The 227930-nt window shown below is 55.2% G+C and carries 221 protein-coding genes, 9 tRNA genes and 1 riboswitch (2 of these 231 cut by a window edge); of the genes, 129 read left to right on the forward strand and 101 right to left on the reverse strand.

Annotated features, from left to right (window positions below; all coding sequences use genetic code 11):
- Positions 1 to 715, forward strand: the 3' portion of a protein-coding gene (locus R1T41_RS15835; protein ID WP_231858246.1) for a sensor domain-containing diguanylate cyclase. The gene continues 395 nt to the left of window position 1, outside the view; only the last 715 of its 1110 coding nucleotides appear in the window; its start codon lies off the left edge, out of view; its stop codon occupies positions 713 to 715.
- An 819-nt stretch (positions 716 to 1534) separates the two neighbouring features.
- Here R1T41_RS15835 and R1T41_RS15840 read toward each other — a convergent pair.
- Both R1T41_RS15840 and R1T41_RS15845 read right to left on the reverse strand, forming a co-directional pair.
- Positions 1535 to 2104, reverse strand: a complete 570-nt coding sequence (locus R1T41_RS15840) for an N-acetyltransferase family protein (RefSeq protein WP_317341584.1) — start codon at positions 2102 to 2104, stop codon at positions 1535 to 1537.
- A gap of 41 nt (positions 2105 to 2145) precedes the next feature.
- Entirely contained in the window at positions 2146 to 3012 is an 867-nt protein-coding gene (locus R1T41_RS15845; protein WP_085646222.1) for an N-formylglutamate amidohydrolase, read from the reverse strand.
- Positions 3013 to 3218: 206 nt separating this feature from the next.
- Here R1T41_RS15845 and R1T41_RS15850 point away from each other — a divergent pair.
- The 3 genes from R1T41_RS15850 to R1T41_RS15860 all read left to right on the forward strand — a co-directional run bounded on the left by R1T41_RS15850 (position 3219) and on the right by R1T41_RS15860 (position 3865).
- Positions 3219 to 3296: transfer RNA gene (locus R1T41_RS15850), tRNA-Val, on the forward strand.
- A gap of 17 nt (positions 3297 to 3313) precedes the next feature.
- Positions 3314 to 3390 (forward strand) — tRNA-Val (locus tag R1T41_RS15855).
- Between the two features lie 214 nt (positions 3391 to 3604).
- On the forward strand, positions 3605 to 3865 hold the full coding sequence (locus R1T41_RS15860; protein WP_082824739.1) for a SemiSWEET transporter: 261 nt from the start codon (positions 3605 to 3607) through the stop codon (positions 3863 to 3865).
- A 15-nt stretch (positions 3866 to 3880) separates the two neighbouring features.
- Here R1T41_RS15860 and R1T41_RS15865 read toward each other — a convergent pair whose 3' ends face one another.
- The 4 genes from R1T41_RS15865 to R1T41_RS15880 all read right to left on the reverse strand — a co-directional run bounded on the left by R1T41_RS15865 (position 3881) and on the right by R1T41_RS15880 (position 10144).
- Positions 3881 to 5023, reverse strand: coding sequence for an ABC transporter permease (locus tag R1T41_RS15865; protein ID WP_062951710.1), 1143 nt, complete (start codon positions 5021 to 5023; stop codon positions 3881 to 3883).
- Positions 5024 to 5028: 5 nt separating this feature from the next.
- Positions 5029 to 7794, reverse strand: a complete 2766-nt coding sequence (gene rbbA / locus R1T41_RS15870; RefSeq protein WP_317337765.1) for a ribosome-associated ATPase/putative transporter RbbA — start codon at positions 7792 to 7794, stop codon at positions 5029 to 5031.
- Entirely contained in the window at positions 7791 to 8804 is a 1014-nt protein-coding gene (locus R1T41_RS15875) for an HlyD family secretion protein (RefSeq protein ID WP_317337766.1), read from the reverse strand. Before R1T41_RS15875 ends, rbbA begins: the two co-directional genes overlap by 4 nt.
- A 197-nt stretch (positions 8805 to 9001) precedes the next feature.
- Positions 9002 to 10144: an endonuclease/exonuclease/phosphatase family protein gene (locus R1T41_RS15880; RefSeq protein WP_062960053.1), complete on the reverse strand. Its 1143-nt coding sequence runs from the start codon at positions 10142 to 10144 to the stop codon at positions 9002 to 9004.
- A gap of 246 nt (positions 10145 to 10390) precedes the next feature.
- Here R1T41_RS15880 and R1T41_RS15885 point away from each other — a divergent pair, with 246 nt between their 5' ends.
- Both R1T41_RS15885 and R1T41_RS15890 read left to right on the forward strand, forming a co-directional pair.
- Positions 10391 to 10873 (forward strand): response regulator, encoded by a 483-nt coding sequence (locus R1T41_RS15885; RefSeq protein ID WP_317337769.1) that lies wholly within the window; start codon positions 10391 to 10393, stop codon positions 10871 to 10873.
- Positions 10821 to 11561: an EAL domain-containing protein gene (locus R1T41_RS15890; RefSeq protein WP_317337771.1), complete on the forward strand. Its 741-nt coding sequence runs from the start codon at positions 10821 to 10823 to the stop codon at positions 11559 to 11561. Before R1T41_RS15885 ends, R1T41_RS15890 begins: the two co-directional genes overlap by 53 nt.
- A 35-nt stretch (positions 11562 to 11596) precedes the next feature.
- Here the strand turns inward: R1T41_RS15890 and R1T41_RS15895 are convergent, their stop codons facing one another.
- On the reverse strand, positions 11597 to 11905 hold the full coding sequence (locus tag R1T41_RS15895) for a Dabb family protein (protein WP_062951715.1): 309 nt from the start codon (positions 11903 to 11905) through the stop codon (positions 11597 to 11599).
- Between the two features lie 263 nt (positions 11906 to 12168).
- Here R1T41_RS15895 and R1T41_RS15900 point away from each other — a divergent pair, with 263 nt between their 5' ends.
- Entirely contained in the window at positions 12169 to 13659 is a 1491-nt protein-coding gene (locus tag R1T41_RS15900) for a PAS domain-containing methyl-accepting chemotaxis protein (protein WP_317337773.1), read from the forward strand.
- A gap of 82 nt (positions 13660 to 13741) precedes the next feature.
- On the opposite strand, the gene R1T41_RS15905 is transcribed toward R1T41_RS15900, so the two are convergent.
- On the reverse strand, positions 13742 to 15061 hold the full coding sequence (locus R1T41_RS15905; RefSeq protein ID WP_317337775.1) for an aspartate aminotransferase family protein: 1320 nt from the start codon (positions 15059 to 15061) through the stop codon (positions 13742 to 13744).
- Between the two features lie 123 nt (positions 15062 to 15184).
- Here R1T41_RS15905 and R1T41_RS15910 point away from each other — a divergent pair, with 123 nt between their 5' ends.
- Positions 15185 to 16045, forward strand: a complete 861-nt coding sequence (locus R1T41_RS15910; protein WP_317337777.1) for a LysR family transcriptional regulator — start codon at positions 15185 to 15187, stop codon at positions 16043 to 16045.
- A gap of 111 nt (positions 16046 to 16156) precedes the next feature.
- On the opposite strand, the gene R1T41_RS15915 is transcribed toward R1T41_RS15910, so the two are convergent.
- Positions 16157 to 17053 carry a LysR family transcriptional regulator gene (locus R1T41_RS15915; RefSeq protein WP_317337778.1) on the reverse strand — a complete coding sequence of 299 codons (897 nt, stop codon included), beginning with the start codon at positions 17051 to 17053 and terminating at the stop codon, positions 16157 to 16159.
- 112 nt (positions 17054 to 17165) lie between these two features.
- Between R1T41_RS15915 and R1T41_RS15920 the strand changes: the two genes are divergently transcribed.
- The 3 genes from R1T41_RS15920 to R1T41_RS15930 all read left to right on the forward strand — a co-directional run bounded on the left by R1T41_RS15920 (position 17166) and on the right by R1T41_RS15930 (position 20015).
- Positions 17166 to 18377, forward strand: a complete 1212-nt coding sequence (locus R1T41_RS15920; RefSeq protein WP_317337779.1) for an MFS transporter — start codon at positions 17166 to 17168, stop codon at positions 18375 to 18377.
- A gap of 1 nt (position 18378) precedes the next feature.
- Positions 18379 to 19482 (forward strand): alpha/beta hydrolase, encoded by a 1104-nt coding sequence (locus R1T41_RS15925; RefSeq protein WP_062951721.1) that lies wholly within the window; start codon positions 18379 to 18381, stop codon positions 19480 to 19482.
- 74 nt (positions 19483 to 19556) lie between these two features.
- On the forward strand, positions 19557 to 20015 hold the full coding sequence (locus R1T41_RS15930; RefSeq protein WP_317337780.1) for a cyclophilin-like fold protein: 459 nt from the start codon (positions 19557 to 19559) through the stop codon (positions 20013 to 20015).
- A 46-nt stretch (positions 20016 to 20061) separates the two neighbouring features.
- Here the strand turns inward: R1T41_RS15930 and R1T41_RS15935 are convergent, their stop codons facing one another.
- On the reverse strand, positions 20062 to 23163 hold the full coding sequence (locus tag R1T41_RS15935; RefSeq protein ID WP_317337781.1) for an FAD-binding and (Fe-S)-binding domain-containing protein: 3102 nt from the start codon (positions 23161 to 23163) through the stop codon (positions 20062 to 20064).
- Between the two features lie 759 nt (positions 23164 to 23922).
- Between R1T41_RS15935 and R1T41_RS15940 the strand changes: the two genes are divergently transcribed.
- The 9 genes from R1T41_RS15940 to R1T41_RS15980 all read left to right on the forward strand — a co-directional run bounded on the left by R1T41_RS15940 (position 23923) and on the right by R1T41_RS15980 (position 34313).
- Positions 23923 to 25113 carry a LysR family transcriptional regulator gene (locus tag R1T41_RS15940; RefSeq protein ID WP_317337782.1) on the forward strand — a complete coding sequence of 397 codons (1191 nt, stop codon included), beginning with the start codon at positions 23923 to 23925 and terminating at the stop codon, positions 25111 to 25113.
- A 210-nt stretch (positions 25114 to 25323) separates the two neighbouring features.
- On the forward strand, positions 25324 to 26037 hold the full coding sequence (locus tag R1T41_RS15945) for a hypothetical protein (RefSeq protein WP_317337783.1): 714 nt from the start codon (positions 25324 to 25326) through the stop codon (positions 26035 to 26037).
- Positions 26038 to 26660: 623 nt separating this feature from the next.
- A complete protein-coding gene (locus tag R1T41_RS15950; protein ID WP_317337784.1) occupies positions 26661 to 27365 on the forward strand; it encodes an ABC transporter ATP-binding protein in 705 nt (234 codons plus the stop codon).
- A complete protein-coding gene (locus tag R1T41_RS15955; RefSeq protein WP_317337785.1) occupies positions 27365 to 28564 on the forward strand; it encodes an ABC transporter permease in 1200 nt (399 codons plus the stop codon). The genes R1T41_RS15950 and R1T41_RS15955 overlap by 1 nt, the downstream gene beginning before the upstream one ends.
- Positions 28561 to 30000 (forward strand): TolC family protein, encoded by a 1440-nt coding sequence (locus R1T41_RS15960; RefSeq protein WP_317337786.1) that lies wholly within the window; start codon positions 28561 to 28563, stop codon positions 29998 to 30000. Before R1T41_RS15955 ends, R1T41_RS15960 begins: the two co-directional genes overlap by 4 nt.
- On the forward strand, positions 29993 to 31339 hold the full coding sequence (locus R1T41_RS15965) for an efflux RND transporter periplasmic adaptor subunit (RefSeq protein ID WP_317337788.1): 1347 nt from the start codon (positions 29993 to 29995) through the stop codon (positions 31337 to 31339). The genes R1T41_RS15960 and R1T41_RS15965 overlap by 8 nt, the downstream gene beginning before the upstream one ends.
- Before the next feature lie 287 nt (positions 31340 to 31626).
- Entirely contained in the window at positions 31627 to 32706 is a 1080-nt protein-coding gene (locus tag R1T41_RS15970; protein ID WP_317337790.1) for a patatin-like phospholipase family protein, read from the forward strand.
- Positions 32707 to 33043: 337 nt separating this feature from the next.
- Positions 33044 to 33514: a hypothetical protein gene (locus R1T41_RS15975; protein WP_247793565.1), complete on the forward strand. Its 471-nt coding sequence runs from the start codon at positions 33044 to 33046 to the stop codon at positions 33512 to 33514.
- A 244-nt stretch (positions 33515 to 33758) separates the two neighbouring features.
- Positions 33759 to 34313 carry a sugar O-acetyltransferase gene (locus R1T41_RS15980; RefSeq protein ID WP_317337793.1) on the forward strand — a complete coding sequence of 185 codons (555 nt, stop codon included), beginning with the start codon at positions 33759 to 33761 and terminating at the stop codon, positions 34311 to 34313.
- Between the two features lie 9 nt (positions 34314 to 34322).
- Here R1T41_RS15980 and R1T41_RS15985 read toward each other — a convergent pair whose 3' ends face one another.
- On the reverse strand, positions 34323 to 35048 hold the full coding sequence (locus R1T41_RS15985) for an NIPSNAP family protein (RefSeq protein ID WP_317337794.1): 726 nt from the start codon (positions 35046 to 35048) through the stop codon (positions 34323 to 34325).
- Positions 35049 to 35178: 130 nt separating this feature from the next.
- Here R1T41_RS15985 and R1T41_RS15990 point away from each other — a divergent pair, with 130 nt between their 5' ends.
- The gene (locus R1T41_RS15990; protein WP_317337795.1) at positions 35179 to 35796 is read left to right on the forward strand and encodes a TetR/AcrR family transcriptional regulator; all 618 of its coding nucleotides are present in this window, start codon (positions 35179 to 35181) and stop codon (positions 35794 to 35796) included.
- 29 nt (positions 35797 to 35825) lie between these two features.
- Here R1T41_RS15990 and R1T41_RS15995 read toward each other — a convergent pair whose 3' ends face one another.
- Positions 35826 to 36440 (reverse strand): hypothetical protein, encoded by a 615-nt coding sequence (locus tag R1T41_RS15995; RefSeq protein ID WP_317337796.1) that lies wholly within the window; start codon positions 36438 to 36440, stop codon positions 35826 to 35828.
- Between the two features lie 262 nt (positions 36441 to 36702).
- On the opposite strand from R1T41_RS15995, the gene R1T41_RS16000 reads away from it, so the two are divergent.
- The 6 genes from R1T41_RS16000 to R1T41_RS16025 are packed head-to-tail and all read left to right on the forward strand — an operon-like array spanning position 36703 to position 42430.
- Complete coding sequence (locus tag R1T41_RS16000) at positions 36703 to 37743, forward strand: LacI family DNA-binding transcriptional regulator (RefSeq protein ID WP_317337797.1); 1041 nt, start codon at positions 36703 to 36705, stop codon at positions 37741 to 37743.
- 11 nt (positions 37744 to 37754) lie between these two features.
- Entirely contained in the window at positions 37755 to 38759 is a 1005-nt protein-coding gene (locus R1T41_RS16005; RefSeq protein WP_139834773.1) for an ABC transporter substrate-binding protein, read from the forward strand.
- On the forward strand, positions 38760 to 39680 hold the full coding sequence (locus tag R1T41_RS16010) for an ABC transporter permease (protein ID WP_317337803.1): 921 nt from the start codon (positions 38760 to 38762) through the stop codon (positions 39678 to 39680). It abuts the gene before it with no gap.
- A 2-nt stretch (positions 39681 to 39682) separates the two neighbouring features.
- Positions 39683 to 40501 (forward strand): ABC transporter permease, encoded by an 819-nt coding sequence (locus tag R1T41_RS16015; protein ID WP_297013019.1) that lies wholly within the window; start codon positions 39683 to 39685, stop codon positions 40499 to 40501.
- Complete coding sequence (locus R1T41_RS16020; RefSeq protein WP_317337806.1) at positions 40498 to 41574, forward strand: ABC transporter ATP-binding protein; 1077 nt, start codon at positions 40498 to 40500, stop codon at positions 41572 to 41574. The genes R1T41_RS16015 and R1T41_RS16020 overlap by 4 nt, the downstream gene beginning before the upstream one ends.
- 25 nt (positions 41575 to 41599) lie before the next feature.
- Positions 41600 to 42430, forward strand: coding sequence for a phosphodiesterase (locus R1T41_RS16025; protein ID WP_317337808.1), 831 nt, complete (start codon positions 41600 to 41602; stop codon positions 42428 to 42430).
- Positions 42431 to 42533: 103 nt separating this feature from the next.
- On the opposite strand, the gene R1T41_RS16030 is transcribed toward R1T41_RS16025, so the two are convergent.
- Entirely contained in the window at positions 42534 to 43724 is a 1191-nt protein-coding gene (locus tag R1T41_RS16030) for an FAD-dependent oxidoreductase (RefSeq protein ID WP_317337810.1), read from the reverse strand.
- 244 nt (positions 43725 to 43968) lie between these two features.
- Between R1T41_RS16030 and R1T41_RS16035 the strand changes: the two genes are divergently transcribed.
- Complete coding sequence (locus R1T41_RS16035) at positions 43969 to 44295, forward strand: multidrug efflux SMR transporter (RefSeq protein WP_317337812.1); 327 nt, start codon at positions 43969 to 43971, stop codon at positions 44293 to 44295.
- A gap of 9 nt (positions 44296 to 44304) precedes the next feature.
- On the opposite strand, the gene R1T41_RS16040 is transcribed toward R1T41_RS16035, so the two are convergent.
- Positions 44305 to 45267 carry an NAD-dependent epimerase/dehydratase family protein gene (locus tag R1T41_RS16040; protein ID WP_317337813.1) on the reverse strand — a complete coding sequence of 321 codons (963 nt, stop codon included), beginning with the start codon at positions 45265 to 45267 and terminating at the stop codon, positions 44305 to 44307.
- Positions 45268 to 45371: 104 nt separating this feature from the next.
- Between R1T41_RS16040 and R1T41_RS16045 the strand changes: the two genes are divergently transcribed.
- Both R1T41_RS16045 and R1T41_RS16050 read left to right on the forward strand, forming a co-directional pair.
- Positions 45372 to 45740 carry an ArsR/SmtB family transcription factor gene (locus tag R1T41_RS16045; protein ID WP_247742311.1) on the forward strand — a complete coding sequence of 123 codons (369 nt, stop codon included), beginning with the start codon at positions 45372 to 45374 and terminating at the stop codon, positions 45738 to 45740.
- The gene (locus R1T41_RS16050; protein WP_317337817.1) at positions 45730 to 46191 is read left to right on the forward strand and encodes an SRPBCC family protein; all 462 of its coding nucleotides are present in this window, start codon (positions 45730 to 45732) and stop codon (positions 46189 to 46191) included. Before R1T41_RS16045 ends, R1T41_RS16050 begins: the two co-directional genes overlap by 11 nt.
- A 266-nt stretch (positions 46192 to 46457) precedes the next feature.
- Here R1T41_RS16050 and R1T41_RS16055 read toward each other — a convergent pair whose 3' ends face one another.
- Complete coding sequence (locus R1T41_RS16055) at positions 46458 to 46922, reverse strand: RidA family protein (RefSeq protein ID WP_037987824.1); 465 nt, start codon at positions 46920 to 46922, stop codon at positions 46458 to 46460.
- A 176-nt stretch (positions 46923 to 47098) separates the two neighbouring features.
- Here R1T41_RS16055 and R1T41_RS16060 point away from each other — a divergent pair, with 176 nt between their 5' ends.
- Both R1T41_RS16060 and R1T41_RS16065 read left to right on the forward strand, forming a co-directional pair.
- Positions 47099 to 48076, forward strand: a complete 978-nt coding sequence (locus tag R1T41_RS16060; protein WP_317337819.1) for a DMT family transporter — start codon at positions 47099 to 47101, stop codon at positions 48074 to 48076.
- Positions 48077 to 48171: 95 nt separating this feature from the next.
- On the forward strand, positions 48172 to 48804 hold the full coding sequence (locus tag R1T41_RS16065; protein WP_317337821.1) for a helix-turn-helix domain-containing protein: 633 nt from the start codon (positions 48172 to 48174) through the stop codon (positions 48802 to 48804).
- 15 nt (positions 48805 to 48819) lie between these two features.
- On the opposite strand, the gene R1T41_RS16070 is transcribed toward R1T41_RS16065, so the two are convergent.
- The 5 genes from R1T41_RS16070 to R1T41_RS16090 all read right to left on the reverse strand — a co-directional run bounded on the left by R1T41_RS16070 (position 48820) and on the right by R1T41_RS16090 (position 52191).
- Positions 48820 to 49242: a secondary thiamine-phosphate synthase enzyme YjbQ gene (locus tag R1T41_RS16070; protein WP_317337822.1), complete on the reverse strand. Its 423-nt coding sequence runs from the start codon at positions 49240 to 49242 to the stop codon at positions 48820 to 48822.
- A gap of 42 nt (positions 49243 to 49284) precedes the next feature.
- Entirely contained in the window at positions 49285 to 50130 is an 846-nt protein-coding gene (locus R1T41_RS16075; protein WP_317337824.1) for a class III extradiol ring-cleavage dioxygenase, read from the reverse strand.
- A 149-nt stretch (positions 50131 to 50279) separates the two neighbouring features.
- A complete protein-coding gene (locus R1T41_RS16080) occupies positions 50280 to 50492 on the reverse strand; it encodes a DUF3185 family protein (RefSeq protein ID WP_062951751.1) in 213 nt (70 codons plus the stop codon).
- A 124-nt stretch (positions 50493 to 50616) separates the two neighbouring features.
- Complete coding sequence (locus R1T41_RS16085; protein ID WP_317337826.1) at positions 50617 to 51207, reverse strand: cysteine hydrolase family protein; 591 nt, start codon at positions 51205 to 51207, stop codon at positions 50617 to 50619.
- Between the two features lie 66 nt (positions 51208 to 51273).
- A complete protein-coding gene (locus R1T41_RS16090) occupies positions 51274 to 52191 on the reverse strand; it encodes a LysR family transcriptional regulator (RefSeq protein ID WP_317337828.1) in 918 nt (305 codons plus the stop codon).
- A gap of 104 nt (positions 52192 to 52295) precedes the next feature.
- Here R1T41_RS16090 and wrbA point away from each other — a divergent pair, with 104 nt between their 5' ends.
- Together wrbA and R1T41_RS16100 are read left to right on the forward strand one after the other, a co-directional pair.
- Complete coding sequence (gene wrbA, locus R1T41_RS16095; protein ID WP_209223336.1) at positions 52296 to 52931, forward strand: NAD(P)H:quinone oxidoreductase; 636 nt, start codon at positions 52296 to 52298, stop codon at positions 52929 to 52931.
- Positions 52928 to 54136: a CynX/NimT family MFS transporter gene (locus R1T41_RS16100; RefSeq protein ID WP_317337831.1), complete on the forward strand. Its 1209-nt coding sequence runs from the start codon at positions 52928 to 52930 to the stop codon at positions 54134 to 54136. The genes wrbA and R1T41_RS16100 overlap by 4 nt, the downstream gene beginning before the upstream one ends.
- Before the next feature lie 91 nt (positions 54137 to 54227).
- On the opposite strand, the gene R1T41_RS16105 is transcribed toward R1T41_RS16100, so the two are convergent.
- Positions 54228 to 57944, reverse strand: a complete 3717-nt coding sequence (locus R1T41_RS16105; RefSeq protein WP_317337833.1) for a vitamin B12-dependent ribonucleotide reductase — start codon at positions 57942 to 57944, stop codon at positions 54228 to 54230.
- Positions 57945 to 58891: 947 nt separating this feature from the next.
- Here R1T41_RS16105 and R1T41_RS16110 point away from each other — a divergent pair.
- The 7 genes from R1T41_RS16110 to R1T41_RS16140 all read left to right on the forward strand — a co-directional run bounded on the left by R1T41_RS16110 (position 58892) and on the right by R1T41_RS16140 (position 62946).
- A complete protein-coding gene (locus R1T41_RS16110; protein ID WP_062951755.1) occupies positions 58892 to 59254 on the forward strand; it encodes an NADH:ubiquinone oxidoreductase subunit NDUFA12 in 363 nt (120 codons plus the stop codon).
- A 157-nt stretch (positions 59255 to 59411) separates the two neighbouring features.
- Positions 59412 to 59900, forward strand: coding sequence for an outer membrane lipid asymmetry maintenance protein MlaD (gene mlaD, locus R1T41_RS16115; RefSeq protein WP_317337835.1), 489 nt, complete (start codon positions 59412 to 59414; stop codon positions 59898 to 59900).
- Positions 59901 to 60071: 171 nt separating this feature from the next.
- Complete coding sequence (locus R1T41_RS16120; RefSeq protein ID WP_114116183.1) at positions 60072 to 60317, forward strand: hypothetical protein; 246 nt, start codon at positions 60072 to 60074, stop codon at positions 60315 to 60317.
- Positions 60318 to 60323: 6 nt separating this feature from the next.
- Positions 60324 to 60767: a DUF2155 domain-containing protein gene (locus R1T41_RS16125; protein ID WP_062958220.1), complete on the forward strand. Its 444-nt coding sequence runs from the start codon at positions 60324 to 60326 to the stop codon at positions 60765 to 60767.
- 379 nt (positions 60768 to 61146) lie between these two features.
- Complete coding sequence (locus R1T41_RS16130; protein ID WP_062958221.1) at positions 61147 to 61740, forward strand: YceI family protein; 594 nt, start codon at positions 61147 to 61149, stop codon at positions 61738 to 61740.
- A 73-nt stretch (positions 61741 to 61813) separates the two neighbouring features.
- Positions 61814 to 62368, forward strand: coding sequence for a cytochrome b (locus R1T41_RS16135; RefSeq protein WP_317337840.1), 555 nt, complete (start codon positions 61814 to 61816; stop codon positions 62366 to 62368).
- A gap of 2 nt (positions 62369 to 62370) precedes the next feature.
- Positions 62371 to 62946, forward strand: a complete 576-nt coding sequence (locus R1T41_RS16140; RefSeq protein WP_297012787.1) for a YceI family protein — start codon at positions 62371 to 62373, stop codon at positions 62944 to 62946.
- 90 nt (positions 62947 to 63036) lie between these two features.
- On the opposite strand, the gene R1T41_RS16145 is transcribed toward R1T41_RS16140, so the two are convergent.
- Positions 63037 to 64737 (reverse strand): methyl-accepting chemotaxis protein, encoded by a 1701-nt coding sequence (locus R1T41_RS16145; protein ID WP_247793537.1) that lies wholly within the window; start codon positions 64735 to 64737, stop codon positions 63037 to 63039.
- A gap of 217 nt (positions 64738 to 64954) precedes the next feature.
- Positions 64955 to 65653, reverse strand: a complete 699-nt coding sequence (locus R1T41_RS16150; protein ID WP_062958225.1) for an alpha/beta hydrolase — start codon at positions 65651 to 65653, stop codon at positions 64955 to 64957.
- Positions 65654 to 66330: 677 nt separating this feature from the next.
- On the opposite strand from R1T41_RS16150, the gene R1T41_RS16155 reads away from it, so the two are divergent.
- Positions 66331 to 67686, forward strand: a complete 1356-nt coding sequence (locus R1T41_RS16155; protein WP_317337843.1) for an MATE family efflux transporter — start codon at positions 66331 to 66333, stop codon at positions 67684 to 67686.
- Positions 67687 to 67692: 6 nt separating this feature from the next.
- Positions 67693 to 68208, forward strand: a complete 516-nt coding sequence (locus R1T41_RS16160; protein WP_247793534.1) for a hypothetical protein — start codon at positions 67693 to 67695, stop codon at positions 68206 to 68208.
- Positions 68209 to 68217: 9 nt separating this feature from the next.
- On the opposite strand, the gene R1T41_RS16165 is transcribed toward R1T41_RS16160, so the two are convergent.
- Positions 68218 to 68694: an Lrp/AsnC family transcriptional regulator gene (locus R1T41_RS16165; RefSeq protein WP_062951764.1), complete on the reverse strand. Its 477-nt coding sequence runs from the start codon at positions 68692 to 68694 to the stop codon at positions 68218 to 68220.
- Positions 68695 to 69175: 481 nt separating this feature from the next.
- Here R1T41_RS16165 and R1T41_RS16170 point away from each other — a divergent pair, with 481 nt between their 5' ends.
- Both R1T41_RS16170 and R1T41_RS16175 read left to right on the forward strand, forming a co-directional pair.
- Positions 69176 to 69673, forward strand: a complete 498-nt coding sequence (locus R1T41_RS16170) for a GNAT family N-acetyltransferase (protein WP_231858251.1) — start codon at positions 69176 to 69178, stop codon at positions 69671 to 69673.
- A gap of 4 nt (positions 69674 to 69677) precedes the next feature.
- Positions 69678 to 70124 (forward strand): Rrf2 family transcriptional regulator, encoded by a 447-nt coding sequence (locus tag R1T41_RS16175; protein ID WP_062951766.1) that lies wholly within the window; start codon positions 69678 to 69680, stop codon positions 70122 to 70124.
- Positions 70125 to 70216: 92 nt separating this feature from the next.
- Here the strand turns inward: R1T41_RS16175 and R1T41_RS16180 are convergent, their stop codons facing one another.
- On the reverse strand, positions 70217 to 72061 hold the full coding sequence (locus tag R1T41_RS16180) for a DEAD/DEAH box helicase (protein ID WP_317337846.1): 1845 nt from the start codon (positions 72059 to 72061) through the stop codon (positions 70217 to 70219).
- A gap of 214 nt (positions 72062 to 72275) precedes the next feature.
- On the opposite strand from R1T41_RS16180, the gene R1T41_RS16185 reads away from it, so the two are divergent.
- Both R1T41_RS16185 and R1T41_RS16190 read left to right on the forward strand, forming a co-directional pair.
- Complete coding sequence (locus tag R1T41_RS16185) at positions 72276 to 72836, forward strand: hydrolase (RefSeq protein WP_317337848.1); 561 nt, start codon at positions 72276 to 72278, stop codon at positions 72834 to 72836.
- Complete coding sequence (locus R1T41_RS16190) at positions 72833 to 73570, forward strand: alpha/beta hydrolase (protein ID WP_317337850.1); 738 nt, start codon at positions 72833 to 72835, stop codon at positions 73568 to 73570. Before R1T41_RS16185 ends, R1T41_RS16190 begins: the two co-directional genes overlap by 4 nt.
- Here R1T41_RS16190 and R1T41_RS16195 read toward each other — a convergent pair.
- Entirely contained in the window at positions 73567 to 74406 is an 840-nt protein-coding gene (locus tag R1T41_RS16195) for a transporter substrate-binding domain-containing protein (protein ID WP_317337852.1), read from the reverse strand. The two genes, R1T41_RS16190 and R1T41_RS16195, sit on opposite strands and share 4 nt — an antisense overlap.
- Between R1T41_RS16195 and R1T41_RS16200 the strand changes: the two genes are divergently transcribed.
- Positions 74399 to 74596, forward strand: a complete 198-nt coding sequence (locus tag R1T41_RS16200) for a hypothetical protein (protein ID WP_317337853.1) — start codon at positions 74399 to 74401, stop codon at positions 74594 to 74596. The genes R1T41_RS16195 and R1T41_RS16200 overlap by 8 nt on opposite strands.
- A 134-nt stretch (positions 74597 to 74730) precedes the next feature.
- Here R1T41_RS16200 and R1T41_RS16205 read toward each other — a convergent pair whose 3' ends face one another.
- The 3 genes from R1T41_RS16205 to parE form a co-directional block, all read right to left on the reverse strand.
- Complete coding sequence (locus R1T41_RS16205) at positions 74731 to 75324, reverse strand: hypothetical protein (RefSeq protein ID WP_317337854.1); 594 nt, start codon at positions 75322 to 75324, stop codon at positions 74731 to 74733.
- Between the two features lie 171 nt (positions 75325 to 75495).
- Positions 75496 to 76416, reverse strand: a complete 921-nt coding sequence (locus R1T41_RS16210) for a glutaminase (RefSeq protein ID WP_317337856.1) — start codon at positions 76414 to 76416, stop codon at positions 75496 to 75498.
- Positions 76417 to 76502: 86 nt separating this feature from the next.
- Positions 76503 to 78485 (reverse strand): DNA topoisomerase IV subunit B, encoded by a 1983-nt coding sequence (gene parE / locus R1T41_RS16215; RefSeq protein WP_114110469.1) that lies wholly within the window; start codon positions 78483 to 78485, stop codon positions 76503 to 76505.
- Positions 78486 to 78776: 291 nt separating this feature from the next.
- On the opposite strand from parE, the gene R1T41_RS16220 reads away from it, so the two are divergent.
- On the forward strand, positions 78777 to 79202 hold the full coding sequence (locus R1T41_RS16220) for an acyl-CoA thioesterase (protein WP_062951777.1): 426 nt from the start codon (positions 78777 to 78779) through the stop codon (positions 79200 to 79202).
- Positions 79203 to 79312: 110 nt separating this feature from the next.
- On the opposite strand, the gene R1T41_RS16225 is transcribed toward R1T41_RS16220, so the two are convergent.
- From R1T41_RS16225 to R1T41_RS16270, 10 genes are all read right to left on the reverse strand, one after another.
- A complete protein-coding gene (locus tag R1T41_RS16225; RefSeq protein WP_286779725.1) occupies positions 79313 to 79603 on the reverse strand; it encodes a type II toxin-antitoxin system RelE/ParE family toxin in 291 nt (96 codons plus the stop codon).
- On the reverse strand, positions 79600 to 79842 hold the full coding sequence (locus R1T41_RS16230; protein WP_097050508.1) for a type II toxin-antitoxin system ParD family antitoxin: 243 nt from the start codon (positions 79840 to 79842) through the stop codon (positions 79600 to 79602). The genes R1T41_RS16225 and R1T41_RS16230 overlap by 4 nt, the downstream gene beginning before the upstream one ends.
- A 117-nt stretch (positions 79843 to 79959) precedes the next feature.
- Positions 79960 to 80982, reverse strand: coding sequence for a dipeptidase (locus R1T41_RS16235; protein WP_317337862.1), 1023 nt, complete (start codon positions 80980 to 80982; stop codon positions 79960 to 79962).
- A 54-nt stretch (positions 80983 to 81036) separates the two neighbouring features.
- On the reverse strand, positions 81037 to 81810 hold the full coding sequence (locus R1T41_RS16240) for an ABC transporter ATP-binding protein (protein ID WP_082824744.1): 774 nt from the start codon (positions 81808 to 81810) through the stop codon (positions 81037 to 81039).
- A 7-nt stretch (positions 81811 to 81817) separates the two neighbouring features.
- The gene (locus tag R1T41_RS16245) at positions 81818 to 82660 is read right to left on the reverse strand and encodes an ABC transporter ATP-binding protein (RefSeq protein WP_317337864.1); all 843 of its coding nucleotides are present in this window, start codon (positions 82658 to 82660) and stop codon (positions 81818 to 81820) included.
- 2 nt (positions 82661 to 82662) lie between these two features.
- Positions 82663 to 83586 (reverse strand): nickel transporter permease, encoded by a 924-nt coding sequence (nikC, locus tag R1T41_RS16250; RefSeq protein ID WP_317337866.1) that lies wholly within the window; start codon positions 83584 to 83586, stop codon positions 82663 to 82665.
- A 6-nt stretch (positions 83587 to 83592) separates the two neighbouring features.
- Positions 83593 to 84660, reverse strand: coding sequence for an ABC transporter permease (locus R1T41_RS16255; protein ID WP_317337868.1), 1068 nt, complete (start codon positions 84658 to 84660; stop codon positions 83593 to 83595).
- Positions 84661 to 84675: 15 nt separating this feature from the next.
- Positions 84676 to 86265, reverse strand: coding sequence for an ABC transporter substrate-binding protein (locus R1T41_RS16260; RefSeq protein WP_317337870.1), 1590 nt, complete (start codon positions 86263 to 86265; stop codon positions 84676 to 84678).
- 299 nt (positions 86266 to 86564) lie between these two features.
- Positions 86565 to 86641: transfer RNA gene (locus R1T41_RS16265), tRNA-Asp, on the reverse strand.
- Between the two features lie 330 nt (positions 86642 to 86971).
- Positions 86972 to 87048, reverse strand: a tRNA-Asp gene (locus R1T41_RS16270).
- Between the two features lie 259 nt (positions 87049 to 87307).
- Here R1T41_RS16270 and R1T41_RS16275 point away from each other — a divergent pair.
- Positions 87308 to 87652 (forward strand): hypothetical protein, encoded by a 345-nt coding sequence (locus tag R1T41_RS16275; RefSeq protein WP_147253526.1) that lies wholly within the window; start codon positions 87308 to 87310, stop codon positions 87650 to 87652.
- A gap of 51 nt (positions 87653 to 87703) precedes the next feature.
- Here R1T41_RS16275 and R1T41_RS16280 read toward each other — a convergent pair whose 3' ends face one another.
- The 3 genes from R1T41_RS16280 to R1T41_RS16290 form a co-directional block, all read right to left on the reverse strand.
- Positions 87704 to 88252 (reverse strand): hypothetical protein, encoded by a 549-nt coding sequence (locus R1T41_RS16280; protein WP_062951784.1) that lies wholly within the window; start codon positions 88250 to 88252, stop codon positions 87704 to 87706.
- Positions 88252 to 88746 (reverse strand): response regulator, encoded by a 495-nt coding sequence (locus R1T41_RS16285; RefSeq protein WP_007091654.1) that lies wholly within the window; start codon positions 88744 to 88746, stop codon positions 88252 to 88254. Before R1T41_RS16285 ends, R1T41_RS16280 begins: the two co-directional genes overlap by 1 nt.
- 278 nt (positions 88747 to 89024) lie before the next feature.
- Complete coding sequence (locus R1T41_RS16290; RefSeq protein ID WP_317337874.1) at positions 89025 to 89519, reverse strand: dCMP deaminase family protein; 495 nt, start codon at positions 89517 to 89519, stop codon at positions 89025 to 89027.
- A gap of 309 nt (positions 89520 to 89828) precedes the next feature.
- On the opposite strand from R1T41_RS16290, the gene pyk reads away from it, so the two are divergent.
- The 3 genes from pyk (at position 89829) to R1T41_RS16305 (ending at position 94010) form a co-directional block, all read left to right on the forward strand.
- The gene (gene pyk / locus R1T41_RS16295; RefSeq protein WP_317337876.1) at positions 89829 to 91253 is read left to right on the forward strand and encodes a pyruvate kinase; all 1425 of its coding nucleotides are present in this window, start codon (positions 89829 to 89831) and stop codon (positions 91251 to 91253) included.
- 346 nt (positions 91254 to 91599) lie between these two features.
- A complete protein-coding gene (locus R1T41_RS16300; RefSeq protein ID WP_317337879.1) occupies positions 91600 to 93063 on the forward strand; it encodes a DUF2336 domain-containing protein in 1464 nt (487 codons plus the stop codon).
- 5 nt (positions 93064 to 93068) lie between these two features.
- Positions 93069 to 94010 (forward strand): hypothetical protein, encoded by a 942-nt coding sequence (locus tag R1T41_RS16305; protein ID WP_114110461.1) that lies wholly within the window; start codon positions 93069 to 93071, stop codon positions 94008 to 94010.
- 25 nt (positions 94011 to 94035) lie between these two features.
- Here the strand turns inward: R1T41_RS16305 and R1T41_RS16310 are convergent, their stop codons facing one another.
- The 3 genes from R1T41_RS16310 to R1T41_RS16320 form a co-directional block, all read right to left on the reverse strand.
- A complete protein-coding gene (locus R1T41_RS16310) occupies positions 94036 to 94422 on the reverse strand; it encodes a ribbon-helix-helix domain-containing protein (RefSeq protein WP_317337880.1) in 387 nt (128 codons plus the stop codon).
- Positions 94423 to 94461: 39 nt separating this feature from the next.
- The gene (locus R1T41_RS16315) at positions 94462 to 95043 is read right to left on the reverse strand and encodes a DJ-1/PfpI family protein (protein WP_317337881.1); all 582 of its coding nucleotides are present in this window, start codon (positions 95041 to 95043) and stop codon (positions 94462 to 94464) included.
- A 166-nt stretch (positions 95044 to 95209) separates the two neighbouring features.
- A complete protein-coding gene (locus tag R1T41_RS16320; protein WP_317337882.1) occupies positions 95210 to 96205 on the reverse strand; it encodes a mechanosensitive ion channel family protein in 996 nt (331 codons plus the stop codon).
- A gap of 242 nt (positions 96206 to 96447) precedes the next feature.
- Here R1T41_RS16320 and R1T41_RS16325 point away from each other — a divergent pair, with 242 nt between their 5' ends.
- Both R1T41_RS16325 and R1T41_RS16330 read left to right on the forward strand, forming a co-directional pair.
- Positions 96448 to 97347, forward strand: a complete 900-nt coding sequence (locus tag R1T41_RS16325; protein WP_317337884.1) for an OmpA family protein — start codon at positions 96448 to 96450, stop codon at positions 97345 to 97347.
- Between the two features lie 173 nt (positions 97348 to 97520).
- Positions 97521 to 98162: a hypothetical protein gene (locus tag R1T41_RS16330; protein WP_062951793.1), complete on the forward strand. Its 642-nt coding sequence runs from the start codon at positions 97521 to 97523 to the stop codon at positions 98160 to 98162.
- 75 nt (positions 98163 to 98237) lie between these two features.
- Here R1T41_RS16330 and R1T41_RS16335 read toward each other — a convergent pair whose 3' ends face one another.
- Positions 98238 to 98681, reverse strand: a complete 444-nt coding sequence (locus R1T41_RS16335; RefSeq protein ID WP_062958297.1) for a CoA-binding protein — start codon at positions 98679 to 98681, stop codon at positions 98238 to 98240.
- A gap of 208 nt (positions 98682 to 98889) precedes the next feature.
- Between R1T41_RS16335 and R1T41_RS16340 the strand changes: the two genes are divergently transcribed.
- A complete protein-coding gene (locus tag R1T41_RS16340; protein WP_317337885.1) occupies positions 98890 to 99771 on the forward strand; it encodes a protein-methionine-sulfoxide reductase heme-binding subunit MsrQ in 882 nt (293 codons plus the stop codon).
- Here R1T41_RS16340 and R1T41_RS16345 read toward each other — a convergent pair.
- Both R1T41_RS16345 and R1T41_RS16350 read right to left on the reverse strand, forming a co-directional pair.
- A complete protein-coding gene (locus R1T41_RS16345) occupies positions 99743 to 100378 on the reverse strand; it encodes a LysE family translocator (RefSeq protein WP_317341585.1) in 636 nt (211 codons plus the stop codon). The two genes, R1T41_RS16340 and R1T41_RS16345, sit on opposite strands and share 29 nt — an antisense overlap.
- Positions 100379 to 100466: 88 nt before the next feature.
- Entirely contained in the window at positions 100467 to 101276 is an 810-nt protein-coding gene (locus tag R1T41_RS16350) for an enoyl-CoA hydratase (RefSeq protein ID WP_317337886.1), read from the reverse strand.
- 154 nt (positions 101277 to 101430) lie between these two features.
- Here R1T41_RS16350 and R1T41_RS16355 point away from each other — a divergent pair, with 154 nt between their 5' ends.
- The 5 genes from R1T41_RS16355 to rpsI all read left to right on the forward strand — a co-directional run bounded on the left by R1T41_RS16355 (position 101431) and on the right by rpsI (position 105296).
- The gene (locus R1T41_RS16355) at positions 101431 to 102324 is read left to right on the forward strand and encodes a hypothetical protein (protein ID WP_317337887.1); all 894 of its coding nucleotides are present in this window, start codon (positions 101431 to 101433) and stop codon (positions 102322 to 102324) included.
- 629 nt (positions 102325 to 102953) lie between these two features.
- On the forward strand, positions 102954 to 103559 hold the full coding sequence (locus tag R1T41_RS16360; protein WP_317337888.1) for a hypothetical protein: 606 nt from the start codon (positions 102954 to 102956) through the stop codon (positions 103557 to 103559).
- Positions 103560 to 103712: 153 nt separating this feature from the next.
- Positions 103713 to 104183: a PaaI family thioesterase gene (locus tag R1T41_RS16365; RefSeq protein ID WP_062958251.1), complete on the forward strand. Its 471-nt coding sequence runs from the start codon at positions 103713 to 103715 to the stop codon at positions 104181 to 104183.
- A 160-nt stretch (positions 104184 to 104343) separates the two neighbouring features.
- Positions 104344 to 104811 (forward strand): 50S ribosomal protein L13, encoded by a 468-nt coding sequence (gene rplM, locus R1T41_RS16370; RefSeq protein ID WP_007091636.1) that lies wholly within the window; start codon positions 104344 to 104346, stop codon positions 104809 to 104811.
- A complete protein-coding gene (rpsI, locus tag R1T41_RS16375; RefSeq protein WP_062951801.1) occupies positions 104811 to 105296 on the forward strand; it encodes a 30S ribosomal protein S9 in 486 nt (161 codons plus the stop codon). The genes rplM and rpsI overlap by 1 nt, the downstream gene beginning before the upstream one ends.
- 176 nt (positions 105297 to 105472) lie before the next feature.
- Here rpsI and R1T41_RS16380 read toward each other — a convergent pair whose 3' ends face one another.
- On the reverse strand, positions 105473 to 106636 hold the full coding sequence (locus tag R1T41_RS16380; protein WP_062958252.1) for an alpha-hydroxy acid oxidase: 1164 nt from the start codon (positions 106634 to 106636) through the stop codon (positions 105473 to 105475).
- 387 nt (positions 106637 to 107023) lie between these two features.
- On the opposite strand from R1T41_RS16380, the gene R1T41_RS16385 reads away from it, so the two are divergent.
- The gene (locus R1T41_RS16385) at positions 107024 to 107908 is read left to right on the forward strand and encodes a GNAT family N-acetyltransferase (protein WP_317337890.1); all 885 of its coding nucleotides are present in this window, start codon (positions 107024 to 107026) and stop codon (positions 107906 to 107908) included.
- A gap of 43 nt (positions 107909 to 107951) precedes the next feature.
- Here R1T41_RS16385 and R1T41_RS16390 read toward each other — a convergent pair whose 3' ends face one another.
- The 5 genes from R1T41_RS16390 to R1T41_RS16410 form a co-directional block, all read right to left on the reverse strand.
- Positions 107952 to 109313, reverse strand: a complete 1362-nt coding sequence (locus R1T41_RS16390; RefSeq protein ID WP_317337892.1) for a hypothetical protein — start codon at positions 109311 to 109313, stop codon at positions 107952 to 107954.
- 94 nt (positions 109314 to 109407) lie between these two features.
- Positions 109408 to 110505 (reverse strand): DegT/DnrJ/EryC1/StrS family aminotransferase, encoded by a 1098-nt coding sequence (locus tag R1T41_RS16395; RefSeq protein WP_317337894.1) that lies wholly within the window; start codon positions 110503 to 110505, stop codon positions 109408 to 109410.
- Positions 110506 to 110913: an FdtA/QdtA family cupin domain-containing protein gene (locus R1T41_RS16400; protein WP_317337896.1), complete on the reverse strand. Its 408-nt coding sequence runs from the start codon at positions 110911 to 110913 to the stop codon at positions 110506 to 110508.
- Between the two features lie 137 nt (positions 110914 to 111050).
- The gene (locus tag R1T41_RS16405; RefSeq protein ID WP_317337897.1) at positions 111051 to 112208 is read right to left on the reverse strand and encodes an FkbM family methyltransferase; all 1158 of its coding nucleotides are present in this window, start codon (positions 112206 to 112208) and stop codon (positions 111051 to 111053) included.
- Complete coding sequence (locus R1T41_RS16410) at positions 112205 to 113089, reverse strand: phytanoyl-CoA dioxygenase family protein (protein WP_317337898.1); 885 nt, start codon at positions 113087 to 113089, stop codon at positions 112205 to 112207. The genes R1T41_RS16405 and R1T41_RS16410 overlap by 4 nt, the downstream gene beginning before the upstream one ends.
- A 273-nt stretch (positions 113090 to 113362) precedes the next feature.
- Between R1T41_RS16410 and R1T41_RS16415 the strand changes: the two genes are divergently transcribed.
- From R1T41_RS16415 to argC, 7 genes are all read left to right on the forward strand, one after another.
- The gene (locus tag R1T41_RS16415; protein WP_317337899.1) at positions 113363 to 114289 is read left to right on the forward strand and encodes a hypothetical protein; all 927 of its coding nucleotides are present in this window, start codon (positions 113363 to 113365) and stop codon (positions 114287 to 114289) included.
- A gap of 87 nt (positions 114290 to 114376) precedes the next feature.
- Complete coding sequence (locus tag R1T41_RS16420; RefSeq protein WP_317337901.1) at positions 114377 to 115132, forward strand: class I SAM-dependent methyltransferase; 756 nt, start codon at positions 114377 to 114379, stop codon at positions 115130 to 115132.
- Positions 115133 to 115134: 2 nt separating this feature from the next.
- Positions 115135 to 115812 (forward strand): acetyltransferase, encoded by a 678-nt coding sequence (locus tag R1T41_RS16425; protein WP_317337903.1) that lies wholly within the window; start codon positions 115135 to 115137, stop codon positions 115810 to 115812.
- A complete protein-coding gene (locus R1T41_RS16430; RefSeq protein WP_317337904.1) occupies positions 115805 to 116749 on the forward strand; it encodes a GNAT family N-acetyltransferase in 945 nt (314 codons plus the stop codon). The genes R1T41_RS16425 and R1T41_RS16430 overlap by 8 nt, the downstream gene beginning before the upstream one ends.
- Before the next feature lie 79 nt (positions 116750 to 116828).
- Complete coding sequence (locus R1T41_RS16435; RefSeq protein ID WP_317337906.1) at positions 116829 to 117674, forward strand: hypothetical protein; 846 nt, start codon at positions 116829 to 116831, stop codon at positions 117672 to 117674.
- Positions 117675 to 117848: 174 nt separating this feature from the next.
- Positions 117849 to 119084: a hypothetical protein gene (locus R1T41_RS16440; protein WP_317337908.1), complete on the forward strand. Its 1236-nt coding sequence runs from the start codon at positions 117849 to 117851 to the stop codon at positions 119082 to 119084.
- A 185-nt stretch (positions 119085 to 119269) separates the two neighbouring features.
- Positions 119270 to 120316: an N-acetyl-gamma-glutamyl-phosphate reductase gene (gene argC, locus R1T41_RS16445; protein WP_317337910.1), complete on the forward strand. Its 1047-nt coding sequence runs from the start codon at positions 119270 to 119272 to the stop codon at positions 120314 to 120316.
- Positions 120317 to 120382: 66 nt separating this feature from the next.
- Here argC and R1T41_RS16450 read toward each other — a convergent pair whose 3' ends face one another.
- The gene (locus tag R1T41_RS16450; RefSeq protein WP_317337912.1) at positions 120383 to 121792 is read right to left on the reverse strand and encodes a PLP-dependent aminotransferase family protein; all 1410 of its coding nucleotides are present in this window, start codon (positions 121790 to 121792) and stop codon (positions 120383 to 120385) included.
- Between the two features lie 109 nt (positions 121793 to 121901).
- Between R1T41_RS16450 and R1T41_RS16455 the strand changes: the two genes are divergently transcribed.
- On the forward strand, positions 121902 to 122777 hold the full coding sequence (locus R1T41_RS16455; protein WP_317337914.1) for a DMT family transporter: 876 nt from the start codon (positions 121902 to 121904) through the stop codon (positions 122775 to 122777).
- Between the two features lie 15 nt (positions 122778 to 122792).
- Here the strand turns inward: R1T41_RS16455 and R1T41_RS16460 are convergent, their stop codons facing one another.
- Positions 122793 to 123647, reverse strand: a complete 855-nt coding sequence (locus R1T41_RS16460; RefSeq protein WP_317337916.1) for a substrate-binding periplasmic protein — start codon at positions 123645 to 123647, stop codon at positions 122793 to 122795.
- Positions 123648 to 123789: 142 nt separating this feature from the next.
- Between R1T41_RS16460 and R1T41_RS16465 the strand changes: the two genes are divergently transcribed.
- The 3 genes from R1T41_RS16465 (at position 123790) to R1T41_RS16475 (ending at position 126781) form a co-directional block, all read left to right on the forward strand.
- Positions 123790 to 124323: a gamma carbonic anhydrase family protein gene (locus R1T41_RS16465; RefSeq protein WP_062958300.1), complete on the forward strand. Its 534-nt coding sequence runs from the start codon at positions 123790 to 123792 to the stop codon at positions 124321 to 124323.
- A 136-nt stretch (positions 124324 to 124459) separates the two neighbouring features.
- Complete coding sequence (locus R1T41_RS16470) at positions 124460 to 125359, forward strand: DMT family transporter (RefSeq protein WP_317337918.1); 900 nt, start codon at positions 124460 to 124462, stop codon at positions 125357 to 125359.
- Between the two features lie 114 nt (positions 125360 to 125473).
- The gene (locus R1T41_RS16475; protein ID WP_317337920.1) at positions 125474 to 126781 is read left to right on the forward strand and encodes a cytochrome-c peroxidase; all 1308 of its coding nucleotides are present in this window, start codon (positions 125474 to 125476) and stop codon (positions 126779 to 126781) included.
- Between the two features lie 2 nt (positions 126782 to 126783).
- Here the strand turns inward: R1T41_RS16475 and R1T41_RS16480 are convergent, their stop codons facing one another.
- Together R1T41_RS16480 and R1T41_RS16485 are read right to left on the reverse strand one after the other, a co-directional pair.
- Positions 126784 to 127659 (reverse strand): NAD(P)-dependent oxidoreductase, encoded by an 876-nt coding sequence (locus R1T41_RS16480; protein WP_317337922.1) that lies wholly within the window; start codon positions 127657 to 127659, stop codon positions 126784 to 126786.
- A 76-nt stretch (positions 127660 to 127735) separates the two neighbouring features.
- Positions 127736 to 129538 carry a PHA/PHB synthase family protein gene (locus tag R1T41_RS16485; RefSeq protein ID WP_297012639.1) on the reverse strand — a complete coding sequence of 601 codons (1803 nt, stop codon included), beginning with the start codon at positions 129536 to 129538 and terminating at the stop codon, positions 127736 to 127738.
- A gap of 265 nt (positions 129539 to 129803) precedes the next feature.
- Between R1T41_RS16485 and R1T41_RS16490 the strand changes: the two genes are divergently transcribed.
- The 5 genes from R1T41_RS16490 to R1T41_RS16510 all read left to right on the forward strand — a co-directional run bounded on the left by R1T41_RS16490 (position 129804) and on the right by R1T41_RS16510 (position 136638).
- Positions 129804 to 131306, forward strand: a complete 1503-nt coding sequence (locus R1T41_RS16490; RefSeq protein WP_317337924.1) for an OmpA family protein — start codon at positions 129804 to 129806, stop codon at positions 131304 to 131306.
- 137 nt (positions 131307 to 131443) lie between these two features.
- Positions 131444 to 132685, forward strand: a complete 1242-nt coding sequence (locus tag R1T41_RS16495) for an LL-diaminopimelate aminotransferase (RefSeq protein WP_317337926.1) — start codon at positions 131444 to 131446, stop codon at positions 132683 to 132685.
- Positions 132686 to 132809: 124 nt separating this feature from the next.
- The gene (locus R1T41_RS16500; RefSeq protein ID WP_297012632.1) at positions 132810 to 134114 is read left to right on the forward strand and encodes a homoserine dehydrogenase; all 1305 of its coding nucleotides are present in this window, start codon (positions 132810 to 132812) and stop codon (positions 134112 to 134114) included.
- A 137-nt stretch (positions 134115 to 134251) separates the two neighbouring features.
- A complete protein-coding gene (gene glpX, locus R1T41_RS16505) occupies positions 134252 to 135211 on the forward strand; it encodes a class II fructose-bisphosphatase (RefSeq protein WP_317337928.1) in 960 nt (319 codons plus the stop codon).
- Between the two features lie 134 nt (positions 135212 to 135345).
- On the forward strand, positions 135346 to 136638 hold the full coding sequence (locus tag R1T41_RS16510; protein WP_317337929.1) for an Hsp70 family protein: 1293 nt from the start codon (positions 135346 to 135348) through the stop codon (positions 136636 to 136638).
- 14 nt (positions 136639 to 136652) lie between these two features.
- Here the strand turns inward: R1T41_RS16510 and R1T41_RS16515 are convergent, their stop codons facing one another.
- Positions 136653 to 136970 carry a hypothetical protein gene (locus R1T41_RS16515; RefSeq protein ID WP_062958265.1) on the reverse strand — a complete coding sequence of 106 codons (318 nt, stop codon included), beginning with the start codon at positions 136968 to 136970 and terminating at the stop codon, positions 136653 to 136655.
- Positions 136971 to 137173: 203 nt separating this feature from the next.
- On the opposite strand from R1T41_RS16515, the gene R1T41_RS16520 reads away from it, so the two are divergent.
- The 3 genes from R1T41_RS16520 to R1T41_RS16530 all read left to right on the forward strand — a co-directional run bounded on the left by R1T41_RS16520 (position 137174) and on the right by R1T41_RS16530 (position 140542).
- Complete coding sequence (locus R1T41_RS16520; protein WP_317337931.1) at positions 137174 to 137710, forward strand: peroxiredoxin; 537 nt, start codon at positions 137174 to 137176, stop codon at positions 137708 to 137710.
- A gap of 83 nt (positions 137711 to 137793) precedes the next feature.
- The gene (recJ, locus tag R1T41_RS16525; RefSeq protein ID WP_317337933.1) at positions 137794 to 139590 is read left to right on the forward strand and encodes a single-stranded-DNA-specific exonuclease RecJ; all 1797 of its coding nucleotides are present in this window, start codon (positions 137794 to 137796) and stop codon (positions 139588 to 139590) included.
- Between the two features lie 175 nt (positions 139591 to 139765).
- The gene (locus R1T41_RS16530; protein WP_317337935.1) at positions 139766 to 140542 is read left to right on the forward strand and encodes a substrate-binding periplasmic protein; all 777 of its coding nucleotides are present in this window, start codon (positions 139766 to 139768) and stop codon (positions 140540 to 140542) included.
- 43 nt (positions 140543 to 140585) lie between these two features.
- Here the strand turns inward: R1T41_RS16530 and R1T41_RS16535 are convergent, their stop codons facing one another.
- Positions 140586 to 141119, reverse strand: a complete 534-nt coding sequence (locus R1T41_RS16535) for a hypothetical protein (RefSeq protein ID WP_209223429.1) — start codon at positions 141117 to 141119, stop codon at positions 140586 to 140588.
- A gap of 587 nt (positions 141120 to 141706) precedes the next feature.
- On the opposite strand from R1T41_RS16535, the gene R1T41_RS16540 reads away from it, so the two are divergent.
- The 5 genes from R1T41_RS16540 to R1T41_RS16560 all read left to right on the forward strand — a co-directional run bounded on the left by R1T41_RS16540 (position 141707) and on the right by R1T41_RS16560 (position 144399).
- Complete coding sequence (locus tag R1T41_RS16540) at positions 141707 to 142474, forward strand: substrate-binding periplasmic protein (protein ID WP_317337938.1); 768 nt, start codon at positions 141707 to 141709, stop codon at positions 142472 to 142474.
- Positions 142475 to 142669: 195 nt separating this feature from the next.
- On the forward strand, positions 142670 to 143851 hold the full coding sequence (locus R1T41_RS16545) for an MFS transporter (RefSeq protein WP_317337940.1): 1182 nt from the start codon (positions 142670 to 142672) through the stop codon (positions 143849 to 143851).
- A gap of 250 nt (positions 143852 to 144101) precedes the next feature.
- Positions 144102 to 144177: transfer RNA gene (locus R1T41_RS16550), tRNA-Glu, on the forward strand.
- Between the two features lie 32 nt (positions 144178 to 144209).
- A tRNA-Glu gene (locus R1T41_RS16555) sits at positions 144210 to 144285 on the forward strand.
- 38 nt (positions 144286 to 144323) lie between these two features.
- Positions 144324 to 144399 (forward strand) — tRNA-Glu (locus R1T41_RS16560).
- An 89-nt stretch (positions 144400 to 144488) separates the two neighbouring features.
- On the opposite strand, the gene R1T41_RS16565 is transcribed toward R1T41_RS16560, so the two are convergent.
- Together R1T41_RS16565 and R1T41_RS16570 are read right to left on the reverse strand one after the other, a co-directional pair.
- Positions 144489 to 145859, reverse strand: coding sequence for a DNA polymerase IV (locus R1T41_RS16565; protein WP_317337942.1), 1371 nt, complete (start codon positions 145857 to 145859; stop codon positions 144489 to 144491).
- An 82-nt stretch (positions 145860 to 145941) separates the two neighbouring features.
- Positions 145942 to 147192, reverse strand: coding sequence for an EAL domain-containing protein (locus R1T41_RS16570; RefSeq protein WP_062951826.1), 1251 nt, complete (start codon positions 147190 to 147192; stop codon positions 145942 to 145944).
- Between the two features lie 321 nt (positions 147193 to 147513).
- Here R1T41_RS16570 and R1T41_RS16575 point away from each other — a divergent pair, with 321 nt between their 5' ends.
- The 3 genes from R1T41_RS16575 to R1T41_RS16585 all read left to right on the forward strand — a co-directional run bounded on the left by R1T41_RS16575 (position 147514) and on the right by R1T41_RS16585 (position 150701).
- Entirely contained in the window at positions 147514 to 148932 is a 1419-nt protein-coding gene (locus tag R1T41_RS16575; protein WP_317337944.1) for a tetratricopeptide repeat protein, read from the forward strand.
- Positions 148933 to 148956: 24 nt separating this feature from the next.
- Positions 148957 to 149772, forward strand: a complete 816-nt coding sequence (locus R1T41_RS16580; protein ID WP_317337946.1) for an SAM-dependent chlorinase/fluorinase — start codon at positions 148957 to 148959, stop codon at positions 149770 to 149772.
- Between the two features lie 104 nt (positions 149773 to 149876).
- Positions 149877 to 150701 (forward strand): MBL fold metallo-hydrolase, encoded by an 825-nt coding sequence (locus R1T41_RS16585; RefSeq protein WP_317337948.1) that lies wholly within the window; start codon positions 149877 to 149879, stop codon positions 150699 to 150701.
- Between the two features lie 21 nt (positions 150702 to 150722).
- Here R1T41_RS16585 and R1T41_RS16590 read toward each other — a convergent pair whose 3' ends face one another.
- The 3 genes from R1T41_RS16590 to R1T41_RS16600 form a co-directional block, all read right to left on the reverse strand.
- Complete coding sequence (locus tag R1T41_RS16590) at positions 150723 to 151418, reverse strand: flagellar motor protein MotB (protein WP_317337950.1); 696 nt, start codon at positions 151416 to 151418, stop codon at positions 150723 to 150725.
- A gap of 32 nt (positions 151419 to 151450) precedes the next feature.
- Entirely contained in the window at positions 151451 to 152245 is a 795-nt protein-coding gene (locus R1T41_RS16595) for a motility protein A (RefSeq protein WP_062951830.1), read from the reverse strand.
- Between the two features lie 280 nt (positions 152246 to 152525).
- Positions 152526 to 154238 (reverse strand): HAMP domain-containing methyl-accepting chemotaxis protein, encoded by a 1713-nt coding sequence (locus R1T41_RS16600; RefSeq protein ID WP_317337952.1) that lies wholly within the window; start codon positions 154236 to 154238, stop codon positions 152526 to 152528.
- A gap of 274 nt (positions 154239 to 154512) precedes the next feature.
- Here R1T41_RS16600 and R1T41_RS16605 point away from each other — a divergent pair, with 274 nt between their 5' ends.
- The 5 genes from R1T41_RS16605 (at position 154513) to R1T41_RS16625 (ending at position 157119) form a co-directional block, all read left to right on the forward strand.
- Entirely contained in the window at positions 154513 to 154779 is a 267-nt protein-coding gene (locus R1T41_RS16605) for a hypothetical protein (protein ID WP_317337954.1), read from the forward strand.
- 240 nt (positions 154780 to 155019) lie between these two features.
- Entirely contained in the window at positions 155020 to 155241 is a 222-nt protein-coding gene (locus R1T41_RS16610; RefSeq protein WP_062951832.1) for a hypothetical protein, read from the forward strand.
- Between the two features lie 112 nt (positions 155242 to 155353).
- On the forward strand, positions 155354 to 155881 hold the full coding sequence (locus R1T41_RS16615) for an adenine phosphoribosyltransferase (RefSeq protein WP_062951833.1): 528 nt from the start codon (positions 155354 to 155356) through the stop codon (positions 155879 to 155881).
- Positions 155882 to 156006: 125 nt separating this feature from the next.
- Positions 156007 to 156453, forward strand: a complete 447-nt coding sequence (locus tag R1T41_RS16620) for a hypothetical protein (protein WP_062951834.1) — start codon at positions 156007 to 156009, stop codon at positions 156451 to 156453.
- Positions 156454 to 156576: 123 nt separating this feature from the next.
- Positions 156577 to 157119, forward strand: a complete 543-nt coding sequence (locus R1T41_RS16625; RefSeq protein ID WP_097050475.1) for a Panacea domain-containing protein — start codon at positions 156577 to 156579, stop codon at positions 157117 to 157119.
- Between the two features lie 28 nt (positions 157120 to 157147).
- On the opposite strand, the gene R1T41_RS16630 is transcribed toward R1T41_RS16625, so the two are convergent.
- Positions 157148 to 158203, reverse strand: a complete 1056-nt coding sequence (locus R1T41_RS16630; RefSeq protein WP_317337958.1) for a ChaN family lipoprotein — start codon at positions 158201 to 158203, stop codon at positions 157148 to 157150.
- A gap of 48 nt (positions 158204 to 158251) precedes the next feature.
- Complete coding sequence (locus R1T41_RS16635; RefSeq protein ID WP_317337959.1) at positions 158252 to 159433, reverse strand: aminotransferase class I/II-fold pyridoxal phosphate-dependent enzyme; 1182 nt, start codon at positions 159431 to 159433, stop codon at positions 158252 to 158254.
- A 69-nt stretch (positions 159434 to 159502) separates the two neighbouring features.
- On the opposite strand from R1T41_RS16635, the gene R1T41_RS16640 reads away from it, so the two are divergent.
- Together R1T41_RS16640 and R1T41_RS16645 are read left to right on the forward strand one after the other, a co-directional pair.
- Positions 159503 to 160825, forward strand: a complete 1323-nt coding sequence (locus R1T41_RS16640) for an FAD-binding oxidoreductase (protein ID WP_317337960.1) — start codon at positions 159503 to 159505, stop codon at positions 160823 to 160825.
- A 113-nt stretch (positions 160826 to 160938) separates the two neighbouring features.
- Complete coding sequence (locus tag R1T41_RS16645; protein WP_317337962.1) at positions 160939 to 161670, forward strand: DUF4198 domain-containing protein; 732 nt, start codon at positions 160939 to 160941, stop codon at positions 161668 to 161670.
- Between the two features lie 108 nt (positions 161671 to 161778).
- Here the strand turns inward: R1T41_RS16645 and R1T41_RS16650 are convergent, their stop codons facing one another.
- The 5 genes from R1T41_RS16650 to R1T41_RS16670 form a co-directional block, all read right to left on the reverse strand.
- Positions 161779 to 162822: an MBL fold metallo-hydrolase gene (locus R1T41_RS16650; RefSeq protein WP_317337963.1), complete on the reverse strand. Its 1044-nt coding sequence runs from the start codon at positions 162820 to 162822 to the stop codon at positions 161779 to 161781.
- A 209-nt stretch (positions 162823 to 163031) separates the two neighbouring features.
- A complete protein-coding gene (locus R1T41_RS16655) occupies positions 163032 to 163985 on the reverse strand; it encodes an ABC transporter substrate-binding protein (protein ID WP_317337964.1) in 954 nt (317 codons plus the stop codon).
- A gap of 71 nt (positions 163986 to 164056) precedes the next feature.
- Entirely contained in the window at positions 164057 to 164854 is a 798-nt protein-coding gene (locus R1T41_RS16660) for an ABC transporter permease (RefSeq protein ID WP_317337966.1), read from the reverse strand.
- Complete coding sequence (locus tag R1T41_RS16665) at positions 164851 to 165675, reverse strand: ABC transporter ATP-binding protein (protein ID WP_317337967.1); 825 nt, start codon at positions 165673 to 165675, stop codon at positions 164851 to 164853. The genes R1T41_RS16660 and R1T41_RS16665 overlap by 4 nt, the downstream gene beginning before the upstream one ends.
- Positions 165666 to 165777: riboswitch (TPP riboswitch) on the reverse strand. (Overlaps the previous gene by 10 nt.)
- A gap of 1289 nt (positions 165778 to 167066) precedes the next feature.
- Complete coding sequence (locus R1T41_RS16670; protein WP_317337969.1) at positions 167067 to 168464, reverse strand: CoA transferase; 1398 nt, start codon at positions 168462 to 168464, stop codon at positions 167067 to 167069.
- 104 nt (positions 168465 to 168568) lie between these two features.
- Here R1T41_RS16670 and R1T41_RS16675 point away from each other — a divergent pair, with 104 nt between their 5' ends.
- Both R1T41_RS16675 and R1T41_RS16680 read left to right on the forward strand, forming a co-directional pair.
- Positions 168569 to 169714, forward strand: coding sequence for a citrate/2-methylcitrate synthase (locus tag R1T41_RS16675; RefSeq protein WP_317337971.1), 1146 nt, complete (start codon positions 168569 to 168571; stop codon positions 169712 to 169714).
- 310 nt (positions 169715 to 170024) lie between these two features.
- Complete coding sequence (locus R1T41_RS16680) at positions 170025 to 170621, forward strand: GNAT family N-acetyltransferase (protein WP_317337974.1); 597 nt, start codon at positions 170025 to 170027, stop codon at positions 170619 to 170621.
- 6 nt (positions 170622 to 170627) lie between these two features.
- Here the strand turns inward: R1T41_RS16680 and R1T41_RS16685 are convergent, their stop codons facing one another.
- The gene (locus R1T41_RS16685) at positions 170628 to 171716 is read right to left on the reverse strand and encodes an alpha/beta hydrolase (RefSeq protein ID WP_317337976.1); all 1089 of its coding nucleotides are present in this window, start codon (positions 171714 to 171716) and stop codon (positions 170628 to 170630) included.
- A 54-nt stretch (positions 171717 to 171770) separates the two neighbouring features.
- Positions 171771 to 172076, reverse strand: coding sequence for a DUF6506 family protein (locus tag R1T41_RS16690; protein ID WP_317337978.1), 306 nt, complete (start codon positions 172074 to 172076; stop codon positions 171771 to 171773).
- A 119-nt stretch (positions 172077 to 172195) separates the two neighbouring features.
- On the opposite strand from R1T41_RS16690, the gene R1T41_RS16695 reads away from it, so the two are divergent.
- The 7 genes from R1T41_RS16695 (at position 172196) to R1T41_RS16725 (ending at position 176020) form a co-directional block, all read left to right on the forward strand.
- Positions 172196 to 173356 carry an acetoin utilization protein AcuC gene (locus R1T41_RS16695; RefSeq protein ID WP_097050462.1) on the forward strand — a complete coding sequence of 387 codons (1161 nt, stop codon included), beginning with the start codon at positions 172196 to 172198 and terminating at the stop codon, positions 173354 to 173356.
- A complete protein-coding gene (locus R1T41_RS16700; protein WP_062959639.1) occupies positions 173353 to 173799 on the forward strand; it encodes a DUF192 domain-containing protein in 447 nt (148 codons plus the stop codon). Before R1T41_RS16695 ends, R1T41_RS16700 begins: the two co-directional genes overlap by 4 nt.
- Before the next feature lie 184 nt (positions 173800 to 173983).
- A tRNA-Pro gene (locus tag R1T41_RS16705) sits at positions 173984 to 174060 on the forward strand.
- Between the two features lie 127 nt (positions 174061 to 174187).
- Positions 174188 to 174481, forward strand: coding sequence for an ETC complex I subunit (locus R1T41_RS16710; protein WP_062951849.1), 294 nt, complete (start codon positions 174188 to 174190; stop codon positions 174479 to 174481).
- Positions 174482 to 174626: 145 nt separating this feature from the next.
- Positions 174627 to 174704, forward strand: a tRNA-Arg gene (locus R1T41_RS16715).
- A 68-nt stretch (positions 174705 to 174772) separates the two neighbouring features.
- Positions 174773 to 175417, forward strand: coding sequence for a hypothetical protein (locus R1T41_RS16720; protein WP_317337983.1), 645 nt, complete (start codon positions 174773 to 174775; stop codon positions 175415 to 175417).
- A 57-nt stretch (positions 175418 to 175474) separates the two neighbouring features.
- Positions 175475 to 176020 carry a hypothetical protein gene (locus R1T41_RS16725; RefSeq protein WP_317337985.1) on the forward strand — a complete coding sequence of 182 codons (546 nt, stop codon included), beginning with the start codon at positions 175475 to 175477 and terminating at the stop codon, positions 176018 to 176020.
- Between the two features lie 91 nt (positions 176021 to 176111).
- Here the strand turns inward: R1T41_RS16725 and R1T41_RS16730 are convergent, their stop codons facing one another.
- The 4 genes from R1T41_RS16730 to hisI all read right to left on the reverse strand — a co-directional run bounded on the left by R1T41_RS16730 (position 176112) and on the right by hisI (position 179870).
- Positions 176112 to 176750, reverse strand: coding sequence for a YitT family protein (locus R1T41_RS16730; RefSeq protein WP_317337986.1), 639 nt, complete (start codon positions 176748 to 176750; stop codon positions 176112 to 176114).
- 183 nt (positions 176751 to 176933) lie between these two features.
- Positions 176934 to 177764, reverse strand: a complete 831-nt coding sequence (locus tag R1T41_RS16735) for an aldo/keto reductase (protein WP_317337987.1) — start codon at positions 177762 to 177764, stop codon at positions 176934 to 176936.
- A gap of 570 nt (positions 177765 to 178334) precedes the next feature.
- Positions 178335 to 179450 carry a GTP-binding protein gene (locus R1T41_RS16740; protein WP_317337989.1) on the reverse strand — a complete coding sequence of 372 codons (1116 nt, stop codon included), beginning with the start codon at positions 179448 to 179450 and terminating at the stop codon, positions 178335 to 178337.
- Between the two features lie 9 nt (positions 179451 to 179459).
- Positions 179460 to 179870: a phosphoribosyl-AMP cyclohydrolase gene (gene hisI / locus R1T41_RS16745; protein WP_085645124.1), complete on the reverse strand. Its 411-nt coding sequence runs from the start codon at positions 179868 to 179870 to the stop codon at positions 179460 to 179462.
- Between the two features lie 134 nt (positions 179871 to 180004).
- Here hisI and R1T41_RS16750 point away from each other — a divergent pair, with 134 nt between their 5' ends.
- The 4 genes from R1T41_RS16750 to R1T41_RS16765 are packed head-to-tail and all read left to right on the forward strand — an operon-like array spanning position 180005 to position 183170.
- Positions 180005 to 180481, forward strand: a complete 477-nt coding sequence (locus R1T41_RS16750) for a Fur family transcriptional regulator (RefSeq protein WP_085645328.1) — start codon at positions 180005 to 180007, stop codon at positions 180479 to 180481.
- Entirely contained in the window at positions 180462 to 181310 is an 849-nt protein-coding gene (gene znuC, locus R1T41_RS16755) for a zinc ABC transporter ATP-binding protein ZnuC (RefSeq protein ID WP_317337992.1), read from the forward strand. The genes R1T41_RS16750 and znuC overlap by 20 nt, the downstream gene beginning before the upstream one ends.
- Positions 181307 to 182110 carry a metal ABC transporter permease gene (locus tag R1T41_RS16760; protein WP_317337993.1) on the forward strand — a complete coding sequence of 268 codons (804 nt, stop codon included), beginning with the start codon at positions 181307 to 181309 and terminating at the stop codon, positions 182108 to 182110. Before znuC ends, R1T41_RS16760 begins: the two co-directional genes overlap by 4 nt.
- Before the next feature lie 58 nt (positions 182111 to 182168).
- The gene (locus R1T41_RS16765) at positions 182169 to 183170 is read left to right on the forward strand and encodes a homoserine dehydrogenase (protein WP_317337995.1); all 1002 of its coding nucleotides are present in this window, start codon (positions 182169 to 182171) and stop codon (positions 183168 to 183170) included.
- A 42-nt stretch (positions 183171 to 183212) separates the two neighbouring features.
- Here the strand turns inward: R1T41_RS16765 and R1T41_RS16770 are convergent, their stop codons facing one another.
- Positions 183213 to 184136 (reverse strand): LysR family transcriptional regulator, encoded by a 924-nt coding sequence (locus R1T41_RS16770; protein WP_062959759.1) that lies wholly within the window; start codon positions 184134 to 184136, stop codon positions 183213 to 183215.
- A 222-nt stretch (positions 184137 to 184358) separates the two neighbouring features.
- Between R1T41_RS16770 and R1T41_RS16775 the strand changes: the two genes are divergently transcribed.
- Complete coding sequence (locus tag R1T41_RS16775) at positions 184359 to 185459, forward strand: alkene reductase (RefSeq protein ID WP_062951861.1); 1101 nt, start codon at positions 184359 to 184361, stop codon at positions 185457 to 185459.
- A 77-nt stretch (positions 185460 to 185536) separates the two neighbouring features.
- Here R1T41_RS16775 and metC read toward each other — a convergent pair whose 3' ends face one another.
- On the reverse strand, positions 185537 to 186721 hold the full coding sequence (gene metC, locus R1T41_RS16780) for a cystathionine beta-lyase (RefSeq protein ID WP_317337998.1): 1185 nt from the start codon (positions 186719 to 186721) through the stop codon (positions 185537 to 185539).
- A gap of 235 nt (positions 186722 to 186956) precedes the next feature.
- On the opposite strand from metC, the gene R1T41_RS16785 reads away from it, so the two are divergent.
- Positions 186957 to 187913, forward strand: coding sequence for a threonine/serine dehydratase (locus tag R1T41_RS16785; RefSeq protein ID WP_317338000.1), 957 nt, complete (start codon positions 186957 to 186959; stop codon positions 187911 to 187913).
- Between the two features lie 127 nt (positions 187914 to 188040).
- On the opposite strand, the gene rpmF is transcribed toward R1T41_RS16785, so the two are convergent.
- The 5 genes from rpmF to R1T41_RS16810 form a co-directional block, all read right to left on the reverse strand.
- The gene (gene rpmF, locus R1T41_RS16790; protein WP_062951864.1) at positions 188041 to 188220 is read right to left on the reverse strand and encodes a 50S ribosomal protein L32; all 180 of its coding nucleotides are present in this window, start codon (positions 188218 to 188220) and stop codon (positions 188041 to 188043) included.
- Positions 188221 to 188261: 41 nt separating this feature from the next.
- Entirely contained in the window at positions 188262 to 188936 is a 675-nt protein-coding gene (locus R1T41_RS16795; protein WP_317338004.1) for a GNAT family N-acetyltransferase, read from the reverse strand.
- A complete protein-coding gene (locus tag R1T41_RS16800) occupies positions 188933 to 189484 on the reverse strand; it encodes a GNAT family N-acetyltransferase (RefSeq protein ID WP_317338006.1) in 552 nt (183 codons plus the stop codon). Before R1T41_RS16800 ends, R1T41_RS16795 begins: the two co-directional genes overlap by 4 nt.
- Positions 189485 to 189508: 24 nt before the next feature.
- A complete protein-coding gene (sseA, locus tag R1T41_RS16805; RefSeq protein WP_097050449.1) occupies positions 189509 to 190366 on the reverse strand; it encodes a 3-mercaptopyruvate sulfurtransferase in 858 nt (285 codons plus the stop codon).
- Between the two features lie 169 nt (positions 190367 to 190535).
- A complete protein-coding gene (locus R1T41_RS16810) occupies positions 190536 to 191246 on the reverse strand; it encodes an alanyl-tRNA editing protein (RefSeq protein ID WP_317338009.1) in 711 nt (236 codons plus the stop codon).
- Between the two features lie 282 nt (positions 191247 to 191528).
- On the opposite strand from R1T41_RS16810, the gene R1T41_RS16815 reads away from it, so the two are divergent.
- Both R1T41_RS16815 and R1T41_RS16820 read left to right on the forward strand, forming a co-directional pair.
- On the forward strand, positions 191529 to 192335 hold the full coding sequence (locus R1T41_RS16815) for a hypothetical protein (protein WP_317338010.1): 807 nt from the start codon (positions 191529 to 191531) through the stop codon (positions 192333 to 192335).
- Positions 192336 to 192419: 84 nt separating this feature from the next.
- Positions 192420 to 192938, forward strand: coding sequence for a hypothetical protein (locus tag R1T41_RS16820; protein ID WP_317338012.1), 519 nt, complete (start codon positions 192420 to 192422; stop codon positions 192936 to 192938).
- A 102-nt stretch (positions 192939 to 193040) separates the two neighbouring features.
- Here R1T41_RS16820 and R1T41_RS16825 read toward each other — a convergent pair whose 3' ends face one another.
- On the reverse strand, positions 193041 to 193442 hold the full coding sequence (locus tag R1T41_RS16825; RefSeq protein ID WP_317338014.1) for a nuclear transport factor 2 family protein: 402 nt from the start codon (positions 193440 to 193442) through the stop codon (positions 193041 to 193043).
- A 102-nt stretch (positions 193443 to 193544) separates the two neighbouring features.
- Here R1T41_RS16825 and R1T41_RS16830 point away from each other — a divergent pair, with 102 nt between their 5' ends.
- Together R1T41_RS16830 and R1T41_RS16835 are read left to right on the forward strand one after the other, a co-directional pair.
- Positions 193545 to 194399: a helix-turn-helix transcriptional regulator gene (locus R1T41_RS16830; protein WP_317338016.1), complete on the forward strand. Its 855-nt coding sequence runs from the start codon at positions 193545 to 193547 to the stop codon at positions 194397 to 194399.
- Between the two features lie 297 nt (positions 194400 to 194696).
- Positions 194697 to 194975 carry a tyrosyl-tRNA synthetase gene (locus tag R1T41_RS16835; protein WP_317338017.1) on the forward strand — a complete coding sequence of 93 codons (279 nt, stop codon included), beginning with the start codon at positions 194697 to 194699 and terminating at the stop codon, positions 194973 to 194975.
- An 80-nt stretch (positions 194976 to 195055) separates the two neighbouring features.
- On the opposite strand, the gene R1T41_RS16840 is transcribed toward R1T41_RS16835, so the two are convergent.
- Both R1T41_RS16840 and R1T41_RS16845 read right to left on the reverse strand, forming a co-directional pair.
- On the reverse strand, positions 195056 to 196219 hold the full coding sequence (locus tag R1T41_RS16840; RefSeq protein ID WP_317338019.1) for a PA0069 family radical SAM protein: 1164 nt from the start codon (positions 196217 to 196219) through the stop codon (positions 195056 to 195058).
- A gap of 132 nt (positions 196220 to 196351) precedes the next feature.
- Entirely contained in the window at positions 196352 to 197977 is a 1626-nt protein-coding gene (locus R1T41_RS16845; RefSeq protein ID WP_317338021.1) for an inverse autotransporter beta domain-containing protein, read from the reverse strand.
- Between the two features lie 350 nt (positions 197978 to 198327).
- Between R1T41_RS16845 and rfbB the strand changes: the two genes are divergently transcribed.
- The 4 genes from rfbB to R1T41_RS16865 all read left to right on the forward strand — a co-directional run bounded on the left by rfbB (position 198328) and on the right by R1T41_RS16865 (position 201960).
- Positions 198328 to 199383, forward strand: a complete 1056-nt coding sequence (gene rfbB / locus R1T41_RS16850) for a dTDP-glucose 4,6-dehydratase (RefSeq protein WP_317341586.1) — start codon at positions 198328 to 198330, stop codon at positions 199381 to 199383.
- Between the two features lie 112 nt (positions 199384 to 199495).
- Positions 199496 to 200128: a LysE family translocator gene (locus R1T41_RS16855; protein WP_317338023.1), complete on the forward strand. Its 633-nt coding sequence runs from the start codon at positions 199496 to 199498 to the stop codon at positions 200126 to 200128.
- A gap of 114 nt (positions 200129 to 200242) precedes the next feature.
- Positions 200243 to 200770 carry a helix-turn-helix domain-containing protein gene (locus R1T41_RS16860; RefSeq protein ID WP_317338025.1) on the forward strand — a complete coding sequence of 176 codons (528 nt, stop codon included), beginning with the start codon at positions 200243 to 200245 and terminating at the stop codon, positions 200768 to 200770.
- Entirely contained in the window at positions 200767 to 201960 is a 1194-nt protein-coding gene (locus tag R1T41_RS16865) for an MFS transporter (protein WP_317338027.1), read from the forward strand. Before R1T41_RS16860 ends, R1T41_RS16865 begins: the two co-directional genes overlap by 4 nt.
- Before the next feature lie 3 nt (positions 201961 to 201963).
- Here the strand turns inward: R1T41_RS16865 and R1T41_RS16870 are convergent, their stop codons facing one another.
- The 3 genes from R1T41_RS16870 to R1T41_RS16880 form a co-directional block, all read right to left on the reverse strand.
- Entirely contained in the window at positions 201964 to 202149 is a 186-nt protein-coding gene (locus tag R1T41_RS16870; RefSeq protein ID WP_317338029.1) for a hypothetical protein, read from the reverse strand.
- Positions 202150 to 202153: 4 nt separating this feature from the next.
- Entirely contained in the window at positions 202154 to 203722 is a 1569-nt protein-coding gene (locus R1T41_RS16875) for an L-lactate permease (protein WP_247793476.1), read from the reverse strand.
- A 201-nt stretch (positions 203723 to 203923) separates the two neighbouring features.
- Positions 203924 to 204940, reverse strand: coding sequence for an LLM class flavin-dependent oxidoreductase (locus R1T41_RS16880; protein WP_317338032.1), 1017 nt, complete (start codon positions 204938 to 204940; stop codon positions 203924 to 203926).
- A 135-nt stretch (positions 204941 to 205075) separates the two neighbouring features.
- Between R1T41_RS16880 and R1T41_RS16885 the strand changes: the two genes are divergently transcribed.
- The gene (locus R1T41_RS16885; RefSeq protein ID WP_317338033.1) at positions 205076 to 205585 is read left to right on the forward strand and encodes an ATP-binding protein; all 510 of its coding nucleotides are present in this window, start codon (positions 205076 to 205078) and stop codon (positions 205583 to 205585) included.
- Positions 205586 to 205588: 3 nt separating this feature from the next.
- Here the strand turns inward: R1T41_RS16885 and R1T41_RS16890 are convergent, their stop codons facing one another.
- Positions 205589 to 206506, reverse strand: coding sequence for a LysR family transcriptional regulator (locus R1T41_RS16890; protein ID WP_317338034.1), 918 nt, complete (start codon positions 206504 to 206506; stop codon positions 205589 to 205591).
- A gap of 109 nt (positions 206507 to 206615) precedes the next feature.
- On the opposite strand from R1T41_RS16890, the gene R1T41_RS16895 reads away from it, so the two are divergent.
- Entirely contained in the window at positions 206616 to 207896 is a 1281-nt protein-coding gene (locus R1T41_RS16895) for an MFS transporter (protein ID WP_317338035.1), read from the forward strand.
- 64 nt (positions 207897 to 207960) lie between these two features.
- Here the strand turns inward: R1T41_RS16895 and R1T41_RS16900 are convergent, their stop codons facing one another.
- Together R1T41_RS16900 and R1T41_RS16905 are read right to left on the reverse strand one after the other, a co-directional pair.
- On the reverse strand, positions 207961 to 208959 hold the full coding sequence (locus tag R1T41_RS16900; protein WP_317338037.1) for a cysteine synthase A: 999 nt from the start codon (positions 208957 to 208959) through the stop codon (positions 207961 to 207963).
- Between the two features lie 130 nt (positions 208960 to 209089).
- Entirely contained in the window at positions 209090 to 209719 is a 630-nt protein-coding gene (locus tag R1T41_RS16905) for an NUDIX domain-containing protein (RefSeq protein ID WP_317338038.1), read from the reverse strand.
- A gap of 241 nt (positions 209720 to 209960) precedes the next feature.
- Between R1T41_RS16905 and R1T41_RS16910 the strand changes: the two genes are divergently transcribed.
- From R1T41_RS16910 to R1T41_RS16925, 4 genes are all read left to right on the forward strand, one after another.
- Entirely contained in the window at positions 209961 to 210494 is a 534-nt protein-coding gene (locus R1T41_RS16910) for an Hsp20/alpha crystallin family protein (protein ID WP_317338040.1), read from the forward strand.
- A 494-nt stretch (positions 210495 to 210988) separates the two neighbouring features.
- Positions 210989 to 212623: a diguanylate cyclase gene (locus tag R1T41_RS16915; protein ID WP_062949313.1), complete on the forward strand. Its 1635-nt coding sequence runs from the start codon at positions 210989 to 210991 to the stop codon at positions 212621 to 212623.
- Positions 212624 to 212670: 47 nt separating this feature from the next.
- Positions 212671 to 213180, forward strand: a complete 510-nt coding sequence (locus R1T41_RS16920) for an N-acetyltransferase family protein (RefSeq protein WP_317338042.1) — start codon at positions 212671 to 212673, stop codon at positions 213178 to 213180.
- A gap of 146 nt (positions 213181 to 213326) precedes the next feature.
- The gene (locus tag R1T41_RS16925) at positions 213327 to 214787 is read left to right on the forward strand and encodes an aminoacyl-histidine dipeptidase (protein ID WP_317338043.1); all 1461 of its coding nucleotides are present in this window, start codon (positions 213327 to 213329) and stop codon (positions 214785 to 214787) included.
- A gap of 58 nt (positions 214788 to 214845) precedes the next feature.
- Here the strand turns inward: R1T41_RS16925 and R1T41_RS16930 are convergent, their stop codons facing one another.
- On the reverse strand, positions 214846 to 216204 hold the full coding sequence (locus tag R1T41_RS16930) for a DnaJ domain-containing protein (RefSeq protein ID WP_297205169.1): 1359 nt from the start codon (positions 216202 to 216204) through the stop codon (positions 214846 to 214848).
- Between the two features lie 185 nt (positions 216205 to 216389).
- Between R1T41_RS16930 and R1T41_RS16935 the strand changes: the two genes are divergently transcribed.
- A complete protein-coding gene (locus R1T41_RS16935; RefSeq protein WP_062949305.1) occupies positions 216390 to 217436 on the forward strand; it encodes a methyltransferase domain-containing protein in 1047 nt (348 codons plus the stop codon).
- Between the two features lie 150 nt (positions 217437 to 217586).
- Positions 217587 to 217712 carry a type B 50S ribosomal protein L36 gene (ykgO, locus tag R1T41_RS16940; RefSeq protein ID WP_007090004.1) on the forward strand — a complete coding sequence of 42 codons (126 nt, stop codon included), beginning with the start codon at positions 217587 to 217589 and terminating at the stop codon, positions 217710 to 217712.
- 92 nt (positions 217713 to 217804) lie between these two features.
- Here ykgO and R1T41_RS16945 read toward each other — a convergent pair whose 3' ends face one another.
- From R1T41_RS16945 to R1T41_RS16955, 3 genes are all read right to left on the reverse strand, one after another.
- Positions 217805 to 219643 (reverse strand): adenylate/guanylate cyclase domain-containing protein, encoded by a 1839-nt coding sequence (locus R1T41_RS16945; protein ID WP_317338046.1) that lies wholly within the window; start codon positions 219641 to 219643, stop codon positions 217805 to 217807.
- Between the two features lie 97 nt (positions 219644 to 219740).
- Positions 219741 to 221585, reverse strand: a complete 1845-nt coding sequence (locus R1T41_RS16950) for an adenylate/guanylate cyclase domain-containing protein (protein WP_062949301.1) — start codon at positions 221583 to 221585, stop codon at positions 219741 to 219743.
- Positions 221586 to 221630: 45 nt separating this feature from the next.
- The gene (locus tag R1T41_RS16955) at positions 221631 to 222068 is read right to left on the reverse strand and encodes an Lrp/AsnC family transcriptional regulator (RefSeq protein WP_062949299.1); all 438 of its coding nucleotides are present in this window, start codon (positions 222066 to 222068) and stop codon (positions 221631 to 221633) included.
- A gap of 177 nt (positions 222069 to 222245) precedes the next feature.
- Between R1T41_RS16955 and R1T41_RS16960 the strand changes: the two genes are divergently transcribed.
- Together R1T41_RS16960 and R1T41_RS16965 are read left to right on the forward strand one after the other, a co-directional pair.
- Positions 222246 to 223328, forward strand: a complete 1083-nt coding sequence (locus tag R1T41_RS16960; protein WP_097050430.1) for a saccharopine dehydrogenase family protein — start codon at positions 222246 to 222248, stop codon at positions 223326 to 223328.
- A 187-nt stretch (positions 223329 to 223515) separates the two neighbouring features.
- Complete coding sequence (locus R1T41_RS16965; protein WP_317338049.1) at positions 223516 to 225927, forward strand: tetratricopeptide repeat protein; 2412 nt, start codon at positions 223516 to 223518, stop codon at positions 225925 to 225927.
- Between the two features lie 79 nt (positions 225928 to 226006).
- On the opposite strand, the gene R1T41_RS16970 is transcribed toward R1T41_RS16965, so the two are convergent.
- The 3 genes from R1T41_RS16970 to R1T41_RS16980 form a co-directional block, all read right to left on the reverse strand.
- Positions 226007 to 226513: a universal stress protein gene (locus tag R1T41_RS16970; protein ID WP_062949289.1), complete on the reverse strand. Its 507-nt coding sequence runs from the start codon at positions 226511 to 226513 to the stop codon at positions 226007 to 226009.
- A 239-nt stretch (positions 226514 to 226752) separates the two neighbouring features.
- Complete coding sequence (locus R1T41_RS16975) at positions 226753 to 227511, reverse strand: TIGR02186 family protein (protein ID WP_317338051.1); 759 nt, start codon at positions 227509 to 227511, stop codon at positions 226753 to 226755.
- Positions 227511 to 227930, reverse strand: partial view of a sulfite exporter TauE/SafE family protein gene (locus tag R1T41_RS16980; protein ID WP_062949285.1) — the final stretch only. 504 nt of this gene lie beyond the right edge of the window; only the last 420 of its 924 coding nucleotides appear in the window; the start codon falls outside the window, past its right edge; its stop codon occupies positions 227511 to 227513. The genes R1T41_RS16975 and R1T41_RS16980 overlap by 1 nt, the downstream gene beginning before the upstream one ends.

Here is a 227930-nt window from a genome sequence, read left to right on the forward strand (position 1 = left end):
CATACTCGTCCTGCTGGTTTTTGGGGCGCAGGGGCCGGTTGCCAGTGGCTATGTTCCGGTTGAAATGATCCTGTCGGTTCTGCTGCCGCTTGCGGTAATGGCGGCATCGGTGCAGCTTTACCGTACGATTGTTGCCGCCCAGGAAATCGCGATTGATCCGCTGACAGGCGTTTATACCCGTGCCTTTGGCATGGAAATGCTGCGACTGAATTTTGAAACCGCCTATCGGAAACGCAGTCCGCTGACCGTGGCCTTTGTCGATCTTGATGATTTTAAAAAGATCAATGACCAGTTTGGTCATGATTACGGTGATCGTATTCTTGAGGAAGCCGGGCGCAATCTGGCGCAACGGTTCCGTCGTGCCGATCTGGTGATCCGCTGGGGTGGCGAGGAATTCCTTGTTATTCTGCCGGATCTCACGCTGGATCGTGCGAACGATGTCATGCATCGCGTCATGTCACCCGGTCTGGCTGCTCTTGCCAATGGCATGACGCAGCAGGCCAGCTACGGCCTTGCCGAACGGATCGAAGACGCCATTTCACAGCCGCATAACCTGATCGATCTGGCGGATCAGCGGATGTATGACGCCAAAAAACGTCATGACCGCGAACAGATCGTTGCTGATGGCCTGTCGGGCCGCAAGGTGGCAAAGCCGGTATCGGTCAAATCATCGGTCCGGGCGGATGGCAAGATCGTCAATCAGACCCTGAACTAGGCCTGTTTCCGAAATCAATCATCCTGCCTTTTTGCCGGTCACACGTTCTGTGGCCGTTTTTTATGCCGTATCGAAGCGAATCCCGTTTTTGTCGGGCCGGTTCGGCCAATATGTTTTCCAATGTATTTTTCCGCGTCAACGCTCCTGAAACCGTGAAACTGAGAGTTTCTGCGGGTTTTGAGCATATTCTCATGGCGGGAATCGAAGGGGGAATTTTCGAATTTATCGATGGAATCGCAGGTTTTCTGTCATTCCCTTGCATTCTGATTCGCTGTAAGTCGCCAAATTTTCACAAATGAACCGGCATCGGGAATGGGGGCAATGCTGAAAAAGTGACCTCAGATGGGCGGGATTCAGTTCGAAAAAGTGTCAGTTTGGTGAAATTTTGATCAAAAAAAGTGCATTTATTTTTTTGATAAAAAAATAGTCAAAAACGTGTTGCGTCCGCGCGATCTAATGGGTAATGTCTATTTGTGCGCTGCGGTAGGACGCAGTGCATTCCGGCGAGCGACTTGTCGCTCGTTTCTTGGACGTTTCCTCCCTAGACTTGGGCCGCTGTCACAGGCGGCCTTCTTTTTTGCCTGAATTCCAAAGATTTGCGGGGATTTCAGGGAGCAGGAATTTTCACCGAAAATATCATCATGCCGCCTACGCGGAATTGTGCAGTGCAAATCGCGCATTGGTTAAAGGCCGGTGCTGATCTTTTTCGGGATGGGGATTTCCTGCCTGATTGGTACTCGGCAATCCAAAAGAAAAGGCACTGTCTGTCTAACCAGTGCCTTTGGTGGTTTGTCGTGCGATAGGGCGCATTGTGTCGGATTATTTTTCCCGTCCCGGATCGTGTTCCGGGAAGTTGCCGTCACCGTCGCCAAGGCCGCGCTGCATGATCACGCTATCGACCCAGCGGCCAAGTTTGAAGCCTGCCGATTGCAATGTGCCTGCCACCCGAAAGCCAAGGCGTGCGTGCAACCCGATAGAGGCCACGTTGGCGCTGTCGCCGATCACGGCGACCATCTGGCGATAGCCAAGGGCGGTACAGCGTCTGATCAGCTGGGACAGAAGCGCGCGACCGGCACCCTTGCCGACGACATCGGGCGCGATATAGATCGTGTCTTCGACCGTAAAACGATACGCCGGACGCGGGCGATAGGCGCCGGCATAGGCAAAACCCTCGACCCGGCCGTCGATTTCGGCAACGAGATAGGGCAGGCCGCGTTCGCGGACATGCTGCCAGCGCGATGTCAGTTCGGCGATTTCAGGCGCGCGTTCTTCGAACGAGGCCAGGCCATGCAGGACATGGTGGCCGTAAATCTCGGTGATGCGGCCAAAATCTTCTGGCTCGGCATCCCGGATCACAAGATCCTCGAGGGAGGCGTCGCCATTTGGCATCGGTTTGCCCGATGGTGAGGAAGAAACGGGGCTGGTGGTCATCAGAAGGGATTCCCGTCAAGATCGTGGAAGCACGATATCAGATGCGTCATCTGTTCGCGCAGGGTGTCAAATCCGCGATGGGGCGTGATCGTGTCCTCGTCCATGTAAAGCGAGCGTGAAAGCTCGATCTGCAGGCTGTGCACATGGTCTTCCGGTTGCCCGTAATGGCGCGTGCAGAACCCGCCTGCATATGGATCATTGTGCGACGGGGTAAAGCCCAGATCGCGGACACGATCTTCGACAAAGCGCGTCAAAGACGGATGGCAGGAACTTCCATAGCAATCGCCCAGAACCAGATCAACGCGGTTTTTGCTGCTGTCGACAGAATCCCCGGGCATCGAATGGCAATCAATCAGGATGCAATAGCCAAACTGGTCACGCGTTGCATCAATCAGCTTGCGAAGCGCACTGTGATAGGGATGGTAATAGGTATCGATCCGGTGCATCGCCTCGGCGACCGGCAGGCGCGCCTTGTATATCTCGATCCCGCCACTGACGACGCGCGGGATTGATCCCAACCCCGAAAGGGCCCGCATCGAATGAATATCCGCATCCGAAGGCAGGGGGCCATCAAACATGCGCGGGTCAAGCTCCAGCGCCCCGCGATTGACATCGACAAAGGCACGCGGAAATGTCGCGCACAGCATCGGTGCGCCAAGCTTGGGCGCGCTGGCAAAAAGCTGATCGACAAAGGCATCCTCGGATGCACGGAGCGCAAACGAGTCAATACGGGCAATCTCGATCAATTCCTGCGGATAATGGCGCCCGGAATGGGGCGATGCAAACACCACCGGCAGGGTTTGCCGGGATGGCAGGATGACGGTTGCCGGTCCACTGCCGGTAAGATCCGATGGCAACTGGTTCATTGTCGTTTGTTATATCTTCCCTAAACTGGATGATGATCATAGCAACAGCGATCCATCCCGTCCCCCATAGATGAAGATTTTTTGTCAAAAAACCAATTGAGGGGTTGCACCTTTTTCTGCCTTGGGCTAAATACCGCCTCGCCGTCACAAACGGCGCTGGCCAAGCCTTCCGCTTTGAAGGCCGGTCAGATGAAAGATGGGTTAGAGGGCCTATAGCTCAGTTGGTTAGAGCGTTCGCTTGACATGCGAGAGGTCACAAGTTCGAAGTCTTGTTAGGCCCACCATCTTTCCCCAAATACAGGGGCCTATAGCTCAGTTGGTTAGAGCGTTCGCTTGACATGCGAGAGGTCACAAGTTCGAGTCTTGTTAGGCCCACCATTTCCTCCCCGCCGGTTTCCGAGCGGGGCTTTGTGTTTCTGGCCCAAAGAAACCCGTCATCCTCCAAGGTTATCAAGACTTCCGGCGTGTCACGACGGCGGCGTATATTTCCCGCTTGAAGTTGGTTGTGTTATGTGTTGAATGCATTCAATCGAGCGTTTTGTTCCGGTCTGATGCCCTGTCATCGGGTCGGGCGATCTGGTGGAGGCCTTCCATGATCATGTCTTTTGAAACCGTCCTTGGCCTTCTTGCCGGATCACTGACCACGATTGCCTTCCTGCCGCAGGTTATACGTACCTGGCGCACGCGCTCGACGGCTGATATCTCGCTTGTGATGTTTCTGATCCTGTGCACGGGGATCGCGCTTTGGCTGGTTTATGGCCTGATCCGTGGTGACTGGCCGGTGATCATTGCCAACGGTTTTACCCTTGTGCTGGCCTCGACCATCCTGTTTTTCAAGCTTCGCCACGGATAACCGGGCCTTCCGGTTCTATCGCATTGCCGCGATGCTTTTGCGAAAGCGCATGGCGCTAAAGGCGAAGAACAGGGCGGCGATCACGAAGACGATCAGGAATTCCTGCCAGACAACATCGATCCCGGCATCGCGATACAGGATCGCCTGTGCAAAGCTGACAAAGTGGCTGGACGGGACGAATTGCATGATGTTCTGAAGCGTTTCAGGCATGCTTTCAAGCGGCGTATTCCCGCCCGACAACATCCGCATTGGCAAAACGACAAGGATAAATAGGAGCCCGAATTGCGGCATTGATTTTGTCATGGTCGCAAGGAAAATGCCAAGGGCGGTGGCAAAAAACAGATACAGCATCGTCCCTGCCAGGAATAACAGTTTGGAGCCGATAATAGGCACGCCAAGCATCAGTTCGACGACGAAAAACAGCGATAGCGCGCTTGCGATCAGAATCACAAGTCCGTTGGCCCAGACCTTTGCCAGCATGATTTCAAACGGATCAAGCGGCATCACCAGCAGATGTTCAATCGTGCCATGTTCGCGTTCACGAATAAGGGCGGCACCGGACAGGATGATCGAGAGCATGGTGATGTTGTTGATGATCTCCATCGCGCTGGTGAACCATGAACTGGTCGCGTTTTCGTTATAGGCATAACGCGTGACAAGCTGTGTCGGTGGTTCGTGGCTGGCCGCGACATAGGCCGAAACACCACCCATGAAGGTCTGGATTTCCTGGGCAATGATGTTGCTGACATAACCTTGGCCGATCCCGGCCTGCATCATCGCGGTAGCATCGATATTAAGCTGTATTTCCGGTTGATGACCGGCAATCAGGTCTTTTTCAAAATCGGGCGGGATCACCAGCAGAAAGGTATATTCGCCGCTATCCATGGCGGCGTCGATGTCGCCTTCGCTGATTTCCGCCGGTCTCTTGAAAAACGGCTGCAGGAACGCATCACCGATCTGGCGGGACAGTTTGGATTTGTCCAGATCGGCAATCGCGATTGATGCGTTTTTAAGGTCATGGGAAAAGCCGGTCGCAGCATTGTAAATCGCAAATGAAAACGCCCAGCAGATCAGGATTAGCAACACGACATCGCGACGGAGGCTGAAAAGCTCCTTGATGCCGAGGCGATAGATATTTTCAATCCGTTTGCCAAACATCGATTTTACGCCTCCTGCTTTTTAAGCAGCAGCATTGAAAGGGCGGTCAATGCCGGGAAGAAAATCACCAGCGTCAGGATTTGGGGATAGAGTTCGGCAAAACCAAGCGCCTTGGTAAAGACCCCGACACTGATCGACATGAAATGCGATGTCGGCATGATGGTCGACAGCACGGCGGGCGCACCGTCAAGTGACGAAATCGGCTGCATCATCCCCGAAAACATGACCGATGGCACCATGGTTGCGATCGCGGTTCCAAACAACGCGGCGATCTGCGTTTGGGTAAAGGACGAAATCAAAAGCCCAAGCCCGGTCGTGGCAATCACAAACAGGAAGGCCCCGACAACAAGGGTAAGCGGATTGCCCCGCATCGGTACGTCGAACCAGAATAGCGCCATCACGACCATCAGAACGAAATTGATCAGGCCCAGCCCGACATAGGGCAATTGTTTGCCAATCAGGAATTCGATCCGCGTGACGGGGGTGACATAAAGGTTGGTGATTGATCCCAATTCCTTTTCGCGCACGACGCCGACCGCCATCAGAACGGCAGGAATGAACATCAGCAACAGTGCAATCACCGATGGCACCATGGCGTAGATGCTTTTGAAATCCTGATTATAGCGATAGCGGGTTTCGATACTGACCGGCAGGGTTTGAACCGGCAAACCGGTATTGCGCATGCTGCGTTCGTTCAGATATTTGCTGTGAATGCCTTCGACATAGCCATGGATGGTTTCGGCGCGAAACGGCATGGTGCCATCGATGGTGGCGGCGACTTCGGGACTGCGTCCGGCTTCAAGGTCACGGCCAAAACCGGGTGGGATTTCAATCGCCAGTGCAATGTCACCCGACAGCAATCTTTGTTCAAGTTCGTCATTGCTGTTTAACGGTGGCTGTTCACTGAAATATCGGGACCCTGCAAGGTTTTCAAGATAGGTGCGGCTGGTTTCGGTCCTGTCGCGATCCAGCACGGCATAGGTCAGGTTTTCGACATCAAACGTGATGCCATACCCAAAAACCGGCATCAGGATCGCCGTACCCAGCAAGGCAAACATCAACCGGATCGGATCGCGGATCAGTTCCATGGTTTCACGCAGAGAATAGGCCCAAAGCCGACGCAGGCTGAAAAACGATGCCTTGGCCGGTTTCCATTTCGTCGTTCCATTTTCGCCATCGCCTTGCATCGCCGATGCATCCGGGGCGGGGGCGTTATCGTCAATGCCGCTGGCTTCTTCCAGATGGCTGATAAAGGCTTCTTCAAGCGTGTCACAACCGCGTTTCTGCGTGATTTCAGCCGGGGTGTCGCTGATTAGAACCTTGCCCGCATGCATCAGCGATATGCGATCGCAGCGTTCCGCCTCGTTCATGAAATGGGTAGAGATGAAAATCGTCACCCCCTGATCGCGGGAAAGCTCCACCAGCAATTGCCAGAATCCATCACGTGCGACCGGATCAACGCCCGATGTCGGTTCATCAAGTATCAGGATTTCCGGGCTGTGAATGATCGCAACCGCCAGCGATAAACGTTGCCGCACACCAAGCGGCAGGCTTTCGGCCAGATCATCGTGATATTCGGTCAGGCCGAACCGTTCGGAAAGCTCGTCAATTCGGGGCTTTATCCGGTCCGCAGGCAGGTGAAACAACCGCGCATGCAGTTCAAGGTTCTGATAGACGCTGAGTTCGGCATAAAGCGAAAAGGCCTGGCTCATATAGCCGACCCGTTTGCGAAGTTCGGTATCCTGCCCGTCGACCGGTTTGCCAAAAAGCTCGGCCGTGCCTTCGGTTGCGGGCAAAAGCCCGGTCAGCATTTTCATGGTCGTGGTTTTGCCGCACCCGTTCGAGCCGAGAAACCCGAAAATCTCGCCTTTTTCAATCCGGAAGCTGACATTATCGACCGCGGTAAAATCGCCAAACCGCATCGTCAGACCGTCGGCGACGATGGCGGGAACATCGCCATGTATGGTGCGCGGCGGAATGACAAGGTCCTTGTGACCCTTGCGTTCTTCTTCTGGCAGCAGCCTTACAAACGCGGTTTCCAGATTATCGGCCCCGGTGCGTTCCAAAATCTCGCTTGCTGTGCCGCTTGCCAGTACCTTGCCGTCATTCATCGCAATCAGTTGGTCGAACCGTGCGGCTTCGTCCATATAGGCGGTGGCGACCAGAACGGTCATGTTGCTTTGGGTTTTGCGGATCTGCTCGATCAGTTCCCAGAACTGCCGCCGCGACAGGGGATCAACCCCGGTTGTCGGCTCGTCCAGTATCAATATTTCCGGATCATGGATCAGGGCACAGCAAAGGCCGAGTTTCTGTTTCATCCCGCCGGAAAGCTTGCCTGCTGCGCGCTCGGTAAAGGGTTCAAGCCCGGTCGCCTTGACCAGCCGTTCAATCCGGTCGCGGCGTTCGCGGGCTGATTGGCCAAACAAACGGCCAAAAAATTCAAGGTTCTCGCGGATCGTCAGATCCATGTATAAATTCTTACCAAGTCCCTGTGGCATGTAGGCGATTTTGGGCAGAACGCTGTTGCGGTGGCTTGTATCATCCATCGGTCCGCCCAGTGTATCGACCGTGCCGCGTTGCAATTTGCGCGCGCCCGATATCAGGGCCAAGGCGGTGGATTTACCCACCCCATCCGGCCCGATGAAGCCGATGGTCCGGCCTGTGGGGATATCCAGGCTGATATCGTCAAGCGCATGAACATGGCCGTATCTGTGGCTGACATGGTCCAGCCGTGCGGCAAGACTTGCGCCATTTACAGGATCGTTACTCATTCCTGAAGGCTCTGGTTCAGGGTTGCGTCATCGGGAACATTGGGGGTGAAGCGTTCCGGCCAGTTTTGATGATCGGCCAGCATGACATAGGCTTCGCCGGGCAGGCCGGTCTTGACCCGTTTGCGATGTTCTTCGAGCAATTCGCGTGCGATGCGGATTTTTACCCGGAACATCAGCTTGTCGCGTTCGCTTCTGGTTTCGACCTCGCGCGGGGTGAATTGTGCATCATCGGCGACAAACGAAACATGGGCCGGAATGACAAAGCCCGGCGCTGCATCCAGAACAATGCGTGCCTCATTGCCGACAAAGGCCAGACCAGCCTGCCGGGTAGGCAGAAAGATCGTCATGTAAACATCGGTCAGGTCCAGAACCGTCACCACCGGATCGCCGCCGGCCAAAACTTCGCCCGGTTCGGCAAGGCGATATTGCACCCGCCCGCCGCGCGGTGCCTTAAGCACGGAATCATTGATCTGTACCTGAATGCGCTCAAGTTCGGCCTGGGCGGCTTCGACATTACGTTCGCTGCTTGTCAGGCGCGATTTTGCCGCGGCAAGGGCGGCTTCGGCAACATCGCGATCCGATTTGCGCTGGTCGACCTGTTCGCGGGCGATATTGTTGTTCTTGACAAGCTCGTTGGCGCGTTCAAGCTGCCGTTCCGCAAAGGAAAGCTGGCTTTCCTTCTGAACGATATCAGCCTTGGCTTCGAAAATGCCCTGTTCTGCGCTGGCAACCTCGGCGCGGGCCTTGGCAAGGCTTGCCTGAAGTTCTTCGGTATCCATCCGGGCCAGAACCTGACCGGCTTGCACCAGATCGCCTTCATCGACCAGAACCTCGTCGACGCGACCGGCATATTTGGTTGCAACGCGGACTTCTTCGGCCTCGATCCGGCCATTTCCGCTGGCGATGAATTCGGGAAGGGTTTCCTGATTTTGCTGCCAGTAATAATAACCACCCCCGGCAATCGCGATGATCACGACAAGGATCGCCAAAGGCACGCGCAGTTTGCTCATTCCGCCCTCCAGAACAGGATTGCCGGGCTTCTGGCAGCGGATGTGCCACCGGCATACAGGGTTATCGCAAGCAGGTTACAGCTTTAACGCGATAAAGTCTGGAATGATCCTGACCTGAACGGCAAGCTAAATCTTTGATCTTACGCAATTTAGAAAAGTATCAAGAATGTGCCCGATGGTATTGTGAACCGCCGTTCTCAGATATCGATATCCGCCCAGATCAGATGGTGATCGGATGCTGCCTGATGCTTTTTGGTGAAGTCCGGATATGTTGTCCAGCGTGCCGGTCGTGATCCCGGCCAGATGCCTTTGCGATAAATGCCACCCTTGGTCACCCGGTCAAACAGGGCAGGCGAAAGCAGCAGATAATCGATTTTATCATCATCATTGCCAAGGCCATGCGTCCCGGTTCCCCGATCGCCATTTCCGGCATTAAACTCGAACTCGGTAAAATTCGGATGTGCCGAAACATCGCGAAGAGCGGTACCGTTCAGCAACGGGTCAAGCTCGGCACTGTCGGGAGTATCGTTAAGGTCGCCCAGAACCACGATATTCTCAAACCCCTCGGCGATCAGGCGATTGTAATAGGCCGCAACCGCCAGGGATTGCGCCAGTCGCTTGGCCTTGCTTGCCGGGTCATTGCCGCCATATTTGCTTTTGAAATGGTTGGGCAGGACCATGATCTGCGCACCCGATGGCGTGATGATTTCATATTCCGGGCAATCGCGGCTGAAAATCGGGGCACCGTCAGGTTTCAGGTCATCGACGTGGCTTCGCATTTCGCCAATCGGGTAACCTTCATGGGTGGCAAGCCCGACATCAATGCCGCGCCCGTCATTGCCATCAATGATCATCATGTGGCGATAGGGCACGGGCAAAACGCCCTTTTCGCGCATGAAATCCTGAAAGGCCAGCAGAACCGGGCGGCTTTCAATCTCGACCAGTGCCAGGACATCCGCCCCGACATCGCCGATCATACGCGCGGTGTTTAACATTGCGGCTTCGTCCACCGGCCCCATGCGAAGCTCGCACCAGCCGACCCAGTCATCGCGGCCATTGGCCTTGATAAAGGGCTGCTTTGGCGGGCGGGGGCGAGAAATCAACTGGCCGCGAATTTTGCGAATGCGGGTAAATTTTCCCTCGTCACTGCGCAACATGCCAAGCTGTGTAATCAGCGTTAACATGCGCGCCTTGTCGGCATCGCTGTAAACCGGTTTTTCAAACAGCTTGTTCAGCTCTGCATGGGCATCCAGCACATCGCGATGCGCTTCGGGGTCTTCATCGTTAAAGACTTTCGCCCGATCAAACAGGTTTTCGACGTTAAACGCAGCAATCCGCATGACGTCCCCCGATACTCGTTTCGCTGTGCCGTGGTGAAGGATGAAATTCTACCACAGGTATTATGCGGGCGTGGCGTCAATTATGAAGTGTCATGTTTGTGACGATACCGGCAGGGAGGTGTTATTCAGTCCCCAAATGGGGATGTTTTCAAATTCCGGCCCCGCGTAGGTTCCTGAATGTAACGGGCGATCCGTCGTGTGAAATGGCGTGAACGTGTTTTGCTTCATCGGGAAGGTTTTGCAATCGTGATCAATGTTAACCCCTTTAAACCGACTGTCGTGTTTGTCGATGATGACGAAAACATGCTGCGCGGCGTTACCCGGGCCCTGGGGCAGCGTTACAATGTGATTTCGTTCTCCGAACCTGCCGGGGCCCTTTCCTGGCTTCGGGAAAATCACCGGAAAGTTGATGTGATCCTGTCCGATCTGGCAATGCCGGGTTTTTCCGGTATGCGGTTGCTGCGTGAAATGGTCAGCGTTGCGGCGAATATTCCGCGTGTTCTTCTATCCGGGCATCTTGATAATTCTGCGATGAACAGGGCCATCAATACGGCTTTTGTGTCCTGCATTCTGTCGAAGCCCGCACCGATAGAGCTGATTCGCAAATCAATAGAGCAGGCGTTAAGTTCGCGGGCGATTGACCTTGCCGGGACTTCTGATTACGCCGGGGCTGGTAATGCGCGCGATCAAAAACAACGGTTATTCGGTTGTCTTTCAGCCGCGCATTGACGCAAAGACCGGATCGACTTGCGGGCTTGAAGTGCTGGTGCGTTTCCCGAACCTGCAGAAACGTTTCCTGCTTGAGGAAATCATTTTGGCCTGTGAAGGGCATCCGGCGATCAACCTGCTGACGACAGCGGTGATGAACGAAGTCCGTAAACAGGCCAGGGATATCCGGTCCCGGTTTGATTTTTCACCGACGGTTTCGATCAATTGTTCGCCCTATTCCATTCGCAATAACTGCTTCCTTGAGGAAATCCTTCATTTCAGAGGCGACATGCTGCTTTGTGACATCCGGATCGAAGTCGAAATCACGGAACATAGCGACATCGTCAAAGATCCGGCATTCCTTGCCAATGCCGCAAGGCTCAAAAATCGGGGTGTTGCGATTTACATCGATGATTTTGGCTCGGGAAGCAATTCGGTGGAGCTTCTGGAAACCGGTGTTTTCGCCGGTGTCAAGATTGATCGCGAATTCATCGCAACGGCAAACGGGGATTGCGTCAAATCATCGTTTGCCGAGTGGGTGGTTAAAGCGTCGCATGATCTGGGCCTCCGCGTTGTTGCCGAAGGCGTCGAAGACGCCGTTGTTGCACAAAGGAAGCAGGCGCTTGGCGTTGAGGAAATGCAGGGTTTCTTTTTTGCAAGGCCGGCAACGCTTGAAAAAACACCGACCGGTGCATTTGCAATGTGCTGAGAGCTATTTTGTCTGGGGCGTTGTAAGCCCGCTGCTCACATCTCCAGATCAAACACGATCAGTCCTGAAATTTCGCCATCGGCGGCTTTGACAAGCTCAGCGCCCAGCGCCTGATGTGCCGGATGCTCAAGATAGGCATCACGTGCCGCTTCATTGTCGAAATCGATGCAGAAGCCGTGCTTGAAACCCTGTTCCAGTTTTTCCGGGCTGACCGATATTCCGCCGTCAAAACCCCGCATTCCCGCGATCTGGTCGCCAAGGTCGGACAGGGCGTCAAACAGACTGTTAATCACGGCCTCGTCAATGCCGGGTTTGAATTTGATCAGAACGATATGACGGATCATGGCTTGGGCCTTTCCGGAGCCGGGGTGAAGCGCGATTGAACCGGGATATCACAACCGGTGTCAATAGCGGCGATAAACCGGCGGTCCTTCCGTTTGGTGTGCTGTAACCAAGGGTTGCGTCGAGGGGCATGTGAAATAGCACACATATCACGATTTTGCCTCTTGAATTGAAGAAATGACTTCATACTTTAGGATAGGAAAAGTTGTATCGGGTAACGATTCCTAGCCGGTGATCCATTCAGACGTATAAGGGGCAGATTGACATGGCATTCAATATTTTCGGGAACGGCGGCGCGTCACAGCAAGGACAACAGATTTACGAAGCCCTCGGTAGATCAATGGCCGTGATCGAGTTTTCGCTGGACGGTAAAATCCTGACAGCCAATGCCAATTTTCTTGCCACAATGGGCTATGAGCTTGGCGATATTGTTGGCAAACACCATGCGGTTTTCGTGACCCGCGATTACGCACAAAGTGCCGAATATCGTGATTTCTGGAAAAAATTGTCAAAGGGCGAATTCGCGGCCGGCGTTTTCCAGCGCGTGCGCAAGGACGGCGAAGCTGTCTGGCTTGAAGCCACCTATAACCCGATCCTGAATGCGGCCGGAAAGCCGGTAAAGGTGATCAAATTCGCCTCTGACATTACCGCGCGCCGTAAGGAGCGCGCGCTCAATGAAGGCATTCTGACCGCGATTGACCGATCCCAGGCGATGATCGAATTTGATCTGACGGGCAAAATCCTTAAGGCCAACGGGAATTTCCTTAAAACCATGGGCTATTCCGAAGGCGAGGTTGTCGGCAAGAATCACAGCATGTTTGTCGAGCCGGCTTATGCCCAATCAACCGAGTACAAGGATTTCTGGGCCAGCCTGCGCAAGGGCGATGTACAGGCAGCACAGTTCAAGCGGTTGGCAAAGGGGGGCAAAGAGGTCTGGCTTGAGGCGACCTATAACCCGATTTTTGATCAGAATGGCAAACCCGAACGGGTCATCAAGCTTGCCACCGACATTACCGAGCAGGTGGAGCTTCTGGTCGATCTTAAAAAAATGATCGATACCAATTTCACCGAAATTGACGATAACATCGTAAGCCTTGACGAGGCCGCGATGAGCGGAACATCCGCTGCGGCGCAAAGCTCTAACTCGGTGCAGACCGTTGCCGCCAGTGCCGAGGAACTTTCCGCCTCAATCGCCGAAATTTCGCGCAGCATGGCGCAAAGCCGCGATGAAACCGAACGGGCCTTTTCCCAGACCGTCAGTGCCAACCAGTCGACCCAGAAAATGGCCGATGTGGTCGCGGCCATGACGGGCATTGTCGAGGTCATTCAGGGCATTGCCGGGCAGATCAACCTGCTCGCGCTTAACGCAACCATTGAGTCCGCTCGTGCAGGCGAGGCGGGCAAAGGCTTTGCGGTGGTTGCGAACGAGGTCAAAAACCTTGCCAATCAGGCGGCCAAGGCCACCGATCAGATTTCAGCCGAAATCAGCGGGGTTCAGGAAATTTCAAACGAGGTTGTCAACTCGCTTGAAACCATTCGCGGCTCCATCGAAACGGCACGCGACAGTGTCACCAGCATATCGGCATCGGTCGAAGAACAAAGTGCCGTGACCGAAAGCGTGTCGCAAAACATGCAGACAATGGCCGTTTCGGTCGATGAACTTGCCCGGCGGCTTGACGAAATCCGCTCGATTTCCGGCGGGGTCGGGAGCTCGGTCAAGCGCACCCGCGAAGCTGCCGAAGTGCTGACGCGCTAGTCCCGAAGACATCCGATACGATAAAAGCCCGGCTGGTTATGGGATCAGCCGGGCTTTTGTTTTGGGAACGAGGAAGGGGCGATTATTGGCCCGACAATGCCCCATCAATCGATTTGGCAATGATCGACAGGCCAAGGTCGAGTTCCTCGTCACTGATCGTCAGCGGCGGGGCAATGCGGAACACACCACCCATGCCGGGCAGCTTGACGATATTCATGCTAAGCCCGTTTTTAAACGCCTCGGTCGCAATCGCGGCACCCAGATCATGATCGGGTTCCCAGAACTGGCCGTCCGCCCCACGTTTGACGATTTCAACGCCAAGCATCAATCCACGCCCGCGGACATCGCCGATACAGTCATAGCGGTCTTTGAGCTTGGATAAGCCATCAAACAGCTTCTGGCCCGATGTCCGGGCACGATCGACCAGTTTCTCGTCACGCACCACGTCAAGCACCGTCACACCAACCGCGGCGGGCAGGGGATCGGACACATGGGTGGTATAAAACAGAAAACCCCTTTCATGGGCGGCGTCTTCGATTGCGGCCGTGGTCATGACGGCGGCTAGCGGCAGGCCCGCGCCGATGGTTTTTGACAGGGTCATGATATCGGGTGTCACACCATCGCGTTCAAAGGCAAACATATCACCGGTGCGGCCCACACCCGTCTGGGCCTCGTCCAGAATAAGCAGCATGCCGCGTTCAACGCATTTCTGCTTAAGCGCGGCCAGATATCCCTTGGGCAGGGGCAGCATGCCGCCCGATGACAGGATCGGCTCGGCAATGAAGGCCGCAAGATTGCCGGTCGACTGGCTATCGACCAGATTAAACGCGTCATCAAGTTCCGTCTGCCAGTCAAGCGACCCGTCGGCATGTCTGAACCGCGGGCGAAATGCATTGGGGGCGGGAATGGCGAATGATCCGACGGCGGCCGGGCCATATCCCTTGCGCCCGGCACTATAGGTCGCCGATGCGGCAACGCCGGTCATCCCGTGCCAGCTTTTGGAAAAGGCGACGATTTCATGCTTGCCCGTGACGAGCTTTGCCATCCGGATCGCGGCCTCGTTGGACTCAGCCCCGGTGGAAACCAGCAGAACCCGATCCAGCCCCGGTGCCAGTTCCGCCAACCGCTCCGCCAATGTCACGACAGGGCGGGACAGCATGCCGCTAAACAGATGGGCGACTTTTTCGACCTGGTTTTGCACGGTTTCGACGATTTTCGGGTGTCCGTGACCCAGAAGGGCGCTCATTTGGCCGGATGTGAAATCCAGAATGGGGCGGTCATCGGCGTCATAGACGAACGATCCCTTGGCGCGTTCGATGATGGCGGGTTCAAACGTGCCGCCATAGCGGATCAGGTGTTTTTTGGCGGCATCCCAGAATTTTGGATCGGCGTTGCGTGACATGATCGGCTCCCTGCATGCCTGTGTCTTTGATTGATCCAGATGGTATCCGCTGGCAGGTGCCACGTAAAATTGATAGTTATGGCATTCTGGTATTGGAAAAATTGATATAGTGCTGGTGCGGCGATGCAAACCCTGCTTGATCTCAAACTGCTTGCGACATTCGTGCGCGCCGCGCATTCCGGCACGCTCAGCGCCACGGCCATTCAGGTGGGCCGCACCCAGTCAACCGTGACGATGCAGATCCAGCGGCTTGAAGAAACGCTGGGCCAAAGCCTGTTTCACCGAAGTGGCAGCGGCGTCAGCCTGACCGGGGCGGGGGAACGGTTTCTGGGCTATGCCGAACGGATCTTGCGCCTGCATGACGAGGCGGTTTCGGCCTTTTCCGACAAGGGATTGCATGGCTCGATGGTGTTTGGCTGTCCCGAGGATTACCTGATTACGTTTTTCCCGGCCCTGCTTAAAAGCTTTGGCACCATCCACCCGGATGTCGAGATCAAGGTGGTATCGGCGCCAAGCCCGGAACTGAACCGCCTGCTGCATGCCAGCCAGATCGATATGGCCATCACCTCGACCCCGGAAATCCATGACCGGCAAAAGATCGTGCGCACCGAACAGCTTGCCTGGGTCGGAAGCAAACCCACCTTGGAACTCCACGATTTCCCCGATGGCGCCATTCCGCTTGCGATGCCAGCCTCAAACGCCATGGATCACAAGGCGGCCTGCGATGCGATGGATGAGGCGGGGATGCGCTATAAAATATCCTATGCCAGCAACAGCCTGACCGGCCTGATCGCGGTGGCGCGCTCTGGCCTTGCGATCAGTGTGATGATGCAAAAAGCCGTCCCGGCGGACCTTTACATCCTCAAATCCCCAATGCCCGCCTTACCACAGCTTGGATTGCAGGTGGTGACGTCTGACACTGCGCGCAGCCCGGCCATCAGTGCGTTTGGCGATCATATCCGGAATTTGTTGCCATTTTTGTAAGGCAATCTTTTGACAATTTGGTCGATAAAACGAGCAATACGGGTTTTGCACATATTAAACCCCATTGTTCATACACCCGAGTGCACGGTTGTAAGGTCTGCTGCTGTCGTCCTAGCGTTTGCGATGTTTCAGGGCGTCTACGATAAGCTTGAACACGGGCAGGTTTTGACGACGGGTCGGATAATAAAGGAAATAGCCGTCAAAGAACGGCGACCAGTCATCAAGCACGAGCTGCAATGTGCCTGCGGCGATATGATCGTCGGCAAGACTGTTTGGCACAAAGGCGATGCCCATTCCGCATAATGCCGCGTCCATCATCGCGTAAGAGTTATTGAAGGTCATCTGACCATCGACGCGGACGTTGATTTCATTTCCGTCCTTTTCGAATTCCCACGTATATAGGCCGCCAAGTCGTTCCTGCCGCATATTGATGCAGTTGTGTTTCAGCAAATCCTGCGGATGTTGCGGCATGCCGTTTTCTGCCAAATAGTCTGGCGAGGCGACGGCGATCATGCGCCAATCGGGGCCGATACGAACGGCAATCATGTCTTTTTCAACACTTTCACCAAGCCGCACCCCAGCATCAAACCCGTCTTCGACGATGTTGCGAAAGCCGTTATCGATGCTGAACTCGATGCTGATGTCGGGATAGGCCATTAATATCGGTTTGAGTTTTGGCCAGACGACTGTTTCAAGTGCGTGATCCGATAATGTCAGCCGAATGGAGCCGAACGGCTTGTCGCGGAACTCCATAATGGCGTCGATCTCGCCCTCGATTTCCTTGAGGCGCGGCGAAACCGTCGACAATAACTGGCTTCCCGCCTGGGTCAGGGCGACGTTGCGCGTTGTCCGGGTCAGAAGACGTATGCCGATATTGTCTTCCAGACGCTTGATCGCGTGGCTCAAGGTTGATTGCGCCACGCCGATCCGCGCGGCGGCTCTGGTGAAGTTGCGTTCTTCGGCAACGATGCCGAACCATTTCAGGTCGTTGAAATCGGTATTTGCCATGCACTTATCATTAATCGATTACATCGATTAGTCCATGCTATTTTTCCCGTATAATCAGATTGACGGCGATCCACTATCTTCTGGCAATGATACGTTGAACCGGAAGATATCCATGACTGACACGACCCAAACCGATACAGAAAACAGACAATGCGCCGCGTGGGGGGCTGTTTTATCCATGTCCCTTTGCGTTGCCTTGTTGCTTGCATCCGAATTCATGCCGGTCAGTTTGCTGACGCCTATGGCGGACGGTCTGGGGGTAAGCGAAGGTGCGACCGGTCAGGCAATTTCGATCAGTGGACTTTTTGCCCTGGTTGCCAGCCTGATGAGCACAACCGTCGCCGGGAGGGTTAACCGCAAATCGGTGTTGGTGGGGTTGACGATGCTGATGCTGATATCGCTTGTCATCGTTGCCATGGCACCCAACTTTGCGGCTCTGATTACGGCGCGCGCCATTCTGGGAATTTGCATCGGTGGGTTCTGGGCGCTGGCCACGGCCGTTATGATGCGGCTGGTGCCGTCACATGATGTGCCGCGTGCATTGTCTATCATGTATGGCGGGCAGGCCATTGCTTCGGCTTTTGCGGCACCACTTGGTGCATGGCTGGGCGATATCTTTGGTTGGCGTGCCGTTTTTTGGGCATTGACGCCGCTTGTTGCCATCAACCTTGTCTGGCAATTGACGGTCTTGCCGTCATTGCCCGCACGTGGTCGGCAAAATTTCGGCGCGTTGGTCGATGTTTTGTCCCGTCCATACTTCTTGCGCGGCCTGATTGCAGCGATGCTCAGCTGGGGATCCGCCTTTACCATGTTTACCTATCTGCGCCCGTTTCTCGAACAGTTTAACGGCGCAGATGTCCTGACACTCTCGCTTCTGCTGCTGGTGCTCGGGCTTGCCGGTTTTGTCGGGACCTGGGTCGCAGGTCGCTTTATCGGTCAGCGAGTTGCACCGCTTTTGAAATTGCCTGCCTTAGTCATGGGCGTCATCACATTGGGACTGCTGTTCACCAGCGGCTCGATCTTGGCAACCGGTGTTTTACTGGCGGGCTGGGGCATGATGAACACCGCACTTTCGGTGATCTTCATGACCTGGATGTCACAGAATGTCAGCGATGCACCCGAGGCTGGCGGCAGCCTGATGGTTGCAGCCATTCAAGGCTCGATCCTGCTTGGCGCCATTTGGGGCGGTCTGCTGCTCGATCATCTTTCAATTACTGCAACTTTCGTCGGCAGCGTGGCACTCTCAGCCCTTGCCGTAATTCTGATCGGCAACGGGCAAAACCTGTTGAGGCCGGTCAACTCCCCAAAACACACAGGAGACTGAATTGACCGACAATAATAAAACCAGCGAAACCGTGATGCAGATGCCTTCCGATCATCCTAACCGTCGCAGCTTGTTAAAGATGGCCGGTGCTGGTGCTGCAGCATTCGGGATTGGTGCAATGATCAACACCGCAAAGGCAAAGCCATTAAGCATGACAACCGAATGGGACAAGGTTTTCCCGAAAAGCGATAAAGTCGACCACGAGAAGGTAAGCTTCAAAAACCGCTATGGTATTACCCTTGTGGGTGACCTTTATCTGCCAAAGGATCGCAATCAGGGGGCAATGCCTGCTCTGGCAGTTGGCGGGCCGTTTGGTGCGGTAAAGGAACAATCCTCCGGCCTTTACGCCCAGACCATGGCCGAGCGTGGCTTTGTTACCCTGGCTTTTGATCCGTCCTATACTGGCGAAAGCGGCGGTGAACCGCGCAATGTTGCCTCGCCCGATATCAATACAGAGGACTTCATGGCCGCTGTGGATTATCTTGGCCTGCATAACACCGTAAACCGTGAACGGATTGGCGTTATTGGTATCTGTGGCTGGGGTGGTATGGCGCTCAATGCGGTTGCTGCAGACAAGCGTGTCAAAGCCGTTGTCGCCAGCACCATGTATGACATGACCCGCGTCATGTCCAAAGGTTACAACGACAGCGTCACACTTGAACAACGCACGCAGGCGCTCGAACAAATGAGCCGTCAGCGTTGGGAAGATGCCGCGAATGGCACGCCTGCCTTCCAGCCTCCCTATAACGAACTGAAAGGCGGAGAAGCGCAGTTTCTGGTTGATTACCACGACTACTATATGACTTCGCGCGGCTATCATCCGCGTGCGGTCAACTCCGGCAATGCCTGGACGCAGACCACGCCGCTCAGCTTCATGAATATGCCGATCCTGAGCTATATCGAGGAAATCTCACCGCGTCCGGTCTTGCTGATTCATGGCGAGAATGCCCATTCGCGCTATTTCAGCGAAACCGCCTATGAAGCAGCGGCCGAGCCGAAAGAACTGCTGATCATTCCGGGGGCAAACCACACCGATCTTTATGATCAGCTTGATGTGATCCCGTTTGACCGGATCGAGGCATTCTTTGGTGATGCACTGGTTTGATCATGATGGGCGGTCGGGGCGATAAACCCCGACCGTATCTCTTGTCGTCAACATTCAGCATGAAAGGGGCGGGCGTGGTAAGTGCGCACACATTCCTCACCACCCGACGTGGCTTTATTGCTGGTGCCACGGCGACACTACTGGCTACCAGACCGGCACTTGCACAATCGGGGGCAAAGCAGATGCGTATCCGTTGCACCTTCTCCGATCAGGAATTCACCTATCTGCTTAATGATAACGCGACGACACACGATTTCGTCTCCATGTTGTCGCTTGATCTGACAATCAGTGATTTTTCAACCAACGAAAAGATTGCCTACCTGCCAAGGCGTCTCGATGAAGGTGGTCTGGTCAATTATAGCGACGAAGCACCCGGCGATCTGTGCTATTTCCGCGGATGGGGCAATCTGGCGTTCTTTTACGACACCTATGAATATCGCGGTGACCTGATCCGGCTCGGAAAGATCGAGGGACCTTTGGATCCCTTGCAGGTCAAGGGGGAGTTCCCATTGCATATTGAATTGCTGGCCTGAGCAAGAGCGAAGGTCCTGTTTTTCCAAATTGTGAATATGGTTTGGATCACGCCACGCGTTTCAGCAGATACTCCACCGGATGCTTGGGCTTTGTCCCTTCGAAGCGGGCGACCTGACAGCGGCAGGAATAGCCGGTGACGAGCATGTTATCCAGGCCCGTCTGATCGACTTTCTTTTTCCAGCTTTGGTCATAAAGGGCGCGGGAGGTTTCCTGATGGCGGGTTTCGTGGCCGTAGACGCCTGCCATGCCGCAACATCCGGTTTTTTCGGTCGCGAGTTTGATGCCGAAAGTCTCGAAAATCTTTTGCCATTTGACGCCGACATCGGGGATGGATGTTTTTTCCGTGCAATGCGGGAAGAGCGTTGCCGGGGCCGTACCCCCTGCATTCCCGCTGCTTGCGGGCAGGGTGAGGCGGCCTTCCGCGATCTCGGCGGCCAGCCATTCATGGAACAGATGCACGCGGTAATCCGGGCGATCCGTGCCAAGGCGCTGGGCGTATTCCTGCCGATAAGTGAGCGTCACACTGGCCTCGATCCCGATCAGCGGGACGCCGGTTTTTGCCAGTCGGCCATAAACGATATCGTTTTGCTTGGCCTGATAATCAAATCGTTTGAGGAAGCCCTTTACATGCAAGGCCTTGCCATTCGGGCGATAGGGCGGCACGAAAACGCGGTAGCCGAGCTTCTGCAGAAGGTCGATATGGGCGATGAAAACATTGATGTCATAGTGGCTGGTGAAGCAATCCTGCAAAAGCACCACGGATTTGGCGCGATCCACATCGGAAAGCGCTTCAAGGTCGGCCAGTCTGAATTTGCCAATGCCGCGTTTGCGCAGGGCCGAACGCACGCTTTGACGGCTGAGTTTCGGCAGGTCGGTCAGGCCGATCAGGCTTTTGAAAATCCATGGCAGCGGCGGGATGGATTGCAAGGCATTGAAAAGCAACGGGGCCTTGGCCATCAGCGGGGCAATGCTTTCAAGCTGTGCGATCACGTAATCCTTCACCGGCCGTTTGTAGCGGGTGTGATAGGCCTCTAGGAACCGTGATTTCATTTCCGGGATATCGACCTTGACCGGGCATTGCCCCGCACAGGCCTTGCAGGACAGGCAACCGGCCATGGCATCATAGACATCGTGCGAGAAATCCCGCGCATTGATTACGGCAAGATCCTGATTGCGCGGATCGGTGCCGACCGAAAGCTGCCGGATCCATTCACGGACCAGTCCCGCCCGGCCCTTGGGCGAATGAACGCGGTCGCGCGTGACCTTATAGGACGGGCACATCGCATCCATCAGGTCCCAGTTAAAGCAGGCGCCGTTGCCGTTGCACCGCGTTGCGTTGAGATATTCATCGCGCAGCCGGTCTTCGATCTGGCGGTCAAGCTGACCACGCATCGGGGCTTCGTCAATCGCGGTGATCGGGGTGTTCTTCGAATAGGGGGAGGCGATCTTGCCGGGGTTTAATTGTCCTTCCGGATCAAAGGCTTCCTTGATGCGACGCAAGCTATCATAAAGCTCCGGCCCGAAATAGGTCGGCGAATATTCGCCGCGAAAACCCTTGCCATGTTCGCCCCAGATCAGGCCGTTATATTTTTTGGTCAGGTCAACGACCCTGTCCGATACACGGCGCAGGCGTGCTTCGTCCTGCTCGTCACACATATCAAGCAACGGCCGCACATGCAGACAGCCAACATCGACATGGCCAAACATGCCGTAATCAAGCCCCTCGGCATCGAGTAAAGCCCGGAATTCCGCGATAAAATCGGCCAGGTTTTCCGGCGGAACAGCGGTATCCTCGACAAAGGGGGTCGCGCGGCGTTTGCCTTCAAGATTGCCAAGCAAACCCACCGATTTCGCCCGGATGGACCAGATGGCGGCAATCTGCGTCGGATCGGTTGCCTGCACAAAGCCGATGGGGGCGTAATCCGCATCCGGATTGGCCTCAAGATGGGCGCGCAGTTCGGCCTGTTTGGCGCTCACTTCCTCGGGCGTTTCACCAACAAATTCAACGACATTGAAGCCGCGTGTGGGAACAGAGCTATCCTCGGTCCCGAGCAGTTTGCCCAGCAGGTGCCAGCTTTCATCCTGCTTTGCCAGTTCCATGACCTTGTCATCGATGCTTTCGATGGCGACCGGGTCAAACTGCACAAGGGTGCCAACATGGCGAAGCGCACTGTCGAAGCTGTCATAACGCACCACCGTGACCGCCTTGTGCTTTGGCAGCGGAATGACGCGCAGCGTGATTTCCTTGACCATGCCAAGGCTGCCCTCCGCCCCGGCGATCAGGAAGCTTAAATTCATATCCCCTTGATCCGAAACGGCTTCCTTGAGGTTATAGCCCGTAAGCCCGCGGTTCATTTCCGGGAAAATCGCGTTGATCTGATCCCGGCGCGGCATGATTTCATCGTGGATTTTGCGGTAAAGCCGACCGGTGCGGTCGTCACGCGCCATGATTTCGGCGGCGTCCGCGGCACTCATCGCATGGGTGCGGAAATCGGTGCCATCGATCAGAACCGTGGTCATGTCATTGATATAATGGCTTGTTTTGCCATAAATCCGCGATCCCTTGCCGGAGCTATCAGACCCGATCATGCCGCCAATGGTCGCCCGGCTGGCGGTGGATACGGCGGGCGGGAAGAAGAAACCATGCGGTTTGAGCCACGCGTTAAGCTGATCCAGCACCACGCCCGGCTCGACATGAACCAGACCCTTTTCGGCATCAAAACCCAGTATGTTATTGAGATACTTGGATGTATCGAGCGTGATGGTGTTGTTAAGCGACTGGCCGTTGGTGCCGGTGCCACCACCGCGCGGGGTGATTTTGACCTCGCTGAATTCCTCGCGCCCGGCGAGTTCCATCACAACGTTGATATCATTGCGGTTTCTGGGCTGCAGGACGGCGGTTGGCATCACCTGATAGACGCTGTTATCGGTGGCGTTGATCAGGCGGGACGGGAAATCGGCATGGATTTCACCGGAAAATTTCCCTTCTTTTTCAAGGGTTTTGAGGAAACCAAGTGTGAGACTGTCAAGCGACCGGTCCGGGGTCAGAACCGGCAGGCGATTGAGCCGGGAAAAGCTGCGGCGGGCGGGTGTTGATCTGGCGGTTGATCTGGTCATCGGGCTGGCGGTCGGGGCGGGCGCGGTCATGATGTCTCTCTGGTCTCTTTTTCGGCGCGCGGGCGGCGTCATTTGACCCATTTGACAGGAGGCGGATTAAATAGACAAATTTAAAATTCCGAAGGATTATTCATTTTTAGTGAATAATCCGATTTTTCAACCCGGTCGGAACCCGCATGCCGACCGTGCCGAGGGGGCAAAAAAGGGCTCCGGCATCGGTTTTGTTAAAGTCATATTATATGATTAAAATGGATTTGGTATAAATTATACCACCGTTTTGGCGTGTAAATGGTGCCGATCCATCAGGAAACCTGCAGCGTTCAGAGTTTCGAGGCGCCGTCGGTGCGGGAAATTATAAAAGTCTTATCATATGATTTTTTTAATGCTGTCTGAGCCACATTTCAGCCCCTGATTCTGGTCCTGTATCGGGCTCTGCCCCGTTCCCGGCCCGACATTCCCACGAAGCGAAATCGGGTGCGGGCGACGCGATGGCTTCCGGGTCTTCGCCCGGAGTGGCGGGGCGGGATGAACCGGGGCGGCGAAGCACGGACGTGATCGCGTGTGCCAGCTATCGTGGACTGCTTCCTTGTCCCGTCCCTCCCGCAGAGGAGGGAGGCCATGGGGCGGTGGGAGCGGTGCGGTATGCTGGGCCGGGCCGTGCTGTGGTGTTGGGCCGCGTGGTTTGGGGCGGTTTGGCGGTGCGGGCGCGGGCCGCATGCAGGAAACGCTGCACAACGCGCAATTTACCCGTTAGTGTTGCAGTCCGGTCAATCAGTTAGCGGATGAAACATGCTGTCTTCCATCAGTTTGCGCCATATGCGGGTTTTTGTGGCGGTTGCCGATCATGGCACCTTTACCGCCGCGGCGGAGGTTTTGGGGCTGACGCCATCGGGGCTGACGGCGACGATCCGCCAGTTCGAGGATGTGGCGGGAACGCCGCTTTTTGATCGCACGACGCGACAGGTGACGTTAAGCGCCACGGGCGCACGGTTTTTGCCGACCGCCCGCCGGTTGATCAGCGAATTTGAAGAGGCGCTTGGCGATCTTGATGCGCTGTCCAAGGGGATTGGCGGGACGATCCGCATTGCGGCGGCCCCCTCGGTCCTGACGCGCATTCTGCCCGGCGTGATCAGCCGGTTTGTCGATGAACATCCCGATGCACGGCTTCGCCTGGACGAGTTGAACGCGGGCGAGGTGCATGAGGCGGTGGCGCGCAACGAGGCGGATTTCGGCATTGCCGGGGAATGGCATGCCCTGCCTGATATTGCGTTCAGTCCGCTGTTTTCCGACCGGTTCGGGGTGCTGTGCCGCCCGACCCATGCCTTTGCCAAACGCAGCGCGATTGCGTGGTCGGAACTGGCCGATCAGGCCTTTGTCGGGCTGGGCCCGGAATCCGGCACGCGCGCGATGATGGCGGCACAGGGAAGCTTCGCTGGTGAGGCGGGTGGTGCTGGTGGCGCTGTTGGTGCCACTTATGCAGGTATTGACCCGGCGGAGGTCGCGGCATCGCCTGCGGTGAAGCGGGCCGCGGCCCTTGGCCTGCCTGAGGCGCAAATGGCCTTGCGCCGGGCGAATGCCAGCGAACGGGCGATTGAACGGGTGGCGAAGGCAGCCCTTGCGAAGCGTGCGGAGGACGCCAAAAACGGCGGCCGTGCGGCGGACGGATCGGGCTGCACCATGATCGACCCGATTGCGCAATTGCGACCGATTGTCGAAACATCCAACACGATCACGCTGGCCGCGATGGTGGCCGAAGGGGTGGGGATCACCGTCCTGCCGGAACTGGCCGCGCGCGTCGCCGACCTTGCCGCACCCGGCAAGCTGGCCTTCGTGCCGCTGTGCGAGCCCGTCCGCAAACGCCCGATTGGCATCATCACGCGGCAAAGCAGAAGCCTGTCCCCGATTGCGCGGATCTTCCTTGCGATGGTGATGGAGCAGGCCCCCAAAATGGATTTGCCAGCGGCGATTGAGTGGGGGTGAGAGGGAGTTTGGAAAAGAAGTCTGCCTTCCGAGAGGAGGGGTGGGAACCACGTTATCTGTAGGCGGTGGTTTTATGTCGCCAAATTGTAATGTGGTGTAGATCTGTGCTGGAATAACACGTTAAAGTTGATTTTAATTGCAGTTTAAGGTTGAGAAGAATATTGTCAACTCTCCTTGAGCTAAAACCTTTAACATGTGAAGGGGGCGATTATGACCTCTATTTCGGGATTCCTGGCGAATAGCTATTCCTATCTATCTTCGAATGCCGGGCAAAAATCGTCTGTTTCTTCGAAGTCGGATAATAGCCACGCATCGTCAGAAAAAGTGGCCGAGCAAGCCCAAACCAAGGACACGCCCGCTCCTGGATCTCTGGCAAGTGCAGCCGCAACTGCCCGCGCAAAGATTGATGCCGGCTATGCCAAGCTTGGTGTGACCGGTACCTCGCGTACAACGGCGGATGAATGGGACAGTATTGGTTTTCCGGATTTCGACCGTCAAATGCTTTATTCGGTTACAAGTAATGAAGGCGGCATGTTTACTGACGTGGAAGTCAACGCGGCCAAAAATGAAATAGCGAACAGAATTTCGGACATCATCAATGCAAACGATCCGCTTGCTGATAATGGTACAAAAGCGTATCGAGCCATTCTGGATTTTTATGATGCGGCAAGTGACGACGAAAAGGCATCTTTTGAATGGGCAATTGCGCGGGCTTCTGCGGAAAAATCGTACGTCTTGAGTGGCGGGACGGAGAATGTCAGTACGGGCGACCGGGTTGTGGACAAGCTGGTCGAGGCCTGGGATCAGGTGATTGCCAGAGGCGGTACTTCAAACGATTTTGCGAATATGCCGGCCTATCAAGAGGCGTTGACATGGTGGGCGCAGGATCACGGTGCCGCGCCGCGTTTCAGTTTTAACGTGTAACGATAATGCAAAAGGCGCAGGTTCTATGCCTGCGCCTTTGGTCATGAGATATTGGCTGTACCTACTCGTCGACAGTCAGCGTTACACTGAACCCTCCGTTGGATCCGTTTGGTATTTCCCCGATATCCGGGAACGACGTCAAGGTGTACGTGCAATGTGCACCGCCGTATCGTGTGACATTCACTTGGGGGGCTCCCCAGCGGAATACTCCAAGGCTGAATGTGGTGAACCGTGAGACCACGAAGCGGCAACCAGCGCTGGACCCACTTTTCATGTACTGGATGCTACAAGAGTGAGCACTAGATGAAGTGCTTTGTAATGAAACCGTTGTTGTATTTCCGGCTGTAAGATTCGGGAACGAGTAGCTCGTGGCAGCACACCCGGCGGGTGAAGAGAAAGTTGCCGTATCGCTAAAATTGTTTTGAACGGTAACTACTGCGGTCGGGTTTGCAAGGGCGCTGCTAATCCCCAAAACAGAAACGGTTGCTGCTGCGGCAAGTGTCCGGCAGGTCTTCTTCATGGAAAACATATTACCACCTGTATCTTATTGGTTGAAAAAGAGACTCGATGTGCGCACAATAAGAACTACAATCTTTAATTGTGCTCGTGTCAATTGAAAATAAATGAATATTATAAACGTAAAAAGAGTAGTTAAAAACTATCGTGAGGGGCAGCGCGTTTTGCGCATTCTGAGTGATGTCTCTCTGACCATCGGGCGTGGGGAGTTCTGTGCGCTTACCGGACCAAGCGGGTCTGGTAAGACAACTTTAATGAACATGATCGGTTTGCTGGATCGTCCATCAGACGGAAAAATTTTGATAAATGGCACTGATACGACGGTATTGAATGCTGATGCGGCATCGAAGCTTCGCAGCAGGGTGATCGGTTTTGTGTTCCAGTCCTTTCATCTCCTGGCGCACTACACGGCATTGGACAATGTCGCCTTGCCCCTTGTTTACGCAGGTGTCGGGAAGAAGGAGAGGCGGGAACGTGCCGAGAGTTTGCTATTCGATGTCGGCTTGGCCGACCGAATGTATCATCGCCCGGGGGAGCTTTCCGGCGGGCAGCGGCAAAGGATCGCAATTGCCCGTGCGCTTGTCGGGACCCCGTCGCTTTTGCTGGCGGACGAACCCACGGGGAATTTAGACAGCCGGGCTGCAAATGACATCATGTCTATGCTTCTGCATCTGAATGAAACTCTTGGGCTGTCTGTCATAATTGTAACGCATGATCCTCTAATTGCCGGGCAATGTTCCCGAAAAATTACCATGCGTGATGGCAGAATTTTGGATGACGAGGCGTCTGAGCGCTTCGGTATGAAAAACTGATGGCGGCAAACGAATTGACCGTCTTTCGAGAGGTGATACTGGAAGTTGCCGGAAACCTGACATTGTTAAAAGGCAGAACGTTTCTAGCGTTGCTTGGCATTGTCATCGGTACGGCAGCAGTTATCACGATGCTTCATCTGGGGCATAACGCGAGGGAAGCAGCTCTGCGTCAGTTTGAGACCTTGGGCATGGATCAGGTGATGATGCAGCCGATATCGGAGGGCAGCACCGTCCCTGATATCTCTTTGGCGGTGGTAACCGGGCTTCCAAATCAAAAGATCGGAATTAGCAAAGTGGCGGCGATGGTTCAGTCCGGAACGTCAATCCGTTTTGGTGGCGTACAGATTCAAGCCATGGTGCTTGCAGCTACCGAGGAAGTATATTCCATCGGGAAGATTGATCTTTTGCAAGGCCGTCGCACATCCGATCTGGATGGCGCAAATTTATTTGCTGTGATTGGCGCTGGAATTGCATCGGAAATGAAAAACGTATCGGGCCTTCCGGTGATCTCAGGAGACAAGATACGTGTCGGTTCCCAAGTTCTGACAATTATCGGTTTTCTGAACGAGGCGGTGACCAGTCCGATACTCGGTGTCGACTTCAATAGGTCCATCATTGTCCCGTTTGCGGCTGCACGCAGGTTGTTGCCCTCAGCCAGTATTAGCGGCGTGGCGGCACTTCTTGCACCCGGATCGGATGATACTCAAACGGCTAAGGCCGTTGCGGAATATTTTGATAGACGCATGCCTGACGGGACGATGCAGGTGAGAACCGCGCATCAACTGATTGACAATATTGACAGGCAAATGGGCATTTATGCGGCACTGATCCTAGGCATTGGTGCGGTCTCCTTGGTGGTAGGGGGCGTGGGGATCATGAACGTTATGCTTATGAGTGTCCTGGAGCGCCGTCAGGAAATCGGGTTGCGGATTGCTCTTGGTGCGCGGCGTGGACATATCCGTTTGATGTTTTTGTGCGAGGCACTGATTCTGTCGTTCGTTGGAAGTGCCATGGGTACTCTTGTGGGCTATTTGACCGGATGGATATTTGCCACCGGTTCGGGATGGCGGTTCGAACCTGCACCTATGACATTACCTGTAGGCGTTGGGATGGCTATTGTGGTTGGGCTTTTCTTTGGCATTTACCCCGCTATGCGTGCAGCTCGTCTTGATCCAGCAGTTGCTCTTAGGGGCGAATGATGCAGTGGGTTTTGATTTTTTTGACGATACTGCTGTTTTTGCCCGAAACGGTAATGAGTGAAACGCAGGGAAGCGTTTTCAATGAGCCTCAGTCTGAGGAAACATCGCTTACGTTGGCAGATGCTGTCTTTCTGGGGGTGCGGGACAATAGAACTATAAAAAGTGCCTATATTGATCGTGTCATTCAGAAATTCGATCTCCGTGTAGCAGAAGACCAGTTTACGCCGCAAATGAACGTATCGGGCGAGGTTGCCAGAAGTCGTATCGGAAACGCGGAGAATACAGCGTTCGATGTTTCGCCCGGTGTTACGCTCGAAACCAGAACAGGAGCTGTTTTTAATTTTATCTGGAACAATCAAGCGGAGCTTGATGAAGGAAGTCGAACACTTACCTCGGCACTTGAGGTCGGCGCAGAGCAACCGCTTTTGCGAGGGGCGGGTTCCGATGTTGTGACAGCACCGCTGCGTCAGGCCCGTTTGGGGGAGAAGGTCAATCAGTTACGACTGAAGGCGACCATAGCCGAAACAGTTGGAAATATTATCTTTGCCCATCGGGATTTGCTGCTTGCGCAGGAAGAATTGGCACTTGTGCAAAATGCAGTTTCACGTGCTGAAGACTTATTGAATATCAACCGCACTCTTATCGCATCCGGGCGGATGGCGGCAATGGATGCCGTCCAGACCGAGGCCGATCTGGAGGCGCAAAAGCTCAGACTCCTACAAGTTCGTCAGAGACGCGAAATGGCCCGTATTGCCTTGCTTGATCTTCTTAATCTTGAATTAGGCAGCAATATCGCCGCTATTGAAGCGCCCACACCTCAAAAGGTCGATAGCAGCGATATAGACAATCTGCTTCGTATTGCTCTTGATAAAAGGCAGGATTATCTGGGCCAGCTTCTTGTTGTTCAGCAGAGCCGCCTTGGCGTGGTTATTGCCGAGAATGAGCAGCTTTGGGATATCTCGTTATTCGGGCGGGGGCGATTGGGACGAGAGTGGGTGGATGATCGTTCAAATGATAATATTTCTGATGTGACGGCTGGATTAAGGTTTTCCATTCCGGTTAACGATCTTTCCAGGCGCCAGAGGCTGGTGCAGGCGGACACCAGTCAAAAAAGCGCGGAACTGCAATTGATGAATATTCGTGCTGGTATTGAAGCCCAAGTTCGGACGAGTTCTTCCGAAGTTGATCTTTTGTGGCGACAGCTTACGGTTGCCAAGCGTTCACATGAGCTAGCCTCGCAGGCCATCGAAATTGAAAAAATGAAATTGAATGCCGGGCGGTCGACAACCTTTCAGGTTCGCTTGCTGGAAGACAGTTTGCGCCAGAGTGAGAACCAGTTGCTTGCAGCGCGAATTGGATATTTGAACGCCTTGACCAGACTTGATCTGCAGTTGGGAACAACACTTGATACCTGGCAAATTGTACTAAGTGATTGAGTTGGTGGCAATGCATCCTGCGGATCCAAAGAACGTCAAGAATAAACGGAAAAAGAACAACCTTATGCAGTCTTTGCGTGGTGGGAAGATATGGCTTGTGATGATTTTCGGCGTTTTGGCGCTTTGTCTCGCCGGAATTATCCGGTTTTTCCCATCTTCCGAAACGATCCAATCCGAGCCTGCAGAACCGGTAACGGGGGAAGAATGGATTACAGTCAGCGCCCAAGAAAAAACTTTGCAATTGGATATAAACGGCACGATTGCCGCCGGAAAGTCTTCTGTCATTACAGCACCGTTTGACGGCGTGATACGTCAAAGTTCGGTGAAGATGGGGGATCATGTCGAAGTTGGCGACATCCTTTTGGTCATGGATACGACCGAAATCATGCGTCATTATAGAGATGCGCAAGCGGCTTTTTTAAAGGCATCTATGGCCGTTGACGTTTTGGAAAATTGGGATGAGAGTTCCGATGTTCTGCGAGCCAAACGGAGGGCTGAAACGGCAGAGGCATCACTTGCTTCTTTGGAACAGCAGGTTGTGGAGCTTAAAAGACTTCTTGATTTGGGAATTATTCCCCGCAATGAGTATGAGGGAATCGTCCAGAGGCGTGATACGGAGCGTGCTGCCGTTGAGGGGGCAAAGGAAGAATTGGCTGTTATGAAGGCACGAGGAGATCAAGACGACAGATTTCTGGCGCAACTTGAACTTCAGAATGCTGAAGCCACTCTTCAAGACCTTGATCGACAACTGGAAAATACGAGGATTGTAGCCGAATTTCCTGGTATCGTTGTGCGCCCGCCAATTGATGAGGAAACACGCTTACGGGTTTCGCTGGATACGGGAGCGCATGTGACCAAGGGTACTGCCCTGTTTTCTATTGCGGATACCAGTAGTTTTGTGGTGACGGGCACCGTTGATGAAATTGATGTCAATCGTGTAAAGCCGGGGCAACGGGTAATCATCACAAGTGATGTCTTTCCGGGGCAGGAAATTAGCGGAAAAATTATCAGTGTAAGCGCCGAAGCCAGTCATGATGGAAATGGCAGTCGTATACCGTCTTTCCAGGTTTCTGGCGCATTTTCCGTCGATGACAAGAACTTACATCATGCCGTCCGTATTGGTATGTCCGCTCGTATGTCTATTGAGACCCACACAAATACAGAGTCCATTATCATTCCACCCTCTGCGGTTATGCGATCTGCTGACGACTATCAGGCAAGAATACGTCGAGACGGCCAAGTCATGACGGTTCGTATCGTTTTAGGAAAGGCATTTCCATCCGGACTGGAAGTGCTGTCTGGTTTGATGAACGGTGACGAAGTGCAAATATTGCACTAATGAGAAAAGGGACGCCCATTCTTACTGATTGGCATGTTGGGATTAAACCTATTCCTTAACCCCTAATCTATCCACTTGCTCAAACTCCTGCAGATTGTTCGTGACCAGAAGTATATATGCGCGAAAGCGGAGCCTGTGGCGCGATGGACCCCCGCCTGCGCGGGGGTGACGGGTGGGGTTCGTGTTTATATCTCCGCCTTTTAACCCTTCCAAACTGGTAATTCTTCGCATGTGCAACATATCATGAGGGTGGGCGTGGCCCGCGAGTGATGTGCGCAGGAGTTGGCATGAGCGAGAGTGCGAAGAAGTCGACGGCGAAGAGCAAAACCAACGGCAACGGGAACGGCAAGGCCAAGAAGCCGCGCAAGCATATCAGTCTGGCGTTGCAGGGCGGCGGGTCGCATGGGGCGTTTACGTGGGGCGTTCTGGACCGGCTGCTTGAGGATGAGGAAATCACGGTTGAGGCGATTTCCGGGACCTCGGCCGGGGCGATGAATGCCGCGGTGGTGACGTCGGGCTTTGCCAAGGGGGGCTATGAGGGTGCGCGGATGGACCTTGAGACATTCTGGCGCGCGGTATCGGAAGCCGCCCGGTTCAGCCCGCTTCAGCGCAGCCCGATTGATATCCTGTTTGGCAACTGGTCGCTTGAAAACTCGCTGGCTTATATGTGGCTTGATATGAGTGCGCGGGTGTTTTCGCCCTATGACCTGAACCCGGCGGGGGATAATCCGCTGGCCGCGATCTTGAACGAGGTTGTCGATTTCAGGGCGCTGAATGAGAGCCCGGCCAAGCTTTTTGTCACCGCGACCAATGTTGAAACCGGGCAGGGGCGGGTGTTTCGCAACCCCGATATCACGGTCGATGTGCTGCTGGCGTCGGCCTGTCTGCCGACGATTTACAAGGCGATTGAGATTGACGGGGTGCCGTATTGGGATGGCGGATATTCCGGCAATCCGAGCCTGGGGCCGCTGGTGCGCGAGTGCGGATCGGATGATACGGTTCTGGTGCAGATCAATCCGGTCAAACGGCCCGGTGTGCCGAAAACATCGCGCGAGATTGCCAATCGCCTGAACGAGGTATCGTTCAATAGCAGCCTGATGAAAGAGCTTCGGATGATTTCGATCCTGCGAAAGGACATGCCCGACCATGCGTGCGAAGCCAGCAAATGGGGGGCGATGCGGATGCATTGCATCGCAAGCGATGTGATGCTGGAGCTTGATCAATCCTCCAAACTCAATGCCGAGTGGGATTTCATGACCATGCTGCGCGACAAGGGGCGCGAGGCGGCGGCGAAGTTTTTGCGCAAGCATCGGCGCGATATTGGCGAGCGGCCGACACTGGACCTTGATCTGTTTGCGCCGGATTGACGGGGAATTTGGCGGGGTTTGAGGATGTGGCACGAAAGGCTGGATTCCCGCGTGCGCGGGAATGACAGTGTTGGGTAATGTTTTTCCATCCGTTCGTCACTCCCGCGGAGGCGGGAGTCCATGGGGCTGCGGGCTCGGTGGCGGGTTTGAGGATGCGGCACGAAGTACTGGATTCCCGCCTGCGCGGGAATGACGGGGGTGTGTGGTTTGGCGGGCTTGTTTTGTGGCGCCGGGCGGTTCCTCTCGCGCTGCTCGCCAAGCTGTGATCGGGGCTTGATTTCCGATTATCGACAAAGCCGTTTACACCGGATGGAAAGATCAATCCGGAGATAAGCAGATGTTGAAATCGGTTGTTATGGGCGGCGGGATTGCGATGGCGATGCTGGCGGGGTTTGCCGCCCCGTCGCAGGCCGCCCCAAAGGTTATCGAAATCACCCAGGTGCCCTGCCAGTTTCTGGAGCCCGAGGGCACCAACCATCATTACACCAGCACCAAGAAAGCCGATTGCGTCGCGATCAACAAGGAAAGCGGTGATCAGCGCGTGCAAAAGGCCGGCGAGATGACGCTGGCCCCCGGTGATTACATTTTCCGGGTCGCCAATGATGGTGTTCCCTATGAGGTCGGTTTCTGGCTGCGGGACAAGGATTACGACTGGACCGACAAGATCCTGAGCCAGAAGATTTCGGTGTCGGGCGGTGGCCTGTTGCAGGGCAAGACCAAGGATTATGCCGTTACGCTTGAGCCCGGTGAGTATCTTTATAGCTGCCCGCTTAATACCACGCCGAATTACAGGCTTGTGGTGAAGTAACGATTTTTTGCCTCCTCCCTGAAAAACTGATTGGCAGGTTTCCCGTCTCCCCCCTGATCAGATGATCTGTGACGATCCATGGTGATCTGCCGACCTGACCCGCATGTGCCCCCACACATGCGGGTTTCTTTTTGGGCGGGTTTCTTTTGGGCGGGTTTCTTTTTTGCGGGTTTTCTTTGTTTGCGCGAGGTAAGGCGCAGGCGTAGTCTGAGCCCCGCCATCATCAACAACGCCCCGGATCGAGATGCCCCAAAGCGAGCTTGAAAAAATGAAGGCAGGGCAGTGGTATAGCTGCCTTGACCCGGAACTGGACGCCATGCGGGCGCGCGCCCATGAGGCGGTGCATGAACACAGCATCCTGCCACCAACGGAACGCGGCAATATCGCGCCGAAGCTGCGTGCGCTGTTTGCGCAATGTGCCGAGGATGTGCGGATCGAAACGCGGTTTCATTGTGCCTATGGGGTCAATATCCACCTTGGGCGCGATGTGTTCATCAATGTCGGCTGCACGATCCTTGATACGGCTTCGGTGATCATTGGTGATCATTCAATGCTGGGTCCGAATGTGCAGATATATTGCGCGCAGCATCACAAGGACCCGGAACTTCGAAAGCAGCATCTTGAAATCGCCCTGCCGGTGACGATTGGTCGGAATGTCTGGATCGGTGGCGGGGCCATCATCCTGGCTGGGGTCAGCATCGGCGATGATGCGATTGTCGGCGCGGGTGCGGTGGTGACCAAGAATGTCGCGCCGGGCACAACGGTTGTTGGCAACCCGGCGCGCGTGATGGGGGGATAGGGGCAATCCCTATCGCAGGTGTGAGCGGGCGGTTGGCGCAAGGCGCAGGATTTCGCGCGGGCGCCATAGCCATTGATCAAGTTCGGATGCCAGATGATTTTGCCAGTCCGGGTGGCTGGCGAGCCGATCGGAGAAGGTGGCGTAACCCGATGGGCTGTCAAAGCGGGTCAGCCAGACAAAGACGGTTTCGCCTTCGCGGACCGGCAGGCGGGGGAAGCTGTTGGGCGCGGTTTCGCTGATCAGTTCGGCCAGAATATCCGCCCCGCAATCGCGCAAGACAGGGCGCAGTTTTTCAGCAAAGAAAGCGGCAAATTCGGAAGCCCGGCCGGGGGCGAGTGCGCAGATGCTGGCCTCGACAAAGCCGGTTGCCGGGATGCCGTCCGTTATTGCCGGGCGGGGATGTGCAGGTGTGGCAAAGCCGGTGGTGGCATGGGCCGGGCGCAGCAGCAGGACATTATCGGAATTGACCATGGTGCCATTGGCCGCGTCACAATGCTGCGCCCAGACCGGGCCGGTATAAAATGCACCAAGGGCCTTGGCGCGGTCATCCATATCGGCAAAGCCGCGCAGCCAGGCGAAGCTGTTGGCGTCATCAAGATCGCGGAACTGACCGATGACGGACATGCCGCAGGCTTCCTGGCTTTCGATGAATTCACGATCAAACAGATCGATCAGGGCCTGCCGCGTGCCGGGCTTCAGGCGATAACGGCGCAGTTCGATGATGCTGGTATGCATGGTTTGGAACCTTGATTGCAAAACAGGATAAATGACCTGTTTTGATTAACAGGATGTTTGTCCTGTTTTGTCAAGCTGCGATAGGATAGGAAGGCAGAAGGATATGCCCAAATCTGTCAGGAGATCACCAATGAGCGCGCCCAAGAGATCACCAGCAAGCCCGGCACGTTCACGCAGCAATGACCCGGAAGGCATGCGCAACCGCATTCTGGATGCGGCATTCGAGGCGTTTGTCACGCGGGGCTATCACGCGACCGCGATGAACGACATCCGTGATCTGGCCGGGGTGAGCGGCGGGGCATTTGCGCATCATTTTCCCAGCAAAAAGCAGCTTGGCCTTGCGGTTCTGAAGGAACGGGTTGCCGATGCGGTGATGCAAAGCTGGATCGTACCGGTGCAGCAGGCCGACACCGCCAAGGAAGGTATCCTTGCGGTGATGACGGCGATCATTGATGAACTGTCAGCCAAGGCCAAAGTCACCGGTTGCCCGCTTAACAATCTTGCGCACGAGCTTTCGGGCGGAGATCGGGATTTTCAGGTGGCCTGTGCGGCGGTTTTTGATCGCTGGCAAGATGGAATTGCCGGGGCCCTGTTGCGGGATGGCACGGTGCATGAGGCGGCGGAGGCAGGGCGGCTTGCCGGGTTTGTCATCGCATCCTATTCCGGGGCGATGGCAATGGCCAAAAGCCGCCAGGATACTGGCGCGCTTTGCGATTGCCGGGCAATGTTCGACCGGATGATCCCCTGAACCGTTGGGCTACTGGCCGGAAGCGATGATCAGGCGCAGACGGTTGGCAGGTCATATTCACCGCGAATGCGGGTCAGGCCTTCGATGAGTTCGCGACGCCGGGCCTCGGCACCCGTGGTGTCATCGATTTTGGGATCGGCGGCGATGATGTCGGGGTAAAGGCCGCGTGCGGTGTCTTCCCGTGCCTGATCGGAATAGGTGATGGCCTCAAGCCACAGACCGGCAAGCGCATAATCCGCATTGGTGGACCCGGTTGCAGTGGCGGCATTTGACAGGGCGGTGGCGTGATCGCATTTGGCAAGGGCGGTCAGCCCGGCAAAGGCATCATCCCCGATTTTGGCGCGGATGCGATCCTGCTTTTCCTGCTGGGCGGCCTTGAAGGTTTCTTCCTGCTGCGCATCCGCACTCGCCCCGGATATCGCCCCGGCGGTGGCCCCGGCAGCCACCCCGTAGACGGTGGAGCGAGCCGCGGCCTCGACCGGGTTGCCGCCAAAGATCGCGGCGGTCACAAAACCGCCGACCGCCCCCGAAATCGCGCCGACCCCGGCACCGCGCCCGGCATATTCACCGGTTTTCCCCGTGCAGCCCGAAACGGCAAAGGCAAGGACAAGGGCAGTTGCGGGGGCAAGAAAGGGAAAGCGCATCCGGGGGCTCCTGATCATTGGGATTGTCTTGGCCGAGGTTACACCGGAAAACCGGGCAAGGGGAAGGCAAAGCGGGGAGGGCGTGGCGCGGAAGCCCTGTTAACGGCAAGCCGATACGGGAAAATCCGGCGCAATCGGTCGATATGAGAAGTGGCAGTTTTCCGCCAATGTAAACGTTTCAAACATTCATAAAACGGAAACAAATGCGTTATCAGACTGACTTGTAATTTCCGTATGGTGGGGGCGTTACAGGAGTTCTGGTATGTCGTCAAAACCCACCATGCGCGATGTTGCGCGTAAATCCGGTCTTTCGATTGCGACCGTGTCCCGCGTGATCAATTACCCCGGCGAGGTTCCGGCGGAAACCGCCGAAATCGTGACCGCGGCGATGCGGTATCTGAATTACCGGCCCAACATCAATGGCCGCCGGTTGAAGATGACCCATACCCGCACGGTGGGCGTTCTGGTGCCGACCCTTGCCAACCCGGTTTTTGCCACATCGGTGCAGGGGATCGAGCAGGAAGCCAATGAAGAGGGGCTTACGGTTCTTCTTACATCGTCAAATTATGATCCCGAACGCGAAATGGGGGCGGTTTCAGCGCTTTTGAACAATCGCGTCGATGGGTTGATCCTCACACTTGCCAATGCGGATAACAATCCGGTGGTGGATTTGCTTCTGGCCGAGAAAATCCCGTTCGTGTTGCTGTTTAACCAGCCGGAACGCGCCGATATCGCCGCGATCAGTGTTGATAACGCGCAGTCGGCCTTTGACATCACCAACGCCATGATTGCCAGGGGGCACCGGTCGCTTGTGATGGTGGCGGGGCAGTTTGAAAGTTCGGACCGGTCGCGCCAGCGCTATGACGGATTTTGCCGGGCGCTGGATCAGGCCGGGATTGAGAAAAAGCATCTGGTGCAGGTGCGGTTTGGCGAGACCGATCTGGTGGAGCCATTACGCGATCTGCTGTTGGGGCCGGATGCGGTCACGGGGATTGTCTGTTCGACCGACATGCTGGCGATTGCCGCGATCAGCGCGTGCCGCACGCATGGATTATCGGTGCCCGGTGACGTTTCGGTTGGCGGTATTGACGGAATTTCGGTGGGTGGGCTGATCACGCCAAAGCTGTGTTCGGCAGTTCAACCCACCCAGGAGATGGGCCGGCAGGCGCTTGCATTCCTGCGCGGCCTGATCAAGGGGCAGACAAACCCGCAGAGTTTGTTGCTGCCTCATCATCTAAGCGACGGGGAATCCATTGGATCAATCCGTGGATCATCCCGACGCCGTTCATCAACCCGAGTATAGGAAGATCAAAAGTGCGTTTCAAACAACTTGTCATGGGTGCGGCGTTTGCTGTTGCGGCTGCGCAGCCCGCCTTCGCCGAAGATGTTGCGATTTGCTATAACTGTCCGCCGGAATGGGCCGATTGGGGCGGGCAGCTTAAGAACATTGCGCGCGACCTTAAGATCGATGTGCCGCAGGATAACAAGAATTCCGGTCAGACGTTATCCCAGCTTCTGGCGGAAAAGGACAATCCGGTTGCCGATGTTGCCTATTACGGGGTTTCGTTTGGCATCAAGGCCAAAGAGGAAGGCGTTGTTGCCGATTACAAACCGGCCAATTTCGACAAGATCCCGGACGGCCTGAAAGACCCGGAAGGCGCATGGTTTGCCATCCATTCTGGTACGATTGGGCTTTTCGTGAATACCGAAGCCCTTGGCGGGGCGCCGGTTCCGCAAAGCTGGTCGGACCTTCTGAAGCCGGAATACAAGGGCATGGTGGGCTATCTTGACCCGTCAAGCGCGTTTGTCGGTTATGCTGGTGCGGTTGCGATCAACCGGGCGATGGGTGGGTCGCTGGACGATTTCACACCGGGGATCGAGTTTTTCAAGAAATTGAAAGCAAACGACCCGATCGTGCCGAAACAGACCGCCTATGCGCGGGTTCTGTCGGGCGAAATTCCGATCCTGATCGATTATGATTTCAATGCCTACCGTGCGAAATACAAGGACGAGGCCAATGTCGCCTTTGTCATCCCGACCGAGGGCACGGTTGCCGTTCCCTATGTCATGAGCCTCGTGAAAAACGGGCCGCATGCCGATAACGGCAAAAAGGTTCTGGATTATGTGATGTCGGATGCGGGACAGGCCCATTGGGCCAATGCGTTCCTGCGCCCGGTGATTGCATCGGCGATGTCGCCGGAAGCATCCGAAAAGTTCCTGCCGGCCGCGGAATATGAGCGTTCCCAGCCGGTCGATTACGCCAAGATGGCCGAAGTTCAGGCCGGTTTTGGCGAGCGTTATCTGTCCGAGGTGCGGTAAGTGTCGTCGGTTGAACATATCAAAGAGGGGCGTTCGCGCCCTTCTTTCCCATGTCTTTTGCCATCCTCTTTGTTCGGGCGGGCAACGCCGGGGGCGGGAAGCCCGGCCATTCTGGCATTGCTGATGTTGCCCGGCCTGATCATTGTCGCGGCGTTTTTCGTGATCCCGATGGCGCTGGTGGCGATGCGGGTGGCCGATGGCCCCGACGGGCTTGCGACCTATTTCGTGATCCTGACCAATGATCGGTATCTGGCAAGCCTGATCCAGACGCTTGTGATGTCGGCGGGCGTTACGGTGACGGCCCTTGTGCTGTGCGGGATTTGCGGGCTGTTTCTGGTGCGTAACCGGTTTGCCGGGCGCAATGTGATCACCGCCCTTTTGACCCTGCCGCTCTCGTTTCCGGGGACGGTGGTTGGGTTCATGGTGATCATGCTGGCCGGGCGGCAGGGCGTGATCGGGTCGGTCAGCGATGCGCTTTGGGGTGAGAAGATCGTCTTTGCCTATGAGATCACCGGGTTGTTTATCGGCTATCTTTATTTTTCGATCCCGCGGGTGATTTTGGCCGTCATGGCATCGGCCGAGAAGCTTGATCCGCAGCTTGAAGAAGCGGCCCGGTCGTTGGGCGCGCCGACATGGCGGGTGGTAAAGGATGTGATCCTGCCGGGGCTTATGCCCGGTCTTGTGTCGTCGGGGGCGATCTGCTTTGCGACCGCGATGGGGGCGTTTGGCACGGCCTTTACGCTGGCGACCGATATCGATGTGCTGCCGATGGTGATCTATACCGAATTTACCCGAAACGCCAATATCGCGGTGGCGGCGGCGCTCAGCATTGCGTTGGGCGCGATGACATGGGCGGTTCTGGCCGCGGTGCGCGTTTTCGTTGGCAATGGTGCGACATCGGGTACCGGTGGGGGAGCGTGATCATGCGGCGTGACTGGAAATTCTATGCCCAGCTTGGCCTGACGATTGTGTTGTGCCTGTTTATCGTGGTGCCGGTGGTGATGTCGGCATTGGCCGGGGTGACGGTCAATGTGTTCAAGGGGCTATCGTCGGGATTGACCCTGCGCTGGGTGTTTGAGGTCTGGGACCTTTATGCGCAAAGCATCCTGCTGTCGCTTGGCATTGCGATGGCGTGCCTTGTGGTGACGTTGGTCGCCGGTGTGCCGCTGGCCTATGTGCTGGTGCGACGGCCCAGCCGGATGATGCGGCTGTTTGAGGAATTGCTGACACTGCCCGTGGCCATACCGGGGCTGGCATTGGCGCTGGCGTTGCTGATTACCTATGGCGGGGTGAGTGGGTACCGGTCGAGCTGGCTTTTCATCCTGACCGGGCATGTTTTGTTTACCCTGCCATTCATGGTGCGGTCGGTCGCAGCCGTGATGGCGGCGATGGATATGAAGATGCTGGAAGAAGGGGCGGCAAGCCTTGGGGCGGGTTTCTGGCGGCGGTTCTTTGGCGTCATCGTGCCCAATGCCAAGCCGGGTATTCTGGCCGGTGCGCTTATGGTTGTGACGCTTTCCATCGGGGAATTCAACCTGACCTGGATGCTGCATACGCCGCTTACCAAGACATTGCCGGTCGGTCTTGCCGATGCCTATGCATCGATGCGCCTTGAGATCGGCAGTGCCTATACCCTGATTTTCTTTGTTTTGATCATGCCGTTGCTGATTGCGATGCAGGCACTTGCCGACCGGGGCAAGCGCGCATCCAGACGCATCGATACGGCGGAGGATACGTTATGAGTACGCAGATCAGACTTCGCAATTGTGCGAAAACCTTTGCCGATGGCACACGCGCCCTGGCGCCCTTTGACCTGACGATCGAGGGCGGGGAAACGATTGTTCTGCTGGGTCCGTCGGGATGCGGCAAGACGACGATTTTACGCATGATTGCCGGGCTTGAATTCCCCGATGCGGGCGGTGTGATCAGCTTTGACGGGGATGATGTCACCCGCCAGTCGATTGAAAAACGCCGGGTCGGCATGGTGTTTCAGTCCTATGCCCTGTTTCCCAATATGACGGTGGCGCAGAACGTTGCCTATGGGCTTAAGGTGCATGGGGTACCCAGCGCGGAACGTGATGCCCGCGTCGATGCGATGCTGGAAATGATGCATATCGATATGCTGGCGGACCGGCGGATTGACCAGCTTTCGGGCGGGCAGCGCCAGCGCGTGGCACTGGCGCGCGCGATTGCGGTGCAGCCGCGTGTTTTGTTGCTCGACGAACCCCTGACCGCACTGGATGCGAAACTGCGCGTGCGGTTGCGGACCGAGATCAATGCGCTTCTGCGTAAGCTTGGCATTACCGCGGTTTACGTTACCCACGATCAGGAAGAAGCCATGGCGCTGGGTGATCGGATCGTTGTGATGCAAAAGGGCGAGATCGCCCAGATCGGCACCCCGCGCGAGATTTACCGCAAGCCGCAAAACCCGTTTGTTGCCGATTTCGTTGGGGCGGCCAACCGGCTTGTCGGGCAGATGCGCGACGGGCGGCTGCATATCGGCACCCATGTTTTTGATGCGGTCGATGCGTTTGATCCGCGCCACGGGGCGATTATCGATCAGGGTGCGGTGGAGCTTTATTTCCGGGCGGACGGGCTTTCGCCCTGTGATCTGGACGAGGCGCATTTTACCGGCCGGGTCGAGGCGGTATCCTACCTGGGTGAACGGTTGCGACTGACCGTGTCGGGGATCGGCCCGCAGGCGGTGACAATCGATACCCATGCCGATGACGTTATTGAAGCCGGGGCCGATGTGCATTGCCGGGTCAATGCCGACCGGCTGACGGTTTTCCCCGCTGTTGCGGCCCATTCATAAGAACAAAAGAAAGTACTCAAAGAAAATGCTGATTGCACAATTGACCGACCTGCATATCGGGGCGGGCCGCAGGCTTGCCTATCGCAAGGTGGATACCGCAGGCGCGCTTGAAAAAGCCGTTGCCCATGTGATGGCGATGGTGCCGCGCCCGGATGTGGTGCTGTTTACGGGCGATATCGGGGATCTTGGCGACCAGCAAGAATATGCGCTGGTGGCCGAAATCCTTGAAAAGCTGACGATCCCCTATTTCATGGTGCCGGGGAACCATGACCGCCGCGGGCCGCTGAGGGCAGCTTTTCCCGATGCAACACCGGTCAAAGGGACGACGGCATTCGTCAATTATGTTGTCGATGATTTTCCGTTGCGCCTGATCGCGCTTGATACGCTGAACGAAGGCAAACCGGGTGGTGTTCTGGAGGCGGAGCAGCTTGACTGGCTGCGCGATGTGCTTCTGGACGGAGAAGGGCGCGATTGCGCGATCTTCATGCATCATCCGCCGATCCGGAGTGGCATTGCCCATATGGACGCGCAAAATCTGGGCGAAGGAGCGGACGAACTCGCCGCAATCGTTTCGGTGCATCGTGACCGGATCAAGGCGATTTTCTGTGGTCATGTGCACCGCCCGATCCACACGATCTGGGCCGGGGTGCCGTTGATGATCGGGCCATCGGTCGCCCATCAGGTGGCGTTTGATTTACGCGCCGATGGACCATCGGCCTTTGTCATGGAGCCGCCCGCGATGCATCTTCATGTCTGGGATGCGGGGCAACACAGCCTGATGACACATCTGGCCTATCTTGACCGGTATGACGGACCGCATCCGTTTTTCGGACCGGACGGGAAGCTGATTGTCTGACCTGTTTGGCGGCGGTTTTTGCGCTTCTTTCTGCCTCTATGGCGGATGTGGCGCGGAGGACTGGATTCCCGCCTTCGCGGGAATGACGGCGGGGAGTGGGGGATTATTTCCCCACCCCGACCTTGATCGCAAGTTTGCGAAGCGGGCCGATGCGGTTGATGGCCGTCAGGCCAGCATAGCGCAGATCGCGCAGCGTTCTGGGTTCGAACATGGAGGCGCGGTTGAGCAGATCAATACCGCCAACCCGTGCCAGCGTTTTGGGAAGCTGTTTGCGTTCGTAGGATTTGAGCAATGTGGTCGCGCCGATATCCTCGCCCTTGAGCTTGGCCTTTGCCATCAGGTCGGCCAGGGTTTCGATGTCATGCAGGCTCATATTAAGCCCCTGTGCGCCAATCGGCGGGACGACGTGGGCGGCTTCGGCGACCAGGGCCAAGCGGGCCGAAATCAGGCGCGACGGGACCTGCGAGATCATTGGCCAGATCGCGCGCGGGCTTGCGACCGTAAGCGGGCCGAACATCGACATGGTGTCGTGGGTGATTTCAGCCGAAAGGGTCGCGTCATCCATGTTGTAAAGCTGTCGGGCGCGGTCGGCCGGTGTCATCCAGACGACGGACGAGCAGGGCTTGCCATCAAGATCAGGCATGGGAACCAAGGTCAGCGGCCCGCCGGTGCGGTGGATTTCGGTCGAGATATTGTCATGCGGTTTGTCGTGGGTGACGACAAAGACCAGCGCACTTTGATCATAGGCCCAGCGGCGATGCTTGATCCCGGCAAACTCGCGAAGCGATGAATTGCGGCCGTCCGCCGCCACGACCAGCTTGGCGCGCACGGTTTCGCCGCCGGATAATGTTGCCTCGCCATAGCGGGCAGTGCCGGTAAAGCCGGTGACGGTGGTCGAAAAGCGGAAATCGACATTGGGCAGCGTTTCAAGTTTCGCCATCAGCGAAACACGCGCGGCCTTGTTCGAGACGTTCCAGCCAAAGAAGCCCTGCGTGGTTTCGGCCCCGTCAAAATCGGCGGTTTCACGGGGGGCGAGTTCATTGCCCCCGGCATCGACGATGCGCATGACGCGAAGTTCGGCACCCGTCGGTTTGATCGCGTCCCAGACGCCGGCCTTTTTAAGGGTTTCGATGCCCGGTTGCAGGAAGGCGGTGGTGCGCAGATCGGTTCCCTCGCCAATGTCGGCGGGGGCGGGATCGACGATCATGATCCTGTGCCCGTCAGCGGCAAAGCGGGCCGCCGCACTCATGCCGGCGATGCCGCCGCCTGCAATCAGAATATCGGTTTCGATCATGTCTTTATCCCTGTTTTATTCGGGCTTCATTCGGACTGCAAATCCGGGCGCAGTGTCGCATGTTGGTGGTCGGGCTGCAATGCGCCCGCAATGTGCCTTGAGGTGAGATTATACGCAATGGCTTTGGCGGGTGGTTTGATGCAGATCGGGGCAGGACGAAAATTATCGCGATGGATGGCTTGCCCCGCACGGCGGTTTTGGCCATTTTGGGCGCACAAAATCTTTGACCGTGAAAGGGTTGATTATGCTGGCATGGGTTTATCTGTTGGGTGCGATCTGCCTTGAAGTGGTCGGAACGGTGTCGCTTAAACTGTCGAACGGGTTTACCGACTGGCGGTTTGCGGTTCTGACCCTGTCGCTTTATGGCGTCAGTTTCTGGGTGCTTTCGCTCACCCTTCGCACCCTGCCGGTCAGCACCGCCTATGCCGTGTGGTCGGGCCTTGGCACGGCGGCGGTCGCGGTGATTGGCGTGGTGTTTTTCAAGGAACCGATGAGCGCGTTCAAGGCGGTATTCCTTTTGATGATCATTGGTGGTGTGATCGGGCTTAATGCGGTGGGCGGCAAGCATTAAGTTTAAGGTTTACGATGCGACGGGCAGGGGTGCCGTTACCTCGACACAGCTTTGAAGATCGTGGGCGAGATCGGTGTGGCGTGGTTGCCAGCCCAGTTCGCGGATCGCCTTTTGACTGGTCATACGGTGGCTATGCGCCAGGCCCCGCGCCCATTCTCCGTATTCGCGGGCAACGTCATCGGGGCTGATATGCTCAACCCCGCAATCAGTCCGGCCAAAGGTCCGGGCGATCTGGCGGGCAAGATCGCCGGTTGCGATGCCTTCGATGCCAACCCCGATATAGCTTTGGCCGCGTTCGCCATTTTCAAGCACCAGCCGGTACAGTTCGGCAAGATCATCGGCATGGATCAGCGGCCAGATGACCGAACCATCGCCGACAATCCGGACGCGGTTTTCATCGCGCGCCATGCGTGCCATGTCATGAAGCGCCCCGCCCGGCAGGGGCGGGCGTGTTCGAGACGGCGGATCGGTGCGGTAAACCGTGGCCGGATGGATCACCATGCCATGCAGGGCCGGATCGGACAGGATTTTGGTCAGGCCTGGCACCATCCATTCAAAGCCTGCAACCGGGGCAAAGGGTGTTGCTTCATCATGGATGTGATCACCCGATTTGCTTGACGGGTAAAGCCAGCTTCCGCCGGTATAGATGAAGCGCGGCAGGGCGGGGGCCTTTGGCCCGGACTGGCGATGCAGGGTGCGGAGCAGTTCGATCAGCATCCCGGCATCAACCCCGCCCATATCAGCCGAGAAATCACATGCGGCATGGATGACGGCATCGACGACGGGCAGTTTATCGCACCACGGGCCGGGATTGTGGATATCACCCCGGATCGGCCATGCGCCCATGACGGCAAGATTGGCGGCACTGTTTTCGCTTCGTGCCAGGGCAAAAACATGATGCCCGGCCGAAACCAGATTGCGCACGATTGCCGCCCCGATCAGGCCGCTTCCACCCAGAATAAAAACACGCATCGCCATTCTCCTGAATTCGTGATGCGTTCGTTCATAGAACCTCAAGTATGGGTAAGGTCAAGCGGGATTTTTTAGGGAAAAATAGTTTGCCAAAAGGAGAACTGTTGATTATAGTTCGCCAAATGGAAAACTATCAATCATCCCTTGATGCGGCCTTTCATGCGCTTGCCGATCCGACACGCAGGGCGGTGCTAAGCCGACTGACGCAAGGACCGGCATCGGTCAAGGAACTGGCGGAACCCTTTGACATGGGTTTGCCGTCTTTCATGAAGCATCTGCATGTTCTGGAAAGTGATGGCCTGATCCGTTCGGAAAAGGTCGGGCGTGTGCGCACTTGCCGGATCAATGCCGAGAGACTGGCCGCCGCCGAAGCATGGCTTTCAGAGCAGCGGAAACATTGGCAGGCGCAGGCCGACCGTCTTGCCGATTATGTCGAAATCCAAATGATCGGGAGATCCGAAGATGGCAGTTAATCAGTCCGAACTGACGGTCGAGCGTTTCATCAAGGCATCGCCAGCAGCCGTCTGGAAAGCATGGAGCACGCCGGAGCATCTTGAAAAATGGTGGATACCGGCCCCGATGGAATGCAGGGTGATCAAGCTGAACCTGCGGGCCGGGGGCGGGTTCGAGACACAGATGCGCCAGGGGGACGAAGATTTTCAGCCCCATGTCGAAGGCTGTTTTCTGGAAGCGGTTCCCGAAAGCCGGCTTGTCTGGACGACGGTCCTGCGCGAGGGATGGCGCCCCATCGAGCCGTGGCTGGCATTGACCGCGATCATAACCTTCACGCCAGAAGGCAACGGGACACGGTACCGGGCGCATGTGCTGCACCGAAATACCGAAGATTCCCTGAAGCATCAGGAAATGGGCTTCTTTGATGGCTGGGGAACCGTGATTGAACAGTTGGCAAAAACTGTCGAGTAACGAAAAAGCCGGGCATGTGCCCGGCTTTTTGATGTCTGCGCGTTCTGTCCGCAACCAGGATCCCAAAAGCAGTGTGGGATATGGATTCCCGCTTTTGCGGGAATGACGGTTTTGGGCAGGGCGCTTTCCATCCGTTCGTCACTCCCGCGCAGGCGGGAGTCCATGGGGCTGCGGGTTCTGTCGCGGGGTTTGAGGCTGTGGCACAACTGACTGGATTCCCGCTTTCGCGGGAATGATGGTTGTGGTTTGGCGGATGGATCGGGTCGTTATGCGACTTCGAAGATGCCGTCGATTTCGACCGCAACGCCAAGCGGCAGGGACGCAACGCCAACCGCAGAGCGGGCGTGTTTGCCGGCATCGCCGAAAACTTCGACCATGGTGTCGGAGGCGCCATTGACGACCTTGGGCTGATCGGTGAAGGCGGGGTCGGAATTAACAAACGCATTCAGTTTGACGACGCGTTTGACGTTATCAAGATCGCCAATCGCGGCACGGACCTGTGCGATCAGGTTGAGTGCGCAGAGGCGGGCGGCTTTCTGGCCGTCTTCGACCTGATAATCGCGGCCAAGCTTGCCGATGAATTTCAGTTCGCCGTTTTCCATGGTGATCTGACCGGAGACATGCACAAGATTGCCCGAACGGACATAGGGCACGTAATTGGCAACCGGGGCATTTGCCTGGGGCAGGGTGATGCCGAGTTCGGCAAGGCGGGCGTCGATTTTTCCGGCCATGGATTTGATCCTCGTGATTTGGTGTGGCGAAAACGGTTCCAACTTATCGGCGTTGGCGCGCAAACAAAACCATTTCTTTTGTGTGAAATGGCGTGGCGCGGCGTGACATGAGATGGCGTGCGGCGGCGACCTTCCATAAGCAACGCTGATCGATTGATGAGAAATTTGGATTTGTCATGGATCGCAATCCATCGCACAAGAAAGCCAAGCCCGAAACGGGTGGCATAAAACAATCAGGGGACGCGGACGAAATGGGATCAGGACGGTTTAAAATTGCCGATTTGCACGGTGCGTGGCTTGTGCTGATCGGGGTTCTGATCATCAGTCCCGATGCGCTTCTGGTAAGGCTGGTCAAGGCCGATGACATGACGACCGCGTTCTGGCGGTTGCTGATCCTTGGCAGCACACTTGCCCTGATCGCGTTCTGGCGCGGGATGCGACGCCGTCAGTCATTGCGCCATGCGATGATGCCGACCCGCGATGAAATGCTGGCGGGGCTGTTTTATGGCGGCACAAGTGCGTGTTTCATTCTGTCGATCCGCAATACCGATGCGGCTAATACATTGGTGATCATTGCGGCAACGCCATTGTTATCGGCCCTGATTGCGGTGTTTGTGTTCAAGCGCGTTCTGGCGATGCGGACATGGATTGCGTCGGTTGTGGTGTTTGTATCGCTTGCGGCGATTGTCGGGGCGGGGTTTGGCGGGGCCAATACGCTTGGTGATATTCTGGCCCTTGGCACGGCGATCTGCATGGCGTGTTATTTCAACGTGGTCGGCACGCGCATTCATATCGATGCGGTGCGTGCGATGATGGTGGGCGCGTTTCTGGCGACATTGGTGATGGTGCCAAGCGCCAGCCCGATGGCGCTTCAACCGCTTGATCCACTTTGGCTGATCCTGCTGGGCTGTGTGGTTTTGCCGCTGTCGTTTCTGTTCATTACCGCCGGGGCCAAGAAAATCCCGGCGGCCGAGGCGGGCCTGATCATGCTGAACGAGGCGATTTTCGGATCGCTTCTGGTGTGGCTGGTTGTTGACGAGGTACCCAGCCGCACGACGCTTATTTGCGGATCAATCGTGATCGCGACGCTGGCGATACACAGTTATCTGGGTCTTCGGAACAGCCGCAGGCTCCGCGCGGCAGAGACGCGTTAGGGGCGTAATCCGCACAGCAGGCAATTGACAGCAGTTGGTATCAGGGTTAATTGAGTTTACTCAGTGAGTATACTCAATTAAATAAGGGATGTCTTATGCAGACCGGTGTGAACAGTCGGGCGGCCAGGCGCGAACAGACGCGCGAAAACATCCTTGAAGCCGCGCGGCAATGCTTTTGCGAGACCGGGTTTGACAAGACATCGACCCGGATGATTGCCGAGCGGGCCGGTGTGGCCGAGGGCACGATTTTCAGCCATTTCGAGACCAAGGAGCAATTGCTGATCAGCTGTGTGGGCGAGCAGATGGCGGCAACGATTGCGCAGGCGCTTCATACCATGGACCCGGAATGGTGTTTTGTGGACAAGCTGATGCATATCGCAGCGCACCGCTTTGCCCAGATCGCGCTAAGACCCGGCATGTGGCAGGTTCTTTTGCAGCAGATGGTGTTTTCCCCGCGCAAGGGGGCGGTGCATGATCTGATGCGCAATAGCGGGTTGATTGCCGCGATCCGCGCCCTTGTCGAGGACGCGCAGCTTGACGGCGAAATCAATCCGAACCTTGATCCCGACCAGATTTACAAAACCATGATGGCGCTGTTCCTGTTCACCGTGCACGAGCATGTCAGCGCGCAGAATTTCGATTGCGAGGATATGTGCGCAACCCTTCGCGAGATGCTTGAGGTCCAGGTGCGCGGCATCTGGATGCGTCGGCCGGAACTTGCGGCGTAAGGCGGCAAGCCGGGCTTATTCCCCGATCAGATGCAGGGTGATCTGGCGGCGGTGCGGGGCGTGACGGTGTTCAAACAGATAGATGCCCTGCCACGTACCCAGAACCGCCCGACCGTTTGTGACCGGGATGGTGAGTGATACATCTGTCAGCGCAGCCCGGATGTGGGCGGGCATGTCGTCCGGGCCTTCGGCGGTGTGGCGATAGAGGCTGGGGTTTTCTTCGACCAGTCTTGCAAAGAAGGTTTCAAGATCCAGAACCACATCGGGATCGGCGTTTTCCTGTATCGTCAGGCTGGCGGATGTATGGCGGCAATAGATTGTCACCTGACCGGTTTTGATGCCGGTTTGAAGGGTCCATGACTGGACCTGATCGGTGATTTCAACAAGGCCCTGTCCGGTGGTGCTGATTTCAAGCGTGGTCTGATCTTGCGTAAGCATGGCATCCCGCTTTGTTTCGGGCGGCCGGGATGATCGGTCTGATCAGGCCGCCGCAATGGCGCTTTGGGGATCGTAAAAGCGCAGGGCCGTCATGGCAAGGTTGCCGAATTCAAAACTGTCATGCAGTGTTTCGGGCACGAAATCCTCACTCGCCGCACCGAGTGCCACATAAAACGGCATCAGGTGATCGTCTTCGGGGTGCGCCATGGCGGCATAAGGGGCCTGTGCGCGGTAATCCAGCAGGGCATCGATATCGTGGGCGGCCAGTTTGCCCAGCATCCAGCTCGTGAATTCCTGCGCCCATGGATCAATCGGGCCCTCGTTACGGTCAAGGGCGCGCAGATTATGGGTCATCGCCCCGCTGCCAACCACCAGAACACCCAGATCACGCAAACCGCGCAGCTTTTTACCCAACTCATAATGATCCGCCGGGCTGCCATGGGCCAGCATGGAGAGCTGAAACACCGGGATATCGGCCCCGGGGCGCGCAATGATCAAAGGCATCCATGCGCCGTGATCAAGGCCGCGTGCGGCATCGGTTTCTGCCCCGATCAGACCGGCGATTTCGGATGCCAGTGCGGGATCACCCGCGACATCGTAATGCAGGTCATAAAGCGGTTTGGGGAAGCCGTAAAAATCGTGGATGGTTTCCGGGCGGGCCGCGGTCGAGATGGTCGGCGTGGCGGTCTGCCAATGGGCCGAGACGATCAGGAGGGCGCGCGCGCCGTCGAACAGATCACCAAGATCGCGGGCAAAGAAATCAAAGGCCGGGGTGCTTTGGCGCGCAACCAGCATCGGCGATCCGTGCGAGATGAAGATCGGCGCAAGATTTCCATCCGGGGCGGCAGAAACGGGGCTGGAAACGCGGTTGGCAACGGGACTGGTCATGGTGGGGCACCTCGACATTCACAAAACATGAATTGCGAATATGTGCCTGTTTGGGCCACCTGACCAGTCACCGTTCGTCAACAGTGTGTTGCCATTGTCTGCGAAAGGGCGGTTTGGGGAAACAATGGCAACACCCGGATCAGGAAGGATTAGCGGGCCTTGGCGCCGAACATCATCATGACAAAGCCACCAATGGCAGCCGCAGCACCACCAATCAGATACCAGACGGTTTCGTCGGTATAGCGGCCAAGGAAGGTTTCGGACAACTGATCGGCCGCACTTTCAGACGCGTTAAAGCCAACAACCAAAAGCGCGATGCCGATGATACAGATGACGATTCCTGCGATACGACTGATAGGCATGGGGGCTCCTGTTATTCTTGTTTGCGTTTGCTCGTGTCCCGAAAGCGGGACGTCTGTAACAGAGATCACAACGCGGCTTTGGCGAAGTTGTTCCAAAACATGAATAATTAAAGTCAGGAAATGATCAGGCGCCTGAATTTGGCAGTCGGGCCATGATATCGGCACTGGTCGAAAGCGTGCAATATTCCGATCCCAGAACCGCGGCAAACAGGTCAAACACGGTTTGCGCATCGTGACGGATACCCTTGGCGTCGGTGACGTCAATCGCGGTGGTGGCATCAAGCGGCAGGATGACGTCAAACCCCAGACAATGGGCGACCCGGATTGAGGCATCCATCGAATTGTGGATGACGACGCCGGTAAAGATCAGACGCGTAATGCCATGATCGTGCAGGTATTTTTCAAGATCGGTGGCGATGAAGGCGCAATTGACGTTTTTGGCAATGACCGGTTCGCCCGGCAGCGGGGCGACTTCGGGTTTGATCGCATTGCCCGGACCATCGGTGTGATAGGTCGAGGCGGGATCGGGTTCGTCATGGCGGATATGGATCACCGGAAGGCCTGCCGCCCGAAAACCCGCCAGCAGATCGACGATTTTATCGACATAGCCGGGATTGTTTTTTGACGCCCATTTCGGATCGTCGATGGCCTTTTGCACATCAAGGACGATGAGGGCGGTATTGGCAGTGATCGGTGGCGTGATGGCGGCGGACACGGGATACTCCGTTAATCGGGGCGATAACTGATTTATCGGCACAGATTAGGGGGAAGCCCAAGGAATTCAAAGATTGGATTGCGTTCGTGCCAGTATTTCCCAGCGCAGCAGGCGGGCGGCGGGGCCCATTGTCTGATCGGTGCGATGGAGGAGATAGCAGTGCAGCAGCGTTTCGCCGTCCTTTCCGAAGGAGGCGGCGGGCACGCGGATCAGGCGGCCGTCTTCGAGGTCCTGCGATATGCGCCAGAACGGCATGCGGCCCCAGCCAAGCCCGGACAGAATAAGGCTGTGTTTGACATCCAGACTGCCGACACGCCAGGTGCCGGGCGATAAAACGCCGATATCGGTTCCGTCGGAAAGCGGGGTCGGATCTTCGATGACGATTTGCAGATGTTCGGCCAGGGCGGTTTTGGGCAAAAGGGTGTCGCCCCGAATGGCCTGCGCCAGGGGATTTGTTGTGGCAACCACGGCAATCATTGCGGTTGTGCCGACGGCCTCTGCCTCGATATGCGGGTTGCGGAATTCCTCGCCGACGGTAATGGCGAGATCGCATTTCTTCTGATCAAGGGCAGAAACCGGACCGCCAAGCGGCAGGACCGAGAGATTGACCGAAACGGTGGGAAAGGCATTTCGCATCGCCAGAAGGGCCGCACCGATTTCGGGCAGGGGAAACAGCGTATCCACCACGATGCGCAGTTCGAGTTCCACACCCTGTTCCATGCCGCGTGCGCGGGCGCGCAGCGCATCGGTTTTCAGAAGAACCGCACGGGCATCGGCAAGCAGGGTCTGGCCTTCGACGGTCAGGGTGGGGCGGTGCCCGGATCGGTCAAAAAGACAAATCCCCAGTTCGGTTTCAAGATTGCCGATGGCGTGGCTGATTGCTGATTGTACGCGGCCAAGCCGCTTTGCCGCAGCCCGGAAGCTTCCGGTTTCGGCAACAGCGATCAAAACGCGCATCTGATCAAGGGTCAATCCATCCAGCATGATCGATATTTTAGAACATTTTGATCGTTCTTTTGCCACTTATTTCGAACGGATGGCTGTGCGATGCAGGGAACCCTGTCGCAACAATTTGAAAGAGACCGGTCATGACAAGGGTTCTGGTGCTTTATTATTCGTCCTATGGCCATATGGAAATCATGGCCAATGCGGTTGCCGAGGGCGCGCGCAAAACCGGGGCGATTGTGGATATCAAACGCGTGCCCGAAATCGTGCCGGATGCCGTGGCGGAAAGTGCCGGATACAAGCTGGATCAGGCAGCGCCAGTCGCGACGGTTTCCGATCTGGCCGATTATGACGCGATCATTTTTGGCACGCCAACCCGGTTTGGCAATATGGCAAGCCAGATGAAAAACTTCCTTGATCAGGCGGGCGGGATCTGGGCGCAGGACAAGCTTGTCGGCAAGGTTGGCAGTGTCTTTACATCGACCGGCAGCCAGCATGGCGGGCAGGAAACAACGATTTTATCGACCCATATCCCGTTATTGCATTTCGGCATGGTGATTGTCGGACTGCCTTATACCTTCAAGGGGCAGGGGCGGATGGACGAAGTTACCGGCTGTTCGCCATACGGGGCATCGACCATTGCCGATGACGGACAGGGCGGCGATCGGAGCCCGTCGGAAAACGAGCTGGACGGCGCCCGGTTCCAGGGGGAGCATGTGGCCCGAACCGCAATTGCGCTTTCCGAAGGGCGGCATCTGCTTAAAGCCCGAAGCGCATGATGAACATGATCGGTGACCGGCAGCGAACGGTGGCAATTGACCGTTTCGTTGTGCCGGTGATTGTCGGTGCGGGCATCGTATCGGCATTCCAGGTCGGCAAGGTGCCGGTTGTCATGACGGCCTTGCAGGATGACCTTGGCGTCGGGTTGGCAAGTGCGTCCTGGCTGTTATCGGCCTTTGCGCTTGTCGGCGCGCTGGCGGCGGCACCGCTTGGCCTGCTGGTGGGGCGGTTTGGCGCAAAGGGCATGGCGTTGTCGGGGCTTTTGATGCAGGCGGTCGGATCGGCGATTGGCGGGGTGAGCCCTGTTTTCGATATCATCCTTGCATCAAGGGTGCTTGAGGGTATCGGTTTTCTGTTGCTGATTGTTGCCGCCCCGACATTGATCACAGCGGCCACGCGCCATGGCGGGCGCGAAAAAGCCATGGCGCTTTGGGCGACTTTCATGCCGGTTGGCATCTGTCTTGTCATGCTGGCTGCCCCGGTCTTGGGGCTGACCGGGTGGCGCGGATTGTGGCTTGGCAATGCGGTGCTTCTGGCGGGATATGCCGTTTTGTTGCGCGGATATATGCGCGCCATTCCCGATGCGGATTTGAGGGATGATTTTGATCATCGTGCGATTGGCGATGACCTTGGCTGGGCATTGCGGTCGGGCGCGCCGTGGATATTGGGCGGCATCTTTGCCGCCTATACGGCGTGTTATTTTGCCGTGTTCGGATTTTTGCCGATGCTTTTGTCCAAAGGCATGCAGATCGGGCCGGAACTTTCGGGTGTTCTGGGCGCGGTGATTGTGTTGGCCGGGGCGGCGGGGAACATCGTTTGTGGTGTGATGCTGGCGCGGGGATATCAGGCGCAGCGTATCCTGATGACGGCATTTGCGGTCATGACGGTTTGCAGTGCCGGTATTCTGATCGACGGGATTTCGGTTCTGGTGCCGTTTCCCGCCGCCTTGATCTTTTCATTCGTCGGCGGGTTCATCCCGGTTGTGGTTTTTGATGCCGCCGGGCGATCCGCACCGCGAAGCGCGCTTGTCGCGGTGACCATCGGCTTTGCCATGCAGGGCAATAATATCGGACTGATGGTCGGCCCGGCGATTGCGGGATCCATGGCCGAGCAGTTTGGCTGGGGCAGTATCGGCATTCTGATTGCCGGGATTGCCTGTGTTGCGGTTTTGCTGGGGCGCAGTCTTTTGGGACGGATGCGGTAGGTTCCCAACAAACGGGAAAAACAAAACCGGCCGGGAAATTAATCCCGGCCGGTTTACTGATCAGATCAGGTTTGCGGTGGTGCCGGGGCTCTTACGAGCAGCCGGTGGTGCTGCCGCAAGAGTTGCATTTCAGGCAGGTGCCGTTGCGCACAAGGGTGAAGTTGCCGCATTCAGGGCAACCGTCGCCTTCGTAGCCTTTCATGCGGGCTTCGCGGATGCGGTCGAGTTTGGCATCCGTTGCCGACATGACTTCTTCGCTGGCGTTCAGGATCGCGGTTTCGCTGCTGGTCGGGGCAGCGGTGGTTGCGATGCTGGCGGTTTCGGCCTGATGGCTGTGGCCATGATCATGCGAGTGGGCATGATCGGTGCCGGTTGCCTTCATGATCACGCGTTCTTCGACCGGCGCACCGCCATCGACAACGTAGAGGTTGCGACGGACGAAGCCGCTGGATGCGACCTTGCGGATGGTTTCGATCGCGCGGTCTTCGGCCTTGGCTTCCTCGCCAAGGTCGCCTTCGGCCACACCCTTGCCAACGGCGTCCGGCAGAACGTCGGACGGCTGGACATGGGCGAGGTCGTTACGACCCAGATAGGAAATGGCCAGTTCGCGGAACATGTAATCAAGGATCGAGGTTGCCATTTTGATGGCGTCGTTCCCGGAAACCATGCCCGACGGCTCGAAGCGGGTGAAGGTGAAGGCTTCGACATATTCTTCAAGCGGCACGCCATACTGAAGGCCGATGGAAACCGCGATGGCGAAGTTGTTCATCAGCGAGCGGAAAGCAGCGCCTTCCTTGTGCATGTCGATGAAGATTTCGCCAAGTTTGCCGTCTTCGTATTCGCCAGTACGCAGATAGACCTTGTGTCCGCCGACGGTGGCCTTCTGGGTGTAACCCTTGCGGCGTGACGGCAGGGAACGACGGTCGCCACGAATGACGCGTTCGATGATTTTTTCGACGATCTGTTCGGAAACAGCGGCCGCCTTGGTTGCGGTCGGCTGATCGGCGTAATCGTCTTCTTCGACGAGGGCTGCGTTCAGCGGCTGGCTGAGTTTCGAGCCATCACGATAGAGCGCGTTTGCCTTGAGGCAGAGACGCCAGGACAGCATATAGGCGTCCTTGCAATCCTGGATCGAGGCATTGTTCGGCATGTTGATGGTTTTCGAAATCGCACCCGAGATGAACGGCTGTGCCGCGGCCATCATGCGGATGTGGCTTTCAGCCGACAGGTAACGTTTGCCGATACGGCCACACGGGTTGGCGCAATCAAATACCGGAAGGTCTTCGTCACGCAGGTGCGGAGCCTGTTCCAGCGTCATCGCGCCGCAAACATAGGTGTTTGCCAGTTCTATCTGCTTTTTGTCGAAGCCAAGGGCGGCCAGCATGTCAAAGTCCATGCTGTTGAGCGCCTTGGCATCAAGGCCAAGCTGCTTGACGCAGTATTCTTCGCCAAAGGTGTATTTGTTGAAGACGAATTTGATGTCGAATGCGTTGGCAAGCGCGCCTTCGATTTTCGAAATCGCGTCATCATCAAAGCCCTTGGCCTTGAGATCGTCATGGGTGATGGAGGGCGAACCCACCAGGGTGCCATGACCGACCGCGTATTTTTCAATGTCGCGAATCTGGCGTTCGGTATAGCCGAGCGTTGCCAGTGCGACCGGAACGGTGCGGTTGATGATTTTGAAGTAACCGCCGCCGGCAAGCTTTTTGAACTTCACAAGGGCGAAGTCCGGCTCGATCCCGGTGGTGTCGCAATCCATGACCAGACCAATGGTGCCGGTCGGCGCGATAACGGTGGTCTGTGCGTTGCGGTAACCGTGCTTTTCGCCCAGTTCCAGTGCCTTGTCCCATGCGGCGCGGGCGGCAACCGGAAGTTCGGCATAGGGAGAATTGGCGGCAACCAGCGGCACCGGATTGATCGAAAGACCTTCGTAGCCTTCCTGTTCGCCATGTGCGGCACGACGATGGTTGCGCATGACACGCAGCATTTCCTTGGCGTTATCGGCATAGCCCGGGAAGGCACCGAGTTCGGACGCCATTTCGGCCGAGGTCGCATAGGAAACGCCACACATGATTGCGGTGAGCGACGCGCCAATCGCACGGCCTTCGTCGCTGTCATAGGGGATGCCCATGCTCATGAGCAGGCCGCCAATGTTGGCATAGCCAAGGCCGAGCGTGCGGTAACGATAGGACAGTTCGGCAATACGATCCGACGGGAACTGTGCCATCAGAACCGAGATTTCCAGAACGACGGTCCAGAGACGCACGGCATGTTCATATGCCGCGACATCAACGCCACCATCATCCGAACGGAAGTTCATCAGGTTCAGTGACGCCAGGTTACAGGCCGTATCGTCAAGGAACATATATTCCGAGCACGGGTTGGACGCATTGATGCGACCCGAATTCGGGCAGGTGTGCCATTCGTTGATCGTGGTGTCATACTGGATGCCCGGATCGGCACAGGCCCATGCGGCTTCGCCGACCTTGTCCCACAATTCGCGGGCGGCAAGGGTTTTGGAAACCTTGCCATCGGTACGGCGGATCAGTTCCCAGTCACCGTTATCAAGAACAGCCTGAAGGAAGTCGTTCGAGACGCGAACCGAGTTGTTCGAGTTCTGACCCGAAACGGTCAGGTATGCCTCGGAGTCCCAATCGGTGTCATAGGTCTTGAAGCTGATTTCGGTGAAGCCCTGACGGGCGAATTCGATGATCTTGTTGATATAGCTATCGGGGATCATCACCGCACGGGCGGCCAGCACGGCTTCTTTGAGCTGCGGGTTGGCGCGCGGCAGGAAGCGATCCTCGGAATTGGCGGCACCGTCCCAGTTGGTGCAGGCCGCGAGAACCTCGGTCAGGTGCTTTTCGGCCAGTTTCGAACCGGCGACGAGGGCCGCGACCTTCTGTTCTTCGATGACTTTCCAGTCGATATAGTTTTCGATGTCCGGGTGGTTGATATCGACCACGACCATTTTGGCCGCACGGCGCGTGGTGCCGCCCGATTTGATCGCGCCCGCAGCGCGGTCACCGATTTTAAGGAAGCTCATGAGGCCGGAAGAACGGCCGCCACCCGAAAGCGTTTCGCCTTCGCCGCGCACATTCGAGAAGTTCGAACCGGTGCCCGAACCGAATTTGAACAGGCGTGCTTCACGGGTCCAGAGATCCATGATGCCGCCCTCGTTCACGAGGTCATCGGAAACCGACTGGATGAAGCAGGCATGGGGCTGCGGATGTTCGTACGCACTGGCCGATTTGGTCAGTTCGCCGGTTTTGAAATCAACATAGGAGTGACCCTGCGCCGGGCCATCAATGCCGTAGGCCCAATGCAGACCGGTATTGAACCATTGCGGCGAGTTCGGCGCACCCATCTGGTGGGAAAGCTGATAACGCATTTCATCGAAGAAAGCCTGGGCATCGGATTCGGCATCGAAATAGCCGCCTTTCCAGCCCCAATAGGTCCAGGTGCCAGCCAGACGGTCAAAGACCTGGGTGGCACTGGTTTCGCTGGTGTAGCGGCCTTCTTTCGGCATTTTTTCGAGCTTGGACTTGTCAGGTGCCTGACGCCAGAGCCAGGACGGAACGTCCTTTTCCTTGACCGGTTTCAGCGCAACCGGAACACCCGCCTTTCGGAAGTATTTCTGCGCAAGGACGTCACTTGCCACCTGCGACCAGGAGGACGGGACGTCGATATCTTTCATTTCAAAAACAACCGAGCCGTCGGGGTTTTTGATAACGCAGGACGACTTACGAAAATCGATGTCGGCGTATGGGCTGACACCTTCCTGGGTGAACTTTCTGCTGATCCGCATGGTCTGCTCCGTTTTGGTCAGACTTGATGTCGTGCGCATAAGCACCAACACGGCCTGAACATTATATAGTTTGCTCAACGCTCATACGCTGCCCCCTGGCCTTTATAAAATGGCCATGTTTGGGCGAACGGAAATCTGTAATCTGTGGTGGTGGTCCCCCCTTGGAACCATCCGGTCCGTGGCCAAGACTATAAGGCCAAAATTTCGGGGTAGTCCACCAAACTTTGTGGTTGACAGCGATTTTTATCACTAGATGTAGTGGTTCAATCGATGTCGCGCATATCTGATGTTTGGAAAATCTCGTTAAGATTGTTTAAACGCCCCGCAAGCCCGCGGAATACTGCGCTTCTGGCGATGGTGCGGCCATCACAAGTCCATAAGACTCGGACTACATCTTGTGCCGGGACGAGATGACCCCCACAACGCAAAACAAAGCTAACGCCGTTTGCATTTGAAATCCAGCGCCAAGCACAGACAATGCCGTTTCGGAAATGTTTCTAGCACGGGGATGTCTGATAACATTTTGATATTTATATGAAAATCATTGTTTTTATTCGGCGCGAATTTTCAAGCCGGGCAGGGTATATGCAGGACCGATAACCTTGGAATGCTGTGGATAAACAGGTGGACAAGACCGCGTGACGATTGTGTTGCAATGAGTTGGGCATACACAAGTGGTTGTGGGTTGTTTTGGAGGTGTTTTCGCGGAGTCATACCCCATATTGTGTGTCTGCCCCGGCTTTGCGGGGGCCTGTGCGGGAAATGCGGTATCTGCAGCTGTCTGAAACATTGACTTTGCAGCAACATCACGACATATAAGGTCCTTATTGACCGCCGGACACAGGCCGCAAAATCAGGGCCCGCCAGCAAACACCGCTTTGCAAATACGGGCCTTTTGTCTGCGCGCCGCCAAAGGCGGAAGAACCAGATCTGGAGAGAGACCACACATGGCCACCGTCGGGACCCGCATTTTTACCGCGCTGTATGGCAAACGCGTCGGCGAAGACCGTTTTGGAAATGTCTATTACACCGAAAAGAAAGCCGCCAATGGTCGCCGTGCGAAACGCTGGGTGATTTATAAAGGTATTACCGAGGGTTCCAAGGTTCCGGCTGAATGGCATGCATGGCTGCATTACACGATTGATGCGCCGCTGTCGGAAAAGGCCGAAGACCGTTACGAGTGGCAGAAAGATCACCTGCCGAACCTGACCGGGACCAAGCATGCCTATCGCCCGAAAGGCCACGAATATAGTGGCGGCCAGCGCGCCAAGGCGACTGGCGACTATCAGGCATGGTCGCCGGAAGGCTGATCGGGAATTGTTATATTCTGCAACCGGGCGCGACAATATGTTGGCGCCCGGTTGTGTTTCTACCGCGTTTTTGCACCGAAGTGCCCGAGCCGGTTGTTTTTTCGGCCCGCACGCGACAATATGCAGATCAACAAGATAGCAGATACGGATAAGGTCCATGAGCAACAGACTGATCGAGAGCCTTGCAGGGGCAGCCGTAATCGCCGTGGCGGTGGGCTTTGCGTCCTATTCCTATTCCCGGGCGGGCATCGAGTTTGTTGACGGATACGAACTTTCGGCAAGCTTCAACCGCATTGATGGCCTGACGGTGGGCAATGATGTGCGGATTTCGGGTGTCAAGGTTGGCTCGGTCACGGCACAGGAACTGAACCCGAAGACCTATATGGCGGTGGTCAAGATGACGGTGCGTTCCGATGTGGAACTGCCTGCGGACAGTTCGGCCAAGATCGCATCCGACGGATTGCTGGGCGGTAAATTCGTATCGCTGGAGCCGGGCGGGGATATCGACATGCTGGCCCCGGGCGGCGAGATTGAATACACGCAAGGGTCGGTTAACCTCGAAGAACTGATCGGGCAGGTGATTTATTCGTCCGGCGGTGGATCTGGTGGTAATTCTGGTGGCAGTTCTTCGGACAGCCCCGAATAGGCATTGATCCGGGTGGCGAGTTCGGTGACCGGGCCGGAATGGCGGGTATGAAACCGGCCATGATTTTGCCGGTTTTACCGGTCAGTTTGCCGCGAAGTATCTTTGAGAGCTTGCGTAACGTGATATCGACACCGATATCCTGATCAGATCGAAAGGCAGCGGAGCCGCTTGATGAGCAAGTCCGATAGCATGAACAGGAATTTTCCCACATGGCAGGACCCCGAAGGGGCACCGCTTTCGTGCGTGGAGAAGATCAAGGTTCTGAACGAGAATTTCGGCGAACTGCGCGAAATGATGCAGGAAGCAATGGAAGACGCGTTGCTGATGGGTTGCGACGAGGAACAGTTCCGCCAGGTGATGCGCAGCGTTGTTGAAGAGCTGCACAATCCTTATGGCAAGCCAGACGATCAGGACTGATTATTCATGAAAACCAAGATAGTGTTTGGCGCTGCGGTTGCCGCGGTTGTTTCTGTGGCTGCTTTGACGTCTGCCTTTGCGCTGGATTATCGCCCGGCCGAGATCGCCCAGCTTCAGGGGCTTGATAAAATCACCGCCCGCATTTCGACCTTTGAGGTGCCGGTCGGCCAGACGGCGAAATTCGGCACCCTTACGATCCGGGTTGATGCCTGCTATCGCACCCCGCCGGAAGAACGCCCGGAAAGTGCCGGTTTCCTTGAAATTTCCGACCAGCGTGAAGATGCCGAAAACACCGTCGCCGAACTGTTTTCGGGCTGGATGTTTGCGTCAACACCGGGTCTTTCGGGGCTTGAACATCCGGTTTATGACGTGTGGGTCAAGGAATGCATTGATCCGAATGATCAGGGATCAGGGGCCGTCGAACAGGGGCAACCCGCCCCCGCAGAATGATATTCCCGCACAAGATTGTTTCCAAATGCAGGCCGATGCACAGTGCGTCGGCCGCAATTGTTTTGGGGAATGATTTGTGACGACGGGATATCAGATGATTTGACGTTACGTCATGCATGGGATTCGCAATGCGAAAGAGGCGCCTGTGCCCGGTAAACCGGGGATTTTGTCGGAAAGTATATCGATTTTGGTTCTGATATCAGTGCGTTCTCATTTTGGATAAAATAAGGCGCAAACGGCGTTTATTGTTTCCTCTGGGGAAAATGAGTGTTGCGGGCTGTCCGGCTTGAGGCCAGGGGCATGTGCTGTCATCCTTTTTCCAGTTTTGTTGCGATGCGGCAATTCGCGTCGAACGATTTTTAAACAAGGGATGTGCATAATGTTTACGTCAATCAAGAAGGCCGGTTTCGTTCTGGCGATTGCAGCGGGTCTTTCGGGGGCTGCCGTTTCGGCACAGGCGGCCGAGAGCTATAAGCTCGATCCGACCCATACCAGCGTGATCTTCATCGTCAACCATCTTGGTTTTTCCAACTTCCAGGGCCGTTTTGGCGGCACGAGCGGCGAACTGACGCTTGATCGTGAAAACCCGGCGGCATCGTCGGCGATCATTACGATTGACCTCAGCAAGGTCGATACCGGTGTCGAGGGCCTCGACAACCACATGAAAACCGCCGACTTCCTGAATGTTGAACAGAACCCGACCGCAACGTTCAAAAGCACCTCGATCGAGATGACCGGCGATAAGACCGCCACCATCACCGGCGACCTGACCCTTCTGGGCCAGACCAAGCCGCTGGTTCTGGATGTGACCCTGACCGGTGAAGGCGATCACCCGATGACCGGCGATCATGTTCTTGGTTTCGGCGCGACCGGTACCGTGACCCGTTCGGAATATGGCATGAACTATCTGGTGCCGGCTGTCAGCGACGAAGTCGAACTGCAGATTTCGACCGAGTTCCTGCAGCAGAAATAACGATACTGACAAACCGGCGGCGGCATGTGATTGTCCCGCCGGTTTGGTGTTTTTTGTCCTGAGAGGATCACATATGGCGCTTCGCAGTACGCAAACGGGCTTTGGTCCGGTGACCAAGAGTTTTCACTGGCTGATGGCGATCCTGTTTGCCACGATGTTTGCGATTGGCTGGTATATGGATCTTTTGCCGCTGGGGCTGGAAAAGCTGGCGTGGATTTCACGCCATAAATCGATTGGTGTTACCATCCTTTTCCTGGCGATTTTGCGCATTATCTGGCGTCTGGCCGAACAGACACCGGCGGGGCTCGGTGAAAAGGCATGGGAACGTCAGGCGGCGAAACTGGCGCATTTCGCGCTTTATGCCGTGATGCTGGCCATGCCGCTAAGCGGGTGGCTGATGTCGTCGGCGGCGAATTTTTCGGTCAGTGTCTTTGGCCTGTTCACGCTTCCAGACCTCGTCGGGCCGGACAAGGTACTTTATGAACAGCTTCGCTTTACCCACTGGATATTGTCCTGGGTAATTGTCGGTCTTGTCGGGCTGCATGTGGCTGCGGCATTCAAACATCATTTCATCAATCGCGATGCGACGCTCCGCCGGATGCTTCCGGGGACGGGGAAAGGGAGTTGATCATGACGTCTTTGTTTAAAAACATTCTGCGCGCTTCGGCGATTGTTCCGGCGATGGCCATTTGCACCCCGGCCTTTGCCGCCGATCAGTGGCAGGTCAAAACCGATGACAGCGATATCGAATTTGCCGGCACCCAGCTTGGCGCGGATTTCGAGGGCGAGTTCAATAAATTCACCGCCGAAATCAGTTTTTCGCCGGATGATCTTGCCGGATCGAAAGTCAGTGTCCTGATTGATATCGCATCGGTTAATACCGAAAATGCCGATCGCGACAGCCAGATCATTTCAGCAGACTGGTTTGATGTCGCGCAGTGGCCGACCGCAAAGTTTGAAACCAAATCCTTCCGCGAAATCGCGCCGGGCCAGTATGAGGCGACGGCTGATCTGACGATCCGGGATGTGACCAAGGAAGTCGTTCTGCCCTTTACGCTTGAGATTGAGGGCAATGAGGCGGAAGCCGAAGGGACGGTGACGATCAAGCGGACGGATTTCGGCGTCGGGCAGGGCCAGTGGAGCGATACCAGCCAGGTCGGTGATGATGTGACCATCCGCATTGATATTGATGCGACCCGGTCATGATGCCGATAGCGCGATAGCACGATAGCCCGATGAACAAAAAAACAGCCGCCCAACCGGGCGGCTGTTCTCATTTAGGCGCAGCAGTCGATATCAGGCGGCTGCGTTTTTGCGCAGATCGGCAAGGAAGCTTTCGACGGCCTGATCCAGCGACACGGCTTCGGCGACGAGTTTCTCGGCTGTCTGGGCAAGCTGGGTCGTGCCTGATGAAACCTTGCCGGCATTGTCATTGACGGTTTCGATCCGCTCGGACACTTCGCGGGTGCCGTTGGCGGCTTCTTCGACGTTACGTGCGATTTCGCCGATGGCGGCGTGCTGTTCCTCGACCGCAGCGGCAATCGCGGTTGAACTGTCGGCGACCTTGGCGATGGTTTCGGAAATGCGGCGGATGGCGTCAACCGCCTCGCCGGTTTCGTTCTGGACCGAGGTGATCTGCTGATTGATTTCCTCGGTCGCCTTGGCGGTCTGGTTGGCAAGGTTTTTGACCTCGCTTGCGACAACCGCAAAGCCCTTGCCGGCATCGCCTGCGCGGGCGGCTTCGATGGTGGCGTTCAGGGCCAGAAGGTTGGTCTGTTCGGCAATGTCACCGATCAGTTTGGCGACGTCGCCGATTTTCTGTGCGGCGTCGGCAAGGCCGGTGACGGTTTCGTTGGTGCGGGTGGCTTCATCATTGGCCTGATTGGCAATGTCGGCCGAACGCGCGATCTGCTGGGCGATTTCATCGGACGATGCGGTCAGTTGTTCGGTCGCGGCAGAGACGGTTTGAACGTTGCCCGATGTCTGGGCGGTGGCGGTTGCAACGGCGCCTGACAGCTTGCTGTTCATTTCGGTGGCAGACTGCATGTTTGCCGTCGCCTTTTTCATGTCCGAGATCGAGGCCGAGATCGACTGGATCAGGCCCTTGACCCGATTTTCCAGACTGCTTGCCATTTCCAGAACGTCCTTGCGGCGTTTCTGTTCGGCTTCGGTTTCCATCTGTTTCTGGCGTTGCTGCAATTGCAGGTTTTCGCGGGCCTGTTCGCGGAAGGCCACAACGGTGCGCGCCATATCGCCCACTTCGTCCCCACGGTCCTGACCTTCGATATGACCGTCGAGATCGCCATTGGCAATGTAGGTCATGCGTTCGGAAAGCTTGCGCAGGCCATTGGTAATATCGCGTCCGATCCAGAAACCGGTCAGCATCAGAAGGGCAATGATCGCCAAACTTAACGTGATGAACCAGATCGCGGAATCCCAGAAGGCGACGTCAACATCGTCGATATAGACGCCGGTGCCAAGAATGGCCCCCCATGGCAGGGGATGTGCAAAGGAGATTTTTTCAAATGTCAGTTCCTTTGGCTCGCCGGGTTTGGGCCAGTGATAGGATGAAAAACCGCCATTCGGGTTGCTGCCGGCTGCCACCAGATCACGAATGAAGTAAGCGCCGTTCGGGTCCTGGACAGAGGTGAAATCCTTGCCGACCAGTGCCGGGTTGGCCCCGTGCATGACCATGATATTGTCCTTGGTCAGGGCAAAGAAGTAACCGATATCGCCATCATATTTGCCTGCGGAAACGACCTTGTAGAATGCGTCGATTGCGGCCTGTTGATCAAGCTCGCCCGCCTTGACCTGCTTTTGAAAATCGTTGGCCTGCGACACCGCATATTCGGTGATGGCGCGGATTTTCTCCTTGCGGTCTTCAAGCAGGGTGGTGCGCAAACTCATAAGTTCGAAGGTTGAAATGACGATCAGGCCGAGCAGGGCCACGATGGACAAACCGGCGATCTTGTAGCCGATTTTGATTTTCTGCAGCATGTAATGATTTCTCCCGACCCACACCGAATGTATAGATGCCACGACAATATGATTGTCGGGCTTTCTGCCGCTGTCCAGACAGATTTCCTATACTTTGGGATGGGCTGCTGGTCTTTCAATAAGGTGCAGAAAAAATCCTGTAACATCATATACGAAAAACACCTGCCTTCGATGTGAGGGCAGGTGTCGGGCGGTGTATCGAAATTTCCGGGCGTTTTCAGCCAAGATGCGATTGCAGGAATTTCATCGCCAGAAGAATGCCTTCCTCGTCGATGCCGTGCTGAAGGCCGGGGCGTTCGTGCAGTTTGGCGGCAAAGCCGTTGGCGGTCAGGGTATCAAGTGCCAGTCGGGATGCCTCTATCGGGACGACCGGATCGGCGGTGCCATGAACCAGCAGAACCGGCGGTCTGGTTTTGATCGCGCTTGCAAATGCTTCGTCGCCCAGAAGAGCGCCCGAGAAACCGACGACACCGGCCAGAGCCGGATCGCGACGCGGTGCGGTTTGCAGCGACATCATCGTGCCCTGCGAGAAGCCGATCAGGGCAAGTTTGTTTGCCGGAAGGTTATGTTCGGCCAGAAGGGTATCGATGAAGCGGTCGATATAGGCGGAGTTTTTCGCTGCCCCCTCGGCCATGGCGCGCAGCGCGCCCGACATGGTTTCGGGCTGACGGCGGAGAAATTCCGGATCATATTCGGCCAGGCTGAACCATTGCCGCCCAAACGGCGACATTTCGCATGGAAACGGGGCATTGGGCGAATAAAACGCGGTGTCGGGCAGGGCACGGGCAAAATGAGGTGCCAGCCCGATCAGGTCATTGCCATCGGCGCCATAGCCATGCAGCAGGATCACGATGCTTTTGGTCGTTCCCGATGCGGCCGGCAGCATCGGTCCGTTCAATGCGGTTTCGGCGGTCATGTCAGATCCCTTCGTTTGTCTTTGTCCCTGATTAGCAATGCTGCGTCGCAACGGCCAGTCTTTTTATATCTGGCGGTTTTCAGTGGCAGCAATTTGATCGCGACGCTGTTCCCCGATGAAGCGGTAAAGGATCGGTTTGCCCCGCATTGTATGGGGCCAAAGGAGAGATTGGTCGGACAAATACCCGGCGGGTGATGTATCGGGCAGGTAAATGACGGAACAGGGCCATGATCCACGTTGTGATATGGGCTGTAATATGGCCTGTGGATAACTTTGTGGATGATTGGCCCGGTATAGCCAGAATTGATCAGGATTTCTGTCAATAAAGCATGATTTTGCGACGGCGAACTATTCATTGGGATAGTATTTTGGGCAGCAATCATGACCAAATGGTCGAAATTCCTGTCACAAATTTATTGCGATTTCACAGTCATTTGTCGGAAATTGTGAAAAAATCATGACATGAATTTGCATGTCTGGTGGGTTTTGAGAGGGTCAGGCAGGCGGAGAAAAATCGCCTAAAGGGTGAATGAGGGGTGGATGGTATTCCACAATGTGGATTCTTTGATGCATAACAGTTCCAAAGGTGCCTTTTGCACCTGTGCAAACTGTGTCACAAGAAGTCCTCCGGATGATCCGGAATTCGCCCCATCCGAAGAAGATTTTCCGAGGCCCCGATGAGTTCCCCGACGAGTTCCCGTCTGAGCCGTACGCGCCGCTGGGTCGGCAAGGGGGATCGACGCGTTCTGGCGTTGACCCTGCCGATTATCCTGTCCAATGCCACCGTTCCGTTGCTGGGGGCGGTTGATACCGCAGTGGTCGGCCATCTGGACAGCCCGCATTATATCGGGGCGGTTGCGGTCGGAGCGCTGATTTTTTCCTATGTGTTCTGGAGCTTTGGCTTTTTACGCATGGCGACCACCGGGCTTGCGGCACAGGCCTATGGGCGGCGTGATCCGAACGGGGTAAGGGCGGTTTTTGCCAGGGCGGCCCTGATTGCGGTGACGGCGGGGCTTGCCGTCATGGTGCTGCAATGGCCGATCATCGAGCTTGCAATGGCCTTGATCCAGCCGACCGCGGCAGTCGAGGCGGCAGCACGGGATTATTTCCATGTGCGCATCTGGGCATCGCCCGCGACATTGATGCAATACTGCATGCTGGGCTGGTTGCTGGCGATGCGTGACGCGCGCGCGGTGTTTATTTTTCAGGTGGTTTTAAACAGCCTGAACATGGTTCTGGATATCCTGTTTGTGCAGGGCTTTGGTTGGGACGTCAAAGGGGTTGCCGGGGCAACCGTGATTGCCGATTATTCCGGTGTGATGCTGGGCTGGTTTTTGATGCAGCCGCATCTCAAACGGCTTGGCGGGACGTGGCGCGGGATCGGTATTTTTGATCGTACGCAACTGGCGCGCCTGATGAAGATCAATGGTGATATCTTTGTGCGCACCATGGCGCTGACATCGGCCTTTGCCCTGTTTACCAGTTTTTCCGCCCGCTTTGGCGAGGTGACGCTGGCAGCGAATGCGGTGTTGCAGAATTTCCTGATGTTCGGGTCATTCGCGCTGGACGGTTTTGCCCATGCGGCGGAAACGCTTGTCGGGCAGGCCTATGGGGCGGAACGGCGCAAACAGTTCCTGTGGGCGGTGCGCAAGACAACGATCTGGGCGATTGCATCAGCGGTGGTGATGGCGGCGATCTTTGGCCTTGCCGGGCCGTGGATCATTGATGGCCTGACGTCGATCCCGGAAGTGCGCGCGGCGTCATACAGCTATTTGCTGTGGGCGGTGATGTTACCGATTACCGGGGTGCTTGGTTTTCAGTTTGACGGGGTATTTCTGGGCGCGATGCAGACCAAGCACTGGCGCAACATGATGCTTTTGTCGGTTGCGATCTATGCCGGGATGGCGTGGGGGGCGGTGGTGGCGGACAGCAACCATCTGCTGTGGGCGTCGTTTAACGCGTTTTTCCTGCTGCGTGGAGTGACGCTTGCGGTGTTGTTCCCGACGATCATTCCTAATAGCACTACATCCTGATAGCATATGACTTTGTTGCTTACAAAATGGGTCGCTATCAACCAAATGGATTATTTGTACCGAGGATTTAATTGCGAAAGGGAACTTCTTCGTTCAATGGAAGTTTCTGCCCCCGGCATGCCTTTGGTGATGGCACCGGAGTGCGGCACTTTTTCAGAATCTGATCCATTTGGAGATCGAGTTCAATGCGGGGATCCAGATTTCGCATCAGGATATTCTCTCGGTAATTTGCTTCATGCTCATGAGTTCGGCGGTTATGGTCAACCAACTTGCGGGCTATCTACTTCGCCAAAGTTTGAAATAGCTAGGAAGTATGCATTGCACCTACCTGATGGTGGATATGCTTTTGGAACGGTTGTCAAAATATCGATAAAAAAGTTAGTTGCGCTAGGAGCAACAATTTGTCGGATCAATGACTATGTTTCCGAACCTGCTCATCCAGAAGATGACGAGCACTGGATTCATTTTGAAGGGGCATTTCCGATAGAGACAATTATCGAAAAGACAACTGTTCGTCCCTGATAGGTTTTACTATGCCTCGGGCACGGGCAGGGTGGTGCTGTTTTTGACTTCGTGCAGGGTGAAGCTTGATTTGATATTGGCGACACCGGGCAGCTTCATCATGACTTCGGACAGGAAACGCTGATAGGCGGCCGGGTCCTGCACGACGATGCGCATCATGTAATCCTGATTGCCGACCATGGCGTAGCAGTCAACGATTTCCGGGTGGGATTGCACGGCGGTTTCAAAACGGCGCAGCGACGGTTCGTCATGCTGGGTCAGGGACACGGTGACAAAAACATTCACCCCCAGACGCAGATGTGACGGGGCCAGCAGGGCGACATATTTACGGATCACGCCGCTTTCTTCGAGCTTGCGCAGGCGACGCAGGCAGGGAGAGACGGAAAGACCGACCTTGTCGGCCAGTTCGACCATCGAGATGCGCCCGTCTTCCTGAATCTCGCGAAGAATTTTGCGATCAATTGCGTCGAAACCGTTGCGCGCCATGGCGTGCCCCACTCCTTGTACTCGATAGATATTATTGTGATCCGGGTTGATTTTGCAGCATTGCGGGCTTTGCATAAATTACCCGCCAGTGCAAAAAACATGCTGCGCGATAAGCCATGACTTCGCGTTCCTGTCAATCTTTGCGTGATCCGTGCGCGATGTTTTTACGGTAACAGATTGTGATTTTGAAGCCGGACCAGAGGAAGGCGAAATTCCCGGTTGCGGGGCATGTCAGAATAGTCTGGTTTGCGGTGCCGAAAACGTTAGGACTTGCACAGAACAAATATCGGGGTTATGTCGTTCAAATCCTTGCATTGCTTTGCTTTGTTCGCACCTGCGGCGGAACTTATCGTTGCCGCGCGTGGTAATGACAGTGTAGTATAATCGTACCAATTTACGTATTTTTACTATGGGTATTCTCCTGTCAGGAGCTGGGGGGTTGGGGTTTTGCCAACCTGCAGGACAAGAAAGGCATTACGTGGTGGACGCTGCGCAAGATACACCGGGATATAACCTGGTCACGATTGGCGAGCATAAAATCAATATTCGTCCGGCAGTCAAAGATGACCTTGCCAATGTTGTCGATCTTGATGATCGCACAACGGGCCTTCGCAAGCCCGATTACTGGGATGATCTGTTCACCCGTTATGGCAACCGGAAGGATTCCCGGTTTTTCCTGATTGCCGAAGAAGGCGATACGCTTCTGGGCTGCATTTTCGGTGAAGTCCGGTCGTGGGAATTCAACTCGGTCCCGTGTGGCTGGGTCGGCACCGTCAGCGTCGAGCCGAATTTGCGCATGGGCGGGATCGGCAGCATTCTTTACAAGGAAATCTGCCGTTGTTTCCGCAAGGCCGGTGTGACCAAGATCCGCACCATGATCCCGCGCGATGCGACCGACCTTATGTCGTTCTTCCGCGCGCAGGGCATGATGGCCGGACCCTTTATCCAGCTTGAAACCGATATGGACGAAGGGGTGTAACGCCATGATGTCTTTGCAGAAGGCGACCCTGTTCGCATTATATGCCGTGCTGGAACTTGCCGAGGATACCGACCGGCAGCTTTCGGCATCCGAAATCGCCGAGAGATACAATATTTCGACCAACCATCTGGCAAAGGTCCTGCGCGATCTGGGCCGCGCGGGGCTGGTTGAATCGGTCCGCGGGGCCGGTGGCGGTTATCGTTTCTGTGGCAATGCCAAGCGTACGACGCTTCTGGATGTTGTCAGGCTGTTTGAAGAGGTCGGGGCAGGTCCGACAAGCGGCATTGTGCAGGAAACCAATGCCGGTGCGGCATTGTCATTGGTGATGGACGAGATCGAGGAAATCACCCATGCGACGCTGCTGTCGATTTCGATTGAAACCATGCTGAAACTGATGCGTAAGCGCCGCCCGGAAAAGCCGAGTTCGACCGGATTGTTCCGCGCGGTTTAACCGCCTGCGTCGATCATCATATTCACCAAAAAGGCCGTCAGATTTCTCTGACGGCCTTTTTGATTTTCAGAACCCGGAAGGTTTCCCCAGCATCAGCTTTCGCTGGTAACGGGATCGCTTTTCGCGGCGTCGGCATTGTCAGCCTTTTTCGCGGCGGGTTTTTTCGGAGCAGCCTTTTTGCGCGGACGACGGGCGGCCTTTGGCTTTTCTTCCTTGGCCGGGGCGTCTTCAGTTGCCGGAGCCGAAGCCGGAGCCGGAGTTGCCACTGGTGCAGAAGATGCGACCGTTTCGTCCTTTGCCTCGGGTGCCGGGGCTTCTTTCTTGGCGGCGGCCCTGGACGTTCTGGTGCGGGCTGGTTTGGCGCGCGTGGCTTTTGCCGGTGATTTCTTGGCCGGTGCCTTCTTCTCGACCTCGTCGGCGCGTGGCTTGCCAAGGCTTGATGCCGGAACCGGGGTCAGCAGGAAGGCCGGAACGTGATCGCCAAGACCGATCACCGGTTTGTCGTCACGGTCATAACGATCATCCCGATCACGACGCGACGATGAACGTCCTGCATTGCGGTCGCGGTCCTGATAGGCCGGGCGGCTGGAACGATCATTGCGCGGCTTTGTATCGCGCTGTGGCGCATTTTCGCGCGGCGGCTGTGCCGGTGGCTCGTTACGGGCAGGGGCAGCGGCTTTGGCGTCGCGTTCAGCGCGGTCGTCACGGTTGCTGTTGCGTGCCGGACGATCATTGCGCGGGGAGGCGTCACGCACCGGTGCCTTGCGGCTTTTCTTCGTGCGGCGTTTTTTGCCGGTGAAGTCAAGTTCAAGGGTTTCGATGCCTTCAAGCTCGGTCAGGGGAATGTCCATGTTGATGGATTTGTTGATCGCGGCAACAAGTTTGCCGTCTTCGGGCACGGCCAGCATGAAGGCCTTGCCTGCGCGGCCGGCACGACCGGTACGGCCGGTACGGTGGACGTAATCCTCGGCGTTGAAGGGCACGTCAAAGTTAAAGACGTGCGAGACATCGGCAACGTCAATGCCGCGGGCGGCAACGTCCGAGCAGATCAGCAGGGTGATTTCGCCCGACTTGAATTTATCAAGCGTTTCGGTGCGTTCGCTCTGGACCAGATCGCCATGCATGCGACCGGCATTGAAGCCGTGCTTGGTCAGTGATTTGAACAGGATATCGACGTCTTTTTTGCGGTTGCAGAACACGAAGGCGTTCTTGACGTTTTCCTGACGGACAAGTTTGCGAAGGGCTTCGCGTTTGTCCATTTCATCCATGACAAGGAGTTTGTGTTCCACCGTGGTCGCCATCGTCGAGGGCGGGGAAACGGTGATTTCCTTGGGGTTGGACAGGAATTTGTCGGCAAGGCGACGGATTTCCTTGGGCATGGTCGCCGAGAAGAAAAGCGTCTGGCGCTGCTTGGGCAGCATATTGACGATTTTTTCAATGTCGGGAATGAAGCCCATATCAAGCATGCGGTCGGCTTCGTCGATCACCAGCAGTTTGCAGTCCGACAGAAGCAGTTTGCCGCGTTCAAAGGTATCGATCAGGCGACCCGGGGTCGCGATGATGACGTCGGCACCCTTTTCAAGGATTTTCTGCTGTTCGACGAAGGATTCCCCGCCAATGATCAGCGCCTTGGACAGCGACATGTATTTGCCGTAGGTGTCGAAGTTTGCTGCTACCTGGGTCGCGAGTTCGCGGGTCGGTTCGAGAATGATCGAACGGGGCATCCGCATGCGCGCACGGCCATGATGCAGAATGTCGAGCATCGGCAGGGTAAAGCTGGCTGTCTTGCCCGTACCTGTCTGTGCACAGCCCAGAATGTCACGTGCCATCAGGACGGACGGAATGGCCTGGCTCTGAATGGGGGTCGGGGTATCATAGCCGGCGTCTGCGACGGCTTTGAGGATATCTTCGCTCAGACCGAGATCGGCGAAATTCATATGGTTCGTTTTCCCGCAATAGAATGCGTTATGATGTGATTATCGCTGCGATAAAGCAGCTTGCGTCGTAAAGCGAAGCCTTAATTAAGTCAAGAAAAACGCCTCAAAAAAGGGTTAAAGAGGCAATTTAACCCTGTGCGAGAGGCTTGTTTGCCACAGACCGGAAGCGTAATCTGGCGAAATAGATAATGAAACAGGGAGAAAAACGGTGTTGATGGACGCATCACGTGCAAGTCTGGTGATTATCGATGTTCAGGAAAAGCTCTATCCAGCCTGTAAGGACCCTGACCAGACTGTCGAGAATTGCTGCTTTCTTGTCAAATGCGCCAACCGTTTGAATGTTCCTGTCATTGTCACCGAGCAATATCCCAAGGGGCTTGGCCATACGGCGGCCCCGATCCTTGATCTGATGATGAAGGCATCCGATACCGCCGATGGTGGCAATGTCGTTTCCAAGGTCAGTTTTTCAAGCGTACCGGCCGACGGTTTCATGGAAAAGATCGAAGAAACACCGGGGCGTGATCAGATCGTCATTGCCGGGATGGAAACCCATGTGTGCGTGCTTCAGACCGTGATGGAACTGATTGATCGCGGGCGCGAGGTTTATGTGGTCGCCGATGCGGTGACATCGCGCAGCATGCATGACAAGATTTTCGGGCTGGAACGGATGCGCGATGCCGGGGCGAAAATCGTGACGCGGGAAAGCGTTATGTTTGAATGGCTGCGCGTGGCAGGAACCCCGGAATTCAAGGAACTGAGCGCGCTGATCAAATGACGGCGGAGCCCAAACCGGCCATTCCGGTCGTCTTTCTGTCGGGCATGCTGGCCGATCAGCGGATGTGGCAGCCGGTTCTTGACCGGTTGGCCGCGCGCAAAGGAGTGATGCCATGCCCGGCAATCATGCCGATCATTCCCCCGCTTGATACGCAGGATGATGTGCAGGCGATGGCGCGATCCGTTCTTGATCAGGCGCCAGACCGGTTTGCGCTGGTGGGGATGTCGATGGGCGGGTATGTCGCGTTTGAAATCCTGCGCATGGCGCGCAGGCGCGTTTCGCATCTGATGCTGGTGAATACGCGGGCGACGAAAGACGACCCGGCGATGCGCAGGCGTCGCTTGTTACTCGCACGGATTTCCGGTCGGAGCCTGCCGTTTCAGGGGGTGAATGACGCGATGCTTGATGACATGCTCCATCCCGATCATCGCCATGATGCGGAACTGATCGGCCTGCTTTCGGATATGGCAGAGGATTTTGGCGTTGATGTGTTCAGGCGCCAGATTACGGCAGTTGCCAACCGCCCGGACAGCATGGCGCTGTTATCGGAACTTGATATGCCCTGCACCGTGATGGTCGGGGAGGCTGATCGGGTGATCAGCCCGGCATCGCATCATGAAATGGCGGCGCGTATTGCCGGTGCGACGATGATTGATGTTGCCGGGGCAGGGCATTATGTGCCCCTGGAACAACCTGACATCTTTGCCGATGCTTTATGCGCACTTGTTACCTAGGGTGTTGATATCCTGGTGTCGGACGGAGCAAGCGTATCGCTTAGAACCATTTCGATGGTGTTTTCATCGGTCAGATACTGCGCATAGAGCTTTTCAAGTGAGCCGTTGCTGCGCTGTCTGGCGAGGTAGCTGTTAAAGCGCCGTATCAGGCGTGCATTGACGGGGCTTGCCGGCAATGCAAGGCGATTGATCGTATTCATCAGCGGCGTGCGGTGGATCGACAATGCGGCAATTTCATCATCGGTCAAGTGGGTAACCTGCTTTAGAGATGCCTTTTGCGCGTAGCCGCAATAGATCAGTGCGACATCAACCCGCCCGGCAAGCAGCAGGGCAATCGATTGACGGATCGAGTTGAACCAGGTGACGTCAAAGCGTCCCTCGTCGCGATGGCGGGCCAGTTGACCATGCAGTTGCAGGCCGCGCGCCATGGAGACCTGCAGGCCGTCAAGGTCGGCTGGGCGTTTGATCACCAGATCACGTTGTTTGAGGGTGATCGCATGCAGGCTTGTGGTGCTGATGCCGTCCGACAGGATGAAGGCACCGGTTTTGGTGTCTCCGGGAATGCCGATGAACCCGGCCGGGTTATTATGACTGTCTTCGAGTGCGCGTTTCAGCGGCAAATTCTGGAAGGTCATGTCGATCTGTTGAAGTTTGCTGAAATCATGCAGGAGGTCGTAAAGCGCACCACTGGCATGGCCATTGACCTGATAGCTTTGCGGGAAGGCTTCCTGGTCGGCAAGGATGGTCAGGCTCAGGTCATAAGCATTGACGGGATCGGGATGATTGTCATTGGCCATCGCCGCCGACCCCGGCCCCGCGGCGCATGCCATGATCATGATAAATCCGGTGCAAACCATGCCACGCAGATATGGCAGGATCAAAGGCCACACAGACAGGACAGAAGACTTCAAGTTTACCCTGTTTTTCATTTCAGGGTCGCCAGCCAGTGCCAAAGGCAACCAGATGGGCGCGCGCAATCCGCCATTACGTGCCATTTCTGGCAACGGTCATTCCCCATTCGAGTAGTCTTCCCTGTTTTTATCGGCATTTATTTTCATGCCTGATGCCTACCCTTGTGGGTAGTTGAAGACAGGTTGCCCGGAATGGAGAGCAAGAGCAAGTGTGATCCGGCGGGATTTATACCAATTGCTATTTTTGGTTTAGCAGTCCGCGCGCCTCATGCCGCATCGATGGTCATCGTCATCACGGATATAGCGGGGAAACAGTTGGTAGATAATTGTATCCCCGTTTTCGATAAGGTGTTGTTCGAATTCATCTTTTATGAAATGCGCCCGGAGTTCGGAGATCGGGCTGTCACCCGCACAGAATGCAATCCGGACCGGGATACGGGTTGTGTCTGCGGGATAATCGGTAGTCTCGGGGGCGGTGCATATTTTCTCGCCCATGGTTGTTTGCGATGGGCTGACAGCAACGACGACGCGATAGCCATCGCGCAGGGTCTGATTCGGGGCGAGATCACCGGCATCGGTAATGAAATCAAGACGTGGCGGATAACCGTGATTGGACAGCGCAGATGCCCATGTTTCCGGGGTGACAAGGTTTTCCCTGTCATGAACTTCGACCATCATGACCCGGCTTGGCGCGCCATAGGTTTTGAAGCTTTCGACTTCGGCAACATGATAGTTCGGATATTCAACCATGGTCATGTTGCTGCATCCGGCCAGAAAAGCCAGCCCGACCGCGAGAGTTGCGCCTGAGAGGCTGCGTGCATAAGCAGAGGGTCGGGTTTTCATGGGGGCTCCTTGTATCAGGTTGTCCATAGCAGCTTTGACTGTCCAGCATAGGGCAATATAAAAAATACGACCAGAATAGGTTTAAAGATCAATTGTTTGATGATCATATGTATGTCGTACGTTGCGATATCGCCAGATCGACAGCCTGTTATTCTGCCCCGATGTTTGCGGCTAAAAAACGGATCGTCCGATGGCACGGATCAGCATTTCAAGCGCCTTGATACCGGCCGCCGAATTACCCCGTGCGTCAAGACGTGGCGACCAGACGCAGACGGAAAATTCGCCGGGAATGACACCGATGATGCCGCCGCCAACCCCGCTTTTGGCCGGAATGCCGACGGTAAATGCAAAATCACCGACCCCGTCATACATGCCGCATGTCAGCATCAGCGCATTGATGCGGCTGGTTTCCCCAGGCGCGATCACGGTGCGGTCATCAATGCCGACACCCTTGTTGGCAAGGAAGAAGGCAGCACGCGCCATTTCACGGGCGGTCATCGCGACCGAGCATTGCTTGAAATAGGCGCGCACGACGTCTTCGACCGGGTTATCAAGTTTGCCGAAGCTTTTCATCAGATAGGCAATGGCACGGTTGCGATCACCGTGCTGATCCTCGGACAGATAGACATCGTTATCAACGCGAATGCCGGGATTGCCGCAAAGCTGGCCAAGGAATTCGGCCACCGAACGATCCGGATTGGCGTAGCGTGATGCGATCAGATCCGCAACACGGATCGCCCCGGCATTGATGAAAGGATTGCGCGGGATGCCGTGTTCCTGTTCAAGCTGGATCAGGGAATTGAAGGCCGAACCGGATGGTTCGCGCCGGACGGCTTTCCATAAATCATCGCCGTGCGCGCGCTGGGCCAGCACAAGGGCGAAGACCTTGGAAATGCTTTGGATGGAAAAGGGCAGGTCGGCCTCGCCAATGGCAAGTTCGTTTCCATCGGCGGTGCGTAGCACCATGGCAAAATGATCGTCGGGGACGCTGGCAAGGGCGGGGATGTAGTCGACCTTGCGGGCATCGGTAAAATCGGTCTGGTGGATCGCGTCCGAAATATCCTGGAGGATGGCGGCATAATTGTGGGTCATTATGTGTCCGCTTTGTTTGTCAGGCTGTCAGGGACAAAAAACCCGGTGCAGGACACCGGGTTTGATGATGAAGAATTTTAATCCGATCAGACGTCGATATCCTCGACAAAGCGGGCATGTTCCTGAATGAACTGGAAGCGAAGCTCCGGCTTTTTGCCCATCAGGCGGTTGACCAGATCCTTGGTCTGGCCACGGGCATCGGGTTCGGCCGCATCAGGCAGGCAAACGCGCAGCAAGGTGCGCTTTTTCGGCGCCATCGTGGTTTCGCGAAGCTGCGGGGGTGGCATTTCACCCAGACCCTTAAATCGGGAAATCTCGACCTTGCCGCGGTTCTTGAATTCGGTATCAAGCAGGACCTCTTTTTCCGCATCATCCATCGCATAGATGGATTTGCCGCCCTGTGTCAGGCGGTAAAGCGGCGGCATGGCGAGATACAGATTGCCGTTTTCGATCAGGCCAGCCATTTCCTGATAGAAGAAGGTCATCAGAAGCGATGCGATATGCGCGCCATCGACGTCCGCATCGGTCATGATGATGATGCGTTCATAGCGCAGATCGGAAAGCCGGAAATCGGAGCCGGAACCGCAGCCAAAGGCTTCGATCATGTCCTTGATTTCCTGGTTGGCCATCATCTTTTCGCGGGTCGCGGACGCCACGTTCAGGATTTTACCGCGCAGTGGCAGAACGGCCTGCGTTTCACGGTCACGTGCCTGTTTGGCGGAACCACCTGCCGAGTCACCTTCGACAAGGAAGATTTCGGTTCCGGCGGCGATGGAACGTGAGCAATCGGCAAGCTTGCCCGGAAGGCGCAGGCGGCGGGTTGCCGACTGGCGTTTGGTTTCTTTCTTTTCCTTGCGGCGCTGGCGTTCTTCGGCGCGCAGGATGATGCGTTCAAGCAGGCGCTTGGCATTTTCGGTATCACCGGTCAGCCAGTGATCGAAATGGTCGCGAACCGCGGTTTCAACCAGCTTGGTGGCCGATGCGGTGCCGAGCTTTTCCTTGGTCTGGCCCTGGAACTGCGGATCGGGAATAAAGACCGAGAGCATGATGCAACCGCCGCCAAAGACGTCCTCGGCGGTGATGGCCGCGGCCTTTTTCTGACCGACCATGTCGCCATAGGTCTTGATCGCCTTGGTCAGGGCATAGCGGAAACCGGCCTCGTGCGTGCCGCCAAGCGGGGTCGGGACCGTGTTACAATAGGAATGGAAGTACCCTTCGCCGCCATCTGGCCATGCAATCGCCCATTCAACGCGACCGGCACTTTCGGAAAACTTGGCTTCGCCTGCGAACGGACGTTCGGTGATCAGATCACGACCTTCGATGGTCATGTTCAGGTAATCGAGAATCCCGTTGGGGAATTTCAGGACTTCCTGCTGCGGGGTCGGATCATCACTGGTCAGCAATTCCGGATCGACCGACCAGCGGATTTCAACACCCTTGAACAGATAGGCCTTGGACCGCGCCATACGGAAGATGGTGGCGGGTTTCAGCTTGGCCCGGTTGCCGAAAATTTCGGGATCGGGGCGGAAGATGACCGTGGTGCCACGGCGGTTATTGACCGCACCGCCATCCTGAAGCGGACCGAGCGGGGTGCCTTTGGAATATTCCTGAAACACCAGTTTGCGATCACGTGCGACTTCGACCCGGAATTTGTCGGTCAGCGCGTTCACGACCGACATCCCCACGCCGTGCAGACCGCCGGATGTTTCATAAGCCTTGCCCGAAAACTTTCCGCCCGAATGAAGCGTGGTGAGGATGACTTCAAGCGCCGATTTATCGGGGAATTTCGGATGCGGATCGGTCGGAATACCACGCCCGTTATCGCGCACCATGACGGTGTTGTCGGTTCTGAGTTCCAGCTCGATCCAGTCGGCATGGCCGGCGACGGCCTCGTCCATCGAGTTATCGAGGATTTCGGCAACCAGGTGATGCAGTGCGGCATCGTCCGTGCCCCCGATATACATACCGGGACGGCGGCGCACAGGCTCCAGGCCTTCGAGAACTTCGATATCCTTGGCGGAATAGGCGTTTGTGGTCGATTGGTTTGAATCTTCGAAAAGGTCGGTCATGCCCCGGAACGCAACTTCTTTATTATGTTAAAACAAGGTCCAACGACGCATATCTGTTGATTGATTTTACGGGGTTGGATGCCTTTAGGCTTAACGAGTATCATATGTTTTCAGATGCGACCCATAAAAATGTTTTTTGGGCGTGAATGCAAGCAGTGGTCTTGCCAGAGATCATAATTTCGTTGTGGCAGCGCAGAAAACGGTGCCAGACTTGTCGCGAAAACCGAGACCGTCAGGTCCAATAAAAATATCGGCCCGCGTGAATGGCGCGCCCAGACAGGAGTAAGCCCGATGGCAAATGAGAGTGAGACCACACATGGTACCGACAACACCATGCCGCGCGGCGACATGTGCACCCGAACCCTTGCCATGCCCGCCGACACCAACCCGAGCGGTGATATTTTCGGCGGCTGGCTGATGTCGCAGATGGATATCGCGGGCGGGGTGATGGCAAGCCAGATTGCCGAGGGGCGCGTTGCCACGGTCGCGGTTGACGGCATGACGTTCCATCGTCCGGTCTATGTCGGGGATGTGGTGTGCGTGTATGGCGATATCGAACGGATCGGCAATACATCGATGGTGCTGCATCTTGAAAGCTGGGTGCTGCGCAAAAACCAGCCGCCGCGCATCAAGGTGACAGAGGCAACCTTTACCTTTGTCGCGATTGACGCCGAAGGCCGCCCGCGCCCGGTGCGCAAGGATGAGGTTGCGGTTTAAAGAGGCAAATTCGGGTTTCCGGACTGTGCGAGGTGCCGAGCCGGAAACCGTCGTTGCGTCAAGTCTGGATTCCCGCTTTCGCGGGAATGACGCGTGGAAATGGGGCGTCGTTATACCGCCGATAAATCTGGGTTTTCACGACCCAGAATGCGCATAATCAAAGGGATATTGCCGTCCATGCGGTAATAAATGGTGTGTGCTGCAAAAACACAGCGACGATATCCGGGGTGGATATCATCGACAGCCTGATAAATGGCGGGCGAGCGTGCGATTTTGTCGAACTGTTCAAACAGGGCGTCAAAATAAATGTCCGCGTGTCGCTGCCCGAAAGTTTCAATGCCGTATCGATACAAGCGTCTGATATCGTCTTCCGCGAGTTTGCTAAGACGATAAGCGGTCATTTGAGCTTCATGTCCGCCTTGACGCTCGCGCGTATATCTTCTTTATCCATTGAGGAAAAACCGCTTTCCTCGGCGGCATTCAACGCATTGCGAATGCGTTCGATTTCTGCCATGCGCATCTGTTTTTCACGCAAGGCTTCGCGCACCACTTCGCTGTCGGATGCGTATTGACCGGTCGAAAGCTGCGCCTGAATCCAGGCTTCCTGCGTTTCGGTGACGGTGATGCTCTTTTTGATCATAAGGTGATCTTTCGTCTTTTGATCCTACTTTATCCTACCATTGGCAACCTGGCCGACGCAAACATTTGCCGTAGAGAAAGCGACAAGGCAACGGGGTAGGGCAATGGGCTGGGCGGTTCAGGCCGTCCAGCATTCCTTTGCCACGCGGATAAAGTTTTCACCCATGATCTTGTCGACGTCGTCGGGTTTGTAGCCCCCGGCGATCAGGGCGTCGGCAAGGGCGGGGAGCTTTTTCGGATCGAATACGGCGGCACCACCCGCATTGGGGCCATAGCCGCGTTCGGCGGGCCAGTAATAGGCGCGGTCAACACCATCGGGGAAGTCGTTGGTGCCCGCGACACTGGGCATCGTATCAAGGCCGATACCGACATGGTCCACGCCGACCAGTTTTACCGCATAGTCGATATGGCGGATCATGTCGGGGACTTCGGGGGCGTTGGGTGATTTGATGAAGCGCTGGAAGCCGCAAATGCCGATCACCCCGCCGGTATCGGCACAGGCCTTGATCTGTTCATCATCAATGCAGCGTTCATGCCCGCCAAGCACCTTGGGGTTGGCATGGCTGAAGACGACCGGCTTGGTCGATGCCTTCATGATATCAAGGCTGCTTTGACGGCCCGTGTGCGAGCAATCCATGATCATGCCGCCGTTATTAACAGCCCGGACCATGGCATGGCCCAGCGCGGTCAGCGGAATATCATCATCATGACAACCGCCTGCCACCGAATTGTTGCGGTTATAGGCAAAGTGGATCTGCTTTACGCCCAGTTTGGCAAAGACCGGGACCATTTCGGGCATGTCCTGCAACATGACCGAGCCTTCGAGGTCGAAACCAACCCCCAGCAAGCCCTTTGATTTGGCAATTGCCAGATCATCAAAGCATTCGATCTGCATGTATTTGTCGGGGTGGGCGGCGATTTTGGCGCGGAAGGCGGCAATCACACGCAGGATATGGGCAACGGAATTCATATCCATGCCGACATTGACACAGACATAGTCAACATCGCCCGCGACATAGTTATCAAGCAGGCTGATCGGTGTTTTGGGATCAAGCGGCAGACAGGCATGCGCATCCCACGTGAAGGCGGGGCGATGGCGTGACGGGCTGGTGGGGGTATTCGGCGCGGTGGTGACGTTCATGATGTCCCTTGTTCTTCTGGCGCGTGGTTCTTCTGGCGCGTGCGGGGCCGGTGTTCAGTCCCAATCCACGAAACTGTCGATGACGGCGCGGTCATATCCCCCGGCGGCCTTGAAAAGCTGCTGCGAATAGGGATTTTCCAGTTTGCCGTCGGCAAGCTGGCCCGCGGTGGCGCGTTCGACGATGCGGCCGTGGTTCATGATCGCGATATCGTCGCACATATGGGCGACCACCGCGAGATCATGACTGACCATGATATAGGTAAGGCCCAGATCATTGCGCAACCGGGTCAGCAGGTTCAGCACTTCGGCCTGGATCGAGACATCAAGGGCCGAGGTCGGCTCATCGAGCAGCAGAATTTTCGGTTCGAGAATAAGCGCACGTGCAATCGCGACACGCTGGCGCTGCCCGCCGGAAAGCTGATGGGGGTAGCGGAAGCGGAAGGAATTATCGAGCCCGACCTGTTTCAGTGCCTCGACCACGCGGGCATCCGAATTGCCGAGTTTGTGGATATTTACCGGTTCGGTCAGGATGCGATCGATGGTGTGACGGGGATGAAGCGATCCGAACGGGTCCTGAAAGACCATTTGCGCCAGGCGGTAAAAGGTCTTGTCGCGCTTTTTGGTCAGTTCCTTGTTATTCACAAGGATGTTGCCTTCCCAGTCATCGACAAGGCCGGTGATGGTGCGAAGGACGGTTGATTTGCCCGATCCTGACTCGCCCACCAGACCAAATGATCCGTTGGCGGGGATCGAAATATCGATATCCTTGAGGACGTGGTTGTCGTCAAACCAGGCGTTGAGTTTGGTGATTTCAATCATGGCAGTCATTTTTATCTCAGGCCTCCGCCCAGCTGGCTTCGCGGGTCAGGACGGGAAGTTCGGCGTGATTGCCATCCATTTTCGGCAGGCAGTTCAGAAGGCCCTGCGTATAGGGGTGTTTGGCCTGATCCAGTTCGGATGCGCGGATTTCTTCGACCACGTGGCCCTGATACATTACCAGAACCCGGTCGCAGAAGCTTGAGACCAGATGCAGGTCGTGGCTGATGAAAACCAGCGCCATGCCGCGTTCGCGCACCAGATCATCAAGGATCGCCATCACCTGAAGCTGTACCGTGACATCAAGGGCCGATGTCGGTTCATCGGCAATCAGGATTTCCGGATCGGGGATCAGCATCATGGCGATCATGACGCGTTGGCCCATCCCGCCCGAGACTTCGTGCGGGTAGGAATTGAACACGCGTTCGGGATCGCGGATTTTAACCGCGGTGAGCATATCAAGGGCGCGGCGTTTGGCCTCGGTCGCGTTGACCTTGTGATGTTCGCGGTAGGCTTCGATGATCTGATCACCGATGGTCATCACAGGATTTAGCGAATATTTCGGGTCCTGCATGATCATGGAAATGCGCGCACCGCGGACCTTGCGCCAGTCGCGTTTGGACAGGTTGCGCAGGTCCAGATCATGGAATTGCATCTGATCGGCGGTGATTTTGCCATTCGCCGCCGTCAGGCCCAGAATGGCGCGCCCTGTCTGGGACTTGCCCGAACCGGATTCGCCGACAATCCCAAGCCGTTCACGCCCAAGATCGAACGAGACGCCGCGCACGGCATGGACTGGTCCCTTGGAAGTCGAAAAGGTAATGGCGAGGTTTTTGACAGACAGAAGGGTGTCGGTGGTCATGATCAGTCACCTCCGCGTGGGTCAAGAACATCGCGCAGGCCATCGCCCAGCAGGTTGAATCCAAGGCTGACGATAAAGATCGCGAGCCCCGGCACGGTTGATACCCACCATTGTTCCAGAAGGAACTGGCGGCCTTCGGACACCATTGCCCCCCATTCAGGCATGGGCGGCTGTGCGCCAAGGCCAAGGAAGCCAAGACCTGCCGCAATCAGGATCATGCCTGCCATATCAAGGGTGACGCGCACCACAAGCGAGCTTATGCACATCGGGGTAATATGGCCAAGGATCAGACCCATATTCGAGACACCCTGCAAACGGGCGGCTTCGATATAGTCGGATTTGCGGACCGTGATGGTTTCGGCGCGCGCAATACGGGCATAGGGTGGCCATGCGGTCAGCGCGATGGCCAGAACCGCATTTTCGATCCCTGGTCCCAATGCGGAAACAAAGGCCAGCGCCAGGATCAGTTTCGGGAAGGCCAGAAAGATATCGGTGATGCGCATCAATGTCGCATCAATCCAGCCGCCAAAGAACCCGGCGGCTGTTCCGACCAGAAGCCCGACGGGGGCCGCGGTAATCACCACAAGAGCCACGATCATCAGGGTGTATTGCGCGCCGTAAATCAGACGCGACAGGATATCACGACCCAATTGATCGGTGCCAAACCAGTGTTCGGCACTGGGGGACTGAATACGGTTGGTAAGATCGGCTGCCAGCGGGTCATAAGGGGCCAGAAGCGGGGCAAAGATGGTGACAAGGATCAGGGCCAGCACGATCGACAGGCCGATCATGGCGAGCCTGTTTTCCGTGAATTTAAGCCAGCCCAGCCATGCCCGGCCACATTTGGCCTGCCAGCGTGATTGCGGGGTGTCGGATGTCAGCCACTGTTTCAGGCCGGGTTTAACGGCGTTGCTTGAGATATTCATGGTGACCTATCTCCGTGCGCGCGGGTCAAGCAGGCGATAGAGCACATCGGACAGCATATTGACCCCGATGAACACCGCACCCACGACGACGGTACCGCCCAGAACCGCATTCATGTCGGCCTTGAGCAGCGAATTGGTGATGTAAAGACCCAGTCCCGGCCAGGCAAAGATGATTTCGGTCAGAACCGATCCTTCGAGCAGGTTGGCATAAGACAGCGCAATCACGGTAACCAGCGGCACCATCACATTGCCAAGGGCATGGCGCCAGATGATCCGGGTTTCCGAAATGCCCTTGACCCGTGCGGTCAGGATGTATTCCTGACTGAGCTGTTCGAGCATGAAGGAACGCGTCATGCGCGCAATATAAGCCAGCGAGAAATAGGCAAGGATGGAGGCCGGCAGAATGATGTGTGACACCGCATTCCAGAACAGGTCCATATCGCCTTCGATCACGGTATCGATCAGCATAAGCCCCGTGGTCGGTTCGATGAAATCGATATAGAAGGCATCCAGACGGCCCGGACCGGCAACCCAGTCGAGTTTCAGGTAAAATACCAGAAGGCCCATCAGACCCAGCCAGAAGATCGGCATTGAATACCCTGCAAGCCCGATAATGCGCACGATATGGTCGGGCCATTTTCCCTTGTTGATCGCCGCAAAAACACCAGCCGGAACTCCAAGGAAAACACCGATAATGGTGGCAAGGGTCGCCAGTTCCAGCGTCGCCGGGAATACGCGTTTGATGTCTTCCAGCACCGGATTGGCGGTTAGCACGGATCGACCAAAATCGCCTTGCAGGACGTTGCCGATATATACAAAGAATTGCTGCCACAGAGGCAGGTTAAGTCCCATTTCCTCGCGGACGCGATTATAGACTTCCTGTGGTGCGCGATCACCGACGGCAGCCAGAACCGGATCGATTGGAAGAACACGACCGATCAGGAAAGTGACGAGTAAAAGCCCCACAAATGTAATGATCAGCGAGAAAAGAATACGCACAAGGCTGCCGCCCGTGCGGGAAAAGAGACGGGCGCGTGTGCGCCCGTCCCGTGATTTTCGCGTAGCTGCGGTCATTCGACCGTTGCCTCCCTAGTCCTTGGTGACAAAACGATAATAGTTGTTATCGAACGACGGGCCGAGGACGAGATTATGCACGTTGTCCCGAAGGGCGGCGATTTCCGTTTCCTGGAACATGATCACGAACGGACCGCTTTCGAGAACCTTTTTCTGAAGGTCGACATACATTGCGGCACGTTTTTCGCCATCACGTTCAAGAATGGCCTTGTCGACTTCGGCGGTCATGTCACCCGGGTTCCACGAGTTGCGCCAAGTGAGCGGTTTGGCTGCTGCATCGTCGGAATTGTCAGGGTTCCAGGCAAAGGTCGAGGCGTTAGTGTGAGGGTCCTGGTAGTCAGGAGACCAGCGACCGATATAGATATCGTGCTGACGGGCGCGGTATTTGGTTAGGGTCTGACCACCGTCACCCGGAATGATTTCCAGATTGATACCAGCCTGGGCCCAGGTTGCCTGGATCGACTGCGCCATCGCCATGATGGCGGTGGTGTTACGCGTATCCATGGTCACCTTGAAGCCGTCTTCTAGTCCTGCTTCTGCAAGGATGGATTTCGCTTTTTCGACGTCAAGCGAGTACGGGTTTTCATTATAGGCACCAAGGAAACCCTCGGGCAGGAATGCCTGATGGATTTGGGCGCGGCCCGCCATGATGGTCTGGGTGATCCCCTCATAGTCGACGAGATATTTCAGTGCTTCGCGAACTTCCGGTTTGGACAGGAATTCATTTTTCTGTGACAGGCCCAAGTACCAAAGCGCACCTTTGCCCTTGGACATCACTTTGATGTTTTCGTCACCCTTGACCGAGGCAAGCTGATCGGCTTCGAGGTTACGCGCGATATCGATATCGCCTTTCTGCAACAGGAGCTGCTGCGAAGCGGCTTCAGTAACGTTGCGAATGATGACGCGCTTCATGGCCGGTGCGCCGTCCCAGTATTCCTCGTTCGCTGTCAGGCTGAGGCTTTCACCCGGCGTCCATTTGTTCAGGGCGAACGGACCTGAACCGGCATAGTTGGTTTTCATCCATTCTGCGCCAAGGTCGCCGTCCTTTTCATGTTCAAGAACGACTTTCTTGTCGACAACGGCACCGACGCCCGCAGTCAGACAATAGAGCACGAAGCTTGGTGAGTAGGGCTGATCAATTTCCATGACCAATGTTTTGTCGTCTGTCGCGCGAATCCTGTCCTTGACGTTATCGGCGGTAAAGCCGAACTGGCCAAGAATGAAGGCTGGAGACTGATCGAGCAGGACAACACGTTGCAGCGAGAAGGCAGCGTCTTCGGCGGTCAGGTCATTGCCTGACGCGAATTTGATGCCGTCGCGAATCTTGAAGGTAAAGGTCAGGCCATCTTTGGAAACGTCCCAGCTTTCGGCGACGACACCGTAAATTTTCGAGACGTCGTCATTATCGAAGCCGATCAAACGATCATATGTGTTGCCAGCATATTCCAGAGCCGTAAATTCAAACATCCCGGCCGGATCGAGTGTGATGATGTCGTCGATGGCAAATGCCATGACGAGTGCATTTTTCGGTGTTTCGGCCTGTGTGGCCATTGGCATGGTAGCCAGTGCGGTTCCCAGAACCAGCCCTGCGATCAGTCTGCGCATTTTGCGCCTCCCGTTTTGTTGTTTGTTGGGTCAGCAGGCCATTCTAGGTGGGGCGACCTGCGTGATTTTCGACTAGAACACGCAAAGCGAAGCATAAATTATACGATTAATCAATGACCAGACGGTCAGGAATGACTAAAAAGCACGCAAGATATTATGTGGTATCTTGCCTGTTCTCGTGTCGGTTGTGATGGCTGGATCGGGGATGGCCCGGAGAGCAGTTTGGGATTAGACGGGGCCAGATTTCAGGCACAAAAAAAGCCGCTGTTAAAGCGACTTTCCGTACTCTTTAAAAAGAGTGGCGCGAGTGACGGGACTTGAACCCGCGGCCTCCGGCGTGACAGGCCGGCGCTCTAACCAACTGAGCTACACCCGCTTGGTGTGGCGCGGTTTATATAAGGGGTGGTTCGGTCTGGCAAGGGCTTTTTTTAAAAAAATGAAGCCCCGATTGGTCAGGGTAAAAGGGGCTTTGCAAATGCGTTGAAAACCGGGTGTCGGAATGCTTGGGCGGTGGGGTGGAGATGCGGTTTTCGCGTGGTACCGGATTGGGAAATCGACTTGGCTGTTTTGCAACGGGTTGCGCATAAGTGATGGATGCCAAGTCGCTCGTCGGCATGTTGGTTCAATACGAAAAAGGGGATGAGAAACAAAAAAACGCCAACGGCGAACCGTGGCGTCTTTTTTGAACTTTCCATCAGGAGGAAAGTGGCGCGAGTGACGGGACTTGAACCCGCGGCCTCCGGCGTGACAGGCCGGCGCTCTAACCAACTGAGCTACACCCGCTCGGTGTGTGGCGCGGTTTCTAACAGCAGCTCCGAGGGGGCGCAAGACCTTTTTTGATCGTGTTCGACACTTTTTTGGATGTCGATACCATGGCGCGTTTTGTGTCGTGTAAAATGTATCCCTTGGGTGGTGGTGGCAGATTGTGTTGCGGCCTGTTTGATGCTGATCAAAGTACAGGCGGGCAAGCAGATGTAAAAGTTTGGGATGATTTAAAAACGGGGCGGGGGCCCTGATGGTGGATAACCGAAGCGGGGGGCTGATGACCGATACGATCCTTGCCGTGCTTGACGACATAGACGCCGGTTTGGCGACCCATCTTGCGACGAAGCCATCAAAGGCTGCGTATTCGACCCGTCCGGGCGAGATGGCGATGTGCGATCTGCGGATCGTGCGCAGTCTGGTGCTGTTATGGAGCGGGCAGAATGCGGCCTTGACCGGGGACAATGATGATGTCCGGCAATGGATCATGGATCGTCTGCCCGATATTACCGAACGGCTGGAACGGATTGATGCGCATATCGACCGCGCCATTGATGATGACGACCGGAATGCGGCCAGGCAGATGATTTTCCCGGTAATAAACGGGGGCAGGGATGCGCAGTGAAATTGAAATGTGCTGCCGATGGCGGGCTGTCACCGCATCCCGAAAATCCGGTTATTCGCGCGGTAATTCGTAGCGTTCGGCAAGCTTTGTCAGGGCGGCGACAGTTGCCTGTTCGACGGTGGTGCCAAACCCGGTGACGCGGCTTGCCAGAATGACATAAAGAGAATCAATGTGCAGCTGAATGACCAGAAGCTGCTTCATGTTGGCAGTCGTCCGGTCCGCAACAAAAATCTCAAGCGATTTTGCAATTTGCGTCATCAGCGGATACTGGAACGTGCCGCCAAGTGCCTTGACCGAATAGGCGAGGTCGGCACTGTTTTCCAGTGCGGCCGGTGCCTTTGAATTGTTGCTGACAGCTTCGACAACGAGTTTCCGGCAATCGGCAAGTTCCTTGCCGATATCGCGAACGAAAGTCTCGGTGCTGCGCTGAACGACTTTTTCGAGTTCTTCGAGCTGTTCAGGGGACAGATTGATGTCAAAGCCCTTGACGAAATTGACCGCACGCCGCTTCAGATCCGTCTGAGGCGGAATGATCTGGGCTTTTTTCTTTTTCTTTTCGGGCGTCACGATTGCTCCGGTCCCCCAATCATAATGGGTCATTAATCATCAGGGCTCCGTCTGTCGGGCCCATCGAAGGCGACCTGTCTGCGGCGGCGGTCCGGACCAAAATAGGTGCCGGTATTCACGAAATGCCGCGGACGGGTAATGACCGATACCAGTCTGCTGTAAAGTGCCTTGGCATTGAACGGTTTGGCAAGAAATTCCGTAATGCCGAGATCACGCGCAGTTGTGACGTATCGTTGCTCCGAATGTGCCGTCAACATGATTACCGGAATGAAGCGGTTGGGCGAATTGACGGAATTCCTGAGAACATCAAGGAATTCAAGACCATCCATCCCGCGCAGGCGCCATTCCGTGACGATGATATCAATCTGCTGGGTTCGGAGAACCTCGAACGCATCGTTCGGGGATCGCACACGCTGTACGGCTGTCGCACCAAGATACGAAAGGGTATCGAAGACTACCTGGGCCGAAATCTTGTCGCCGTCGACGACCAGAAAACTGATTTTACTGAAATCGATCTTTGCGCTCATCCGGCCTTCTATCCTGTGCGTCGTCACGATCCCGGTCCTTGTTCCGGTCAGGACCTTTTTTGCGTGATGATCGTACTACCGTGGTACTAAATGCTTATACCTTTGTCTGATTAGCGGCAAGGCCAAAGCGGTGTTTTATCAGCAGGAAAATCTGACAAATACTGACGCCTAACCTTGTGCAGGTATTGAACAAACGACGTTTACGTTCTTTTTGCTCGTGCTCGTAATCCCACGGATCACCGTATATTGGGCGAGCGGACAAAATTAAAAGGGGGCGATCACGAATGATCCGAAACGGCATCGGGAAGGGGTTCGGTTGTGCCTTCTTCGTCAATGACCTTAACGGCGACACCTGCCTCGCCAAACATTTCGGTCGAGATGATCATATCCTGCTGCCAGCGTTCCAGAAAATCAGGTGTGAGCTTGCTTTTATCGACAAAGACCTCGGCGATGCCCGCCTGAATGATGGCGCGTGCGCAGTCACAGCACGGGAAGTGGGTGACATAAAGCGCGCACCCGTCAAGCGATGTGCCGGTGTAGCTGGCATTATAAATCGCATTGCGTTCGGCATGTTCGGTATAGGCGTATTTTTCCGGGCGCTGATGGCGGCTTTCGATGTTGTCGTCAACGCCGCGCGGAAAACCGTTATAACCGACTGCGCGAATTTCCTTTTTGGGGCCGATGACAACGGCGCCGACCTGGGTGCTGCGGTCCTTTGACCATTCAGCAATATGGGATGCCAGTCCCAGAAAACGATGATGCCATTTGCTCATTTGTCCGGTCCCCGATCTGTCTGCGCGCTGTTTCTATCGCGTGGGTGCCAATGCGATTGCCGGGCGGGTCCGGCGGCCAGCTTTGAAATGCTGCACTGCTTCTTTAAAGGAGTGCCTGCTTGTAATTGTCCAGCGAAAAATCACATTTTTGTAAAGGCATTTGGCGAAAAGTCCCTATTCAAACAGGGCTTGATTGACTATTAAGGGGTTACCCCCAGAAAAAAATCAGGACGTCTCGACGCCTCGCCGGGAAGCTATGGCCGAAGCGAAGAGACCCAATGGAAACCGAAAAACAAGAGGTAATAGCCGATGCGCCGACAACGTAAGGCGAAGATCATCGCAACCCTGGGGCCAGCGAGCTCGCATCCGGAAACTCTGGAAAAGATCGTCAAGGCGGGTGTTGATGTATTCCGGCTGAATTTCTCGCATGGTGAGCATGCGGAGCATCAGGCGCGTTTTGAAACAATCCGCGAAGTCGAGGCCAAGCTTGGCCGTCCGATTGGCGTGCTGATGGATTTGCAGGGCCCGAAGATCAGGTGCGGTACTTTTGCCGACGAGAAGATCGAACTTGAAGCCGGTGCGACCTTCCATTTTGACATGGACAAAAAGCCGGGTGACAAAAACCGCGTTTCGTTGCCCCATCCCGAAGTTTTCGCAGCACTCAAGCCAGGTGCGAACCTGTTGCTTGATGATGGCAAGCTGCGCATGCGGGTGGAAAAATGTGATAGCAAGTCGGCCGAATGCACGGTGATCACCGGTGGTCCGCTTTCGAACCGCAAGGGCGTTAACCTGCCTGACGTGATGTTGCCGATGTCCCCCCTGACCGATAAGGATCGCATCGATCTGGATTACGGTCTTGAGATGGGTGTTGATTTCGTCGCACTGTCCTTCGTCCAGCGTCCCGAAGACGTTGCCGAAGCACGGAAGATCATCAATGGTCGTGCGGCGATTGTTTCCAAACTGGAAAAGCCGCAGGCGATTGAACATCTTGACGAAATCGTTGCCCTTTCGGACATCATCATGGTCGCACGTGGCGATCTTGGCGTTGAATGCCCGCCGGAAGATGTTCCGATCCTGCAGAAACGCATCATCAAGGCCTGCCGTGAAGCCGGCAAGCCGGTGATTGTTGCGACCCAGATGCTGGACTCGATGGTCACCAATCCGGCACCAACCCGTGCCGAGGCATCCGACGTTGCAACCGCCATTTATGATGGTGCCGATGCGGTGATGCTTTCGGCGGAAAGTGCGGTTGGCAAATATCCGATCGAAACCGTCAGCATCATGGACCGGATCATGATCCGGGTCGAACAGGACGAACTTTATTATCGTCTGCGCGATGCCAACCGTCCGGACCCCGAACATAACGCGCCCGACGCGATCAGTGCGGCGGCCCGTCAGGTGGCCGGTACGATTGGTGCCAAGGCGGTGGTGACCTATACCACGTCGGGATCGACATCGCTTCGTGCGGCGCGTGAACGGCCGGAAGTTCCGATCCTTGGTCTGACACCGAAAATCCAGACATCCCGTCGCATGACGCTTTGCTGGGGCGTGCATGCGGTATTCACCCGTGATGCCACCAACTTTGCCGAAATGGTCGGCATTGCCTGCGAAGTCGCCAAGCGCGAGGAATTTGCAGGTGCCGGTGATTTGCTGGTGATTACGGCAGGTGTGCCATTCGGTACCCCGGGGGCTACCAATATTCTGCGCATTGCGTGGCTGACATCGAAAAACTGATCAGGCCATTGCGCGATCAAACGGGACGGGCGGCAATATGCCGCCCGTTTTTTATGCCGATGCATGAATAAAACCGGGAAGCCCGTTATATCGCCGGATAGTGGACTGTATTGTTAATGCTTTTTTGAGTGTTTGCCGTAATAGTCAGAGTGTTATGGCATATATCTTCGTGTTTTGCGGGGATTGAGCCATGACCATGAGTTTAAAAGGTTTTTGGCTCTTGTATTGTTGTTTGGGGAGGATTGCTTTGCTATAAGCAATCCAAGGCCAGATAAAAAACGTCGGTGTTGCAAGGGGTTGGCGCCGATATGCCGCAAGGCAGGGGATCAGGGGAATTGCTGCGATAATGCTGAACTGGATGTTCAATCGGCAGAAATCGAAGGATGACGGTGCGCTTGACGACAAGTCGGCGGCCAAGCTTCGTGATCTGGCGGAAACGGTCCGGAGCATCGCGCCAGATGAGTTTGGCGCGGCGGAGCAGGCAAATTCGCGTGCAGTCCGAATCCCGCGTAAAAAAGATTCTGATGATCAGGCCGCCCAAAGCGGCATCGATTATGCCGCGCGCATGTCTGCCGATCTTGTCGATGATGACGAGGATCAGGACGGCCAGCCTGATTTTGACAGCGATGTCCGCATGGATGTGGCGCGCCGCCTGCGGCGCCATCTGAGCGAGCTTAGCCCGTCCGAGCGCCTCGACATGGTCGAGGAGTTTGTTACCGCAATCGGCAATATGGCAGATTGTTATCGCCCGCAGGTCATCGCCCTGATCGAGCAGGAACTGAGCCACACCCCCTATATGACCCGACAGGCCGCGATGCGCCTGCGTCAGGATATTGCGGCGATTGGCCGGGTGTCGCTTGGGGAATATGTTGAACTTCTGAGCGATGCGGATTTCCTTGATATTCTGCGCGGGCGCGGCGAATTCGTTCAGACCGCGGCCGAAAAACTTGAAGCCGAACAGGAGGCCGCCGCACAGGAACGTCTTGCGCGCGATCGTTCGGAAAAGGAAAAGGGCGGGTTGCTGAACCGGTTGCTGTCATCGGATGACGCGCCGCGCAATGTGGTTGCCCTGACCCCGCAGTTCGGCAGCAAGAAAGAGACATCCAGCAAAACACCGCTTGGTGAGATGATGGATGGCCGCAACAAGATTTCGCGCCAGGCACAGCGCCGTGTGGCGCATTTCATTCTGGCGTCGCTGTTTGATACGCTGGTTGAACGGGGCCGTATGCGGGCTGAAGTGGCACGTGCCATGCGCCAGTCGGTGCGCCAGCGCATTGAAAAGGCAAAGTTCGAAAACCGTATCGTGAATCGCACGGCACCGGTATCGTCCGAGCATGAGCTTGACGATGCGATGCAGGATGACGCGGGCGAGCAGGGCGGCGTTGCCGAGCCGGTAACCATTGATCATTACATTCTTGATGCGCTGTCGCGCAATGAAGACGCGCTTGTGGTTCAGAGCCTTGCGCATTATGCGCAGATGCCTGCGGCAATCGTTTCCAAAATCCTTGATTCGGGAAGTGCACGCGCGATCACCGCGCTGGCGTGGCGTGCGGGCATGTCAGCCCCGTCGGCCGTCGTTTTGCAGATGAGTGCCGCAATCCCCGAAGACAGCATCGAGCGTCCGGCTGCGGGCGGCCGTTATGCCATGGCATCGACGGATATGGACTGGTATATCGATTTCTTCAACGAGCTTCAGCCTTCCGGACCACGTGGTCGTGCTGCGGGTGCGACATCGTCACGCAGTCCGGAAAAGTCTGGTCGTACACGCCGCCTGTCGGATGAACGACCCCAGGGGCCGAAGGGAGAATAAACGGGATGCGCAAGGATCTCGGGATCTCCTACGACGGGTTGAAATATGCCCTTTCCATCAAAGACAATTATCTTAGCGGTGAACCGCTGACCGTTATGGGGGCGGGGGCGCAGCAGCGCCTTTTGATGCCGGAGCATTTGCTGAGCAATGATCTGGCATTGATGCAGTATGACGACCCGCTTGCGCTTGCCGTGATTGCGACCAAGGACCCGGAAAGCCCGATGGCCCTGGCTGCGGCGATCCGCATGGGGCCGCACGCCAAATGCAAGGAACTGATTACCGGCGTTTTTGAAGTCGTATCGGATGCAACCAAACATGAACTGGTTGCCGATTGCGCCAAGCTGTTGTCGCGCAATGCGTTTAGCCCGGAAGCCTTCCAGCTTGTACGCAATCGTGCAAGCAACCATGTTGTTGAAATTCGCGAAGCCTATCGCCGGGCTATGGCAGGCAATTTGCGCGCCCTTCTTGATGGCAAGATGGCGGCCCGTGAATTTGTAGAGGAATTTATCGAGCTGGCGTCGCATGGCAATCTGAGGATCGATATTTATCGCCGGTTGGTGATGAAACTGATGCGTTCGGATGCGGTGCGGCCAAGCGTGAAATTCATGCTGCTGGAGCGGCTCGACAAGTTTCCGCAGATGGTCAAGGTGCAGATTGTTAACGAGGTTAACTCTGCCCCCGATACGCCGGAATACCAGACCCTGAAACAGGAATTGCGCTGGATATACGAAAGCAAGGCACGGGCGAAAACGGCCACAACAGACGTGCCGGAAACGTCAAAAAACTGGTTTGGTGGCTCGTCACTGGATTATGGCGCAGCGGCAGGCTTGCAAAGCCGCAACGCGATCATCAAGCCGCAGCAACCAGCCCTGAGGCGCCCTGGCGTGCCATCCATGCAGTCAAGTGGCGGTTTCAGCACGCGCGAAATTGCGTCCTGGCTTAACTGACAGGCCACAACACCGAAAAAACTGATCAGCCCGCCAGACGTCTGGCGGGTTTTGTCGTTTCCGGCGTGACCGCGATCCCCGCCTGATGTTCGAGATAGACGGTGCAGACCACGCGCAGAAGCGATGCGAAGTTGGGAATGTCATCGCGCTGGCTGACGACTTCGTCGTGCAGTTTGCCCAGAAATTGCGGTGTGCTGAACCCTTCGCTGGCGGCAATTTCATCAAGGATTTGCCAGAAGCGTTGTTCGAGCCGGACACTCGTGACCATGCCATTGATGCGAAGCGAGCGACTGACAGATTGATAAAGTTCGGGATCGGTGCCGGAATAGATCTGACACATGATGACGACCTCTCCTGTTTTGCCACCGGCGATATGACGCCGGTGGTCGGTTACAGGTTTATGGTCCGGCATATGGCCCGGAAACGCAATCAGTGATTGCGCGAAAACACCTTAGTGGGTGATTTCGGTACCCAGCAAGGTCAGGAACCCGGCCAGCCATTTCGGATGGGCTGGCCATGCAGGGGCGGTGACGAGATTGCCATCGATGCAGGCATCATCAATCGCGATTTCGGCATAGGTGCCGCCAGCAAGGCGTACTTCGGGCGCGCAGGCCGGGTAAGCCGATACACGACGGTCCTTGATGATATCGGCAGCGGCCAGAATTTGCGCACCGTGGCAGACGGCGGCAATCGGCTTGTCCGCATCGTTGAAGTCACGGACCAGACGGATGACATCCTCGTTCAGGCGCAGATATTCCGGTGCACGGCCGCCAGGAATCAGAAGGGCGTCGTAATCTTCGACGCGGGCTTTGGCGAAATCGGCATTCAGTGCAAAATTGTGACCGCGTTTTTCGCTGTAAGTCTGATCGCCTTCAAAGTCGTGAATGGCGGTTGCAACGGTGTCACCGGCCTTTTTGTCCGGACAGACGGCATCAAGCGAATGACCGACGGCAAGCAGGGTCTGGAACGGAACCATGGTTTCGTAATCTTCGGCATAATCGCCGACCAGCATCAGGATTTTTTTCGCTGACATTATTTTATCCTCCCGTTTGGTGTGATCCTGAAACTATAGACCATGGCGGGGATCAGCGGGTAACAGCGGGCTACTACGCGCGAAAACGAGTGGGAAGGGCTGCGCAAAATAAAAAAAAGACGGCCCGGGTGGGGCCGCCTTTGGCAGATCAAATTTTTATGACAAATCAGCTTTTGGTAGTTGTTGATTTGCTGGCTGCCGGTTTTTTGGCAGCCGTGGATTTGGTTGCGGCGGTTTTTGTCGCGGCTGTCTTGGTTGCCGGTTTGGCTGCGGTGCTGCGCGCTGCGGGCTTTTTCGCCGGGGTCGATGTGGCAGGGGCAGCTTTGGCCGGAGCGGCCGTTGATGCCGTTTCGGCACCTTCCTTGATATGCAGATCGCGTTGCGGGAAGGGAATCGAGAAACCGGCTGCTTCCAGTTCGGTTTTCGAGCGGCGGCTGAGGTCCCAGAAGGTCGCCCAGAAGTCCGCCGTATTGGTCCAGCCGCGTGCGGTCAGATCAACCGAGCTTTCGCCAAGGGTCGCAACGAAACTCATGGGTTCCGGATCTTTCAAGACGCGTGGATCGCTTGCGACCAGATTTTTGAGGAAGTCGAGTGCGGCATCGACATCATCGTCATAGGAAATACCAACCTTGATATCCAGACGGCGGGTCGGATTCCGCGAATAGTTTTTGATCGCGCTGTTCCAGATTTGCGAATTCGGGGCGGAAATAAACACACCATCGGCTGTTTTAAACAGTGTGGTGAACAGGGTGATTTCAACGACCGTGCCCGAAACGGAACCTGCTTCAACAAATTCGTCCACCTTTAACGGACGCAGGACCAGGATCATTACACCGGCGGCAATATTGGACAATGTACCTTGCAGAGCCAGACCGATGGCGAGACCGGCGGCACCCAGAACGGCGATGATGCTTGCTGTTTGCACACCGAAGTTCGACAGGACTGCGATCAGGACAATGATCAGAATCACATAGCGTACAATGCTTGCGGCCAGCGGCTTGATCGTCGTGTCGACAAATTTTGCGTTTCTGAGAGAATGACGAACCAATGCTGCCGCACGACCGGCAACCCACCAGCCGACAATCAGAATAAGAAGTGCGCCAAGCAGGTCCAGTCCGAACCCCAGCGCAAATGCTTTCAGCATCTCTGCAATTGTCGCCATATCTGTTTCCATCATTTAAACCTCGCTTGCTCGGTGCCAAAGTTGTAGTCTAGTTTAATCATACTACCGTATTAACTGGTAGCATCGCAGGTTTAGGCGATCTTGAAAAGTGACCTCAAAATACCACTTGAACCTAATGTCATGGAACTTTTCGCATTTTCGGTCGTTTAGAGACATAATATGACCATCATTGGTGATATTGTAGGTTACTGAATAACAACCTGAACTATAGGGGCAAAAACATGCAGCTTCGTCCGTCTTTTATTTGTGCTATCGGGGGCGTCGCCCTTCTTAGCGCGTGTAGCAGTGTCGACAATTCGGGTACGGCCGTCATGTACGGTGGTAACCCGCTGACCTATGGCAGCTCTGTCAATGAAGCCGTGACCGGTGCCGAGCCGACCACCGCATTTGGCAAGGCGCTTAAAGCCGAATATATCGCCTACGCACAGCGTGAAGCCGACGAATGGTACGATTTCTTTGACGCCGACTTCTTTGCGAAGAAAGCAGGCAAAGTCGCTGAAAACGAAACCATCCTTCCGGAAGATCCGGCCAACTGGCGTTTTGATGCCGAAGAAATCGCACAGAAACGTGCAGTTCGTGATGAACTGATCGCGCTTCTTGACGATGGCAAGCGTGAAGAGAAACCGGATACTGCCGCAATTGCGCAGGCCCGTTACGATTGCTGGATTGAAGAAAGCGAAGAAGGCTGGCAGACCGAACTGATCAGCCAGTGCTGGAAAGATTTCGAAGCCGCGATGGCCGAACTTCGTGCGGAGCCTGAAATGGCTGCCACCCCGGCACCGGTTGCAGCAGCACCGCGTCTGTTCACCATCTTCTTCGACTTTGACAGCACCGCCATCACCCCGGTTTCCGAGCGTGTTCTTGATGCCGCTGCCGAGCAGTGGGCTTCGAGCATGAGCAACGTTACTGTTGTTGGCCATACCGATGCGTCTGGTCCGGCAACCTACAACCAGGGCCTGTCCGAGCGTCGTGCGGCCGCAGCACTTTCCGAGCTGACCAATCGTGGTGTTACGGCTGACAAGGTCGACAGCGAGGCCGTTGGTGAAGGCGAACTGCTGATCCCGACTCCGGATGGTGTTCGCGAACCGCGTAACCGTCGTGTGACGATCTCGATCGACTAATTCGCGGTCATTTACCAAATCTTTGGCAACGGGGTGGCATAATGCCACCCCGTTGTTTTTTATGGAAACTCGATCAAATACACAGTCGGGCATGTGAATAACGGTTGAAATTGGGCGCAATACACCTAATGTCTGCGAGACATCCCAGCCGCGAAAGGGAGAGACGGGGGAAAATGATCAGAAATTTGTGCCGTTCATTGCGCGGTGCCGGTATCTGCGCGATGGCCGTTTTGGTAATCTCAGGAAGTTTCGCCGAGCAAGGTCAAGCTGCAGATAAGACGCCACCGGTTCCTTTTGAAAAGTTGTATGCTGCCGAGCGCGGTGACGGAAAATATCTTAGCTTCAATGTCTTCTCTGGCGAAATTCCCGGTAAACGAATCAAGGCGTTGCTGCGGTCCGGCCAGGTTGTTGGCGACCGGATTCTTCTTGCGGAAGATGTCGCGGTCTATTTTCCCGATGGATATATCGTTCAATCGCAAGTCCGGTTTGGCAAATATATCCCCCGTGCGGGTTTGATTGCCGGAGCCGTCGCCAAACGCGATCATCTGGTCGAAAACCCGCGTTATGCGCTGGTCGAACAGTTTGATCAGATTCTTGGCAAAGAATGCGCGCGTACCGAATATGCCAACGGGTTTGCAGCACTTCGGATCAAGTCCGATGGTGTGATGTCGCTGGTTATGGAAACGGCCGGTCTTTACGATCCGCTGGTGAACGAAGCCACGACCACCTATACGGTAACAAGCGCGGTACAGCCGGTCTTTATCGGCAATCAGGGGCTTGTCCCCGATCTTATGAAAATCTGCGGCCGCGGCTGATGATGGCCTGCTGAGAGCAAAGAAAAGGCACTGCAAATGCAGTGCCTTTTGGTTTTTGTCCCGGTGAATGATTGCTCAGGCGACTTTCCAATCCGGGGCAAACAGCCGGGGAATTTCAATCGCGGGGCAGCGGTTCATCACGACATCAAGCCCGGCATCCTGTGCGCGGGTCGCGGCACCGACATTGATCACGCCAAGCTGCATCCAGACGGATTTGGCACCTATCGCGATCGCCTCGTCAACCACACCACCGGCATCCTCGCTGTTGCGGAAGATATCGACCATATCGACCGGTTCGGAAATATCGGCCAAGGTTGCGACGACTTTCTGGCCATGGATCTCACCACCTGCCTGACCGGGATTGACCGGGATAACGTGATAGCCGCGCGACAGCAGGAACTTCATAACGCCGTTTGACGGGCGTTCGGGTTTGGGGCTGGCGCCGACCAGTGCAATGGTTCGGGTGCGTTCAAGCAGTGCCTGGGTGGCATTGTCGTCGGGATTTTTAAAATCGCTCATGTCATCTGCCTTTGGTTTGCGATACGGCATCGTTATGTCTGTATGATACATAAGGTTTTGATCTGCTGCCGCAATCTTCTGGCAACGGGATTGTGCGATGCCGGAATGCTCGCAGAAAGTTGATGGCAAATTTAACTGACGGAATAAACGAAACAGGGTTGAGTAGGGGATATGTTGCCCCTTGCCCAAAACACCAAAGGTACCCCGCATGTTTCCATGGCTTGATCCGTCCGGCAGATTTTCGGCTTTTAAGCTGACCGTGTTTGTGTTGCTGCTTGTGCCGGGCTGTTTCATTCTATGGCCGGTCATTGCCGAAGGCGGGGCGACCATTCCTGTCAAGGAAGCGATCCTTGAAAGCGGGGACTGGGCGATCAGAATGTTGCTGATCTCGCTTCTGATCACGCCGCTTCGCCGGATTACACGCGCGAGCAAGCTTGTCCAGATCCGGCGTCAGGTCGGTTTGGCTGCCCTGGCGTATGCCGTGATCCATCTGTTGTTATATATGCTGAGCCAGTCGTGGGATGTCTTGCGCGTTGCCAATGAAATTCTGGTGCGGATTTATCTGACCATCGGCTTTGTGGCGTTGACGGGGCTTTTTATCCTTGGGGTGACGTCAACCAAATCAGCGATGCGCAGGCTGGGCAAGAACTGGACCCGATTGCACAGGATCAGCTATGGCATCGGTGTTCTTGCGGCCCTTCATTTCTTCATGCAGTCGAAAATTGACGTCAGCGAAGCGACCCTGATGTCGGGATTCTTTGTCGCCCTGATGCTGTATCGCATGGCGCATGCCCGTGACTGGTCGCTGCGATCACCGCTTGTTCTGGTATCAATTGCGGTTCTGGCGGGGCTGGCAACCGCAGGGATCGAATATGCGTGGTACGGATTGGCGACCGGTGTACCGCCATCGGCTGTTTTTGCCGCCAATCTTGAATTCATGTGGCCATTGCGCCCGGCATGGAATGTGCTGCTGAGCGGGTTGTTCGTTGCAGTCATCAGCCTGTTCGGGCGCGATTCGATTGGCCGTGAATGGCTTGGCCAGATCGCATCGAGCCTGTTTGTCAGACCGCAGCGCTCGCGCGGCGGGTAAGGGCGGTCAGAAGGCCCGCACCAATCATGACGGCACCCCCGGCACGCGTCAGGCGGCGCATGGCGGCTGGTTTACGGAATTTTTCGCGCAGGGCACCGGCCATGATTGCCCAGATCGCAACATTGACCGCCGCCAGCGAGACAAAGGTCGTGGTCATGATCACGAATTGGGGAACGACCGGCATTGACGCATTCACGAATTGCGGCACAAAGGCGATAAAGAACACGATGCCCTTAGGGTTCAGGGCCGTCACGATATAGGCCTGCAGGAACATGCGGGACGGCCGGTTGCGTTTGGCATCGGGATTGTCTTCAAGTGTGCCCGGTTTTTCCCGCAGCATCTTGATGCCAAGATAAATCAGATAACCTGCCCCACACAGTTTAAGCACCGTAAAGGCATTTGCCGACGCCGCCAGCAATGCACCGGCACCAGCCAGCGAAATCGTCATCGCCGTCAGATCGCCAAGCGCCACACCGGGAACAGTTGCCCATGCGGTCTGGCGTCCCTTGCCGAGGGCGTAGCTGACCACAAGCATGATGGTCGGGCCGGGAATGGCCAGAACGATTGTGCAGGCCAGAACGAAGGCCAGCCAGATTTCAAGATTTATCTTTACCCTCCTTCAGGTGCTTTTCATCCAATCATAAATCCTGATCCCGATTGCGAAGTCGAGGGCAAAATCGCAGGTGGCAAAGCAATCATTCGTGGCGCCATTCCGGATGGCGTTTTTCAACAAAGGCCCCGATGCCTTCGCGGGCGTCATGTTTTTGCATGTTTTCGGTCATCACCCCGGATGCGTAATCATAGGCCGCCGATAATGGCATTTCGAGCTGGCGATAGAATGCTTCCTTGCCCAGCTTGACCGTCATGCCCGAACGCGATGCGATCCGTTTGGCAAGATCATCGGTAGCGGTGATCAGATCGTCATCTTCGACGACATCGGAAATCAGCCCCATCTGCCAGGCGGTTTGCGCATCAATCGGGTCGCCCGTCAGTAACATGCGCATCGCGTGTTTGCGCGATACGTTGCGGCTAAGTGTGACCATCGGGGTCGAACAGAACAGCCCGATATTGACCCCGGGCGTGGCGAATTTCGCATATGATCCGGCGACCGCCAGATCACAGCTTGCGACCAGTTGGCACCCGGCGGCCGTGGCCACGGCGTGAACCCGTGCGATCACCGGCTGGGGCAGGGTCACAATCCGCATCATCAAGGCGCTGCATTGGGAAAACAGGGCGGCGTGGCCGTCACAGGCTGAAATCCCGTTCATTTCCTTAAGATCGTGTCCAGCGCAAAAGGCCGGGCCGTTTGCGGCAAGGATCACACAGCGGATGGTTTCGTCAGCGGCGATTTTGTCCAGTGCGGTATGGAGGGCCCCCATCATCGCCCCTGACAGGGCGTTGCGGCTTTGCGGGGCATTCAGGGTCAGTGTCGTGACCGGACCTTGATCCTCGCGCAGGACAAGTTCGTTTGCTTCAGTATGGCTGGTGGGGGAATTGCTGGTCATTCGGGCCTCCCTGTGATGGCGCGCACTGCAGGTTTTTTACTTTTGCGTCAGTATATTGTCGTTGTAGAATTTCACGTCCCGGTTTTGTTGAAAACCAAAAATGCAAAAAGACTGCTTCATGCCGGGCGACGATCCCATGTGAGGACGATTGGGAATGAGCAACGACGAACAACGTAAGCCGCGACGCGCTCCTGGTCGTTTTGTCACCACCAAGGAGATCGTTGAAAAACGCAAACCGGTTTCGCCGGTCGCGAAGACGAAAATGAAACGCTATGACCGCAAGGAGGTCATGGACTGGGACATGGAACGTCAGCGTGCTGAAGCACGTGCGCGGTTGTTAAGTCGCGGTTTTGACGTGCCTGAAATTCTTCAGCCCCGTCGGCCGGAAGTGGATCCGGATGATCCGGAAGCCAGCACCATTGATCCCGATGCCGTGCGCGATATTTCCGGGGCGGCGATGGCCGGGCCCAAACCGGCAGCCCCGAAAAAAAGCCGACCGGTAACGGCAGGCGACCTTCACAACGCTGCGAAGCAGGGGGATCGCCCCAAGCCCAATCGTCATTTCCTTGCGAGCAATGTCGCCCTGCATCAGGCGGGACCGAATGTGGCGCAGGCCGAGGCCCCACAGAATGACGGGCAGGACGGGGATTATTCCGACGGCAGTGCATATCGCGAATATCTGGAAGGCTTGGGGGACGGCGCGAAAACCGGTCTGGACATCCACAATGATATTACCGGTCGCGTCGATGATCTGAAATCGGCATCAAAAACCGGATCGGGCAATATTGATTTACCCGATAACAGTTCAAGCTGGGTCAGTCAGGAAGAAGCCCGGCGGCGCAATGTGACCAGGGAATTGCAGGCACATTCCGTCAAACGAAAATCCGCAAGGCAGGCCAAGGCCGAAAAAAAGGCAAGGGCGCGGGGCAACGCGCTGGCGCTTGACAAGGTCTTGCCGAAACTTGGTGCCTATATGGTGGCGGCCATTGCGGTCGGTTATGTGCTGGTGCTGGTCTATACCGAGCTTGGCAAACTGATTGGCGGATAAGCGCAAAAACAATCAGCAATAGAAAATACATCCTGCATTTTGCCTCAAACCTGCCCGAATCTTCACGTCTAGTATAGTTGTCGCATAATGAACCATGTGACAGGCATCGGGCTTTTGACGAAATTGTCCGGTGTTTCGAGATCAGATAATGGGGAGATTGGACGACGAGGGGGTGATGGCCTGAATTGACCGGCAAGGTATGTCGGCAATGAAAGGTGGTCAGAGTGTGACATAACCCTTGTTGCAGGAGACGGCGGAGGTACCGCCGTAGTCGCCATGGAAAGTGACGTAAAAGGTCAGGAAGACCGACACCCGGTTTATCTTCCGGAAAACCGGTATCATTGGGCGTCCAACGATGAAGTGGACAAGCCCACAGTTATCCTGCGTGGCCCGGTCAGGCCAAGATTTCGAAGGTCCGGCTCAGGTGCCGGTTCTGACTTTGATCTGACCGATTGGATGCAGAAAAATCTGCCGCGCGTCGGGGCGTCCCTGATTGTCAGTATCGTAATTGCGAGTGTTGTCCTCGCGACATATTCAGAGCTTGCTGTTCTGTTGTCGCGTTGATTGCGCATGTCTGTTTGTTCCGTGATGTCATCACATACCGGACAAACCATCTGGCAACGGAGACGATGATGAAAAGCCAGAGATTGCCTGTATCGGGTGTCCATCATGCTTCGGCATCAAGAATGCTGTCTGCGGGCATTCATCGCCGCCGCCCCGGGCAGGGCGATTTGACACCGGAAACCGATATTGCCGATCAGAAGAACGGTGGCCAGGACCCGGAATCACAATCGGACCATCAGAGCCCGGAACATCGCCGTCATGTCAAAAGCCAGACGGCATCGTCGTCCAAATCCGGTCGCGATCCGGATAATGATGTGAAAAATGGAAAGACGAATGTCGAGGCATCGGACGAGGGACCGGAAGATCACCCGTTCATCGATTTCATTGCATCAATAATGCCATCGGGCGAAGCCCCGAATGATAACCCGGAATTTCCAGTATCTGCGGATGATCGCCAAGTCGGCGGGTATCGTTCCGACAATCAAGGCAGTCGGGTTTTACGGAACGCACCGGAGGCCAGACCTGCATTACCCGTTCATACATTCGCCATCAGGCGGCGGGGCATGGAAAGATGGCTGCCCAATATCGGCTCCTTTCTGATTACCGGGATCGTTATTGTTGCGGTGATCTGGATGACGGTGATCGAGCTTTCGGTAATCCTTGGCAGATAAAGGCGGTCACTGAGCCGGACATGGTGGTTTGCGACTTTATGCCAAGGGGCAGATATGCTGAAATAGTTGACGTTAACGTAAACGTTATGTCAGGCTGTTGGTCAAAGGGAACAGGGCCATCCGTCCAAGGTTGGCGACAGGGAGGAACCCGATATGACAGCCATGCCACCCCGCACCGGCATAGGATTGGCGGATTTCGACGCCATCATGCGTGAAAAAGTCCCGTTTGTCGGGGATATGAATGTCAGGACAGAGGAGCTTTCGGGGGATCGCGCCCTGTTGCGCCTGCCGTTCAATGAGCGGCACATTCGGCCGGGCAATGTTATTTGCGGTCCGGCGATCTTTGCGCTGGCTGATATTGCGCTTTATGCGGTGGCGTGGCTTGTGGTACCCAAGGCCGATCTGGCGGTTACGACCGAGGCGACGGTGCATTTCCTTTCCGGGGCAAAGCCCGGCGATTTGCTGGCGGAGGCGAAGATCCTCAAGGCAGGCAAGCGCCTTCTGATTGCGGAATGCCATATCCGGTCTGCCGTTGATGGCGCACTTTGCGCGCATGTCATCGGAACCTATGCGATGCCACCGGAAAAGGGGCCGGAAAATGGGACCGGGCCAAAACCGGTATGAAAATGATGAAAATCAGTGTGGTAAAATAATACCTATTGATATAAGTATCTGAAATATAACGAAATATTCCTGTTGCTTTCCTGTTTAATGCTGGCATACTGCGCCGACTTTCAACGAGGGGCGATTCCCTCCGTGGAACCCAGTTTTCGAGTATTAAATTATGAAAACCTTCACTGCGACACCGAGTGACATCGAGCGCAAATGGTTTGTAGTCGACGCAGAAGACGTCGTACTCGGCCGTCTTGCAGCCGTTGTTGCCAACCGTCTTCGTGGTAAACACAAAGCGATGTTTACCCCGCACATGGATTGTGGCGATCACATCGTCATCGTCAATGCCGAAAAAGTCAAACTGACCGGCCGTAAACTTCAGAACAAGAAGTTTTACTGGCACACTGGTTATCCGGGCGGCATCAAAGAACGCACCATGGACAAGCTGCTGAATGGCGAGCATCCGGAACGTGTGATCATCAAAGCTGTCGAGCGTATGATGTCCCGTGGTCCGCTGCGCAGCCAGGTTCTTTCCAAGCTGCACGTCTATGCCGGTACCGAGCATCCGCATGATGCACAGAAGCCGGAAGTTCTCGATCTTGCCGCAATGAACGACAAGAATAAGCGGAGTGCTAAGTAATGGCCGACACCAAAACTCTTGAAGATCTCAAGGATCTCGCACAGGGCGGTGAAGCTGCTGCTGCAGAAGGCACCCTGCCGGAACCGAAGATCGACGCACAGGGCCGTTCCTATGCAACCGGTCGTCGTAAGAACGCAATTGCACGCGTCTGGATCAAACCGGGCTCGGGTAAAGTCACCGTCAATGGCCGCGAATTCGAAGATTACTTCGCACGTCCGGTTCTGCGCATGGTGATCAACCAGCCGTTCGGCGTTGCCAATCGTAAAGATCAGTTCGACGTCGTTTGCACCGTTACCGGTGGTGGTCTTTCCGGTCAGGCCGGTGCCGTTCGTCACGGTATCTCGCGCGCACTGACCCTGTTCGAGCCGGCACTGCGTCCGTCGCTCAAGGCAGGTGGCTTCCTGACCCGTGACCCGCGTGCAGTCGAACGTAAAAAATACGGTCGCGCCAAAGCACGTCGTAGCTTCCAGTTCTCGAAACGTTAATTCGTTTTCGGGCATTAGGCTCGCGATTTTATTGGAAAAGCGTCACCTTCGGGTGGCGCTTTTTCTTTTTGCGGATGCTGCTTTATCTCCGAGAAAAACCAACAAAAAACGGCGTCTTCACGAAGGAAAGACGCCGTTTTTGGTTCGCGTTTAAAGGCTGAGCAGTCTCTGTCGCGTTATTGCCAGCGATCCGAGAAATCGCGCGGGATCATCAGAATATCGCGATCCACCTTGGTCACGTCAGTGTGGCCGCAAAGCGCCATGGAAACTTCAAGTTCCTTGTGAATGATCTCAAGCGCCTTGGTTACGCCGGCTTCGCCCATAGCGCCCAGACCATAAACATATGCGCGCCCGATATAGGTGCCCTTGGCACCCAGTGCCAGTGCTTTCAGCACATCCTGGCCGGAACGGATCCCGCTATCCAGATGGACTTCAATCTTGTCGCCGACGGCATCCATGATTGCCGGCAGGGCCCGAATTGAGGACAGGGCACCATCAAGCTGGCGGCCACCATGGTTGGAAACAATGATGGCGTCGGCACCAACATTGAGGGCCTCCAGCGCGTCGCGCGGATCAATGATCCCCTTGATGATCAGCGGCCCATCCCACATTTTGCGAAATTCGCGAATACGATCCCAATCAAGGGATACATCAAACGCCTCGGCCGTCCATGTGGTCAGCGATGATGCGTCGGCAACCCCCTTGGCGTGGCCAACAATATTGCCAAAGAACCGGCGTTTGGTGCCGAGCATGCCAAGGCCCCATTGGACTTTGGTCATCATGTTGGTAACCGATTTGAAAGTCAGTTTGGGTGGGGCGGAGAGGCCGTTCTTCAGATCCTTGTGACGTTGGCCGAGCATCTGAAGATCCACCGTGATCACCGCGGCCGAGCACTTGGCTGCCTTCGCCCGGTCAAACAGGCGCTTCATGAAATCATCGTCCTTAAGCGTATAAACCTGCAACCAGAAGGGCTTGGAGGTGTTTTCGGCGACATCCTCGATCGAACAGATCGACATGGTCGACAATGTGTAAGGGACACCGAACTTCTCAGCCGCGCGGGCAGCCTTGATTTCGCCGTCTGCACATTGCATGCCGGTCAGTCCGACCGGGGCAAGGGCGACAGGCATGGCTACATCCTGACCGATCATCTGGCTTTTGGTTGAGCGCCCGGCCATGTCGATCGCGACCCGCTGACGGAGGTGAATATCCTGAAAGTCGGTGGTGTTTTCACGGAATGTCTGCTCGGTCCAGCTTCCGGATTCTGCGTAATCGTAAAACATGCGCGGTGCGCGACGTTTATAGATACGTTTCAGGTCTTCGACGCAGGTAATCACTGGCATGAGGTTAACTCCGAATAAAATGCGCTTGGTAATGGTAATACCAGTTTCGGAGGTTATCGCAAACCGAATTGAAAATCAGCTTCTTGCAGGGCCCAAACTGTTTCCGGATTCCGGACTCAGGGTGATCTTGTGGTTGGAAAAGAATTTTAAAAAGAAGGATCGAAAATTCGGAAGGTTGTGATAATAAGAATCGATCGAAGAGACATTTTTTGAATTTAAGGTGACATCCAATGGTTGGAACGATGCGACGAGCTTTCAAGACATAAGTGTTTGAATCTCTGTTGGATTACCTTGCGATATGTGAAGGGCCGCTAATGGAGCGGTCTTTTTTTATGCCAATTCGGAAGGTTGGCAATTACCTGAAGCCCAAAGAAAGGGACCCCCGATATGCAGTACAGAAAGCTGCAAGATGACGATCTTCATGCTCTTGACGCATTTCTCGCAACCCATGCCGAAACCAGCATGGTCCTGCGCAGCAATTTGCGAAAAGTCGGCATGAACCGACGTCATCATCCGCTTTCGGGCTGCTATTACGGCGAAGTTTCCGGCGATGGGGCGGTGACGGCGGTTTTAACGATATTCGGCAACGGAAAAGTCTTTGTGCAAACCGGCGGAAAGCCCGTACCGCGTGGTTTGATTGACCTGTTTTGTACCGAAAATGCACAACCGGTGGCCGGTTTCTTTGGCCCGGCCGATCAGGCACAGGACGTGATCAACCTGCTTGGATTTGGTAATGCACAATTTGCCATCAATGCATGCGATGCCTTCTATCGGCTTGATCTTGCCAACCTGATCCTGCCGCAAAATGTGCGGTCGGACAGTTTCCAGATGGTCGATGCCGAACGGATTGATCGAAATACGCTGCTGCGCTGGCTGCGCGCCTATGAAATCGAGGCACTGGGCGGAGAGGATACACCAGCCCTTGATAGCCGGATCGCCAGTCGACTTGTCCATGCACTTAATGACCGCAACATGTGGACGCTTGTCGTTGATGGCGTCCCGGTCAGTCTTTCGGGGTTTAACGCCGAACTGCCCGACATGGTCCAGATCGGCCCGGTCTGGACGCCGCCCGAACAGCGCAGCAACGGCTATGCGCGTATCCTTGTCGCCAAAACGCTTCTGGCGGCTCGCGCACGCGGCGTGACCCATGCGGTGCTGTCAACGGATAGCCCTGCCGCGGCAAAGGCTTATGAGGCGATCGGGTTTGAGAGAGATGGGGCGTATCGCTTGGCATTGCTGGCGAGCTGGGCTGACTTTAATCAAGGTGCATGATGACTTTGCCGGGAACAAAAAATCTGACAAGACCCGTCCAGCTTTAGTTGATCGGGGGGCGGTTTCTGATGATTGGCGGGATATAAAGCCTATCCTGTTCCAGCCACGCGCGCTGATAATATGTAAGATCAATTTTGTCTGTATCGAAACTATAGGGAATGGCTTCATGGTTGCCATCAATTGTATTGGCAAGCCTGTCTAGGCAGGCTGATAACGATAGTTGTTCATCTATAAATGTTGCACGGGTCCTGATTTTTTCTGGGTCAGGTCCGTTTAGAAGGAAGTTTTCTATCGCGCAGTATAAATCTTCCAGGCTATCTGAGGCGTATTCATCTCCAAACATGCCAACTTTGGATTTTGCACCAAAAATGGGCATTCCTAGTTTCATTGCATTGGTAACAGAGGTTCCGCCGCCTTCTGGGAAGCTGTCCAAATATGCTTTCGCGCCAGCCATCAGAATGAGTGTTTTATCTCGATCGACTATTCCGCAGAGTTCCAGATTTGATTTCGCAGTCGTAGATAGTTTCGAAAATGCCTGCTGGTTGCTGGGGCCAACTAACAGAAGCTTTTGTTGCATTTTTCCGCAAAGAAATTCAACAAACTTTAAAAATACATCTGTTTGGTCAAGTTGATATTTGTGTGGTCCTCCAACGGAGATGAAGTACGGAGGCAAGTTATTTGCAGAGGCTGCATCCTTGATTTCAGTTGGGGAAAAGTCTCCGCTGGGGATTCCTAGAAATGATTGGCCTTTTGGTGATCGATATTTTTGAGTGGTAAGCCAACTCGCCCAAGTTATTTCCAGAACAGTTGAGCATTGTGACGGGCCGTAGCTAAAATGCAAGTCGGCATGGTTAACGAAGTGGCATTGAACACCTTCGCGTTCTGCAATTTTGGCTGCAAGGCAGGCAATAATATCGTCTGGATTTATGTAAAGAACAACTGATTTACTTTTTAGAAAGACTTCGGTGAGGAATAATAGTTTGGCGACACCAGTGGATTTATGGGCAAGTATAGGTATTTGTGTGTTCTGAACTTCCATCAGAACTTTTTTGGTGACACCGCGTGTAATAACGAACTGAACACCCGTTCCACGTTTTTTATGTTCTTTCATAAGGTTGATGCAAAGGGGCGTGTGTCCACCTACATCGTAACCTTCAGAAATTACATGAGAAACCATTGTTCTGTTTTGCGATGCCCGCAAGGCAGGTAGGCGAGGTTCAATTAGTCGAAAAATATGATTTTCTACCTCTGGGCATGCCCACCTTTCGGTCGTGTTCAGCCAGTGAAACTTTCCGTAATGTTCTGCAAGTTCAAACAGTTTGTTTGCGTCTCGAGCAGATTCAATAGCACGTAACAGAGCAACATCGATTTGTTGGACTATCTGCTTTTTTTGTTCGCCACGCATTAGTTAGATTTCCTTGGTAGCTTGTTTTTGTCTCTGCCTAAAGTGGCGAAGTGATGAAATGGTCTGGAGTGCTACAACCTTCTGAGAGAATTGATTAGTTGAGCTTCAATACACACTCGGTAACGGCTTCTGCATCACTGTGGCTAATGTGGGGGCCAATGGGTAAACTTAGCACCTCAGTTGCAAATTTCTCAGCGAGAGGAAGCGGATCAAAAATTTGCCCGGTCGCTAAATATGCAATCTGTTTATGCGGAGGGATGGGATAGTGGATAAGGCATCCGATTCCATTGCGCGTCAGTAACTCTTTTAATTCATTTCGTCGTGGGTGGCGTATAACAAACAGATGCCAAACAGGTTGGGCCCAATTGGGTGTGAAGGGAAGCATTAAATCTGCGTCTTTAAGTGCCTCAAAATAATGATGAGCAATTGTACAACGATGCATGTTCCATCTGTCGAGATGTCGAAGTTTTACCTGAAGCATTGAAGCCTGAAGTGGATCGAGACGACTGTTATACCCCATCAACTCGTTATGATACTTTTCTTGAGATCCATAGTTACGCAAGGTTCGTATTTTATTAGCTATGGATCTATTGTTGGTGGTGACGGCTCCACCATCGCCATAGGCACCAAGGTTTTTACCGGGGTAGAAGCTCCAGCAAACGACATCCCCTCGTGCACCGATGCGTTTACCTTTGTAGCGCGCCCCGTGTGCTTGGGCCGCATCTTCTATAAGGTATAAATTATGGCGTTTCGCGATACTCTGAATTGCTTCAAGATCAGCGGGTTGCCCGTATAAATGAACCGCAATAATCGCTTTAGTGCGGCTCGTGATTTTTCCTTCTATAAGTGCAGGGTCTATGTTGAAAGTGTGTTCGTCAGGCTCTACTGCTATTGGAGTCGCACCAGATTGAGAAACAGCAAGCCAAGTGGCAATAAAAGTGTGAGAAGGAACAATAACCTCGTCATCTGCGCCGATATCTAGAGCGCGAAGACTTAACGTCAGTGCATCGAGACCATTTGCGACGCCGACAGCGAAATTTGCTTCACAATAGATAGCAAAATCAGTTTCAAAACTTTCAACTACTTCGCCTAAAATATAAGTACCAGACTGCATTACTCGTTGATATGCGTCGTCCAGCTCTTCTTTGATTTCAATATAGCTTTGTCGAGGATCTAGAAATGGGATGCTCATCTATCCCTCCAGCGCACGCATAAACTCTGAATAGTTACGGTGATAGTCTTCTTCACGGTAAATACTTGAGGCCAAAACCATGCATACAGATCCAGAAGAAAAGTTGTCCAGCTCGCGCCATATCATTGGGCAGATGTAGAGACCGCTATAAGATCGGTTAAGGTGAAATTTCTTCTTGTTTCTTCCGTCGTCGAGCGTGATGTCAAAGCTGCCCGACATCGCTATGATCATTTGGTGCAAATTCTTATGAGCGTGTCCGCCCCGAATAGCACCGCCTGGAACATCATATAAATAATATACACGCTGAATATCGAAGGGAACGTGGTTCTTACCTTCAATAAAGGTCAAATTTCCCTGAGCATTGGAAACTTTAGGCAAGTCCACCATTTTACACTCAGTAACCGACATAAGCACGATCTCTCTAAGATGGAAAATCTATTCTAGAAAAGAACCTTAGCACTATCTACCATATAGAAGAATAGGTTAAAGATCTTCTATATGCTTCTCTGAGCTCAAGCCTATCTTCACAGGAAGGTGAATCTATTTCATGTTCTTATCGCATATAGGACGGTATCCATGCCTTCCTCTGCGTGACTTCGAAGATACAGTTTATATTTTGGTGCCCAAGTCAGAATGGTTTCCGGAAGTTCCCATAAATCCTCAGGGCGATGGTAGATGCTAATGGCCAGTGCCGGGGCATGACCGGATATGAGGTTTTTTGTTCCTTCTAACGCCTGTTTCTCGTAACCCTCTACGTCGTATTTGACGTAGTCAGGCATCATATTGTTGCATCCTTCTTCTACAGATATAACGGGAACTCTCCGCCCACCTTCAGATACTACATGGGCGCTCTCATCGTTGGTTTCCATGAAGTTTACAAAACCAGATTTTTCGCCAACAGCAGCTGCAATAAGCTTCAGCTTAAGTGTTCCATTCTTGCAGTTTGCTCTTAGCCGTGTTTTTAGGCGTGAGATGTTACTCTTGTCTGGCTCAAAGGCAATTGCATGGGTTGGTGAGCTAGTGCGCCACTCCAGTAGCCGCGCAATTGAATCGCCATCGTATGCGCCACAATCCGCCATGCAAAAATGTTCTTGGCTTTGCCCGGGTAGAAAATCAGGAAAATATATGTCTGGATCATAGTGATCCATGTTGTTGTAGTCATGATACAGGCGAAAATGTAGCCATCGTTTTAAGACTGCTTGTGATTTTTCGTCGGCCAAACTTTCGTAAAGCGATGTTATTTCTTGCTGATGCTGTTTCAGTACGGACGTTTTGGAGAAGTAATAGAAGGGGATCAGATGGTCGGTTGCCCGAATATAATCTGGCAAAGAAAGTACATTGGCAAATCCTGAAGAAATGACACTTTCTTTTATGTTATTGAAAAAGCATCCAGCTTTGAAAATGCAGACTACGACGGGAACATTGGCACCATAAGTGTCAAGGGCCACTTCACGCGTGAAAACGGGAATATTTTCTACCTTGGTGCCAGCCTTCCCCGGAGTGTCGTCGATAAAACCAATGATTTTAGGAAAATCTACCCCGTTATTTTCTGTGGCGATGTATTTTCCGGTGTTTCCCGCCCCGAGTAGAAAAACTCCTGTCTTGATCTGCTCTTTTATTGCGCTTATCCGAGCTGCCTCTGCATCAAGTTTTTTTTTGCAAAATAAGCTGTCAATTTTATTTTGTTCGGTATTGTTTGTCATTGCTTTTTTGCCCGTTCAACTCGTTGCATTCTCCAGCTTTTGATGTTTTCAGCGGGGTTCCATTCATAACCGAATAACTGTCGATGTGTAGGGTCCGTTGAAAAACGACCATTTAACATTCGTGCCAAGTCCACCTGCTGGTGGATAATGGGCAGTGTATACAGATTGTTGATAGCAACCCGATCTGTTTGTGTTCTGTTTGCCGCTCCACGATGATAGACCATCGAGTCAAAAAGAATTGTACTGCCTGCGGATGCAGAGACTTGGATTTCGTTTCGACGAACGTATTGGTCACTTGGGAATTCGTCAAACAGATGAGAGCCGGCTAAAAAAAATGTCCCCCCGTTTTCTGGAGTGAAATCATCAATTGCTACCAATGATTGTATTGCAAGTGGTTTTGATGAAGTGAAATGCTGGTATTGAAGCTCTCTGTGCCACGCTTCTTGATAGTTCTGGAACTTGGGGCGGTTAAGTATTCCTACCTGAGATGACAAGCTTACATTATTTCCAAGAATTTTTCTGACAACCTTAAGAACATCCTTGTTAGCAGCTATCGATACGAATATATCGTTGTAAACTAAAGGTGAGCGTACAATATTGGCATCATTTATTTTTTTTAGAACGTCTAATCCGCCAACTTCAGATACTTGTTTTTCATAAATGGTATACAGATATTCACGCGCCTGTTTCATTTCAGTAGCGGAAAATACATTAGGTATTATGGCATAGCCCTTGCGTTTGATTTCCTCGGCAAGGTAGCCAACTTGTTCATTCGCTTCGGAGCGCACCGAAACGCCGTGAGTTAATACCGGAGGTGAATTTGACATCGTGGTACGCTCCATTATTTGCGTTGGGATGCGCCAAAAATTTACTTTCAGCATGACATATTAATCTAGCAAATTTGCTAAATTTTTGCGTGCGAATGTCTGATCAAGGTTGATGCCGAGAATATTTACGATGAAGTAATCTTTTCTACACATAGGATGATTTTATTGCCGATGCTACAGATACCCTTGGTAATGAAAAATTTCAGACATTGATTGGTCATTTGGTACAAGGGGGGATTTGATTGCCAAACCTATCGGCATATATACTGAAAATCTCAAGTGGTGCTTGGTGTTGTGGTTGTTAACGGTGAGTTGGGGGCACGGGATTTGAGCTGGACAGATTATGGAGTGATTTTCCCGGTCAATAATCTTGAACGCTGGGCAAAATCACACGCTTACGTTCCGACAGCCATAGAACTTGATGAGACTATCCGGGTCTTTGTGGCCTTCCTCAGTGGCAAAAACCATGGGCGTTTGGGGTATGTTGATGTCTGCAGGCATGATCCCCGGCAGATACGGGGTTATAGTAAAAGTCCGGTGATTGAGGATGCTCCTGAGGGTTGTTTCGATGCCAATGGCGTGACGCCGCTTGGCATTGTCCGAGAACAGGATACAATGCGATTGTATTATGCTGGCTGGGAGGTTGTACCTGACCCCCTTGTGCGGTATCGGCTCCAGACGGGATTACTGCTTGGCGACCCGGTGAAGTCGTACTTTAAAAGATATGGCGTTTCGCCAGTGATAGCTACGCGACAAGTTGAAGAGAATGTTCGGACTGGTGGTTGTATTTTAAAGTTACCAGATGGCTATCATTGTTGGCTTGCTACTCAAAAAGGCAGCACTTCTCATATGGGGAAGGTATTACCAGTTTATGATCTTGAATATCTGCATTCGGAAGATGGCTTGCTGTGGCCTGAGGCACAGACCAATGTGTTTTCACATAAGCCGAATGAAATTCTCGGATATGGGCGGAGCGCAATCTGGTTAAATGAAAAGCATGAATTTGAGGGATTGTTTTCCGTAAGAAACTGGGATGGAAATTATACCGATATCATGTATGCGACATCGCTGGATGGAATAGTGTGGTCATCCCTTTCTCGAAGCGGAATGGCATTCTGCGCGAAAATGACCTGTGATGGCCAAACCAGCGTCAGCTTTCCCAATATTATTCAGCAGGAAAACCGCAAGCTTATGTTTTACAATGGAAACGATTTTGGTCGGGAGGGGTTGAGGCTGGCCATTTGGTCTGATTAGGGTGGGATATCGATGCTGGCTGCTTCACTGATATAGTAAGGGCATGATGAAATCTGACCTTTTTCTGTGTTCTGACCACGAGGGAAAATGGGAAAAATCGATCTGACCAAAGCTGAGCTCAATTATGAGCGGTTCCGTGATCTGGCAAAAGATCGTGGCCTTTCTGAAAGAGAGCGTATCGGGTTTCCCGAGCACTATCGTTCGGGATACGAGGACGCGATTCTTGATGATATAGCACTCAAGCTGGAATTCGCATTTCGCAAAGACTCATCGTTGCTTGATATTGGATGCGGAGCAAGCCCGATGACATCCGCATTGTTTGCCCGTGCGCAAGCGCACAATATCGCAATTACAGCAAACGATTCACCGGAAATGCTCTCGCTGATCAAGAGTGATGTCCTCTTTACAAAATTGCCAGGCAAATTTCCCGACGTTTTGGAGAATGCTCTTGAAGTTACGTCGGGTGGGTATGATCTGTTATTATGTTACAGTGTACTGCACTACATCATTGTCGATGGAAGTGTTTTTGACTTTGTTGATGCTGTATGCCTTGCGCTTAAGCCTGGAGGTACAGCCTTAATTGGCGATATTCCGAATTTGTCGAAGCGGCGTCGTTTCTTTACAAGTGAAGCGGGGATTGCTTTTCACAAGGAATTCATGAAGACGGATGAGCCTCCGGCAGTCGATCATTATGAAGTTCATCGCAACGCCATCGATGACGCCGTGCTTTTCGCCATTGTGGCCCGGGCTCATGCAAACGGAAACGATGCTTATGTGGTTCCGCAGCCCAGAACGCTTCCAATGTTTAATCGCCGCGACGACATAATAATCCAACGGAGGTAGCGATGGGATCCAAGCTCATTATTTTTGGTCTGTCCAATATTGCCGAATGCGCTTACGAGTATTTCACGCATGATTCCGAGTATGATGTTGTGGCATTTACAGTTGATAAGGACTTCGTACCGGAACGGGCCGAGCATTTCAACAAACCGATTGTTCCGTTTGACAAACTGCTGGGGCTTTATCCAGCGGACCAGTACGACGTGTTTGTTGCTGTTGGTTCGCAGTATCTAAATCGTTTCAGAGCTGAGAAGGTTTCTGCTGTGAAGGCTATGGGATATAGTCTTGCTTCCTATGTGAGCTCCCGTGCGTTTGTCTGGCCGAATGTTGTTTTGGGAGAGCACGTTTTTATTCAAGAAGATAATACTATTCAGCCGTTCGCCAAGATTGGCAGTAATGTGACTTTGTGGGCGGGAAATCATATTGGTCATGCGTCGGTTATCGAAGATAACTGTTTTGTGACGTCCCATGTCGTTATATCTGGCCATTGCAGGATCGGTGAGAATTCATTTGTTGGTGTGAATGCATCAATTGCCGATTGTGTGGAAATCGGTCGTGATAACCTGATTGGAATGGGAGCAATAATTTCCAAAAATACTCCCGACAATTCACTTTATTCAACGAAGAAAACAGATATTGCAAAAATATCCGCGCGCAAGTTTTGCAAGGTAGAGGATGTTTGAGTTACACCCCTACGATCACAGTCGTGAGCAGGAATGGAATCTGATTGTTGATCAGGCCGACAACAACCATTTCATGTTTAATCGCGCATATATGGAATATCATGTCGACAGATTCGTTGCCGCGTCGTTTGTCATTACGCAAAACGATCAGGTTATCGGGGTGATTGGCGGTACCAGAAGTGACCGTAAATGGGTTAGTCATGGTGGCTTGACCTTTGGCGGGCTTTTGCTGTTACCTAAATTCAACAGAATAGCTGTTATCAGCAAGATATATGGTGCGTTGTGGAGGATGCTGCGTGAAGCAGGGTTCACGCATGCATTTGTTAAACCGGTGCCCTGGATTTATCGGAACGCCTTGGCTGAAGGCGAAATTTACGTGCTTAATGCATCTGGCGAAGCGCACTGTATGGTGGAGGTTTCAACAGCGATAGATTTGCAAATATTGGCTAAGCCCTCCAACTTGCGTGTTCGCGGTATGAAAAAGGCCCTGAAGTCTGGCTATAGTATCGTGCAAAGCGAGACCATTGACGCGTTCTGGGAAGTGCTTAAGGCGCGTTTGCAGGAGAAATATGATTGCGCTCCGGTACATACGCTTGACGAAATCAGATTATTAAAATCCCGTTTTCCTGATCAAATCAGGCTGTTTGCCGTTCAGGATTCCTTAGGATTTGTTCAAGGTGGAACCGTTATATTTGAGACGGAACAGGTCGCGCATGCGCAATATATCTCAGCAACACCCGAAGGGATGAGACAAGGAGCGCTGGATCTTTTATTTTTTGAAGTGATTGATCATTATCGGAATGCTGGAAAACGATATTTCGATTTCGGGATATCCACGGAAAATGATGGTAAGTATCTGAATGAACAGCTTGCTTCCTTCAAGGAGGGATTTGGAGGGGGAAGTATTGTTCATCACAAGTTTGAAGTTAAACTTTGAATACGGTTTTGTGCATTAGTCATTTGGCTGATTTGGCAATTATAAATGTCCAAAATTTTAGAAATGATTTTTTTTTAATATGAATATAAAGCAGGCCTGCAATATCTGCATCATACAGCCACAGGGCTACATCCATTCTCTGGCATTTCTCGAACTGGCAGAGCTTTTGATGTACTCACTGCGTGATCTTGGCCGCCAGGCAGTGATTCGTAAAAATCAGCTTGGCTCGGATGGGATAAATGTCATCATCGGGGCGCATCTGCTTGATCCGAAAGTGCAGGGTAATATTCCTGCCAACACCATTATTCTGAATACCGAGCAGCTTGGTGGAGTTTACACTGCCTGGCGCGACCGTCTTGGTGTCTGGTTTGAGTCCGGTATCGGGCTTTGGGATTACAGTCCGGCCAATATCGACGTCATTCGCGATATGGGCGTTGAAAACGTCAAGCTGCTGAACATTGGCTACCAGCCGGAGCTGAAGCGTATTCCCGAGGATGTCGAGCAGGACGTTGACGTTCTGTTTTACGGATCGATCAACGAGCGGCGCAAGGTGGTTCTGCAGGAACTGGTTGATCGGGGCATCAAACTCAAGGTACTGGCTGGCGTTTATGGTACAGAACGTGACAAATGGGTCGCGCGATCCAAAGTCATCCTTAATCACCATTTCTATGAAAGCCAGATTTTTGAAATTGTCCGGGTGTTCTATCTGCTGACCAATGCAAAGCCTGTGGTCGCTGAAATCAATGACGAAACCGTTGTCGATCAGCGGTTCAGGGATGGTGTGGTTGGTGTGCCCTATAGCCAGTTGGTGGATACGGTTTGCGATCTTGTAAAGGATCAAGCCCGCCTGAACGAACAGGGCAAGAAGGCTTTCGAGAGCATTCTGAAATATCCGCAAACAAGCTTTACCCGAAAGATCCTGTAGTCTGACAGCAAACTGCGGTTTTTCGTTTTAAGGTGCGAGTTCGTCGTGTTTTGCTATCGCCAGAATATTTGTGGCAAACTGTATCAATCATTTTCACACAAATGGGTGCGTAACCTCTGTCGCAGCTTGATATTCTGGGTGTTGGCAAGCCCGGGGCAGGCGACAGCCCAGGATTTGTCCCAGGTTTTATACCGTTTCGAAGACCGGCCGCTGGTTTTGGGGAAATACGGTGCGATTGCCGATTTTCAGAGCCGGTTGTTTGTTGCTGCGGCAAGTTGCAAGCGTGGTAGTACGTCTGCCTATGGGGCGACGGATGGTATTGTCGGGACCAAGACACGTCGTGCGATCATGGATTTGCAGCCCTGTCTTGATCCAAGTGTTAAAGCGGCCATCGGGGCCGGGAACCCCGGCGCGATCACGGTCGGTTTGTGGAAACTGTTGATGCCAGCAGAGCAGCCCTTTCCCGACGCGATCACGCGGGCCAATCATCTGACCTTTGCGCTTGAGGGCACGGATTATGACGCGATTCAGTTCAATTTCTGCCAGTCGCGCAACCCGCGGAGCGGCAAGCGGTATCTGGAAGGCGATCCGTGGTGTTACACCAATGATCCCAATGCCTATCTGACTTGGGGGCCGCGTGGGGCAACCGCCGGGGCCGGGGCGGAAATCCAGCAGATCATCTTTGCCGCCGAACGTGCCAGTCCCGGCCTGCTTAATGCCGTCTTTGGGCCGCATACCGATGCGATGCATCGTCTGGCGCTGGGCAATAATCAAAGTGCATTTGATATCCTGTGTGCGATCTGGATTGATCCAAAACGCCGGGCCGATTTCACCACCCGGTTTGCACAATATGGCGCATTGCCTGAAGTACAGCGTGCCTATCGCCGGGTTTATGATGCTGCCAATGCCGACGGCGGAAAAATCGCCCGTTTTTTCAAAATTTATGCCGCCCTGAAACCCGTTATTGGCCGTGATCCGACCGAGATTGATCTGGCCTATTTCATCGATATGGCGACCCATGGCATGGCTCCGCCCGGCAATGTTTCCGACCTGTCGGCAAAGATGGTCAATTTCGCCAGCCGGACGCGCAATGTGCCAAGCCCCGGTGAATTGCGCCGTCAGCTTGCGGCATGGTTGCCGTCCCAGCATAAATATAACGACCGGATCGCCCGCGATGCGATTTTCCTGATTGATGATCCCGAAATCACGTTATCGGATACCCATCGCCGGATCTGGCAGCAACGATCCGGATTAAAGGCCAGCGATTTCGGTCTTTCGGATCATCGTTATATTTCGGACTACCCAGTGGCAGCCCCGACGGGTTTTGAGAAAATCGAGCGGTTCTATACCGTGCTGCCCGAGGATAAGCGCGCCTGTCCGGCCAATGTGCGCAAGTCGCGACGACCGTGATCGTAGGCGCAATTGCGCGGGGCCGATGTGATGGCATGTCATCACTGCATGGGTCCCGATCCGGGGATGCAGGGGAAAAGCCGCCTAAAGGCTTGCATCTGCGGGGCTTGTTTGCCAACATCCGCCCGTTAACCGCGCCCGGTGACCATGAAGGTCAGGGTGAGCCTATAGGAGCAAGATTTGAAATGAGCGACGTTAAGGTCAAAGTCGGAATTCTCGGTGCCAGCGGATATACCGGGGCGGAACTGGTTCGTATTCTTGCGCACCATGCCGCTGCCGAAATCACCCTGCTGACCGCAGACCGACGCGCCGGACGTCCGTTCGGGGAGGTTTTCCCGCATCTTGCCCATCTGAAATTACCGACCATGATCCGGATCGAGGATGCGGACTGGTCGATGGTCGATGTGATTTTCTGCGCGCTGCCGCATGGCACGACGCAGGAAGTGATTGCCGGTCTGCCGGACCATGTCAAAGTTGTCGATCTGTCGGCGGATTTCCGTTTGTTCGATGCCGCGACCTACAAGGAGTGGTACGGGGCGGAGCATGCCGCGCAGGATTTGCAGAAAGAGGTCGTTTATGGCCTGACCGAACTGCACCGTGAAAAGATCAAAAAGGCGCGCGTTGTTGCCAATCCGGGATGTTATCCAACCCCGGTGCAGCTTTCGCTGACGCCGCTTCTGGAACAGAAGCTGGTGCATGCGGATGACATCATCATTGATGCGAAATCCGGTGTGACCGGTGCAGGCCGTTCGCCGAAAGAAGGCATTTTGTATGCCGAAGTCACCGAAGGCATTCACGCCTATGGCACCGGCGGGCATCGCCATGCACCCGAGATCGAGCAGGGCCTTGCCTGGGCCGCCGGACAGGATGTTGTGGTGAATTTTTCACCGCACCTGATGCCGATGAGCCGCGGCATCCTTGAAAGCATCTATGTCAAAATGACCGATGGCACCACGGCCGATGACATTCAGGCCGCCCTTGAAAAACGTTATGCCGACGAGCCGTTCGTGCGTGTTCTGCCGTTCGAGGTGACGCCGCAAACGCGTCATGTGCGTGGGTCGAATTATGTGCTGATTGGCGTGGTCAAGGATCGCGTGCCGGGCCGTGTGATCATTGTTGCGGTCGAGGATAACCTGGTTAAAGGCGCATCGGGGCAGGCGGTTCAGAACATGAATGTCATGCTGGGCCTGCCGGAAACCATGGGGCTTGAGATCGAGCCACTGTTCCCGTAATCGCGCAACAGCATCCTGTCAAAAGGGGCGTGTCCGGTCTGGATGCGCCCCTTTTTCGTGGTCGCATCATGCGTGTGAGATCGCCCGTTCAAGAACGGTGAAAACATGGTCGTCTTCGCATTGTGCGATGTTAAATCGCATCAGGTTTCCGGCCGATTGCGAGATGCTGAAAACATTGCCGGGTGCCAGAACCACCCCTTCGGACAGCGCATTGCGGGCAAGTGTTGCGGCATCGATGGGGTCGGGTAGGCGACACCACAGGAAAATCCCGGCATCGGGTCTGATCGTCGGTGTGATGCCAAGCGCGCCAAGACGGGTTTCGGTGGCGGACATGGCGCGGGTCAGCCGGTCGCGCAGGGCGTCCATATGTTTGCGATAAGTGCCGTCCTTCAGGACCGAGAAAATCAGTTCGGCCGAAAAATTCGGGCTTGAAAATCCCGTCGCGATCTTGAGGTCCGTCAGGCCTTCGATCCAGTCGGGACTTGCCGCGATATAGCCGCACCGGACCGAGGCCGAAAGCGTTTTGGAAAAGCTTCCGATATGGACAACCCGGTCAAGCCCGCCAAGAGCTGCCAGCCTTGGGGCAGGCGTGTTTTCGAAATCGGCAAAAATGTCGTCTTCGATGATGATCAGGTCATGTTCTTCGGCAATGTTCAAAACGCGATGGGCGACCATCGGCGACAGTGACGCGCCGGTCGGGTTGTGCAGTCCGGAATTGGTAATGTAGAGGCGGGGCTTGTGCGCGGCGGCAATCCGGGCAAAGGCATCGATATCAGGGCCATTGGCGGTAAAGGGCACGCCGATAATGTTGGCGCGATGCGCGCGCAGCAATGCCTGAAAATTGAAATAGCACGGATCATCGATCAGCACCGTATCGCCCGGTTCGATCAGGAAACGGCACAGCATATCGATTGCCTGTGTCCCGGACTCGGTCAACAGAATCTGGCCGGGATCGGCATTGATGCCATAGGTGCCCATTCGGCGCGACAGGAGTTGGCGCAGGTCGGGCAGGCCAAGCGGTGTGCCGTAATCGACGAGCGTGGCATCATCAGCGCGTGACAGATTGCGAAGCGCGCGTCTAATGGCTGTTTCAGGCATCCAGTCCGCCGGAAGCCAGCCGCAACCAGGTTTGATCATATCCGGCCGGGCGTCCAGCGACTGTCGCGAAACCCAGAACGGATCAATGGCCCGATCCAGTTTCGGGCCGATTTGGGCAATCGAAAGCGGTGCGGTGTGACCTGACACATAAAAACCAGATCCGCGGCGGGCCTCAATCATGCCTTCGGCCACCAGCCGGTCATAAGCTTCGACCACGGTCGAGTTTGACACCTTCATCTGTCGCGCAAGCCCCCGGATCGAGGGCAGGCGATCCCCGGCAAGCAGATTGCGTGCACCAATCCGGTCGCGGATTACGGCCATGACGCGGGCGACAAGTGTTCCGTTGTCCGACTGTTTTGGTGATCCGTCAGGTGCCACTGTATTACTCCTGCAATCAGTACAGTTTGTTTGAATTGTACTTCATTGTGTCTGGTCGATGTGCGGCTGGCAAGCGATAGATGAACCTTCGAATATGACGGAGGTTTTGATGGCAATTGCAGTGCAACGGACAAGTGGTGGCTGGATCAGCGGGATGATCGGTATCCTGATTTTCAGCGGGTCGTTACCCGCCACCCGGATTGCCGTCATGGATTTTGATCCGCTGTTTCTGACCGTTGCGCGTGCGGCAATTGCCGGTCTGCTGGCCGCCATACTGCTTGTGGTGTCGCGAACCGCCCGGCCGCAGGCATCGGACTGGATGTCATTGCTGGTGGTGGCGGGCGGGGTTGTTGTCGGCTTTCCGTTGCTGACCGCCCTTGCACTTGAACATATCACCTCGGCCAGATCGATTGTGTTTATCGGTTTGCTACCGCTGGCGACGGCGATTTTCGGTGTGCTGCGTGGTGGTGAGCGGCCAAAGGTCGTGTTCTGGCTTTTTTCGGTTCTTGGCAGTGCGCTTGTCGCCGGCTTTGCTGCCATGGAAAGCAATGCCGGGTCATTGCGCGGTGATCTTTACATGCTGGGGGCGGTTATCGTTTGCGGGCTCGGTTATGCCGAGGGTGCAAAACTGTCCCGTCGTCTTGGAGGATGGCAGGTGATCTGCTGGGCGCTGGTGATTTCGCTGGTGCCGATGCTTGCGCTTTGTGTTGCGACCTTGCCAGATAGCTTTGCCGGAGTTGGCATTCCCGCTTGGTTTGGTCTTGGTTATGTCTCGCTGTTCAGCATGCTGATCGGGTTTTTCTTCTGGTATCGCGGATTGGCCTTGGGCGGGATTGCGGCGGTCGGACAGTTGCAATTGCTGCAGCCGTTCTTTGGTCTGCTGCTGGCAGGGTTGCTTCTGGCCGAGCCGGTGGGTGGCCTGATGATCGTGGTGACAGTCGGCGTGGTTGCCTGCGTTGCCGGGGCCAAGCGATTTGCCCGATAGATTTTAAGAGTCCGGCTATTCCGTCGGTTTGCGGTTGTCCGGATATTTCGCATCGTCACTGGCGGGCCAATACCGGGCATGCACCCTGGCGATAAAGCCTTCTTCGCGAAGATCAGTGATGATCTTCGCTATCTGGTCTTTCTGGCTCATCAGTGGGGAATTGCGCGATATTGCGATATGAATGTCATTGTGATGATCGGGTCGGAAATCGGCCTTGCGGATGATATTTCCTAGGTTGTTGCGCCGGATTTCAAAATCGACATTGGCATCGGACCCGACAATGACATCGACACGGCTTGCCTCGAGCATGCGCAGCAGTAGCATTTCGCTGCTGGCTTCGAATTTGTTCAGTGATGTGTCGCTGTCGAATGGCTCGAAATAGCGCGAGTCAACCACGGAGCCGACTGCAAGCGTTTTGAGGTCGTTATATTGTGATATCTGGGTGTTCTTGCCCTGTCGGACATAAAATACCGGGCTGACACGGCTATAGGCGGGCTTGATGTAAAACGCGAATTTTTCGCGTTCGGCTGTGTAGGCAAAGCTTGAAAGAACGTCGATATCACCTTCTTCAAGCATTTTAAGGCACCGCCGCCATGGGCAAGGCTGAAGCACGAGAATCTTGCTCATACGGTGCGACAGTTCGGTCAGGATCGCCATATCGATCCCGTGTGGTCCCGATGCGTCATCAATCACGAACGGTTCCCATACCGAAAAAGCGGCACGCAATTGTCCCTGACGAAGAGGTTCTGACTGCGCGCGGGCATCCCTGGAGATTGCGACACCACATACAATAATGATCGCAGCCAGCAGAATGAAGCCGACAAGCTGTCTGGGGCGTTTTGGGAGGTCAAATTTCCGATGTGCTGGCATGATCACGATTTGGATGAGAACGGGGTTTCCATATCCACATGTTAGAATTTAAACTGTCAAATCAAGATGCCGCTATTGTCCCGGTAAGGGGCAGGTGCAGAGCCAGTCAAAACCGATCCCACAATTGAAAGGTCGTCAGACCATGATCCTGACCTATCGCGGGGTGCGCCCCACCATTGATGAAACGGCCTTTATCGCGCCGAATGCGACAATCATCGGCGATGTTGAAATCGGGGCGGAAACCGGGATCTGGTTTGGCTGTGTCATCCGTGGTGACGTCCATGAAATCCGCATCGGATCGCGCACCAATATTCAGGACCTGACTATGGTGCATGTCGCCAAGGGCAAGTTCGGCACCTATATCGGGGACGATGTGACCATCGGCCATTCTGCTGTCATCCATGCCTGCACGCTCGAAGACAGAAGTTTCGTCGGTATGAGTGCCACTGTCATGGATGGGTGCGTGATCGAGCAGGGGGCGATGCTTGGAGCAGGGGCGCTTCTGGCACCGGGCAAACGTATTCCGGCGGGGGAACTTTGGGCCGGTGTTCCGGCGCGCAAGGTGCGTGACCTGACACAGGAAGAAATCGAATTTTTCAAAGTTTCCGCGGATCGTTATGCCGATCTTGGGCAGGAATATCGTGTGACAATTCCAGATGACCTGAAATCTGAATGATAACTGCGATTGTCGAACGCCAAGGAACTTCTTGCCTGTGTCAGGATGCTAAGATAGCAAGCAATTCAGATATCCATAAAAACATATAACCTGCCGCGCGCCACCACGCCCGGCGACCAGAAAACGGAACCGGGAAATGACGCGTTGGCAGGCGAATGCCGTAATCGTTTTTGTTGCCCTTATTTGGGGTACGACTTTTGTTGTCCAGCAAACCAGCATGGACAATATCGGCCCGCAATATTTTACCGGTGTACGGTTCCTGTTGGGGACGTTTGTGGTGTTGCCGTTTGCCCTTCGTGAAGTGCGCAGAATGAAGCGCGAAGGACGCACGCTTTCGAGGGCTAACAAGCTTGGCCTGATCTTTACCGGCGTTTCGATGTATCTGGCCAGCATCCTTCAGCAGATCGGCATCATGGATACCACCGTCACCAATGCGGCCTTTCTGACGGCATTTTATGTGCCGCTGGTGCCGGTTCTGGCTTTTATGGTATTTCGGGCAAAGCCCCACTGGTCGGTTTGGCCGGGGGGCGTGATGTGTGTTTTCGGCACGTATCTGCTGAGTGGCGGTAACCTGTCGGCGCTTGGGGCCGGTGATTTCTGGGTCATGGGAAGTGCGCTTTTCTGGGCCGTTCAGGTGGTGATGATTGGTGTAATGGTGACGCGCACCAACGCCCCGGCACTGGTCGCGACGGTGCAATTCTTCATTACCGGTATTTTCGGCATGGCGATGGGCGGCATGCTTGAGACTTTCAGCTTTGCCGATATCTACAATGCCGGGTTTGAAATCCTTTATGCCGGGATCATGTCGGCGGGGATCGCCTTTACCCTGCAGGCGGTTGCCCAGAATTATACCGAGGCCGCAGATGCCGCAATCATCATGAGTGCGGAGGCGGTATTTGCCGCAATCGCCGGGGCATTCTTCCTTGGAGAACGACTGGCGCCCGCCGAATATGCCGGTTGCGGGGTGATCCTTGCGGCGATCATCGGAGTACAATTGTTGCCGATGATGGGGCGCCGTCCCAAGGTTGCGATCTAAGCTGAATTATCCGGCTGGTACCATTGACCTTTATCAAGGCAGGGTGCAATTAGGATGTTGTAAGTGATTATTGGTCGCGATAATGCGGCCAATATTGAATGCCGGATATCGAATATGCCTGTCTTACCGTCTGTTTCCAGCTTTCCTGTTCGCAGGTTTCTTGGCCTTGGTTGTGTGTTCGCAGCCACGATGTTGATGGCTGGTATCAGCACTGGCGCCATTAATAGCGCTGCACAGGCAGCCGATAGCATCCCGACACAGATGCAAAAACCGCCTGCTGTCTTGCTGAACGAACTGGCAAGCAATACCTCCCCGTTTGCCGATAAGGCAGCGTTGGGGGAGGCGCTTTATTTCGATACCAATCTTTCGAAAAACAGGACGCAGGCCTGTGCAAGTTGTCATGAACCGACAACCGCATTCCGCGATCCGCGTGGGGAAATAGCCAAGGGCGCCTTTTCGCTTGGCGATGATGGCAGCTCGCTTGGCGATCGCAATGCACCAATGGCGGCTTATGCCAAGTTCGCACCCGATTTCCATTTCAAGGAGGACGGGACGCCGGTTGGCGGGCAGTTCTGGGATGGACGCGCAAGGGATCTGGCAGAGCAGGCTGGCGGGCCACCGTTAAATCCGGTTGAAATGGGCATGCCCGACAAGGCAACCGTTGTCGCGCGTCTTCAGGAAGATGATGATTATGTTGAAAGCTTCAAGGCGCTGTTTGGTGACGGTGTCTGGAATGATACGGATCGTGCTTATGCGGCGATGACGGACGCGATTGCCGCGTTCGAGCGTACTGATCAGTTTTCGCCATTTGATTTAAAATATGACCGGTTCCTGCGCGGGGAATACAAAATGACGCCGCAGGAAGAATTGGGGCGTGTGCTTTTCTTCTCGCAGCAATTTACCAATTGCAATGTGTGCCATCAGCTAAAAACGTCGCCGACGGCAGAGGGCGAGACATTCACCAATTACGAATATCACAATATCGGTGTGCCGCGGAACGTGGCGGTACGCAACGAGAATAACAAGGACCCCGATTTTACCGATAACGGGCTTCTGGATAATCCGGCAATTGATGATGTTGCGCATAAGGGCAAATACAAAACGCCCGGGCTTCGCAATGTCGCGGTGACCGGGCCGTATATGCATAACGGCGTGTTTGCCGATCTGCGGACCGTGATCAAATTCTACAACAAATATAACAGCCGCGCGAAATCGGCCCAACTTAACCCGGAAACCAAACAGCCCTGGGGTGATCCCGAGGTCCCCGAAACCATTTCCCTTAAAGAGCTGGAGCAGGGAGATGCGCTTGATACCAAGCGCATTGATGCGCTGGTCGCGTTTCTTAAAACGCTAACCGATGCTCGATACGAGCCGCTTCTGGCCGAGCAGGAAGAAGCCGCTGCCAAGGCCAAGAAGAAATAGGCCTACCTGCCGCGAATGGTTTCCAGCACCGCACTTTGTGCAAGGTCGCCAAATCCGGCTTCGATTGCGCGATCAAACATCTCGGTCGCAGATCGGCCGACTGGCAGGTCAAGGCCAAGTTCATCGGCAAGCCACATGGCATAACCGGCATCCTTGGCGCGTAACGCAGTTGTAAAATGAATGCCTTCGTTATGGTTGCCGCTGATCATACCGGGAATTGTCATGACACCGGCCCGGCTGGCGACAGCACCATTGGCAAATGCATCGGCAACCAGATTGCCATCCAGCCCCGCCTTTTGTGCGACCGCGACCAGTTCGGCGGCGGCAGCAATATGGACCGCGCCCAAAAGGTTGTTCATCAGCTTATAGACCGTACCCGATCCGACAGGGCCGAAATGCACGATACGGTTCGCAACGGCTTCCATGATCGGGCGAGCCTGTTCAAGGGCGACTTTTTCCGCACCGATCAAAAACATTGTTTCGCCTGCAGCGACCTGTGCCGGAACAGCAGTAACCGGCGCATCGATATAAAGGCGGCCTGCAGTCATGACCTTGTTTGAGAGTTCCAGGACGAAGCCGTGTGAAAGGGTGGAACATTCGATGGCAAGGGCACCCGGTGTGATTGCGCAAAGCGCACCATTTTCGCCGAGCCAGACGGCTTCGGCAGCGATATCGTCGGCCATGAAGGAAATGACGGCGTCAACATCATTTGCAGCTTCGGCTGGCGTGTTACAGGCAGTCGCACCCTTGGCAACGAGTGGCTTGATCTTTTCCGGGCTGCGGTTCCAGACCTTGACCGGATAACCCTGTTCCAGCAGGCGGGAAATCATTGCTGATGCCATGCGTCCTGCGCCAAGGAAGCCGATTTTCTGAGGCATGATATCTATTGTCCTTAGGGCCAAAGAAACGGCCCGCCATCTCGGGCGGGCCGGAAATTCCAGTTATGACGGATAATCAGGAAAGCTGCACTTTGACATATTCACCCGGTGCCGGGCCAAGCACCTTAAGCTTGCCATCGCCCGGTTTGCGGGCTTCGACCTGACCACCCGAACGGCGGCTGATCCAGTTCTGCCAGTCGGTCCACCATGATCCTTCATGCTGGGTGGCTTTGGCGATCCAGTCGTCGGGATTGGCGGGATTGCGGTTGTATGTCCAGTAGCAATATTTCTTGGCGGCGGGTGGATTAACCACACCGGCAATATGACCCGACGCCGAAAGGACGAATTTCACCTGACCCGACATCAGTTGCGTTCCGGCATAGGTTGCCTGCCACGGGGCGATGTGATCTTCACGGGTGGACAGGAAATAGACCGGAATTTTGATATCGCGCAGGTCGATCTTTTCACCCAGAATTGTAATGCCACCGGGTTCGCGCAGCAGGTTCTTGTTATACATATTGCGCAGATAGAAACTGTGCATGGCTTTGGGCATCCGGGTCGAATCGGAGTTCCAGTACAGCAGGTCGAACGGGAAGGGGTCCTTGCCCAGCATGTAGTTGTTCACCACGAACGACCAGATCAGATCGTTGGCGCGCAGCATGTTAAACGACATCGCCATATCGCGACCGTCAAGATAGCCTTCTTTCGACATCCGGTTTTCAAGGCTTTCGATCTGTTCGTCATCGACAAAGACCGAAAGTTCGCCCGGTTTTTCAAAGTCGGTCAGGGTGGTAAAGAAGGTTGCTGATTTGATCCGTTCGTCACCAACCTTGGCCATATAGGCCAGCATCGCTGATAGAAGCGTGCCGCCAAGGCAATAGCCGATTGCATTGACTTCTTTTTCGCCGGTGGCCTTTTCGATCATGTCAAGTGCTGCCAGCACACCATCGCGCCCGTAATCTTCAAAGCTTTCTTCGGCCAGTTTGCTGTCGGGATTGACCCAGGACAGGACAAACACCGTGTGCCCCTGATCAACAGCCCACTTGATGAAGGAATTTTCCGGACGCAGATCAAGAATGTAATATTTGTTGATCCATGGCGGCACGATCATCAGCGGGCGCTTCGCGACCTTGTCTGTTGCCGGTTTGTATTGCAGCAATTCCATCAACGGCGTTCGGCCGATCACGGATCCTTCGGTGGTTGCGACATTCTCGCCGATCTTGAAAGCATCCAGATCGGTCATTTTGATCTGAAGCTTGCCCTTGCCTCGTTCGAGATCGTCCAGAAGGTTGCTAAGCCCCTTAAGAAGGTTTTCGCCGCCACTTTCGATGGTGGCGCGCAGAACTTCCGGATTGGTCATCATGAAGTTGGTCGGAGAAATCGCATCGGCAAACTGCCGGGTATAAAACTCGACCTTCTGGGCGGTTTTGTCATCCAGCCCGTCAACATTATGGACGACATTCTGCATCCATTGCGATGACAGCAGATAGGATTGCTTGATGAAATCAAACAATTCGTTGTTTTCCCAAGCCTCGTCGCGGAAACGGCGATCACCCTTTTGCGGGGATGCGACTGGTTCCGATTCCTGCCCCAGCATGCGCATCGTCGTATTGTGCCAGAGCATATAATATTGCTGCCACAGATCCATTTGTGCTTCGACCAGTTTGGTCGGATTTTGCATCATATGGGTGGTCAGTTCGACAAAGGCCGAGCCGATATTGAGCGGATCAGGATCGGAAATTTCCGGATCTTCTGCCTGTTTAGCAAGGAAATCAGACACAAGTCTTTGACTTCTCTCGGCTATTTCTGCCATAGCAGATGACAGTTCCTCGGGATCAGGAAGATGAATTTCGGTTTCTTTGGCCTGTTGATCGTTCATGGCGCATTCCCTTATGATACGGCCGCCTGAGCATAGGAACATAAAGCAGGAAATTCGATCTTTGCGATATCGCAATCATTTTCCCGTTTTATGATCCAATGCCCTCAAACAGCGTGTCGGGTTGAAACTCTGCTTGATCCCAAGCTTATCATGGTCTTAGCCTAGCCCGCTGATGAGGGGTAATACAAGAATTATAAGGTGACGGATTTGTCGCAATCTTCAACGGCAACGTCACACAAAACATAGTTTGGAGCAGCGAAATCAAATGGGCGTTCTGAAATCGACGACATGGCGGTGGTCGGAGCACGGGTCCGCGAAAATCAAATTGCGGCCATTGCTGCATGCCGGATCGGCGCTTGCTGTTGTGCTGATGCTGGGCGCCTGTTCTTCGGTCCCTGATGCGATCAACCCGGTCGAGTGGGGCAAATCGATTGGTGATGCCTTTGACGGCGAAGATGAAACTGCTGCCAAATCGGATCAGCCGATTCCGGGTGAAGATGAAGATTACCCGCGCCTGGCCGATACACCCGCCAAGCCGGTTGTAACCGGCGATGCGGAACGTGATGCGCTTGTTGCCGGGCTTGCTGCGGACCGGGCGAATGCGCAATATACCCAGTCGGGCCGCCGTCAAAGCACCCCGCCGGTCAACGCGCTTCAGCCTGAACCGGCGCCAAGTGCCGCAAATGTCGATCAGCCGGAAATCACCCCGGCACCAACGACGGCGGTTAGCAGCAGTGCAATGGCAGAACCAAAAGCACAGGCTGCCGAAGCGCAGTCAACCGCAACCGACATGCAGAAATCGGCTGAAACCACAGCCAGGGCTGCTGAAACCAAGACCGTGGCAGCAGCAGGTGCCGCCGGGGTGGCGACGGGAAGTGCCGTAACATCGGCGCAATCGGGTTCGAAAATTGCGGATGAATGGAATGCCAAGGCGCCGACTTCGGGACCGGTACCGACGCCGGCCCCCGTACCTGAAAAGCCGGAAGTGCTGGAAGAAAAAGCAACTGCTGCTCCCTCATCTTCCGAAATGACCGATGAAGATCGTGCTGCGATTGCCAAAGCAGAAGCTGCACTTGTTGCTGCGGAGGCCAGTAATGCCGCGTCTTCGGCCAGTTCTGCCCCGGTCTCTTCCGGCGATCCGGTGATGGATCAGTACAACAAGCGCCTCGCCGAGGGTGAAGGCGTGTTTGCCAATGAACCGACCCCGGGTTCGGGGCCAGCAGCACGGGCGCAGGCATTCGATTATTCGGTTTATTCCGATAACGGGTCGGTGATTGTCGATGAAAGCCAGCTTGGCGGTGGCGGCAATCCTTATCTGTCCGATTCTGCCATGCCTTATGCTGAAACCGCGAATGAGGTTCTGGCCGCACGTCTTGGCGTTCGTTCCGTCGATACGCTGGGGCCAAGCGTCAACGGAGTCCAGGTTGCGCAAATCCAGTTCGGACACGGTTCGTCCAACCTGTCGGGCTCGGATAACAATGTCCTGAGCCAGGTTGCCCAGGCATGGCGTCAGACGGGCGGGATCCTTCGGATTATCGGTCATGCATCAATGCGTACCGCGAATATGAGCCTTGAAGAACACATGGCGATCAACCGTCAGGTTTCGGAACGGCGCGCATCGGCGGTGGTATCGGAACTGGTGTCTCTCGGTGTTAACCCTGACGCGATCTTTGTCGGGGCCGATGGATCGGCGGATCCGCGCTATTATGAAGGCGTTCCTGCCGGTGAGGCCGGAAACCGTCGTGTTGAAATCTTTATGGATTATTGATCCTAAAAAAGGTACATCCTTCGAATTGTACGGCGCGCCACCCGCATTTTGTCGTGTGGCGTGCAATTTTTTTCAATTCGACGATCCGGTTTTCGCAGAAAATTCGAAAATCGGCGAAGTGACGAGGATGTAGGATAATGTCCCAGGAATTCCATCGCATAAAACGCCTCCCGCCATACGTATTTGCTGAAGTAAATGCGATGAAAGCGGCGGCGCGGCGAGCGGGAGAGGACATTATTGACTTCGGCATGGGCAATCCGGACCCGGCCCCCCCACAGCATATTGTCGACAAGCTGGTTGAAACGGTCCAGAACCCGCGCACGCATGGTTATTCGATGTCGCGCGGTATCCCCGGCCTGCGCAAGGCACTTGCGGCCTATTACGGCCGTCGTTTCGGGGTGGATATCGATCCGGAGACCGAAACCGTTGTCACGTTGGGCTCCAAGGAAGGCCTTGCCAACCTTGCCGCTGCCATCACCAGCCCTGGTGACATCATTCTGGTGCCCAACCCGTCCTATCCGATCCATGCGTTCGGTTTCATCATTGCCGGTGCGGCATTGCGTCACATCCCGATTGGCCATGACGAGCAGGGCGAATTCAACGCCGAAAGCTTTATGGAGCAGCTCCACCGTGCCGTGAAACATTCGGTCCCGAAACCGAGTGCCGTTGTGCTGAACTTCCCGGCCAATCCGACATCGCTGGTGGTTGATCTTGACTTCTATAAGGAAGTTGTCGATTTCTGCCGCGCGCAGGAAATCTATATCCTGTCGGACATCGCCTATTCGGAAATCTATTTCGATGGCAACCCGCCGCCGTCGATCCTTCAGGTCGAAGGGGCAAAGGAAATTGCCGTTGAATTCTATTCACTGTCGAAGACCTATTCGATGGCGGGCTGGCGTATAGGGTTTGCGACCGGTAACAAGAAGCTTATCAATGCGCTGACGCGGATCAAATCATATCTTGATTACGGTGCATTTACCCCGATTCAGGTGGCGGCGACCGCGGCGCTTAACGGCCCGCAGGATTGTGTCGAGGAATTCCGCAATCTGTATCGTGACCGTCGCGATATCTTTATCGAGGGGATGCAAAGTGCCGGATGGAATATTCCGGTCCCGGCGGCAACCATGTTTGCATGGGCGCCGATTCCCAAGGCGTTCGAGGAACTCGGGTCACTTGATTTCTCGAAGCTTCTTTTGCAGGAAGCAGGTGTCGCCGTGGCCCCCGGTCTTGGCTTTGGCGAGTATGGCGATCGCCATGTTCGTATCGCCCTTGTTGAAAACAAGCACCGCATCCGGCAGGCCAATCGCAACATCAAGGCATTCTTCCAGAAATATCCCGATGCAGAATCTGCACGTGAACTGTTGAAGAAATCTGTCTGATATTCGATAAAGCATTCTATGTTTCGCCCGGGACATGTCCCGGGCGAAGTTTTGTGTGCGCACCGGATGTTGTAAAAGACTCCGTCACCTATGCGCAAATCCAACCACGGCATGAGGAGTTATCGTGCAAAACGTCGTAAAGATCGGTGTGGCAGGCCTTGGTACGGTCGGTGCCGGAACCGTTAAACTGCTGAGCGAACACAGGGACAATCTGGCGGACCGTTCCGGTTCCCCGATGATTGTCACAGCAGTATCGGCGCGCGATCGAACTCGGGACCGTGGATTTTCGACCGAAGGCATTACCTGGTACGAAGATGCCCGTGATCTTGCAACCGACAAGAATGTCGATGTGGTTGTTGAAACCATCGGCGGTTCGAACGGCATTGCCTATGACGTCTGCAAGGCCGCCCTTGAAAACGGCAAGCATGTCGTCACCGCGAACAAGGCTCTGATTGCCCTTCATGGCGTCGAACTGGCGCGCATTGCCGATGCAAACAATGTAACCATCGCCTATGAAGCGGCCGTTGCTGGCGGTATCCCGGTGATAAAGGCGCTTCGCGAAGGGTTGGCAGGCAATGTCATATCCCGCGTGACAGGCATCCTGAATGGAACATGTAACTATATCCTGACCACCATGCGCGAACAGGGGCGTGATTTTGCCGATGTTCTGGCCGAAGCCCAGAAGCTTGGCTATGCCGAAGCCGATCCGACATTCGATGTTGATGGTATCGATGCCGCACACAAACTTGCGATTCTGACCAGCCTTGCCTTCGGGGTCGAAGTCGATTTTGACGCGATTGCGGTTGAAGGCATTCGCAGCGTTTCAGCACTTGATATCCAACTGGCCGAGGAACTTGGATATCGCATCAAGTTGCTGGCGATTGCCAAGCAGACTCCGGAAGGCATAGAACAGCGCGTATCGCCGGTTCTTGTGGATCGCAGCACCCAGATATCAAAAGTCGAAGGCGTGTTTAACGCTGTCGTGCTTGAAGGTGATTATGTTGGCCCGGTCGTCCTGCAGGGACGCGGGGCGGGGGAACGCCCGACGGCATCGGCCGTGGTTGCCGACCTTGTTGATATTGCTGCCGGGCGCAATGCACCGGTGTTTGGTGTTCCGGCAGATCGCCTGAAAAAGAATGTGCGCGCGTCCCTCGAAAAGCATGTCGGGCCTTATTACCTGCGCCTAATGGTCTGGGATCGCCCCGGTGTCATGGCCGAGGTCACCGCGACCCTCGCCAAGCATGGTGTGTCGATGGCGTCCATGATCCAGCACGGGCGGGCCGAGACCGAGGGTGGTGTTGTGCCGGTGGTCTTCGTGACCCACGAAACCAGCGAAGCGGCGATGTCCGGGGCGCTTTCCGACATTTCGGCGTTTGAAAGCAATTCGCAGCCACCGGTCCTGATGCGGATCGAAGGATTCACTTCGTAACAAAACAAAAAAAAGACATATGCGCCTCGCAGGTATAATACCGCGAGGCGTAATTATAAGTCCCGGGCCAAACGGGACGCGCCGGGAAACAAAGAGACGGGGCCTCCAGACCCCGCGTTAACGACGAGGATGAAGTTATGGATCGAAATCTCGCGCTTGAAACCGTTCGTGTTACCGAGGCCGCGGCACTTGCCTGTTCCGGGCTTATGGGGCGCGGTGATGAAAAGGCCGCCGATCAGGCCGCCGTGGATGCAATGCGCAATGCCCTGAACAGCATGGACATTCGCGGTACTGTCGTGATCGGGGAAGGCGAACGCGACGAAGCACCGATGCTGTTCATCGGCGAAGAGGTCGGTTCGGGCGAAGGCCCCGAAATCGACATCGCGCTTGATCCGCTTGAAGGCACAACCATTTGTGCGACCGGTGGTCCCAACTCGTTGGCCGTTGTCGCCATGGCGGAAAAGGGCGGGTTCCTGAACGCACCGGACACCTACATGGATAAAATCGCCGTTGGCGGTGGTTTGCCCGACGATGTTGTCGACCTTGATGCCAGCCCGGCTGAAAACCTGAAAAGCCTTGCCTTGGCAAAAGGCTGCGATGTTTCCGATCTGGTGGTTTGCATTCTTGACCGTCCACGCCATCAGGAAATCATTGCGAAAACCCGCGAAGCCGGTGCGCGCATCATGCTGATCGGCGATGGTGACGTTGCCGGCGTTATCGCAACCTCGCAGAAAACGTCGGGTATCGATCTTTACATGGGGACCGGTGGTGCGCCCGAAGGTGTTCTGGCGGCGGCTGCCCTTCGTTGCATTGGTGGCCAGTTCCAGGGCCGTCTTGTTTTCCGCAATGATGACGAAATCGCACGCGCCAAGAAATGGGGCATCGAAGACCTGACCCGCAAATACAAACTGGCCGAACTTGCCAAGGGCAATGTCATGTTTGCTGCAACCGGTGTAACCGACGGGGCGATGCTGCGCGGTGTGCGCCGTTTCGCCAATGGTGCGGAAACCGAAAGCATCGTGATGCGTTCGCAGTCGGGCACGGTTCGTTATGTCCGCGCGATTTACGATTTCAGCCGGAAAATCTGGTACAAATAAGCCGCTTTGGCGGATTGCGAAAACGGGGGAGTGCCTTTGCGCTCCCTTTTTTCGTTTATTGCTTGCGGGCAGGGGCTGTCCGGGTTACATCCTCCGCCCCCTTGAAAATGAAATGCCTTTGCCGGAGCCGACAAATGTCCGAGATTATCGCCCTTGATTTTGGTACGACCAACTCGGTACTGGCCGTTGCCGATAGCAACGGCAATGTGCAATCGGCAACGTTCGAGGTTGGTCAGAACAGTTTTGATACCTATCGAACCATCCTGTATTTCTGGGAAGAACAGAAACTGACCGCACCGGGTGCGCCGATCAGTCTGCAAAGCTGTTCCGGGCCGTTTGCCATGGCCGAATATCTGAAGGAAAGTCAGGATTGCCGATTGATCCAGTCGATCAAATCCTATCTGGCATCCAAGGATTTCGAAGGCACCGAAATTTTCGGCAATGTCTATACGATCGAAGACCTGATCGCGACGTTCCTGACCCAGATACATCATCACGCGCAATACAGCCTTGGGGGCCTTGGATATCGGGTGATTTCCGGGCGTCCGGTTGCGTTTGCCGGAACAAATCCCGATAACGATTATGCCGAAATGCGCCTGCGAGCGGCTTACGAACAGGCCGGGTTCGAGGTCGAGGCCATGGTGTTCGAACCCTTGGCCGCGAGCTATTATTACGGTCGGCAGCTTGATAAGCCCGAAACCGTTCTGGTCGCCGACTTTGGCGGTGGTACCAGTGACTTTTCGGTTATCCGCTTTACACCGGGCATGGGCATTCGCGGGGTAAAGGCGCTTTCGCATACCGGTCTTGGCATTGCGGGCGACAGTTTTGATTACCGCATCATCCAGAAAGCCATCTGGCCGCGTCTTGGCTTTGGCAGCGAATATCGCACCATGGGGGCCGCACTTCCGGTGCCGCGCCAGTATTACACCGCGTTTTCGCGCTGGCATTACCTGTCGATGATGCGCCAGCCCAAGGTGATCAACGAAATCAGAAGCCTGATCCGGACCGCCGAACAGCCCGACGATATCGAAGATCTGGTAACGATCATCGAAGAAGAACTTGGGTTCCACCTGTATCAGGCGGTGTCAAAAGCCAAGGCAGAGCTTTCAAGTGCGGAAAGCACGATCCTGCAATTCAATCATGCCGGGGTCGAGATCGAGGAACGCCTGACACGTGCCGATTTTGAAGCCGCGATTGCGCCCGATATTGCCGATATTGAAAAGGCTGCAAAGCTTTGCCTTGAGCAGGCAGGCATTCAGCCACACGAGGTTTCGCGCGTTTTCATGACCGGTGGTACTTCTTATGTCCCGGCCGTGCGTCGCCTGTTTGAAGAGGGTTTTGGCAAGGAACGCATCGAAATCGGGCAGCCGTTCCTGTCGGTTGCGCACGGTCTCGCATTGATTGCAGCCGATGAAGGCATTGTTTGATCAAGTCTTGCGTTCTAGCAACTGAAACTGCCCTGGCACTGGGTTTCAAGCAGGATGACGGCGACCGTGATCAGGACAAACCCGATCACGCCGAGCCCGTAAAGCCAAAGCGATTTTGGGTGATTTTTTAAAATCCATGGCAGGATGCCGCCCATCAGGCACAGTACCGGAAATGCCAGAACGGCAAAAAACAGAAACCAGGTCAGGTTGTTTTCGTCCGATCCTGGTGCATCGAATATCATCGGCGAAAACATGACAAGCGGGGCTGCCATCAGTGCGCCCAGAATGGAAAGGACGGTCAGTCCGATCCTCAATCCTTTTCTATGATCCATTGCGCGTATCCGTTTTTTGTTTATCCCGGCAGTCTGCACAGCTTTGGCGTGTATGCAAGAGATTGCGGGCAGGCGCATGTTTTTCACAATGCGAAATCGCCGCTTCTTTTGTCGCGGATTGATCACGCCTATCTTCAGAATATGAAGGGTTGGGTATTGTCCGACCTATAAAGTCCGGCAACCTGTTTCAGGGAGGATGATCAATGAGTTCGGAAAGTGATGCACATATTGTTGAACGGCTGACGGGGCAAATCCTGCCTTCTTTTGCGTTGGCGGCAACCAATGATCAGCCGGTTGATCTTGCGACCCTGAGTGGGCGCACGGTAGTTTATGCGTATCCCCGCACAGCCGAACCTGAGAAACCATCCCCCGCAGGCTGGGATGAAATCCCCGGTGCCAAGGGATGCACGCCGCAATCCTGTTCGTTCCGTGATCATGCCAAGGAACTGTCGGCTGTTGGTGTGGATCATCTTTTCGGGCTTTCCAGCCAGACGACCGACTATCAGAAAGAAGCGGCCGAACGGCTTCACCTGCCATTTGCGCTTTTGTCCGATGCCGATCACCGGTTCAAGGAATCGATGGCGATGCCGGATTTCGTTGCTGATGACATGCGGTTGTTTAAACGCCTGACCATGATCATTGATGACGGGCGTATCAGCAAAGTTTTCTATCCGGTTGATGCCCCGGCCGAGGATGCAGAAAATGTTTTGCGTTGGTGCCGGGATAATACGCGGGGCTGACGTGGAAGGGGAATTCGATCTGCTGTGCCTCAAGGTAAATTATCCGGTTTAAGCGCGGCCTGTATTACGCTATTTCATTGGGCATGACAGATCATGCGCAAGAAAAGACATTTTTGGGGATAGAGCGATCCGTTACCGGTAAATGGTGGCGTGAACGCAATCTGGATGACCGGCTGGCAATCACCATTGCCCAGCGTTTTGGCGTTCCCGAAGTCGTCGGGCGTGTTATGGCCGCCCGCGATATCGGGCTGGATGATGCCGAAAGTTTCCTGAACCCGACCCTGCGCGATCTGATGCCCGATCCATCGACCTTAAAGGACATGGACAAGGCGGCATCGCGCATTGCCGATGCAGTGATCAAGGGTGAAAATATTGCGATATTTGGTGATTATGATGTTGATGGTGCGACCAGCACTGCGTTGTTAAAGCGCCTGTTCGCGGCCCTTGGGCGCGATGTGGTGGTTCATATCCCGGACCGACAGAAGGAAGGATATGGCCCCAATAGTCCGGCCTTGCTCGATTTGCAGCGCCGGGGGGCCAATCTGATCCTGACGGTCGATTGCGGGGTGACGGCCTATGCGCCGCTGACCGATGCCAGGGAAGCCGGGATCGAGATCATTGTCGTTGATCACCATGCTGCCGAGCCGGAATTACCGCCCGCCGTTGCGGTCGTGAACCCGAACCGCCTTGATGATGAAAGCGGCCTTGGGCATTTGTGTGCCGCAGGTGTTGCCTTTTTGCTGTCGGTTGCGATCCTGCGCGAATTGCGGTCGCGCGGCTGGCTGGAACAGTCGGGCATCCGTCCGCCAGATTTGCGCAACTGGCTTGATCTTGTGGCACTTGGCACTGTCTGTGATGTGGTGCCGTTGCGCGGACTCAACCGTGCTTTCGTGACACAGGGCATCAAAATCATGCGCCATCGCCACAATATCGGTATGGCTGCATTGGCCGATATTGCCGGGGTCAATGAAACGCCGAGTGCCTATCATCTTGGCTTCATGCTGGGGCCGCGGGTGAATGCCGGTGGGCGCGTCGGGGAATCGTTCCTTGGGACGACGTTGCTTTCGGGTGATGATCCGGTGCAGGCGCTCGATATCGCGCGCAAGCTTGATGAATATAACCGTGAACGCAAGGCGATCGAGGATATCGTGCTTGATCAGGCGATCAGCGCGGTTGAAAGCCAATCAAAGGTCGGTGCAATGGTGCTGGTCGGTGGGGAGGACTGGCATCCTGGTGTGATCGGTATTGTCGCAAGCCGTTTGAAGGATCGTTATCATGTTCCCGCCCTTGTGATGGGCATGGTTGATGGCGTGTTCAAGGGATCGGCGCGTTCGGTGCGTGGAATTGACCTTGGGGCTGCGATCATTGCCGCACGTCAGGCGGGTCTTCTGATCAATGGTGGCGGGCATGGTATGGCAGCAGGCTTCACCCTTGATCCGGAAAAACGCGATGCGTTCGAGGAATTTCTTGAAACCCGGTTTGCCAGAATCATCGCTGAAAATGATATTCGCCCGACCATGACGGTTGATGGCGGATTGCACGCGATGGGCGCGACGGTTGATCTGATCGAGGCCCTAGAAAAACTTGGCCCGTTTGGCGCTGGCAATGCCGAACCGCGCTTTGTTTTCCCGGAATGCCGGGTGGTCAAGGCCGACGTGGTGGGCGCTGATCACGTGCGCTGTATTTTATCGGGAAGCAACGGCAAGGGGCGGCTCAAGGCCATCGCATTCCGTTGCCTTGATAATGATATGGGCCAGACCCTTCTGAAGCACGGTGGGCGTCCCCTGCATATCCTTGGACATTTGCGGCGCGATAGCTGGCAGGGGCGCGAAGGTGTGCAGCTTATGATCGATGATGTTGCATTACCCGTTTTGGAGTAGGCCTGCTAGCTGATCATCTTCGTTGCATTGTATTATCCGTTGGCATGATTATATGTGCGAAGGTATAGGTTTCATGCGATAGGGCGGCGAAATTTTGCACCGTGTTTCATTCTACGGATTGGTGTTTGGAAAGCTGCGGCTGACTGCTTTGATATTGGTGCCTTTTTGGGCTGTATTGCCGGAAACAGCGCGTGCCGATCATGATGATTTAAAGGCCCCCGGTGCGATAGCCGACGCACTTTCCATTACTCTTCTGACCGAAGAGTATCCACCTTTCAATTATACCGAAAACGGCCAAATTCTGGGAGCTGGCGGTGAGGTTGTCCGTGCGATGGCGGCCCACCTTGGTTATCACAAACCGATCCAGTCACTGCCTTGGAAACGGGTAATACTGCGTCTTGAAGCTGACCCGGATGTTGCGGCCTTTTCCATGACCCGGACATCGCAGCGCGAAGACCTTTACCAATGGGTCGGCCCGATTGTCGAAATCGAGGCGGGTATTTATGAATTTGCCGATCATCCCGACCCGGTGAGATCGCTTGACGATATCCGCGATGTGCCCGCGATTGGTGTGCAAGCCGGAGGGGCAGACGAAATCGCCCTTCGTCAGTATGGCATGGTCAATCTGGAACCGTTACATAATCCGGAAGTCGGGTTGCAAATGCTTGCCGCGGGGCGAATTGATCTGCTGGTTTCATCGGATATTGAATTGCACCGCCAGCTTGCCGATACCGGTATCGCTTCCAGTCTGATCCGTCGGGTTTATTCGTTCGGTTCAAGCGGCCTCTATCTGGCATTTTCCCGTGATACCGATCAAAGGGTGGTTACAATCTGGCAATCTGCACTGGATGCTGTCGTCGCGAGTGGCCAGTTTACCAGAATCATGGCGCAATATGGTGCGGTCTCAGATCAGACCACACCTTTTTCCGGAAGCCTTGCACCGGGACAATGAAAGGCCCGATGAAAACGGTCACTTAAACCGGTCATCACTCCAATCAATTCTTGGTGTCGCCTGCAAGACGTTGCTGCTGCCGTCCAAGAATGATGGAGATGGCCTGAGACAGGACGGTCGCCATTTTGCTGTTATCTCGATTATTTTCGAGGTCGCCAACAATCTGGTCATAGGCCGTGATGATGTCATGGGCGATTTGCGGACTGTTAGAGATGCCTTCGGCAGCCAGAAATCCGCTGATAATGGCCATAAGTACTTCGCGTTCGACCGGATCGGAACAGCTTGGCGATGATGCTGTTTCAAGCTCGTCAGGAGGCAATTCCGCCCCGGCTGTGCTTTGACCTTCGCCTGTTGCAATCCATTCCATGCGAATGCCTTTGGAAATGGCAAGGCGTGCAATCCCGACAAAACGGGGTTCGGATTGTGCCTGGCACCATCTGTTTAACTGTTCGGGGATGATGCCCGCGATCCGGGCAGCATCCTTTTTTCGATCAAACAGTTCAACGACCTGGCGAATGCGATCCCCCAGCGCGCTATCAAGTACGGGCAGGGGACCTTGGGTATTCCGCCTATCCATGCTGCACGCTGGATGTTGCAGGTTGTGAAGTGTCGCTACCCGTTTTCCGCGAAAAACCGGATTGTCGAAATTTTTTAGTTGAATATCGAATTTTTTCGTTATAAATCTTGCTCATGTTCAACTTTAACTGGCTTTTTTAACCAAGTGGCTCGGTTTTGTTGTTCGGACTTGGGGATCGGCGAAGAGTGGGCGCCGAAAGAATTGATGACAGCATACTACATCAACATGTTCTAAATTTAGACTGTTACCATTTTGGGGCGTAATCGTGCTCGCGCGTGATGTGAATGGCGTCACGCGAAAGGATGTTCATATCCAAATGGATGGTTCCCTCCGAGTCTAGATATGTACGACGTCACTGGCAATCAACATGTCTGACTATCATGTTGAATAAACAGGTTATGTGACGACGTATTCTTTCGGTCTTGCAAGTTTCTTCTTTGCGGCTTTTTTGCATTTGATGGCTGACAGGGAAACACATGCGACGGGCAGGTATATTCTTTCAACCAAAGGAACGGCGGAGCATCACGATCTTGCGGCGTGTCGTCGTGATAGTTGTGTTTGTTATTGTTGCGCTCTGGTCGCGGGGAATGTTTGCTGCCCCTCAGGCCGAGGCGGCGATGGAAGCTGCGCGGTCCGTCAGAATATATACCGAAGATTTTGCCCCCTTTAATTACACCACCGATACCGGTTTGACCGGTGCTGGGGCTGATGTGGTCAGGGAGATGGCCCGGCGTCTGGGGCATGACGGAAAATTTGAAATCCTGCCATGGAAGCGGGCCCTGCAAATTGTGGATGACACGCCCGGTACGGCCGTCTTTTCCATGGTGCGAACCGCGGAACGCGAGCCGGAATATAAATGGGTCGGGCCGATTATCGTTACCCGGGGCTGGCTTTATAAAATGACCGACAGCGATATTGATATCCGGGGGCTGGAAGATGCCCGCAAAGTTGCCGCCATCGGTGTGCAGGCGGGTGGTGCCGCCGAACGGATATTGCATGAAAAGGGTTTCAAAAACCTGGCATCCCTTTATACGCCAGGAAACGCGTTGCAGCTTCTGGCAAGTGACCGTATCGACCTTTGGGAAGCATCCGATCTGGTGATGGAACACCAGCGCCGCAAGTTCGAAATCGATCCTTCGGAAATCGAGCCGGTTATCGGCTTGGGAACTTACGAGCTTTATCTGGCATTCTCGCCGCAAACGCCTGATTTCGTTGTTGCGCCGTGGCAAAGGGTGCTTGATGAATTGCGAGGCGACGGCACGTTTGCCGAGATTGGCCGGAAATATGGCGTGATAATCCCCAGCGAAGAGGCCGAAGTGCTTTCGGATGGCGATATCAACCTTATGACACGTTGACCGCGGCAGAACTTGAACTGAACCCCTCTGCGCCATTTTACGAAACGTATCACGGCAATACACCCCGATATATCTTGCGGGGGCTTGCGGGTATCTTGTGATCGGATTATGCCATTTGGCATCATGAATGATCATACAAAAACACCAAAGCAGCCGTCGTATGGGCTTGGAACCTTTTTATGGATCCTGGCACCCGTGGTGCTTGCTTTTTCGCTTAGCCAGTTTTTCCGTTCCGCGCAGGCATTGCTGGCGGAATCGCTTCGGATCGAAATTTCAACCTCGCCCGAGGAACTTGGCCTGATATCTGGCAGCTTCCATTTTGCCTTTGCCCTGATGCAAATTCCGGTCGGTGTGATGCTGGACCGGTACGGTCCGCGTTTGACCAATGGGGTGATGATGATCATCACCGTTGCCGGTGTGCTGATTTTTGCCAATGCGCATAGTGTGGCCGGGTTGATGATCGGGCAGGCGGTGATTGGTCTTGGCTGTTCAGCGGCCTTTATGGCGGCACTTGTACTGGCATCGCGGTGGGTGGCGCCGGAAAAGTTTGCTGCGACCTCCGGGCTGATCGTGGCCTTCAGCCTGCTGGGCGTTCTGGCATCGGCAACACCCTTGGCGGCCCTGATCGAGCTGCGCGGCTGGCGCGAGGTTTATTATGGTCTCGCCGTGCTCAGCGCACTTTCAGTCGTCCTGACCTTCACCATGGTGCGCGATGCCCCGCCAAACCACAGCTTCCATTCCCGCAAGGGCGAAACCGTGACCGAGGCCTTGCGCGGCATGGTTTCTGTCTGGAAGAACCGGCAGGTCTGGTTTCTGGTCGGTGTCGCCTTTTTCAGCTATCCGGCGATCCTGACGGTGCGCGGGCTTTGGGGCGGGCCGTACCTGCATGATGTTTTCCATCTCGGGGCGGTGGATGTCGGCAACGTCCTTCTGGTGATGACGATCGGCATGATCATCGGACCGCCCGCGTATGGGCAGCTTTCGCGTCTGATGGGCGGGGCAGCGCATCCGCTGATCGTCTTTGCCGTTCTGATTGCGGCTGTGCTGTGCCTGTTGCAGGCGCTGCTGGGGACGACGGCCCTTTGGCTGGCGGCGGTCCTGATGGTTGCGCACGGGCTTCTGGGGAGCTGTGCAACGCTGAACTATGCCGCATCGCGCGCGGCTGTGCCCGAACATCTGATTGGCCGTGCCCTGACCACGGTCAATCTGGCGACCTTTGGCGGACTGTTTGTCCTTCAGGGGATAGCCGGTGTGATCATTGGCCGGTTTGAGCCGGGCGCAACGGAAGGTTATCGTGTCATGTTTGCCTTCCTTGGTATCTGTCTTGCGATTGCCGGAACGGCCTTCTGGATGGGAACGCGCAAGCGGGCGAATTGATTTCAAGCGTTTTTGTGCCGGATGTCTTTGCGGTTGTCGTGGCGGGTATGCGTTCGCATATATGTTGAACAGGGATATTGAAGGATCGGGCTATGATCCTTGAGGTTAAACAGGATGCTTGGATTTCCCGGCTTTTGGCGTGTTATCGCCCTATTTAAGGTGGGGGATTAAAAAAAACGTCACAGCGGCGAAAAACGCGCTTGACCTTACCCGACCCAATCGCTAAAAACCGGCCTCGTTAACGCGCTGCGTCCCCTTCGTCTAGAGGCCTAGGACACTGCCCTTTCACGGCGGCAACAGGGGTTCGAATCCCCTAGGGGACGCCACTCGTTAACACGGACTGCATTTTGGTGACTGTGTCCCCTTCGTCTAGAGGCCTAGGACACTGCCCTTTCACGGCGGCAACAGGGGTTCGAATCCCCTAGGGGACGCCACCAAAGCAGACCATACATAAGATCGCACCGCGATATGCGTCCCCTTCGTCTAGAGGCCTAGGACACTGCCCTTTCACGGCGGCAACAGGGGTTCGAATCCCCTAGGGGACGCCATCTTCTTCCAAAAAGATTATCCTGATTGCAATGCTCGTTCGGTTCATGACGGGCATTTTTCGTTTTTAGCCAATCAAGCAACTGAAACGCTAAAACCCGAAACGATGCTGGCGCGATGTTTTTTTATGCAGGCGATACCGCCGTGTCAGGCTTTCGCGCAATTGTTCCGCCGTCGGCCGCGGGATTTGCGGGATCAGGCGGGCCGGGGGCAGGGTGCTTTCGCCGTTATCCTCGGTCAGTTCGACGGGTGCGGTTTCTTCGGCTTCGCCAAACAGATCGGCAGGGTCGGCTGTATCAGCCGGAAAAAGATCGGCAACGCCAACACCCAACAGGCGATAACGCGTGCCATCAACTTCCTTTTTCAAAAGCGTCAGGGCGGTTTCAAGGATCAGATCCTCGCGCAATGTCGGGTAGGTCAGGCGCATGTTGCGCGTCCGCGTTTTGAAATCGGCTGATTTCAGTTTTAGGACAACGGTATGGCCCGCGATTTCCTTGCGTGCGAGGTCACTGGCAACACGTGCCGTCAGGCGTTTGGCGATATCGACCAGTTCATCGAGGTCGGAAATGTCTTCGTTAAACGTGGTTTCCGATGACAGGCTTTTACGTTCGCTGCTTTGTTCGACCCGGCGATTGTCCTGCCCGCGAGAAAAATGGAAGAACCGTTTGCCAATGCTGCCGTAACGGCCCTGCAAGGCATGTATATCAAGTTCCTGCATCTGTCCGATGGTGGTGATGCCATCGTCGCGCAGCTTGCGCTCCATCGCCGGTCCAACGCCCCACATCATGCGTACCGGTTTATCGGCAAGGAACGATACGGCTTCTGCCGCGCCGATCATTGAAAAACCGAACGGTTTATTGAGGTCTGATGCGATCTTGGCCAGAAACTTGTTGTAGGAAAGCCCGATGGAAACCGTGATGCCGACATCGCGCCGGATTTGCGCCTGAAGTTCGATCAGGCATTCGGCGGCTGTTTTGCCATGCGCTTCTTGCGCGTTGGTCAGATCAAGAAACGCCTCGTCAATTGAAAGCGGTTCAATGTCCGGGGTTATGGCACGCATCATGTCACGTACCCGGTATCCCTCGCGTTGATATTTCGCCATGTCGGGTTTCAGGAAAACGCCATTCGGACATAATTCCCGCGCCTTGAAGGCGGGCATCGCGGATCGCACGCCGAATTTGCGTGCAACATAACAACAGGTGGAAACAACCCCGCGATGTCCGCCGCCAATGATGACGGGCTGATCAATCAGTTCAGGCCGGTCGCGCTTTTCGATAGAGGCATAAAAGGCATCGCAATCCAGATGGCCGATCAGAAGATCGGGCAACTCCGCATGCGCAATCCCGCGTTTTCCCCCACAGACCGGGCAGGGTACATAGGCCCCTTGGCCGCTTTTGGCAAGCGGACGGTCTGCGTGGAAGCGCCATTTGTGATGGCAATCGGGGCAAAGCGCATAGATCATGCCTATTTGTACCGCTTTTGTTCCTGTTCTGCCAAGAGGAGAAACACGGGACAGAGCGGTCAGGTGACAGGAATTGTCAGGATCAGCGTTTCTGGGCGGCGGCCGCGCGTTTGGCCCGGCGCTGGCGGGCGATCATATTGTCGATATAGCGACCCTGGAACAGGGTAATCCCCAGCGATTGGCCGAATTTGATTGCGGTCGGACTGTCGCAACGACACAGGATCACGCGCTCCCGACCAGAGTTTTTCACAAGATTGTCCATTTCGGAGTATTTCTTGCGGATGACGTTGTCGGTCATTTCTTCGCGCCAGGCGACCTTGATGAAATCGGCCTTAAGGCTTTTGCGATCAACAAACGATAGGGCTTCAACAGTCAGGTTGTCGATCAAAACGCGATAGCCGCGTTCATGGAATTCATCGCGCAGCCGCAAATAGGTTTCGAGGTTCGAAAACAGATCAACCTGATTAAGCTCAAGGATCACATTGCCGGGCCATTTTTTGCGGACAACTTCATCAAAGCGCTCGAAGTCACGGGATGTCAGTGTTTCGAGATTAAGGTTGATCGAGAACGAAGTGGCATGTGTCTTGAAAGTCCGCTTGCACAGATAGTTCAGCATGCGTTTATCAAGTACTTCGGTCATGTGCTGGAACAGCCAGCGATTTGATGCGAGGTCTATATTGGGCATTATCGCGTTGCGAAGATCGGCGATCGAGACAAAAAACTCGTCGAAAACCGGATGCAGTTCCTTCGACCCGGCACGGGCAAAGACGCAAACCGGTTGTTGACGGATATGTTCGGACAGGTCGGCGGAATGAATGGTGTCTTCGAGCTGTGCCAGATTTTCCGCATTGATCGGGCTTAGTGCATCAATCGGTTTTTGCACCGGACGCAGGTTGTTGCTTTGCTGCAGTTTTTTGGCGCGTTCATCAAGGTGCTGGCAAAGAAGCAGGAATTCCTGAAATTCCGTATTCAGGTTGTACCATGTGCAAAAACCGGTTTCTTCGCTTTCGTCCTGGGATAGCGGATCATCGCGAAAAAGATAGCGCAGGGTATCTACAGCCGGCTCGACATCGGCAATCGATTTGTCTTTCCAAATGAACAGAAGGTCGTTGTTGCTCAGTACGAAAATACGGCCGACATAAAGCTTTACATAGCTTTCGAAAGTATTGGTCGCGACGCGAATATGATAGTCTCGCCGGTGGAAGGGTTTAAGCCGTGACAAATGAATATGAACAGCGCGGTGCCCGAATTTACGGGTTTCCAGGCGCTGGACATAGTCAAGCATCAGGTATTCCTGAAGGGCCTGTTGGCCATATTGTTTCGGCTCAATCAATATTCTTCCCCGACAGAGACAGGATTAATTCCTGATATTGTGAATTCATACAATGGTATGGAACCATCTATCAAACCATATTGTCCCTGAATGCCGCGTTAACAGGGGGCACCCGGCATATAGTATCTTTTTACAAATTATATTTTGGACATGTCCTATCGCATAGTTTCCGGGTTTGGAAAATGCTTTTAACGAATTGTTCGCAGCCATCGGGCAGACTGGACCACAATCAGGGAAAAGATTGATCTGTGCGCCTTGGACTTGACGACAGGCTGCGAAACATGCTCCCTGAATTGTCTTTAATAATAGGGGGTTGGCACCATGAAGGTATCCGCAATGCGGACCGGAGACTGGCTGAGGATCGGCGGCAGAAGCCTTGCCGTTATCGGCATGGTTTCATGGGTGTCTGGCTGTGCGCCACTGCTTGATCAGGATTTCTGGGACGAGGCAACGTCGTTTACCGATGAAAATTACACCGCCAATGGATTGCAACAGTTGGCGACCGGTGATTATGCGTCGGCCGAAAAATTCTTTGACGAGGCGCTGCGCAAGAATCCCCAGGACGGACATGCACTTTTGTGGCGGTCCGTTTTGTACCAGAACACCAACCGGGCGGATCGGGCACGTGATGGCTATGATACGCTGATTGCGATGAACCCGCCCGGAACGGTCTTGATGACAACCGCCAGCGGGACGCAACCGCGCCCGTTGCGGGATGCTGCCGAATTCAATCTCATGCGTCTGCAGCGTGGCCTTCCAGGTTCGCTTAGCATCAACGACCAGATTGCCACTGCACCGGCCGGACTTGGCACCGCAACCCAACCAATGGTCGCGCAATCAAATGCTTTGGCTGCAACGCCGATGGTTGCGGGCGCAGGGGCACGCGTGCGCACGGCAGATATGCCTGCTGGTGCGGCATTAAGCGCCGGTGACGAGGCCATTGCAAAACGGTTTGCGACGATGCGTGATTTGCAGGCCGCAGGTCTTGTCACACCAGAAGAATATTCGGCTCGCCGTTCGGCCAATTTGGGTGCACTTCTGCCAATGAGCCAGCCGGCACCGTCGGCCTTTCTGGATAACCCGCCCCCCGACAGCGCACAGGTCGAGCAGCGTTTGAACCAGCTGAACCGTGCGCTTCAGATTGGTGCCATCACGGTGCAGGAACATGTTAACGAGCGCACGACAATTCTTGATGCACTTCTGCCTGCGCAGCCACGCCAGCGTGCAACACCGCCCCCGGCGCCACAGGGGTTGATGGATGCCGCCCGCCAGATCGCGCGGATCGAGGATTTGTCGCAGATGAAACTGGTAACGCCCGATGAATTCAAGCGCGAGCGCGATGCCATCGAGGCCGCAATAGTTGAACCGGCGCAGGCAAATGTTACGACGCTGAGCTCCGGTGAACCGGTTCGTCGTGTTGCGACGGGTGAAAGTCGCGCGGTCCAGTCCGGCGGCGAGATGGCGGCTGCACCGAAGGCGGCAAGTTCGTTAGCTGCAACCGCAGGCGGCAAAAGCGTGCATCTGGCATCTTATCGCAGTCAGGCACAGGCTGAACGCGGCTGGCAAATTCTGACGCAACGCTATACCCAGCTTGCATCGCTTCAGCATGGTGTGACACAGGCAACCATTCCGGGCAAGGGCACCTATTTCCGACTGATGGCAACCGGGCTTAGCGATAGTTCCGCCAGTTCGATTTGTGCAGAACTGAAACGTAGCGGGCAGTTCTGCGAGGTTAAATAACCATACTTTGAAGGCCGGATGTTTATGGCAGCATATTACCCGGCCTTTGATCTGAACCGGCTATTTACTGCCGGTTTTCCGATTGACCGGACATCCGACATGATCCTGATTTTCAGCGATTTTGGTGTAACGGGCCCTTATAGTGGGGCCATGCGCGCGGTTGTTCATCGCGAGGCGCCTGATGTAACGGTTTGCGATCTGATGGTGGATGCACCGGATCGCAATCCCAAGGCTTCGGCGTATCTTCTGGCGGCACTCTCACGCGAATTTCATCCCGGCGACGTTGTTCTTTGTGTTGTTGATCCCGGTGTTGGCAGCCAACGGCGCGGCCTTGTTGTTGAATGTGACGGTGTATTATTTGTCGGGCCGGATAACGGGTTATTTGAGATCCTGATCCGGCGGGCCGGGAAATGTCGTGTCAAAGTTATCAACTGGTATCCTGCTAACGCATCGGCCAGCTTTCACGGACGCGATATTTTTGCCCCGGTCGCCTGTATGATTGCGAAGGGCGAGCCGGTCGCGCTAGCCGATATTGATCCAGCACAGCGCTATGTTCCTGCACAGAGCTGGCCTGACGAACTTTCGGAAATCATTTATGTCGACACATACGGTAACCTGATGACTGGGCTTGTTGCCGCACCGGGCTGGCAGAATCGTAACCTGTCGCTTCTTATTAACGGGCAGCTACTTTCGCCCGCACGGACGTTTTCAGATGTTGAACTTGGACATGGATTTCATTATCGCAATTCAATCGGGCTTTGCGAAATTGCCGTGAATTGCGGTCGGGCGGATCAGGTTTTCGGCGCAGAGATTGGTACAGCGGTTTTCATCAGAGATTAGAAATAGAACGAGGACAATTGGCTTGTCCGAAATGAGTGTTATATTTCAACCTGATTGATGCATTCCAGCTGGCGATGGCCGCAGATAGATGTGAAGGGCAGTGAATGGCAATTGACGTCAAGTTCTGGGGAGTTCGCGGAAGCATTGCCTGTCCGTCGCCCGATCATGTTGTTTATGGCGGCAATACCAGCTGTGTCGAAATGCGGATCGGAGATCAGACACTGATCTTTGATGCGGGTACCGGTATTCGAAACCTTGGCAAGGATCTGATCCGGCGCAAGGTCACAGAGGCCAGCATTTATCTGACTCACACCCACTGGGATCATATCAATGGCTTTCCCTTCTTTGTCCCGGCTTATAATCCGGTCGCACGGTTCCATGTTCTGGCAGGGCACCTGACGGAGCAGGGCGGGGTTGAGCGCGTGTTTTCGGCCCAGATGGCTGACCCGACATTTCCGGTACCGTTATCGGCAATGAAGTCAAAGCTGACATTCGAAGATTTTCCGGTTGGCTCTGTCCTTAACCCGGCCGACGGGATTGTGATACGGACAGCACCATTGCGCCACCCGAATGGTGCTACAGCTTATCGGGTCGAATATGCTGGCAAGTCGGTTTGCTATGTTACCGATACCGAACATGTCCCCGATCAACCTGATGAGGTGATCCTGGACTTTATCCAGAATGCCGATCTGGTGATCTATGACAGTACTTACACCGACGAAGAGTTTCCGGCCAAAGTCGGGTGGGGGCATTCAACCTGGCAGGAAGGTGTTCGGCTATGCCGTGCGGCAAATGCCAAACGCCTTGCCCTTTTCCATCATGATCCCGATCACAATGATGGGGCAATGACCGTGATCGAGCAAAAAGCACGTTCCCAATGGTCAAATACCTTTGCCGCGCGCGATGAAATGGTTGTTGTGATCGAATAGGGGAAGCTTGGCCACAAACGGTCAGAAGACGCGCGAATATTTCGGGAATACGCGGATATCAATGCGCCGGTTTGCTTCGCGGTTTTCCTCGATCGGATTGCCGTCGTCATCACGGTTTGGCAATTTCGGCTTGGTATCGCCATAGGAAATTGCCCGCATGCGATCACTTTCAGGATCAACCCCGACGGCGGTTAGAAAACGGACAACGGCAATGGCCCGCCCGGCTGCCAGTTCCCAGTTTGACGGGAAGCGTGGTGTGCTAATCGGGCTGTCATCGGTATGCCCGGTGACCTCGATCTGAAAGCCAAGGTATCGGGGTTCCTTTAAAAGATCACCGACATCCTTCAGGAAAAGTACGGCATCCTGTGTCAGATTGGCCGAACCGGGATGAAAGAATGAACCGCCGCCAAGTTCCATCAGGATACCTTCATCATCTGTCGAAACATTGACAGCACTGTCCATAGACATATTGAAGACGACATCCTTCAGGTCGGTTTCAAGGACCTGGGTCGGGCGCACAATATCGCGCTTGCCGATCTGTTCTGCGATACCGGACTGGACCTTTTCAAACAGCGGAATTTCAACTTTTGAAAAGCTGACCAGCATGACAAAGAATGCCATCAGAAGCGTGATTGCGTCCGCATAGGTCGCCATCCAGTCTTCGTCGACCGGTTCGTCCTTGCGTTGCCCCATGGGTGACTTGCGCCGGGCCATCATGGCCTCCTGTCTTCAAAAATATCTTGCCGCTGCTATTTGGCAGACTTGTCGATATTGAAATGGATTGCCGGATCAAGGAACGAATTCATTTTGTCCTGGATCGCGCGCGGTCCCTTGCGATCAGCCAGCATGATCAGGCCTTCTGCAATCAGATAATTGCGAAACCGCATGATTTCTTCACGCTGCTGGATTTTGCTGGCGGCCGGCATGAAAAAGAACCGGGCGGCAACGATCCCGTAAAGCGTCGTGATCAGCGCAATCGCAAGACCCGCACCAAGCTGTGTTGGGTCGTCAGCCATTTTATCAAGCATGATCACCAGACCAACCAATGTCCCGATCATGCCAAATGCCGGTGCGGCACCTGCCATGTTTTTCAGGATGGAAACCGGCACCAGATTACGGTTGAACGCGTTTTCAATCGCATTATGAAGCATTTCGGCGGTTTCATCACCGTTATATCCGGTGATCACGACTTCCATCGCCCAACCCAGGAACGGCTCATCCTTGCCGACACGCTGTGCTTCCTGTTCCAGCGCGTTGATGCCTTTTTTCTGAAGCAGATAGCCCCATTTGACCACGCGGCCGACTTCGCCGGTCAGTTGGCCACGGCCCATTTGCGGTGCCCGAAAGATTTTAAAGATAAGTTTCAGCGCGAGCAGAACATAGCGCGCTTCATAGGCAATAAAGGTCGCTGCCAATGTGCCGCCGATAACCATCAACGCACTCGACAGGCTTATGAAAACAAAATAGTTGTCGGTCGAAATGAAAATTGAGCCAATGAATAGCCCCAGTCCGACCATAATCCCCAAAATTGTCGTAAACGACATCGTTTTTTATTTTCTCCAAGCGTGAACCGCTCGAATACCCCCAACCCATTTAGAACTTTAAAGAGTTGAACCTCTTTTTTTTACAGAATAGACATATAAGCCGTTGCCGTCAGGTTAAAATTCGTGCCAAGCCGTTCACGGAAGCCATATTTTTTCATAACATGCTGTAACCATTTAATTTTGTCCTTCCTGCAGTCATTACAAGGTGCAAAAAACACAAACCCCGCAACCGTACGGGACGGCGCGGGGTGTATGGCTTGGATTGAAGTGTATTTTGTGTTCAGGCTGACCGGATACTGATCAGGAAACTATCGACTTCACTGCGAAGTTCGGTTGATAGCTGGCCGAGTTCCTCGGCAACTTTGAGAACCTGATGTGCGGCCTTATCGGTTTCCGCAACCGTATCGCTGACGCGTTCGATATTGCTGCTGACTTCCTGTGTGCCGATGGCAGCCTGTTCGACATTTTGTGCGATTTCCCCCGTGGCGTCAGCCTGTTCTCGTACCGCATCGGAAATCGTGTTGGTGATGTTGGTAATGCGGGAAATAACATCGGAAATATCGTCCATCGACTGGACTGTTTTGCCGGTTTCTTCCTGAATTGCCAGAATCTGTTCGGAAATTTCACTGGTGGCACGGGCCGTCTGGTTGGCAAGGTTTTTGACCTCTGCGGCGACTACGGCAAACCCTTTGCCTGCTTCGCCCGCGCGGGCGGCCTCGATGGTTGCGTTCAGCGCCAAAAGGTTGGTCTGACCGGCAATGTCGCTGATCAGTTCGACAATCTCGCCAATACGACCGGCGACTTCGGAAAGACCGGCAACGGTTTTACTGGAAGCTTCGGCTTCGCGGGATGCCTCGGCGGTGATTTCGGTTGAATGGTGTGCTTGGTCACCGATCTGGGTGATGGAATGAGACAGATGTTCAGCTGCATCGGCCACTGTGCGGACATTAACGGTGGCTTCTTCGGATGCGGCGGCAACTGTGGTGGCACTCTTGCTGGCCAGATCGGCGGCCCCCACGAGTGCACGGGCCGTGCTTTGCATGCGATCTGCCGAAGTCGAAACTGAACCGACAATATTGGCAATCACGCTTTCGAAACCACCGATATGCTTTTCAAGCGTCTGCATGCGTTCTTCGCGTTTGCGTGACGCAGCTTCCTGTTCGGCTTCCATACGTTTTTTGGCAATCGCATTGGTCCGGAACACATCAACCGATTGAGCCATGCGACCAATTTCGTCTTTGCGGTCCAGATCATGGATGACGAGATCGGTTTTGCCGTCGGCAAGCTCTGTCATGACCGAGCCCAGCTTGCTGAGTGGCTCGGTCACGATTTTGGAAAGTAGCAACCGCATACCAAAGATGGTGGCAATCGCAATCGCGATACCGCCAATCACAATGCTGATCAGGATCTGATTGGTTTTTGCCTGTTCGGGCGCGACCGAAAGGCTTGATGACAGAACGGCAATCACGTCGCCTTTTTCAGCTTCCATGGCACCGTGGCAGCTAAAACAAACCTCTCGCTCGGCACCCTTGGTCACGCCCAGAACAATCGGCATAGACAGGCGATAGGTCCCGTCGTCAGTATAGCGACCGATGGTTTCACCGGTTTCAATTGCCTCCTGATCAATGGCATCGCGCGGTGTTTTGAGGTCCTTGTCACCATATTCCTTCATGTAGGCCATCGTCGTTGGCCCCCAGGCAGACCACAGCTCGCCGGGGTAATCCAGATTGCGGCTTTCAAACCAGTTATTGAAAACATCGATCCCGATGTCATCCGAGTCATCGGGGCGGGCGGCCATGACATTGACAATCAGCGCGTGAAGCGATGTCAGTTCGTTCTGGCTGAGCTGATGAAGCTTGGCATCCATTGCCTTTTCTTCGGCAAACATCATCATGGCAAGTGCGATGATCACGGTTGACGTCACGCCGAAGGCCGACGCCCACATAAAGCGTTTGCGAATGCCCATGGCATTGAAAGCCGATAACAACTTCATCACTGATCCCCGATCGGATAATGCGAATGCATGCATGACGGACCACCGACGACCTGTTGATCTGTCGCCGATCCGTATCAAACTGTCCCGCACGGAGCATCGGGGTATGTGGCTTACGGGTCTTTGATTTGTCTCAAGTGACCGCGGGCAAGGGCAGGTTTATTCGGATAGGTTGCTGTCTGATCGTATAGGTTCTGGTGCGGAGCGAAACCTTGTCACAGGCCGCAGGGCAGGGCATAACGGGCAGCCGATCTTGTCAGAACAGGAAAACATCATGAGCATTTCATTTTCGGACGCGCAGAAAAAGCTCGAACAGATCACAGCCGAGATGCTGGAATTGATCCGCAAATACGGGCTGGATGCTGAAAGTCCGTTTGATGTGATCCCGGTTGCACGCGCCAAAATCGACAACCAGCAGGACTATGTCCGGTTTCTCGAACTGTCTATCGAAGGCCGTATTTACGGCGAATATGCCGATGCGCTTAAAAAGAAAATGGACGAAGAAATCCGCCAGGCCGACGCCAACAAAAAGATGCATTGAGACGATCCCGGTATCTGCGAAATGGCGGATTTTTTCAGTCAGCCAAAATATTGTTTTATAGACACTTTCGCCGATTAAGGCGGGGTGTCACAAAATATTCCCGATCTTGTCACCGTCCTGCCGTTGAGACGCGGCCTTTAGGGGATTATATCGCTGCTTGACGATGCGCTGGGTTAACCGGGCGTTGTTATTCCGAAGGGGATTGTCATTCGGAACATCACGAGCAACAGGATGGCTGACATGAACAAAAGTTATGTCCAGACCTTGATGGAAGTCGAAAAAGTATTTGGTCAGATCAATGATCATGATTACCGCCTTTACCGTGCAGTATGGGGTAACCGGCAGGCAGCCGGGACTGGTTTGCCGCGCGGAACGCGTGCTGAAATCAGCAAGAAACTTGCCAACGACTTTGTTGCAGCCAACGGTGCTGTAATGCACCGAAGCGCGGCACACGCGGCCTAGTCACCACTGCGGTATTTGCCGCCAATATTCCGGAACGCTTGATTTCAAACCGCCATCTGGTGTTAAAGATGGCGGTTTTGTTTTTCAGGTTAACCTCGACCGGAGTTCTCCCATGTCGATCAAATCGCTGATCCGTACCATTCCCGATTACCCGAAAAAGGGAATCATGTTTCGCGATATCACAACACTGTTTGCCGATGCAGACGGCTTGCGCGATGTGGTCGACGGTTTTGCCGCCGAATTCCAGGATAAAAAGATCGACGTGATTGCCGGCATCGAGGCGCGCGGCTTTATCATTGGTCCGGCCGTGGCGGTCGCCCTTGGTGTCGGTTTTGTTCCGATCCGCAAACGCGGCAAACTTCCGGCCGAGACCATCGAAGTCGAATATGAACTTGAATATGGCTCGGACGTGATCGAAATGCACACCGATGCAATCAAGCCCGGTCAGCGCGTTCTGGTGATGGATGACCTGATTGCGACGGGTGGTACGGCGCTTGCCGCGATTGATCTGATTGAAAAGGCGGGGGGCGAGGTTGCCGGTTGTGCCTTCATCATCGATCTTCCCGATATCGGCGGGGCGCAAAAAATCCGTGATCGTGGTGTCGATGTCTTCCATCAGGTCGAATTTGAAGGCGATTGATGCCTCAAAACCGGTTCTGAACCTTGAAAAATGACGATTCTTGTCTCTTTTGGGTCGTAATTGGGATATAATCTTACAGTTGAATGATGCTGTAACATGTTCCGGTTTCGGCTGGAGAGAGGAAAATGGTCGTACCTGCCGTCAATAACCAGTCCGTAAGCCAAGTCAGCCAGTATGGCAGACTTGCAGCCGCTGGTGCGCGCGGTATGGCGACGGTTGACCGCAATGCCCAGGTTCAGGCACCCAGCGAACATTACACCTATGACCCCGATAATGACGGTATCCTGTTCAATGCCTATATCGATGGCAAGGGCAGCAGAAATTCCGGTCAGGGCAGCGCAGGTGAGCAGAAAGACCAGCGCGCGGAGCAAAGCCGTTTTTCCGCCGCCCGTCGTGCCAGTGACCGCGAAGGGGCGATTTCGTCTGAAAGCGATATCGATTTCGCAAGTTTCCTTGATCCGGAAATCCCGTTTGATCTGAGTGTGAATAGCGGCACCTCGTTCTATGCGGTTGTGAACGCCGTCGTGCATGGGGCTGGTGTTCGCGGTACGCGGGTGGACGCCTATATCTGATATGCCGGGCGACAGGCCCGAGCCTTCTTCAAAATTGAAAACATTCTTTACCGGTCCTTGTTGTCCCATCCTTGCGGCATTATGATCACGGCTTGATCATGCGTTTCCATTGCTGGATCTGATATGCAGAACAAGCCGGTCCTCAATTCCGTTTTCGAAGCCGTTTTTCGCCTGATTGATCATGCGCTGAACGATAACGAATATCTGCAACCGCAAAAGCTTCATCGTCTGCTGTATCTTGCACAGGCCTATTACGGTGCGAATTATCATGGTCGGATGTTGATGCCCGCCGTGTTTGTTGCTGACGATATCGGTCCGATTGAACCCAATGTTTATGCAGTGATGGAAGAAAGCCGTCCGGACGTGCGGCTTAAATCGGTTGATCCCAAAACGCAGCATTTCATTGAAAGCATCTGGTCGCAGTTCGGCCATCACTCGGTCGAACATCTCAGCGAAACCGTGCGCAATCATCCACCTTATCTTGATGCCTATAAACAGGCACCGGGGACGTTGATCCCGTTTCAGGTGATGGTCGATTTTTATGCCTCTGTCCGTAAAAGTGCCACTACGCCCGAGGCAAAGGAAGTTGTCCGCCCGCGCGTCATGCGGTCGCACAAGGGTAAGCCGGTCGCGACCACTGACTGGTTGCCCCGCCGTATTAAATAACCGATCAAATCGTCACGATTGCAGATGATTATTGGCCGATATTCATGTCTTCGCACGGATCGGTGCGTGGCAGATCATTGGTAAACCACATGAAATCCGCAATATCTTCCGATCCCATCCGCAGGGCATAATCATTCACCCCCGGAAGGTTTTCGCCCGGATCGTCGGCCTCGACCAGGATGACGACAGCAATGTCATTATCGGGCAAATCTGGTGAATAACGACGCAGGTGATAGGGCACGGCGATATCGTCGCGCACATGCATGGCACCGGCAATCAGGAATGCGCCGTCGATATTTTTGTCGGCATCTGCATCGATCATTGCACGTGCGAGCGACGCATCGCGGGCAAACTGCACAAGCGAGAAAGCGGGCAGTTGCGATTTGGGCAGCATGTTGCAGTGACCCTCGGCAATTTCCTGATCAAAGCGCGCGGCAATGCCATCGGGCAGGGGCGGTAATGCAAGCTTTTCTGCAAGCTCTGTCGGCAGGGCGCTGATACCTTCGCTGATCATGGGGCGCAGGACATTCTGGGGCAGGTTGCCAGCAACCATAGATAACCCGTTTTCCCGGGCTGCCTCGGCAATCGGGGCATAGTCGTGCCAGGAAGGCCAGCCGCTTTCTCCCCAATTCATTTCACTGCCGAGTTCATCGGGGGATACAGTCTGCCACGCCTGATCAAGGCTTTCCTGCTGGTCGCGATTAAACATTTCCCAGACAACCGCGCGCTTGGTGTTTTCGCGTTTGCTTAGCGCGCGGACCAATTGGGCCTGATGATGATGGTGGATCGGGTTGTCATGTTTTTCACCAATCAGGACAAAACGGGTCCCGGCAAGGCGCGAAACCATGTCGTCAAACATGACATAGCGCTGCCCGGCCATATCAAAAATCAGTCCGGGGGCCGGTGGCAGGGCATCGGCATCGGGAATATCACGAATGCTTGCCGGTTGGCTTGGCCCGGTGGCTTGTGCCTGTGCCGACCGAACTGGAAATTCCGTCGCCGCGATCATTGCCGTTACGACAAGACACAGTGAAAATGACTGTTTGAAACAATATCGTGTGCGGGCACGAAACGCAGTTTTCATCACGCGTGGAATTTCCAGTCCATTGATTGGCCGATTTAGAACCCGACTTTATTTACTCAAATCCAAGGCGGTTTCAATATCATGGATCAAGTCATTGATATCTTCGATACCAACAGACAAACGCAACAGATCATCGGGCACCGGGCTTGTCGGGCCTTCGACCGACGATCTGTGTTCGATCAGGCTTTCGACCCCGCCAAGTGATGTCGCGCGTTTAAACAGCTTGCACTGATTATGGAAATCCACGGCCCGCGCGCCGCCGCCCTTGACCCGGATCGACATCATGCCGCCAAAGCCGCCATTCATCTGGCGTTTGGCAATGTCGTGGCCGATATGGCTTTCAAGGCCGGGATACTGGACCTGTGCGACTTCGGGGTGGTTTTCGAAATGGCGGGCGATTGCCATTGCATTGATACTGGCCCGTTCGACGCGGATTGACAGGGTGCGCATACCACGCAAAAGAAGCCATGCTTCGAACACGCCCAGAACTCCACCGCCGCCTGCATGCTGCTTGCAGACCCGTTGCCAGAATTCGCTGTCCTTGTTTGCGGTGGTCAGGGTGCCTGCCAGAACGTCGCTATGCCCGTTCAGATATTTGGTGGCCGAATGCATGACGATATCAGCACCCAGTTCAATCGGGCGGGTCAGAAGTGGCGTGGCAACCGTATTATCGACCGCAACAATCGCACCGGCCTTGTGCGCGGCATCGGCAACGGCGGCGATATCGGTGATCTGCCAATCCGGGTTGGCAGGCGTTTCCAGCCAGACCATTTTTGTTTTACCCGGCTTGATATGGCTGACCCAATCGGCTGTGTCGCCATTGTCAACGAAATCAAATGTCAGACCGCCCCGGACACCGCTATCAAGCATGAAACTGCGCAGTGCCCAGTACATCACCTTTGGCGCGACAACATGATCGCCCGGCGACAGTGCATGCAGCAACGCAACCGCGGCGGCCATGCCCGATGCGAAAAGCCGTGTCTGTGCGCCGCCTTCCAGCGCGTCAAGAACCGCACCGGCCTGATCATAGGTCGGGTTGTCGGTCCGGGTATAGCATCGGCCATCGTGATAGCTAAGATCGGTATTGCGTTCGAACGTGGTCGAGGGATAGATCGGCGGGGTGACCGAACGGGTGGTTTCCTCGACCCAGCCCAGTGCCTGGGCCGTGATGGTTGCTGGTTGCTGTTTCTTGTTATCGGCAGACATGGTGGCACCTGATTTTGTTGTCATTTATTGCCACGCAACATAACGTGGAACGCGCCACATCCCAAAACGAAAACAAAAGAACGACCCATTCAAATGCCCCACACACCGAACGCCCCCAAAATTGACCTTCCCGAACAATGCGATGTCGTCGTCATCGGCGGCGGGATTCACGGTTCTTCCAGCGCCTATTACCTTGCTAAGGCGGGCATGAAGGTTGTCCTTCTGGAAAAGGATACCATTGCCTCGCACCAGTCCGGGCGTGCATGGGGTTTTGTTCGCCAGCAGGGCCGCGATCCGGTTGAATTGCCCCTGATGATCGAATGCAACCGTATCTGGCAGGGCCTTGAAAAGGAACTGGACGCTGATTTGGAGTGGCGGCAGGGCGGGGTCATGTTTGTTGCCCGCGATGATGCGGAAATGGGCGAATTTGAACAATGGATCGAAGACGCCAAAGGATTTGATATCGAAACGCAGGTGCTTGATCCCAAGGGTGTCGCCCGGATCGCGCCGGGCATCACGCGGCCCGGTGTCGGCGGGATTTATACGCCCTCTGACGGGCAGGCGGAGCCCAAAAAGGCCGCCCCTGCCATCGCAAAACGTGCTGGTGAACTTGGTGCTGTCATCGCCGAGGGCTGCGGAGCTATTGGCATTGAAACGAGCGGCGGCGCAATCAGTTCGGTGATATCCGAACGTGGCGAGATCAAATGCAAATATGTCATCTGTGCTGCTGGTGCGGCGACGCATAAATTCGTCGCCAAATTCGGCCGTCGCCTGCCGCAGCAAACCACGCGCGGTACGGTGATCCGTACAACTCCGGTGCCGGATATTTCGGCCGCCGGAACGCTGGCATCCGGCCTTGCGTTTCGTCAGCGTGCCGATGGTTCGATGAATATCGCCGACGAGTTCATGACCGATCTGGATTTGACATTGGGCCGGTTCAAATATGCCCGCGATTTTGCGCCGGGCCTGTTTGCCAACTGGGCGACCTTCAAATTCCATCTGAACAGGCGGTTCGTTGATGATCTGGTCGATCACCTGCCGGGTTCGGCGGCATCAAAGCAGCCATTGATCGGCCGCCGGGAAAATCAGGCACAGCCATACGAAGTGCGGGTGAAGAACGCGATGGCCAATTTGCAAAAGGTCTTTCCGCAAATCAAACAGGTGGATGTTGTCGACAAGTGGGCTGGCGATATCGACGTCACCCCAGATGCGGTGCCGGTGATTGATCAGTTGGACAATCCAAAACATTTCTTTGTCGCCACCGGTTTTTCCGGTCACGGATTTGCGATGGGGCCGGTTGTCGGCAAGGTGCTGGCGGACTGGATCACAACCGGGCAGCCATCCATTACCCTTGCCGGGATGGAGCTTTCACGGTTTGAGGATGGCACCATTCGCAAGCCACGTACGCGGGTCTGATTTTATCAGGACGAGGAATGACCTAATGTCGGGGCCGTTTAAACGGTCTTGACGCAGGGTATCTCCCGTGCAATTAAATGCTATGTTATAACATAACATTTAATTTGAGGTTCATGATGAAATTTGCATCGGTCGTCGGTGTTGGTCTGGCTCTTTTCGGGGCGGCACAAATCGCCAATGCGCACGGCGTCTGGGTTGCGCAGCGCTGGGATGAATATGGAATTATCTATGGTCACGGGGCCGAGGATAATGATTATGATCCGGCCAAAATCAAATCGGTTACGGTTCTGACCGAGGATGGCAAGGTCAGCGAAGGCAAGGTCGAGACCCGCGATACCCACGCCATGATCGTACCGGGTGAGGATGCGGCCATTGTCCTGATCGATTTCGATAACGGCTTTTATACCGAGGGACCGGATGGCAAATGGGTCAATCAGCCCAAATCAGCCGTCGAGGGGGCAAAACAGGCGGGCCATTATCTGAAACATTCGGTTTCACTGCTGCATATTCATGGCGATATCCCTGCCTTGCCAGCACAGCCGCTGCAGATCGTGCCACTTTCCAACCCGACCGAACTTGAAGCGGGTGACGATTTCAAGGTTCGGGTTCTTTATGAGGGCAAGCCCCTGCCGGGTGTTGCGATCATTCCCGATTATGTCAATCTGGCCGAAACCCTGATTGGCGAAACCGATCAGGATGGCGTTGCCGATATCACGGTTCGTAATGACGGGCTTAATGTGATTGCGGTCAAGCATTCTGTGTCGCTTGAAAACAATGCGGATGCGGACCTGATCCAGCATTTCGCAACCCTGTCATTCACCGCAGGGGGCGAGCACAGCCACTAGTCAATTTCCGTAGCCGAAAACGCGTTTGCAGTTCTCCCAAACATTGTGATCGCGCTTTGCGGCTAACGAAGACCGGCAACGATCTGCACGTTGCCGGTCTTCATCTTTTTACTGGGCTGCTTCCGTTTCGTTATCCGCGTTTATCGGATGGCTGATTTTGCCGGGAAAGAAGCGTGTTGCCCCAACGGGGGCTGAAATGAAATCATCGTCGGCAATGCCGGCATCCCTGCGCGCCGATGCCAGCCGCAATGGCGGTTCGTCAACCGGCTCGGCGGTCAGGACGAACGTGCCCCAATGAATGGCAAGCGCCTGTTTGACGCCCATCACCTGCATGATCTGAACGGCTTCTTCGGGGTTGGTGTGGGCATGACGCATGAAATCGCTGGGTTCATAGGCCCCGATCGGGATCAGGCCAAAATCGATCCCGCCATATTGTTCGCCCATTTCGGCAAAAAGCCGTTCGTTCCAGCCTGTATCACCGACGAAATAGAAACGATAGCCGTCGGCGAATTCAAGGATGTATCCACCCCACAGCATTTCCTTGCGGTCCTTGGTGGTGCGTGCTGACCAGTGATTGCTGGGCACATGGGTGATTTTCAAATCCCCGTGCGAAAGGCTTTGATCCCAGTCGAGTTCGTCATAGCGATCCGGGCGGATCCCGGCGGTTTCAAGCAGCACACCGTTTTTCAGCGGCAGGATATATCGCGGCGCATTTCCAATCTTTCGTAGGCTGGCGATGTCGAAATGGTCGTAATGATTATGCGATAGCAACACCAGATCAAGCTTGGGCAGTTCATCAATCTGCAATCCTGGCTGGCTGTAGCGTGCGGGGCCAAGATGGCGGAACGGCGATGCCCGTTTGGCAAAGACCGGATCGGTCAGGATATTGAGCCCGCCATATTGCACCAGTACCGTCGCATGGCCGATCCAGGTAACTTGCAGGCGTGCCGGGTCCGGATTGTGGATGGCATCCAGATTTGGCGCCTCGGTCGGGATTTTGCCGCGCTGATGTTTGGCTTTCGGCCAGTTTTCAGCCCCGAAATAACGCCGTTTCATAAAACGCCAGAATGACCGTTTGACCAGATCGGGCAGGGGATAGCGGTTTTCAAATCCGGAATCGGTGTGATGTGGCGGTCGGTTATCATTCGTCACGTGGTCAAATCCCCTGATCGGCTGATTGTTGTTTTGATCCTATCAATGTGTCGCGGATCGGGAATTGTGCAAGTGGGATCACTGTCCGGATTGGGACAAAGAAAAGGCCGGAACCGGGGCGGGTTCCGGCCTTCATGACGACACCTGCTTCTGACCGGCAAAACATCACCGGAGAAATCAGGTGCCGCGGGGGGGAAGGTTCGGGCAGATTATTCGATCACGGTCACGTAGCTATCAAGTGCCGGAACGGTTTCGATAATGCCCTGATCCTTGAGATAGGTGGCAAAGCGTGCATAGCGGGTCCGGTCAATCGCGGCTGGACGCAGCGCAAAGCGCGGCAGCGTATCGGCCCATGCCTTAATGTTGAGTTCGTCATCAAGGTTTGGGTATGCGGCAATAAACGCCTGCCAGCTATCATCGGGATGGTTCACCAGATACTGCACGCCTTCTTCAAGGGCGGCCAGCATGCGCGCAAAGCGCGGATCATCGGTTTTGTCGTTGCGCACTGTCAGGATCAGTTCGTCATAGGGCGGAACGCCTTCTTCCTCGACATAGAAAGCCTTGCCCGGCTTGCCTTCGATTTCCATCTGGTTAAGTTCGAAATTGCGATAGCCGCCAATGATGGCATCGACCTGCCCGGAATAAAGCGATGGCGAGAGCGAGAAGTTGACATTCACCAGCTCGACATCATCAATCGAAACCCCGTATTTGCCCAGCATCGTGCCAAGCAGGGCATCTTCAAACCCGGCCAGCGAATAGCCGATTTTCTTGCCTTTCAGATCGGCGATTTCCTTGATCGGCCCGTCTTTGAGCACAATCAGGCTGTTGAGAGGGGTTGCGACCAATGTGCCGATCCGGGTCAATGGCAGGCCTTCGGCGGCCTGCACGTGAAGCTGTGGCTGATAATTGACAGCAACATCGCCCTGACCGGCGGCAACAAGACGCGGCGGGGCGGATGGATCGGCCGGTTCAATCAGCTCGACATCCAGATCATGCTTGGCAAAAAAGCCCTTTTCCTTGGCGACGATCAGCGGTGCGTGATCGGGATTGACGAACCAGTCGAGAAGAATGGTGAGCTTGTCGGTGGCAAAGGCCGGGCTGGTCATTCCCATCGCAACCGCGCCAATCGTGGCCGCGGTGATCATGGATTTCAGGCGTGACATGGGTGAACCTCCTATCGGATATCGGATATATTTGTGATGTTCTGCCCCGCGGTTTTCGCGGGGAATTCGGTTTATTTTGCCGGTTTCAGGCTGTCGGGTTGCCAGGGCAAAGCCGCACGTAACGCCCGGTCGACAAGGAAATATTGCGTGATTGAAAAGGCACACAGGATCAGAAGGCAGGCAAAGACCATATCGATCTGAACCCGTGCATTGGCATGGAGCATCAGATAGCCAAGCCCGTGACTTGACCCGACCCATTCGCCGATCACAGCCCCGATGGGGGCAACCGCGGTCGCGACCCGAAAACCCGAGGCAAATGAAGGCAATGCGGCGGGCAGGCGCACATGGGTCAGCAACCGCCAGCGGCTGGCACCCATGGTGCGGGCAAGGTCAAGGAAGCCCGGTTCGGTGCGCGATAACCCGTCAAAAAACGCGACCGTGACAGGGAAGAAAATGATCAGGGCCGCCATGGCGATTTTTGAGCCCAGGCCAAAGCCCAGCCATAATACCAGAAGGGGGGCCAGCGCAAAAAACGGGATCGCCTGCGACACCAGCAGGATCGGCATCAGCCAGAACCGCACGGGGGCAAAAAGCGCCATCGGAAGGGCCGCCAAGGCGCCCAATGCCGCCCCGGCAAAAAGCCCGATCACGGTTTCGGCAATCGTGTATCTGGCATGATCAAGCAACACGTCATGACGCTTGATCAGGGTCAGCCAGACTTCATAGGGGGCGGGCAGCATATATTTCGGCGCGCCGGTCACTGTCACGACAATCTGCCATGTCGCGATCAGGGCGGCGATGATGATGACGGGCCGGGCGAGTTTCAGCAGACGCCGTTCGGTAAGAGGGGTGCGAGACGTGTTTGTCATGCCGTTCCCTCCGCCCGGTTGAGTTCCTCGGCAGTGGCGCCAAGCTGCCGGAGGAGTTCTGCCTGATGGCGGAGTATCTCCGGATCGGTGACATCACGCGGGATGCTACCCGCCGGAAGCATGGCGTCGCTCAGGACCGCAGGGGTGCCGCGCAGGACATGAACGCGATCACCAATCCGAAGCGCTTCGAGCGGATCATGGGTGACCAGCAAAACCGTTTTGCCGCGCAATACCCGTGCGGCGAGGTCCTGAAGGCGCATGCGGTTAAGCGGATCAAGGGCCGAAAACGGTTCATCCATCAGGACAACCGGGCGGTCTTCCATCAGGGTGCGGGCAAGGGCAGCGCGTTGCTTCATGCCGCCGGAAAGTTCGGCCGGGCGCAGGTGGGCGGCGTCTGATAGCCCGACCTTGGCAATCAGCGCATCGGCACGCGCAAGGTCGGGGCGTTCATTGCGAAGCACCGCCCCCAGAACGACATTTTCCCGCACACTGCGCCACGGCAGAAGCAAATCCTGCTGCGCCATATAGGCAACCCGGCCCAAAAGCGGCCTGCCATCCGAGCAGGCAATATCTCCGCCCGCCTCGCCATCGACCAGCCCGGCGAGATAGCGCAACAATGTGCTTTTGCCGACACCGGACGGGCCCAGCAGACAGGTGATGCTGCTGGCGGGCAGGGTCAGATCAAGATCATGGAAAATATCGTCGCCGTTAAAGGCCACGCGACCACCGCGCAGATGAATATCAAACGGCGTCGTATTGCCCGGCATGACGGGGGGATTTGGGGATGTTGCCGGTTTCGGCACTGGTTCTGTCTTGCGCATGCGATCCTTCCTACGCCGGTCTTAACCGGTTCAGGTTCAAAGGGTCGTCCGGCAACACCGAACCTCTCAGCCGATTCACGATCGGCCCCCCTGGAGATGACGGGACTATGCGCAGATCATGGCGGGACGTCAAGCATTGGAAAAAGTTCTTGATTTGTTCTTTCGTTTGTGGCATAAAGATAAAGTCAACGGGAGAAATGCACCCGGACCAAAATCCGCAAAGCCATACAGGCTCTGCGGGTTTTTGCGTTTGGGGCCGGATCAAAGAGGGGATTAGGATGCAGCGGCAAGGATTGAGGCAGGGCGGCGGGGTGGTCCGCAGGATATGGGTCGGGGGATGGCGGAGCCATTACGGCGGCGTTTCGCGTCGGTTCTAACAGGTTTCGAACACGCTTGTTTGTCATGACAGGAGAGGTGCGTCTTGTCGGGGAAGGGACCCCGAATTTGCCGAAAGCGGCAGCAATGGCAGCAGAGGCGGCATCGGATTGTGGCCCGTCGGCGGTGGACAGGTTGGGGCAGTGCGCCCGAAAACCGTCTGCTGGTGAAAATGGCAGCAGCCCGAGGTGTGTCTGGACGCCGGGGTGGCAGGCTGCCGCCGTGGCCGGAAGATGATCGAAGTGGGCAGCGAGCCCCTGGACCGTCTGCTGGCGAACGCCCGAGATGCGTCTAGGCGGCAGAGAGCCCGATGATTGTCCGTCGGCGACGGTTGCAGGAGGCCCGAGTTTTGTTCCGGCATCGGTGGTCGGTGGTCATGGCATCGTCGAAAGAGCCCGAAGTGGGCAGCGAGCCTTTGGACCGTCTGTGGACCATCGGTTGGCGGGGCTGGCGGCGGCCCGAGGTGTGTCTGGACGCCGGGGTGACAGGTTGCCGCCGTGGCCGGAGCGGGCCACGAGCCGGTGGGTGTTCCGTGGGGTGTGAGTTGGCGAGGTTGCTGGAGGCCCGAGATTTGCCCGGGCTTCGGTGGTCATGCCATTGGCGCAGGTAGTCGGAGCGGGCAGCGAGGCTGAGGGCGTTTGCGGATCGTCTGCTGGCGAGGATGGCGGGGGCTTCAGGTTTGTCCGGGCTTCGTGATCGTGGGGTTGCCGAAAGGGGCCGGAGTGGGCAGCGAGGCTTTGGGGTGTCTGGTGGCTGGTGGAAGCGCGCGGTTTGTCCAGCGTTGCCAGAAGTCCCGCATCACCGGAAGCTGCCGTGGAGGATTTGCCGGAAGAGGCACCGGAAGAGACAGCAGTGCCAGCATCGGGCCATGTCCCGTCGATGGTGGACAGGTGAGGGCCGTGACCCGAAGGTTGTCTGCTGGAGGGGCATGCGAAAGCCCGGGATTTGTTCGGGCTTTCTGGTTGCGGGAGGCTCGGTTTGCGGTTGCATCCGTCCGGATTTCGTTTGGAGCGGCATCACCAGACCGGATCGGTCGTTCGAAGTTTGCCTGCCGGGTGATCCCAGCCATGTGCGACGCCATCAATTGTGGCCGGGAAACGAACACGCCGGGCCTTGCCCCAGCTTGTGGTTTCGATATGCGGGGCGATGTCGTTTTCGGTTTCGGGGGCGATGGTTTGGGTTCGGGTCGGTTGTGCGGTCTGGCAGAGCAGATGGGCGGTGCGGGCCAATGAGTGGCGGGCGGTGGTGATCTGGCCGGTCTGGCTGCGGAGCAACAGGGCCTGGATCGTGCTTGCCGCCATCAGATAGCCGGTGGCGTGGTCAAGCGCCTGAACGGGAAGAGGCGTTGGTTTTGGCGCATCGGCATGTTTCATGCCGAAATCGGCGATGCCGCAGCTCATTTGTACCAAGCTGTCAAAGCCGCGCCGCTTGGCCCACGGGCCGGTCCAGCCATAGGCGCAGAGTGTCACATCTATCAGACCGGGATTGATGCGGCGAAGTTCGTCCGCGCCATAGCCAAGACCGGGCAGGGCATCGGGGCGGTAGCCATGCAGCAGGATATCAGCACCTGCCAGAAGGCTTTCAAATGTTTGGCGATCCTCGGCGGATTTAAGGTCAAGCCCGGCACAGCGTTTGCCAAGGGTGATTTCGGGGATTACCGCCCCCTCGTCCCAGTGGGGCGGGTCGATGCGCAGGACATCCGCGCCATAGGCCGCGAGAAATCGCCCTGCGACCGGACCGGCCAGAACGCGGGTCAGGTCAAGCACGCGGATCCCGGCCAAGGGGCGGTCGGGCCGGATAACGTGGCGGGATTTTGCGATGACGCCGTGATGCTGCCAGCCGATCAGCGGTTCCGCCGCAATCGCCGCCCCCTGCGGGTGGGATTGCCAGTCATCGAGGCTTCGCATGGTGGCAGCACAGCCACCCGCATCAATCACGGCGGCTTCGAGGTCATCGGATTTCCATCTGGCAACAATCGGGGCGAGGGCTTCGCGGTCCGGGTAATCGCCCAGAACCGACAGGGCGGCGGCACGGTGATGCGGGGCGTTGGTGTGCAGCCGTATCCAGCCATCAGCGGTTTGATAGTCACCGGCAATCGCATCCCAGACCGGCGGCAATTCCCAGCCAATCGGGCGGATCGTCATATCAAACCATTTCGATGCCAGCCGTTGATCAATGGTGACCGCCGCCAGATCGCCGGTAGCCAAACCGCGATAGCGGGAGATCATGGCGGCTGCGATGCCCATCGAGGCCGTTGCAAGATCGGTGACGGCAAAGAAGGATGGCAGGGCGTCCGTTCCGGTGATTTTGATATCGGGCAGGGCGTTTGTGCCGGTCGGAAGATCAGGGGCGGCGTTAAGGGCATCGGTAATCGGGGCGATGAACGGATTGGTCTTGTCGGTCATGGCGGTCATGTTGGTGGCTCCTTTTTCCGCATTGGTGGCGCGGGGCCGGGGATTGATCGGTCAAGCATCACGCGGGGCTGGACAAATCGTCAATCTTGATCAAGATAATCAATATGAAAAATCTGGATGATCCGATGAATGAAACGGCGTTTTTCACGCTGTCGGCACAGGAAGTCTGTGCGGCGACCGGCATATCGCGCGATACGCTTTATGCCTATGTCAGCCGCGGGATCGTGCGCGCCATTGCCCATCCCGGCGATGCACGCAAAAGCCTTTATGACCATCGCGATGTGCGCAAAATCATCGATGGCAAAAAACGCGGCCGGTCGCGGCAATCGGTGGCGGCATCGACGATTGACTGGGGCGAACCGATACTGGTGTCGAAAATCACCCGCATTGCCGATGGCCGGTTTTTCTATCGCGGCAGGGATGCGGTGGGGCTGTCTGATACCATGACGCTTGAAGATGCTGCACGACTTCTGGCGGGATTGCGGGTCGATCAGGATCGGTGTTGCGCGCCGGATTTCATCCCGGCCAATCACGCCACCCCGTTTGACCGGATGATTGCGATGATGGCGGGCGAGGTGACAAACCACCCCGCCGGGGATGGCCGCCCGGTGGCGGCGAAGCTGATGCGGCTTGCGGCATTGGCAGCCGCTGGTATGCGCGATGACGGTGAAAGTCCGATCCATGTGATGCTGGCGCGGGCCTGGTCAAAGCGACCGGAGGCCGTGGATTTGCTGCGCCGTGCGCTGGTGCTGTGTGCCGATCATGAATTGAACGCGTCGGCCTATGCGGTGCGGGTGGCGGCATCGGCAGGCGCGAGTGTCCCGGCGTCGTTGCTGGCGGGGTTGGCGACTTTATCGGGCAGTCGGCATGGCGGGTTAACGCCGCGCTGCCGGGCATGGATGGACCGGGTGGAAAAGCGCAATATTGATCCGGTGCAGGACGGCGTGCCGCCCGGTTTCGGCCATCCGCTTTATCCCGATGGTGATCCGCGGACACGTGCAATCATGCAATCCTGCGGGCAGGTTGGCGATGCGTTCTGGGCGCGGATTGCGGATCGGGTGACGGATGAAACCGGACAATATCCCAGCCTTGATTTCGGGCTGGCGTTGCTGGAACGCGAACTTGATCTGCCGAAAGGTGCCGGGCTTGGCATTTTTGCCGTCGGGCGCATGGCAGGCTGGATCGCGCATCTGTTCGAGCAGCGCCAAAGCGGGAAGATCATTCGGCCGCGGGCGGCTGTGGCCGGGTAAGGGTGCGGAATTCTGCCCTGGTGTGGAGCGTGCGGTGAGATGGACTCCCGCGTTCGCGGGAGTGACGATTGAAGGGGCGGGAGTGACGATTGAGGGGGGATTGCCCGCAACAAATATTGTCATTTCCGCGCAGGTGGGAATCCAGAGGGCAGGTCAGAGAGGGATGATTTCGACCAGCATTAGGCAGTACGTCGTTCAGGGACAGGCAAGCCCGCGCGCGGGTCAGGCGCGTGATCTGTATCACATTCTTAACTTGTGAAATCATGCCGTCCGGCTATCTTTCAGATCGACAGGATCGCGGAAGGTACAGATGCAGGACCGGCAAAGATTTTCCATTCATCATGGCATCGAAGATGGTCATATCGACAAGGCGCTTGACCTTTTCTGGCAGGCGTTTCGTCAGAAACTGGCGCCGGTGATGAAGCCCGAAGACAAGGCGCAATTATTCCTGAGGCGGGTTGTTGATCCGGCTCATGCGATCAGTGCGGTTTCGCCAGATGGCGATTTGCTGGGCATTGCCGGTTTCAAGACGGCGCAAGGGGCGTTTATTGGCGGGACGTTATCGGATGTCTGCGCGATTTATGGCCTATGGGGTGGCTTGTGGCGCGGGATTTTGATCGAGACGCTTGAACGGGATCTGTCCGAGGGTGTTCTGTTGATGGACGGGATTTTTGTTGATTCTGATGCGCGCGGCAGGGGTGTCGGGACGGCACTTCTGGATGCGATTGCAGGTGAAGCCCGGATGCGCGACCTGAGGCAGGTGCGGCTTGACGTGATCGATACCAATCCGCGTGCCCGGGCACTTTATGAACGTTGCGGCTTTGTGGCGGGCGATGTGCAGGAACTTGGACCGCTTCGTCATCTTTTCGGGTTTCGCACGGCAACAACGATGATGTTACAGGTTTGATGCCGGTTATTTTGCAGGATGTTGGGCTTCCGTGACCTGTCTGATCCAGGTGATGATGTGATCCATCGCGCCGGGGGCATAGGCATGGCGCCCCATCACGACAAAGGCCAGTTTGACGATGTCGGGCATCTGTTCGGCAAGCTGATAATTAAACAGACCTGCGCGTAGCAACCCGTGTGTCGCATCGGTAAGGGTGATGACCCTGTTTAGCGGATTGTTGGGCAGGGCAAGTTTGCGATAGATCGCCGCGTTATGCGCCGGATCAACATTCAGGTCATCCTCGCCCCAGAGGGCGAGCAGGGGGGATGTGATTGTTTCAAGCGACCCGGTGGCATCCGATCCGATATTGCGTTTCACAAACTCATAGCGGTCCTTTGCCATGACTTCCTGATCATGGGGTATGGCGAGATAGTCCTGATAGGTGCTGTCGGGGCCTAAAATCCGGTCATCCATATTATGCGCGGTTTCAATGCGCATGGCGATTTCATCGGGCCGGGTGCCAAGGGCCGCGAGGCGCGTGCGCATGTAATAGGTTCCCTGTCGCTGCCAATTGACCGCCGCGCCGATCAGGATGTGAAAGGCGGCATCGGGCAGGCGATTGGCGATATCGGGGATGACCCAGCCGGCCTGCGAGAAACCGAGAAAACCGATTTTGCGGTTCTGGTTGCCATCAATATTGCGTAGGGCGGCGAAGGCCGCCATCGCCTCGTTGGCGCGATCATTCATGGATTGATCAAGCCAGTTTCCCGTGCTGTCGCCCACACCTGCCTTATCCCAACTGTAAACGCCAATCCCGCCATCCAGCAGACTATTGATCAGCGGCAGGTAACCGTCGTTTGAAAAGCGGTCCTGCGGGCCGTCGCCATGGATCAGAAGAACAATGGGGGCGGTATTGGCCGCCGCACCATCGGGCAGGATCAGGGTGCCCGAAAGCCGGTTGCCGTGATCGTCAAATTCGACAAGGCGGCTATTGCGACCTTCAAGATCAAAATCGGCAAGCCCCGAAAGGGCAAAGCCAGCGCCAATCACAATAACGATGATCAGGATCGCGAGCCCCGCGAAAAGGCGGCGGTGTTTTGATGTTTTTTCGGGCACGGGTGGGGCTCCGACTATTTTGGGGCGGTGGCGGTGATGACTGATTGAAAGTGATCAGGGTGATGTCATGAAACGGGTCAGAAGGGCCTGATTGGCGGCGTCAAACGTGACGCGGCCAAGGGCGACGCGGCCATCAAGTGCCTTTTCGACCGCATCAAAATCCGTATCGGAAAAGCCGCCGCAGGTTTCAATGACCTCTATCCCGTCCTTGGCAAAACCTTGTGCGGCGACGATCAGGGCCGCGATATTGGACGCGGCAAAGATATGGGTGGTGAAGCCATCGCCGGGCAGGGTGGTTTGCGTCCCCCGCACCGGGTATCCGTCGGCCTTGATCAGAAAGGCATAGTTTTTGATCGGCATGGGGCTGCTCGTCGTTTAAGAAAGGAGAAAGTGTTCCGGGAGCAGAGTTACGCGGATGCGTTTGCGCGTCAATCCTGCGATGCCCCAATGAGCCCAGCCCGAATGAACCATGAATGGTCATGATGCCATCTGATGAACCTGTTCTGAATTATCCCGATCATCGCCGCCATGATATCCGTCCGCGCATGATCGCGGCCGAGATTTACCGCGGGTCGAGTTACGGGCCGAAACACCCACTTGCGATCCCGCGGGTGTCGCTGGTGGTGGATATGGTGCATGCGATGGGCTGGGTCGATGGGGATAATTATCTGATCGGGCCGGTGGCGACGCCCGCACAATTGGCACGCTTTCACGATCCCGACTATATCGCCGCCGTGGCACAGGCCGAACGCGACCGGATGTTGCCCGAAGACATGATGGTGAAATACGGATTGGGGAAAAACGGCAATCCGATCTATCCGGAAATTTTCCGGCGTCCGGCGACGGCGGCCGGATCATCGATTATGGCCGCACGTCTGATTTCGGATGGTGGCATCATCCATCACCCGGCAGGGGGCACGCATCATGGATTGCGCGACCGGGCATCGGGTTTCTGTTACTTCAACGACCCGGTTCTGGGCATACTTGAATTGCTCGATTCGGGGCTGGATCGCGTGCTTTACCTTGATATTGATGCCCATCACGGGGACGGTGTGCAGATTGCATTTGCCGATGATGACCGTGTTCTGACCGTGTCCATGCATGAAGAAGGGCTGTGGCCGAAAACCGGGCATATCGATGATATTGCGGGGGGATTTGCGCGTAACCTGCCGATGCCAAGCGGCATGAATGACGATGAAATGCGTTATGTCCTGAACGAGTATTTCCTGCCACTCGCGCAGCAATTTTCACCACAAGCCATTGTTTTACAATGCGGTTGTGATACATTAGCAGAAGATCCATTATCCAGACAGATGCTGGGAAATCAGGCCATTTGGGACGTGGTCGGGGCCATGATCAAAATGGCACCCAGATGTCTTGTACTGGGGGGCGGAGGATATAATCCTTATGGGGTTGCGCGCTGTTGGTCCGGGGTGTGGGCGGTTGTAAACGAAATCGAAATACCCCCTGTGTTATCCGTCACAGCGGAAAATATCCTGCGTGCCATAAAATGGGCACATAGCCGTGGAAAGCAGCCGGACGAAAAAATGCTGACCAGCATTAGAGATCCGTGGCGCGGCGGGGACATACGTGACGAAGTCAGGACACGCGTCCATAGACTGAAGGGGTATGGGTTATGAAGTCGTTCATTCAAATGACCTTGGTCGTTTGCTTCATCAGTGCTGCCGTTGTGGCGGGACTGAATGCAAAGGCGACAGGGTTTGAACGATCGCGCCTGCTGGTCGATGGCAAGGTTTTCAATGTTGAAATGGCAGTAACACCTGATGAACGGTCGCGCGGATTGATGTTCCGCACCGAAATGGCCGACGATGCCGGGATGCTGTTTGATTTTGGCCGTGCCAGCGACATTTCGATGTGGATGAAGAACACCTTCATTTCGCTTGATATGCTGTTTATCGACAATAATGGCGTGATTGTCGGCATTGAAAAACGCACCGTGCCGAAATCCGAAACCATCATTCCGGGGCCAAAGCCGGTGCGCTTTGTTCTGGAACTCAATGGCGGATCGGCCGACCGGTTGGGATTTGAAGTTGGCGAAAAGGTCGAAGGGCTGCCGCGCTAAGACATCGTAGCGGCACCCGTGATAGGCCCGTTGCGGCCACGCGATCCTCAATCAGCAATAGCAAGGCCGCAGATGATCTCTGCGGCCTTTGGTTTTTTGCCTGCATTTTATTTCCAATCCGGGCAAAAAACGCATAATGCGGTCTTGCCCGTGCGGAATTATGGTGCTAAATCCACATCCGCGTCGGGGAGTAGCGCAGTCTGGTAGCGTACCTGCTTTGGGAGCAGGGGGTCGCGAGTTCGAATTTCGCCTTCCCGACCATTTTTCCCTTTTGCCATACGGACACGTTTTCATGTGCCGGCAAAAGGTGTAAAAGATGATGTGACAGCGGGTGTTAGAGAGCCCCGCATTGTTGTCATCTTATCCGACGGTCAAGACGAGGGTCCCGATGAAGGTCCGTGTTTACAAACCTGCCAAAAACGCCATGCAGTCCGGTCGTGCCGCGACCAAACACTGGGTGATGGAATTTGAACCGGGTGCAAAGAAGGTTGCCGATCAGCTTATGGGCTGGATCGGATCGACCGATACCCGTGGCCAGGTGCGCATGTATTTCGATACCCTTGAAGAAGCACAGGCATTTGCCGCCCGTCACAAGCTGATTGCCGATATCGAACAGCCGAAATCGCGCGTCCGCCGGGTGCAGGCCTATGCCGACAACTTCGCGTTCAAACGCGTCGTCTGATCTTTCGGCCAGCAAGGCGGTCGAACACCATCATCGGGGCGGTTTCCGCCCCGTTCGTCTGACAGAAGACGTTAAAGACTGAAAAGATATCATGCCGGGCAGGCGTCCAATGCTTTGCCCCGGGGCACCAACCGGCCCCCACAGCGGTCCCTTAGCTCAACTGGATAGAGCAACAGACTTCTAATCTGTAGGTTGCAGGTTCGAGTTCCTGCAGGGATCGCCATTTTTATCTTTCCCATATGGCTGCAGTATGAAAATCTTATATTACTTAGCCTGAAAAATGGGAATGATATGGATACTTCCAGCATTTTAACAGCCGTGGCAAGCTTTGTGGTTTCTCTTGGAGGTGGTGCCGGGATTTGTTTGATGATGTCATCATGGATCGGGCGCTTGTGGGCTGATCGGTTGATGGCTCAAGAAACAGAAAAGTTTCGCAAAAATACGGAGAGAGAGCTTGAGTTGCTTCGCTCCGAGCACCGTAAAACATTTCACATACACAGCTTACAGTTTGAAACCGAGTTCCATGCGCTTCGATCACTTTGGGCTAAGCTTGGCGAAGCGTCTGTTGCTACCTCGGCGTTGAGACCTATGTTTGAAATGGTTGATCAGAACGAGAGCAAAGAAAGTCGAAAAATAAGAAAAGGGAATTGGTTTATTGAATCCTATAGGGAACTTGAAGTGAGCTTTGCTAGTGAGAGACCTTTCATTTCAGAGGATCTGGAAATGGAAATAGCATCAATTATGGCAATAATGCTGGAGGAATATATCGATTTTGATGAAATGGATGATGGAAAAATTATAAGATATAAAGAAGCAAAAGAGCGTATTAAAAAGATGAACGCGTCAGTGGAGAGCCTTTCTAAATTAATTCGAATGCGTATTGGCTTAATAAGTCAAGTTAATGCAGAGGCAGATGTTGTTAAATCTGGTATATAATTGAAGTAATAATTTGGGGGTATGGTTTTCTGAATTAAATAATGTTTGGGGTGAAATTTGCTAGCCACAATTCTGGGTTTGCTCACTGGAAAGACAAAAATTAAATTTACCGCTTTAGTATCTGCGGCAAGTTTACTAGTTTTTGACTCATTGGATTTGCTCGAAATTCCCCAAAGTGAGATTGGTGCATGGTTCCATTATGGGCTTTTTGTAAGTGTTTGGGCTCTTTTGGTCTCTCTCGGTATCGATTGTTTGATATTGATTGTGGAGAATATTCGAAAAATAAAAAAGGAAGAAAAAGAGAGGTTCGAGCAAAGTGAAAAAATAAGAGAAAGTATTATTGGAAGTTTCAAGAGCTTGAATAAATCTGATTTATTTTATGTGTTGGATGTTTATTTTGATCCGTCTCGAACAAAGTTTGTTGAGTTAAAAGATTATTCCCTTACTCCTACCCCATACGCCAATCTCCTCGATCAGCGTGTACTGCGAAATGCGGGTACATCAAAAATTCGTCCAAGGGTAGTTGTGGATGATTATGTGGCGGAAAAGATTGAGGAAAACTTTGATAGTTACTACAAGTTTTGGGAAAGCGGGGGGGGCTGAGTAATACTGCAACTTCAGTTTTTTCAGCTTTGTGGGTTGATCCTGCAGCATTTTGGCCACGGAAATATTAGTAAAGTGGTGTTTGGACGGGTTACCGCGCCGCCAAATACCGGCCCGGACGATGATTGAGTGCGATGATCAGGTTGAGCACGACGGCGCCGAGGATCGAGAGCAGGACCTTGTCAAAGGGCAGGGTCAGGAAGGCGCAGGCGAGGATGACCAGATCGACGGCGAGCTGGAAATAACCGGCACGGATGCCGAGATGTTCCTGCAGGTACAAGGCGAGGATATTGATCCCGCCGAGCCCCGCACGATGGCGAAACAGCATCAGAAGACCGATCCCCATCAGCGCGCCCCCGGCAGTGGCGGCGAAGATCGGGTTGAGCATCGAAAAATCGATCCACATCGGCATCAGTTTTGAAAACACCGAGACAAGCCCGACCGCGATGAAGGTCTTGATCGTGAAAGCAAGCCCCATGCGTTTGAAGGCCAGCCAGTAAAACGGCAGATTGATCGCAAAGAAGATCACGCCAAAACCGATGCCGGTGGCATGTTCGATCAGAAGGGCCGCGCCCGCCGTGCTGCCGGTGACCAGCACGCTTTCGCTATAGAGCATCACACCGAGCGATACGACCATGGTGCCGAGCAGAAGCGCCAGCACATCCTCATACAGGCGGTGGCCGAGATCGGGTTTGGTGGTTTCGGCGGTGTTGGTTGTGGTGCTGGTCATGAAGCGATCACGGGTCTGGGGATTGAATAGACTGCCAAATTACGCTTTTCGCATGTGCGAAACAAGCCGGGGTTGGTGACCGGGGGAAATTCGGCGGTTTTTGGCGGGGTGGGGGGCTTTGACGCAAAAGACCGGCCTGCTGGGGGCCGGTCTTGGTGGTTTTGTGCGTTATGCCGCTGCTTCTCAGGCGGCGCGATCCCATTCCGGGGCGAAATCGGGATCAATCAGGCGGCCATCGGGCTTGGCGAGTTCGTAGATGTCGGCCATATCGGCGTCCGACAGTTCGAAATCAAAGATATCGAAATTGGCCCTGGCGTTTTTGGGCGAGCCGGATTTCGGAATCGCCATCACGCCATCCTGTTGCAGCAGCCAGCGCAGGGTGACCTGTGCCGGGGATTTGCCATAGGATTTGGCGATGGCCACCAGCGTTTCGTCATTCATCACCTTGGCACGTGCCAGCGGGCAATAGGCGGTCAGCAGCATGTCATGGCTGCGGACGCATTCAAGCACCTTGGACTGGTCAAGATAGGGGTGATATTCGACCTGATTGACCGCAAGGGGCGCGTCGCTGTGGCCGACGGCGCGTTCGATCAGGGCGGTCGGGAAATTGGAAATCCCGATCAGGCGCGTCATGCCGAGGTTTTTGACCTCGTTCAGGGCCGCGATGGTTTCGCGCAGCGGGATTTCATCATTGGGCCAATGGAGCAGCAGCAGATCGACATGGTCAAGATCAAGCTTGCGCAGGCTTTCGACCACGGAGGTTTGCAGATCGCCGCTTTGGAATTTGTCGGGCCAGATTTTGGTGGTGAGGAAGTAATCATCGCGCGCAAGACCCGATGATTTCAGGCCGCGGCCAACCCCTTCCTCGTTATGATACATCTGGGCGGTATCGAAATGGCGATAGCCGATTTTGGCGGCTTCGGCGACCATATGTTCGGCGGCCGCGTTATCGAGCTCGTATGTCCCAAAGCCAAGTGCGGGGATTTTCGTACCCTGCCAGTTCCGGAAAATCATGATGTTCTACCCCCTTCGATTTGATTTGTTTGATTGTTTTGAGAGCTGTCACAAAGATAAGTCGCTGTTTGTGCCAAATTTAGTGCAGTGCAGCGGCATCGCAACCTGTACGGTTGGATGATTGGTGCTCTCCTTCGGTTTGGCGAGGGGATAGAATGCCGCTGAAAAACGGCAAGAAAAAGGGCGATCACCAAGAATGGGATCGCCCGAAGTTCAGGACTGAGGGTGCGGACTCGTTAATCTGACCGGAATGGCAACCGTTATAATTGCGAGATACAAGGAAAAGCCCGCAGAGCGGGACGCACCCCCGGTCAAGGGATTTGACGCAGGAGCTCGCAATTATAACGGTTGTCCTTCGGATCGTCCGGATTTGCACGGGCTGCTTTGTCGCAAAATCTTGAAAGATATATATCTTCCTGCGATTTCGCTTCGCGCATCCGCACAAATCCGGGCGACCATTTCGATCAGATTAACGAGGCCGCACCCTGGAGTGAGGCTGTATCAAGCCAAGACCCAATCTGATCCAATTTCGGGTTGGGGGCCTTGATGTGGCTCAAATGCCAAAAACAATCAGGATTTTTCGGCTGTTTCCGAGACGGCGGCATTCAGGTGATGAAGCGATTCCCGGATGACCTGCGGGCCAAGATCCTTTGTGATAAACACGATTTTTGACCGACGATCGTCGTCGGGCCATGCGGGCAGGGTGGCCGGTGGATGGAAAATATGCTGCACGGCATGGATCGCGACCGGGTTGCTTTCACCCACCAAATTCAGGATGCCCTTGACGCGCAGAAGGCTTTCGCCGCGCATCTGGGTGAAGATTTCCGCCCAGGTGACAAACGCATCCCAATGCAGCGGTTCGTCAAAGGTGATGCAGAAGGAGCGGATATGGTCGTCATGCCGGTTGACGTCGTGGGAATGGTCGTGATGGTGATCGTGGTCATGATGGTCATGCGCGTGATCATGATCGTGATCGTGATGATCGTCGCCGTGCTGCTCGTATGCCTCGTCGCGCAGCCATTTCTGCACATCCATGCTTTTGGTCGTCGGGTCATACAGCCCGGCATTGAACAGCTTGGCCGGGTCAATGTCGCCCATGGTGACGGCATGGATCGGGGCGGCGGGGTTAAGATGCCGCAGGCGGGCTTCAAGGGTTGCCAGCGTTTTGGCATCGGCCAGATCGGATTTGGTGATCAGGATGCGGTCGGCGACGGCGGATTGCTTTACACTTTCGGGATGGTCATCAAGCTGCCCCGCGCCATGCAGGGCGTCCACCGTGGTGACCACGCTATCAAGGCGGAATTTGGCGGTCAGCAACGGATCGGTCATCAGGGTATGCAGGATCGGGGCGGGGTCGGCCAAGCCGGTGGTTTCGATGATCACCCGGTCGAATTCCGGTACTTCGCCGCGGGTGCGTTTGACAAACAGATCACGCAGCCCCGAAATCAGATCACCGCGCACCGAACAGCAGATGCAGCCGGAATTCAGCAGTACGACATCCTCGGACACCTCACGCACCAGAAGGTGATCAAGGCCGATTTCGCCAAATTCATTGATCAGAACGGCGGTCTTTGCCATGCCGTCGTGAGCGAGAAGGGCATTAAGAAGGGTTGTTTTGCCACTGCCAAGGAAGCCGGTGATGACGGTGGTGGCAACGCGGTCAAACTGTTCGTCGGAAATCGCCATATCTGATGCTTACTTTTTGCCGTAAAGGTCTTCGACGGCGATTTCGGGTTGGGAAATCACCACTTCCTCGCCATCGCGGGCGGCGAAATAGAAACAGTTGCGACGCCCGGTGTGACAGGCAACGCCAAGCTGATCGACCTGTACGAGCACGGTGTCCTGGTCGCAGTCATAGCGGAAATCGATCAGTTTCTGTAGCTGGCCGGAGCTTTCACCCTTGCGCCACAATTTCCCGCGCGAGCGCGAGTAATAGCAGACCCGGCCGGTTTCAAGCGTTTCGATTACCGCATCGCGGTTCATCCAGGCCATCATCAGAACCTCGCCGCTGTCATGCTGCTGGGCGATTGCCGGGATCAGGCCGCTTTCATTGAATTTCAGTTTGTCGGCAATCTTTGAATTGGCGGCAGTTGTGGTCTCGGTCATCGAAGGCTCCGGTCGATGGTTGTTGACTTTTTGCGGCAGTCACGTCAAGAAATGATATATTATAACATATCACCCTGTGCCATGGCTTTTTGCAGATTAACGCAAATAGCCCGGCGTGACTTCGGATGTGCGACATGACCGATCTTTTCCCGAAAAAGGGCCACGATCACGACAGATGTATCGATAGCGCAATCGCGCAGGCAGAGAAAGTCTGCGAGGCGGAAAATGCGCGTTTTACCGATATGCGCCGCAAGGTGTTCAGCCTGATATGGCAATCACACAAGGCGGTGACCGCCTATGAGCTGCTTGATGCGCTTCAGGCCGAGGGGCAGCGCGTGCAGCCGCCGACCGTGTATCGGGCGCTGGAATTCCTGACCGATCTTGGGCTGGTGCATCGTATTGAGTCACTTAATGCCTATTTCGGGTGTGATCAGCCTGATTGCGATCATCTGGGGCAGTATTTCATTTGCACCAGATGTGGGCGCGTTGCCGAAACGGTGGATGAGGATGTAAGCATTGCGGTCCGCAAGGCGGCCAAGCAGGTCGGATTTAAAATCGAAGCCACCACTGTTGAAATCAAGGGCCTTTGCCATGACTGCACCACTCATTGAAGGACGGGGACTGATCCTGTCCTTTGGCAATGAACGGGTGCTTGATAACGTGACGCTTTCGATCAATGCGGGCGAGATCATGACCCTGATCGGCCCAAACGGGGCGGGTAAATCAACACTGGTCAAAACCCTTCTGGGGCTTCAGAGCGCCGATCAGGGCGAGGTGATCCGCAAGCCGGGTCTTCGTATTGGCTATGTGCCGCAAAAGCTTGCGATTGATCAGGTTTTGCCGATGACGGTGAAGCGGTTCCTGACACTGACCCGTTCGGCATCGCGCGGCGATTGCCAGAAGGTTCTGGAACAGGTCGGTGCCAGCCATGTGATCGATAGTCAGATGAGCAGCCTTTCGGGGGGCGAGACGCAGCGCGTGATGCTGGCGCGGACATTGTTGCTGCGCCCGGATTTGCTGGTGCTGGACGAGCCGACCCAGGGGGTTGACGTGACCGGGCAGGCGGAGCTTTATCGCCTGATTGATGATATCCGGGCCGAGCTTAATTGTGCGGTTTTGATGATATCGCATGATCTGCATCTGGTGATGGCAAAGACCGATCAGGTGGTGTGCTTTAACCGGCATGTCTGTTGTTCCGGCATTCCTGAAACCGTGCGCCAGCATCCTGAATACAGATCCCTGTTTGGGGATCGGGCGGCGGATGCGATTGGCATTTATACCCATGCGCATGATCACGAACATGACCTTGCCGGGCATGTTGTTGATGGCGGGGATGGCCATGATCATCATCATGGCCATGTTCACGGGCCGGGATGCGCGCATGGCCATCATCATCATGAAGAAATCGACGAAAAAGATCGGATATGGCGGCCGCAATGATGGATGATTTTCTGACCCGTGCGGTGATTGGCGGGATTTTGCTGGCATTTGTCTGCGGGCCGTTCGGGGCGTTTATCGTCTGGCGACGCATGGCGTTTTTTGGCGATACACTGGCGCATTCGGCGTTGCTGGGCGTTGCACTTGGACTTTTGATGGGGGTGGATGTCCGGATCGGGATGATTGCCACCTGCCTTGCCGCCGCCCTGATCCTTGCCATCGGACAACGCCAAAGCCGCCTTGGCAGTGATACGGTCCTGGGGATGCTGGCGCATTCGACGCTTGCCCTTGGCATGGTCGCCCTTGCCTTTGTGCAGGGGATTGCGGTTGACCTGATGGCCTATCTTTTTGGGGATATTCTGGCGGTCAATGTTGCCGATATCTGGCTTTTGGGGCTTGGCGGTGGATTGGCGCTTCTGGTGCTGGTCTGGATGTGGCGGCCTTTGTTGGCACTTACCGTCAGCCCGGAAATTGCCGCGGCCGAAAGCATCCCGGTCGAACGGCTGCGTCTGGTTTTCATGTTGCTGATGGCGCTTGTGATTGGCATGGCGATCAAGATTGTCGGGGTTCTTCTGATCACGGCCCTTTTGATCGTGCCGGCGGCCAGTGCCAGGTTCTTTGCCAGAACACCCGAACAGATGGCGATTGGTGCGGCCCTGTTTGGGGCGGCGTCGGTTATGGCCGGGATCAGCCTTTCGTGGCATGTCGATAGCCCGGCCGGGCCAAGCATCGTGATTTCGGCGGCGGGGTTGTTCCTGCTGGTCGGGATGGCATCCCCCGTGATTTGCCGTTTGCGGGGATAACCCGGTATCGGTAATGTTTGGATTGCGCGCAGTTATAAATGAAACAGGGACGGACAATATGCGGGTGATCAGGGTTGCGATTGCGGGTTTTGGGGGCGTTGGCCGCGCCACGGCAAATCTGCTTTTGGCACGGCGGGCGCATTACCGCAGCGTTTACGACACGAATGTCCGTCTGGTGGCGGTGTGCGGATCGCGTTCGGGCCTGCTTGATGCAAACGGGCTTGATGCCGATCAGTTTGATGCGCTGGAACCGGGTTTGAGCGGGCCGGACTTTATCAGCACGTCCGGGGCAGATGTCCTGATTGAAGCCGGACCCAGTGATTTCCGCACGGGTGGTCCGGGGCTTGCCTATATTCATTCGGCCTTGTCGTCCGGGCGGGACACGATTGTGATTTCCAAGGGCGCGCTGGTCCATAGCGGGCGGGAATTGCGCGATCTGGCGAAGGTATCGGGGGCGATTTTAAAGCTGAGCGGCGCAAGTGCCGCGGCCCTGCCGACCATTGATCTTGTGGAACATAGTCTGACCGGGTGCCGTGTTTTAAGCGTCGAGGGCATTTTGAATGCCACGACCAATTTCCTTCTGGATGCGATGGTTTCGAAGGGTGTGGGCTTTGACGCTGCCCTGAAAGAGGCGCAAAAAGGCGGCTTTGCCGAGGCTGATACGCGCAACGATACCGAAGGCTGGGACACCGCATGCAAGCTGTTGCTTCTTGCCAATTTCGGACTGGGGGCGGAGCTTGTGATGGATGACCTTGTTGTCGAGGGCATTCACGGCGTGACCGCAGACCGGATTGATGCGTGGCGGGCGGAGGGCCTTGTTCCGAAGCTTGTCGGCAGTTTGGATTGCGCGGATGACGGGACAATTTCTGCGCGTGTCGGTGTCAGGGCCTATCCGAATTCCGATCCCCTGGCGCAGGTCAGCGGCAAGAACAAGGCAATCCGGATCACCACCGATGCAATGGGCGAGACAATCGCCATCGGGTGCGGTGAAGAACCGCTGGCGACAGCCGCCGCAGCCCTAAAGGATTTCGAACATATCCTGAAAGCCAGAGTGGCCTGACTTTTGCGCCGATCTTTCTTCTGGCCAGTGTGTGCGAGAGGTCTAGTGCTGTGGATTGGACGGGCATTGCGGCATGACGCCATTTGCGAAGGCCGCTGATAAAACCTCGATCAGGCAGCGAACCCGTTTGGGTTGGTTGCTGCCAGCAGGATATACGATTTGAAGGTCGCTTTCGGGGGGTGAAAAGTCGGTCAGGACCGGAATTATACGGCCTTCCCTGACGTCGTTTTCGATATCCCAGTGGGCCTTCATGCCGATCCCGTATCCACCCAGAACCCATTGACGAATCAGGGAGCCATCATTGGCACTTTTATTGCCGCGAACCGGGATCATCTTGCGTTTACCATCAATGACGAACGGCCATTCCTGATCAAGCTGATTGCCAAATCGCATGACAAGACAGTTGTGATTGGCAAGGTCCGCCGGGGTTTCGGGGGTTCCGTATCTGGCAAGATATTCCGGTGATGCGCAGGCGAGGCGATAGCTTGGGCCGAGGCGACGGCGCATCAGGCTGCTGTCTGTCAGCGTTCCGTAGCGAACTGCAAGGTCAATGCCTTGGGCAACGATATCGACATATCCATCCGACAGAACAAGATCGATCCGGATAGCGGGATGCATTTCCATGAACTGATCAAGGATCGGCGCCAGCCGGTTCCGGCCCAGGTCGAAGGTGGCACTGATGCGGATCAATCCTGAGAGGTGATCTACCCCATGTCGAATTTGTGATTGCAGATCGCTGGCTTCGCCAACCAGTTGCCGGGCGCCGTCCAGAAGCAGGCGGCCTTCATCGGTCAGGCTGATGGCCCGGGTGGTACGATTTAGAAGTCTGGCACCATAATGATCTTCCAAAGCACTGACGCGTTCGGATACCGATGCCGGGGAATAGCCAAAATCGCGCCCGGCGGCGGCAAGCCCGCCTTTTTCAACGATGCGGACAAAGAGTGACAGGTTGGCCAGCAGATCCATTGTTCGGATTTCCTAAAAAGAATTTGCGAAATTTTGCCAATTATTTTGAAAAACCGCAATTGATAAGGTTGCCTCAATGACCCCCAACGCCCCGGTCATACCGGAAAGATTGCCGTGTGATTGAGTTATCAGCAATTTCGCAATTTGCTGTTCGCCCCAACCCCGCAATCACGCGGACCTTGTATGGCCGGGGCATCTGAATGGATGGAAAGAGACGTGACGATGAAGAGCTTTTTGTTCGCAAACCACGATCTGCGTGGGATTGATGTTCCCAACCGGATCGTAATGGCGCCGATGACCCGTTGCCGTACCGATCAACCGGGCGATATTCCGAACGATCTGATGGCAACCTATTATGCGCAGCGTGCGACTGCCGGTCTGATCATTTCCGAGGCAACCCAGATTTCCAAGCAGGGGCAGGGCTATTCTTTCACCCCCGGGATTTATAGTGATGATCAGGTTGCTGGCTGGCGCAAGGTGACCGATGCAGTTCACAAGGCTGGCGGGCGTATTTTCCTGCAGCTTTGGCATGTTGGCCGGATGAGCCACGAAAGTTTCCATGCGGATGGCAAGCCCGTTGCACCATCGGCCCTGTCGCCGGATGCACAGGTTTGGGTGGCCGATCCTGTGACGGGGGTGGGGGGAATGGTTGATTGCCCGGTCCCGCGCGCCCTGACACTTGAAGATATTGCCGGTGTGATCGAGGATTTCCGCAAAGGGGCGGCCAATGCAATTGCCGCCGGTTTTGACGGTGTTGAGCTGCACGGGGCGAATGGATATCTGATCGATCAGTTCCTGCGGACAACATCAAACCAGCGCGACGATATTTATGGCGGTAGTCAGGAAAACCGCATTCGGTTCCTTAAGGACGTTTGCAAGGCGGTTGCCGATGAAATCGGTGCGGACCGGGTCGGTATCCGTTTGTCGCCCTTTATCACCCAGCGCAATATGAACGATCCGGAAATCATTGATACGATGCTGAAAGCATCCGAAGAGATCGAGCGTATCGGGCTTGCCTATATCCATCTGTCGGAAGCCGATTGGGATGACGCGCCGCAAATCCCCGAACAGTTCCGCAAGGATTTGCGCAATGTTTATTCCGGCACGATCATCGTCGCGGGCAAATATACCAAGTCGCGTGGCGAGGCGATCCTGAAAGCCGGTTATGCGGATCTGGTGGCCTATGGTCGTCCGTTTGTCGCCAACCCTGATCTGGTGGCGCGTTACAGAAATGATCTGCCGCTTGACGAGCTTGATGGGGCAACGTTGTTTGGTGGTGACGGCAAAGGTTACACCGACTATATGCCGAGCAAAGCGGCATAAACCGTTATATTGGTTCGATGTATTAAAAATGGCGCGGATGTTTCCGCGCCATTTTGCATTTTGGGGGTGTCTTTGCCTTAGGCAGTTTGAAGTCGCGCAAACCCGGCTTCCAGATCGGCGATCAGGTCGTCGGTGTCTTCAAGGCCGATATGAAGGCGGATCAGTTGGCCGTCTTCGTCCCATTTGGTCGCGGTGCGGATGTTTTTGGGATCAGACGGCAGGATCAGGCTTTCGAAGCCGCCCCAGCTAAATCCCATGCCAAACAGGTCCATGTGATCGACCATATTGGCGAGCTGCGGCTTTGTGACCGGTTTCAGGATAAAGGAAAACAGGCCGCTTGCGCCGATGAAGTCGCGTTTCCAGATGGCATGGCCCGGATCGTCGGGCAGGGCCGGGTGCAGGACGCGTTTGACCTCTGGGCGGGTTTGCAGCCATTGGGCGACCTTAAGGCCGCTTTCATGATGCTGGCGGAGGCGCACGCCAAGGGTGCGAAGCCCGCGTTGTGCCAGATAGCAATCATCGGGACCAACCGCATCGCCCGAGATGATGATCTGTTTCTTGATGGTCAGAAGGTCTTCTTCGGTCGCGGTGGTGATCGTGCCCAGCATGACGTCGGAATGGCCGACGATATATTTCGTGCCGGCCTGTACCGATACATCAACCCCCATGTCAAACGGGCGGCACAGCATCGGCGATGCCCAGGTGTTATCAAGCAAGACCTTGACGTTGCGCGCACGGGCCGCGGCCGAAATCGCCGGGATATCCTGCATTTCAAAGGTCAGAGAGCCCGGGCTTTCGCACCAGACAAGCGCGGTATTGTCGCGGATCAGGCCTGCGATATCGCCGCCGATGGCCGGGTCATAATATTCGGTTTCAACGCCAAAGCGTTTGAGAAACGTGTTGCACAGATTGCGCGTCGGGTAATAGGTGCTGTCCGTGACCAGAATATGGTCGCCCGGTTTGACAAAGGCCAGGATCGCATTGGTGATCGCCGCCACCCCGGACGATACGCACAGGGTGCCAAAGCCGCCTTCAAGTTCGGCAACCGCTTCTTCAAGCAGGAAGCGTGTCGGGGTGCCGTGCCGCCCGTAAGTCACCTTGCCCGGTGCGGATGCCCCGGCCTTTTCAAGATCGGCCAGGGTTTCAAACAGAATGGTCGAGGCATGCAGAACCGGCGGGTTGACCACGCCGTGATATTCACTGGATCGGCGACCGGCATGGACCAGTTTTGTTGCGGGCTTTTGGGGGCGGTTACCTGACATGGGTGGCTTTTCTCCTTGGATGCGCCGGAGTTGACGACGCGACGAGGCTCGGGGGGCCTTGAATTTGTTCCATAACTCAAAGCATTTCATGTCACCGGGTTCAAGGTTTTTTCACCGCAAAGAGTTGTGAAATCGCCATTTTGCGATATTTCAGTCCTTATGCCTCGCGTCCGGTTCCGGGCCGCGTTACAACAGACAAAACCCGTCCAACCAAGTCTGACTTGCAGGAGGCCCCGTGCTCGAACTTCAGGATTTTCGTGCCGCGCGTCGCGCCATTTCCGAACATGTGCGCCTGACGCCGGTATTTGCCGCCGGTATTTATAGCGACAGGTCGGTTTTCCCCGACCGGGATCGCATCCCGGACCTGTATCTGAAGCTTGAAAACATGCAGGTATCGGGCTCGTTCAAGGCGCGCGGCGCGATGAATGCCGCCCTTGCCCTTGATGAAGACAAACGCGCGGTGGGGCTTTGTACCGCATCGGGCGGCAATCATGGCATGGGGGTGATCAATGCGGCCCGTGTGCTGGGCGTGCCGGTCAAAATCTTTTTGCCGACCAATACGCCAAAGCCCAAGGTCGAAAAGCTGCGCAAGCAGGGTGTTGACGTCGCATTGACCGGGGCGGTCTGGGACGATGCCAACCGGGCAGCCATGGATCATGCACGCGAAAGCGGCATGGCCTATATCCATCCCTTTGCCGATCCCAAGGTGATTGCAGGGCAGGGAACGATTGCGCTTGAGATGCTTGAACAGCAGGCCGACCTTGATACGCTGGTGGTGGCGATTGGCGGGGGTGGGCTTATTTCCGGTGTGGCGACAGCGGCCAAGCTTTTGCGGCCCTCGATCCGGGTGATCGGGGTTGAGCCGACCGGCGCCCCGACCTTGTTCGAGAGCATCAAGCATAACGAGGTCGCGACATTGCCAAGTGTGAATACGGCAGCAACCAGTCTGGCACCGCGTCAGTCATCGGCATTGAATGTTGATCTGATTGGCAGGAATGTTGATCGGATCGTTCTGGTCAGTGATGATGAAATGCGCGATGCGGCGCGCTGGCTGTGGCGGGAGTTGGGCATCGCGGTCGAGCTTTCGGCGGCGGCCGGGATTGCCGCGGTACTGACCGACCGGCTGGGTGTCGATAATCCGGGCAAGATCGGGATTGTGATTTGCGGTACGGGATCGGACGGAATGGCGTGATCAAATAAAAAAGGACGAAGCCGCGGGGCTTCGTCCTTTTTTAAACCAAACGCCATCCGAAAAACGGATGGCGCGGAAACTTGTAGCGTCGCAAACCGCCAAAGAGCCAAAGCTCTCCGGTGCGGAATTACATCTTCGGCTCGACCACCTGACGACCACGGTACATACCGGTGTTCAGGTCAATGTGGTGCGGGCGATGCAGTTCGCCGGTTTCTTTGTCTTCGCGGTACGAGCCCTTGGCGAGCTTGTCATGCGAGCGACGCATGCCCTGACGGGACTTGGTCACTTTTTTCTTTGGCACTGCCATGGGTCATCATCCTCTGGCTTGGGTAAACTCAGGCGCGCTTGTTAACGTGCGCGCTCGGGAAAGTCAACGATCAAAGTGCCGGAATTTTCATTTTCCTGCGACCTGTCGGCATTTTTGCCGTTGCCCGGACCGGCATCATGATCAACATGATGGTCGATATGCGGGATCAGGCCGGTATCACGCGGATCGTCAACAATATCTGTTCGCTGGTCGTATACACCAAAGCCTGCCTTCTGGTAAGCCCCCAAAGCAGTTGGATGATCCAGCGAGCATGTATTGACTGTTATGCGTTGCGGTTTAAGGCCCCAGGCGGTGTCAATCGCCCAGTTCAGAAGGTATTTGCCATACCCCTTGCCGATGAAATCGGGGATCAGGCCCATATAATGCAGGTCGATCACGCCGTTTTCTTCAAGATCGGTCAGGTCCAGTTCGGCGAAACCGGCCGGGACGCCTGCGACATAAAGCACGTAAACGTGGGTTTCGGGCTTGGCGAGGATTTCGGCAAGTTCTTCATCGCCCATCAGGCGGCGCAACCACCACAGCCAGGGTTCGCCGACCGTATTATAAAGGTAGCGATAAAAGGACAGGGTGGGGTTTTCGGCGCGCACGATGGCGACCTTGCCTGGCGGGATGGTGGCCGCAGGGCGATCTGGCGGATCAAGCATTTCAAGGAAGGTGACGACGACTTCCAGCTTGCGCGGATTGGATGCACTCATGACTTCAGCCTTTTTCGCATAACCACAAAATCGTTACCGATTTCAGATGTTTGCGCATTGGTTCGCGGGACGGTTTCGATAATTTCATAACCGAGCTTGCGATAAAAATCACGCACTGCCGGGTCTGTGACGGTGACCTTGTTTACAGCAAGGCCGGTGGCGGCAAGGATATCCTCGGCCAGGGCCAGAAGGCCCGTCCCCAGGCCGGTGCCGCGGGCATCGTTGGCCACGGCAAGATAGTGAACCCAGCCACTTTCACCGTCATGACCGGCCATGACCGTGCCGATGATTGTAGCGTCTTTTGCCGATCGTGCCAAAATCACGCTGCCGCGCCCGGAATTCAGGCATGTGGCGAGATCACGACCGGCATCGTGGCCCGGTCCGGTCAGCCCGGATTTCTGCCAAAGGGTGCCGATGGCGGCGATGTCGTGGGTGGTCGGTGATTGCAGTCTTTCAAGAAAAAAGCCCGGTTCTTCCTTTCTGTCACTTTTGCCTGCCGCTTTGTTCGTGGCGGCAACGGTTTGGGACAGGGGGAGGGAACCGGGCATTTTCATATCTGTTGATGGTTGGCGTTATGCCGGGCCTTTGTCGACCGGGCTTCCTTCGGTGCTGGCCCATTCGGCCCAGGAACCGTCATAGACCGCGACTTCCTTTTTCCCGGCGATATAGGCACCAAGGGCGAGCACGCAGGCGGTCACGCCCGAGCCGCAGGATGTGACAACCGATTTATCAAGATTGACACCGGCATCATGGAAAGCGGTGCGAATGGCATCGGCGTCCTTGAAGGTGCCGTCAGCATTCAGGAGCCTGTCAAACGGCAGATTGTAAGAGCCCGGCACGTGGCCAGCCTTGCCCCACGGTTCGTCGGCATCGCCGGTGAAGCGTTCGGTTGCGCGGGCATCGACCAGTTGTTCGCGTTTGCTTTTGACGTTTGCCAGCACCTGATCATATTCGCGCAGCAGGAAGCTGTTGGCGCGCGCGGTGAAATGGCGTTCGCGCGGCGGGGTTGGTGCATCGGTCACCGGGCGGTTTTCGGCAAGCCATTTCGGCAGGCCGCCATCAAGCACGGCGACATCGTGATGCCCGAAATGGCGCAGCATCCACCATGCCCGGCAGGCGGCAAGGGCCGATCCCGTCTGGCCGTAAACCACGATGCGGACACCGTCGCCAAGGCCAAGCTTGCGGACCTTGGCCGAAAACTTGATCGCGTCGGGCATCATGTGGGGAAGCGGTGCGCTGTCATCCGCGGCGATTTCGTCGATATCGAAGAATACCGCGCCCGGAATATGCTGCGCGTTATAAATCTCGCGCGCATTTTTGTTCTGGGCGGGCATGTACCAGCTCGCATCGACGACGCGAACGTCGGGTGCATCAAGGTGATCCGCAAGCCACTGGGTGGAGACCAGTGCGTCGGAAGTTGGGTTGGTCATCAAAGAGACTCCGGTTTGCAATGGTGGGTATTGCGCGATCCGGGGCGTTTCCGCAGATCTGTATCTTCAAACTCAAATGTTTCTTGTTTTAATTTCTATCCGTCCTGAAAGCGCATGGCAATATCCCGACTTGATTTGTGGATATGCCGATTGCGCGTTTCCGGTGGGATCACTCATCAAAGACGATATTGATGCGGCGGTTCTGGCGGCCTTTCTTTTCGATTTTGGCAACCAGAACCCTGCCGATTTCGGCCGTACTTTTGACATGCGTTCCGCCGCAGGGCTGATAATCGATCCCCTCGATCGTGACGGTACGGATGCTGTTGCCATCCATTGGTGGTTGCACCGACATGGTGCGGACCAGTTCGGGGTTGGCTTTAAGCTCGGCAATGCTGATTTCACCGTCATAAACCTCGGCATTGCGTGCGATCAGTTCGTTTAGCCGAGCGGTCAGCTCATCCTTGTCCGGGGCTTCGTCGGGCAGGTTGAAATCAAGCCGGGCCTTGTGGGCGGCGATATTGCCGCCGGTGACGTCGCCTTCGACAATCGCGCACAGCAAATGCAGGCAGGTGTGAAAGCGCATCAGGCGATGGCGGGTTTCCCAATCCAGTTCGGCCGTGATGGTATCGCCGATTGCTGGCAGGTCGTGACCCTCGGCGATGATATGCAGGATTTTGCCGCTGTCGCGGTCCTTGATCGTGGTTGCGACCGGCATTTCGCGGCCATCGGCGGTTTTGAAAATCCCGACATCCCCGGTCTGGCCGCCAGCGGTGGCGTAAAACACGGTCTGGTCCAGTTCAATGCCGCGGTCCGAGATCGAGATGACTTTGGCGTCGCAGTTCCGGCGATAGGCGTCTTCACGAAATAAAAGGCGGGTCACAGACTCCTCCATAATTGGTGGCGATCAGATCGCGTGACCGTCAGTTTGCCGCCTAAATCGGGGCGGCGGTGGATGCGCCTTTGGTGGGGCGGGGCAGCATCACAAGGACGGTCCGGTCTGAAATCTTGCAGTGAAATCATGGTGCTGCCGGAAGGCTTGGTTTGTCGAGGAGTTTTTGTGAATTCAGTTTATGTATAATATAGTACATATTTTTTGAATTGATGTTGATAATCATACGAAATGTATGTTATCCCCTTGGCCCAAATTGGGGGTGAAAGAAACTTGGCTGCTGTTATTCATGTCAAACTGACGGGCGAAGGTGATTTCGGGCCGGTGGATCTCGAATGTGCGATCCCGCCTGCGCGCCTGCCGTTGGTGATGGCGGCCCTGTTTGGTTCTCCGACCAGTTTGCGGGCGGGGGCGGTGCAAGGGGGCGGTGCGGTTGATCATGGGGCAGCTTCTTCGGGGGCTTCGATGTCGCCTGCCATGTTGGCTGCCACGTCCTCTACCATGTCACCTTCGGCATCATCTCCGTCTGCGCCATCTTCGTCATTCGGGCCTGGTGGCTCTTTGTGGGAAATGCCTGCTGGCGGGCAATTCCCTGTAACGGCGCGGTCGGATCGATCCGGCCCGGTTCTTTCTCCGGCCCGGTCGGCTATTACGAGCGAGGCTGAAACTGGACCGGAAAACGTACCGGGGCAGGCGGCCGGGCAGGCCGTTGGGCGCGATTTCGGTGGGGCCGGTCTGGTTGGCGAAGGTGCTGCGGATGCGATTGATCCGGCGAATTTCCTGATTGGATATATCGGCAGTCTGGGCGATCTGATTGCCCGGCTGCAGCCACGTGGTTTTGCCGAAACGATCCTGATTGCCGCGATCTGGCTGCATTACCGCGACGGGCGCAGCTTTGTGACGCGTGACGATATCCGGCGGCTGTTACGGCGGCAGGAACATCTGCGCATGCCAAAGAATTTCGGCCGTGATTTTCATAGCGCAATCACGCGGGGCTATATCGAACCGGCTGACGGGGATGGGGGATTTGCCGCCACCGGGACCGGATATCAGTGGTTTCGTGATGCTTGTATTAAATGATACAAAAAGTCGATAAAGTGGTTGACGTAATGTATTGATAATGTATCATTCTCGACGTGGGACAAGAAAACAGGCGGGGACAAAATGCGGGAATGGGAAGTACGGACAAGCTGCAGGGTCTGGCGTGGCCGATATGTGATCCGTGGGGGCGTTGATCGCATTGCCAGTGATATCGTCACCCTGCAGCAAAGCCGCTTTCCGGGGATTGAAACCGGCAAGGTTTCTCTTCGGGTGGTGACCATGGCGGTGATGGCGGTTCTGGCCGAGGAATGCTGCGAAGATGGCGTGACGGCAGCGGAACTTTCCTTTTTGCTGACCACATGCCTTGGTCGGCCGATTTCGCCGACCCGGATCGAACGCGAAATGGAAACACTTTCGGGTTTGGTCTGGTCGGGGCCATGGGGTGCGGAAACACTTTATGTTCTTGAAAAGCGCGGCCTTCGCTTTTTCGAAAGCGCGCGCATGATGGCGATGAACGACACCGACGCCCAAGGCAAGGATTTGACAGAATATACAGGCGCGGAGGAAGGCGTGGACGGGCAGGAAATTGATCCTTCAATTATTGCCCGTCCGGCCCCCCACGTGCGTTATCGACTGGTTTAAGCTGCACATTAAAGCAGGTTTTCAGGCGGAGGTGATCAAGAGGTCACCTCCGTTTTTCGTGTCATGATTTTGATGCTGCCCTTGGCTTTTTAGGCGATGATTTCAGTGGGCAATCCGCGAGGCCAGATCGCTGTCTTCTTTGGCACCAGCAATCAAATGCGACAGTTCCTCAATCCGTGAAATCTTGCCGTCCCGCATTTCGTAAAAAGTCAGAACCTTGCATGTCATTGTTGATCCATCTTTTTTGATGGCATCGACGATATGGATGTCGGCGATGCTGTTATTTGACGTGATGATCTTTTCAAACCGCACATGCGCGGATTTCAGGATTGATTTCAGCGTACGGGCATGTGCGAGGAAATCCTTCAAATCAAGTGTTTTACCATCGGCAATCTGAACATAATCCGATGTGAATAGATGCAACATATCCTCTACCGGGCGTTCGGGGTCGAGCAATAACCCAAACAGGTTTTCGAGAAAGATGCGTGTTTCGTCATGTGTCATGGTGCTGTTCCATTGATTGAAGAGGTTCAAGCCACCTTGACGATAGGTGATGAAATATGGCCAATCTAACCCATCGAAGCCAATCGATACGGTGTTTTGGCCATGTCTGACTTTTTGATCGATCCAGATGTTCTTGCGGCGCTGAAAAAGCCTGCGTCATCACAGGCGCGGAGTGCAAAGGGGGGCATTGAGGTTGATGTTGTGTCAGGCAGCGAAACCCGCCTGGCCGTTCGGGTTGTGATGCGCGAAACCCCAATTCCACGGGAAACCGGCGCGCATTCCCATCCGCAGGGGCAGTTGATCGGAGCGGTTTCAGGATTGCTGAGTATCTCGACCGATCATGGTAAATGGGTGGTCCCTGCTATCAATGCATTCTGGGTGCCGCCGGGAATGGAGCACGGACTGGTTTCGCACGGGCCGTTTCGCGGATGGAGCGTTTATGTCGGCCCCCACCTTTGTGCCGGGTTGCCAGATTACCCAAGGGCGTTGCGTACCAGCGAGCTGATGATGGCGGCCATTCGCCGTGCTGCGGGTTGGGGGGATGGGCCGCAATCGGATACCGAGGCACGCATAGCCCGGATTATCCTTGATGAAATTGCGACAACCCCAAAGGAAACACTAGGATTGCCGATGCCAAAGGATCTTCGTCTGGTGCGTCTGGCGCAAGCCTTGATGGCTGATCTTTCTGATGGCAGGTCGATGACGCAATGGGCCGACTGGGCCGGAATTCCGTGCCGCACATTGGGGCGACACATGTTACGGGAAACAGGCTTTGGTTTTGGTCAGTGGCGGACGCGGGCGCGCATGCTTGCGGCCCTTGAGATGCTGGCGGCCGGATTATCGGTAACGACAGTCGCACTCGATCTGGGATACGAGAATATCAGCGCGTTTATTGCAGCATTTCGCAAAACCTATGGCGTAACGCCTGCACGCTATTTTGCACCCGACGGACAGTAAGGGGATTTCCAGATCGGGCCTGCCGGTAACACGGCTTATGGCAATTTCACCTGCCCCTCAGCGCCGGGGCGATCAGGGCCGCTGCAATCAGGGTTGACCTGACAGCATAAGGTACGTAATGATTTGAAGATGGAAAACATTGTTACACATCAGAACGCCTATTTTACGTCGTGCACATAGCGCGGCGCCTGTTGATGTGTTTGTAAATTAAACCAAGACCGGCTGCCCCAGGGCGGCCTTTGTTTTTTCCATAAACCGGTTTGCCCGAGGTGGCCCCACCAACAAGGAAACCGGAAAATGACCCATATCTCCCTTGCTGATCGCATGCCGACACTTGATTTCACGCCCAATGCCCTGAAAGACGGGATCGGGGTGGTGCCGCTTATTCTGATGGCGGGTTTTGCCGATACCATTACGGCGGCGAGCGAACTGGTCGCAAGTGGTGCTGTCATGATCGAGAACAGACAGATTGTTGATCCCGATCATCATATCCTTAGTTACGCGTTTGATGATGGCGAAGTCTTGCGCCTTACCGTTGGTGGCCAAAGGACGATGCTGATCCGTCGTGCGGCGTGATCGGGGCGGAGTGATCGGCTTGGTGCCCGCCGGTCGCGCGAGCAGGGCTTGGGGGCGAGGGGGCGATGTTGCTGGTGATCTCAGAACAGCGACATCTGCCCGTTCGCGTTCGGGCGGACAAATCCGCTGCAATCAAGGTTGAGCGACCGGCCGGTCATGCCGTGTTTTTTGCGTGCTGCATCAAAGCGTCTGGCAATCAGATCGGCAATCGGGCCGGTGCCGCGCATGCGGGTGCCAAATTCGGATTGATAGCGTTCGCCGTCGCGCATCTGGCGGATCAGCGACATGACCTTTGCCTTGCGGTCGGGATAATTGGCTTCGAGCCATTCTTCGAACAGATCGGCGATTTCAAGCGGCAGGCGGACGACGATGTGGGATACGGACGTTGCCCCGGCATCGCGAACCGCAGCAACCAGATTTTCGATTTCCATGTCATTGAGGCCGGGAATGATCGGCGCGCACAGGACCGTGACCGGGATACCGGCATCGGCAAGTTTGCGAATGGCATCAAGTCGACGGTGCGGGGCGGAGGCACGCGGTTCAAGAAGGTTGGATAATCTGTGATCAAGGCTTGTAACCGATACCGCGACCGACGCACGGTTTTTTGCGGCCATTGGCGCGATCAGGTCGATGTCGCGGGTGACAAGTGCGCCTTTGGTGATGATCGAAAAAGGATGGTGGCAATCGCCAAGCACCTTGATGATGGATCGGGTCAGTTGCTTTTCACGTTCAACCGGCTGATAGGGATCGGTGCTGGTGCCAATGACAATCGGGGCGGGCATGTAGCTTTTGACGGCGAGCTGTTTGCGCAAAAGTGCTGGGGCATCGGGCTTCCAGAACAGTTTTGTTTCAAAATCCAAGCCCGGCGACAGGCCGAGATAGGCGTGGGTTGGTCTGGCAAAGCAATAGATGCAGCCATGTTCACAGCCGCGATAGGGATTGATCGAACGATCAAACGGCACATCCGGGCTTTGATTTTTGGTGATCACGCTGCGCGCGCCATCAATGCCAAGGGTGGTACGGATGCGCGGCGCGTCCTGATCTTCCATCAGGCTGGTCATCCAGCCATCATCGACCGCCTGATGGATATGGCGTTCAAATCGGCCATCAATGTTCGATACCGCCCCGCGGCCTTTTTGCCGGCGCGCGGGCAGCAGATCCGGATCAAAATCCGGATGGCTCCATCCTTCGCCCGGTTGGGCGGTTTCGATGTGATCGGATGTCGGTTCGATGATGTTTCGCATATGTTCAAAATATAGAACAAAACAGGAACATTCAAGCGAAATACGCAGTGCCCAGGTTGCCCGCGCAGATATCAACGCGGACAGCGGCAGGCCGTTGATTTGACATCATCCGGTTATCAACAGCATTCCTGATTACGGGCAGGTCGGCGTTGCTGTCGTGAAACTGATGGAGCCGGTGTTTGTCCCGCCACCGACATTGCATGTGCTTACATTGCCGCTGTTACCGGCGCCGGAGAGATTCGTATTGTTAAGGTTAAAGAAGATCAGGTGGTTGGTTGCCGCCCCGCTGACATTGAGTGTGTTGTTCTCGAAGACGAGGTTGTCTGATCCGATGACTGACAGGGCATAGGCAAACGTATCGTTACTGGTGGCTGTGATCGTATTACCGCGAATGACGGTGTTTTGTGCGTTTCCGATAACCTGTATGCCAAAGGACGTGTTGCCCGTAGCGTTGCTGGTCAATGTGCTATTGATGATTTCGACGTTATTCACGCCGTTGATCCGCACTGCTGTGGTCGCACCCGCGGAGGTGGTTGAGACAGTAACGCCAACAAGGCGACTATTGTCGGCCATGTTGAAAATATGGCTTGGACTGCCAAAGCCGGGCGGAGTGCCGCCTTGGCCGCTCAGGCTGGCACCCGGTGTGGTGATGGTCAGAGTACGACCGGAAGGTGTTTTAACATCAAGATTGCCCGTTCCCATGATGGTTTGGCCGTTTTGAACATCAAGGCGGCTGTTCACGTTGGCAAAACTGCCATTCAGGACCACGGTCGAATTGGTACCGGCGGATGAGATGGTCGTGGCGAGGTCGGCACTTGCTGTTGTTGCGCTGCTGACAAGCGTGATGGTGTTGCCGTTGGCCGTGCTTGTTATTTCCTCTGCCGTGGTGAATTGCCCGGCCTGACTGACGATATCAATGTCGCGTATGATCGGGTCGGTCATGCGGCGTTCGATAGCGTTCAGGCGCGGTTTGGGATTGTCGCCAAAATCCTGAAGCGGGATGCGCAGGCGGAAGCTGGCAAAGCTTTGTGTGCCGCGCGGATCGTCATGCTGGATTTCAGCCCCCAGCGAAAAGCGCGAGCCTTCCCACAGGAACGGTATTTCATCAAAGGTCAGGTCAAGCCGCCCGCGAGGTCCCTGTACTGTGTCCACATCGTCGTCGGTAAAGCGATAGCCGCCTGCGTAAAGGCGCAATTGTTGTGGTGCTGTGGCTTCAAACAATGGTGCGCGCCAGCCGATTTCGGCATCAAAACCGCGAAGGGCGCGTTCTTCGCCCTGACGGTACATGATCGTGGTGCCGGAAAAATCCACCGTACTCAGGCTGTCTTCGATATAGCTTGTCTTGCCGACCGGCATATAGGTATTGGCGCGAAAATCCCAGTCAAGCGAGAGGGCTTCGGCCCCGAAAGTCACCTGATTGAATTTGTTGTCATACGCGCTGTGGCGGCGATCAAAATAACCATAGCCGCCAATATTCCAGCCGCTATCAAGCATCTGGCGAATGCCGACACCGAAATTGCCTTCGTGACTGTTGGCATCATCCATCCGTGCGCGGATATTGGCAAAGGTCAGGGTATCGTCATCCTGCCATAGCGGAATGAACAGATCGGTTTCGCCAAGGTTCCGGTCGGTGCCGGCCTTGCCTTCCAGGTCGATATGCGGTCCCCATTTGTTGCCGCCTTCCGCGTCCTGAGCATGCGCGGATAGCGCGAAAGCAACGACGCAGCTACAGACAAATCCAACCGCATATTTTTTCATTTTTTGTCTTCAATCATTTTGCTCTGGCTTCTGTGCGGCAGGAAAAATCGCTGACATATCGCGCATCAGTCAGGCCGGCAGTTAAGCCAGTTCATGAAATGCAAGTCCGAGGATTAGGGGATTTGTGCATGGGTCGCCACAGCAATGGCAGGGATGCGATATTTTCCTGCGCAAATTGGATAACCACTGCGCTTTATGGATAGAAAACAGGGCGAGGCGCGTAAAAGAGGACTATTGAGTCGCGTTTTTCATCGACCTTTTAAATTGCCTTTTTGATTGCCATTTCGGGGCCATTTTTAGGTGTTTTTCTGTCGGGTAAGAAAAAGACCAACAGGATAAAGGTGTTAGTGATGCGCGTCATGGTGACTGGCGGGGCGGGATTTATCGGATCAGCCCTGTGTCGTTATCTGGTTCTTGAACGTGGCTGGGAAGTACTTAACCTTGACAAACTGACCTATGCCAGCGATCTGCGCAGTCTTGATACCATCGATCATCTGCCGAATTATCAATTCATCAAGGCCGACATTGCCGATCCGCTTGCGGTTGCGGCGGCCCTTCATGATTTCGGCCCGGATGCGGTCATGCATCTGGCGGCGGAAAGCCATGTGGACCGGTCGATTGACGGGCCGGGGACGTTTATCAACACCAATGTTGTCGGGACCTATCACTTGCTTGAAGCGGTGGCCGTTTACTGGCGCGGCCTTTCGCCGGATGATCGGGAACGGTTCCGGTTCCATCACATATCGACCGACGAGGTTTACGGATCGCTTGGCCCCGATGATGGGCTGTTTACCGAACAAAGTCCGTATCGGCCCAATTCCCCCTATGCCGCAAGCAAGGCATCATCGGATCATCTGGTGCGGGCGTGGTGCCATACCTATGGCCTGCCGGTGGTGATCAGCAATTGTTCGAACAATTATGGTCCGTTCCAGTTTCCGGAAAAATTCATTCCGCTGATGACCATCAATGCCCTGCGTGGCAGGAAGTTGCCGGTTTATGGCGATGGCCGCAATATCCGCGACTGGCTGCATGTTGATGATCATGCCCGTGCGCTGGCGTTGATTGTCGAGCAGGGCCGGGTCGGGGAAACCTATAATGTCGGCGGGCGGAACGAGGCGCGCAATATCGATATGGTGCGCCAGATATTCGATCTGGTATGTGAACTGGCCGAGGATGTGCCGATCACGAAATTCGATGATATTGTTGAATTCGTCACCGACCGTCCGGGGCATGATCATCGTTATGCGATTGATGCGACGAAGATCGAGACCGAGCTTGGCTGGAAGGCGACGCATGATATCGCATCGGGCCTGCGCGAGACGGTGAAATGGTATATCGACAATCGCGACTGGTGGCAGGCGATTCTTGATCATGAATATGATCTGCAACGGCTGGGGCAGGGCTGATTTCGCCCTGCTGGCCGGGATAAGGGGCGATGTATCGGTACAATCGCGCGCTTGCCGGTTTTTACAATCCATTTATAGTTTCGTGGCCACCCCCTTTTAAGGAGCCACCCTGATGGATTGGGCACAGTTTATCAGCTTCACACTTGTCACTGCCCTTCTGGTGATGTCGCCGGGCCCCAATGGCGTCCTGATTGCCAAAACCGTTCCGACATCCGGCCTCGCGGCAGGCTTTGCCAATGTTGCCGGTTTCGTGACTGCCTTTTACCTGCATGGCACATTGTCGATTTTGGGGATCTCGGTGATCCTTGTGCAGTCGGCGCAACTGTTCATGATGGTTAAGATTGCCGGTGCGGCATATCTTTGCTGGGTCGGGTTCAAGGCGCTGCGCGAGGCATGGCGCGGGGTTAAAACCGTTGCAGAAGTCGCGCCGGCCAAACGCCGCAGGACGCTTCTGGTGGCGTATGGCGAAGGGTTCCTGACCAATGCGCTTAATCCCAAGGTATCGATTTTCTACCTTGCGGCATTTCCGCAATTCATTCCGGTCGGCGAGGGCGCGATTACATCGGCCTTCATGCTGGTTTGTGTGCATGCCAGCATCAATATCATCTGGTTTTCGACCATGATCATTCTGTTGTCGCGCCTGACCGGGATGGCACGCAATGGATCGTTCCAGCGCGCGTTAAAGGCCGTGACCGGCAGCGTGTTTATTGCGTTTGGCATCAAGCTTGCGATGTTCCGGCCTTAACGGCGTTTCATACGCTGAAATCGGACCTGGTTGCCGTGTCGGGTTGTCTTGCTGGGCAAACCGGCAGGGGCTGCTTGTGTTGACAGTGTAAAACGATCGTTTTACGCTGTGCCCATGGATATCAAGACAAACCTTATTGCAACGGCCGAGCGGCTTTTTGATCGTAATGGCTTTAGCGCAACCGGCATGGATCGGCTGACGCAGGAAGCGGGTCTTTCCAGTCGCACACTTTACAAACATGTCGGCAGCAAGACAGCGCTTATGGCGCTGGTGCTTGGCGCGCGCGAACGGCGTTTCATGGAACGCCTTGATGTGCAGACCGTTGATGAAATCTTTGACGTGCTGGCGCAGTGGACGCGTGATGAAGGCGGGCGTGGATGCCTGTTTTTGCGAAGTTACGGTGAAACCGGGGGTGACATCCCGGAAATTGCCAATGTTGTCCTGACACACAAAGAGGCAACCAGAGCCAAAATTGCCGAAATCGTCCAGCGCGATCTGGGGGCCGGGGATCATGGGGAACTGACAGAACAGATTTTGGTTTTGTTTGAAGGAGCCGTGGCCGCCGCAGTTTATCGCGGGATGGATGCCATAAGTGCCGCACGCAAGGCGGCGGCCATTCTTGTTGCACAGGCGCGTTTATGAAGCCCGATTTCAAACCTGCCGTCAGCCCGGCGGTTCAGATTGGTCTTGTCGGCTTTGCGCTGATTGCCATTTGTTATGGTTTTGCCCGATTTGCCTTTGGGCTTCTGTTACCGCAAATCGATGCGGAATTGTCACTTGGCCCGACGGTTTCCGGGGTGATTTCCGGCGGGTCATTTTTGGGCTATTGCCTGTTCATTATTATTTCTGCGATTGCGACCGAACGCCTTGGCCCCCGTGTGGTTGCGACGGCGGCGGCATGTGTTGCCGCGGTCGGCATGGCCGGGATTGCCGTCGCGCCGGATGCGGTCTGGCTGGCGGTGGCTGTTATGATTGCCGGGGCCAGCACCGGTCTGGCATCGCCGCCGATGGCCGCGGCTGTTGCGGTGGCAGTGCGACGTGACCGGCAGGATATGACCAATACCGTGATCAATGCCGGGACCAGTATTGGCGTGATGTTATCGTGGCCGATTGCGTTGATGATTGGTGGCCAATGGCGGCTTGTCTTTGCGGTATTTGCCGGTGCCGCCATTATCCTGACGATTGCCCTTATACGGACAATTCCGCGCGGGACAAAGGCCGCGGCCAAGCAGGCCAAAGGTGGAATGCCGTCCCTGAAAGGGGATGTCGCCAGACTGATTTGCGCGGCCTTTCTGATGGGGGCGGCAAGCACGGCAATCTGGTCATTTGGCGGGCAGCTTGCACGGATGCAGCTTGATCTGGGGGAAAGCGGCAGCGGTGCATTGTGGGTTGCCATCGGGATCGGTGGCATTGCCGGTGCATGGGCAGGGGCATTTGTGGCCCGGTTCGGGATCAACCGGGTGCACTGGGCTTTTCTGGCACTGATGGCGACCGGTATTCTTGCCGCGGGAACAGGCACGTTTATGGCCGTAACGTTCTTGGGCGGGGTTTTGTTTGGCGGTGCCTATGTCACGTTAACGGGGGTGTATCTGGTGTGGGGGGTACAGGCACTTCGGGATCGGCCCGCCACCGGGTTGATGATCGGTTTTTTGACCATTGCCATCGGTCAGACGGCTGGTGCACCGGTTTTCGGGTTCCTGCTGGACCGCATGGGGCCAGATAGTGCCGTGGTTATTTTTGCCTGTCTTGGCCTTCTGGCCGGGACAATGAGAACACGCAAAAAACGGGTTGCCGTCGATCCTGAAATCCGGCGGGCAACTCCCACCGGCTAGCAGCTATTTCTTGATGACGATCAGGGCCATGATGGCCGCAAACAGGCCAAACAGAATGCCGCCCACCGGTATGCCAGACAGGATGCCAGCAAGGGCGGAATCTTCGTTGATCAGGGCTTCGAACGCGACCAGCGGCAGGATCAGGGACGCCAGAAACAGAAAGACCGGGTTGAACAGTTTGTTTTTCATGGTCTTATCCCCCGATCATCGCAATCAGCAACAGGCCCAGTGCCATGAAGCCGCAAAGGGCGGTCAGAAGCACACCGGTTTTCAGCACGACCGATAATACCGGTCCTTCCTTGCCCGAAAGCCCGACCGTCGAACAGCCGACCAGGATTTTTGACGGGGCCAGCATGCTGCCAAGCGATGCGCCGGTTGCCTGTGCGGCCAGAACAAGGGCGGTGGAAATGCCCGAAAGTTCGGCGGTGTGGCGCTGGAACATGCCAAAGACCACGTTGGAATTATTCGTGCTGCCGGTCATGAAGGCCCCCAGGGCGCCGATGGCTGGTGCCACCACCGGATAGGCGATGGCGAAGGAGCCGGAAAACAGCGCAGCACCGCCTTCGGCCAGGGCATAGGTCATGCCCGCGTGATCCATGATAATCGCAAGGCCGATGACCGGCACCATGCCGATGCTGGTCGGAAGGCCGCTTTTGACCGTGCGTTGCCAGATGCGTCTGGCGATGCCGTTATCATAGCGCCCGCGGATTTTGAAAAAGGCAAAGCTGATGGCGGCGGTATAAAGCAGCAACGCGCCGGGATGGCCGAAAATGGCAATCGGCTTGGCGCTTTCGGCGTCGATATTCCAGCCAAGATCGGTTGAAACCGCCGGGAAATCGAAGGTCAGGCGAAGGCCGGACAGAAAATCCTCGACCGGGGGGATGAAGGTTGCGATACCGACAATCACCATGAAGACCAGGTAAGGGGTCAATGCCTCGATCAAAGGCATGTGGTGATGGTCGTCTTCGGTGGTTTCGGCAACGTCATCGGGATGGGGTTTCCAGAACCGGGTGACGATGATCGAGGTGACAAGCCCGGCAATCCCGGCAGTCAGCCCGCCCAGCGTCCAGACGCCGTAATTCGCCATCAGATATTGAACAACACCCATGACACCGGCAATCAGTACCAGCGGCACGATCCGGCGACGCACGGTGCGAAAACCGCCATCCAGCCACAGAACCGCCGCCCCGCAGGTAAAGCCCGACAGGCCAAGCAGAATGGCGGAATAATGTGTGAGCTCGGTCCCGGGAATGCCGGTAACGCCGATCAGGGCCTCGAACGAGGTTGCCATATTGCCAAACAGCACCGACCAGCTATGGCCGATCATCGGGGCGGCAACCGCGATGACGGGCGAGAACCCCATGCCGAGCAAAAGCGGTGCGATCACCGCAATTGGCACCCCGAACCCGGCAACGCCCTGCAGGAAGGTGGCAAACACATAACCAAGGATCAGCAATTGCAGCGGGCGATCATCGGTTAGCTGGCGGATGGCGCGCCCGATGGTTTTGATGGCCCCGGCTTCTTCGGCCGCGAAATAAAGGATCAGGGCGGCCCAGACGATATAAAGGATATAAAGCGCCAGCATCACGCCCTTGGCCTGGGCGATGATCAGCATATCGGTTGGGGCACCAAACGCGATCATGGCGATGGCAACGGTGACGAACCATGCGGCCGCACCGGCGCGTGCCGCGCCCCAGTTTGCCTTGATCATCAGAAAAAGAATGGTGGCGATTGGCAGGGCAGCCAGAAGGAAGTCTGTCATGGGGGCGAGCCAAAACCTTTTGGAACAATGTGTTGCGGTTGATTTCCCAACCGGGCCGACATCTTGTCCCAGTGCTTCTGCAAGCGCAAGAAAACAGTTGGGGTCAGTGCGGATGCATTTCATATGATGAAATACAAGAACGGGCCCGATCAGCATGGATCGGGCCCGATAATTACCTGATGAATTGTTTCAGGCGCAGTTTCATGCGATTTTTTCGGCCTGTTCGGCGTCAAGTTCATCACGCAGTTCGGCGGCAATCGAGAATGATTTCAGCCGTGCCGCGTGATCAAAGATATTGGCGGTGACCATGATTTCATCGGCCTTGGTCATATAGATGAAATCGCGCAGTTTCTTGCGTGCGGTATCGCGCGAGCCGATTGCGGCACAGCGCATGGCATGATCAACCCCGGCCTTTTCGACCCGGTTCCAGATGTCATCCATCGATTTGACCGGTTTGGGTAATTGGCCAGGCGAACCGCGCCGCAAATTCAGGAATTGCTGCTGCATGGAGGTGGCAATAAATTCGCCTTCCTCGTCGGTATCGGCGGCGAAGAAGCCCATTGCAGCAATCGCATAGGGTTTATCAAGCTGTTTGCTGGGTTCGAACCGGTGACGATACAGCGACAGCGCATCCATCAGCATATCGGGCGCAAAGTGTGACGCAAAGGCAAAGGGCAGGCCAAGACGTGCCGCCAGATCAGCCGAAAACAGGCTGCTGCCCAGAAGCCACATCGGAACTTCGGAGCCATAACCCGGGACGGCGCGGATTGGCGGGTTGCCTTCAAGCGGGGCAAGAAATTGCTGAACCTGAAGCACGTCCTGGATAAAGCGTTCCTCGGTCCCGTGCATGTCGCGGCGAAGGGCGGCGGCGGTGCGTTGGTCGGTTCCCGGTGCGCGCCCGATGCCAAGATCGATACGGCCGGGATACAGCGCATCAAGGGTGCCGAACTGTTCGGCAATCACCAATGGCGCATGGTTGGGCAGCATCACACCGCCCGAACCAACCCGGATGGTTTTGGTGCCCGCCGCGACATGCGATATGACAACCGAGGTTGCGGCACTGGCGATGCCGGGCATGTTGTGATGTTCGGCCAGCCAGTAACGATGAAAGCCGAGCTTTTCGGCATGCTGGGCCAGTTCAAGCGTATTGCGCAAGGCATCGCGCGGATGTTCGCCCTCGTTAACGGGGCAAAGATCAAGAACGGAAAAACGGGGCATAGGCATAATCCCAATTGGGCGCAGGCCGAAAACGGCGCGCCGGATTTCAGTGTTGGGGTTAATCTAGCCCAAAATCAGATGCTTGCCAGTGCGGGAGTGTCGGTTTTAGGGTCAGGGCCGGAGAAAGGATAGAATATGCTGATCATTTTTGGCGGTTTGCCTGGTGTTGGCAAGACATCCATTGCGCGTGCGCTGGCGCAAAAAACCGGTGCGGTGCATCTTCGGATCGACACGATAGAGCAGGCGATCCTTGATGCCGGGGTACCGCCCGATGATGATATCGGCCCGGTCGGCTATATGGTTGCCAACCGGCAGGCGACCGATAACCTTAAGCTTGGCCTGACGGTGATCGGCGATGCGGTCAATTCGGTTGAAGAAACCCGAAGCGAATGGCGACTGGCAGCAAGGCGCGCCGGGAAACCCTATGTGCAGATTGAACTAATCTGTTCCGATCCGGCGGAGCATCGCCACCGTGTCGAAACCCGGCCCTGCGATATTGAAAACCTGCATCAGCCCGACTGGGACAAGGTCCTTGGCCGTCATTACGAACCGTGGCACGGGGTTGATCTGATTATCGATACGGCAAAGATGACGGTCGATCAGGCTGTTGATGCGATCTGTGAGGTCATCAATAAAAACAAATAATATTCAATCATTTGTATCATTTTTCTGATCTTCTGCGCGATGCGCATTCAGCGTGCGGCCAACGAAGTTGCGCAGCACGGTCGAGATATCGTTACTGCGGTAGGCCAGTGCCAGATGTGCCATCGGGACATCCCCCGCGACCTTGCGATAGACGACCCCATTGACCTGCAATTGTGCCATGGCGGCGGGGACCAGCGAGAAGCCAAGTTCGGCAGCGACAAAGTTGATCACCGATCCCAATTGCGGTGCGCTTTGCCCCATGACCGGTTCAAACCCGGCGGCACGGCAGGCGGCGACGACGATATCGAAATGGGTCGGCCCGACCTGTCGCGGGGTCAGGATCAGGGCATCATCACGCAGGGTTTCAAGCGCCACCGTTTCATGCCGGGCCGCAGGATGACCGGCCGGAAGGACGATCAGCATCGGTTCGGATGTCAGGCGATGCAGTTTTATGGCATCGCTGTTGGTGGCACCCTGGCGCAGAAAGACGGCATCAAGCTGTTCATCCATAAGCGCATTCAAAAGGCGGGCGGAATTGTTTTCTTCCAGCGTCATTTCAACACCCGGATAGGATCGGCGGAAATCACGGAAAACGCGTGGGACACTGGGGCTAAAGGCGGCGGATGCGGTAAAGCCCACCCGGATCGAGCCGATTTCACCGCGACCGGCGCGCTGTGCGGCGCGGATGGCGCGTTCGGCCAGTTCGGGGAAATGCTGCACGATATCGCGAAAGGCAATTCCGGCCTCGGTCAATTCCGCGCCATGCGGGACGCGGTGAAATAGCTGGGTGCCGATTTCGGTTTCAAGATCGCGGATCTGCTGGCTTAGCGGCGGCTGACCGATGCCGATGCGGGTTGCGGCACGGGTAAAGTTCCCCTCGCGGGCGACTTCAAGAAAATATCGAATATGGCGCAGTTCCATCCGGTATCTCCAAAACATATCGAAATTGACTGTGACATATATTGGACGGATATCGGGAAAGCTGCAATCCTTTCGGTCAGATCAGAATTCTTCAAAACGAGGCCGGAATATGAGTGCCCACCGGGCGAAAAGCCCCGCAGCGCAGGCTGCCAATGATGATATCAAGCCAGCGACCGCCGGGGCCGAGCCGGTTTATACCGAGCCGGGATCGCCGGAATTCCGCCGGATCAGTCTGGCGCTGTTTCTGGCGGGGTATGCGACCTTTTCGCTGATTTACTGCGTGCAGCCGCTATTGCCGGAACTGGCGCGCGACTTTGCCGTCAGCCCGGCATCCAGTTCGCTTGCGCTGTCGCTGACGACCGGGTTTCTTGCCTTTGCCATCCTGCTTGCCGGGGCGGTATCCGAGGCATTCGGGCGCAAGCAGTTGATGTTTGCATCCATGTGCGGCGCGTCGCTTTTGAACCTGATTGCGCCGTTGCTTTCCGACTGGCATGCGTTCTTGGTGGTGCGTGCGCTTGAAGGCCTGATTTTGGGCGGGGTTCCCGCGGTTGCGATGGCGTATCTGGCCGAGGAAATGCATCCGCGCGGCCTTGGCACCACGATGGGCATTTACATCAGCGGGACCGCCCTTGGCGGTATGAGCGGGCGCGTGGTGATCGGCATTCTGACCGATATGCTTGGCTGGCATCTCGCGCTTGGTGCGATGGGCGCACTTGGGTTGCTGGCGGCCCTTGGATTTGTCATCCTGTTGCCGGCATCGCGCAATTTCGTGCGCCGCCCCGGCTTTCAATTGTCCTATCATGTCCGGGCGTGGGAGGGGCATCTGCGCCATCCCGGTCTGCCATTCGTGTTCCTGATCGGGGCATTTGCGATGGGCTGTTTTGTGACGGTCTATAATTATGCCGGGTTCCGTTTATCCGCTGCCCCCTATGACCTGAGCCAAGGGCAGATCAGTCTGATTTTTGTGGTTTATCTTTGCGGGATGGTGACGTCTTCCATTGCCGGTGCCATGTCCGACCGGATCGGCCGGGGCCCGGTTTTGCTGGCGGGGATCCTGATTACAGGTGCTGGGGTTGCCCTGACACTACTTTCCAGTCTTTGGGGCATGATCGGCGGCATCATGGTATTGACCAGCGGCTTTTTCGTGGCTCATTCGGTGGCAAGTGGCTGGGTCGGGCGAATGGCGAAACAGTCCAAGGGACATGCGTCGTCGCTTTATCTGCTGGCCTATTATCTGGGGTCTAGCATCATGGGATCGGTTGGCGGCTGGTTCTGGTCACATGGTGGTTGGGACGCGGTGGCGGCGTTTGCTGGCGCACTTTTGATTGGTGCGGCGATTTGCGGGACTTACCTTTGGCAGGCCGCAAGACGGGCCGAGGCCGTTGCCTGACACACAAAAAGAAACCCCCGCCAGAAGGCGGGGGTTTTTGTTTGATGGCCGGTAACAGGCGGGCTTAGAGCCAGTCCGGGCTCGGCAAACCTTTTTCCCTGAGGAAGGTCGGGTTCCACAGCTTGCTTTGATAGCGGGTGCCAAGGTCACACAGGATGGTGACGATGGTTTTGCCCGGGCCGAGTTCACGGGCTAGACGTACCGCACCGGCGATGTTGATCCCGGTCGAACCGCCCATGCATAGCCCTTCCTCCTTGAGCAGGTCAAAGACGATCGGCAGCATTTCATCATCTGAAATCTGGAACGGGTGGTCGATATCAATGCCTTCGAGGTTGGCGGTAATCCGTCCCTGACCGATCCCTTCGGAGATCGAGCTTCCTTCGGATTTCAGTTCGCCAAATTTGTAGTGGCTGTAAAGGGCAGCCCCCATCGGATCGGCAAGGCCGATCTGAATGTCCTTGTTGCGATCCTTAAGCGCCATCGACACACCGGCAAGCGTCCCGCCGGTACCGACCGCACAGATAAAGCCATCAATCTTGCCATCGGTCTGTTCCCAGATTTCGGGGCCGGTGGTATCGATATGGCCCTGACGGTTGGCGACGTTATCGAACTGGTTGGCCCAGATGGCGCCGTTCGGTTCGGTCTTTGCCAGTTCTTCGGCCAGACGGCGCGAAACGTGAACATAGTTGTTCTGATCGCGATAGGGGACGGCGGGGACTTCGCGAAGGTCGGCACCCAGCAAACGCAACAGGTCTTTCTTTTCCTGGCTTTGCGTTTCGGGGATGACGATCACGGTGCGATAGCCAAGTGCGTTGCCGACCACGGCAAGACCGATGCCGGTATTGCCCGCAGTGCCTTCGACAATCACGCCGCCCGGCTTCAGAAGGCCGCGTTTTTCCGCGTCACGAATGATGGCAAGGGCAGCGCGGTCCTTGACCGATCCGCCCGGATTGGCATATTCCGCCTTGCCCAGAATGGTGCAGCCCGTAAGCTCGGAAACCTTTTTAAGTTTCACAAGCGGGGTGCGGCCAATGGCTTCAATGGTGCCATTGCGAATGTCCATGACAAACTCCAAGCGTGGTTAGAATGTGTTTTGTTACCTGTTGATTGGGTCTTTTATACACAAAAGTCAAGATTGATTAAAAGTTACCACTAAATTTGTGTGTTAATTAACTTGCATCCGGCAAACACGTTCACACGCCCGAAACCCCGGCTTCCCTGCGAATACGGTCGCGATTGAGCATCAGCCACTGAACGGCAATCGTCGCCGTTGCATTACAGAGTTGTCCGTCACGCAACATGGCAAAGCATTCCTCGGACGATACCGTATAGACGCGGATGTCTTCGCCTTCTTCAGCGAGGCCATGCAGGCCACCGGCTTTGGACGCATCAACCCGACCATAATACATGGTGACTGTTTCGCTTGAACAGCCGGGGGTGACATAATAGCGCGAAATCAGTTCAAGGTCGCCGATGACCGAACAACCGGATTCTTCCATGGTTTCGCGGTGCGCGACATCCTGCATTTCCTCGCCGTCCTCGACGATGCCAGCGACAATTTCCGTCAGCCAAAGCGGCATTTCAGGGAAACGCTGATGGACCGAAATGGCACCGGGGCGGAATTGTTCGATCAAAACAACTTCATCACGTACCGGGTCATAGGGCAGGACCGCGACGGCATGCCCGCGTTCAAGGACTTCGCGCTGCAGAACCGCACTTTGACCACCGTCAAACAACTGATGGCGGAGCTTATAGACATCAAGCTTGAAATGCCCGTCCCAGCCGCGTTTGCGTTCAAGGATTTCAACATCGTTTGCATTCATGTTCGGTCCCTTTTTCCGGATTGGTCCTGTTTTCAGACAGAATTCGTGATCAGATGATTGATACAGACACTAGTGTGCCAGCCGGTATCTGAAAACCGGTTTTCGACGATGTTGTTTTTGTTCGGTAAGGTTGCATTGTTTTTGAGAAAAGATCTTTTAGGTTTAATCCAGATCAAAGATTTTTCTGCGAAAAAGAAGTGTACTTCGCCGGTTCAGTAATCCTTAGTTGGAGGATCTGGTTATGACCGAGAACAAGCAAGCTGTATCCGAAAAATCACCGGAAACCGTAGGAAAGCCGGAAGTCTGGCATCCATTTAACAGTCTGCGCCGTCAGGTGGATCAACTGTTTGACGAGTTTTCCCCAGCGGCCTGGCATTTCCCTTTCAGGCTCTCTGCTGCGACACCTGTTGATAAATGGTGGGCTACGGTTAGCCCTGAAACAGCAATGTCTCCGGTGGATATTACCGAAGATGACGCTGCTTACAAATTAAGTATCGAGCTGCCGGGCCTTGAGGAGAAGGACGTTCAGATCAGCGTCTCGAACGGTTATCTCGTCGTAAGTGGCGAGAAAAAGGAAGAGAAGGAAGAAAAGGAAAAAGGACGTTATTTGTCCGAACGGCGTTATGGCCGTTTCCAGCGTTCCTTTGCCGTTCCTGATCATGTTGATGTCGCCAAGGTAGATGCCGTGATGAAAAACGGCGTGCTTTCGCTGGTTCTTCCGAAAACGGCCGAAAGCAAAAAGGACGAGGTTAAAATTCCCGTCCGAAAAGGATGAGAAGCAATCCCGATTGAGGGATTGTCATCTGTAGGAACCCGTCCTGTTTCAGGGCGGGTTCTTTCGTTATATCAACCCGGTAAATGCTGACACCAGTTTAATCCCGATTGATCGGGCCTTGTGGACGAAACGGGCGTCTTGTTCTGTTGTTCCCAACGACGGTGTCATGATTATTTTTATATTTCACGCATTCTATCTGGTTATGGTTCTGGAATTATCATTCTGGAGACAACATATATCCCATGGTTTCACAACAGCTTTGCGAAGAGAGGGGATGAGCGGAAATTCGCAATTGGCGAAAGAAATTATGGCATCGCACGCAGAAGGACCCCTTAATATTGCAATGCAACTATTCGCAAGGGTGAAAGCGACCGTGCCGTATTTTAATTATTGTTAATATAGTATAGCATTTGATCAATTAGCGCGCGGAATAAACGCCACCAAACAGGATAGATGGCGCGTTAGATCGCATTGGCGGGGATGATGGGGCTTTGATGCGATTCGAACCGACAGAAATCGCGCGTCTTTACGGGCGGTCGCGGGTGGGAGTTGTCGTGCACAGGGATTTGACCGCTGTGTATGTCAATGATGCCTACGCGAAAATGCTTGGTCGCAAGGATGTGAAGGATTTCATGTCGGAGCCTGACCTTCGGCAATATATCCCGCCAAGTTTCCATTACGAAGCGGCCAAGCTGGTGGCGGAATTCCAAAAAGCCACCGGGTTCCATGGCTGGAAAAAGGTTTATAACCTTCGTACCGATGGCACGCCGGTCTGGATGGAGATCAGCGACGAAACCGTTGAATGGGCCGATGAAAACGCTGTGCTGACAACAGCGCAGCTGATTGATAACGGCACGACCGCGATGCAGGTCGATCATATGCTGGGCCGGTCCTTTATCGGTGTGATGGTCCATCGCGACATGACAGCGCTTTATGTCAATGATGCCTTTGCGCGCCTGATGGGGGCGGAAAATGCCAGTGCATTCATGGAAAAGCCCAACATATTGCGATTTATTCCCGAAGCGGATCGCGAACGCGCCTTAAAGCATGTTGCCGATATTCTGCATGGCGAACGCGAAGGTGAACGCCATCGTGTGCGCGACGTTCTCGATAATGGCAATATCGTCTGGCGGGATCTGACCGATGAACGCATCCTGTGGCATGATGGTCGCCCGGCTATTTTGACGACCGCACATGATGTGCGCGAAGAAGTCGAAATGAACGAAGCCCTGATGCGCACCAAGGCCGGTCTTGAAGAAGCCGTGACCGAAGTCATCCGCATGGTGCCGTCAGCCGTTGCAATGCTTGATATCCGTCAGAATGTTGTGAATTACAACCGCGAATTTGCCCGTCTGTTCGGTACAGAACAGGGTAACAGCGATGATGCGCCCGTCTTTGATATCACGATCCTGCGCGAGATGTATGACGCCATGATCAAAAGCGGCCACGGGCACGCCAATAATGAAAGTGTCAAAACACCATCTGGTTGCCATGCCGATATCCGCATGAACCTGATGGAAGATGGCGGCGTGATGGTGTCCGCACTGGATATTTCCAGCCATAAACGCAAGGAACAGCATCTTGATGCGCTGGCGTCGACCGATCCGCTGACCGGGGCATTGAACCGGCGCGGATTTGAATCAGCAGTCAGCCGACTGCGCGAAATCCGGCAATTGAAGGGCAAGGTCTGGCAGTTCGGATTGGTGGTTCTGGATGTCGATTATTTCAAATATGTCAATGATACCTATGGACATTCGGTCGGTGACCGGGTTCTTGAGAAAATCGCAGTAACCCTGCGCCAGGCGCTTCGCGATGATGATCTTGTCGTGCGTCTGGGAGGCGAGGAATTTGCCGTTCTGTTGCCGTCGGCAACAGCAGCAGTGACCAAACGGATCGCCGAACGGCTGGCAACAATGATCCGTGCAATCGAAATACCGGTTGGTAATAGCGGTGATGAGAACGTCACCATCACGGCAAGTTTTGGTGTCACCGTTGGCGGGGAATTGCGTGGGCAGTTTGTCGAGCTGGAGCAGGCGATGCTGACGGCAGACCGGGCGATGTATGCGGCCAAGGAAGCCGGTCGTGACTGCATCAAATTCCTGACCTTTGATGACGATATCGACAGTTGATCCGGACTGAATTACCGTATCGCTTTGCGTAAAGTGGCAGGCGAAAAATGAACATTCGCGATATGCAGGCGATGGATGGAAACGCGGTTGTCGATATCTATGACCGGGCGCTGAAATCCGGTCATGCATCCTTTCAGCAACATGGCGGAACATGGGCCGACTGGGATGGCGGGCATTCGACGAAATGCCGCTATGTCGCGCTTGACGATGCCGGACAGATAACCGGCTGGGCCGGGTTATCCGCCGTTTCGGGGCGGTGTGCCTTTGCCGGTGTTGCCGAGGTATCGGTTTATGTCGATCCGCAATGTCAGGGGCAGGGGATCGGAAGCCGTTTGATGCAGGCATTGATCGAAGGTTCTGAACAAAACGGTTTTTGGTCACTGGAAGCCGGAATATTTCCCGAAAATACCGGAAGTGTCGCCCTGCATCGAAAGCACGGGTTCGAAGTCCTGTGCCGCCGCACAGGGTTCGGACGTATGGGATATGGACCGATGCAGGGGAAATGGCGCGATGTGTTGCTGCTTGAACGGCGGAGCAGGAGGATCGGGATCGACTAGTTAGCGCAGCCACCAATCCGGAACGGAGTTTGCGTAAAATCCCTTAGATGATCTGGAAATTGATCCGCCGATGCGTTAAGCAGCTAGGGCACCCGCGAAATGCCCGTCACATACGCGGCAAATAAACGATACAGGAGAGCGCCACCGTGAATGAAATCAGCAAAATTGCCCCGGTTGCAATCTGGGAGAACTTCCAGAAACTTTGCGACACCCCGCGCCCGTCGACCAAGGAAGAAGCCGTTTTGCAGCTTCTGGAAAAGATGGCCGATGCCAAGGGTTTTGAGCATTTCCGCGACAGCGGCAGCAACCTTGTTATTTCCATTCCGGCGAAACCGGGATTCGAGAATCGCAAGATGGCGATCCTTCAGGCCCATGTTGATATGGTGACGCAGGCCAATAGTGGTTCGACTCACAATTTTGATACCGATCCGATCCGCATGCTGATGAATGGCGAATGGATCACGGCGGATAACACCACCCTTGGTGCTGACAACGGCATCGGTGCGGCGGCGATGATGGGATTTATGACCGAAGAAGGTCTTGAACACGGTCCGCTGGAACTGCTGTTCACGGTTGATGAAGAACGCGGTCTGACCGGTGCGATGAATCTGGAGCCCGGTCGGCTTAAGGGCGAAATCCTTCTGAACCTTGATACCGAGGATGAATACGAGCTTTGCGTGGGCTGTGCCGGTGGTGGCGATCTGGTCGCGAGTTTTGCCTATACCCCCGAAGCCGTTGAAAGCGGACAGGTTGCACGTGAAATTGCCCTGACCGGTCTTAAGGGCGGGCATTCGGGGATCGATATCATCCTTGGACTTGGGAATGCCAACAAGCTGATGGCGCGCTTCCTGCGCACCGCCATTCGTGATCTTGGTGCGCGGATTGTGACCATCAATGCCGGTACGGCGCGTAACGCGATCCCGCGGGAATCCTTTGCAACGGTCGTTTTGCCGTCCGATAAGGCATCGGCCTTTGATGGTGCACTGAGCGCCTTTGCAGCCGAGATCAAAGACGAGATCGGCGTGATCGAGCCGAACTTTGCCATTGCAGCCAAAGATGCCGAAGTGCCCGCAAAGGCGATGAGCGCGACGGATTCCAAACGTTTCAATAATGCGGTTGTCGGAGCACCGAACGGTGTGCACGCCATGAGCACCAGTGTTGAAGGTGTTGTTGAGACGTCGATCAATCTGGCGATTATCAAGCTGGCCGATGGCAAGGCGGATGTCACCCTTTCGGCGCGCAGTTCGATCAATTCGGCGCGTGATGCCCTTCGCGAGGTTGCGACATCGGTGTTTGAAAATATCGGCGCCACGGTCAAGTGGGGCGATGCCTATCCGGGTTGGAAGCCGAATGCGGACAGCGAAGTCGTTAATATGATGAAGGCCGTTCATCGCGACATGTTTGGCAAGGATCCTGAAATCCGGGTCATTCATGCCGGTCTGGAATGTGGTGTATTGGGGGCGAAATATCCGCATTGGGATATGGTTTCATTCGGCCCGACCATTAAACGCGCACATAGTCCGGACGAGTGCGTCCATGTGCCAAGTGTCCTGCGTTTCTGGGATTATCTTCTGGCGGCGCTGAAGGCGATTCCGGTCAAAAACTGATTTTGGTTACTTGGTAACCTACAGATTAGAAGTCTGTTGCGACTGATCGTATCTGCGGTCAGTCGCAACTGTTTGTGGCACACCACTCATCGCGTGCCTTTGCGCCGCTTCCGGGTACCAGCGCATCCAGATTGACAAAGCCTGTCTCGCCAAGGGCGGTTTCAATCTCAATCCAGAAATCCTCGCTTGGTCCGTCGACATAGACGGTTTCAAAGCGTGCCAGACGCCGCATGACCGGATATTCGACACCGGGACCTTCGCGCATGTTCAGAAGATCACGGTCGATGTAATAGGGATCGCGTTCCTCGCCGATGATTTGTTCGACTTTGCGCGTCAGTTCACTGGTCTTTTCGGACACAAGTTTTGGAATGTCGTGACTGACAAAGCCCTGTCCCGGCCCAAACGCCACCAGCAGACAGAAAATGGCAACAAATAGCGGGCTTAGATGTAAAAGGGCATCGAGCATCCCGGCCTGTTTCCATTCGCTGCGTACCCGGCGAAGGGGCTTTCCGTCATCCAGACGCCGCAGATTGGCGCGAATCTGTTCGGCCAGTACTGACCGGTTGGTGCCGATGAAATCATTGGCCTGTAACAGGACGGCACGCGCAAGCGGCTTGTTACCGCTGCGTTCGAATGCGGTGGCCTGCGTGAACAGAAGTTTTGCATTGCCTTCCGGGGGCAGGGTGCCGCCCCGCATATTGCCGATGATCGCCCGCCATGCCGGGATGAAACTGCGCCAGCCCCAGAAACCCCGCAGCCATGTTTTGAAACTGGCTTTGAGTGCCATGCGCTTTGCCCCCTTCGGGGCAAGGTTGGCGGTGATCTTTTCGATTTTCAGGGAATTCAGAAAACCGCGAACAATGGTGAATTCCACCTGACGGGGTTGGGCTGATACGACTTCGGTGACCGCACAGCGTACAAATCCGGCCTGATCCGGGGTCGTGCGGTTTTTTGCATGGCGTTTGGCCCCCGGATGGATGTTTGATTTGCGCGCCGCGTTGCGTTCCTGCTGCTGGCGATAGGCCTCGTTGGCACGTGCAAACCTGTCTTCTTCGCTTTCGCGGCTGGTTTCGGCCTTGCGCCCGGTACCGGCAAATCCCTGTCGGGTGCGTTGCGAACTGGCATTTTTGGCCCCGGCAGCCTGCGGACCATAGGGGCCGTTTTGCTGTTTGCCTGCCGTTTCGCCTGTGCTGTTTTTACCGTTGCGAGGCGCATTTGGGGGAGCCTTGCGTATGCCGATCAGGATTTCATAGGCTTCGGTGATGTCCTTGAATTTTTCTTCGGCATCGATATCTGTATTTCGATCAGGATGAAATTCAAACGCCAGTTTGCGATAGGCAAGCTTGATCTCTTTTGCGCTGGCACCCGGCGCAATTTTAAGCAGGCGATAATAGATCCCGAGGTGATCCTGGCTCATTCGTGAAAAGGCATCCTGCACATAAATATTGTCCCGAAGCCGGACAGGTAAAACATGTTGAATTTATATTCGTGTCGACGTCGGGATCATATGATTGAAATCTTAACACGTTGTCACTTTTGCGTATTTGCCATATTTTGCAAGAATTGATCCGTCCACCGCGAACCGCTTAGCGAGTATCTGCCTTGAAACTTAAATTCTGGCAACGCAATGCCGACCATGACGGCGATGTCCTTGACCACGGTGGTGGTTACGGTGGTGATATGCCCGAATTTGTGATGCCCGATGGCCACAGGCTTAGTCTTGCGACAAAGCTTCGCGCCCGTTGGCAGGGCTATGACAACCCGGTTGAATATTATCTTTTGCAAAAAGAAATAGATGATTACCGGGCGTGGCTTCACAGAATGCGCCTGTTTCTTGCGAGGCCGGTCGAGCCGGAACTGGGCGAGCTTGACCTTGATGATGAAATTGGTCGCTGGCCGCCAGAACGGGTCAAGCTTTATGCCAAGCTGTTTGATCGCGGGATCATGATCCCCGGTGGCCATGATTATGCACTGGAACTGGCAAAGCCGCTTGCGCTTGACGAAACTATGAGCTGCCTTGAAATCGGTGCGAAGCTTGGTGGGGTGGCGCGGTTGCTTGCCGACAAGCTGGGTGTCTGGGTCACAGCCTATGAACGTGATGGTGAATTGGCGTTGCTGGGCATGGAGCGATCCGTTCAGGCCGGTGTTCAGAAAAAGGTCCCCGTGCAGGCATTCGATCCGTCCAACCCGGAATTGCGCAAAGCCTATTTCAACGTGGTCTATTCGTTTGGGGACCTGTTCCACATTGAAAACAAGGATGTTTTGCTGGTGTCGCTGGCGGAAACATTGCGCGATCACGGCCAGATATTGCTGACAGACTATGTCCTAACATCCGAAGGGCACGAAGATGCCATTGCTGAATGGGCAAGGCACGAGGATTTCCGGCCTTACCCCTGGACGGCGGACCATTACAAGAATGCGCTGGGCAAGCTGAAATTCGACATTCGCATCGCCAAGGACGAGTCAGATGTCCATGTAAAGCAGATCAAGGCAGCCTGGATGGCCATGCTTGCAGATATCCAGAATAGCGGGTTGGACCCGGATGTTCTGGCATATCTGGTGCCGGAGATGGAAATGTGGATGAATCGCGTAAAAATGCTTGAAAACGGAACGCTGGCATTTTATCGGTTCTACGCAACGATCAGGTGATCGACCGGTTTGATGTCTGCTGTTGGCGACGAATGAATGGACTTTGTCTGGAATTCTGTCGCTGCAACCTGTTTTAGGTGTTGACAGGGGCAGGGTGTACTTCTATTTTCCGGCTTCCTCGAAGGGGCCAAGTTTCTAAGGTTTACTATTATGAAGATCCGGAACTCATTGAAATCCGCGAAGCTGCGGGAAAAAGGCTGCCGTATCGTGCGCCGCCGTGGCCGCGTATACGTGATCAATAAAAAGAACCCGCGTTTCAAGGCGCGCCAGGGTTAATTCCCGGTACCTTGTTCTCACAGGTTTTACAAAACGCCGCATCGGTTCATCCAATGCGGCGTTTTGTGTTTTGTGGTGTGCCGACCGGTTTCCTAATCAATGCCGTCAATCGGAATGGTATAGACAGCGGTGGTTTCACTGCGCCCGCGCAGCAGGATTTCATCGGCAAGGCGGGCCTGGGCCGGGTCTGAAAGCTGTTCGAATGTGGTGCTTGCGATCAGGATGCGCGTGCCGAGTTCCTTGTTCTTGGCTTCCAGCCGGGCGGCACTGTTGACCGCATCGCCGTGTACGGTAAATGTCAGACGGTCCGGTGCCCCGACATTTCCCGCGACCAGCAGGCCGGTATTGATCCCGCAGCGACAGCGCAGTTCTTCACCGTCAAACAGTTCATTATGAACCAGCTTTTGCAGGGCGACTGCCGTTCGCACCGCCGCATCGGCGTGATCGGGCACCTCGTCAAAGGCGTTGAACACGGCAAGGATGGCATCGCCCTGAAACTGGGTAATGATGCCGCCGTTTTCTTCGATGATTGTGGTGGCCTTCGCGAAATAGGCATTCAGGATCGTTACGATCCGTTGCGGGTCGATCTTTTCGCTAAGTGTTGTAAAGCCCACCAGATCGACAAACAGGATCGATGCCTCGCACTGGTGCGATTGCACATTGCCAGTGTCATCATCAGACGCCAGCAGTTGTTGGGCAATGGCAACAGGCAGGAATTTACCAAACAGCCGCCCGATGCGTTCCCGGTCGCGCAGGGTAATCGCCATATTGTTAAAGGATCGCGACGCATCGTTGAATTCGATGATGTGGCTGCCGGGCAGGACCGGCAGATCATCAAGAATGCCGGTTTCAAGTTGCCTTGTGGCGGCCGAAAACCGTTTGAGCGGTCGTGTGAAATAATGCGCGATCAGGATCGCCAGAATGATGGCAAGAACCATGATTGCCGTTCCGATCAGTGTCGCCAGTTGCAGGCGGTCCCATTCGCGGGTGAAAACGGCTGGATCAAAATGCATGCCCATCAGGACAGGAAGGCCTGCCGATTCTTCGAATTTTCGGGTGATGATAACGTGATAGCCGTTTTCGGTTTCCAGTGACGATGCCTGTGACCCGTTGGTTCCGCCCGGTGACGGGACATCGTCAAAATCAAATGCCTGCCACTGGCCCATATTTGCAAGAACCGGATCGGCAAGATCATCCACACGGGGCAGGACGCCAAGAACATCATCGGTTCCCGTGTTCTTGGGCGGGTGCAACTGATGCCAGTCCGACAGGGTCGGATGGGCAATGACATGGTCGTTGACGATGACAAAGGGGGTACGTCCGGCCTCGGTCGGGTCGGTTTTCAGGTCATGTGAAAAATCGCCAAGCGAAACAAGCTGCACAAGTGAGCCGACATATAGCCCTTCCTGAAACAGGGGGATCATTTCGCTGATCACGACCTGATTGACCAGACTGTTCCAGCGCGGAAACTGCGTGATGCTTTGGCCCGGGCCATAGGCGATCAGGGATCGGGCGATGATGTCTTCCGCGGGGTCGGCCTTGCCGGAAAGAGGTTTGTCCGTCTTTGGATCATAGCCCCGGAAATGGCCATCGGGGGTCAAAAGCCCGATGGCTGTGACGTCACGTTCATTGGTGACAAGGGCGGCCAGGGTATTGTCCCATATGGCAACATTATCCGGTGACAGATCGCCATGCGCCACTTCGCGTGCAACCCATATATTGCGGCGTTGCATGCGTTTGATCCGGTCGCGCATGGCGTCTTGCGCGTCTTCCAGATCGGCATGTGTCATCGTAATCCAGAGATTGCGGGTATTGTCATAGGCCGTATCAAGACCAAGATGAAGTGCGAGCCCAACACCCAGTACGCTGGTAATGAAAAACGCACCCAGCAATACACCAAGTATTGAAAAACGCCCCCTGCGTTCAGTCATCACATTCCCCGTATGCCCCCGAAGACCCGGCTTGTGTTGCCGGGTTGTCGGCAAAGCTTACTGATGATTGATCACGATGGAAAGAATATCGCGTGTTTTAGCGACGGCAGGTGTAAAGCTGGGTTTGAGTATGGCGACCACGCAATTGAATTTGACCGGCTTTGACCACCCGTTCCGGATTGGAAAGCAGGTCGCGTGTGCTGTCTGAGAGCAGGATGCGCGTCCCGAGTTCCTTGTTTTCACGTTCAAGTCGGGATGCGGTATTAACGGCATCACCGTGCACGGTAAAGGAAAGGCGGGCACTGGCACCGACATTCCCGGCGATCATGCGCCCGGTATTGACGCCGCAACGGCAATGAATGGAAAGCCCGTCAAACTGGCGGGTTTCAACGGCATGCTGGATGGCAATGGCCGAATCAAGTGCGGCATCGGCATGGTCGTGCAATTCGTCAAAGGCGTTAAACACTGCAAGAATGGCATCGCCCTGGAACTGGGTGATAATCCCGCCATGTTCTTCGATAATGCCGGTCGCGCAGTCGAAATATGCGTTCAGCATCGAAATGATCTGTTGCGGTTCGAGTTCTTCGCACAGGGTTGTAAAGCTCTCGATATCGACAAACAGGACCGTTGCCTCGCACTGCTGGGGCGGGAGGACGCCGGAATCGGTTCCCGATGCCAGAAGTTTGCGGGCAATCGATGCCGGCAGGAATTTACCAAACAGGCTGCTGATCCGTTCGCGATCATGCACGGCCTTGATCATGTGATTGAAGGACCGGGCCGCATCATCATATTCGCGAATGCGGCTGCCTTTCAGGTCAGGGAAATCGTGGTTTTCGATGCCGTCTTCCTCAAACGCACGGGCAGCAGCGGCAAAGCGCCGGATCGGTTTGGTAAAGTGACGCGCAATGATTACCGCAACAATGATCGACAGCAGCAGGACCGCACCGCCCATCACAGATGCCAGAACAAGCCGGTTCCATTCGTCATCGAACAGTTCTTCTTCGAAATGCAGGCCAATGATGATTGGAGAGAAAGGCGTATCCATCATCTGTTTCGTGACGATCATTGAATAACGGCCGTCAAGATCAAGGCCGGAAAGACGAAGATTGCTGGTTTCGGGGCGTTGTTTGCTTTCATTGCCGATATCGATGGATTCGGATTTTCCGATATTTGCCAGTACAGGGTCGCCAATATCATTGATCGTCGGCAAGGGGATCGGACTGCGCGCGATATCAGCACCATTTACGAGTGCCGATGCGGTGCTATCCCCCCATTCGCGAAGGCGAGGGTGGGCCATCACACGGTTTCCGGCAATCAGGACGAAAGGTACGCCCGGCAGGTCTTCGCGCCCGCGGATCAGGCTGTTCGACAGGTTAGAAAGCGACAGATACTGAATGAAAGTGCCAAGATAACGTCCGTCGGCAAACAGGGGAATCCAGTCGGCAATCACCGTCTGTTTGAAGTAGGGATCCCATCGCGGGAAGCTGGTGTGATTGACGGTTGGCCCGCGCAAATGCGCCAGTTCCGAGAAAAGCACGTCATCAACGGGGAGGGTACGGCGGATTTCGCGCATGTCTTCGGGGTCATAACCGATGAACTGGCGATCCCCCGTGATCAGGCCATAGGCCATCACATCCATTTGGGATGCCGAAAGTGCGCGCATCGCATTGTTCCAGCCGTATTGAAAGCTTGGATCAAGGGCGCCACTGGCGACCTGATCGGCGACCCATATGGCCCGTTTGCCCACATTTTCCATCCGTTCATGCATGGTTCGCTGGACCGATGTCAGGTCCAGATCGCTTAGCATGACCCAAAGATTGCGGGTGTTTTGATAGGCCGCGCCAAGTCCGACATAAAGCGCAATGCCGACACCAAGAATGCTGGTGACAGAAAACCCGGCAAGCAGAACAGTCAGGACGGAATATCTGCGTTTTTCAGCCAATTTTTTGAAAATTCCCGAACAAAGGTCCCCCAACCCGAAGGCAGTCTATCGTCTATCAAATTTTGTGGAAAGGATGATTGAGCTTGCTGTGCGTTTAATTCCGGGCAGGGCACCGATTTGATCGAGAACGGTATCAAGTTCCTCGGACGTATCGGCAGCTATTTCCGCGATCAGGTCATATTCTCCAGAAATCGCAAGGCAGCGAATGCAGTGGGTGATTCTCTGAAGCGCACCAACAACCCCGGCGGATTGTTTCTGTTCGACCTGTATCATGACTTCGGCAAGCAGAAGTGATCTGGCTTCCTCGCCAAGTTGCACGGTGTATCCCGTTATGATTTTTGACTTTTCAAGTCGCTCGAGGCGTTCCTGAACGGCACTGCGCGACAGATCGACATCACGGGCGAGTGCCGCAATCGGGGTCCGGGCATTTTGCTGTAACCGGGCGATCAGGCGGCGGTCAATTTCATCAAGGTTACGTTTCATCGGAATTGCCCGTCATTTTAACGGTTAAATCATTGGAAATGACAGTATCGCCGGGTTGTAACCGGCAGTCCAGCGGAAGACCATCAAGGCAGCATAACAATAACGTTATCAGGGCCGTAATCAGGCGGGGCAACGCATCACATGCGGTCTCAGACGTCAAAATGGGAGTTTGCTGGAATGAAAAAAGTTTTGATCCTTGGGGCGGGTAAAATCGGTCGCATTGCCGCAGTCATGTTGAATGAAAGTGGCGCTTATGCGGTGACGCTGGCGGATTCCAACGGGCATATGCTTGAAATTTGTGCCAAGGATGACGCGGCAACGCTGGTAAAGGTCGATGTCACCGACGAGGCCGCATTGACGGAAGTTGCCAAAGGCCATGATGCCATCCTGTCGACCTGTCCGTTTTACCTTAATGTTGCGATTGCGCGTGTGGCGCGGGCGGTCGGTGCATCCTATTTCGACGTCACCGAGGATGTCGAAACCACCCGTGCGATCCGCGATATTGCCAAGGATGCCGATGGGGCGTTTGTGCCGCAATGTGGTCTGGCACCGGGTTTTATTTCGATTGCAGCCCATGATCTGTTCAAGCGGTTTGATAGTGTTCAGAACCTGCGTCTTCGGGTTGGTGCCCTGCCGCAAAATCCGACCAACCGTTTGAAATATAACCTGACCTGGTCGACGGATGGTTTGATCAACGAATATCTGAACCCGTGCGAAGCCATCCACAAAGGCAAGCGAATAGAAGTTCTGCCGCTTGAAGGGTATGAGCGTTTCACGATTGATGGCACGGAATACGAGGCTTTCAATACCTCGGGCGGGGTAGGTGCGCTTTGTGACATGCTGGAAGGCAAGGTCGAGAACCTTGATTACAAGACCGTGCGTTACCCGGGGCATCAGGAAATCCTGAAAATCCTGATCGAAGACCTTGGGCTTGGCAAACGTCCCGATCTGATGAAGGAAATCTTTGAAAAGTCACTGCCGATCACAAGCCAGGACGTGATTGTGATCTTTGCCGATGCCATCGGCACCCGCGACGGCGAGCTATGCGAGGAAAACTTCATCCGCAAGGTTCATGGTACGGCCATCGGTGGCAGGAACTGGTCTGCGATCCAGATTACGACATCGGCGGGGCTTTGTGCCGTCATGGATATGGTTCTGACCGGTACGCTTGCGGGCAAGGGATATATCCGTCAGGAGCAGGTCGCACTTGATGATTTTCTTGCCAACCGTTTTGGCCGTTACTTCAGCCACGAGGGCTGATTTATAACCCCCGCATCATGCTTTTGGGCATGGTGATGAACTTTGCCACCCGGTCTTGTCAGGCCGGGTGGTTTTTTGTGCGTCCTTGCCATAGTCACGACCCATATTTTGTGGCAAAGACGTGGTTTGTTAACGCTTGGTCACTATGGTGACCGATTAAACAAACTCTCGGGTGGCGATACGATCCTTGTCTGAACTTGGCGAGATGTTCCGGTTTGCAATCGACCTGTTTGAAACGGGTCAACTGGCGGAGGCTGAAAGCGCCTGCCGCAAGATGACGCTTGCCTATCCGCAGGCGGCAGAAGCCATGCATCTGGCCGGTCTGGTTGCCATGAAACAGGGTAATGGTGATATCGCAGCCGAACGTATGGGCCGCGCTGCAATAGCCGATGCCAATAACGCCGAAATCCAGCATGACCATGCGCAGGCCCTGAAAGCGGTCGGCAAGCTGCGCGAGGCCGTCGGTGCCTTCAAGCGCGCGATTTGCCTATGCCCGGATTCCCCGGCACTTTATTGCAATATCGCCAATACCTATCGCCAGCTTGATGAACTTGAACTGGCGCATGAAAACTACATGCTGGCTCTTCGTCTGGCACCCGATGTTGCCGAAATTCATGCCAACCTTGGTGCCTGCCAATATGCCATGGGTGATATCGCAGGCGCAGAGGCATCCTGCACAACCGCACTGAAACTGCGTGACGATATCGTCAACGCGCTGGTTTTGATGGGGCAGATCAGGCTGGATCAGGGACGGACGGTTTCCGCATCCGAGCCGCTTTTGCGTGCCCTTGAACTGCAACCCGGGCATCAGCGTGCCCTGACGGCTTATGGCGATGCGCTTTTCCGACTGGGCCAGTTCGCCGGGGCGCTGCATTGCCTGCGCCAGGTGCTGGCACTTGATCCACAGGATGCGGGGGCGCGGCGCACGCTGGCACTGCTGTATTTGCGGACCGGGCAGGGGACCGAGGCCATTGGCGCGTTGGAAGCACTTTTGCGCGCAAATCCAGAAGACCCCGAACTTCTTTTGATGATGGGCGAGGCATTAAGCCTTGCCGGGCGCCATAGCGAAGCCGTGGAACGGTTCGGTGCCGCGATTGGTGCGGGAGGTGGGGATGATGCCGTCTTCCGGCTGGCTGTCGAACTCGCAGAAGAAGGCGATGCGGCATCCGCCCAATCGGTTCTGCAAAACGCAATAGATCGCAAGATTGCCATTGGGGACAACACGGCGCTGTTCAGAACAGCCCGTCGGCTGCTTTTTGCCCCGGTTCCTGCCGATCTGGCGGCACAGAATGACGAAGTTGTTCGTGATCTTCTCGACGATACGCTGGATGATGACGATCTCGACCTTGATCTTGGCCAAAGCGACCTGATTGATCCGATCACCCTGACACGGTTCCCGCCGGTATGGCGTGCGGCGCTTCGCCCCGAAGGCGATGCGCAATTGCGCGCGGTTGGTCATTATTGGGAACGGCTGGTTTCTGGTTATGACGTGCCCCATGTCGCGGCGCGGGCCCGATCAAAGGGCGGCAAGGTCCGGCTTGGCGTTGTATCGGCCAATATGCGCGATAACGGTATTGGCCGATGGATTGCGGGGCTGGTCCGTGCGATTGACCGCGATCGGTTTGATATCACGGTGATCCGTCCGCCACTGGGCGAGGATGACATAACCGCGCGCATAGATGCCGAGGCCGATCTGGTGGTGCCATTGCCGCTTGATCCGTTGCATTCGGCCCGGGTGATTGCGGGCCTTGACCTTGACGTTTTGCATTATGTCGATCCGCAGGCGGATGCCTATACCATGTTGCTGGCAAGCTGGCGGTTGGCTCCGTTGCAGATTGCCGGTGGCGGAATTGCCGCGACGACCGGGCTTTCAAATATTGACTGTCACCTGATTGCCGAGGATTGGGAAACGGCGGGCGGTGAAACCCGCTTTAGCGAGGAATTGATCCGTCTGCCCGGATTGTTTGTCAATGCAACAAGACCGGATGAAATTAAGCTGTCGCCGGGCGATCTGCAGCGCCGCTGGCGCATTGACCAGGACCGGAATACGTATCTTTGTCCGCAGCCGCTTGATGTTCTGACGGCTGATTTTGATCCGCTGATTGCCGAAATTCTGCGTCTTGATGAAACTGCCGAACTTCTGTTGATCGCACCCGAACGTGATAGCTGGGACGCAGCATGGGGGCGGCGTTTTGCGGTCAATTATGCCGATGTTGCCGGACGTATGCGGTTTGTTTCGGTTCACAGCCGTGCCGATCTTCATTCGTTGCTATGTGCGGTGGATGTCGTTCTTGAAAGCCCGGCATGGAATGATGCGATGCTGGCATTTGATTGTCTTGGCCTTGGTGTGCCGCTGGTGACCTTGCCGGGCAAGGGGGCGCGATCACGGCGCAGCCATACCTGTTATCGCCAGATTTCTGTGTTTGATTGTGTTGCCTATCATTCAGCTGACTATGTTGAAACCGCGCTGACGCTGGCGATGGATAAACGACGGCGTTCGGTCGTTTCACAGGCCATCCGCAACCGCGCGCATGTCCTGTTCGGGCAGCGGTCTTCCTTTGATTCTTACATGAACTTCCTTGAAGATCGCACGGCGTAAGCCGGGTAGCATGCCAGATTGCAAAAATGCAAAAAGCCGGGTAACTGCCCGGCTTTAGTGTGTCTTATGCGTCTTTTGATCAGCTCAGCGCGTCGATATCGGCTTCTGACAGGGCGGCGGGGACGATGGTCAATGGCAGGCGCAACTGACCGACCACATCCCGATTGGTCAGTGCCGTGATCAGCGGGCCGGGGCCATCGCTGTTGGTGCCGGCTGCCAGAACCAGAATGGAAATCTGTTCTTCTTCGTCCAGAACCTTGAGTAGTTCGTCCTTGAGACGACCCTCGCGGATGAACAGAAGCGGCATGGATCCGGTTTGTTCATGCACATAGGCCGCAAGCTCGTTGATACGGTTTTCGGCGTCTTCGCGCGCTTCTTCCTGCATCAGATCGCCAACAGCCATCCAGTGCTGAAATTCGGCTGGCTGGATCACGCTTAGCAATGCGACGCGTCCGCCGGTGTGCTGTGCACGGCGGCAGGCATATCGAAGCGCCTTGGTCATTTCGTCACTGTCGTCGACCACAACAAGGAACGTGCGATCCGTGGTGGCAGCGCGCAGTTCTCGGTCGGCATCAAATGAATTCATGTCGTCCTGCCCTGAATGAAAACGGGTTCCGAATGTCTTGCGCCAACTTGCGGGGCGAGGCGCTGTCACACCGGATCAGCAAAGTTTGCCGTAACTTAAGGACCGTTTCCAAGTTATTTTTCAAGCATCCCGGCAAAGAAATTATCTTTACGCAACTGCAAAACATGATGGTGCATGTGCGAAAACATTGCCCGGACAAGGACGCTTCGCAATCGTTCAATCAACGATTGAAGGTCAGATTACCTTTTGCGGAACATGACGCTTGCTGTCCATCCGGCGGCGACGGCAATGATCACGGCGATGATACCGTAAAGCGCGGAATAGCGATGTGCGAAGTCATAAACTTCGGCGCTGACGCCGGTTTTGGATACGACCAGCGGCGTTGTCTTGACGCTGGCAATGCGACCGTCCCGGATCAGATAGACATTGATGGTGTATGTACCGGTCGGGGTATTGGCCGGAAAATGGATGTCGGTTCGAAACAGCTGATTGGACAGGAAGCTGATTTTTGCCGGTCGCTGGTTGAAAAGGCCCGCTGCACGCATGTTTCGCAACAGGGCATCACGGTAATCGCTGCTGTTGCGATCCTTGTCATCGATTTCGGTCACAAAGCGCTGATGTTCAAGCCCGATACGGTAATCATTGTAAAGCTGTGAATTGGCGATGATTTCCATCGGCCGGTTCGACGCGCTGGCATAATAGGCAGGCACATTGCGGAAAGTGGCACTTTCGCTGTTGACCCAGATGCCGACTTTGCGTTCCTTGCGCCGCACGACCATATCCTGATCGGGGCCCCTGACCGTGACGATCACATCGCCTTCGTTTTGCACCGCGCCAAACAAAAGCACGTCGGTTCCGGTGAAGCCGGTGGTGATGGCAACAAGATGGTTGGAAAGATCAACAACCAGCGCATCGGCGTGTGCCCGGTCCTGTCCGGCCACGGCAAGCACCGCCAAGGTGGCAAGCAGTGTGCGGATGATCGCGCCCGATTTGTGCATTACAAATTCTCCGGCGCGATGGAATAAAGTTCGGTTGGCGTGATTACGAGATCGAACAGAAGTTTCAGGCAAACCGAAAGAACCAGAAGCCCCAACATTGCCCGCAAATGTTCCGCCTTAAGGCGCGATCCGAATTGTGCGCCGAATTGTGCCCCGATGACGCCGCCGATCAACAGCAGGATGGCAAGGGCAACATCAACGGTTTGCGTCTGAATGGATTGCAGGAAAGTAACGTTGGCGGTCACGAAAATGATCTGGAACAGCGATGTCCCGATAACCACACTGGTCGGCATGCCAAGGATATAAATCATCGCCGGAACCATCACAAAGCCACCGCCAACCCCCATCAGAGCGGTCAGAAGCCCGACAAAGAAGCCGACAAGAAGCGGCAGCAAGGCGCTGATATAAAGCCCGGAGCG

The organism is Thalassospira lucentensis, assembly GCF_032921865.1.
Classification (GTDB): domain Bacteria; phylum Pseudomonadota; class Alphaproteobacteria; order Rhodospirillales; family Thalassospiraceae; genus Thalassospira; species Thalassospira lucentensis_A.

Excerpts from the sequence above, each read along its gene's own strand:
- R1T41_RS16490 (WP_317337924.1), top strand. The coding sequence starts at position 129,804 with ATGGGCGTTCTGAAATCGACGACATGGCGGTGGTCGGAGCACGGGTCC.
- R1T41_RS15905 (WP_317337775.1), bottom strand. The coding sequence starts at position 15,061 with ATGTCACGCAACGCCGATCCAAAATTCTGGGATGCCGCCAAAAAACAC.
- R1T41_RS16000 (WP_317337797.1), top strand. The coding sequence starts at position 36,703 with ATGTCGTCAAAACCCACCATGCGCGATGTTGCGCGTAAATCCGGTCTT.
- R1T41_RS16670 (WP_317337969.1), bottom strand. The coding sequence starts at position 168,464 with ATGACCGCCATGACCGACAAGACCAATCCGTTCATCGCCCCGATTACC.
- R1T41_RS15945 (WP_317337783.1), top strand. The coding sequence starts at position 25,324 with ATGACCTCTATTTCGGGATTCCTGGCGAATAGCTATTCCTATCTATCT.
- R1T41_RS16420 (WP_317337901.1), top strand. The coding sequence starts at position 114,377 with ATGGGAAAAATCGATCTGACCAAAGCTGAGCTCAATTATGAGCGGTTC.
- R1T41_RS16055 (WP_037987824.1), bottom strand. The coding sequence starts at position 46,922 with ATGGCCGGAAAAATCGACGCCCGCCTTGCCGAACTCGGCATCACCCTG.
- R1T41_RS16135 (WP_317337840.1), top strand. The coding sequence starts at position 61,814 with ATGGCGCTTCGCAGTACGCAAACGGGCTTTGGTCCGGTGACCAAGAGT.
- R1T41_RS16175 (WP_062951766.1), top strand. The coding sequence starts at position 69,678 with ATGATGTCTTTGCAGAAGGCGACCCTGTTCGCATTATATGCCGTGCTG.
- R1T41_RS16590 (WP_317337950.1), bottom strand. The coding sequence starts at position 151,418 with ATGATGGCCCGGCGCAAGTCACCCATGGGGCAACGCAAGGACGAACCG.
- R1T41_RS16585 (WP_317337948.1), top strand. The coding sequence starts at position 149,877 with ATGGCAATTGACGTCAAGTTCTGGGGAGTTCGCGGAAGCATTGCCTGT.
- R1T41_RS16400 (WP_317337896.1), bottom strand. The coding sequence starts at position 110,913 with ATGTCGGTTACTGAGTGTAAAATGGTGGACTTGCCTAAAGTTTCCAAT.
- R1T41_RS16165 (WP_062951764.1), bottom strand. The coding sequence starts at position 68,694 with ATGGCGCGCAACGGTTTCGACGCAATTGATCGCAAAATTCTTCGCGAG.
- R1T41_RS16350 (WP_317337886.1), bottom strand. The coding sequence starts at position 101,276 with ATGACCAGCAATTCCCCCACCAGCCATACTGAAGCAAACGAACTTGTC.
- R1T41_RS16205 (WP_317337854.1), bottom strand. The coding sequence starts at position 75,324 with ATGAAAACCCGACCCTCTGCTTATGCACGCAGCCTCTCAGGCGCAACT.
- R1T41_RS16025 (WP_317337808.1), top strand. The coding sequence starts at position 41,600 with ATGCTGATTGCACAATTGACCGACCTGCATATCGGGGCGGGCCGCAGG.
- R1T41_RS15910 (WP_317337777.1), top strand. The coding sequence starts at position 15,185 with ATGCAAACCCTGCTTGATCTCAAACTGCTTGCGACATTCGTGCGCGCC.
- R1T41_RS15995 (WP_317337796.1), bottom strand. The coding sequence starts at position 36,440 with ATGCGCTTTCCCTTTCTTGCCCCCGCAACTGCCCTTGTCCTTGCCTTT.
- R1T41_RS16260 (WP_317337870.1), bottom strand. The coding sequence starts at position 86,265 with ATGCGCAGACTGATCGCAGGGCTGGTTCTGGGAACCGCACTGGCTACC.
- R1T41_RS16730 (WP_317337986.1), bottom strand. The coding sequence starts at position 176,750 with ATGACCAGCACCACAACCAACACCGCCGAAACCACCAAACCCGATCTC.
- mlaD (WP_317337835.1), top strand. The coding sequence starts at position 59,412 with ATGAGCAACAGACTGATCGAGAGCCTTGCAGGGGCAGCCGTAATCGCC.
- R1T41_RS16220 (WP_062951777.1), top strand. The coding sequence starts at position 78,777 with ATGGCAAATGAGAGTGAGACCACACATGGTACCGACAACACCATGCCG.
- pyk (WP_317337876.1), top strand. The coding sequence starts at position 89,829 with ATGCGCCGACAACGTAAGGCGAAGATCATCGCAACCCTGGGGCCAGCG.
- R1T41_RS16090 (WP_317337828.1), bottom strand. The coding sequence starts at position 52,191 with ATGCTGGATGGATTGACCCTTGATCAGATGCGCGTTTTGATCGCTGTT.
- sseA (WP_097050449.1), bottom strand. The coding sequence starts at position 190,366 with ATGACCAACCCAACTTCCGACGCACTGGTCTCCACCCAGTGGCTTGCG.
- R1T41_RS15895 (WP_062951715.1), bottom strand. The coding sequence starts at position 11,905 with ATGATCCGTCATATCGTTCTGATCAAATTCAAACCCGGCATTGACGAG.
- R1T41_RS16365 (WP_062958251.1), top strand. The coding sequence starts at position 103,713 with ATGACAGCCATGCCACCCCGCACCGGCATAGGATTGGCGGATTTCGAC.
- R1T41_RS16920 (WP_317338042.1), top strand. The coding sequence starts at position 212,671 with ATGAACATTCGCGATATGCAGGCGATGGATGGAAACGCGGTTGTCGAT.
- R1T41_RS16885 (WP_317338033.1), top strand. The coding sequence starts at position 205,076 with ATGCTGATCATTTTTGGCGGTTTGCCTGGTGTTGGCAAGACATCCATT.
- R1T41_RS16695 (WP_097050462.1), top strand. The coding sequence starts at position 172,196 with ATGATGCCATCTGATGAACCTGTTCTGAATTATCCCGATCATCGCCGC.
- R1T41_RS16255 (WP_317337868.1), bottom strand. The coding sequence starts at position 84,660 with ATGACCGCAGCTACGCGAAAATCACGGGACGGGCGCACACGCGCCCGT.
- R1T41_RS16290 (WP_317337874.1), bottom strand. The coding sequence starts at position 89,519 with ATGAGCAAATGGCATCATCGTTTTCTGGGACTGGCATCCCATATTGCT.
- R1T41_RS16225 (WP_286779725.1), bottom strand. The coding sequence starts at position 79,603 with ATGACCGCTTATCGTCTTAGCAAACTCGCGGAAGACGATATCAGACGC.
- R1T41_RS16340 (WP_317337885.1), top strand. The coding sequence starts at position 98,890 with ATGTTTCCATGGCTTGATCCGTCCGGCAGATTTTCGGCTTTTAAGCTG.
- R1T41_RS16690 (WP_317337978.1), bottom strand. The coding sequence starts at position 172,076 with ATGCCGATCAAAAACTATGCCTTTCTGATCAAGGCCGACGGATACCCG.
- R1T41_RS16765 (WP_317337995.1), top strand. The coding sequence starts at position 182,169 with ATGCGGGTGATCAGGGTTGCGATTGCGGGTTTTGGGGGCGTTGGCCGC.
- R1T41_RS16510 (WP_317337929.1), top strand. The coding sequence starts at position 135,346 with ATGTCCGAGATTATCGCCCTTGATTTTGGTACGACCAACTCGGTACTG.
- R1T41_RS16630 (WP_317337958.1), bottom strand. The coding sequence starts at position 158,203 with ATGAAAACTGCGTTTCGTGCCCGCACACGATATTGTTTCAAACAGTCA.
- R1T41_RS16185 (WP_317337848.1), top strand. The coding sequence starts at position 72,276 with ATGGACGCATCACGTGCAAGTCTGGTGATTATCGATGTTCAGGAAAAG.
- R1T41_RS16110 (WP_062951755.1), top strand. The coding sequence starts at position 58,892 with ATGGCCACCGTCGGGACCCGCATTTTTACCGCGCTGTATGGCAAACGC.
- R1T41_RS16180 (WP_317337846.1), bottom strand. The coding sequence starts at position 72,061 with ATGAATTTCGCCGATCTCGGTCTGAGCGAAGATATCCTCAAAGCCGTC.
- R1T41_RS16200 (WP_317337853.1), top strand. The coding sequence starts at position 74,399 with ATGATCATGATAAATCCGGTGCAAACCATGCCACGCAGATATGGCAGG.
- R1T41_RS16155 (WP_317337843.1), top strand. The coding sequence starts at position 66,331 with ATGAGTTCCCCGACGAGTTCCCGTCTGAGCCGTACGCGCCGCTGGGTC.
- R1T41_RS16520 (WP_317337931.1), top strand. The coding sequence starts at position 137,174 with ATGAGTTCGGAAAGTGATGCACATATTGTTGAACGGCTGACGGGGCAA.
- R1T41_RS16635 (WP_317337959.1), bottom strand. The coding sequence starts at position 159,433 with ATGACAACAAAATCAGGTGCCACCATGTCTGCCGATAACAAGAAACAG.
- R1T41_RS16065 (WP_317337821.1), top strand. The coding sequence starts at position 48,172 with ATGCAGACCGGTGTGAACAGTCGGGCGGCCAGGCGCGAACAGACGCGC.
- R1T41_RS16945 (WP_317338046.1), bottom strand. The coding sequence starts at position 219,643 with ATGACTGAACGCAGGGGGCGTTTTTCAATACTTGGTGTATTGCTGGGT.
- R1T41_RS16475 (WP_317337920.1), top strand. The coding sequence starts at position 125,474 with ATGCCTGTCTTACCGTCTGTTTCCAGCTTTCCTGTTCGCAGGTTTCTT.
- R1T41_RS15990 (WP_317337795.1), top strand. The coding sequence starts at position 35,179 with ATGAGCGCGCCCAAGAGATCACCAGCAAGCCCGGCACGTTCACGCAGC.
- R1T41_RS16015 (WP_297013019.1), top strand. The coding sequence starts at position 39,683 with ATGCGGCGTGACTGGAAATTCTATGCCCAGCTTGGCCTGACGATTGTG.
- R1T41_RS16275 (WP_147253526.1), top strand. The coding sequence starts at position 87,308 with ATGACCGATACGATCCTTGCCGTGCTTGACGACATAGACGCCGGTTTG.
- R1T41_RS16625 (WP_097050475.1), top strand. The coding sequence starts at position 156,577 with ATGCAGAACAAGCCGGTCCTCAATTCCGTTTTCGAAGCCGTTTTTCGC.
- R1T41_RS16795 (WP_317338004.1), bottom strand. The coding sequence starts at position 188,936 with ATGAGTGCATCCAATCCGCGCAAGCTGGAAGTCGTCGTCACCTTCCTT.
- R1T41_RS16900 (WP_317338037.1), bottom strand. The coding sequence starts at position 208,959 with ATGGACATTCGCAATGGCACCATTGAAGCCATTGGCCGCACCCCGCTT.
- R1T41_RS16800 (WP_317338006.1), bottom strand. The coding sequence starts at position 189,484 with ATGCCCGGTTCCCTCCCCCTGTCCCAAACCGTTGCCGCCACGAACAAA.
- R1T41_RS15915 (WP_317337778.1), bottom strand. The coding sequence starts at position 17,053 with ATGGCAAATACCGATTTCAACGACCTGAAATGGTTCGGCATCGTTGCC.
- metC (WP_317337998.1), bottom strand. The coding sequence starts at position 186,721 with ATGTCAGGTAACCGCCCCCAAAAGCCCGCAACAAAACTGGTCCATGCC.
- R1T41_RS16430 (WP_317337904.1), top strand. The coding sequence starts at position 115,805 with ATGTTTGAGTTACACCCCTACGATCACAGTCGTGAGCAGGAATGGAAT.
- R1T41_RS16075 (WP_317337824.1), bottom strand. The coding sequence starts at position 50,130 with ATGACCAGTCCCGTTGCCAACCGCGTTTCCAGCCCCGTTTCTGCCGCC.
- R1T41_RS16770 (WP_062959759.1), bottom strand. The coding sequence starts at position 184,136 with ATGGATCTGCTGGCCAACCTGTCACTCTTTGTCCGCATCGTTGAAAAA.
- R1T41_RS16335 (WP_062958297.1), bottom strand. The coding sequence starts at position 98,681 with ATGAGCGATTTTAAAAATCCCGACGACAATGCCACCCAGGCACTGCTT.
- R1T41_RS16160 (WP_247793534.1), top strand. The coding sequence starts at position 67,693 with ATGACTTTGTTGCTTACAAAATGGGTCGCTATCAACCAAATGGATTAT.
- R1T41_RS16835 (WP_317338017.1), top strand. The coding sequence starts at position 194,697 with ATGACCCATATCTCCCTTGCTGATCGCATGCCGACACTTGATTTCACG.
- R1T41_RS16840 (WP_317338019.1), bottom strand. The coding sequence starts at position 196,219 with ATGCGAAACATCATCGAACCGACATCCGATCACATCGAAACCGCCCAA.
- R1T41_RS16595 (WP_062951830.1), bottom strand. The coding sequence starts at position 152,245 with ATGTCGTTTACGACAATTTTGGGGATTATGGTCGGACTGGGGCTATTC.
- R1T41_RS16660 (WP_317337966.1), bottom strand. The coding sequence starts at position 164,854 with ATGACAAACACGTCTCGCACCCCTCTTACCGAACGGCGTCTGCTGAAA.
- R1T41_RS16470 (WP_317337918.1), top strand. The coding sequence starts at position 124,460 with ATGACGCGTTGGCAGGCGAATGCCGTAATCGTTTTTGTTGCCCTTATT.
- R1T41_RS16105 (WP_317337833.1), bottom strand. The coding sequence starts at position 57,944 with ATGCGGATCAGCAGAAAGTTCACCCAGGAAGGTGTCAGCCCATACGCC.
- R1T41_RS16820 (WP_317338012.1), top strand. The coding sequence starts at position 192,420 with ATGCGGGAATGGGAAGTACGGACAAGCTGCAGGGTCTGGCGTGGCCGA.
- R1T41_RS16955 (WP_062949299.1), bottom strand. The coding sequence starts at position 222,068 with ATGAAACGTAACCTTGATGAAATTGACCGCCGCCTGATCGCCCGGTTA.
- R1T41_RS15920 (WP_317337779.1), top strand. The coding sequence starts at position 17,166 with ATGACTGACACGACCCAAACCGATACAGAAAACAGACAATGCGCCGCG.
- R1T41_RS16100 (WP_317337831.1), top strand. The coding sequence starts at position 52,928 with ATGATGAACATGATCGGTGACCGGCAGCGAACGGTGGCAATTGACCGT.
- R1T41_RS16735 (WP_317337987.1), bottom strand. The coding sequence starts at position 177,764 with ATGATTTTCCGGAACTGGCAGGGTACGAAAATCCCCGCACTTGGCTTT.
- R1T41_RS16455 (WP_317337914.1), top strand. The coding sequence starts at position 121,902 with ATGGCAATTGCAGTGCAACGGACAAGTGGTGGCTGGATCAGCGGGATG.
- R1T41_RS15890 (WP_317337771.1), top strand. The coding sequence starts at position 10,821 with ATGCGCGCGATCAAAAACAACGGTTATTCGGTTGTCTTTCAGCCGCGC.
- R1T41_RS16380 (WP_062958252.1), bottom strand. The coding sequence starts at position 106,636 with ATGCCAGTGATTACCTGCGTCGAAGACCTGAAACGTATCTATAAACGT.
- hisI (WP_085645124.1), bottom strand. The coding sequence starts at position 179,870 with ATGACCGAGACCACAACTGCCGCCAATTCAAAGATTGCCGACAAACTG.
- R1T41_RS16050 (WP_317337817.1), top strand. The coding sequence starts at position 45,730 with ATGGCAGTTAATCAGTCCGAACTGACGGTCGAGCGTTTCATCAAGGCA.
- R1T41_RS15875 (WP_317337766.1), bottom strand. The coding sequence starts at position 8,804 with ATGAGCAAACTGCGCGTGCCTTTGGCGATCCTTGTCGTGATCATCGCG.
- R1T41_RS16060 (WP_317337819.1), top strand. The coding sequence starts at position 47,099 with ATGGATCGCAATCCATCGCACAAGAAAGCCAAGCCCGAAACGGGTGGC.
- R1T41_RS16245 (WP_317337864.1), bottom strand. The coding sequence starts at position 82,660 with ATGACCACCGACACCCTTCTGTCTGTCAAAAACCTCGCCATTACCTTT.
- R1T41_RS16640 (WP_317337960.1), top strand. The coding sequence starts at position 159,503 with ATGCCCCACACACCGAACGCCCCCAAAATTGACCTTCCCGAACAATGC.
- R1T41_RS15865 (WP_062951710.1), bottom strand. The coding sequence starts at position 5,023 with ATGTTTGGCAAACGGATTGAAAATATCTATCGCCTCGGCATCAAGGAG.
- R1T41_RS16285 (WP_007091654.1), bottom strand. The coding sequence starts at position 88,746 with ATGAGCGCAAAGATCGATTTCAGTAAAATCAGTTTTCTGGTCGTCGAC.
- R1T41_RS16720 (WP_317337983.1), top strand. The coding sequence starts at position 174,773 with ATGGATACTTCCAGCATTTTAACAGCCGTGGCAAGCTTTGTGGTTTCT.
- argC (WP_317337910.1), top strand. The coding sequence starts at position 119,270 with ATGAGCGACGTTAAGGTCAAAGTCGGAATTCTCGGTGCCAGCGGATAT.
- R1T41_RS16425 (WP_317337903.1), top strand. The coding sequence starts at position 115,135 with ATGGGATCCAAGCTCATTATTTTTGGTCTGTCCAATATTGCCGAATGC.
- R1T41_RS15985 (WP_317337794.1), bottom strand. The coding sequence starts at position 35,048 with ATGCATACCAGCATCATCGAACTGCGCCGTTATCGCCTGAAGCCCGGC.
- R1T41_RS16845 (WP_317338021.1), bottom strand. The coding sequence starts at position 197,977 with ATGAAAAAATATGCGGTTGGATTTGTCTGTAGCTGCGTCGTTGCTTTC.
- R1T41_RS16575 (WP_317337944.1), top strand. The coding sequence starts at position 147,514 with ATGAAGGTATCCGCAATGCGGACCGGAGACTGGCTGAGGATCGGCGGC.
- R1T41_RS16915 (WP_062949313.1), top strand. The coding sequence starts at position 210,989 with ATGCGATTCGAACCGACAGAAATCGCGCGTCTTTACGGGCGGTCGCGG.
- R1T41_RS16675 (WP_317337971.1), top strand. The coding sequence starts at position 168,569 with ATGAAAAATCTGGATGATCCGATGAATGAAACGGCGTTTTTCACGCTG.
- R1T41_RS16190 (WP_317337850.1), top strand. The coding sequence starts at position 72,833 with ATGACGGCGGAGCCCAAACCGGCCATTCCGGTCGTCTTTCTGTCGGGC.
- R1T41_RS16480 (WP_317337922.1), bottom strand. The coding sequence starts at position 127,659 with ATGCCTCAGAAAATCGGCTTCCTTGGCGCAGGACGCATGGCATCAGCA.
- R1T41_RS16460 (WP_317337916.1), bottom strand. The coding sequence starts at position 123,647 with ATGCCAGCACATCGGAAATTTGACCTCCCAAAACGCCCCAGACAGCTT.
- R1T41_RS16910 (WP_317338040.1), top strand. The coding sequence starts at position 209,961 with ATGACCGAGAACAAGCAAGCTGTATCCGAAAAATCACCGGAAACCGTA.
- glpX (WP_317337928.1), top strand. The coding sequence starts at position 134,252 with ATGGATCGAAATCTCGCGCTTGAAACCGTTCGTGTTACCGAGGCCGCG.
- R1T41_RS16600 (WP_317337952.1), bottom strand. The coding sequence starts at position 154,238 with ATGAAGTTGTTATCGGCTTTCAATGCCATGGGCATTCGCAAACGCTTT.
- R1T41_RS16700 (WP_062959639.1), top strand. The coding sequence starts at position 173,353 with ATGAAGTCGTTCATTCAAATGACCTTGGTCGTTTGCTTCATCAGTGCT.
- R1T41_RS15940 (WP_317337782.1), top strand. The coding sequence starts at position 23,923 with ATGCTGTCTTCCATCAGTTTGCGCCATATGCGGGTTTTTGTGGCGGTT.
- R1T41_RS16300 (WP_317337879.1), top strand. The coding sequence starts at position 91,600 with ATGCTGAACTGGATGTTCAATCGGCAGAAATCGAAGGATGACGGTGCG.
- R1T41_RS16125 (WP_062958220.1), top strand. The coding sequence starts at position 60,324 with ATGAAAACCAAGATAGTGTTTGGCGCTGCGGTTGCCGCGGTTGTTTCT.
- rpmF (WP_062951864.1), bottom strand. The coding sequence starts at position 188,220 with ATGGCAGTGCCAAAGAAAAAAGTGACCAAGTCCCGTCAGGGCATGCGT.
- R1T41_RS16465 (WP_062958300.1), top strand. The coding sequence starts at position 123,790 with ATGATCCTGACCTATCGCGGGGTGCGCCCCACCATTGATGAAACGGCC.
- R1T41_RS16760 (WP_317337993.1), top strand. The coding sequence starts at position 181,307 with ATGATGGATGATTTTCTGACCCGTGCGGTGATTGGCGGGATTTTGCTG.
- R1T41_RS16535 (WP_209223429.1), bottom strand. The coding sequence starts at position 141,119 with ATGGATAGGCGGAATACCCAAGGTCCCCTGCCCGTACTTGATAGCGCG.
- R1T41_RS16405 (WP_317337897.1), bottom strand. The coding sequence starts at position 112,208 with ATGACAAACAATACCGAACAAAATAAAATTGACAGCTTATTTTGCAAA.
- R1T41_RS16825 (WP_317338014.1), bottom strand. The coding sequence starts at position 193,442 with ATGACACATGACGAAACACGCATCTTTCTCGAAAACCTGTTTGGGTTA.
- R1T41_RS16395 (WP_317337894.1), bottom strand. The coding sequence starts at position 110,505 with ATGAGCATCCCATTTCTAGATCCTCGACAAAGCTATATTGAAATCAAA.
- R1T41_RS16860 (WP_317338025.1), top strand. The coding sequence starts at position 200,243 with ATGGATATCAAGACAAACCTTATTGCAACGGCCGAGCGGCTTTTTGAT.
- R1T41_RS16150 (WP_062958225.1), bottom strand. The coding sequence starts at position 65,653 with ATGACCGCCGAAACCGCATTGAACGGACCGATGCTGCCGGCCGCATCG.
- recJ (WP_317337933.1), top strand. The coding sequence starts at position 137,794 with ATGACAGATCATGCGCAAGAAAAGACATTTTTGGGGATAGAGCGATCC.
- R1T41_RS16515 (WP_062958265.1), bottom strand. The coding sequence starts at position 136,970 with ATGGATCATAGAAAAGGATTGAGGATCGGACTGACCGTCCTTTCCATT.
- R1T41_RS16750 (WP_085645328.1), top strand. The coding sequence starts at position 180,005 with ATGACCGATCTTTTCCCGAAAAAGGGCCACGATCACGACAGATGTATC.
- R1T41_RS16865 (WP_317338027.1), top strand. The coding sequence starts at position 200,767 with ATGAAGCCCGATTTCAAACCTGCCGTCAGCCCGGCGGTTCAGATTGGT.
- R1T41_RS16020 (WP_317337806.1), top strand. The coding sequence starts at position 40,498 with ATGAGTACGCAGATCAGACTTCGCAATTGTGCGAAAACCTTTGCCGAT.
- R1T41_RS16485 (WP_297012639.1), bottom strand. The coding sequence starts at position 129,538 with ATGAACGATCAACAGGCCAAAGAAACCGAAATTCATCTTCCTGATCCC.
- R1T41_RS16895 (WP_317338035.1), top strand. The coding sequence starts at position 206,616 with ATGAGTGCCCACCGGGCGAAAAGCCCCGCAGCGCAGGCTGCCAATGAT.
- R1T41_RS15935 (WP_317337781.1), bottom strand. The coding sequence starts at position 23,163 with ATGACCGCGCCCGCCCCGACCGCCAGCCCGATGACCAGATCAACCGCC.
- R1T41_RS15845 (WP_085646222.1), bottom strand. The coding sequence starts at position 3,012 with ATGAACCAGTTGCCATCGGATCTTACCGGCAGTGGACCGGCAACCGTC.
- R1T41_RS15960 (WP_317337786.1), top strand. The coding sequence starts at position 28,561 with ATGATGCAGTGGGTTTTGATTTTTTTGACGATACTGCTGTTTTTGCCC.
- R1T41_RS16390 (WP_317337892.1), bottom strand. The coding sequence starts at position 109,313 with ATGCGTGGCGAACAAAAAAAGCAGATAGTCCAACAAATCGATGTTGCT.
- parE (WP_114110469.1), bottom strand. The coding sequence starts at position 78,485 with ATGACCGACCTTTTCGAAGATTCAAACCAATCGACCACAAACGCCTAT.
- R1T41_RS16495 (WP_317337926.1), top strand. The coding sequence starts at position 131,444 with ATGTCCCAGGAATTCCATCGCATAAAACGCCTCCCGCCATACGTATTT.
- R1T41_RS16040 (WP_317337813.1), bottom strand. The coding sequence starts at position 45,267 with ATGCGTGTTTTTATTCTGGGTGGAAGCGGCCTGATCGGGGCGGCAATC.
- R1T41_RS16680 (WP_317337974.1), top strand. The coding sequence starts at position 170,025 with ATGCAGGACCGGCAAAGATTTTCCATTCATCATGGCATCGAAGATGGT.
- R1T41_RS16315 (WP_317337881.1), bottom strand. The coding sequence starts at position 95,043 with ATGTCAGCGAAAAAAATCCTGATGCTGGTCGGCGATTATGCCGAAGAT.
- R1T41_RS16120 (WP_114116183.1), top strand. The coding sequence starts at position 60,072 with ATGAGCAAGTCCGATAGCATGAACAGGAATTTTCCCACATGGCAGGAC.
- R1T41_RS16855 (WP_317338023.1), top strand. The coding sequence starts at position 199,496 with ATGGATTGGGCACAGTTTATCAGCTTCACACTTGTCACTGCCCTTCTG.
- R1T41_RS16605 (WP_317337954.1), top strand. The coding sequence starts at position 154,513 with ATGAGCATTTCATTTTCGGACGCGCAGAAAAAGCTCGAACAGATCACA.
- R1T41_RS16665 (WP_317337967.1), bottom strand. The coding sequence starts at position 165,675 with ATGCGCAAGACAGAACCAGTGCCGAAACCGGCAACATCCCCAAATCCC.
- R1T41_RS16080 (WP_062951751.1), bottom strand. The coding sequence starts at position 50,492 with ATGCCTATCAGTCGTATCGCAGGAATCGTCATCTGTATCATCGGCATC.
- R1T41_RS16830 (WP_317338016.1), top strand. The coding sequence starts at position 193,545 with ATGTCTGACTTTTTGATCGATCCAGATGTTCTTGCGGCGCTGAAAAAG.
- R1T41_RS16310 (WP_317337880.1), bottom strand. The coding sequence starts at position 94,422 with ATGCCGGACCATAAACCTGTAACCGACCACCGGCGTCATATCGCCGGT.
- R1T41_RS16655 (WP_317337964.1), bottom strand. The coding sequence starts at position 163,985 with ATGTCACGCCTGAAATCCATGATCACCGCGGCCACGATTGGCGCGGTT.
- R1T41_RS16355 (WP_317337887.1), top strand. The coding sequence starts at position 101,431 with ATGAGCAACGACGAACAACGTAAGCCGCGACGCGCTCCTGGTCGTTTT.
- R1T41_RS16610 (WP_062951832.1), top strand. The coding sequence starts at position 155,020 with ATGAACAAAAGTTATGTCCAGACCTTGATGGAAGTCGAAAAAGTATTT.
- R1T41_RS16870 (WP_317338029.1), bottom strand. The coding sequence starts at position 202,149 with ATGAAAAACAAACTGTTCAACCCGGTCTTTCTGTTTCTGGCGTCCCTG.
- R1T41_RS16540 (WP_317337938.1), top strand. The coding sequence starts at position 141,707 with ATGTTTGCTGCCCCTCAGGCCGAGGCGGCGATGGAAGCTGCGCGGTCC.
- R1T41_RS16435 (WP_317337906.1), top strand. The coding sequence starts at position 116,829 with ATGAATATAAAGCAGGCCTGCAATATCTGCATCATACAGCCACAGGGC.
- R1T41_RS15975 (WP_247793565.1), top strand. The coding sequence starts at position 33,044 with ATGTTGAAATCGGTTGTTATGGGCGGCGGGATTGCGATGGCGATGCTG.
- R1T41_RS16235 (WP_317337862.1), bottom strand. The coding sequence starts at position 80,982 with ATGAACGTCACCACCGCGCCGAATACCCCCACCAGCCCGTCACGCCAT.
- R1T41_RS16565 (WP_317337942.1), bottom strand. The coding sequence starts at position 145,859 with ATGATCTATGCGCTTTGCCCCGATTGCCATCACAAATGGCGCTTCCAC.
- R1T41_RS16130 (WP_062958221.1), top strand. The coding sequence starts at position 61,147 with ATGTTTACGTCAATCAAGAAGGCCGGTTTCGTTCTGGCGATTGCAGCG.
- R1T41_RS16740 (WP_317337989.1), bottom strand. The coding sequence starts at position 179,450 with ATGGCGATTTCCGACGAACAGTTTGACCGCGTTGCCACCACCGTCATC.
- ykgO (WP_007090004.1), top strand. The coding sequence starts at position 217,587 with ATGAAGATCCGGAACTCATTGAAATCCGCGAAGCTGCGGGAAAAAGGC.
- R1T41_RS16410 (WP_317337898.1), bottom strand. The coding sequence starts at position 113,089 with ATGCTGAAAGTAAATTTTTGGCGCATCCCAACGCAAATAATGGAGCGT.
- R1T41_RS16035 (WP_317337812.1), top strand. The coding sequence starts at position 43,969 with ATGCTGGCATGGGTTTATCTGTTGGGTGCGATCTGCCTTGAAGTGGTC.
- R1T41_RS16330 (WP_062951793.1), top strand. The coding sequence starts at position 97,521 with ATGATCAGAAATTTGTGCCGTTCATTGCGCGGTGCCGGTATCTGCGCG.
- R1T41_RS16145 (WP_247793537.1), bottom strand. The coding sequence starts at position 64,737 with ATGCTGCAGAAAATCAAAATCGGCTACAAGATCGCCGGTTTGTCCATC.
- R1T41_RS16615 (WP_062951833.1), top strand. The coding sequence starts at position 155,354 with ATGTCGATCAAATCGCTGATCCGTACCATTCCCGATTACCCGAAAAAG.
- R1T41_RS15900 (WP_317337773.1), top strand. The coding sequence starts at position 12,169 with ATGGCATTCAATATTTTCGGGAACGGCGGCGCGTCACAGCAAGGACAA.
- R1T41_RS15860 (WP_082824739.1), top strand. The coding sequence starts at position 3,605 with ATGATCATGTCTTTTGAAACCGTCCTTGGCCTTCTTGCCGGATCACTG.
- R1T41_RS16280 (WP_062951784.1), bottom strand. The coding sequence starts at position 88,252 with ATGACCCATTATGATTGGGGGACCGGAGCAATCGTGACGCCCGAAAAG.
- rfbB (WP_317341586.1), top strand. The coding sequence starts at position 198,328 with ATGCGCGTCATGGTGACTGGCGGGGCGGGATTTATCGGATCAGCCCTG.
- R1T41_RS16030 (WP_317337810.1), bottom strand. The coding sequence starts at position 43,724 with ATGATCGAAACCGATATTCTGATTGCAGGCGGCGGCATCGCCGGCATG.
- R1T41_RS16880 (WP_317338032.1), bottom strand. The coding sequence starts at position 204,940 with ATGCCCCGTTTTTCCGTTCTTGATCTTTGCCCCGTTAACGAGGGCGAA.
- rpsI (WP_062951801.1), top strand. The coding sequence starts at position 104,811 with ATGGCCGACACCAAAACTCTTGAAGATCTCAAGGATCTCGCACAGGGC.
- R1T41_RS16875 (WP_247793476.1), bottom strand. The coding sequence starts at position 203,722 with ATGACAGACTTCCTTCTGGCTGCCCTGCCAATCGCCACCATTCTTTTT.
- R1T41_RS16305 (WP_114110461.1), top strand. The coding sequence starts at position 93,069 with ATGCGCAAGGATCTCGGGATCTCCTACGACGGGTTGAAATATGCCCTT.
- R1T41_RS16210 (WP_317337856.1), bottom strand. The coding sequence starts at position 76,416 with ATGACCCACAATTATGCCGCCATCCTCCAGGATATTTCGGACGCGATC.
- rplM (WP_007091636.1), top strand. The coding sequence starts at position 104,344 with ATGAAAACCTTCACTGCGACACCGAGTGACATCGAGCGCAAATGGTTT.
- R1T41_RS16325 (WP_317337884.1), top strand. The coding sequence starts at position 96,448 with ATGCAGCTTCGTCCGTCTTTTATTTGTGCTATCGGGGGCGTCGCCCTT.
- R1T41_RS16140 (WP_297012787.1), top strand. The coding sequence starts at position 62,371 with ATGACGTCTTTGTTTAAAAACATTCTGCGCGCTTCGGCGATTGTTCCG.
- R1T41_RS15980 (WP_317337793.1), top strand. The coding sequence starts at position 33,759 with ATGCCCCAAAGCGAGCTTGAAAAAATGAAGGCAGGGCAGTGGTATAGC.
- R1T41_RS16360 (WP_317337888.1), top strand. The coding sequence starts at position 102,954 with ATGATGAAAAGCCAGAGATTGCCTGTATCGGGTGTCCATCATGCTTCG.
- R1T41_RS16230 (WP_097050508.1), bottom strand. The coding sequence starts at position 79,842 with ATGATCAAAAAGAGCATCACCGTCACCGAAACGCAGGAAGCCTGGATT.
- R1T41_RS16930 (WP_297205169.1), bottom strand. The coding sequence starts at position 216,204 with ATGAGCCAGGATCACCTCGGGATCTATTATCGCCTGCTTAAAATTGCG.
- R1T41_RS16070 (WP_317337822.1), bottom strand. The coding sequence starts at position 49,242 with ATGCTTACGCAAGATCAGACCACGCTTGAAATCAGCACCACCGGACAG.
- R1T41_RS16970 (WP_062949289.1), bottom strand. The coding sequence starts at position 226,513 with ATGAATTCATTTGATGCCGACCGAGAACTGCGCGCTGCCACCACGGAT.
- R1T41_RS16975 (WP_317338051.1), bottom strand. The coding sequence starts at position 227,511 with ATGCACAAATCGGGCGCGATCATCCGCACACTGCTTGCCACCTTGGCG.
- R1T41_RS15970 (WP_317337790.1), top strand. The coding sequence starts at position 31,627 with ATGAGCGAGAGTGCGAAGAAGTCGACGGCGAAGAGCAAAACCAACGGC.
- R1T41_RS16385 (WP_317337890.1), top strand. The coding sequence starts at position 107,024 with ATGCAGTACAGAAAGCTGCAAGATGACGATCTTCATGCTCTTGACGCA.
- R1T41_RS16710 (WP_062951849.1), top strand. The coding sequence starts at position 174,188 with ATGAAGGTCCGTGTTTACAAACCTGCCAAAAACGCCATGCAGTCCGGT.
- R1T41_RS16620 (WP_062951834.1), top strand. The coding sequence starts at position 156,007 with ATGGTCGTACCTGCCGTCAATAACCAGTCCGTAAGCCAAGTCAGCCAG.
- R1T41_RS15880 (WP_062960053.1), bottom strand. The coding sequence starts at position 10,144 with ATGCGGATTGCTGCGTTTAACGTCGAAAACCTGTTTGATCGGGCGAAA.
- R1T41_RS15950 (WP_317337784.1), top strand. The coding sequence starts at position 26,661 with ATGAATATTATAAACGTAAAAAGAGTAGTTAAAAACTATCGTGAGGGG.
- R1T41_RS15955 (WP_317337785.1), top strand. The coding sequence starts at position 27,365 with ATGGCGGCAAACGAATTGACCGTCTTTCGAGAGGTGATACTGGAAGTT.
- R1T41_RS16580 (WP_317337946.1), top strand. The coding sequence starts at position 148,957 with ATGGCAGCATATTACCCGGCCTTTGATCTGAACCGGCTATTTACTGCC.
- nikC (WP_317337866.1), bottom strand. The coding sequence starts at position 83,586 with ATGAATATCTCAAGCAACGCCGTTAAACCCGGCCTGAAACAGTGGCTG.
- R1T41_RS16240 (WP_082824744.1), bottom strand. The coding sequence starts at position 81,810 with ATGACTGCCATGATTGAAATCACCAAACTCAACGCCTGGTTTGACGAC.
- rbbA (WP_317337765.1), bottom strand. The coding sequence starts at position 7,794 with ATGAGTAACGATCCTGTAAATGGCGCAAGTCTTGCCGCACGGCTGGAC.
- R1T41_RS15840 (WP_317341584.1), bottom strand. The coding sequence starts at position 2,104 with ATGCCAAATGGCGACGCCTCCCTCGAGGATCTTGTGATCCGGGATGCC.
- R1T41_RS16960 (WP_097050430.1), top strand. The coding sequence starts at position 222,246 with ATGAAAAAAGTTTTGATCCTTGGGGCGGGTAAAATCGGTCGCATTGCC.
- R1T41_RS16905 (WP_317338038.1), bottom strand. The coding sequence starts at position 209,719 with ATGAATGCAAACGATGTTGAAATCCTTGAACGCAAACGCGGCTGGGAC.
- R1T41_RS16320 (WP_317337882.1), bottom strand. The coding sequence starts at position 96,205 with ATGGCGACAATTGCAGAGATGCTGAAAGCATTTGCGCTGGGGTTCGGA.
- R1T41_RS16195 (WP_317337852.1), bottom strand. The coding sequence starts at position 74,406 with ATGATCATGGCATGCGCCGCGGGGCCGGGGTCGGCGGCGATGGCCAAT.
- R1T41_RS16890 (WP_317338034.1), bottom strand. The coding sequence starts at position 206,506 with ATGGAACTGCGCCATATTCGATATTTTCTTGAAGTCGCCCGCGAGGGG.
- R1T41_RS16775 (WP_062951861.1), top strand. The coding sequence starts at position 184,359 with ATGAAGAGCTTTTTGTTCGCAAACCACGATCTGCGTGGGATTGATGTT.
- R1T41_RS16645 (WP_317337962.1), top strand. The coding sequence starts at position 160,939 with ATGATGAAATTTGCATCGGTCGTCGGTGTTGGTCTGGCTCTTTTCGGG.
- znuC (WP_317337992.1), top strand. The coding sequence starts at position 180,462 with ATGACTGCACCACTCATTGAAGGACGGGGACTGATCCTGTCCTTTGGC.
- wrbA (WP_209223336.1), top strand. The coding sequence starts at position 52,296 with ATGACAAGGGTTCTGGTGCTTTATTATTCGTCCTATGGCCATATGGAA.